Genomic DNA, 163,057 nt, shown 5'->3' with positions numbered 1-163,057 from the left:
CTTTCTTTTGGCGAAGCAAAAGAAAGTGACTCGCCCGCCGGGGCGAGACCCGGCCAACAGCCTCAAAAAAGAATGACCTACGAGTTCCCCCTACGCGTCTATTGGGAAGACACCGACGCCGGCGGCATCGTCTTCTACGCCAACTACCTCAAGTTCATGGAACGCGGCCGCACCGAATGGCTGCGGTCCCTGGGCGTCGAGCAGAACAAGCTGCGCAACGAAACAGGCGGCCAGTTCGTCGTCAGCGAGACCCAGATCAAATACCACCGCCCCGCCCGCCTCGACGACCAGCTCATCGTCACCGCCGACCTGCGCCAGATGGGCTCCGCCTCACTGATAATCGCGCAGACCGTGCTGCTGAAGCCGGAGCAGGCGGGCGCCACCCCCACCCTCCTGTGCGAAGGCACGATCCGCATCGGCTGGGTCGACGCCGCCAGCCTGCGCCCGGCACGGATTCCGGCGCAGGTTTCGGGAACCCTCGAACGCTATCGCGGCTCCATGACTCAACCCTTCAAGCCATGAATCAAGATCTCTCCATCATCAATCTCCTGCTCCATGCCAGCTTCATGGTGCAAGCGGTCGTGCTCCTCCTGGTGATCGTCTCGATCGCGAGCTGGGCCGCGATCATCCGCAAGTACTTCGCGCTCAAGCGCATGCGCGCGCTCAACGACGACTTCGAACGCGAGTTCTGGTCGGGCACCAGCCTCAACGAGCTGTTCGCCTCGGCGGCGCAGAACGCCAAGTTCGCCGGCCCCATGGAACGCATCTTCGCCTCGGGCATGCGCGAGTACCAGAAGCTGCGCGAACGCCACGTGAGCGACGCCGCCACGCTGCTCGACGGCGCCCGCCGCGCGATGCGCGCGAGCTTCCAGCGCGAACTCGACGCGGCCGAACAGAACCTGTCCTTCCTCGCGACCGTGGGCTCGGTCTCGCCCTACGTCGGCCTGTTCGGCACGGTCTGGGGGATCATGCATGCCTTCACCGGCCTGGCCGCGCTGACCCAGGTCACGCTCGCCACCGTGGCACCCGGCATCGCCGAAGCGCTGGTGGCCACCGCCATCGGCCTGTTCGCCGCCATCCCGGCCGTGGTGGGCTACAACCGCTTCGCGCGCGAGATCGACAAGATCGCGATCGCCCTGGAGACCTACATCGAGGAGTTCTCGAACATCCTCCAGCGCAACCTGTCCTCCAACCCGTCCGCGGCGGCCCCGGCGGGCCCCTCGGCCACCAACCGCTGAACCGGAGCGCGCACGCATGCCCGCCGTTTCGTCCCGCGGCCGCGGTCGCCGCACGATCAACGAGATCAACATGGTCCCGTTCATCGACGTGATGCTGGTGCTGCTGATCATCTTCATGGTCACCGCGCCGCTGATCACGCCGAGCGTGATCAACCTGCCCACGGTCGACCGCGCCAACAAGCAGCCCGACAAGCCGATCGAGATCGTCATCAAGAGCGACGACGAGGTCCAGGTCAAGAAGGATCCCTCCCAGGGCACCGGTGGCGCCTCGGTGCCGATGACGCAGATCGGCAGCATCGCCAAGGCCGCGCAGAACGGCGACGACCAGCGCCCGGTGGTCATCAGCGCCGACAAGTCGGTCAAGTACGAGACCGTGGTGAAGGCCATGAACCAGCTCAAGCGCGCCGGCATCGAGCGCGTGGGCCTGTCGGTCCAGACCACCAACGCCAAGTAGCGCCAGCCGGACCCGAGAACGCATGTCACTCGCCCTCGATCGCCCCGAGTTCGCGCCGCCGCCGCAGCGCGGCACGCCGCGCGCCGTGGTGCTCGCACTGATCGCGCACGCGCTGCTGATCGCCGCCCTGACCTGGGGCGTGCGCTGGAAGAGCGAAGGCGACGACGACGCGGTGGAAGCCGAGCTGTGGTCGCCCACGCAGCAGGTGGCCGCGCCGCGCATCGCCAACCCGCCGCCGGCCCCCGAGCCCACGCCCGCACCGCCGCCTCCCCCGCCCCCGCCGCCTCCTCCGCAGGCCGTGCGGCCCGATCCCACGCCGGCGCCCAAGGCACCCGACATCGCGCTCGAGCGCGAGAAGAAGCTGCGCGAGGAAAAGGAACAGCGCGAGCGCGAACAGGAACAGCAGCGCCAGCAGGAAAAGAAGCGCCAGGAAGCGCAGGCCAAGAAGGAGAAGGACCAGCTCGAGGCCAGGAAGCGCGAGGAAGAGCGCCAGAAGGAACTGCAGCAACAGAAGCAGGCCGAGCAGCAGAAGCTCGCGGAACAGAAGAAGCGAGACGACGCCAAGAAGCTCGAGCAGCAGAAGGCGCAGCTCGACAAGGACCGCCAGGACAACCTGCGCCGCCTGATGGGCCAGGCCGGCTCCACGGCCGAGCAGACCACCGGTCCGCGCTCGGGCAAGGGCGCGGGCAGCGGCGGTCCGTCGGCCGGCTACTTCGGCCGCGTGGCCGCGCTGATCAAGCGCAACGTGGTGTTCGATCCGAACTCGATCAGCGACAACCCCGCGGCCGAGATCCAGATCCAGACCTCTCCCGACGGCACCATCGTCGGCACGCCGCGCCTCGTGAAGTCCAGCGGCAATGCCGCCTGGGACGACGCCGCCCTGCGCGCGGTGCAGAAGACCGAGGTGATGCCGCGCGACGTCGACGGCCGCGTGCCCTCGCCGTTCCCGATCATCAGCGTGCGGCCGAAATCGCAGTGATGCACTGAAGCGCGCGACGCGGGGCCATGGCCCCGCGCCGCCGCAGTCTTAGCGCCGAATGAGCGCGCGCGCCGGCCCGGAACTCGCGGCCTCCGGGCCCCTCTACCGCCCACAACAACACGGCGGGGAAGAGCGCTCCCTCACAAGAACGATGAAGCCCAACGGACACATCCGGTATGGCAGCAGCCCCCTGCTCGCGAGCAGGACACCGGTCTGGCGCAGCAAGCTCATCGTCGCGGCCGTGGCCTTCGGCTTCCTGCTGCTCGCGGTGCGCGCGGCCTACGTGCAGGTCTTCGACAACGACTTCTTCCAGCACCAGGGCGAGGTGCGCTACCTGCGCACGCTCGAGCTGCCGGCCAACCGCGGCCGCATCCTCGACCGCAACGGGCTGATCCTGGCCTCCGACATTCCCGCGCCCAGCATCTGGGCCATTCCCGAGGACATCGAGCGCGACGACCCCGCCGTGCAGGCCCGGCTGCACGAGGCGGCACGGCTGCTCGGCATGCCGCAGAAGGACTTCGACAAGAAGCTCGAGGACGAGGACAAGAGCTTCGTCTGGATCCGGCGCCAGGTCGACGAGTCGGTCGCCAAGCAGGTGGCGGCGCTCGGCATCAAGGGCCTCTACCTGCGCCGCGACTACCGCCGCCAGTACCCCGAGGGCGAGGCCGCGGCCCACCTGGCCGGCTTCACCAACGTCGAGGACATCGGCCAGGAAGGCGTGGAGCTGGCCTTCGACAAGGACCTGGCCGGCAAGGCCGGCTCGCGCCACGTGCTCAAGGACCGGCTCGGCCACATCGTCGAGGACACCGAGGATCAGGTGCCGCCGACCGACGGGCGCGACATCCAGCTGAGCATCGACGACCGCGTGCAATCGGTGGCCTACGAGAAGATCCGCGACGCCGTGGTCGCGAACAAGGCCCGCGCCGGCAGCGTGGTGGTGGTCGACGCGCGCACCGGCGAGCTGCTGGCGATGGCCAACTACCCGAGCTACAACCCCAACGACCGGCGCAACCTCAGCGGCGAGCAATTGCGCAACCGCGCCATGACCGACGTCTTCGAGCCCGGCTCGACCATGAAGCCGATCACCATCGCGACCGCGCTGCAGCTCGGCCGCGTCACGCCCAAGACCATCATCGACACCAACCCGGGACGCATCACCGTCTCGGGCGCCACCATCCACGACGACGAGAACTTCGGCGTGCTCACGGTCGAGGGCGTGATCCAGAAGTCGAGCAACGTCGGCGCCACCAAGATCTCGCAGCGCATGTCGGCGCAGGAGATGTGGAACTCGCTGACCGCGGTCGGCCTGGGCCAGAAGCCGCAGACCGTGTTCCCGGGCGCGGTGACCGGGCGGCTGCGGCCGTGGAAGTCGTGGCGGCCGATCGAGCAGGCCACCATGTCCTATGGCTACGGCCTGTCGGCCTCGCTGTTCCAGATCGCCCATGCCTACACCGCCTTCGCGCACGACGGCGAGGTGATCCCTGTCAGCCTGCTGAAGAACGACGGCACGCCGCCCACGGGCGTGCAGGTGTTCTCGCCGCTGGTGGCCAGCGAGGTGCGCCAGATGATGCACCTGGCGGCCGCGCCCGGCGGCACCGCGCCGCTGGCCCAGACCATGGGCTATTCGGTCGGCGGCAAGACCGGCACCGCCCACAAGCAGGTCGGCAAGGGCTATGCCTCCGACAAGTACCGCGCCTGGTACACCGGCATGTCGCCGATCGACAAGCCGCGCATCATCGTCGCGGTGATGGTCGACGAGCCCGGCGCCGGCAAGTACTTCGGCGGGCTGGTGGCCGCGCCGGTGTTCAGCCAGGTGGTGCAGGAGACCCTGCGCATCATGAATGTGCTGCCCGACCTCGCGGTCGCGCCGATGGCGCACTGACGAAGGACGGCGCCGCCACGGTGCTCGTTTAGGATCGTCGGCAACTCTTGTTACCGGCGATCCCGACATGGTCGACTCCTCTCCCGTCGCGCTCGGCGACCTCGTTCCACTGCCCTACCAGCAGGCGCTGGCCGCCCACCTGCAGGCGAACGAGCCCGAGGCCTGGCGCTGGGCCGCCTCGGCCGAGGCGCGCGAGGAGCATGCGGCCGCCGTGCGTGCCGAGCTGCTGCGCCAGTCGTACCGGCTCGACGCCGACGCGCATCCCGAGCTGCACGCGCATGCCGCGCTGGTCGCTCAACGGCTCGGCGTCACGGTGCCCATCACCCTCTACCAAGGACAGGACGGCGCGATGAACGCCGCCATCCACACGCTGCCGGGCGAGGCCCACATCGTGCTCTCGGGCCCGCTGCTCGAGCGGCTGCAGGGGCCCGAGCTGCAGGCCGTGCTCGGCCACGAACTGGCCCACCACCTGCTGTGGACGCGCGACGAAGGCCGCCACCTGGCGGTCGACCGGCTGCTGCAGGCGACCGCGGCCGATCCGCGCGCCGACGCGAGCCACCTGCAGACCACGCGGCGCCACAGCCTCTACACCGAGGCCTTCGCGGATCGCGGCGCCTGCGTGGGCTGCGGCGCGCTCGAGCCCGCGGTGAGCGCGCTGATCAAGGTGCAGACCGGCCTCGCGCAGGTCCACGCCGCGAGCTACCTGCGCCAGGCCGACGAGATCAGCGCCGGGCCCGAGGCGGCCACGCGCGGCACCAGCCATCCCGAGGTCTTCGTGCGCGCCCGCGCGCTGCGGCTGTGGAGCGAGCGCGATCCGCAGGCCGATGCCTGGCTGGCCGGCGCGCTCGAAGGCCCGCTCGACCTCGCCACGCTCGACGTGCTGGGCCAGGAACGCGTGGGTGGCCTGACGCGCGCCGTGGTCGCGCGGCTGCTGCGCGAGCCCTTCATGCAGTCCGAGGCGCTGCTTGCGCATGCGCGGCGCTTCTTCCCGGGCTTCGTGCCCTCGCTGCCGCAGGCCGTGGCGCCGCCGCCGCCCGATCCGCTGCCCGCCGGGCTGCACGACTACATGGCCAGCGTGCTGGTCGATTTCGTCGCGGCCGATCCCGAGCTCGACGATGCCGCGCTGGCCGCGGCGCTCGCGCTGGCCGAGCCGCTGGGCTGCGCCGCGCCGTTCGAACAGCGGCTTGCGCAGGACCTCAAGCTGGCCAGGCGCACGCTCGCGCGCGTCAAGCGCGACGCCGCCACCGTGCTCGACAAGGCCCGGGCCCAGCATGCACGGAGCGCCACGGCATGACGGGCATCGCACCGCTGTTGCAGTTGCTCGACACCGCCGATGCCCACGGCGGCCTGCAGACCGACGACGTGCTCGCCCTCGCGCTGCCGCTGCTGCGCGAGGTCTCGGCGCTGCACGAGCAGGGCCGTGTCGCCGCGCTGGGCCATGCGATGGCCTACCGCGTGAACGAGGTGCCCGCGCTGGAGCTGGCCCAGCCCGCGGGCGCCGAGCCGAAGCGCAACCCGCAGGCGATCGCGCCGCTCGAGCGCCCGGTGGCCTCGGTGCTGCGCGTGGTGGGCGAGGAGCGCGTCACCGTCGAAGGCGGCATCGGCGTCGCGCGCGAGAACCTCGAGGTGCTGCCCGAGGCCACGCCCGACACCGTGCCGCAGCGCCCGGCCTACCTGCCCGGCTACGGCGCCTGGGAGCAGCGTTTCGCGCACCACGACGCGCTCAGCGACATGCTGTGCCTGGGCCAGGTGCTGGCCAGCCTGGCCTGCGGACTCGACTTCACGCAGGGCGACGAACTCGCGCGCTTCGCCGAGCACCGCGGCAACCTGTTCGAGATCAACCGCCGGCTGCACCCGGTGCTGGCCGCGGTGATCGTCGAGATGACGGCGCTCGACCGCCACGAGCGCGCGCGCGACCTGCCCTCGGTGATCCGCCGCCTCGAGACCTACCGCGACCAGCCGCTGGACCTGGGCCTGGAACGCCTCGCGAACCCGAAGGACGGCGCGGGCCAGCGCCGCCAGGCGATCCAGCTGCACCTGCGCGACCGGCTGTTCGACCTCTCGCGTCGCAACCGGCTGCTGTACTTCAAGCCCACGCAGGCGCACGTCAACCTCACGGTGGCCAGCGTGCCGCTGGTGGTCGACCTGCAGAGCATCCGCGTCGACCAGCTCTGCGTGTGGGACGGCCGCTTCGCCGCCGAGGTCGCGAGCGGCGACCCGGTGCCGCTCGCGCGCTGGCTGCGCTTCGAGGACCAGCCCTACCTGCCCGGTGCGCTCGACCGCATCCTGCAGGAAGCGCGGCGCGACCGCGCCGAGTACGGCCTGTCGCAACTGTCGCTGGTGATCGCCTTCCTGCGCTGGCACAACCTCAAGGAGGACGCCAACGAGCGCATCGTCTCGCCGCTCCTGATGCTGCCGGTGGAGCTCTCGCGCAAGAAGGGCGTGCGCGACCAGTACCTGCTCGAGGCCGCGGGCCCCGAGGCCCAGGTCAACCCGACGCTGCGGCATCACCTGCGCCAGCTCTACGGCATCGTGCTGCCCGAGAGCATCGACCTGCGCGAGACCTCGATCGAGCAGTTCCATGCCGAGCTGGCCGCGCAGATCGCGCGCACCGAGCCCGGCGTGCAGTTGCGGCTGCTGCGGCAGCCCGAGATCGCGCTGATCCACCAGCGTGCGCGCCAGCGGCTCGAGCAGTTCAAGCGGCGCGTGCGCGAACGCGCGCCCTCGGCCGTGCCCGTCGCGGCCACCGACTACAGCTATGCGCAGGACGATTTCCGCCCGCGCGGGCTGCAGCTGTTCCATGCCCGCGTGCAGCGCGTGCCGTTGCCGCTGGCCGGCGCGGTGGGGGCGCGCCCGACGCCACGCGCACCACAGATGGCGCCCGCCGAGGCCGAGCGCCAGACCTTCGCATTGCGCGAGAACGCCGGCAATCCCTACCAGTGGGACGTGGACCTCACGGCCGTGACGCTCGGCAACTTCAACCACCGCAAGATGTCGCTGGTGCGCGACTACAGCGGGCTGGTCGAATCGGACATGGCGAGCGAGGCCTTCGACCGCGTGTTCTCGCTGCAGCCGCGCCAGGTCGACACCGAGACGCCCGCCGTGCTGCCGCTGGCCGAGCAATGGCCGGTGGTGCAGGCCGACGCGACCCAGACCGCCGCCGTGGCGCTGGCGCGCACCGGGGCCAGCTACATCATCCAGGGGCCGCCGGGCACCGGCAAGTCGCAGACCATCACCAACCTGATCGCCGACTACGTGGGGCGCGGCCGCCGCGTGCTCTTCGTCTGCGAGAAGCGCGCCGCGATCGACGTGGTGTTCCACCGCCTGCGCCAGCAGGGGCTGGACGAGCTGTGCTGCATGATCCACGACTCGCAGGGCGACAAGAAGGCCTTCGTGCAGAACCTGCGCCAGACCTACGAGCAGTGGCTCGAGGCGCCCTCCACGCTCGAGGCCGAGGGCGGCGAACGCACGCGGCTGCTCGATGCGATGGACCTCGACCTGCGCGCGCTCGAGCGCTTCGATGCCGCGATGCGCGAGGTGCCCGCGCACCTGGCCGTCACGCTGCGCGAACTGGTGGCGCGACTGGTCGCGCTCAAGGCCGTCGATCCGAAGCTCACGCCGCTGCAGGCCGAGGCCCTGCCCGACTATGCGGCCTGGCGCCGCCATGCCGAGCTGGCCGCGCGGCTGCACCTCGCCGTCACCGAGAGCCTGGGCGCGCCCACGCTCGCGCAGCATCCGTTCGCACTGCTCGCGCCCGCGCTGCTGTACCAGCCCAAGCCGCTGGCCGCGCTGGTCGAAGGCTCGGAGCGCGCCGCGGCGCAAAGCGGGGCCTGCCGCGATGCGCTGGTCGAGGCCTGGCCGCCGCTGGCCGAAGCCGGCGTGACATGGCGCGACGCGCTCGCGCTGGTGGCCGATGCGCGCCGCGTCGCGACGCTGGCCGCGCGCGGGCAGCTCGCGCTGCTCGATGCATCCCATCCCGCGAGCCAGGCGCTGAATGCCGCGCTGGCCGAACGCCGCGGCCTGCAGCAGGCGCTCGACGAGAAGCTGCAGCGCACGGCCCATTGGCGCGACAGGCTATCGCCCGCCGACACCGAGGCCGGTCTCGCGCAGGCCCGCGTGCAGCAGCACTCGCTGCTGCGCTTCCTCCAGCCTTCGTGGTGGCGGCTCGCGGGCGAACTCAAGCGCCGCTACGACTTCGCCGCGCATGCGGTGCGGCCCAAGCCCGCGCAGCTGCTCGAGGAGCTGCTGGCCGAACACACGGCCCGCGCCGCGCTGCAGAAGCAGGCCGCGCAGCTCGAGGCCGACTACGGCTGCACCGACCCCGAGGCCTATGCGCAGCAGATGCAGGCACTGCGCGGCCTCGACGATGCCGGCAGCCTGCGCGTGGCCTTCCAGGCCCATCTGCGCAGCGCACCCGGCGCGAGCCGCGACGTCGAACGCCTGGTCGCCACCGGCTCACGCTGCGACGCGCTCGATGCGCTCTGGCGCGACCTGGTCCACGACCCGGCGAGCCTGCAGCTGGCCACGCTCGAAGACCTCGCGCGCGCGCTGCACGACCAGGCCGATGCCCTGCCCGCGGTGCTCGCGCCGCTGCAGGAACTCGCCGATGCCGACCCGGCCGTGGCCGCCGCGCTGCGCGGCCTGCCGCTCGCGCCCGAGGCGATCGAATTCGCGGTCGCGCGCGAGGGCCTGGAGCGCGTCTACCGCACCGAGCGCTGGCTGCCGCGCTTCGATGCAACCACGCTCGCGCGCCATGCGCAGCGCCTGGGCGATGCCGAGCGCCAGTTGCTCGGCCGCAATGCGCGCACCCTGGCCGCCGCGGTGCGCCAGCGCTTTCGCGACCATGTGCAGAAAAGCGCCCTGCCCGCGAGCCAGCTCGATGCCGAGGGCAAGGCGTTCAAGAAGAGCTACAACGCCGGGCGCCGCGAGCTCGAGCACGAGTTCGGCAAGACCATGCGCTACAAGGCGATCCGCGAACTCGCGAGCGGCGAGACCGGTCAGGTGGTGCGCGACATGAAGCCGATCTGGCTCATGAGCCCGCTGTCGGTGTCCGACACGCTGCCGCTCGCGGCCGACCTGTTCGACGTCGTGATCTTCGACGAGGCGAGCCAGATCCCGGTCGAGGAAGCGGTGCCCGCGCTCTACCGCGCGCCGCAGATCATCGTGGTGGGCGACGAGATGCAGCTGCCGCCTACGAGCTTCTTCTCGTCGGGCCGCGATGCCGAGGACCAGACCGTGTCGGTCGAGGACGAGGACAACGAGGGCGACCGCATCGCGGTGGTGCTCGACGCCGACAGCCTGTTGAACCAGGGCGCGCGCAACCTGCCGGCCACCCTGCTGGCCTGGCACTACCGCAGCCGCTACGAGTCGCTGATCGGCTTCTCGAACGCGGCCTTCTACGCCGGCAACCTCTACACCATCCCCGACCGCAGCCTGCCGAGCGAGGCGCGCGACGAGATCCTGGTGCAGTCGGGCGCCGCCTCGGCCGAGTCGGTGGCCGCGCAGGCCGATGCGCTGCTCTCGCGCGCCATCAGCTTCCACCGCGTGACCGACGCGGTCTACGACAGCCGCCGCAACAGCGGCGAGGCGCGCCACATCGCGCAGCTGGTGCGCGAGCTGCTGCGCCGCGGCACCGGGCGCAGCCTCGGCATCGTGGCCTTCTCGGAAGCGCAGCAGGGCGAGATCGAGGCCGAGCTCGACAGCCTCGCCGCGACCGACGCCGAGTTCGCGGCACGGCTCGAGGCCGAGTACGTGCGCGAGGAGGACGACCAGTTCTGCGGCCTGTTCATCAAGAACCTCGAGAACGTGCAGGGCGACGAGCGCGACATCATCCTGCTGAGCATCTGCTACGGCCCGAATGCCGAGGGCCGCATGCTGATGAACTTCGGGCCGATCAACCAGCGCGGCGGCGAGAAGCGGCTCAACGTGATCTTCAGCCGCGCACGCCACCACATGGCGGTGGTCTCGACGATCCGCCACGAGGCGATCACCAACGACCACAACGAGGGCGCAGCGGCGCTGAAGAATTTCCTGCGCTATGCCGAGTGCCTGTCGCGCGGCGACGATGCGACCGCCACGCGCGTGCTCGAGGGCATGAACCCGCTGACGCGCGGCGCGGCGCGGGCGGGCCACGTGCCGGCCGACGCGGTGAGCGTGCAGCTCGCGGCCGCGCTGCGCGCGCGCGGCCATGCGGTGGACGAGCAGGTGGGCCAGTCGCGCTTTCGCTGCGACCTGGCGATCCGTGCCGCCGGCACGGGTTCAGATGCGGGGGACAGCCACTACGCGCTCGGCATCCTCGTGGACACGGCGGCCCACTACGAGAACCGCAACGTGCTCGAGCGCTATGTCTCGCGCCCGCGGATTCTCGATGCCTTCGGCTGGGAGGTGCGGCAGGTGCTCGCGAAGGACTGGCTGCACGCACCGGAGGCAGTGCTCGACGGGATCGAGCACGCGCTGGCCGGGAAAGGTGCGCTCAGCGCACCACGACCAGCTGCTTGACGTCGAGCTCGACCTTGTTGCCCACGAGGTCCTTGTCGAACTCGCCGGTGATCTCGACGCGCACCTTGTCGTCGATCTTCACGCCGGGCGGAAAGTGCTTGGCGTCGATCTCGACCTTCATGCGGCCGGTGTCGTCGGCGAAGGTGTAGCGCTCGCCGCCGTCGTGCGAGACGATGAAGCCGCGCAAGGTGGCGTGCTGGTCGTCCTTGCCGGTGTCGAGCAATTGCTTGACGGTCATGGCGGGCACCGAGCTCGGGCCGCTGTACTGGGCCAGGCTGCTCAGGGGCAGCGACAGCGCCAGCGCGGCGGCGGCCAGGAAGGCCTGCTTGATGGATGCGTTGCGGGTGCCGGTTGCGGTCTTGTGTGGCATGGCGAATGTTCCTCCTCGAACTGCCGGTTGAAAACGCGCAGGCGCGAAGCCTGCCCCCGGTAAGAAGGCCCAGGCCGCGCGGAGTTCCCCATATCGCTTTTTGCCGCCCCTGCGCGGCGCGCGGTTATTCGTAGATGACCGCGGCCTTGCCCGCCTCGGCCTGCGCGGTCCAGCTCGCGAGCGCCGCATCGGTCGGGAAGAACTTCGCGCGCTCGCCGAGCTGCAGCTCGACCTGCGCGCCGCCGCGCGCCATCGACAGGCGCACCGGCAGGCCCTGCACCAGCTCGCCATGCTCGCTCTGCTCGGTGCGCGCCGGGAAGTCCTTGAGCAGGCGCGCGATGTCGGGCGCCTTGCCGTTGACCGCCACGCGCAGGAACTTGCCGAAGCGGCAGCGCGCGCCGGCCAGGTCCCAGACCTGCTGCACCTGGAAGCGCGCCTCGAAGCCGCCGCGCGCGGGCTGCAGCCGGCCCGAGACGATCACCAGCTCGTCGTCCTTGAGCGTGTTGCGGTTGGCGTTCATCAGCGCCTCGTCGGCGGTGGCGTCGATCGAGTCGGACTTGTCGTCGAGCTTGAAGATCGCGAGCCGCCCGCGCTGGCCATTGATGACGCGGAAGTCGCTCACGATGCCCGCGATCACCTGCTGGTCGCGGCTGTCGAGCAGGTCGGTGATCTCGCGCTTGCAGAAGCGCCGCACCTCGTGCGAGACCTCGTCGAACAGGTGGCCCGACAGATAGAAGCCGACCGCCGTCTTCTCGAAGGTGAGCCGCTCCTTCACGCCCCAGGGCGTGGCGTCGACCAGATCGGGTTCGGCCGTGGCCGAGCCGTGCTCGCTGTCGCCGAAGATGTCGACCTGCGAAGCATTGGCGGCGGTCGCGTTGGCGAACTCGAAGGCCCGGTCGACCGAGGCGATCAGCGAGGCGCGGTTCTGCTGGATGGCATCGAAGGCACCGGCCTTGATCAGCGCCTCGACCGTGCGCTTGTTGATGCGCTGGCGATCGATGCGCACGCAGAAGTCGTACAGGCTCTTGAACGGACCGCCCTCCTCGCGCGCGCGCACCACGGCCTCGACCGCGAGCTGGCCCGTGCCCTTGACGGCGCCCAGGCCGTAGCGGATGACCTTGTCGGTGACCGGCTCGAAGCGGTAGTTGCCGCGGTTCACGTCCGGCGGCTCGAAGGTCAGGCCGAAGTTCTTCTGCGCGTCCTCGAACAGCACCTTGAGCTTGTCGGTGTCGTCCATTTCCACCGTCATGTTGGCGCAGAAGAATTCGGCCGTGTAGTGGACCTTGAGCCAGCCCGTGTGATAGGCCAGCAGCGAGTAGGCGGCGGCGTGCGACTTGTTGAAGCCGTAGCCCGCGAACTTCTCCATCAGGTCGAAGATCTCGTCGGCCTTGTCCTGCGCGATGCCGTGCGTGCTCAGGGCGCCCGCGCGGAATTTCTCGCGGTGCTCGGCCATCTCCTCGAGCTTCTTCTTGCCCATCGCGCGGCGCAGCAGGTCGGCGCCGCCGAGCGAATAGCCGCCCAGGATCTGCGCGGTCTGCATCACCTGCTCCTGGTAGACCATGATCCCGTAGGTCTCCGAGAGCATCTGGGCCACCGCCGGATGCGGATACTCCACGTCCTCGCGGCCGTGCTTGCGCGCCACGAAGCTGGGGATCAGGTCCATCGGGCCCGGGCGGTACAGCGCGTTGAGCGCGATCAGGTCCTCGAGCCGGGTCGGCCGCGCGTCCTTCAGCATGCCCTGCATGCCGCGCGATTCGAACTGGAACACGGCCTCGGTCTTGCCCTCGGAGAACAACCGGTAGGTCGGCGCGTCGTTGAGCGGAATGTTCTCGTAGGCGAAGTTCTCGCGGCCCTTGTGCCGCTTCATGATGAATTCGCGCGCGATCTCGAGGATCGTCAGCGTGGCCAGGCCCAGAAAGTCGAACTTCACGAGGCCGATTGCCTCCACGTCGTCCTTGTCGTACTGGCTCACGGCCGAGTCGCTGCCGGGCTGCTGGTAGAGCGGGCAGAAGTCGGTGAGCTTGCCCGGAGCGATCAGCACGCCGCCGGCGTGCATGCCGATGTTGCGGGTCATGCCTTCGAGCTTCTGCGCCAGCTCGACCACGGTCTTGACCTCTTCCTCCTTCTCGAGACGTTCGGCGAGCTGCGGCTCCATCTCGAGCGCGTAGTTGTTCTTGTCGCCCTCGATCTTCTGCGCCGGCGGGTACTGCAGCGTGACCGACATGCCGGGCTTGTTCGGGATCAGCTTGCTGATGCCGTCGCAGAACATGTAGCTCATGTCGAGCACCCGGCCCACGTCGCGGATGGCCGCGCGCGCGGCCATGGTGCCGAAGGTCGCGATCTGGCTCACGGCATTGCGGCCGTACTTGTCCTTCACGTAGTCGATCACGCGGTCGCGGTTGCCCTGGCAGAAGTCGATGTCGAAGTCGGGCATCGAGACGCGCTCGGGATTCAGGAAGCGTTCGAACAGCAGGTTGTATTCGAGCGGATCGAGGTCGGTGATCTTCAGCGCATAGGCCACCAGCGAGCCCGCGCCCGAGCCCCGGCCCGGGCCGACCGGGCAGCCGTTCTGCTTGGCCCAGTTGATGAAGTCGCCCACGATCAGGAAGTAGCCCGGGAACCCCATCTTCAGGATGGTGTTGATCTCGAACTCGAGCCGCTCGACGTAGCGCGGCCGCTGCGCGTCGCGCTTGGCCACGTCGGGGAACAGGTGTTCGAGGCGCTTCTCGAGCCCCTCGAACGATTCCTGGCGGAAGAACTCGTCGATCGGCATGCGCACGCCTTCGCTCACGAAGGGCGTGGGGAAGTCGGGCAGCTGCGGCTTGCCGAGCACCAGCGTCAGGCTGCAGCGCTTGGCGATCTCGACCGTGTTGGCCAGCGCGCTCGGGATGTCGGCGAACAGCGCCTGCATCTCGGCGCTCGACTTGAAGTACTGCTCGGGCGTGAAGCGGCGCACGCGCCGCGGGTTGCCGAGGATCTCGCCCTCGGAGATGCACACGCGCGCCTCGTGCGCCTCGTAGTCCTCGCGCGCGGCGAACTGCACCGGGTGCGTGGCCACCACCGGCAGCCCCAGCCGCGCGGCCAGCTGCACCGCGGCCAGCACGTGCGGCTCGTCCTCGGGACGGCCGGCGCGCTGCAGCTCGATGTAGAAGCGGTGCGGGAAGATGCCCGCCAGGCGCAGCGCGAGCTCGGCCGCGCGTTCGCCCTGCCCCGCGGCCAGCGGCGCGCCGAGCGGACCGGCCTGCGCGCCCGACAGCGCGATCAGCCCGCCCTGCAGTTCCTCCACCCATTCGAGCTTGCAGGCCGCCTGGGCCTGGCCGCGGCCGACGTTCTGCGTCCAGGCGCGCGCCAGCAGTTCCGAGAGATTGAGGTAGCCCTGCTTGTTCTGTACCAGCAGCACGATGCGCGTGAGCGTCGCGGCATCCTTGCCCATGCCCTCGAGGAAGATCTCGGCGCCGATCACGGGCTTGACGCCCTTGCCGCGCGCTTCCTTGTAGAACTTGATCCCGCCGAACAGGTTGTTGAGATCGGTGATGGCCATCGCGGGCTGCTTGTCGGCAGCGGCGGCCTTGACGACTTCGTCGATGCGATTGGTGCCGTCGACGACGGAGAACTCGGTGTGCAGGCGCAGGTGAACGAACATCCGTCCATTGTAGGAAGGCGGGCCTCCACGATGTGAGTTGGCGCGGCCCCTATTGACACCCGGGCCGCCCCTCGTTCGAGAGTGCCCGAGTCAGGAACGGGTCAACCAGCGGCGCCTAGAATTCCCGCCGTGCAAGAGACCCAAGAGATATTGAACATCGCGGCCTACAAGTTCGTGGCCATCGAGGACGGCCCCGCGCTGCGCGAACGCCTGCTGGAACGCAGCCGCGCGCTGGGCCTGATGGGCACGATCCTGATCGCGCCCGAGGGTATCAACATGTTTCTGGCCGGCGAGCCCGGCGCGATGGCGGACTTCCTGGGCGGCGTGCGCGCCGACGTGCGCTTCGCCGACCTCGAGACCAAGGACAGCTGGTCGGCCGCCCAGCCGTTCCGGCGCATGCTCGTGAAGCTCAAGCGCGAGATCATCCGCATGGACCACCCCGCGATCCAGCCCGCGGCCGGCCGCGCGCCGGGCGTGGATGCGCCCACGCTCAAGCGCTGGCTCGACCAGGGCCACGACGACGCGGGCCGCGAGATCGCGCTGCTCGACACGCGCAACGCCTTCGAGGTCGACCACGGCAGCTTCGAGGGCGCGATCGACTGGCGCATCGAGAAGTTCACCGAGTTCCCGCCCGCGCTGCGCGAGCACCGCGCCGAGTTCGCGGGCAAGACGGTGGTGAGCTTCTGCACCGGCGGCATCCGCTGCGAGAAGGCCGCGATCCTGATGCGCGAGGAAGGCGTCGACAACGTGCTGCAGCTCGAGGGCGGCATCCTCAAGTACTTCGAGCTGGTGGGCGGCGCCCACTACCAGGGCGACTGCTTCGTGTTCGATGGCCGCGAGGCGCTCGCGCCCGACCTCAGCGCCCGCGCGGCCAAGGCCAGCGCGCGCGCCGCCGAAGACCCCGATCTCCACAAGAAACGATAGGCCGACCTCCCCGCGATGCGCATCCTGCTGGTGGAAGACGAACTGGACATGGCCTCCTGGCTGGTGCGCGCGCTCACGCAGGGCGGCTTCGTCACCGACCATGCGCCCGATGCGCGCACAGCCGAGGCCTTCATGGCCGGCACCGAGTACGACGCGGTGGTGCTCGACCTGCGGCTGCCCGACAAGCACGGCCTCGCGGTGCTGGCCGACATGCGCAATGCCGACGACCGCACGCCGGTGCTGATCCTCACCGCGCAGGGCGCGCTGCAGGACCGGGTGCGCGGCCTCCATCTCGGCGCCGACGATTTCCTCACCAAGCCCTTCGAGCTGGTCGAGCTCGAGGCGCGACTGACCGCGCTGGTGCGGCGCAGCCGCGGCCGCCAGCATCCGCGGCTGCAGTGCGCCTCGCTGGCCTACGACGGCGAGAGCCATGCCTTCACGCTGCGCGGCACGCTGCTGGCGCTCACGCCGCGCGAGCACGCGGCCCTGAGCGCGCTGCTCATGCGCAGCGGCTCGCCGGTCGGCAAGTCGCAGCTGTTCGGCAAGGTGTTCACCAACGACAGCACCGCCGGGCCCGATGCGATCGAGGTGGTGCTGCATCGGCTGCGGCGCAAGCTCGCCGACAGCGATGTGCGCATCGTCACCGTGCGCGGGCTGGGCTACATGCTCGAAGGCATCGCCGATGGACCCGCACGCGCCGGCACCGTCTCCATCCCCCACTGACAGCTGGCGCTTCGGCATCCGCGCGCGCCTGCTGGCGCTGCTGCTGCCGGGCATGGTCGCGCTGCTCGCGCTCGACAGCTGGAGCGACTACCAGGCGCTGACCGAGAGCCTGGTCGACGCCTACGACCAGAGCCTGCTCGAGCCCGTGCAGGCGCTGGCCAACGGCATCGTGGTGGCGAGCGACGGCAGCGTGCGCGTGCAGGAGGCCTTCTCGGTGCAGGCGATGTTCGAGTCGACCCACCTGCGCTACAAGTACCTGCACGTGGGCGCGGCGCCGGTGGTCCGGGGCGAGACCGGCACCGAGCAGACGCTGATGGGCGTGCCCGACCTGCCCGCGCCGCCGCCGAGGAGCGGCGGCCCCGAGGGCGCGCCGGTGTTCTACGACGCCACCTACCAGCAGCATCCGGTGCGCGTGGCCGCGCTGCGCCAGACGGTCTACAACAGCCACGCGGGCAGCGCCTACACCGTGCTGATCCAGGCCGCCGAAGGCACCGGCCCGCGCCGGCGCGCGCAGGACGAATCGCTGCGCCAGGAGCTGCTGCGCGCCGCGCGCATGGTGGTGGTGATGGCGCTTCTGGTGTGGCTGGGCGTGGCCTGGACCCTGCGCCCGCTCGAGCGGCTGCGCCGGTCGCTGCGCGAACGCGCGCGCGACGACATCCAGCCGCTCGATCCCGCCGGCGTGCCGCAGGAGGTGGTGCCGCTGGTCGACGCGGTCAACCACCACATCGGGCGCCATCGCCGCATGGTGGCCGAGCATTCGCAGTTCCTCGCCGATGCCTCGCACCAGTTGCGCACGCCGCTGGGCATCCTGTCGATCCAGGCCGGCTACGCGGTGCGCGAGACCGACCCCGAGCGCATGCGCGAATCGCTGCATGCGATCGTCGCGCAGCTCGCGCGCACGCGGCGCCTGAGCGAGCAGTTGCTGGCGCTCGCGCATGCCACGCACGAAGGCGAGACCGAGGCCGCCGCGCCCGCGATCGTCGACCTCAACGCGATCGCGCGCGCGGTGGTGCTGCAGTACCTGCCGCTCGCGCGCGAGCACGACCAGGACCTGGGCTGGGTCGACGCGCGCGGCGACACCGCGACCGAGGGCCTCGCCGCGCCCGACGAGGAGGAGGACGCGGCCTCGCCCGTGATCCCGGTGCGCGCGAACCCCGCCGAGCTGCACGAGCTGCTCGCGAACCTGGTGCACAACGCGATCAAGTACACGCCGCGCGGCGGCAACATCACGGTGACGGTGCGGCGCGATGCCTCGCAGGCGCTGGCCGAGGTCTGCGACAGCGGCCCGGGCATCGCGCCCGAACGGCGCGCCAGCGTGTTCGAGCGCTTCCAGCGCGACCCGGCCTCGCAGGGCCCGGGCGCACCCGCGATGCAGGGTGCCGGCCTCGGCCTCACCATCGCGCGCGGCTATGCGCGGCGCAACGGCGGCGAGATCCTGCTGGACAGCGCCGACATGCCCGAGAGCGCCAACGGCGGCGGGCTGCGCGCGATCCTCCGATTGCCGCTCGCTCGTACGTGATAACACGTATTTTGGGCCCCGAAGGCCCTTGCAAGCGTGTTGCGAAAGGGGATTGAAAGCCCCGCTTCCTAGACTGCATCGCTTCAGCCCGAAGGAGACATATGCAGCACAGCACGGGTGGTGGCGCGGCCTCGCAGGCATCGCGCGCCCCATCGACATTCAAGAAAGACTATTACGGCGGGGCCCTGATGGTGATCGTCGGACTGGCCGCCGCCTACGCCGGCTACGGCTACCGCGTCGGCGAACTCGCGCACATGGGGCCGGGCTTCTTCCCGGTCGCGCTCGGGCTGCTGCTGGCCTTCATCGGCCTCTTGATGGTGATCTCGGCGCGCGGCCAGCAGCCGGCGCCCGAGGCCGCGGGCTCGCACGGCCATCCCGCCGGCCTGCCCGACCTGCGCGGCTGCGTCTGCATCGTGCTGGGCATCCTCTCGTTCCTGCTGCTCGGCGAGTACGGCGGGCTCTTGCCCGCGACCTTCGCGATCGTGTTCATCTCGGCGCTCGGCGACCGCGACAACACGCTGCGCGAGGCCTTCCTGCTCGCGCTCGCGATGATGGTCATCGCGGTGGTGGTGTTCTGGTGGGCGCTGAGCCTGCAACTGCCGCTGTTCCAGTGGGGAGGCTGAGACCATGATCGGACAATCGCTCCGCGACCTCTGGTTCGGCTTCGGCGTCGCGTTCCAGGGCTCCAACCTGCTGTGGTCCTTCTTCGGCGTGCTGGTGGGCAACCTCATCGGCGTGCTGCCCGGCATGGGCGCGCTGCAGGCCATCTCGATCCTGCTGCCGCTCACCTACGTGATGCACCCGGTGCCCGCCATCCTGATGCTGGCCGGCATCTTCTACGGTTCGCAGTACGGCGGCGCGATCGGCGCCATCCTGATGAACATGCCCTCGCACCCGCCGCACGCGGTGACCTGCCTCGACGGCTATCCGCTGACGAAGAAGGGCAAGGGCGGCGTGGCGCTCGGCGTGACGATGATCTCCTCGTTCTTCGCCGCCTCGGTGGGCATCGTGGTGATGATCTTCGCCTCGCCGCTGCTGGTGCAGATCGCGTTCAAGTTCGGCCCGACCGAGATCTTCTCGATCATGATGCTGGGCCTGCTCGCGGGCTCGACCATGTCGCGCGGCTCGGCGCTCAAGGGCGTGGCGATGACGGTCTTCGGCCTGCTGTGCGGCGTGGTCGGCACCGACGTCAACAGCGGCAGCTTCCGCTTCGCCTTCGACCTGCCCGAGCTCAGCGACGGCCTCGAGCTGGTCGCGATCTCGATGGGCCTGTTCGGCGTGGCCGACTTCCTGCTCAACGTGAACCGCATGAAGAGCATCGGCGACACCGGCACGCTCAAGCTCAGCGACATGCGCCCGAGCAAGGAAGAGCTCAAGCGCGCCTTCCCCGCCATGATCCGCGGCACCGTCGTCGGCACGATCTTCGGCGCGATGCCGGGCACCGGACCGACCATCACCACCTTCATCGCCTATGCGCTCGAGCGCAAGGTGTCGAAGACGCCCGCGGCCTTCGGCACCGGCATGATCGAAGGCGTGGCCGGGCCCGAGGCCTCGGCGCATTCGAAGACGCAGGTCGACTTCATCCCGACCATGAGCCTGGGCATCCCGGGCGACGCGGTGATGGCGCTGATCCTCGGCGCGCTGCTGATCCAGGGCATCCAGCCCGGCCCGCAGCTGATCACCGAGCACCCGGACATCTTCTGGGGCCTGATCGCCAGCTTCTGGATCGGCAACGTGATCCTGGTGGTGCTCAACGTGCCGCTGATCGGGGTCTGGGTGAAGCTCCTGAAGGTGCCCTACAAGTACCTGTTCCCGGCGGCGATGTTCTTCATCGCGGTGGGCGTGTTCAGCACGCAGAACAGCCTGTTCCAGATCTGGGAGGTGCTGGTGTTCGGCATCATCGGCGCGCTGCTGATGTCGCTCGAGTTCTCGGTCGCGCCGATCCTGCTGGGCTTCGTGCTCGGGCCGATGGTGGAGGAGAACTTCCGCCGCGCGCTGCTGCTCTCGCGCGGCGACATGTCGGTGTTCGTCACGCGCCCGATCAGCGGCACCTTCATCGGGCTGTGCGTGCTGCTGCTGATCGGCGTGGGCTACTCGGCCTGGCGCGGTTCGCGCCGCAAGTCGCAGCTGCTGCCCGACGCGCCCGACGGTGCGCCACCGGCCGAAGCGGTGACGCTGGGCAAGTAGTTTTAGAGGCCTTCGGCGAAGGCCAGCACGCGGCGCCCGTCGGCCTCGGTGTAGACCGCGGCCGGCGTGAGCCCCACGTAGCGGCCGCCCTCGTGCGGCCGCGCTTCCACCAGCTGGAAGCCCACCACCTCGCCCGACTTCACGTAGCGGGTCTCGATGTAGATGCCGGTCTGGCCGGCCTTGTTGACCGGCAGCTGCGCGACCGCCGCATAGTCCTCGGCCTTGAGCAGTGCCGTGAGGCGGTCCTTGAGGTGGAAGTCGTACCAGGCCTGCTTGTAGACCTGCGACTCGCCGGTCTTCACGTGCTTGAGCATCACCAGCAGCTTGCGCTGGAACAGCTTGAGCTCCTTCATCAGGAACTCGAACAGGTCGCCGTATTCGCCCGGTGCCGTTTCCGGTGTCTTCTGAATCGCCATCTCGCCTCGCTCGCTTTCTTCAACGTCGTTGTGGTTGTGGGTCGCGGGGCCGGTGTTCCCTCCCTCGCGGCGGGCGCACTTTACTATCGGGCGATGACGTTTCGCGCCAACTGGCGCGCGACGATGCAACAGAGTTTCACAAGTGAACCCTATCGTTTTCAGAACCGCGACGCGCACCGACCTGGCCGCCATCGTCGCCCTGCTCGCCGACGATCCGCTGGGCCGCGAACGCGAGGCCGCGGGTGCTTCACCCGCTGTTGTCGATGCGCGCTACGTCGCCGCCTTCGAGGCCATCGCGGCCGATGCGAACCAGCAACTGGTGGTGGTGACCGAGGGCGACACGGTGGTCGGCACGCTGCAACTCTCGTTCATCCCGGGCATCGCGCGCCAGGGCGCATGGCGCGGCCAGATCGAGGCCGTGCGCATCGCGGCGCAGCGGCGCGATGCGGGGCTGGGCCAGCGGATGTTCGAGTGGGCGATCGCGCGCTGCCGCGAGCGGGGCTGCACCCTGGTGCAGCTCACGACCGACAAGCGCCGGCCCGATGCCCATCGCTTCTACGAGCGGCTGGGCTTCGTGGCGAGCCACGAGGGCTACAAGCTCGCGCTGTAGAACTCAGGTGGGCGTGCTGCCCGTGTCGGGCTCGCGCACGCCGAAGGGCTTGCCCGGCAGCGGGATGAACTCGGTCTCGCCGGGCACGTGGCCCATGCGCTGCGCGGCCCAGTCCTCGCCGGCCTGCAGGATGCGTTCGCGCCGGCTCGAGACGAAGTTCCAGGTGATGTAGCGCGGCCCGTCGAGCGGCTCGCCGCCGATCACCACCAGCCGCACCGGCGCGGTCACGGGCGCCGTGAGGTTGGCGCCCTGCCCGTCGGCCAGCACGGCCATGGTGTGCATCGGCACGGCCACGCCGTCGAGGCCGATGTCGCCGTCGATCGGATAGACCGCGAGCTCGGGCGCCAGCGCTGGCAGCGCGAAGCTCGCGCCGGCCGGCAGCGCGATGTCGAGGTAGACGGTCCGCGAGAAGGTCGTGACGGGCGAGCGCGCGCCGAAGGCCTCGCCCACCAGCACGCGCACGCCCACGCCCTGCTCGAACAGCGCGGGGATCGCATCGGCCGCGGTGTGCTCGAAGGCGGGCTCCACCTCCTCATGGGCCTGCGGCAGCGCGGCCCACAGCTGCAGGCCGTGATTGACGAAGGTCTCGGCCAGCAGGCGTTCGGGCTTGCGTTCGGAGTGCACGATGCCGCGGCCCGCGGTCATCCAGTTGATGGCGCCCGGCAGGATCTCCTGCACGCTGCCGATGCTGTCGCGATGCATCATCGCGCCCTCGAACAGGTAGGTGACGGTGGCCAGGCCGATGTGCGGATGCGGGCGCACGTCGTGCGCATGGCCCGGCTGCTCGGTGGCCGGGCCGAAATGGTCGAAGAACACGAAGGGGCCGACCGAGCGGCGCACGGCCGCGGGCAGCAGGCGCCGCACGTTGAAGCCGCCCCCCAGGTCCTTGTCGTGCGGTTGCAGCAAACGGGTGGCGGGGGTGGCGTCGGTCATCGTGTTCTCTCCGTGGGTGCCCCGGGCCGGGGGCGGCCCGCTCAGGCGATGGTCAGCCGCGCGATCTTGCCACCGCGGCCACGCGCTCGCCGAAAGACCGCGCGGTGTCGAGGTCACCGCGGGGAATCTCGGCCGGGCTCGCGTCCGAGGGCGACTGCGTCAGCAGGCCGCCGTAGCCGCCGATGTAGTTGGTCGAATCGCGCGTGGCGGCCTTGTTGTTGGTCGGCAGGATGCCCATGCTGACCCAGATGCCGCTGTGCTGCATCGCGAGCGTCCACAGGTAGGTCATGGTCGTGACCTTGTCGCCGTTGATGGTGGCGCTGTTGGTGAAGCCCGCGAAGAGCTTGTCCTTCCAGCCCTGCGTGTACCAGACCTTCGACGATGCATCGGCGAATTTCTTGAACTGCCAGCTCACGCCGCCCATGTAGGTGGGCGAGCCCAGGATGATGGCGTCGGCCGCGGCCAGGGTCTCCCAGCCGCCCTCGGGCAGGTTGCCGTCCGCGTCGATGGCGAGCAGCTGCGCGCCCGCGCCGTCGGCCACGGCTTGCGCCACGCGCTGGGTATGGCCGTAGCCGGAATGGAAGACGACGACGATGTTGCTCATGTTCGGTGGCTCCTTGCGATGGGAATGGATGCGGGGATCAGCGCTTGTCGATGCTGAAGCGGCCGGGACCGAAGGCGGCGAAGGCGAGCAGGCCGCCGGCGATCGCGATGTTCTTGTTGAAGTTGATCTGCTGCGCCATCTTCATCGCGTCGGGCACGGCCCAGTACTTGTGGAAGAACAGCGCGGTCGCGACCGTGAAGATGGCCATGGCGATCGCGGTCCAGCGGGTCTTGAAGCCCAGCAGCAGCGCGATGCCCAGGCCGAGCTCGACCACGATCGCGATCGCCGCCGCCACCTCGGGCAAGGGCAGGCCGGCCGAGGTGATGTAGCCCACGGTGCCGCCGAAGCCCATGAGCTTGCCGATGCCGGCCGGGATGAACAGGTAGGCGATCAGGATGCGGCCGATCAGCGCGAGCGTGTCCTGCGCGCCGTTGGGGGTGGTGGTGGTTGCCATGGTTCGAACTCCTCGGTTGTGTTGAATGGAATGAAGGGAACGGGTCGCGAAAAAAGGCCGGGCCCTCGCCCGGCCCGGGAACACATCAGGCGGCGAGGTCGAACACCAGCACCTCGGCATCCTTGCCGCCGGCCAGCGTCAGCAGCGATTCGCCCTCGAGCAGCGCGGCGTCGCCGCCCGCGAGCTTCTGGCCATTGACCTCGAGCTCGCCGCGCACCAGGTGCACGTAGCCCTTGCGCTTCGGATCGAGCGCGAGGCTCGCGCTCTCGTCGCCGTCGAGCAGACCCGCGAACAGGCGCGCGTCGGCATGCATCGTGACCGAGCCGTCGGCGCCGTCGGGCGAGGCCACCAGGCGCAGCTTGCCGCGCTTCTCGGCCGCATCGAACTTCTTCTGCTCGTAGCCGGGCTCGATGCCGCGCACGTTGGGCTGGATCCAGATCTGCAGGAAGTGCGTGGTCTCGTCGGCCTTGTGGTTGAACTCGCTGTGCATCACGCCGCGGCCGGCGCTCATGCGCTGCACGTCGCCGGGCGGGATCGATTCCACGTTGCCCATGCTGTCCTTGTGCGCCAGCTCGCCCGAGAGCACGTAGCTGATGATCTCCATGTCCTTGTGGCCATGGGTGCCGAAGCCGGCACCGGCGGCCACGCGGTCCTCGTTGATCACGCGCAGGTTGCCGAAGCCCATGTGGGCCGGGTCGTAGTAGTTGGCGAAGGAAAAGCTGTGGAACGAGCGCAGCCAGCCGTGGTCGGCATAACCGCGTTCCTGGGATTTACGGACTTGCAACATCGTCGGACTCCTTGGGCCGGTCCCGTGGGGATCATCGGCCTTCTTCGTATGCCGCGCCGGATGCGCAGCGGATGGGAAGAACTTTAGGCCCGCGCCCCCGAGGGAAAAGCGCCGCGCTTTGATGGCATCATTCAAATTTTTTGATCAATGGAGCCGCGACCATGCCCAGCCCCCGCGACGTGCTGACCCCCGATGCGCTCGCCATGCTGCAGACCGTGGCCCACACCGGCAGCTTCGCCGCCGCGGCGCGCGCGCTCGACCTCGTGCCCAGCGCGCTGAGCTACCGCGTGCGCCAGATCGAGGATGCGCTCGACGTGCTCTTGTTCGACCGCAGCGCGCGGCAGGCGAAATTGACCGAGGCCGGCGCCGAGCTGCTGCGCGAGGCGGCGCGACTGCTCGGCGAGATCGACGCCGTGGCCAACCGCGTGAAGCGCGTGGCCACCGGCTGGGAGCCGATGCTCACGATCGCGGTCGACAGCGTGATCGCGCGCGATCCGCTGCTCGACCTCGCCACCGCCTTCTTCGCGCTCGAGCCGCCGACCCGCCTGAAGCTGCGCGACGAGACCCTGCTGGGCACCATCGAGGCGCTGACCAGCGGCGAGGCCGACCTCGCGATCGGCGCGGTGCTCGATGCCGCCAGCCTGGCGTTCACCGCCACCGGCCTGCGCAGCCTGCCGCTGGGCGAGCTGCGCTTCATCTACGCGGTGGCGCCGCACCATCCGCTGGCGCGGCTCGAGGAACCGCTGAGCGACGCCGTGCTGCGCCAGTACCGCGCGGTGGCCGCGGCCGACTCGGCGCGCAGCAGTCCCGGCATGACGGTCAACCTGGTCGGCGGACAGGACGTGCTGACCGTGCCGACCATGCAGGCCAAGCTCGCGGCGCAGCTGCACGGCCTGGGCGGCGGCTTCCTGCCCGAGCCGATGGCACGGCCCTACATCGAGGCCGGCCACCTGGTCGAGCGCCGCACCGAGCGCCAGCCGCCGCTGGGCAGCATGCACTGCGCCTGGCGCGTGCGCGCGGCCGGCAAGCCCGGGCGCGCGCTCGAGTGGTGGCTCGCCCAGTTCGAGCACGAGGGCACGCGGCGCGCGCTGCTCGAACGGCACCGCGGCCGTTGATGCCCGCGGGACGCGCATCGTCGTTTGCCCCAGGGTGGCTGCGGCACGCGCGCAGACCGGGTTAGAGTCGGCGCAGCATCCACCGTCTTCACCTCGTCACAAGAAAAGGGTCCAGCATGACCACTCGTCCTCGCGCCAAGGCAGACCGCCACCGAACCCCGGCCCCCTCCCCCGACACCGCACCCGCCGCCGCGCCGCGCCACTACGCCGTCGTCGGCGCCGGCATGGCCGGCGTGGCCTGCGCGCGCACGCTGGTGCAGGCCGGCCACCGCGTCACGCTGTTCGAGCGCGGCGACGGGACGGGCGGCCGCATGGCCAGCGTCGACACCGCCTTCGGCCGCTTCGACAGCGGCGCGCAGTACTTCACCGTGCGCGACGCGCGCTTCGCGCAGGCGCTCGAGACCGTGCCGGGCCTGTGCCGGCGCTGGAGCGCCAACCTCGTGCGCGTGCTCGATGCCCACGGCCGCGTGGCCGAGGCCGCGCTGCCCTCGCTCGAATCGCACTGGGTGGCCCAGCCCGGCATGGACTCGCTGGTGGCGCAATGGGCGCGGCCGCTGGGCGACAGCCTGGTCACCGGCACGCAGGTCACGCGCATCGAGCCCGACGCGCTCGATGCCGCGCGCTGGCAGCTGCGCACCGCCGGTGCCGGCGACTCGCAGCGCGTGTACTCGGGCTTCGACGCGGTGCTGCTCGCGGTGCCGCCCTCGCGCGCCCGCGCGCTGCTCGAGGACGGCAAGCTGTCCCGCAGCATCAGCCGCGCGGTCGAGCCGGTGCGCATCGCGCCGTGCTGGACGCTGATGATCGCCTTCCCGCAGGCCAACCAGCCGACCATGTCGCACCTGGGCCCGCAATGGAACGCGGCGCGCAGCACGCACCACCGCGTGGCCTGGCTGGCGCGCGAATCGTCCAAGCCCGGCCGCGAACGCATCGAGCGCTGGACCCTGCAGGCCAGCGCCACCTGGTCGCAGGAACACCTGCGCGACGACGCGCCGCGCATCGAGGCCAAGCTGCTACGCGCCTTCTCCGAGATCACCGGCATCCATGCCACGCCGGCCCATGCGCAGGCGCTGTGCTGGGCCGAGGCCCAGACCCAGGTGCCGGTGGGCCAGAGCCACCTGTGGGACGCCAAGGCGCGCATCGGCGTGGCCGGCGACTGGTGCATCGGCCATCGCGTCGAGGACGCCTTCGTCTCGGGCCTGTCGCTCGCGCTCGCGGCACTGTAGTTCGCGTTCCGGGGCCGGCCGCGGCCCCCTGCCGTTTTCCATGCCTCCCGTCGGCCGCTTCGCTCCCTCGCCCACCGGCCCGCTGCATGCGGGCTCGCTGGTCGCCGCGCTCGCGAGCTGGCTCGACGTGCGCGCGCAAGGCCCGCGGGCGCGCTGGCTGGTGCGCATCGAGGACGCCGACACCGAGCGCTGCCTGCCGGGCATGGGCGAGCGCATCCTGCGCCAGCTCGCCGACTGCGCGCTGATCCCCGACGAAGAGCCCGTGTGGCAGACCGCGCGCACCGCGCGCTACGAGGCTGCGCTGGCTCGCCTGCGCGAACGCGGCCTCGCCTACCCCTGCGGCTGCTCGCGCAAGGACATCGACGAAGCGCTCGCGCGGCTCGGCCGGCAGCACGAGCGCCATGGCGAGCGCGTCTACCCCGGCACCTGCCGCGACGGCCTGCATGGCAAGCCCGCGCGCGCCTGGCGCTTCGCCACGCAGAAGTTCGAGGCCGCGGCGCCGGGCGAACTCCACTGGACCGATCGCCGCCTCGGCGCGCAAAGCCAGGACGTGGTCCGCGAGGTCGGCGACTTCGTGCTGCGCCGCGCCGACGGCCCCTGGGCCTACCAGCTCGCGGTGGTGGTCGACGATGCCGACCAGGGCGTGAGCGACGTGGTGCGCGGCGAGGACCTGGCCGACAACACCGCGCGCCAGATCCTGCTGCAGCGCGCGCTCGGGCTGCCGACGCCGCGCTACCTGCACACGCCGCTGGTGCGCGGCGCCGACGGCCACAAGCTCTCGAAGCAGAACGGCGCGGCGGCCTTCGACACCGCCACGCCCGAGGCCGCGCGCGCCGCGCTCGAGGCGGCGGCACGCGTGCTCGGCCTGGGCCCGGCCGCGGGCGCTTCCTGCGCCGAGGCGCTGGCCGGCTGGGTGCCCGCATGGCGCGCTCTCTACAATTCGCGGCCGCAATGACCTTTCCCGATACCGTGTCCCACGACCTTCCGCCCGCCGACGACGACGCAGGCGACAGCCCCCAGCCCCATCCCCTGCACCGCCGCCTCAAGAGCTTCGTGAAGCGCGGCGGCCGCACCACCGACGGCCAGGCGCGCGCCTTCGCAGAGCTGGGCCCGCTGTTCCTGCTGCCCTACCGCGAGCAGACGCTGGACCTGGCCGCCGCCTTCGGCCGCGAGGCGCCGACCGTGCTCGAGATCGGCTTCGGCATGGGCGAGGCCACGGCCCACATCGCGACCGTGCGGCCCGACACCGACTTCCTCTGCTGCGAGGTGCACGAGCCCGGCGTGGGCGCGCTGCTCAAGCGCATCGGCGAGCAGAGCATCCCGAACATCCGCATCTGCGCGCACGATGCCGTCGAGGTGCTCGACCACATGCTGCAGCCCGCCACGCTGGCCGGCGTGCATGTGTTCTTTCCCGATCCCTGGCACAAGAAGCGCCACAACAAGCGCCGGCTGATCCAGGCCGAGTTCGTGACCAAGCTCGCGCAGCACCTGCGCCCCGGCGGCTACATCCATTGCGCCACCGACTGGCAGCCCTATGCCGAGCAGATGCTCGAGGTGCTGTCGGCCGAGCCGCTGCTGCGCAACACCGCCGCCGACTACGCGCCCAAGCCCGACTACCGGCCGCTGACCAAGTTCGAGAACCGCGGCCTCAAGCTGGGCCACGGGGTCTGGGACCTGGTGTTCGAACGCGCCTGAGCGCGCCCTGCGTCAGTCTTCGACGACGAAGCGGAACGGCAACCGCATCGCGCTGCGCAGGCCCTGGCCGTTCGCGTCGCGCGCCGGCTCGAAACGCCAGGCCTGGAGCGACTTCGTCACCGCCTGCGACAGCAGCGGATGCGGCGAGCTGAGGATCCGGATGCGATCGGCACGCCCCTCGGGGTCGACGTCGAAGGCCGCGACCACCGTGCCCGCCACGCCCTGCTCGGCCAGTTGCGAGGGATAGGGCGGGATCGAGCGCTGCAGCACGCGCGCGTCGGACACCGGCGCTGGCCGCCGCGCCGGTGCCGGATCCGCCATCGGCGCGGGCGCGGGCGCGATCGTGGGGGGCGCGGCGATCTCCAGCGCCGGCGTCCCGGTCCCGCCCTGCGAGAAGCCGGCCTCCGGTGCCTCCGGCGCCCTGTTCCGGGCCAGGTCGGTGCAACCGGCCAACACGGCACATCCCAGTGCCAGCACAGCGATCTTGTTCATGCGGGCGATTCTGCATGGGCAAAACTTCCCGTCGGGCATCCAAATTGCTACACTTTTTTACTATTTTTAGCAAAAGGTGTCCGATGAACGACGCACGCAGACAGTGGCTGATGAAGACCGGCGCCCTGCTGACCCTGGGCACGGCCCTGCCCCGCGCGTTCGCGCAGGCCACCCGCGCGGCCGCGCCCGCCGGCGCCCGCGTGGTGCTGCTCGGCCAGTCGGTGCCGCTGACCGGCACGGCCGGCGAGATCGGCCTGGCCTTCGCGGCCGGCAGCCGGCTCGCGGTGAGCGACTTCAACGAGCGCAATGCCGCCAGCGGCCTGCAGCTCAAGCTGCTGCAGCTCGACGACGGCTACGACGCCGCCCGCGCGGCGGCCAACGCCCGCACCCTGCTGTCGCGCGACAAGGCCGACATGCTGTTCGGCTTCGTCGGCACCGCCAGCAGCAATGCCGGCGCCGAGGTCGCCACCCAGCAGGGCAGCCTGCTGTTCGCGCCCTTCGCGGCCTCGGACACCCTGCGCGGCCCCGCGCATCCCAACGTGTTCCATGTGCGCCCCGGCATGATCGACGAGGCGCTGAAGATCGTGCGCCAGTGCGCCACCGTGGGGCAGACCCGCATCGCGCTGGTGGGCGACGACGACGCGATGGGCCATGCCGGCCTCGCGGCGGTGCAGCAGGCCGTGAGCGAACTCAAGCTGCCGCCGCTGGTCGCCACCGCGCTGGTGCCCGCGGGTGGCGGCAAGCCGCTCGAGGAGGCGCTCAAGGCCGTGCAGAAGCCCTCGCCGCAGGCCATCGTGCTGGTGTCGCTCTCGGGCACCACGGCCAATGCCATCCGCGCGCTGCGCAAGAGCGGCTACACCGGCAGCTTCATGGCCTTCTCGATCGTGGGCATCGATCCGCTCTACGCCGAGCTCGGCAAGGACATCGGCGGCATCGTGATCTCGCAGGTCGTGCCCTCGCCGCGGCCTTCGGCGATCCCGATCGTCAAGGAGTACCGTGCCGCGGTCGACAACTCGGACCAGGCGCCTTCGTACGAAGGCCTCGAGGGCTTCATCGCCGCCAAGACCGTGGGCGAGGCGGTGCGCCGCGCGGGCCGCGGCTTCACGCCGCAGAGCCTGCAGCGCGTGATGGGCGCGATGACCGACTACGACGTCGGCGGCTTCCGCATCAACCTGCGCCCGGGCCTGCGCGACAACGTTCGCAGCATCGACCTGATCAGCATCTCTTCGGACGGCCGCGTGCTGCGCTGAAGCTTCAGGCCAGGTTCGGGTGGTAGCCCACGGGCGAATAGATCACCACCAGCGCCGTGGCCGGCCCCGCGAGCGCATGCCCGCGGTGCGGGATGCGCGCGTCGAAATGCAGCGTGTCGCCGGGCTCGAGGATGAACTTGTCGCCCCCGACCTGCCACTCCACGCGGCCCGTGAGCACGTGCATCATCTCCTCGCCCTCGTGCTCGAAGAACACGAACTTGTCGACCTTGTCGGGGAAGGTGAAGAGGAAGGGCTGCAGCGCGCGGTCGGTGGTGGCGTCGGTCAGCGCGAAGTAGTCGTAGCCGAAGGCGCTGCCGCCCATCACGGTCGGGCGCTTGTCGGCATGCCGCACCAGGCTCACGCCGCGCCAGCTCTGCTGCGCATGCGCGTTGTCGGTGAGCAGGCTCGCGGCCTCGATGCCCAGCACGCTCGCGATGCGCGCCAGCGAGCCGATCGGCGGCACCTTCTGGCCGCTCTCGATGCGCGAGAGGTAGGCCTTGCCGAAGCCGGCCTGCTCGGCCAGCGCCGCGAGCGTGAGGCCCGCCTCGAGGCGCCGCTGCTTGAGGCGCACGCCGAGGTCCACATGGGCCGGCACCTCGGCGGGGGCCGCTGCCACGGCTGGAGCGGCGGGGGCCGCCGCGCGCCTGGGCGCGCGGGCGGTTTTCTTTGAAGCAACCATGCTCCGATTTTAACGGAACCGGTTTACCTGCCGGCACACCCGGTTGCCCGGATGGCCGGCACCGCGCGAGAAGAACTCAGTTCTTGTCGGCTTCGAAACCCGCTGCGTTGAAGAACACATTGGGCTTGCGATAGATCGCGAGGATGGTGCAGCCCTCGTCCGAGCGCGTCTCGTGCAGCGAGCCCGGCTGGCGCCAGACGAACTGGCCCGCGCGGCAGATGCCGTCGTGGTCCGAGAACGAACCCTCGAGCACCCAGCTCTGCTCGATCTCGGGATGCTTGTGGAACGGCAGCACCGCGCCGGGTTCCCATTTGAGCAGCACCGTCATCTCGCCCGATGCGTCGTTGCGGTAGAGCACCTTCATCTGGATCTTCGGAAACTGCGAGGGCCGCCATTCGAGCGTGGCGGGATCGACGTAGACGGAACCAGCGATGGTGGGTTGCAGCTTGCCGGAGAGGCGTTCCTTGAAGACGGCGGACATGGTGTTTGACTCCTGTGAATGAATGGATGGGTGGGGGACGGGGGACATCGCCGCAGCGGGTGGATTCGATTCTAGATCGAAGTTTCCCATTGGACAACTTTTGGAAATCGAAGGCGCTCAGGCCGCGAAGCGCAGCCGGTTGGCCTCGCGCGCGGCGCCGTATTCCATGATCCGGGCCACCTCGGCCGCGGGTGCGGGGCCGAAGCGTTTCTCGATCAGGTACAGCACGGCGTCGATGCACAGCGTGACGCCGCCGCCAGTGACCACGCGGCCGTTGTCGACCACGAGCGCGGGCTCGGTGCGGATCGCCGGATAGCGTTGCCGCAGCTCATCGAGCGGCGAGGTCTCGGGTGGCACCACCTCGAACTTGGTGGTCGCGCGCAGGCCGTCGAGCACGCCGGCCTCGGCCAGGATCATCGCGCCGGTGCAGACCGAGCAGACCAGCGCTTCGGGCGCCACGCGGCGCACGAACTCGAGCACGCGCGCATCCTGCGAGGCGGCGCGCCAGCCGGGCCCGCCGGGCACCAGCAGCACGTCGACCTCGCGCACCTCCTCGAAGCTCTTGTTCGGCAGCACCTGCAGGCCGTTGGCGAGCGTGACCGGCGCGCGGTCGAAGGACACGGTCTGGTAGCCGAGCTCGGGGATCACGCGCCGCGCCATCGAGACCACGCCGATGGCGGCGAGGTCCACGGGCTCGATGCCCTCGTAGAGCAGGAAGGTCATGTGCATGCGCGGGTCTCCGTTCTGAATGAAAAAGGCGTGGGGGTCATGGTTCGAGGATCAGGCGCTCGCGCTTGGCGGTGTCGAAGGCATGCGCGTCGGCATCGGCCAGCGCCTGGGTGCCGACTGCCAGCGGCCACTGCGCAGCGAGCCGCGCATTGAGCGCGATCCAGTCGCGCTGGTCGGGCGCGAGGTCGGCTGCGGGATGGATCGCCTGCACCGGGCACACCATCTCGCACAGGCCGCAGTTGGCGCAGGCGCGCGGATCGATGACCACGAAGTTCGGTCCTTCGTGGAAGGCGTTCTGCGGGCACACCGACACGCACTCGCCATAGCGGCATGCGATGCAGGCTTCGGTCACGACGAAGGTCATGCGGCCGCGCTCAGAAGTTGCGCACCGAGTCGTCGCGCGTCTCGTGCGCGAAGAAGGCCGCCACCAGGGTCACGCAGGCCAGGCCGATCAGCATGATCGACACGCCCGCGGTGCCGCCGAGCTTGCCCACCAGCAGGGTGGCGAGGATCGGCGCCAGCCCGCCGCCGAGCGCGGCCGACACCTGGAAGCCGAACGAGGCGCCGGTGTAGCGCACGCGCGCACCGAACAGCTCGGGGAAGTAGGTGGCCTGCGGGCCGAACATCAGGCCGTGGCCGAAGCTCAGCGCCACCGCGGTCGCGGCGATGATGATCCACGGATCGCGCGTATCGACCAGCCAGAACAGCGGGAACGCGAAGACGATGGTGAAGAGCGTGCCCGCGAAGTAGAACGGGCGGCGCCCGACGATGTCCGACAGCCAGCCGAACAGCGGAATCGTCACCACCTCGATCGCCGCCGCGACCATGATCGCGTTGAGCAGCATCTCCTTGGGCAGGCCCAGGTTCTTGGTCGCGTAGACCACCATAAACACCGTGAGCATGTAGACCCACGAGACTTCGCAGATCTTCAGGCCGACCGCGATCAGGAAGTTCTTCGGATCGCGGAACACCGCTTCGGCGAAGGGATTGCGCGCGATCTCCTTCTTGGCCTTCATCTCGAGGAACACCGGCGACTCCGACACCCGCGTGCGGATGAAGGCACCGAGCGCCACCAGCACCACGCTCAGCAGGAAGGGCACGCGCCAGCCCCAGGCCATGAAGTCCTCCTCGGGCAGGGTCGACACCATCGAATAGACGCCCGCCGACAGGATCAGGCCGATCGGGAAACCGACCTGCACCAGGCTGCCGCACAGCCCGCGCCGGCGCTTCGGCGCATGCTCGAGCACCATCAGCGCCGCCCCGCCCCACTCGCCGCCCAGGCCGATGCCCTGCACGATGCGCAGCACGATCAGGAGGATCGGCGCCCAGATGCCGATCTGCTGGTAGGTCGGCAGCAGGCCGATGGCGAAGGTGCCGAGTCCCATGATCGCGAGCGTCAGCAGCAGCATCGACTTGCGGCCCAGCCGGTCGCCGAAGTAGCCGAACACCGCGCCGCCGAAGGGCCGCGCGAAGAAGCCCACGGCCGCGCTGCCCAGCGCGGCCAGCGTGCCCATCAGCGGGTCGTCGGCGGGAAAGAAGATCTTGTTGAAGACCAGCGCGGCGGCGGTGCCGTAGATCAGGAAGTCGTACCACTCGATGATGGTTCCGACCGAGCTGGCGAACACGACACGGCTGACTTCGGAGCTGTCGGTCTCGGCCGACCGTCCCTCCTGGGCCAGCGCGGGGTTTGCGGGGTGATTCATGGTGGTGGCTCTCCGATGCGAGGTTGATGGCTCTGCTGGCGGGGACCGCCCGCCTCGAGGGCGGCGGCGGCACGGGTTGCCCGTTTTCGTGCACGGGCGTTGGAAGCTGCGCGAAGATTAGTTTTGTTTCCCAATGGGAAACATATCGCTTTCCCTGAGATGAAATATCCGCCGCTCCAGGGGTAAATCCCGTATCGGGAGTTGCCCAGTCTTGGTGAATAAGTTTCCCATCGGGCTACTTCTTCGCAAGAGCCATGCCACGGGACGGCGCCGGAGACCGCCCTCTTAGAATCCAGGCCCAAGAGATGGCGTACCTCTTCGAACCGCCGCACCTCCGTGCGGCTGATGACGCCTACAGACACCTGACCTCGTCAGGGCTGTAGGCGCTCGCGTGCATGCATCCCCCGCTGGTCAGGCCGATCGATCCGAGCCCCTGAACCATGCGCAAACTTTCCAACTTCGAACCGCTGCAACTGCTGCCCTTCATCGGCCGATGGCTGCTGCTCGCCACGCTCGTGGCCGCCCTGGCCGGCACCGCCTCGGCCTTCTTCCTGCACGCCCTCGACCTGGCCACGGCCTGGCGCGAGGCCCATCGCTGGATCGTCTGGCTGCTGCCCGTCGCCGGCATGGCCGTGGGCTGGGTCTATCACCGGCTCGGCAAGCAGGTGGACGCCGGCAACAACCTGCTGATCGAGGAGATCCACGACCCTCGCCAGGTGGTGCCGCTGCGCATGGTGCCGCTGGTGCTGGGCGGCACCGTGGTCTCGCACCTGTTCGGCGCCTCGGTCGGCCGCGAGGGCACGGCCGTGCAGATGGGCGGCGCGCTGGCCGATCAGCTCACGCACGTGTTCCGCCTGCAGCGCGACGACCGCCGCGTGCTGCTGATGAGCGGGATCGCCGCGGGCTTCGCGTCGGTCTTCGGCACGCCGCTGGCCGGGGCCATCTTCGGCCTCGAGGTGCTGGCCATCGGCCGCATGCGCTACGACGCGCTCTTTCCCTGCATCGTCGCGGCCTTCGTGGCCGACCGGGTCTGCACCGCCTGGGGCATCCACCACACCCACTATGCGATCGGTGCGGTGGGCGCCATCGACGCCTGGCGCGTGCTCGCCGTGGTCCTCGCGGGCATCGTGTTCGGCCTGGTCGGCATGCTGTTCGCCACCGCGGCCCATGCGCTGGGCGCGCTGGTCAAGCGCCTGATCGCCTACCCACCGCTGCGTCCCTTCGCGGGCGGCGTGGTCATCGCCACGGCGGTGTGGGCGCTCGATGCCCACCGCTACATCGGCCTGGGCATCCCCGACATCGTCCGCTCGTTCCAGGCGCCCATGCAGCCCTGGGATTTCCTCGCCAAGCTGGTCTTCACCGTCGCCTCGCTCGGCACGGGCTTCAAGGGCGGCGAGGTCACGCCGCTGTTCTACATCGGCGCGACCCTGGGCAACGCGCTGGCGCCGCTGCTGCATATGCCCTTCGCGCTGCTGGCCGGCATCGGCTTCGTCGCCGTCTTCGCGGGGGCCGCGAACACCCCGATCGCCACCACCCTGATGGCGATGGAACTGTTCGGCGCCGACATCGGCCCCCTGGCCGCGATCGGCTGCGTCACCGCCTACCTGTTCTCGGGGCACACGGGCATCTACCGCGCGCAGCGCATCGGGCATCGCAAGCACCACGGGCGCGCCGCGGAGGACGGCAGGCGCGCCTGAGCGCCGGACGGTTCAGGCCGTGCTGTCGAGCAGCAGCTCCGCGAAGCGCTGCTGCACGTAGAGCGCGGTGGCGCCCAGCGGCCGCCCCTGCAGCCACAGCATGCGCACCGACAGCCGCGGCAGCGCGAGCGCGGGGCACGGCAGTTCCTTGAGGGCCTGGCGATAGCCCTCGTAGTGCGCGATGTTGACGGGCAGCACGGCCCATCCGAGCTTGTCGGCCACCATCTCGGCCGTGCTGTAGAAGCTGTCGGAGCGCCAGACGCGCGGGCTGTAGGCCACCTCGTGCACGTCGTCCGCATGCATCAGCAGTTGCCGGTGCCCGACCAGGTCCTTGCGCCGCACGGTGCGGCCGTCGGCCAGCGGATGGTCGACCGCCACGAACACGCCCTGCGGCACGCTGCCGATGCGGCGCAGCTCGAAGCAGGCGCGCGCCGGGCCACGGTCGAAATGGAAGGCCACGCTCGCGCGCTCCTGCTCCACGTAATCGGCCACCTCGGTGGCGGTGCCGTTGAGCAGCGTGAGTTCGAGGCTCGGGTACTTCACCGAGATCTCTCGCAACAGCGTGGCGATGGCGGTGTACGGCAGCGCCTCGTCGAAGGCCATCGAGAGCGCGGCCTCGCTGCCGTCATGCAGCGAACGCGCGCGCTGGTCGAGCTGCTCGGCCTGGCGCAGCAGCTCGCGCGCCTCGAGCAGCAGCACCTGCCCCGCCTCGGACAGCTGCGCATTGCGCCGCGAGCGATCGAACAGCGCCACGCCGAGGTCGGCCTCAAGCAGGCCAATGGCCGTGCTCACGGCCGACTGGGCCTTGCCAAGCCGGCGCGCGGCCGCCGAGAACGAGCCGCAGTCGGCGGTGGTGACGAACTGGCGCAACTGGTCGACGGTCCATTCCATGGGCCTGCCTCTTTCTATCTATTTATCAGATGGGTTTCATCTTTATTCATCCATTCTATTGAAGCAAGATCGGCAGTCCAGGCGAGGCGACCTCGCCCCGTCCCTGAAAAGAGAAGTCCGTTCGTATGCCGATCTCCCGTCTCGCGATGCCCCGCATCCATACCGCCCCCATCGACCTGAACTGGTGCCACGACCCCGCGCAGGAAGCCGCCATCGCCGCGCTGTTCATGCGCCAGCTGAGCCCGCGCTACATCTCGCATTCCGAGCTGCAGGGCGAGCGCGCCGTCGCGCCCGGCGAATGGCGCCGCGACCTGCCCGAAGTGCTGCGCGCCGAACTGCGCGAAACGCTCGCGCTGCCGCCGGCCACGGCCGCCTCGCTGATCGCCACCGCGCATGCCGGCGATGCGCTGGCCGCGATCGCGCTGGTGTCCATCGACGAAACCCGGCGCGCCGCGCGCGCCTTCGCCACGCTCGACGACCTCGTGGTCGATGCGCCGTTCCAGTCGGCCGGCGTCGGCGGCCAGCTGTTCGACTGGGTCTGCGCCGAACTGCGGCAGCGCGGCATCGCACGCCTGTTCCTCGAGAGCGGCCTCGGCAACCGGGGTGCGCACCGCTTCTTCGAGGCGCGCGGCTGCATGCCGGTCTCGGTCACGATGCTCAAGGAACTGGAGGCCTGAGCGATGAATACCGTGTTCAGGCAATGGGTCACCCTGGTGATCGTCTCGATGGCGCTGCTCTTGATCGTGGTCGACATGACCGTGCTCTACACGGCGCTGCCCACGCTCACGCACGATCTCGCGGCCTCCTCTTCCGAGAAGCTCTGGATCGTCAACGCCTACACCGTGGTGGTGTCGGGCTTCCTGCTCGGCATGGGCGCGCTCGGCGACCGCGTGGGCTACAAGCGCATGTTCCTCGCGGGCCTGATCGTCTTCGGCGTGGCCTCGCTGTGCGCCGCCTATGCCGGCAGCCCCGCGGCGCTGATCGCGGCGCGCGGCCTGCTGGGCGTGGGCGCCTCGATGATGATGCCGGCCACGCTGGCCATCATCCGGCTCGCCTTCGCCGACGAGCGCGAGCGCGCGGTCGCCATCGGCGTCTGGGCCTCGGTCGCCTCGGGCGGCGCCGCGTTCGGCCCGGTGGTCGGCGGCGTGCTGCTCGAGTACTTCTGGTGGGGCTCCGTGTTCCTCGTCAACGTGCCGGTGGTCGTGCTCGCGCTGGTGCTCGGCGCCTGGCTGCTGCCGGGGCGGCGCGCGGGCGCCACCGCGCAGCCGAAGCCCTTCGACGTCGTCGGCTCGGTGCAGGTGTTCGTGGCGCTGGTCTGCCTGGTGCTCGCGATCAAGGAATTCGCCAAGCCCGCGCCCTCGGGCCTCGCGATGGGCATCAGCGGCGCGCTGAGCCTGCTGGCCATGGCGCTGTTCGCGCGCCGCCAGCGTCGCAGCGCGAGCCCGCTGGTCGACTTCCGGCTGTTCCGCGACCCCTATTTCTCGGGCGGCGTGATCGCGGCCATCGTGGCCTCGGTGGCGCTGATCGGCGTCGAGCTGGTGTTCAGCCAGCGGCTGCAGCTGGTGAGCGGCCTCACGCCGCTGCAGGCGGGCCTGACGATCCTGCCGGTGCCGCTCGCCGCCTTCGTGGCGGGCCCGCTCGCGGGCATGGTGCTGCCGCGCATCGGTTCGCGCCCGCTGATCCTCGGCGGCCTGCTGGCCACCGCGCTCTCGCTGTGCGGGCTGGCGCTGGCCGTCGATGCCACGGGCGCATTCAAGCTCGCGGTGCTGGTGCTGCTGGGCCTGGGCGTGGGCGCGACCATCACGGCGGCCTCGAACGCGATCATGAACAACGCGCCGGCCGAGCACGCGGGCATGGCCGCGTCGATCGAGGAGGTGTCGTACGAACTGGGCGGCGTGCTCGGCATCGCGCTGCTCGGCAGCGTGCTCTCGTCGACCTACACGGCCACGCTGGCCATTCCCGACACGCTGGCGGTGCCGGCCTCGGCGCGCGACGGCATCGATGGCGCCCTGCTCGCGGCCGAGACGCTGCCCACCCAGGCCGGCACGCAGCTCGTGGCGCTCGCGCACACGGCCTTCGACCAGGCCTTCTTCGCGGTGATGGCGGTGGCCGTGGTGATCGTCGTCGCGGCGGCCTGCTCGGTGGCCGTGCTCGGCTGGCGCAGCGCGAAACCGCGCTGCGCCTGAGTCGAACCGTCAGCCTCTCGCGGCCTCGTCGATCAACGCCGCCACCTCCACCGGCATCGACGCCAGCGAGGCGTGGCTCGCGGCCAGCGTGATGACCTTGCGCGCGCCGAGGCGCGCCGACATGCGCTCCTGGTTGGCCGGCGCGATCATGCGGTCGTCGCTCGAGATCTGATACCACGAGGGCTTGTTCTTCCAGGCCGGCGCCGTGATGGCGTCGCCGAAGGTACTGGCCAGCGGCGCCTTCTGCGTCACGCCCATCACCAGCCCCTCATCGGCGCTCAGGTCCTGGCAGAAGCTCTCGTGGAACTTCTCGGGCTTGACCCACAGGTAGCCGTCGCTGTCGGGCGCGAGGTTGGGCACCGCGACCGGCGGATGCTGCTCGGTGATGGCGCCGGGGCTCTCGCCCGCATCGGGCGCGAAGGCCGCGATGTAGACCAGCCCGACCACGTTGGGCAGGTCGCCCGCCTGCGTGATGACGGCGCCGCCATAGGAGTGGCCCACCAGCAGCACCGGACCCGGCACCTGCGCCACCATCCTGCGCGTGCGCTCGGCGTCATCGGCCAGCGAGGTCAGCGGCAGCTCGACCGCGCGGATGCCCACATGGCCCTTGCGCGAAAGCTCGACGATGACCTTGGCCCAGTGCGCGGCGCCACCCCAGAAACCATGGACCAGAACGACTGTCGGCATGTTGCTCATGATTCGGGACCTTCCCTGTAGAACGAAAGACCGCCAGGCCCCCATGGCATGGCGGGAGGCCGTTATACGCCGCGCCATGGACCCGTCGGTGACAACCGTTCAGCCCGTGCTGACCATGCGCTGCAGCGCCTCGAGCGACAGCAGTTCGATGCGGCCATAGCCCAGCGCCACCACGCCCTCGCCCGCGAGCGCATTGAGTTCCTTCGACAGCGTCTGGCGCGTCACGCCGAGCATCATCGCCAGCGCCTCCTGCGGCAGCGCCACGCGCTGGCGCGTGTGCTGCGACTGCGTGGCATCGCCGCGCGCCAGCACCAGCAGCCGGTGCGCGACACGCGCGCGCAGGCTGCGCAGCGTGGCGTCCTCGGCCAGGCCGTAGAGCATGCGCACGCGCGCGGCCAGCATGGCGGCGATCGCGTTGGCGAACAGCACGTCGCGCATCAGCAGCCCGAAGGACCGCGGCGAAATCACCAGCAGGTCGAGCGCCTCGAGCGCGGTGGCGTCGTGGGTGCGCGGCGAGCCGTCGATCAGCGTGATCTCGCCGAACCAGTTGCCGGGCTCGAGCACCGCGAGGATCGCCTCGCGGCCGTCCTGGCGCAGCGACGAGATCTTGATGGTGCCCGCGGCCAGCCCGAAGAAGCCGCCGTCGGCGATCACCGGATCGCCCTGGCGGAACACCATGGCGCCGCGCCGCAGGTGGATCAGCTCGGCCGCGCCCAGCAGGTTCTCGCGCTGCGCGCGCGGCATGCTCATGAACCAGGGGTTCGACTCCATCGCCGCGCGATGGGCGGCAGACAGGCGCGGTTTGGCGGGAGCGGACATGCGGTGCGGCGGTGGCCGGAAAGAGGTGGAGGCCGATGGCGCGAGACAAGTCGGCGACAGGCGCGGGCGGGGTTTACCAGCAGCCTCAATTGTCAAATTCTTGACAGTTGAGCGTCAAGCCCGGGTCTACAGTGCCCTCACCCACGAACGAGAGACCCACCGGAGACGACAACGATGAATGCACGGGCAAGCTTCAAGACCATGCAGGACAGCACGCGCGAGGACTGGCAGCTGATCGGCGGCGAATTCATGCAGTTCACGCGCGGCCTGCCCGAACGCGTGATCAAGCACCTGCAGATCCTCGAGGGCGACTACGGCGGCTTTCCGGTCGACCGCTACACCCACTCGCTGCAGACCGCCACGCGCGCGCTGCGCGACGGCCGCGACGAGGAATACGTGGTGTGCGCGCTGCTGCACGACATCGGCGACACGCTCGGCAGCTTCAACCATCCCGACATCGCCGCCGCGATCCTCAAGCCCTTCGTGAGCGAGGCCAACCACTGGATGGTGCAGAACCACGGCATCTTCCAGGGCCACTACTTCTTCCACCACATCGGCCTGGACCGCGACATGCGCGACAACTTCAAGGGCCACCCGCACTACGAGCGCACGGCCGAGTTCTGCGCGCTCTACGACAACCCGGCCTTCGACCCGAAGGCCGAGACCCTGCCGATCGCCGAATTCGAGCCGATGCTGCGGCGCGTGATGGCGCAGCCGAAGCAGAGCATCTACAAGTCGGCGCTGAAGGAGCCGGCCACGGCCTGACCCCCTACCTCCAAAGGACCCCCACCATGAACGCCACCACCCAATCCGAAGTCCAGAAGCTCGTATCCGCCGAGGAATGGCAATTGCGCGTCGACCTCGCCGCCTGCTACCGCCTGGTGGCGCTGTACGGCTGGAGCGACCTCGTGTTCACCCACATCAGCGCGCGCGTGCCCGGCCCCGAGCACCACTTCCTGATCAATCCCTACGGCCTGATGTTCGACGAGATCACGGCCTCGAGCCTGGTCAAGGTCGACCAGCAGTGCAACAAGATCATCGACTCGCCCTACCCCGTGAACCCGGCCGGCTTCGTGATCCACAGCGCCGTGCATGCCGCGCGCGAGGACATCCAGTGCGTGCTGCACACGCACACCAAGGCCGGCATCGCGGTCAGCGCGCAGAAGAACGGCGTGCTGCCGATCAGCCAGCAGTCGACCTTCGTGCTGGCGTCGCTGGCCTATCACGACTACGAGGGCGTGGCCTTCCGCGATGACGAGAAGCCGCGGCTGCAGGCCGACATGGGCCACGCCAACTTCCTGATGCTGCGCAACCACGGCCTCCTGACCTGCGGCAAGACCATTGCCGATGCGTTCCTTTCGATGTACACCTTCGAGAACACCTGCCAGATCCAGATCGCGGCCCAGTCGGGCGGCAGCGAACTCACGCACGTGAACCCGCAGATCATCGAAGGCGTGGGCCAGGCGATGAAGGTGCAAAGCGGCGGCCTCGGCGGCATGTTCGTCTGGCCCTCGCTGATCCGCAAGCTCGACCGCATCGACGACAGCTACAAACAATAAGACGCGTCGACCCCGGTTTCCCAGGCTGCCAGCACCCGCGCGACGGGGGCCGGCAGCCATTTTTTTAGATCCAGAAGAACGAATGAGGAGACAAGACCCATGGACGCCACGCTCATCGTGACCCGCTTCCTGTTCGGCGCGCTCGCGCTCGTGATGTTCGGGCTCGGGCTGTCGCTCTCGCTCGACGACTTCCGGCGCCTGTTCCGGCATCCGAAGGCCGTGACCATCGCGCTGCTGCTGCAGGTCGTCGGCCTGCCGCTGGCCTGCTACGCGATCATCGTGGGCTTCGGGCTCTCGCCGGTGTTCGCGATCGGGCTCATGCTGCTCGCGGCCTCGCCCGGCGGCATCTCGGCCAACCTGTTCTCGCACCTGTTCGGCGGCAACGTGGCGATGAACATCTCGCTCACGGCCGTCAACACGCTGCTGTCGATCGTCACGCTGCCGCTGATCGCCAACTGGGCCATCAACCATTTCGCGCAGAGCGGCCAGGTGGTGCCGCTGCAGACGCGCAAGCTGGTCGAGGTGATCGCCATCGTGCTGATCCCGGTGGCCATCGGCATGTTCGTGGCCTCGCGCCGGCCCGGCTTCGCGGCGCGCATGGAGAAGCCGACCAAGATCTTCAGCGGCGTGGTGCTCGCGGTGGTCACGGTGCTGGCGATCGCGAACGAGTGGAAGACCATGGCCGCCACCTTCGCCGAGATCGGCCTGCCGGTGGTGCTGTTCAACGTGCTGAGCCTGCTCGCGGGCTACTACCTGAGCCGCGCCGCGGGCCTCGAGAAGCCGCTGGCCACCGCCATCAGCTACGAGATCGGCATCCACAACTCCACCTTGGCGATCTTCGTCGCGGTCAGCGTGCTCGGCAGCTTCCAGCTCGCGCTGCCGGCCGCGGTGTATTCGGTGGCGATGTACGTCACCGCCCCGCCGTTCGGATGGTTGCTGCTGCGCCGCCGCACGCCTGAGGTGGCGCCTGCGCGATGATGCGCGCATGGAACTGAGGCAACTGCGCTACTTCGTCAAGGTCTGCGAACTGCGCAGCATGGGCCGCGCGGCGGTCGAGCTCGGCGTGGTCACCTCGGCGCTGAGCCAGCAGATCAGCCGGCTCGAGAGCGAGCTCGCCACCCGCCTGCTGCAGCGCAGCTCCACGGGCGTCACGCCCACCGATGCCGGCCTGGCCTTCCTGCAGCAGGCCCAGCTCACGCTGCGCCATGCCGACGACGCGGTGCGCGCGGCGCAGCAGGCGCGGCTGTCGGGCCATGTCAGCGTGGGCCTCGCGCCCACCACCGCCACCGTGCTCGGCGTGCCGCTGATGCGCGCCATGCAGGAGCGCTATCCCGAGGTGCGGCTGCACATGGTCGAGGCGCTGTCGGGCCATCTCACGACCATGCTGCATGCGCGCCAGCTCGACCTGGCCGTGCTGTTCCAGACCGACACGCCGCGGCGCTGGAGCGTCTCGCCGCTGCTGGCCGAGAAGCTCTTCGTGGTCGCCTCGCCCACGCTCGCCAGGCGCCCCATGGGCACCAAGGTGCGGCTCTCGCAGCTGGCCGAGGTACCGCTGATCCTGCCCAGCGGCAGCCACGGCCTGCGCGCCACCCTGATGGCGGCCTTCCTGCGCGCGCGCGTGCAGCCGAACATCGTGGCCGAGGTCGACGGCCTCGCGCTGCTGATGGACGCGGTGCGCGCCGGCTACGGCGCCACCGTGCAGCCCGGCGCCGCCACCGCGCGCCACGACCGCGACGACCTCGAGCTCACGCAGATCGCCGATGCCCACGTGGGCCGGCGCAACCTGCTCGTGAGCCTGTCGGACGACGAGCTCTCGCCGGCCGCGCTGGCCACGCGCGTGGTGGTGGCCGACACCGCGCGCAGCCTCGTTCGCGACGGCCGCTGGACCGGCGCCAGTCTTCTCGAAAACTGAACACCCGTTGCCGCTTTCGGCCTTTCGCGTGAAGGCCGCGCTGCCTAAAGTCTCCTGGATTCCAAGGAGACCCACGAGTGATAGACGTACTGGTTGTCGGCGGCGGCAATGCCGCGCTGTGCGCCGCCCTGATGGCGCGCGAGGCCGGCGCTTCGGTGCTGCTGCTGGAGGCCTCGCCCAAGGCATGGCGCGGCGGCAATTCGCAGCACACCCGCAACCTGCGCTGCATGCACGACGCGCCGCAGGACGTGCTGGTCGATGCCTACCCTGAAGAGGAGTACTGGCAGGACCTGCTGAAGGTGACGGGCGGCCTCACCGACGAGCACCTCGCGCGGCTCGTGATCCGCGCCTCGTCGAACTGCCGCGACTGGATGCGCAGCCACGGCGTGCACTTCCAGCCGCCGCTGTCGGGTGCACTGCACGTGGCGCGCACCAATGCCTTCTTCATGGGCGGCGGCAAGGCGCTGGTCAATGCCTATTTCCGCAGCGCCGAAAGGCTCGGCGTGCAGATCCGCTACGACACGCCCGTGGCCTCGGTCGAGCTCGACGGCGAGCGCTTCGTGGCCGTGCGCACCGAGGCCGGCGAACGCATCGCGGCCAAGAGCTGCGTGCTCGCGGCCGGCGGCTTCGAATCGAACCGCGAATGGCTGCGCGAGGCCTGGGGCCGGAACGAGCGCGGCGAATGGCCGGCCGACAACTTCCTGATCCGCGGCACGCGCTTCAACCAGGGCGTGCTGCTCAAGCACATGATCGCCGCGGGCGCCGACAGCATCGGCGATCCCTCGCAGGGCCACATGGTCGCCATCGACGCGCGCGCGCCGCTCTACGACGGCGGCATCTGCACGCGCATCGACTGCGTGTCGCTCGGCGTGGTGGTCAACCGCGAAGCCCGGCGCTTCTACGACGAGGGCGAGGACTTCTGGCCCAAGCGCTATGCGATCTGGGGCCGGCTGGTGGCGCAGCAGCCGGGGCAGATCGCCTGGTCGATCATCGACCAGAAGGCGGTCGGCCGCTTCATGCCGCCGGTGTTCACCGGCACGCAGGCGAACACGCTCGGCGAACTCGCACGGAAGATCGGTCTGGACGAAGCCACCTTCGTGCGCACCGTGCAGGACTACAACGCCGCCTGCCGCGTCGGCCGCTTCGACCACACCGCGCTCGACGACTGCCACACCGAGGGCCTCGCGCCCGCCAAGACGCACTGGGCGCGCCCGCTCGACACCGCGCCCTTCTACGCCTACCCCGTGCGCCCCGGCATCACCTTCACCTACCTGGGCCTGAAGGTGGACGAGACCGCGGCCGTGCGCTTCGGCGGCCGGCCCAGCCCCAACCTGTTCGTGGCCGGCGAAATGATGGCCGGCAACGTGCTCGGCAAGGGCTACACGGCGGGTGTCGGCATGAGCATCGGCACGGCCTTCGGTCGCATCGCCGGCACGCAGGCAGCGAAGGCCGCCAAGAACATTTCGAAGAATTCCCCGGAGACCCCTCTTGCAGCAGCTCACTGATCTCGTCGCCCGCGCGCGTGCCGATGCGGACGGCATCGGCGCCACCCCGTCGCGCGTGATCCCGATCCAGCCCGCCCTTCCGCTGACCGCCCCCGAGGGCGAGGTCGCGCGCATCCTGCAGATCTGCAACGCCTGCCGCTACTGCGAGGGCTTCTGCGCCGTGTTCCCCGCGATGACGCGGCGCCTCGAGTTCGGCAAGGCCGACACGCACTACCTGGCCAACCTCTGCCACAACTGCGGCGCCTGCCTGCATGCCTGCCAGTACGCGCCGCCGCACGAGTTCGCGGTCAACGTGCCGCAGGCCATGGCCCAGGTGCGCATGCAGACCTACCACGACTACGCCTGGCCCGCCGCGATGGGCTCGCTCTACGAGAAGGCCGGGCTCACGGTCGCGCTGGCCCTGGCCGGCGGCCTCGCGCTGTTCCTCGTGCTCGCGGTCGCGATGAGCGGCTCGCTGCTGCACGAGCCGCTGGCCGGCAACTTCTACGCGATCTTCCCGCACAACTTCCTCGCGCTGCTGTTCGGCGCGGTGTCGCTGTTCGTGCTGCTCGCGCTGGCGCTGGGCGTGCGGCGCTTCTGGCGCGAGGTCTCGCCCGCCAACGACCCGGGCAACGCGCCGGCGATGGCGGGCGTGCGCGGGCCCGCGAGCGCGGAAGCGGCGCACGATGCGCTGCGCCTGAAGTACCTCGGCGGCGGCCACGGCGAGGGCTGCAACAACGAGGACGACCGCTTCACGCTGTGGCGCCGGCGCTTCCACCACTTCACCTTCTACGGCTTCATGCTGTGCTTCGCCTCGACCTGCGTGGCCACGCTCTACCACTACCTGTTCGACCTGCATGCGCCCTATGCGCTGACCAGCCTGCCGGTGCTGCTGGGCACCGCCGGCGGCATCGGCCTGGTGGTCGGCCCGATCGGCCTCTTGTGGCTCAACCTGCGGCGCGACCCCGCGCATGGCGACGTCGCGCAGCGGCCCATGGACCGCGGCTTCATCGCGCTGCTGCTGCTGACCAGCCTCACGGGCCTGGCGCTGCTGGCCTGGCGCGACACGCAATTCATGGCGCTGTTGCTGGCGGTGCACCTGGGCGTGGTGATGGCGCTGTTCCTCACGCTGCCCTACGGCAAGTTCGCGCACGGCATCTTCCGCTGCGCGGCGCTGTTGAAGTTCGCGATCGAGAAGCGCCTGCCCAGCCGCCTGCAGCTCGGCGCCGACTGAATCCACCCGATATCGAAGAAAGGACCTCCGCGATGACGAACCCTGGCGTGCTCCAGATCCCCTCCATGAAGGACAAGTGCTCCGCCGCCGAATGGCAGGCGCGCATCGACCTCGCCGCCTGCTACCGGCTGGTCGACCTCTACGGCATGTCCGACATGATGGCCAACCACATCTCCTCGCACGTGCCCGGCGAGAAGGGCGCCTTCCTCATCAACCCCTACGGGATGATGTACGAGGAGATCACTGCCTCGAGCCTGATCAAGGTCGACCAGGACGGCAACATCCTGTCCTCGCCCGACTTCGGCGAGCTGAACTACGGCATCAACAAGGCCGGCTATGTGATCCACAGCGCGGTGCATGCCGCACGGCCCGACGTGGCCTGCGTGATCCACACCCACAGCTGGGCCTCGATGGCGGTGTCCTCGCTCGAATGCGGGCTGCTGCCGCTCACGCAGACCGCGATGCGCTTCCTCAAGATCGGCTACCACGACTACCAGGGCGTGGTGCTGAACACCGCCGAGCAGGCCTCGCTGCTCGAAGACCTGGGCGACAGCGAGGCCGTGATCTTCCGCAACCACGGCGCGCTGGTGGTGGGCCGCAGCGTGGGCGAGGCCTTCAACTGGATGCACCGGCTCGAGCTGGCCTGCCGCGCGCAGATCGGCGCGATGTCGTGCAACACGCCGCTCAAGGCCGTGCCGCAGAGCGTGCTCGAGGAGACCTGGAACAACTACCAGCCCGGCACGCGCCGCCCCTACGGGCTCATGGAATGGCCGGCGCTGCTGCGCAAGCTCGACCGCATGGATCCGGGCTTCCGCGACTGAAGCCCCCGCCTCCCCGCCTGCCCCAGAAGAACCAAGACGACTCCCGATGAAAAGAAGACTGTTCCCCGCCGTGCTGGCGCTGCTCGCCGCGGCCATGGCCGTTCCCGCCTTCGCGCAGAAATTCCCGCAGAAGCCCGTCACGCTGGTCGTGCCCTTCGCGCCCGGCGGCAACCTCGACGTGGTCGCGCGCACGCTCGCGCCCGCGCTCGGCCAGATCCTGGGCCAGTCGGTGATCGTGGACAACCGCGCCGGTGCCGGCGGCGCCATTGGCGCGTCCTACGTGGCACGCGCGCAGCCCGACGGCTACACGCTGCTGGTCAGCACGCCCAACGCACTGGTGGTGCTGCCGCTGATGACGAAGACCACCTACGCGCTCGACAACTTCGCGCCCATCGGCCTCGCCGCCACCACGCCGCTGGTGATCGCAGTGCGCGGCCAGGGCCCATACAAGGACATCGAGGGCCTGCTCACCGCCGCGCGCGGCAAGCCGGGCCAGGTCACGGCCGGCCATGCGGGCCCGGGCACCACCAACCACATCGCGCTGCTGCAGCTCGAGCAGGCCGGCAAGCTGAGCCTCAACACGGTTCCCTACAAGGGCTCGGCACCGGCGCTCACCGACCTGCTGGGCGGCCAGATCGACCTGGTGGTGGACCAGCTCACGAGCTCGGCGGCCCACATCCAGTCGGGCATGCTGCGCGCGGTGGCCGTGATGTCGAAGGAACGCGACCCCGCGCTGCCCAACGTGCCGACCCTGCGCGAGGCCGGCCTCAAGGACTTCGACGCCACCACCGCCACCGGCCTGCTCGCGCCGGCCGGCACGCCCGCCGAGGTGGTGCAGGCGCTCAATGCCGCGCTGCGCAAGGCGCTGGCCGACGAGAACGTGAAGCGCCGCCTGATCTCGGTCGGCAGCCCCGGCCAGGCCTCCTCGCCCGAGGAGTGGCTCGCGACGCTCAAGAAGGAAGACGCCGGCGCCCGCCTGCTTGCGAAGAGCGGCAAGCTCAAGGTCGACTGAGGAGGCACGCCGCATGACCCGCCCCTGCCTGCCTCCCCACGAGGCCTTCGCACCCGTGGCCTTCGCGCCGCCGCCCGGCGCCTGCGACAGCCATGCCCACGTCTTCGGTCCCTACGCACGCTTTCCGCTCGCCGAGGACCGCAGCTACACGCCCGCCGAATACCCGGGCGCGGCCTTCATCGCGCACCTCGATCGGCTCGGCCTCGCACGCGGCGTGCTCGTGACCGGCAGCGCGAGCGGCACCGACAACGGCGCGGTGCTCGAAGCCCTGTCGCAGTACCCCGGGCGCCTGCGCGGCATCGCCGTGCCGCGCGCCGACACCGGCGATGCCGAGCTCGACCGCTGGCATGCGGCGGGCATCCGCGGCGTGCGCTTCAACCTGTTCCAGCGCGACGGCCATGCGGTCTACCGCAACGGCGTCGGCATCGAGGTGCTGGAGGCACTCGCGCCGCGCCTCGCCGAACGCGGCTGGCATGCGCAGATCTGGATCCACGCGCCCGACCTGGTCGAGCTCGCGCCGCGCCTGCTGCGCCTGGGCCTGCCGCTGGTGATCGATCACATGGGCCGCATGGCGGCCGCGCGCGGCATCGAGGACCCGGGCTTTCGCACGCTGTGCCGCCTGCTAGCCGACGGCAAGGCCTGGACCAAGATCTCGGGCGCCGACCGCAACACCGGAATGGGCGCGCCCTACGCCGACATCGATCCCTTCGCCGAAGCGCTGCTGCAGGCCAATGCCGAGCGCGTGGTGTGGGGCAGCGACTGGCCGCACATCAACTACTTCGAGGCGCAGCAGGTGCCCGACGACGGCGCCCTGCTGAACCTGCTGGCGCGCTGGCTGCCCGACGCGGCGCAGCGCCGGCGCGTGCTGGTCGACAACCCGGCCGCGCTGTACGACTTTCCCCCGCCCGTGTAGAGCCCACCCACCCCCAGAGGATCACAAGAATGAAACGAGACAAGCCCTCCCTCCTGCCGCGACCGCTCATGGGCCTGGCCGCGGCCCTGCTGCTGGCCGCCGGCCTCGGCGCCGTGCCGCGCGCGCAGGCGCAGGCCGCCTATCCCGCCAAGCCCGTGCGCGTGGTCGTCGCCTTCACCGCGGGCGGCACCACCGACATCCTCGCGCGCGCCGTCACGCAGCAGCTGTCCGAGAAGCTCGGCCAGCCCTTCGTGATCGACAACAAGCCCGGCGGCGGCGGCAACATCGGCACCGAGTTCGTGGTGCGCGCGCCGGCCGACGGCTACACGCTGATCGTCAACTCGGTGGGCCCGATGGCCGTCAACCAGACGCTCTACAAGAACCTGCCCTACGACCCGCTGCGCGACCTCGTGCCCGTGGTGCAGATCGCCGACGTGCCCAACGTGCTGGTGGTGAACCCCGAGGTGCCCGCGAAGACGCTCGAGGAATTCATCGCCTACGCCAAGGCCAACCCGAACAAGCTCAACTACGGCTCGACCGGCATCGGCACCTCCTCGCACCTGTCGAGCTACATGCTCGGCAAGCGCATCGGCGCCGAGACGCTGCACGTGCCCTACAAGGGCGCCAACGCGCTCACCGACCTGCTCGCCGGCCGCATCCAGTTCATGTTCGCGACCATTCCCTCGGTGATCCCGCACATCCGCGCGGGCAAGCTGCGCGCCATCGCGGTCAGCAGCCTCAAGCGCTCGCGCTCGCTGCCCGACGTGCCGACCGTGGCCGAGAAGGGCTTCGGCGACTTCTCGGCCGGCTCCTGGTTCGGCTTCTTCGCGCCCAAGGGCACGCCCGCGCCGGTGATCGCGCTGCTCAACAAATCGGTCAACGACGCGCTGCCCTCGCTCGAAGCGCAGATGATCCGCGAGGGCGCCGACCCGGTGGGCGGCACGCCCGAGCAGTTCGGAAAGTTCACGCGGCAGGAGTACGAGAAATGGAAGAGCATCGTTCGCGAGTCGGGCGCGACGGCCGAATGAGCGGGCCGCTGCGCATCCTCATGACCGAGGCCGCCGCGCGCCAGGCGGGCACGGGCCTGGCCGAGGCGCTGGCCGGCCGGGCGCACGTGGTGGTGGCCGAGGGCGGGGATGCCGACGTGGCCTTCGTCTCGCGCGACGTCACGGGCCTGTCGACCAAGCATGAGCTGCTGCCGCACACCCGGCGCTTCCACGACGCGCTGCGCCATGCACCCTCGCTGCGCTGGGTGCATGCCCATTCCTCGGGCGCCGACCGGCCCGTGTACGGCGAACTGCGCGCGCGCGGCGTCGAGGTCACGACCTCCTCGGGCGCCAATGCGGGCGTGGTGGTGCAGACCGCGCTGGCCGGCGTGCTGATGCTCGCGCGCCGCTTCCCGCAACTGCTCGCGGCGCAGCGCGAGAAGACCTGGGCGCCGCTCGTGGGCAGCGGGCTGCCGCGCGACCTCGCGGGCCAGACCGCGGCGATCGTGGGCTGGGGCCCGATCGGCCAGGGGCTGGGCACGCTGCTGTCGGCGCTCGGACTGCGCGTGGTCTCGGTGCGCAGCAGTGACCATGCAGCGCTGGCGCCCGCCATCGAGAGCGTGCGCTTCGAGGACATCGGCCGGGTGCTGCCGCGTGCCGACTGGCTGCTGCTCGCCTGTCCGCTGACCGAACGCACGCGCGGGCTCGTCGATGCGGCCGCGCTCGCGCTGCTGCCACCGGGCGCGCGGCTCGTGAACGTCGCGCGCGGCGAGGTGGTCGACGAGCCCGCGCTGATCGAGGCGCTGCGCGGCGGCGCGCTCGCCGGGGCCTATCTCGACGTGTTCGCGCACGAGCCGCTGCCCGCCGACTCGCCGCTGTGGTCGCTGCCGAACGTCATCGTCACGCCCCACACGGCCGGCCATTCGGACGGCAACGAGGCGCGCGTGGCCGCCCTCTTCCTCGACAACCTGCGGCGCTGGAACGCCGGCCTTCCTCTGCTGAACCGGGTGGCCTGACCACCCTCTTCATAACAACACCAAGATCCCACGACCATGAAAAGACAAGCCTTCCTCCACACCACCCTCGCGACCCTGCTGTTCGCCGCGGGCACCCTGCCCGCGCTCGCCGCCGACTGGCCGGGCAAGCCCATCACCCTCGTCGTGCCCTTCGTTGCGGGCGGCACCACCGACATCGTCGCGCGCACCGTGGGCCAGAAGCTGTCGGAATCGCTCAAGCAGCCGGTGATCGTCGACAACCGCGGCGGCGCGGGCGGCACCGTGGGCGCGACCCTCGCGGCCAAGGCGCCGGCCGACGGCTACACGCTGTTCCTCGCCACCATCGCGCATGCGATCGCGCCGGGCCTCTACAAGAAGCTGGCCTACGACTTCCAGCGCGACTTCGACCCGGTGGCGCTGGTGGCCTCCACGCCCAACGTGCTGATCGTCAACGACAAGGTGCCCGCGAAGACCGTGGCCGAACTCGTGGCCTACATCAAGGCCAATCCCGGCAAGGTCAACTTCGGCTCGGCCGGCAACGGCAGCACCGAGCACATCTCGGGCGAGCTGTTCCGCGCGATGACGAAGACCGAGATCGTGCACGTGCCCTACAAGGGCGGCGCGCCGATGATGGCCGACCTGATGGGCGGCCAGATCCAGATGGCGATCGAGACCAGCCCCTCGGCCTCGCCGCACATCAAGGCCGGCAAGGTGCATGCGCTGGCCGTCACCACCAGGGCGCGTTCGCCCGCCTACCCCGGCGTACCCACGCTCGACGAAGCCGGCCTCAAGGGCTACGACATGACGACCTGGTTCGCGCTGATGGCACCGCACGGCACGCCGCCCGAGATCGTGCAGCGGCTCAATGTCGAGCTCGCGCGCGCACTGCAGCAACCCGATGTCGTGAAGCGCTTCGAAGAACAGGGCGTGACGGCCGGCCACATGAAGCCGGCCGAGCTCGCGGCCTTCATCGGCAGCGAGACCACCAAGTGGGTCAAGGTGGCGAAGGAATCGGGCGCGACGGCCGAATAGCCCACGGCTCGTGTGAACGGGTCGGACATCGCCCTACGGTCAGGGCGGAAACCCGCTTGCGGCCGCGGCGGGCGATGTCTGCAGAATGGGCGCCCATGCACGTCGGAAAAAAAGCCCCGCTCCTCTTTCTTGCCCTCGGTCTCCTCGCCAGCCTCCTCGCCTCCGCCCAGTCCCCCGTCTCGCCCGCCCCGGCCGCCACCGATCCGCGCATCGAAGCGCTGATCGCGCGCATGACGGTCGAGGAGAAGGTCGGCCAGTTGAGCCTCTACGGCCCGGCCGACACCAACATCCCCGGCAACCCGCAGGCCAACCGGCGCAATGCGCAACTCGAGGCCGACGAGGTGCGCGCGGGCCGCGTGACCGGCCTCTTCAACAACGAGGGCCTGACGCGCAAGCGCGAGCTGCAGCGCATCGCGGTCCAGGAATCGCGCCTGGGCATTCCGCTGATCTTCGGCGCCGACGTGATTCACGGCTTTCGCACCATCTTCCCGATGCCGCTGGCCGAGGCCGCGAGCTGGGAACCCGCGCTGGCCGAGCGCACCGCGCGCGCGGCCGCGGTCGAGGCCAGCGCCGACGGCTTCCGCTGGACCTTCGCGCCCATGGTCGACATCGCGCGCGATGCGCGCTGGGGCCGCGGCATCGAGGGCGTGGGCGAGGACCCGCTGCTCGCGAGCCGCTTCGCCGCCGCGCGCGTGCGCGGCTTCCAGGGCGACGACCTGTCGCGCGCCGATGCGCTGCTCGCCACGCCCAAGCATTTCGCGGGCTACGGCGCGGCCGAGGGCGGGCTCGACTACAACACCGTCGACATCTCCGAGCGCACGCTGCGCGAGGTCTACCTGCCGCCATTCCGCGCCGCGCTCGACGCGGGCGCGCTGTCGCTGATGAGCGGCTTCCACGAGATCTCGGGCATTCCCTCGACCGCCAACCCGGCCCTGCTGACCGGCGTGCTGCGCGGCGAGTGGGGCTTCCGCGGCTTCGTGGTGTCGGACTACACGGCCGACGAGGAGCTGATCGCGCACGGCTACGCGGCCAACGGCCGCGAGGCCGCGAAGCAGGCCTTCCTCGCGGGCACCGACATGAGCATGCAGAGCGGCCTCTACATGCGCGAGCTGCCGGGCCTGGTGGCCGCGGGCGAGGTGCCGATGGCGCGGCTCGACGACGCGGTGCGCCGCGTGCTGTACGCCAAGCTCAGGCTGGGCCTGTTCGACCAGCCGATGCGCGGCCTCGACGGCCCGCCGGCCGCGCAGCGCGCCGAGGACCCGGCCTTCATCGCGCTGGCGCGAGAGAGCGCGCGCCGCTCGATCGTGATGCTGAAGAACGAGGGCGCGCTGCTGCCGCTCGCGAAGACCGGCACCAAGGTCGCGCTGATCGGCCCCTTCGCCTCGGGCACGCAGGACCTGCTGGGTGCCTGGAGCCTGTTCCCGGGCCAGAGCGCGCCGGTGGGCATCGACCAGGGCCTGCGCGCCGCGCTCGGCGACGCGGCGTCGCTCACGGTCACGCGCGGCTCGAACGTCGAGTCGCTGCTGCCCGGCGGCATCGAGGCCGCGGTGGCCGCGGCGCGCCAGGCCGACGTGGTGGTGCTGGCCATCGGCGAAGGCGAGCGCATGTCGGGCGAGTCGCGCTCGCGCGCCGACATCGGCCTGCCGCTGGTGCAGCAGGCGCTGGCCGAGGCGGTCGCGGCCACCGGCAAGCCGATCGTCGTGCTCTTGAGCAACGGCCGCGCGATGGCGCTGCCGCCGGTGGTGCGCGATGCGCGCGCGATCCTCGTGACCTGGTTCCTCGGCGTGCAGACCGGCCACGCGATCGCCGACGTGCTGTTCGGCGACTTCAACCCCTCGGGCCGGCTGCCGGTGAGCTTTCCGCAGGCGGCGGGACAGGTGCCCTACTACTACGCCCACAAGCGCACCGGCCGGCCGCTGCCGAGCGACGCGCCCGGCACCGCCTTCAAGACGCGCTACATCGAGACCCCCAACGAGGCGCTCTATCCCTTCGGCTTCGGCCTGGGCTTCGCGCCGGTGCGCTACGACGGCGTCGCGCTCGACAGCGAACGGTTGTCCATGGCCGACGGCACGCTGCGCGTGCGCGCCACCGTCACCAACACCGGCCAGCGCGAGGCCGAGGAGGTGGTGCAGCTCTACATCGCGCAGCGCACCGCGAGCGTGACGCGGCCGGTGCGCGAGCTCAAGGACTTCCGCAAGCTGCGCATCGCGCCCGGTGCCTCGGTGCAGGTCGAGTTCGCGCTGCGCGCGGCCGACCTGGCCTTCATCGGCCGCGACCTGCGGCCCACCGTGGAGCCCGGCGACTTCGACCTGTGGGTGTCGCCCTCGGCCGTGGGCGGGCTGCACGCGCGCTTCGCGCTGGTGCCTTGAAGCTCAGCCGCGCGGCGGCAGGAACGACAGGTCCACGTGGTAGCGCTTCGGATTCGCGGGATCGACGTAGACCGCGATCCGGCGCCCGCTCAGGTGCCGCGTGGGATCGAACCAGATGTTGGCGCTGCGGAACTGCCGCAGCTCGCGCCCGAAGCCGGCGCGCGCCTCGACGATGGCGCGGTAGGGATGCCGGCCGTTGACCTGGAACGTGGTGTTGAGCTCGACCTCGCGCAGCTCGGCATCGATGCGCTGGCCGTGCTGCAGCAGCCAGGCCGCGCGCTTCGCATTGCGCTCGCCGACGAACAGGATGCCGCCGCCCACGCCCGCGAACATCAGGCCCAGCAGCGTGAGCAGCCACTTGGCCTCGTTGGGCACCACGATCGCGATGACCAGCAGGCCCAGGCCGACGGCGATGAAGATCCACTTGAGCAGCGTCAGCGACGTGTTGTGCATGAGGGGTACGGCGGGTTGCGGGGAGACCGCTGCGTTATAGCAGGGCCTCCTCTCCACCCGCGCCCTCAGTCGAACACGCCCGTGAGCGCCACGCGCGTCACCACGCCCGAGCTGCTCGCGCCCACGCCGAGCGTGACGCTGTAGCGGCCGTCCTGCGAGGTGTGGCGCAGCGAGCCGCCGATCGCGCTCTCGCTGCGGTAGTTGCCCAGGCCCACCGCGTAGCTGATCTTGCCGGGCACCATCGGCGCGGCCTCCATCGCGGCCACGCTGGCGATGCCGGCGTAGGCACGGCGGGCCGTGTCGTCGATCTGGCCCTGCAGGCGGCTGGCCGTGAGGTCGGTGTAGGCCTTGCCGATCGGCAGGCCCTGCGCGGCCACGGTGTCGGTGTAGGCATTGGCCTGGCTCACGCCCTCCTTCACCATGCCCTGCACCTGGCCGACGTTGGTGGCGTCGGTGGGCGCGCTGCCCGGGGCCACGCCGGTGATCTGGCGGTTGCCCAGCGCCACCTCGCCCAGCGACGACTGCACGCCGGCCATGCCGATGGCGGTGTAGTTGGCGAGCGCGCCGCGCGTGGTCGCGCTGCCGGCACCGAGCGCCACGCTGTTCGCATGGTTCACGGTCGCGCCGTTGCCGATCGCCACGCCCGAGTCCTCGAAGGCCTGCGCATTGGTGCCGATGGCCAGCGCGTTGTCGGCACTGGCGCGCGCGCCGGCGCCGATCGAGGCGGTCTGGTTCGCGCTCACGTAGGCGCCCGAGCCCGAGCCGATCGCGATGTTGTCGTTGCCGCGCACGTGCTGGCCCGCGCTGTTGCCCTGCGCGAGGTTCGAGTTGCCGCTGACCGCCTGGCCCGCCATCGTGCCCGAGGACAGGTTGTTGCTGCCCTGCACGCCGCCGCCCGCGGCCTGGCCGGTGGCGATGTTGTTGTTGCCCGAGACGCCCGCGCCGGCCTGCATGCCCGAGGCCTGGTTGCCCACGCCCGTGACGCCCGCGCCCGAGCCCTGGCCCATCGACAGGTTGTTGCTGCCGTTGACGTTGTTGCCCGCGCCCGTGCCGTAGGCCTGGTTGCCGTTGCCCTTGACGTTGCTGCCGGCACCGGTGCCGTAGGCCTCGTTGTCGTTGCCGGTCACGTTCTGGCCGGCGTTCTGGCCGGTCGCGTCGTTGCGGCTGCCGGTGACGTTCGAGCCGGCCGCGTAGCCGGTCGAGTTGTTGTAGTCACCGGTCACGTTCTGGCCCGAGCTGCGGCCCATGGTCTGGTTCCAGCCGCCGTTGACGTTGGTGCCCGCGTAGTAGCCGATCGCCTGGTTGGCGTTCTTGCCCGACACGTTGCTGCCCGCGCCCTCGCCGATGGCCAGGTTCCAGTTGGTGCCGACGTTGTTGCCCGCGCCCTCGCCGAGCGACACGTTGTTGCTGCCCGTCACGTTGCTGCCGGCATTGGTGCCGATGCCGGTGTTGTCGCTGCCCGTGACCTTGTTGCCGGCGCCGTTGCCCATGGCGTTGTTGTTGCTGCCGGTCACCGTCATGCCGGCGTTGGTGCCGGTGGCGTTGTTGTCGCTGCCGGTCACGCCGCTGCCGGCATGGAAGCCGGTGGCGTTGTTGTGGTCGCCGGTGACGTTGTCGCCCGCGCTGCGGCCGATCGACTGGTTCCAGCCGCCCTTGACGTTCTGGCCCGACTCGAAGCCGATGCCCACGTTGGCATTGCCGCCCGACACGTTGGTGCCGGCGTTGTTGCCGATCGCGAGGTTCCAGTTGGTGCTGACGTTGTTGCCGGCGCCCAGGCCGATCGAGATGTCGCTGGTGCCGGTGACGTTGCTGCCGGCGCCCTGCCCGATGGCCTGGTTGGTGGAACCGGTCACGTTGTTGCCGGCGTTCTGGCCGATGGCCTGGTTGCCGCTGCCGTTGACCGTCTTGCCCGCGCCCTCGCCGATCGCCTGGTTGTTGCTGCCGGTGACGCCGGTGCCGGCACCGGTGCCGATCCCGAGGTTGGCCTTGGCCGGGTCCCAGACCACAGGCACCGTCTGCGCCAGGGCCGGGCCGCAGATCGCGGCCAGGGCGAGCGATGCGCCGAGCAGGCTCGCGCCGCGCGGCATGCGCTTGTTCTTCTTCATGGTGTTTCTCCTCGTCGGTTGGAAGGCGCGCTCAGCCCTGCAGGTGCATCGCCATCGCCGGATCGCTCACGCCGGGCTTGCCGGTCTCGACCCGGCCCGCGAAGCGGCGCACCACGTTGTCGGCGGTCACGGTGAAGTCGTACCAGTGGCCGCTGTCCTTGAGCTCCCAGTGCAGCGTGCCCATGTCGCCCTTCGGCGCCTTGAGGGTCCAGGGACCGTCGGTGCGGTAGGCATTCGACTGCACGGTCACCGTGCCGTCGGCGCTGCCGTTGTTGTGCACCTTCACGTAGACATTGCCGGCCGCCGGGTCGTAGCAGACCTGCACCTCGGGCTTGAAGGCGGCCGAGTTCGAGGCCATCGCGTCGCCGCTGAAGCTGCGCACGAAGCCGTTGGTGCCGTAGACCCAGAGCTCGTACTTGCCGCCATCGGTGGCGCCGGTGTCCCAGTAGTCCTGCAGCTGCTTGCCGGCTTCCACCGTGTAGCGGCGCGGGATGCGGTCCAGGTGCAGCTTGTCGTAGACGTGGAACACCGCGCCCTGCTCGCCGGTGTTGCTGAAGATCAGCGAGACCAGGCCGCGCGCCTCGACGCGCGCGCTGGTGTGCAGCTCGTAGGGCAGCGCGCGCGAGAAGCGCGTGCCGGTCTCCTGGAACAGCGGCTTCGCGGGGCTGGGAGCCTTGGTGATGACGCCGGTGTTGCCCAGCGCCTTCTGCGCCAGGTTGATCGCGGGGTAGCCGCTGGTGTCGGGCAGCTTGGGCACCACCGGGTCGTTCGGGCTCACGAAGTCGAAGCAGCTCGTGAGGTCGCCGCAGACCGCGCGGTGCCAGGGGCTGATGGCGTCGATCGTGATGCCGAAGCGCTTCTCGAGGAAACGGCCCATCGAGGTGTGGTCGAACACCTGCGAGTTGACCCAGCCGCCCTTGCTCCACGGCGACACCACGTACATCGGCACGCGCGAGCTCAGGCCCCAGGGGCGGATCTTTCCGCTCACGGTGTCGGCGGCGGTGAGGTAGCTGCCGACCGAGGCGTCGAAGTACTCGCCGTCCAGCGGCACGGTGGACTTGCCCATCAGGTTGCCGTTGGCGTCGTACGAAGGCACCGCGGGCATCGCGAGGTGGTCGAAGAAGCCGTCGTTCTCGTCGAAGGTCACGAACAGCGCCGTCTTGCTCCAGACCGCGGGGTTCGAGGTCAGCGCGCCCAGCACGTCGGCGATGAAGTCGGCCGCGCCGGCCACGCCCTCGCTGCTGCCCGGGTGCTCGGCCAGCGCCTGCGTGGGCAGCACCCACGAGACCTGCGGCAGGGTGTCGTTCATCACGTCCTGCTTGAGCTGGGCCAGGAAGTTGGTGGCGCCGTCGGCCGCGGCGGGGCCGCCTGTGAGGCCGTGCTGGTAGATCGGCGAGCCGGGCTGCGCGGTGCGGAAGCTCTGGAAGGCCAGGCAGCCGTTCATGGCGCCGGTCCAGTTGTTGTTCATGTTCTGGTAGATGTGCCAGCTGATGCCGTTCTTCTGCAGCACGTCGGGCAGCGTGTCCCACTTGAACGCGTTGTTGACGTACTTGTAGTTGTAGGCGCCCGTGGTCGGGTCCTTCTGGCCGGTGCCGTCGGTCTCCTGCGCGCGGCCAGCGACCCAGTTCGACGGGCTCGGCCAGCAGCGCGAGTTGACGGGTTCCGAATCGGTGTCGGTGCTGTTGATGCCTTTCTTGCGCAGCTCGGGATTGAAGTTGGAACCCGACCAGAACACGATGCGGTTGGGATCGGTGCCCGTGAGGATCGAGCAGTGATAGCCGTCGCAGATCGTGAAGGCATCGGCCAGCGCGAACTGGAACGGGATGTCCTCGCGCAGGTAGTAGCCCATCGTCACCTGGTTCTTGAACTGGATCCAGCGGTCCATCTTCCCCTGCGCCCAGGCCGCCTGCTGGTCGGGAAAGTTGTGCGGAGCGCCCGAGCCGATCAGCGCGTTGGCGATCGTGGAGTCGCGGCGGAAGGGCTGGATCTCGGGCGCGCCGGCGGTCACGTCGGGCTGGAAGAACACCGACTTGCCGTTGGCCAGCGGGATCGGGAAGCGGTCGCCGAAGCCGCGCACGCCCTTCAGGGTGCCGAAGTAGTGGTCGAAGCTGCGGTTCTCCTGCATCAGGATCACGATGTGCTTGATGTCCTGGATGGTGCCGGTGTCGACGGCGGCCTCGACCGCCAGTGCCTTGCGGATCACGGGCGGGAGCATGGTGAGGGCCGAGGCCGCGCCGATGGCGCCGGCCGACTTGCGGAAGAAATCGCGACGGGAGGGGGTGTTCATGGGAGGTTCTTTCAACGCGGGGGCGAAGGGATGTCGGGACGAAGGCGCGGGCTCAGGGCGCGCACTTGAGCGCGGGCTGGGCCGGCGGGTTGCCGTTGCCGTTGTTGTTGCCGTCGCCGGCCGGCGGGGTCTGGCCCGGCGGCAGGAACGGCAGGCCGCCGCCCCCACCACCGCCGCCGCCGCAGGCGGCGAGGCTCAGGCACAGGAGAAGGCCTGCCGCAGCGAGGCCGTACCGGGAAGATGCTGTTTTCATGAGGGTTCCTTTTCGGATCGAGGGAGATGGGAGACGAAGGCGCGGCCGAGGCCGCTCCGCGCGGCGGACGGGCCGCGCGAGAGTTCGGACGAGAGGCGGGGAAAGGAAGCGGGCGCCGCGCACGCGGTGCCCGCTCGGACTCAGGGCTCAGCCATAGCGGCTGCGCAGCCGGGCGGCGACGCGGTCGAGCACCAGCACGGTCAGGAAGATCGCGATCAGGATCGTGCCGACGTGCGCGTAGTTGTACATGTCGTAGCGGCCCTTGAGCTCCTGGCCGATGCCGCCCGCGCCGACCAGGCCGACCACGGTGGCCATGCGCACGTTGCGGTCGAGCACGTAGAGCGTGTAGGCGATGAACTGCGGCATCACCTGCGGCAGCACCGCGAAGCGCATCACCTTGAGCTTGCTGGCGCCAATGGCGCGCAGCGCCTCCTGCGGCTTGTCGTCGGCGGTCTCGATGTCCTCGGCGTAGAACTTGCCGAGAAAGCCCGCCGAATGCAGCGCGAGGGCCAGCACGCCGGCGATCGGGCCGAAGCCGTAGGCCAGCACCAGGAACAGCGCGCTCACCAGCTCGGGCACCGCGCGGAACAGGCCGACCACGCTGCGCGCGAGGCCGTAGGCCAGGCGGTTGGGCGCGTAGTTCCTCGCGCTGCACCAGGCCAGCGGCGCGCTCAGCACGATCGCGATCAGCGTGGCCCAGACCGCGATCTCGAAGGTCTCGAGCATCTTCACCGCCACGTGCCACAGGTAGCCCAGCGGCTCGACCAGCACCTCGCGGCGCTCGACGCGGTCTTCCATCTGCAGGGTCTGGGGATTGAGCTTGGGCTCGTGCGTCTCGATCGTCTCGACGCGCGAGAACCAGGGCAGCCGGTTGCGGTCGAAGCCCTCGATGCGCGCGACCTCGGTCTGCTCGGAGATCTGCGGCGGGAACAGCGAGCGCGCGATCGAGCCCAGCCCCGAGAGCACCTGCGAGTCGTCGCGCAGGCCCACCGCGGCGAGCACGCCCTCGCCGGTCAGCGAGAGCATGCGGCCCAGTTCCACGCGCTGGCCCGCGAAGAAGCCCGCCACGAGTACCAGCAGCAGCACGAGCAGCGTGCGCGTGCCGAAGGGCCGCGGCAGGTCCCAGGCCGAGGCCGGGCGCGACGCACGCGCCTCGGGGGTCGTCGGGATCGTGTTCATCGCGCGAGCTCCAGGGCACCGGCATGCAGCGGCAGCGCCGCCTCGGGCTCGCCGGCCGGCGACGGCCGGGCCGCGGGGGCCGCATCGTCGCGGCCATAGATCGCATCGAAGACCTGCGGCTGGAACATCCGCGGCGCGCCGTCGAACACCACCACGCCGCGACGCAAGGCCACGATGCGGTCGGCGAACTCGCAGGCCAGTTCGACCTGGTGCAGGCTGCACAGCACCGTGGTGCCGCGCTCGCGCGCCTGCCGGCGCAGCAGCGACAGCACGTCATGGCTGGTCTGCGGATCGAGGCTGGCCACCGGCTCGTCGGCCAGCACCAGCGGCGGATCGAGCATGAAGGCGCGCGCGATGCCCACGCGCTGCTGCTGGCCGCCCGAGAGCTCGCTCACGCGGCGCAGCAGGTGCTCCTCGCCCAGGCCCACCGACTCGACCAGTTCGCAGGCCTTGCGCCGCTGCGCGTCGGTGAACAGGCCGAGTAAAGCGCGCCAGGTGCCCAGGGCCGGCAAGGCGCCGGCGAGCACGTTCTCGGCCACGCTCGAGCGCAGCACCAGGTTGAACTGCTGGTGGATCATGCCGATGCGCGGACGCACGCGCGCCAGCGAGCCCGCCGCGATGCGCACGCCCTCGACCCGCACCGTGCCCTGCGTGGGCACGACCAGGCCGTTGGCGGTGCGCAAGAGGGTCGACTTGCCCGCGCCCGAGGCGCCCAGCACCACGCAGAACTGGCCCGCCGGCACCTCGAGCGAGACGCCGCCGAGCGCGCGCGTGCCGTCGGGGTGGCGCATGGCGACCGATTCGAACTGCAGCATGGGCGTGCTTCCGGCGGCGGACTCTGCGGCGTGCGTGCGATCGCCGGCGATCAACGCTCGGCCGCCTTGGCGAGGATGCGGCCCTTGAGGTCGTCGGTCAGCAGGCCCAGCTTCTCGGCGGCGACGTTGAACTCCTCCTCGGAGAACCTGGTGTCGTAGCCGTCGATCTTGCCGCCGCCGTAGCCGCGGATCATGTCGGGCGTGACGCCGGGGGCCTTGTTCACGGTCTGGAAGGCGTCCTTGAGCTTGGTCTTCAGCGCCTCGGGCAGCTTGGAGTTCAGCGCCAGCGGCGGATAGGGAATGGCCATGCTCTTGGCGATCACCTTGATGGTCTTCGGATCGGCCGCGCCCTGCTTGACCGCCTTCTCGTACGAGTCGAACGAGAGCGAGGCCACGTCGACCTGGTCCTGCACCAGCGCCGCCAGGCTGCTGGCGTGGCTGCCGGTCATGCGGATCGCCGACAGGTCCTTGGCCGGGTCCATGCCGGCGTCGAGCAGCATCGCGACCTGGAAGGTGAAGCTCGAGGCCGAGTTCACGTCGCCGAAGGCCACGCGCTTGCCCTTGAGGTCCTTGATCGAAGCGATCGGGGCGTTGGCCTTGGCGAACATGCCGGCGTAGTAGACCGAGGCGCCCTTCTCCACGCCCACGGCCAGCAGCTGCGCGCAGCCGCGCTTGTGGGCCTGCACGTACGACACCGGGCCGAAGAAGGCGATGTCGGCGAGCTGGTTGCACATGCCCTCGACCACGGCGCCATAGGACTGGCCGACCTTGAGGTCGAAGTTCAGGCCGGTGCTGCGCGTGATGGCGTTGAACACCGGCGCGTAGTCGGCCTTGGTGCCCGACTCGGTGCCGCCGTCGGCGGGAATCAGCAGCACGCGCAGCGGATGTTCGCGCGAGCCGTCGGCCACGGACTGGGCATGGGACGGGAGGGCCAGCAGCGTGCTGAACGAGACCGCGGCGGCGGCGATGGCCAGGAGTTTCTTCATGATCGATTCCTTCGGTTCGGGGGCGTTTCTCGGGCGAGTGCCTCGCTCGGTTGCGTTGAACTTTAGAAGTCGAAGATGACAAGCAAATGAAATAAGCTCATTTGAAAATTAGCAATCAACTGAGCAATGTTCAATACAATCCCGCCCCACGGCCAGGACACCCCGCTCCCCCGATGGCCCGAACCGGAGATCCATGAAGAACATCGCATCCAAGACCCGGGCGCCGGGAGGCCCCGCGGCAGCGGACCTGGCACCGCTCGCGCAGGCGCGCCACCTGCTGCTCGACCTCGACGGCACGCTGGTGCGCCAGAACGAGGCCATCGACGGCGCGGCCGAGCTGCTCGAGCGTTTCGAGGGCCGCTTCGCGATCGTGTCGAACAACTCGACCCACACCGCCCAGGGCCTCGCGCTGCGGCTGCGCCGGCTCGGCCTGCGCGCGCCGCCCGAGCGCATCGTGCTGGCCGGCGAGCTCGCCGTGAGCCTGCTCGCGCGCCAGCACCCCACGGCGCGGCTGATGGTGGTGGGCACGCCCGCCTTGCAGCGCCATGCGCGCGCGCTCGGCTTCCGGCTGGTCGCGTCCGAGGCCGAATTCGTGCTGCTCGCGCTCGACATGCGCTTCAGCCATGCCCGGCTCGGCGCGGTGGCCAACGAGCTGCTGCGCGGCGCGCGGCTGGTGGTCACGAACGCCGACGCCACCCATCCGGGCCCGCATGGCCGCGTGGTACCCGAGACCGGCTCGCTGCTCGCGGCCGTGCTCACGGCCAGCGGCGCGCAGCCCTGGCGCATCGTCGGCAAGCCCGAGCCGCTGCTGTTCGAGGAGGGCCTGCGCTGCCTGGGCGCCGAGCCCGCGAGCACGGTGGTGATCGGCGACAACCCGGCCACCGATGCCGCGGGCGCCGCGCGGCTGGGCATGGCCTGCCTGCTGGTCGGCACCGCGCCCGAGGCGGTGGCGCCCTCGGTCGCCGGCCTGCTGCATGCGCGCGCCACGGCCGAGGTGACCGCCCTGCCCGCGCGGCCGACCGAGCGCAGCCGCCTCAGTACCGCTTGAGCGACAGCACGTCGAAGGTCTGGCGCAGCGTGCGCACCGAGGTGTCGTAGTCCGACAGCGCCAGGCAGGCGATCAGCACGTCGATGATCGCGAGCTGCGCGAGCCGGCTGGTCATGGCCTCGGTGCGGAAGTTGGTCTCGCGCGCCATGGTGAACAGCAGCACGTCGGCGAAGGCCTGGATCGGCGACTTGCCGAAGTTGGTGATGCACACGGTCGAGGCGCCGGCCTCCTTGGCCAGCCGCGTCGCGGTCACGGTCTCGTGCGTGCTGCCCGAGTGCGAGATGGTCAGCACCGCCACCCGCGAGTCGGTGAGCGAGGCGCTGATCGCCTGCACGTGCGAATCGACCACCACCTTCGCGTTGAGGCCGATGCGCAGCATGCGGTAGTGCGCGTCCTCGGCGATGGTGGCGGAGCTGCCGATACCGTAGATCTCGATGCGCTCGGCATCGCGCAGCAGCTTCACCGCGCGCTCCATCGAACCGGCGTCGAGCGTGGCCTGCGTGTCGTGCAGGGTCTGCACGTTGCTCTGGAAGATCTTGCGGATCACCGCGTCGGCCGCGTCCTGCGGATCGAGGTCCTCGTGGATGAACTGCACCGGCCGCACGATCTCCTGCGCGAGCGCGATCTTGATCTGCTGGAAGCCGGTGGCGCCGAGGTTCTTGCACAGGCCGACGATGCTGCCTTCGCTCGAGCCGGTGCGCTCGGCCACCTCGCTGACCGACATGTGGACCACCTCGCGCGGATTCTTCACGATGAAGTCGGCGATGCGCTGGCCCACCGGGCCGAGCGAGGACCAGAGGGTCTCGATGCGCGCGAGCACCGCGAACACCGGGGCGCCACCGGAGGCATCGGCGGCCGAGGCCTTGCCGTTGGGCGCGGGGGTGACGCTGGTGGACTTGGCGGTGGAGTTGCGCTTCATGGGCGGCGAGCTTACCCGCGCTCGATGGCGGTTTCGCGCATCCCTCAGTCGAGGCCGTGGAAGCTGCTGTCGTCGGGGCCGATGTGCGAGGGCGGCGTCCAGGCCGCGTCGCGCATCGAGCGGCTCACCAGTTTGTCCACGCCCAGCAGCGTGGCGAAGATCGCCATGCGCACCGGGATGCCGTTGTCGGTCTGGCGGAAGATCGCCAGCCGCGGATCGTTGTCGAGGTCGGTGCTCAAGTCGTGCGAGCCCGGGCGGCCGTCGCGCGGCAGCGGATGCATCAGCACCACGTCCTTCCGGCACGAAGCATCGACCAGCGCGCGGTCGATCGCGAAGGCCTGGTCGAAGCCCTCCAGCACCTCGTCGTGCGCGAAGCGCTCCTTCTGGATGCGCGTCGCGTAGACCACGTCGGCGCCGGCCAGCGCCCGCGCCGGCGCGGTGGCGGTCTCCACCACATGGCCGTTGCGGCTCACCAGCGCCACGATCTCCGCCGGCATCGCGAGCTGCGGCGGCGCGACCAGCGTGAACTTCAGGCCGCGGTACAGCGCGAGCAGCTTGATCAGCGAATGCACCGTGCGGCCGTACTTGAGGTCGCCGACCATCGCGACATGCGCGCCGTCGACCAGCTTGCCCAGGCGCGAGAACTCGCGCTGGATGGTGTAGAGGTCGAGCAGCGCCTGGCTCGGATGCTCGCCCGGGCCGTCGCCGCCGTTGATGACCGGCACGTTGGTGGCGCGCGCGAATTCGGCGACCGAGCCCTGCTCGGGATGGCGCACCACGATCGCGTCGGCATAGCCGCTGATCACGCGGCTGGTGTCGCGGATCGATTCGCCCTTGGCCATCGAGGAGAAGGTGAAGCCCGTCGTGTCGCAGACCGAGCCGCCGAGCCGGCAGAAGGCCGCGCCGAAGCTCACGCGCGTGCGCGTGCTGGCCTCGAAGAACAGGTTGGCCAGCACCGCGCCCTCGAGCACGCGGCTGACCTTGCGGCGGCGCGCGATCGGCTGCATCACGTCGGCGAGCCGGAACAGCTCATCGATGGCCTCGCGGTCGAACTGGGCCACCGACAGCAGGTGCTGCGCACCGTCGACATGGAGCGACCGGCGCAGCGCGCCATCCTGTGCGCTCTGCGTATATTCTCTGGGCCGCCCATTGGAGGCCAGGATCTCGCTCACGAAGCGCCGCGCGACTTCGGGCATGGCCCGGAATTCGTTCGACTCGTCGGGCAGCAGCCAGGCATCGAGCGCCCTTCTCCGGCTGCCGATGCGCTCGGCGAAGGCGTCGCGCGTCATGTTGAGCTGACGCATCGCGTCGCGGAGGAGCACCTGTTGCGGCATGTTCATGGGCCGCGAGTTTATACGCAATGCGTATATTTCGACAACGCCGTGGAAAAAAGCTGCTCGCCTTCGCTGCGCAGCAGCGTCACCAGCCGCCGCGCCGCGGGCGACAGATAGCCCTCCTTGCGGTAGGTGACACCCAAGTGGCGGCGCAGCGTGGTTTCCTTGAGCGGCACCTCGCGCAGCGTGCCCTCGCGCCCCGCCGCGCCCAGCGTGTGGCGCGACAGGAAGCTCAGCAGGTCGGTGCGCGAGATCAGCCGCGGCAGCAGCGGGATCGAGTTGGCGTTGACCTGCACGGTCGGCAGCGGCAGCCCGCGCGACTGGAAGGTCGCATCGAGCCACTGGCGGCTGGGAATGGGATCGGCCGGCAGCACCCAGCGCCATTGCAGCAGGGCCTTCATCGTGGGCCGCGGCATGTCGAACACCGGGTGCTGCGGACTGGCCGCGACCACCACCACGTCCTCGACGATCGAATGCGTGACGAAGGCCGGGTCGTGCTCGGGCATGAGGCCGATCAGCAGGTCGATGGCGCCTTCGCGCAGCCGCTCGCGCAGCGCCATGCTGGGCGCGACGGTGATGTCGATGCGCGTGTCGCCGGCCTCGGCCAGCAGCAGGTTGCAGACCTCGGGCAGCACGTGCTCCGCGGCGATGGGGCCGCTGCCGATGCGCACGTGGCCCGCGTTGCCCTTGGCGAAATCGCTGACCTCGCGCAACGCCTCCTCGGTGGCGCCGCGCAGCAGCCGCGCGCGCGCCAGCAGCACCTCGCCCACGGCGGTGAGCTGTATGCCGCGGCCCTTGCGCTCGAACAGCGCGCTGCCGAAGGCTTCCTCGAGCCGCTGCACGGCCTTGGTGAGCGCGGGCTGGGTGCGGCCGAGCTTGTCGGCGGCCTGGCCCAGATGGCCCGCGTCGGCCACCGCCTCGAAGTACTTCAGGTCGCGCAGCTGGATGTCCATTCATAGCTCCGAGGAATCATTGAATGAACATTATCGATTGGACGGAATGAGTTGGGCTTTCGAGAATCCGCCCCGCATCGCAAGGAGACCCATGAAGCCCACCGTCCTGGTGACCGCGCCGCGCCTGGCCAAGGCCGGCACCGACCTGCTCGCCGCGGCCGGCGCGCGCATCCTCTACCTCACGCACGCGGACAGCGCCGAGGAGGTCGAACGCCTGATGGCCAGCGAACCCGTCGACGCGGTCGTCTCGCGCACCGTGCCGCTGTCGGCGCGGGCCATCGCCGCCTGTCCCACGCTGAAGGTGGTCTCGAAGCACGGCGTGGGCGTGAGCAACATCGACGTCGAGGCCGCCACGGCGCGCGGCATCCCGGTCTACGTCACGCCCGGCGCCAACGCGCCCTCGGTGGCGGAGATGACGCTGGGCCTGATGCTCGCCGCCGCGCGCCGCATCGGCTGGATGGACCGCGAGCTGCACGAGGGCCGCTGGTCGCGTGCGCAGGACGGCGTCGAGCTGCAGGGCCGGACCCTGGGCCTGGTCGGCTTCGGCCAGGTCGGCCAGCGCGTGGCGCGCGTGGGCCTGGCGCTGGGCATGCGGGTGGCCGCGTTCGATCCCGCGATCGGCGAAGGCGCGGCCCCGGTGGCCGGCGTGCGCATGCTGCCCTCGGTCGAGGCGCTGCTGCCGCTGAGCGAGGTGCTGAGCCTGCACGTGCCGCTCAACCGCCGCACGCACCGGATGCTGGGCGCGGCGCAGCTCGCGGCCCTGCCGCGCGGCGCGATCCTCGTCAACACGGCGCGCGGCGAGGTGGTCGACGAGGCCGCGCTCGTCGACGCGCTGCGCAGCGGCCACCTGCACGCCGCCGGCCTCGACACGATGGCCGACGAGCCGCTGCCCGCGCACAGCCCGCTGGCGGCCCTGCCCAACGTGGTGCTCACGCCGCACGTCGGCGGCTCCACGCCGGCCGCGCTCGCGGCCATGGCCGAAGGCGCCGCGCGCAACGTGCTCGGCTGGCTGCAGGGCCGTCCCGCCGATCCCTCGGCCTGCGTGAACCCGCAGGTCCTTTCCTCCTCCATCCCCGCCCACGGAGTCAACGCATGACCACGCCCCTTTCCTGGCCGCCCGGCTACCGCATCAACCCACGCGCCGCAGGCCCCGATGCCGCCATCGTCGATGCCTTTCGCGCGCTGCCCGTGGCCGCCATCGGCGACGTGATGAGCCGCCACATCGGCACCGTCGGCCTGCGCCAGTACCACGCGCGGCTCGACACTGTGCTGTGCGGCCCGGCCGTCACCGTGCGCGTGCGGCCCGGCGACAACCTGATGATCCACAAGGCGCTGACGATGGTCGCGCCGGGCGACGTGCTGGTCGTCGACGGCGGCGCCGACCTCACGCAGGCGCTGGTCGGCGGGCTGATGCGCACCACCTGCATCGCGCGACAGCTGGCCGGCCTGGTCATCGACGGCGCGGTGCGCGACCTGTGCGAGTGGGCCGGGGACGGCATGCCGATCTTCGCGCGCGGCCACACGCACCGCGGCCCGAGCAAGGACGGCCCGGGCGAGGTGAACGTGCCCGTTTCGTGCGCGGGCCTGGTCGTGCTGCCGGGCGACCTGGTGGTGGGCGATGCCGACGGCGTCATCGCCGTGCCGGCCGCCGAAGCCGCGAGCGTGCTCGAGAAGACGCGCGCGCACCTGGCCCGCGAGGCGGCAATCCGCGAGGCCAACCGCGCCGGCACCGCCGATCCCGAGCGCTTCGACGCCGTGCTGCGCGCCAAGGGCCTGCCGGTCTGAGCCCCGCCCCCGCCGAGAGAGCCACGAGAACCCAAGGAGACAAGACATGGACCGAAGAAATTTCCTGCAGGCCACCACCCTCGCCGCGCTGGCCCCGGCCGCCGGCATGGCGCGCGCGCAGAACGACTGGCCGCAGAAGCCGCTGCGGCTGGTGGTGCCCTTCACGCCGGGCGGCGGCACCGACGCCACCTCGCGCCTGATCGCCGAGCGGCTCACCGTGCTCGAGCGCTGGACGGTCGTCATCGACAACAAGCCGGGCGCCGCCGGCAACATCGGCCTCGACGCCGTGGCCAAGGCCGCGCCCGACGGCTACACCATCGGCATGGGGCAGACCTCGAACCTCACGATCAACCCCTGGCTCTATCCGAAGATGCCCTTCGACGCCTTGAAGGACTTCACGCCCATCGCCGAAGTGGCGGCGCAGCCCGTGGTGCTGGCGGTGCGCGCCGACTCGCCGCTGCGCACCCTGGCCGACTTCGTCAAGGCCGCCAAGGCCAGGCCGGGCCAGTTCAGCATCGCGCAGGCCGGCAGCGGCACGGTCGGCCACCTGGCCGGCGAGATGCTCGCGCGCCGCGCGGGCCTCCAGGTGCTGCAGGTGCCGTACAAGGGCGCGGGCCCGGCCATGACCGACCTGCTGGGCGGACAGATCGGCCTGTATTTCGGCAGCAGCGTGTCGGTGATGCCGCAGCTCTCGGGCGGCAAGGCGCGCGCGCTGGCCGTCACCTCGGCGCAGCGGCTGCCCGCGCTGCCCGACGTGCCCACGGTGGCCGAGCAGGGCTTCCCGGGTTTCGAGGCGACGACCTGGGTCGGGCTGGTCGGTCCGGCCGGACTGCCCGCCGACGTGGTGGCGCGCCTCAACGCCGCCGTGGTGAAGGTGGTGGCGCGCAAGGAGGTGCAGGACAAGCTCGCGCTGGAAGGCAGCGTCCCCGTCACCGGCACGCCGCAGCAGTTCGATGCCTACATCCGCGCCGAGCACGCCAAGTGGGGCGCGCTGATCCGCGACGCCGGCATCAAGCTGGACTGAAGCGCATGGACCGGATCGACTGCGCCGTGATCGGCGCCGGCGTGGTGGGCCTCGCGATCGCGCGCTCGCTCGCGCTGGCCGGGCGCGAGGTGGTGATCCTCGAGGCCGAGCACGCCATCGGCACGCACACCAGCGCGCGCAACTCGGAGGTGATCCATGCGGGTCTCTCGTACGCGCCGGGCTCGCTCAAGGGAAGGCTGTGCGTGGCCGGCAAGGCCGCGCTGTACGCCTATTGCGCCGAGCGCGGCATCGGCCACCGGCGCATCGGCAAGCTGATCGTGGCGGTGGAGGACGCCGAGCTGCCCGAGCTCGACAACTACCTGAAGCTGGGCGCGGCGCACGGCGTGACCGACCTGCGCCTCATCGGCGCGGCCGAGGCGCGCGAGATGGAACCCGAGGTGGCGTGCGTGGGCGCGCTGCATTCGCCCTCGACCGGCATCGTCGACAGCCACGCGCTGATGCTGTCGTACCTGGGCGATGCGGAACGCGCGGGCGCCGCGCTCGCATTGCACAGCCGCGTGCTGGCCGCGCGCCCGACCGCGGACGGCATCGTGCTCGACGTGGGCGGCGCCGAGGAGACGAGCGTGTTGTGCGGCACGGTGGTGAACGCCGCCGGCCTGGGTGCGCAGGCGGTCGCCTCGCGCATCGAGGGCATGCCGGCCGAACGGGTGCCGCCGCTGTACCACGCGATCGGCCACTACTTCTCGCTCGCGCGGCCGTCGCCGTTCCGCCATCTCGTGTACCCGGCGGGGCGCGATGGCGCATTGCGCGCGCACGTGACGCTGGACCTCGGCGGCCAGTGCCGGTTCGGCCCCGACCTGGGCTGGCGCGACGGCGTCGACTACGGCTTCGATGCCTCGCGCGAAGCGGTCTTCTATCCCGCGGTGCGCCGCTACTACCCCGGCCTGCGCGACGGCGAGCTGCAGCCCGGCTACACCGGCATCCGCCCGCGCCTCGCGGGACCGGGCTCGTCGATGCACAACACGGCGACGGACTTCGTGATCCAGACGCCGCGGGTGCACGGGATACCCGGACTGGTCAACCTGTTCGGCATCGAGTCGCCGGGGCTGACCGCTTCGCTCGCGCTGGGCGTGCACGTGGCGGGGCTGGTGTCGGCGATGGGCTAGACAAAAAAAACGGGCCCGAAGGCCCGTTCCTGTCGGCACCCGAGGTGCCATGGCTGCGGCGCTGGCTCACAGGCCGGCTTGGCGCGTGAACGACACGCTGGGCTTCTTGTAGGCTTGCGGCACTTCGTCGCGGTAGAAGGCGCGGCGGTCCAGGCTTTGCAGCGGATCGTGGGCCTTGGCAACGGCTTCGGCACGGACGGCCGAGCGATCGGCGGTCGAGCTGAAGGGTTGCGCACCGGCGGTGGCACCTTCGCTGTAGGCGTCGCCGGCACGGGCGGCGGCCACGGCTTGCGATTCGACTTCGGCACGCGAGACGGTGGAGTGCACGGTGTGGACGCCGTCATAGGTTTCGGCATGTGCGCCGGTGGCGGCAAGCAGGGCAACGGCAACGGCGGCGAGGATCTTCGAGGCGGTCATTTGGTATCTCCTTCAGGTTGAACGGTGGTTTGTCCGTGAGGAGAAGTTTGATCCTGTTCGACCCTTTTGAATCACCGCAAAAAGAATCACGGCGTTCGCCGTTTCGAAACAATCAATAAAGTTTTGGGCAAGTTTCACGCATGCGAGCGGGCCACCGAATCTACCCTCTTCATAGGGAGATCGGCCGAAAGAACTACTTTCACGCATCCTTTGCATGCCTCCGACGCATGCATGAAAACTTGCCAAATCCTCAATGCGAGATCATCCAGGGCCGCCGCGACGGTGCCGACTTGGCACCGTTCGACGCGGTCACCGTGGCACCGCGGCGCGCATTCGTCGAGCAGCATCCGCAGCCCGATGGATGGCGCAATCGCGCGTAGTCGCGCGAGCTCGCGGGCTCGTGCCTTGCGCGCTCGTTGGTGGCCATCGCGAGGCGCGTGTCGGCCGCCATGAGCGCGAGGCGCGGTGCGGCCGAGAGCACGCGCGGCGAGGCGCCGCCGCAGTCGGGGCAGGCGGCGGGCTCGTCGCGCAGCGCCGAGGGGCGCAGCGCCTCGAAGCCGCCGCAGCGTGCGCAGTCGTAGTCGTAGGTGGGCATGCGGCTTCCTTCTCCAATGCCTCAGCGCAGGTCGGGCGACAGCGGCATGTCGACGCTGCCGTCGATCATCTTCACCGGCCCGGTGGCGTTGGGATTGATGTCGAAGTCGAAGATGCCCGTGGGCAACCACAGCGTGGCGCAGGAGTTGGGCACGTCGACCACGCCGCTGATGTGGCCCTGCACCGGTGCCGTGCCGAGGATCGAGTAGGCCTGCGCGCCCGAGTAGCCGAACTTCTTCAGGTACTCGATGGCGTTGAGGCAGGCCTGGCGGTAGGCGACGTTGACGTCGAGGTAGTGCTGCTTGCCGCTCTCGTCGACCGAGATGCCCTCGAAGATCAGGTAGTCGTTGTATTGCGGCGTGATGGGGCTGGGTTTGAAGATCGGGTTCTTGATGCCGTACTTGGCCATGCCGCCCTTGATCAGCGAGACCTTCATGTGCACCCAGCCGGCCATCTCGATGGCGCCGCAGAAGGTGATCTCGCCGTCGCCCTGGCTGAAGTGCAGGTCGCCCACGCTGAGGCCCGCGCCGTCGACGTAGACGGGGAAGAACACCTTCGAGCCGCGCGACAGATCCTTGATGTCGCAGTTGCCGCCATGCTCGCGCGGCGGGACGGTGCGCGCGCCCTCGGCCGCGGCCTTGGCACGCGCCTCGCCGGTCATCTTGCCCATGTGGGCGGTGCCCGCGAACGGCGGGTTGGCCAGGCCCGGCACGCGATCGGGGTCGGTCGCGATCAGCGCCTTCTCGCGCTCGTTCCACATGTCGAGCATGGGCTTGTCGGGCAGGCAGCCGATGAGGCCCGGATGGATCAGGCCCGCGAAGTTCACACCGGGGATGTGGCGCGAGCTGGTGAACATGCCCTTGAAGTCCCAGATCGATTTCTGCGCCTCGGGAAAATGATCGGTGAGAAAGCCGCCACCGTTCTTCTTCGAGAAAAATCCGTTGAAGCCCCAGAGGCTGTCCTGCTTGGCGCCGATGTCGAGAAGATCGACCACCAGCAGGTCGCCGGGCTCGGCGCCCTTCACGCCCACGGGGCCCGAGAGGTAGTGCACGGTGCTCAGGTCGATGTCGCGCACGTCGTCGGCGCTGTCGTTGTTCTTGATGAAGCCGCCGGTCCAGTCGAAGGTCTCGAGGATGAAGTCGTCGCCGGGATTGACCCAGCAGGCCATCGGAATGTCCGGGTGCCAGCGGTTGTGGATCATCTCGTTCTCGGTGGGCGACTTGGTCAGATCGACCTTGATCAGCGTGTCCGTCATTGCAGTGGCTCCTGGTTGGGGTTGTGGTTAAACAGAGAGATAGGCCTTGATGCGCTCGACATCGGTCTTGTCGCGCGCGGTCTCGTGCACGAGGCGCCCGCCTTCGATCACGAACAGGCGGTCGGCCACGTCCATCGCGAAGCTCAGCACCTGCTCCGACACGACGATGGTCAGGCCGCGCAGCTTGCGGATCTCGTTGAGCGCCTTGGCGATGTCCTTGATGATCGAAGGCTGGATACCCTCGGTGGGCTCGTCGAGCAGCAGCACCTTGGGATCGGTGACGAGGGCACGCGCGATGGCCAGCTGTTGCTGCTGCCCGCCCGAGAGGTTGCCGCCCTTGCGCCGGCGCATGTCCCACAGCACGGGAAAGAGCGCGTAGATCTCCTCGGGGATGCGGCGGGTCCTGGAGTTCTCGAGGCCGGTCTCGATGTTCTCCTCGACGGTCAGGGTCGGGAAGATCATGCGGCCCTGTGGCACGTAGGCGATGCCTTTGGCAACGCGCCTGAAACTCTCGTCGCGCGAGACGTCCTGGCCCGCCACCTCGATGCGGCCGCTCTTCAAGGGGAGCACGCCCATGAGGCTCTTGAACAGCGTGGTCTTGCCCATGCCGTTTCTTCCCATGATGGCGACGGTCTCGTTGGCCATGCCCTCGAACGAGATGCCGTGCAGGGCTTCGCTCTGGCCGTAGGCTACGTGGAGGTTTTCTACCTTGAGGTTGATGTTGCTCATTTGCCTGGCCTCTGTTTGGGTGCGTTCTTTGTCTGGGGTGCTGCTGTTCGGGGCGCGTGCACAGGACAGCGGGTACTTCCCTCCGCGAATGTCCCCCGGCCTTCGGCCTCCTCCTTGATTTCGCTGCGGGAAGCACCCACTGCCCTGTGCACGGAGGCGCAGCAGTTGTGCGGGCCGGTTCACCCGCCCTGCCCCAGGCTCACGTCGACGGGGTACTCCCCGCAGCGAAATCAAGGAGGAGCCGAAGGCGGGGGACATTCGCGGAGGGGAGTACCCCGTCGGCGTGAGCCCGCTCCAACCGACGAACACTCGGCACAACGAGAAAACTCATCAATGCCCCAGATAAACATCGATGACCTTCGGATCCGCCTGCACCTTCTCCATCGGCCCCTCGGCCAGGATCTTTCCCTGGTGCATCACAGTGACCTTGTGCGCGATCTGCTTCACGAAAGCCATGTCGTGCTCGATCACGATCACCGCGCGGTTCTGGCAGATGCGCTTGAGCAGCTCGGCCGTGAGCTCGCGTTCGCGCGCGCTCATGCCGGCGATGGGTTCGTCGAGCATCAACAGCTCGGGTTCCTGCATCAGCAGCATCCCGATCTCCAGCCACTGCTTCTGGCCATGGCTCAGCAGGCCCGCCTCGGTGTCGAGCCGGTCGGCCAACCCGATCTCCGTCGCCACGGCCTGCACGCGTGCCTTGACCTCGTCGTCGCACTGGAAGGCCAGCGCGCCGAACACCGAGCGGCCCTTGGGAAATGACACCTCGAGGTTCTGGAACACGCTGAGGTTCTCGTAGATCGAGGGTGTCTGGAACTTGCGCCCGATGCCCAGCCGCACGCGCTTGTGCTCGGCCATCTTCGTCAGCTCCGTGTTCTTGAACTTGATGCTGCCGCTGCTCGCGCGCGTCTTGCCGCAGATCAGGTCGAGCAGCGTCGTCTTGCCGGCCCCGTTCGGGCCGATGATCACGCGCAGCTCGTTGCGGTCGATGTAGAGCGTGAGGTCGTCGATGGCCTTGAAGCCGTCGAAGGACACGCTGAGGTCTTCCACGGCGAGCGCGAAATCGGTGTTGCTCATGGTCGGTCTCCGGTTCAGGCGCGCTGGCTGCCCACGCCTTCGGGCAGCGTGGGTTCTGGCTCGGGTGTGGGCGCGGGCGCGACGGGCGCCGCGGCCACCGCGGGCGGCTTGACCGCGGCCTCGCGCAGCGCCTGGCGGCGCGACTTCCACCACGGGCGGATCTTTTCTTCCCACAGGCCCGCCAGGCCCATCGGGAAAGCCATCGTCACGCCGATGAAGAGCCCCGCCATCAGGAACAGCCACAGGTCCGGGAAGCTCTCCGAGAACAGCGTCTTGCCCGCGTTCACCAGCAGCGCTCCGTAGACCGCGCCCACCAGGCTCATGCGGCCGCCCACCGCGCAGAAGATCACCATCTCGATCGAGGGCACGATGCCCACGAAGCTCGGCGACATGAAGCCCACCTGCAGCGCGAACATCGCGCCGCCGATGCCCGAGAGCCCGGCCGCCAGGCAGAAGGTGAAGACCTTGAAGTTCGACACGTCGTAGCCCGAGAAGCGCACCCGGTCTTCCTTGTCGCGCATCGCCAGCAGCAAGGTGCCGAGCTTGCTGGTCTGGACCCAGCGGCACAGCACAATGGCCGCCACCAGCAGCGCCACGCAGACGTAGTAGAGGATGTACTTCGCGCTGTCGGTGCGCGTGTCCCAGCCCAGCATCGTCTTCAGGTCGGTCATGCCGTTCACGCCGCCGGTGTAGCCCTGCTGGCCGATGATCAGCACCGTGAGGATCAGCGCCACCGCCTGCGTGATGATCGCGAAGTAGACCCCGCCCACGCGGCGCTTGAACATCGCGAAGCTGATCAACCAGGCCAGTGCCATCGGCACCGCCACCACCAGGATCAAGGTCAGCGGCAGGCTCTTGAACGGCAGCCAGAACGCCGGCAGCGCCGTGATCTGGTTCCAGTCCATGAAGTCCGGAATGCCGGGCGTCGACTGGATCTTGGTCGACACCGGATCGGAGGCCTCGAGCTTGAGGAACATCGCCATCGCGTAGCCGCCGAGCCCGAAGAACACGCCCTGCCCGAGGCTCAGCACCCCGCCGTAGCCCCACACCATCACCAGACCCACGGCGACGAAGGCATAGGTGAGGTACTTGCCCACCAGGTTGAGTCGGAAGATGTCGAGCGACAGCGGCAGCACCACCGCGAGCAGCAGCACCAGCAGCAGCAGGCTGCCGAGCTGGTAGCGCTGGATCGAGGCCTTGAGGAAATTCATCGGGAGTTCTCCGGGAAAGCGAAAGTCAGCGACGCACCTTGACGGCGAACAGGCCCTGCGGCCGCATCATCAGGATCAGCACGATCAGCGACAGCGTCAGCACCTTGGCCATCGAGCCGGTCATGAAGAACTCCGAGACCGACTGCGTCTGCGCGATGCCGAAGGCCGAGACCACGGTGCCCAGCAGGCTGGCCGCGCCGCCGAAGGTGACGACCAGGAAGGCGTCGACGATGTAGAGCGAGCCCGAGGTCGGCCCGGTCGAGCCGATGGTGGTGAAGGCCGCGCCCGCCACGCCCGCGATGCCGCAGCCGATCGCGAAGGTCAGGCGGTCGGTCTTCTTCGTGTCGATGCCGGTGGCGTTGGCCATCGTGCGGTTGGCCACAGTGGCGCGCACCCGCAGGCCCCAGCGGCTCCTGTGCAGCGCGATCAGCACGCCGCCCGTGACCAGCGCCGTGAGCACCAGCACGAACATGCCGTTGATCGGGATGTCGAGGCCCTCGTGCGGCGTCCACGAACCCATCAGCCACTCGGGCAAGGTCGGGCTCACTTCCTTCGGACCGATGAAGGTGCGGAAGATCTGCTGCAGCCCCAGGCTCACGCCCCAGGTCGCGAGCAGCGTGTCGAGCGGCCGCTTGTAGAGATGGCGGATCAGCGCCCACTCCACCAGCCAGCCGACGATGAAGGCGAACACGAAGGCCAGCGCGATCGAGATCGGGAAGTAGTACGGCATGAAGGCCGGTGCCAGGTGCTCGGTGACCTGCGCCGCGAGGAAGACCGAGTAGGCCCCGATGGTCATGAACTCGCCGTGCGCCATGTTGATGACGCCCATCTGGCCGAAGATGATCGCGAGCCCCAGGCCCATGAGCAGCAGCACCGCGAAGAGGCTCAGCCCCGCGAAGCCCTGCATCAGGCCGATGTTCCACATGTCCGACAGCGTCATGGCGACAGTTCCAGGTGTTGGGGTAGTTGCTCCTTCCCCCTCTAGGGGAAGGTCGGGATGGGGGCATGCGGCGTGCGCGGTGGTCACGCCGCTTGCCCCCACCCCTGCCCTCCCCCAGAGGGGGAGGGAGAAAGACAAGCAAGCAGGCTGGGATTACTGGTAGCCCTTGGGAAACGGATCCGGCTTGATCAGCTCCGCCGACTCCGCCACCACCTTGAAGGTCCCGTCCGGCTGCCCCTGGCCGATGCGCGCCTTGCTCCACAGGTGGTGGTTCGCGTCGAGCTTCACGTAGCCCTCGGGCGCGGTCTTGAGTTCGATGCCCGGCGAGCCGGCCACGACCTTGTCGACGTCGAAGCTGCCGGCCTTCTCGACCGCGGCCTTCCACAGCCACGGGCCGAGGTAGCCGGCCTGCGTGACGTCGCCGATCACCGCGTCCTTGCCGTACTTGGCCTTGAAGGCGGCCACGAACTTCTTGTTGTTCTCGTTGTCGAGCGACTGGAAGTACTTCATCGACGAGTAGAAGCCCGCGAAGTTCTCGCCGCCCACGCCGGTCATCTCGTCCTCGGTCACGGCCAGGGTCAGCAGGAACTGCTTGTCGCCCGTGATGCCCGCGGCCTTGAGCTGCTTGTAGAAGGCCACGTTCGAGCCGCCCACCACGGCCGCGAAGATGCAGTCGGGCTTGGCGACCTTGATCTTGTTGATCAGCGAGTTGAAGTTGGTGTGGCCCAGCGGGTAGTACTCCTCGCCCTTGACCGAACCCTTCTGGAAGTTCTCGATGTGCTTGCGCGCGATCTTCATCGAGGTGCGCGGCCAGATGTAGTCGGAGCCGACGAGGAAGAAGGTCTTCGCCTTCTTCTCCTTCGCGCCCCAGTCCAGGCCCCAGATGATCTGCTGCGTCGCTTCCTGGCCCGTGTAGATCACGTTCTTGCTCTGCTCCAGGCCTTCGTAGAAGGTCGGGTAGTACAGGAGGCCGTTCTCCTTCTCGAACACCGGCAGCACGGCCTTGCGCGAGGCGCTGGTCCAGCAGCCGAAGACGGCCGCGACCTTGTCGTTGACCAGCAGCTTCTTCGACTTCTCGGCGAAGGTCGGCCAGTCGGAGGCGCCGTCCTCCTTGATGACCTTGATCTTGCGGCCCAGGATGCCGCCCATCGCGTTGATCTGGTCGATCGCGAGTTGCTCGGCCTGGATCGAGCCGGTCTCCGAGATCGCCATCGTGCCGGTGGACGAATGCAGCTGGCCCACCGTCACCTCGGTGTCGGTCACGGCGAGCTTGGTGGTGTTGACCTTGGCCGTGGGGAACTGGCCCTGGCCGAAGCTCAGGCCGCTCAGGCCCATCACGGGCAGCGCGGCGGCGCCTTGCAGCAGGCGGCGGCGACGCAATGCCAGGGCATCGAGGGAAAGATCGGAATCACGCGACATCGAAGAACTCCAGCAGGTTGAGGAAAGTACAGGCCGCGCACCATCGAAGTGCATCGGACGGTGCGGCTGGCACCATGGCTGGAACTTTAGAAATCACTGCCCTCCGCGCGAATACGTCATTCAACGTAGCGGCCCGCGCATCGCCTGCCCGCAGACTCGCGGGACCGACGACGACGGACCGGGGGGCGCACGGCGGGCACGGAGCGCTTCTTGCAATGCAGCTGCACCATGCCGATCCCCTCGCCGTCGCCGTCTCCACGAGACACCCCGATGCCTTCCGTCAATTCCGTGAGCGGGCAGAAGATCTTTCGCATCCGGCGCGACTACAACGCCTGGGTCGCGAACGAGACGCTGGAGGACTACGCGCTGCGCTACACGCCGCGCAGCTTCCGCAAGTGGTCGGAGTTCCGGGTCGCGAACGCGGCCTTCGGCGCCACCTCCTTCCTCGCGCTCGAGGCCATCGGCGGCGCGATCGCGCTGAGCTACGGCTTCTCGAACGCGCTGTGGGCGATCCTGGTGGTGGGGCTGATCACCTTCCTCACGGGCCTGCCGATCTCCTACTACGCGGCGCGCCACGGCGTCGACATGGACCTGCTCACGCGCGGCGCCGGCTTCGGCTACCTGGGCTCCACCCTCACCTCGCTGATCTACGCGAGCTTCACCTTCATCTTCTTCGCGCTCGAGGCCGCCATCCTCGCGCTCGCGCTGCAGATGTACCTCGCCTGGCCGCTGTGGCTGCTCTACCTGGTGTCCTCGCTGGTCATCATTCCGCTGGTGGCGCGCGGCATCACGCTGATCTCGGGGCTGCAGCTGTGGACGCAGCCGATCTGGATCGTGCTGTTCGTCTGCCCCTTCGTCGCGGTGCTGCTCAAGAAGCCCGAGCTCTATGCCGACTTCACCGGGCTCGTGGGCCGGGTCTCCAACAGCAGCGGCTTCGATCCGCTGATGTTCGGCGCCGCCGCCACGGTGGCCTTCTCGCTGGTGGTGCAGATCGGCGAGCAGGTCGACTACCTGCGCTTCCTGCCCGAGAAGACGGCCGCCAACCGCGCGCGCTGGTGGACCGCGGTGCTGGTGGCCGGGCCGGGCTGGATCGTGCCGGGCATGCTCAAGATGATGGGCGGCGCCTTCCTGGCCTTCCTCGCGCTGCAGCACGAGATCCCGGCCAACCATGCGATCGAGCCGACGCAGATGTACCTCACGGGCTTCGCCTACGTGCTGCGCGACCCGGCCTGGATTCTCGGCATCACGGTGCTGTTCGTGGTGGTCTCGCAGATGAAGATCAACCTCACGAACGCCTATGCCGGCTCGCTGGCCTGGTCGAACTTCTTCGCGCGGCTCACGCACAGCCATCCGGGCCGCGTGGTGTGGCTGGTGTTCAACGTCGTGATCGCAATCCTGCTGATGGCGCTGGGCGTGTTCGCCGCGCTCGAGCACGTGCTGGGCTTCTACAGCAACATCGCGATCGCCTGGGTCGGCGCGCTGGTGGCCGACCTGGTCATCAACAAGCCGCTGGGCTGGAGCCCGAAGACCATCGAGTTCAAACGCGCCCACCTCTACGACATCAACCCGGTGGGCCTGGTCGCCACGCTGGTGGCGGCGGCGCTCGCGATGCTGGCCTACTCGGGCGCCATCGGCCAGTGGGCGCGCTCCTTCTCGCCCTTCATCGCGCTGGCCACCGCGCTCGCGGTCTCGCCGCTTCTGGCCTGGCGCACGCGCGGGCGCTACTACCTCGCGCGGCGCGACATCGCGCACTGGACGCCGGGGCAGATCGTCAAGTGCTCGGTCTGCGACAACGGCTTCGAATCGGAGGACATGGCCCACTGCCCGGCCTACAGCGCGCCGATCTGCTCGCTGTGCTGCACGCTCGAGTCGCGCTGCCACGACCGCTGCAAGACCGACTCGCGCGCGGCCGAGCAGATGAGCGGCTGGCTGCAGTCGCTGCTGCCGCCGGCGCTGTCGGCGCGGCTCAACTTCCGCGTCGCCCACTACCTGATGGTGGCGGCCTCGCTGGTGGCACTGCTGGCCACGGTGATGGGCGTGGTCTATGCGCAGGAGGCGATCACCGGCGCCAGCGCGGTCGACCCGCGGCTGCGCGACGCCTTCCTCAAGGTCTTCACCCTGCTGTCGCTGGTGGCGGCGGTGGCGGCTTGGTGGGTGGTGCTGGGCAGCGAGAGCCGGCAGATGGCGCAGGAGGAGTCGAACCGCCACAACCACCTGCTCACGCTCGAGATCGAGGCCCACCAGCGCACCGATGCCGCGCTGCAGGCCGCCAAGGAAGCGGCCGAGGCGGCCAACCAGGCCAAGACCCGCTACGTGGCCGGCATGACGCACGAGCTGCGCACGCCGCTCAACAGCATCCTGGGCTACTCGCAGATCCTGCTCAAGGGCGATGCCGCGCTGCCGCCGCGCGAGGCGGTGCAGACCATCCACCGCAGCGGCGAGCACATGCTGGGCCTGATCGACGGCCTGCTCGACCTGGCGCGCATCGAGGCCGGCCGGCTGCAGCTCGAGCCGGCGCCGCTGGCATTGCCGGCCTTCCTCGACCAGGTGGTGCACATGGTGCGGCCGCAGGCCGAGAACAAGGGCCTGGCCTTCGTCTACACCCACGCCGGGCGGCTGCCGCCCTGGGTGCATGCCGACGCCAAGTGGCTGCGCCAGATCCTCATCAACCTGCTGACCAATGCCGTGCGCTTCACCGACAGCGGCACCGTCACGCTGCACGTGGACGCGCGCCGCGAGGTGCTGCGCTTCGACGTGATCGACACCGGCATCGGCGTGGCGCCGCAGGACCACCAGCGCATCTTCCTGCCCTTCGAGCGCGGTGCCGCGGGGCGCCGGCGCGGCGAGCCCGGCACCGGGCTGGGCCTCACGATCACCGGCCTGCTGACCTCGCTGATGGGCGGCGAGCTCAAGCTGGCCGCCACCTCCTCGGCCGGCAGCACCTTCAGCGTGCGTGTGTACCTGCGCGCGGTGGCCGACCCCGGCCCGCAGGCCAGGGCCGGCGCGCTGCGCCAGCCGGTGTCGGGCTACCTCGGCGAGCGCCGCACGCTGCTGGTGGTGGACGACCAGCCGGTGCAGCGCCAGATGCTGGCCGGCATGCTGGCGCCGCTGGGCTTCGAGGTGCGCGAGGCCGCGAGCGGCACCGAGTGCCTCGACAGCCTGCGCGAGGAGCTGCCCTCGGCGATCCTGCTCGACCTCAGCATGGACGACCTCGACGGCTGGCAGACCGCGGGCCTGGTGCGGGCCTCGGGCTTCGATGCGCTGCCGATCATCATCGTCTCGGCCAACATGTTCGAGAACCAGGCCGAGCGGCTGCGCGCCGCGGGCTGCCAGGCCTTCGTGGGCAAGCCGGTGATCGAGTCCGAACTGATCGCCACGCTCGAGCGCCACCTCGGCCTCGAATGGCTCGATGCCGCCGACGCGCTGCGCCCGCGAGCCGACGAGGAGCTCGCGCCGATTCGCCCGCCGCGGCTGCTGCTCGGCGAGGACGAGCGCGCCGAACTGATGCGGCTGGTGCAGATGGGCCACGTGCGCGGCCTGCACCTGGCGCTCGACCGGCTGGCCGCCCGCTCGCCGGGCGCGGCCGCCACCTGCACCTGGCTGCGCGGCATGGTCGCGCGCTTCGAACTCGACTCCCTCCGCCAAGCCCTCGCCGAAGATGCTGACACCCTCGCCTCCCCTTCCTGAAGCCGAACGCCCCGTGGTGCTGGTGGTGGACGACGCCCCCAGCAGCCTGGGCATGCTGTGCGACACGCTCGAGGCCAGCGGCTACACCGTGCTGGTGGCGGCCGACGGCGAATCGGCGCTGCAGCGGCTCGCGCTGGTGGTGCCCGACGCCATCCTGCTCGACGGCATGATGCCCGGCCTCTCCGGCTTCGAGACCTGCCGCCGCATCAAGGCCGACGCGGCGCTCGCGCACATCCCGGTGATCTTCATGACCGGCCTCTCGGAAACCGCCGACGTGGTCGAGGGCTTCGAATGCGGCGGCGTCGACTACGTGGTGAAGCCGATCCGCGCCCAGGAGGTGCTGGCGCGCCTGCACACCCATGCGCGCAACGCCCGCATCACGCGCATGGCGCGCGACGCGGTCGACGTGGCCGGCATGGGCGTGGTCTTCGTCGACGCGCGCGGGCGCGTCGCCTGGCGCTCGCCGCAGGCCGGCCTGTGGCTGCATGCGCTGGGCGAGGCACGCGCGCCGGGCCTGCTGCCGCGCGCGCTCGAGGCCGCGCTGGCGCCCGGCGCCACCCTCGGCGTGGTCACGGCGGCCGGCATCCGGCTCTCGGTGCGCAACCTCGGCGCGGCCGCGCTCGGCGAGACCATGCTGCTGTTCGCGGTGCAGCGCGACGGCGCGGGCGGCGCCTCGTCGGCGCGGCTGGCCGAGGCCGCGCTCACGCCGCGCGAGACCGAGGTGCTGTCGTGGCTCGCCAAGGGCAAGACCAACCGCGACATCGGCGAGATCCTCGGCACCAGCCCGCGCACGGTGAACAAGCACCTCGAGCACATCTTCGAGAAGCTCGGCGTGGAGACCCGCGCGGCAGCGGCGGCGCTGGCCAGCGGCCGGTTCGATTGAGGCGCGCCCTCAGGCGTTGCTGGTCGCGCGCACTTCCTCGATCGTGGTCTGGCCGGCCAGCACCTTCTCGATGCCGTCCTGGCGCAGCGTGCGCATGCCTTCCTTCAACGCCGCCTGCAGCAGCTCCTCGGCGCGCGCCCCGCCCTGCACCAGCCGGCGCAGCTCCTTCGAGACCGTCATCAGCTCGTGGATGCCGACGCGGCCGCGAAAGCCCGTCTTCGCGCAGTGCTCGCAGCCCGCGCCGCTGTGCAGGTGCAGCCGCCCGTCGCGGCCGAAGCGCTGCAGCCAGCCATCGAGCGTGGCCTGCCGGCGCGCCGGGATCTCCTCGGCCGGAAAGGCGTGCAGGTAGTCGGCCAGCAGTTCCTCGATCGCCTCCTCGCTCGCGGGCGCGCTGCGCACGCAGTGGCCGCAGATGCGGCGCACCAGCCGCTGCGCCAGCACCGCGAGCAGCGAGTCGGCGAAGTTGAACGGGTCCATGCCCATGTCGAGCAGGCGCGTCACGGTCTCGGGCGCGCTGTTGGTGTGCAGGGTCGACAGCACCAGGTGGCCGGTCAGCGAGGCCTCGATCGCGGTCTTCGCGGTCTCCTCGTCGCGGATCTCGCCGACCATGATCACGTCGGGATCGGCGCGCACGAAGGCGCGCAGCGCCTTGGCGAAGGTCCAGCCGATGCGCGGATTGATCTGCACCTGGCGCAGCCCGTTCTGCGTGATCTCCACCGGGTCCTCGGCGGTCCAGATCTTGCGCTCGGGCGTGTTGATGTGCATGAGCGCCGAATGCAGCGTGGTGGTCTTGCCCGAGCCCGTGGGCCCCACGCACAGCACCATGCCGTAGGGCCGTTCCACCGCGTGGGTCAGGCGCCGCAGGTTGTCGGGCGACAGGCCCAGCGACTGCATCGGCAGCGGCTTGGCCGAGGCCAGGATCCGCATCACCACGTCTTCGAGGCCGTTGTTGGTGGGAATGGTCGCCACGCGCAGCTCGATCTTGTGCTGCGGCGAGTACTTGGCGAAGTTGATCTTGCCGTCCTGCGGGTTGCGCTTCTCGCTGATGTCGAGGTCGCACATGATCTTCACGCGCGCCACGATCGCGTTGCGGTAGCTCGGCGGCAGCTCGAGGTAGGTGTAGAGCAGCCCGTCGCGGCGAAAGCGGATGCGCGTCTTCTCCTGGCCCGGGTAGCTCTCGATGTGGATGTCCGAGGCGCCCTCGCGATGCGCCTCCTGGATCATGCTGTTGATCATGCGCACCAGCGAGTTGTCCGACTGCTCGATCGGCGTTTCCGCCGGTGCCGGCGCCGGGCCCTCCTTCTCGAGCGTCTGCAGCAGCTCGGTGGTGCCGGCCATGTCGAACTCGAGCGGGCGCATCGGGTCGAGGTGGGCCGCGCCGCCGCCACCGCCGTCGGCCGCGTCGCCGATCTTCTCGTAGGCCGCGGCCAGCACGGCGTCGAGGTCCAGGCACTGGCCCACCACCGGGATCACCTTCATCTGCGCGACGAACTGCACCTCGTCGATCACCGAGTAGCGGCTCGTGGGATCGTCGATCGCGATCACCAGCCGCCCTTCGTGCAGCATCAGCGGCATGACCTGCAGCCGCCGCGCCACGCCATGCGCGACCTTGCGCAGCGCCTCGGCCGCGGGCGGGAACACGTGCAGGTTGACCAGCGGATAGCCCATCTTGCGCACCAGCGCGGTCTGCAGCTGGCCGCGGCTCACGGCACCCATGCGCACCAGGGTCTCGCCCAGCGGCACCAGCGGCTCGCGGCGCTGCTGGCGCAGCCCGGCGGCGAGCTGGTCGCCGGTGATCATGCCGAGCGCGACCAGCGCCTCGCCGATCCGCGTGATCGGCATCCGGCTCTGCGCGTCGAGCGCGCGCACGAGCTGCTCGGGCACGGCGACTTCTGTGAATGACATGGCTTGTTCTTTTCCTGTTGTCGGGTTGGGCGGCGCGCCGGACGGCGATGCCATCGCGGCGCGCGGGATGCGCGATCGTAGAGCGCCGCGCGAGGGCCCGCTACCCGGCGGGACTCCTGAGTACGCAAGTGTTCAGGTCACCGGTGTCTCGTTGGTGCACACGCGGTTGCGCCCGCCCGACTTGGCGACGTACAGCGCCTTGTCGGCGCCGCGCACCAGCTCCTTCGGCTGCAAGGCGCCGGCCTCGGGCCGCAGCGCGTCCACACCCGCGCTCAGCGTGACGAAGCCGTCGATGGCACCAACATGCTCGATCTCGAGCGCGCGCACCGCGGCGCGGATGCGCTCGGCCAGCAGCGCGGCCGCCTCGACGTCGGTGCCCGGCAGCAGCACCGCGAGTTCCTCGCCGCCATAGCGCGCCGCGAGGTCGCCGGGCCGGCGCGCCGCCACGTTGGCGATGGTGCGGCAGATCTTCTGCAGGCACTCGTCGCCGGCCGTGTGGCCGTAGATGTCGTTGTATTCCTTGAAGCGGTCCACATCGAGCAGGATCAGCGCCAATGTGCTGGCATTGCGCACCGCGCGGCCGAACTCCGTGTCGAGCGCGACGTCGAACTGGCGCCGGTTCGCGAGCCCCGTCAGGCCGTCCTCCATCGCCAGCGTGTTGAGCGTCTTGTTGAGCGCCTCGAGCGCGTCGCGCGCGCGCAGCAGCTCGGCCTCGGTGCGCGTGCGCCGCTCGATCTGGCGCACCAGCCCCAGGCCGACGAAGGCCACCACGGCGCTGAGCGCCAGCACGCCGCCCGAATGCCAGAAGGTGTCCTTCCACCAGCCCGCGAGGATCTCGTCCTTGGACAGCGCCGCGCCCACGAACAGCGGGTAGTGGTCGAGCCGCCGGAAGCTGTTGAGCCGCAGCACGCCGTCCTGCGCCGACTTGATGTAGGCGGTGCCGACCGGGCCGTTCTCCTTGTACGAAGTGAACAGCTGCGAGCCGCGCATGTCGCGCCCCACCATCTCCGGGCCGAAGGGGCGGCGGACCATCATGGTGCCGCTCTCGAGGATCAGCGCCGCGGCGCCGCCCTTGCCGATGTCGAGGCTGTCGTAGAACCTGAGGAAGAAGTCGACGTCGATGCTCGCGAGCGCCACGCCCGCGAAGCTGCCGTCGGCATGGTCGATGCGGCGCGACACCGGGATCAGCCGCTTGCCGTTGGTGCGGCTCGTCACCGGAATGCCGATGTGCGGGCCGCGGTCGGGGTGGTCGCGGTGGAAGACGAAGTACTCGCGGTCCGCGTTGTTGAGGTTCTGCGGCGGCGCCGCGCGGGAGTTCGCGACCCAGTTGCCGTCCTGGTCGTAGACGTGCAGCGCGTCGAGCTGCGGCAGCTCGGCCACCTGCGCGGCCAGCACGCGGCGCAGCCGCTCGACCTGGGCCGGCCCCGTGCCCTCGTGCTCGATGCGCTCGACCACGCCGACCAGCACGGTGTCGGCCTGCTTGATGGTGTCGTCGGCCTGCTGCGCCAGCGCGCGCGACAGGTTCGAGGTCGCCACGCCCATCTGCTCGAGCAGCACCGTGCGCGACTCCCAGCTGTGCCAGATGTCGAGCCCCACGAGGGCGAGGCACACGGCGGCCACGAAGGCCATCGTGCGCACGGCAATGGAGGGACGTTGGAACACGGGAAACCTGGCGGCAGCGAAGGCGCCCGGATTCTCGCCGGTATCCGGCCCCGCCGGCCTGCGCACGATCCCGCGTCAGCGGCCGGTCAGGGTGCGAGCCCCGCGGTCTTCACGACCGCCGCGTACTTGCCGGCCTCCTCGCCGACGTAGGCGGTGAACTGCGCGGCATTGCGCGGATCGGGCTCGGCGCCGATCTCGCGCAGCCGCTGCGCCAGCGCCGGGTCCTCGAGCACCTTCGCCATGGCGGCCGACAGTTGCCTGAGCACCGGCGGCGGCAGCTTCGCGGGCGCGAACACGCCGAACCAGGCGCTGACCTCGAAGCCCGGCAGCCCGCTCTCGGCCACCGTGGGCACATCGGGCAGCAGCGGGCTGCGCCGGCTGCCGGTCACGGCCAGCGGCTTGAGCTTGTGGGTGGCGATGTTGGGCAGCGACGTGGTCTGCAGGTCGAACATCAGCGGCACGTGGCCCGCGAGCACGTCGGCCAGCGCCGGCGCGCTGCCGCGGTAGGGCACGTGCAGCAGCTTGAGCTTGGCGGCCGAGGCCAGCATCTCGCCGGCCAGGTGGTTCGAGGTGCCGGGGCCGGCCGAGGCATAGCTGATCGATCCCGGCGCCTGCCGGGCCGCCGCGAGCAGCTCGGCCACGCTGCCGTAGGGCGCGCTGGGATGGGCCACCAGCACGAAGGGGATCGATGCCAGAGCGCTGACCGGCACGAAGTCCTTCACCGGGTCGTAGCCGACCTTGGACATCGCCGGGTTGATGGCCTGCGAGCTCACCGTGCCAAGCAGCAGCGTGTAGCCGTCGGGCTTCGCTTCCGCGACGAAGCGCGCGCCGATCGCCGTGCCGGCGCCGCCCTTGTTCTCGACCACCACCGGCTGCCCGAGCTGCGCCGCCAGCTTCTGCCCCACCGTGCGCGCCAGGATGTCGGCCGAGCCGCCGGCCGGATAGGGCACGACCAGCGTGACCGGGCGATCGGGAAAGCCCTGGGCCAGGGCCGGCGCGGCGATGCCGGCGGCAACGAGCAGCAGGCCCGCGAGCAGCGTGCGAGGAAGATTCATCGGGGGACTCCTTGGTGGGAACCGCATGGTGCGAACGGGGGTGGCGGTCTGTCCAATACGTTCACTGGCCGGCGTTCATATATGAAATGAATCACCGGGCCGCCGAAGTCCGGCGCCGGCTACAGTGAATCCCGCCGGTTCGAAAAAATTTTCGGATTCGTGTCGATCCGTCCGGAGCTCGTCCGTCGTGTCAGTGGAGGGTCGTCCTCCACATCACTTCACCAGGAGAACACACCATGGCTACCCACACCGTCCGTCTGCACCGTGTGCTGCGCGCCCCGCCCGAGCGCCTCTACCGCGCCTTCACCGAACCCGGCGCCTTCGAGCGCTGGCTGCCGCCCTTCGGCTTCACCGGCAAGGTCCACCAGATGGAGCCGGTGGTCGGCGGCAGCTGGCGCATGTCCTTCACCAACTTCAGCTCGGGCCACGGCCATTCGTTCGGCGGCAAGTACCTCGAGCTGGTGCCGGGCCAGCGCGTGGCCTACGACGCGAGCTTCGACGACCCCAACCTGCCGGGCACGATGAAGACCACCGTCACGCTGACCGCCGTGTCCTGCGGCACCGACGTGGCCATCGTGCAGGAAGGCATTCCCGAGATGATTCCGGTCGAGATGTGCTACCTGGGCTGGCAGGAGTCTTTGGTGGCACTGGCGCAATTGGTGGAGCCGGATATTCCGGGTTGAGACGCCCTCGCTGGCGCCACCGGAATGAGCCACGCCCACCCCTACTGGCCGAAGCTCGAAGCCGCCTTGTCCGACACCTCGGGAATCATCGTCGCTCAGGGCGAGGACGAGGGGGCGTATTTCGAGCGGCTGCGTTCCGGCATTCGCGAACATGCCACCGGGGCGGAGATGGTGTCGGCCACGGTCGCGGCGCCCGGATTCGCCCATCGCGAACTCGGGTCGCGGATCTCGGGCTGGCTTCTCGCGCGATCCGAAGGCTACTGGCTGGTCTACGAACCCGACGAGGACCTGTACTACTGCTTCTGGGGCGCGGACGCGGACAGCCTCGGCGCGCACGGCGTCTGCGGCAACCCGCTCTATTGCTGGTGGGACTGAGGCGACTCGGTCTTCGCGCGCCCTATCGCCCCGCCCCCTCCACCGCCTTCCTCGCCACCGCCAGGAACGACTGCACCACCGGGTTGTCGTTGCCGCTCGCATGCGCGAACACCAGGCGGTAGGTCGGCGGCGGCCGCGCGCCCGCGATCTCGAGGAAGGCGACGTCGGCCATCGCGAGCACGCGCATCGCGGCCGGCACCAGCGCGATGCCCAGGCCGCCCGCGACCAGCGTGAGGATGGACTGCATCTGCGCGGCCTCCTGCACCACCTTCGGCAGGAAGCCCGCCGCCTGGCAGGCGCCGAGCAGCGCGGCGACGAAGCCCGCGCCCTCCGCGGCCGGGAACGAGATGAAGGATTCGGCCGCCAGCGCCTCGATCTTCACCGAACGCTGCGCCGCCAGCGGATGGCTGCGCGGCACGGCGATCACGAACTTCTGCGCCTGCAGGTCCACCAGCACCAGCCCGCGCGATTCGTAGACCGGGCCCACCACCAGCGCGAGCTCGACCTCGCCCTTGCGCAGGTCCTCGAGCTGGCGCGCGGTGGTCTCGGCCGTGAGGCGCAGCTGCACGGTCGGGTAGTCGTGCTGGAAGCGCTTGAAGATCGCGGGCAGCACGTCGAGCGCGGCGCTCGGCACGAACGAGAGCCGCAGCGAACCCTCCAGCCCCTGCGCCGCGCGGCGCGCGCGTTCGCCGGCCGCCTGGGCCTGCTGCAGCAGGCGCTGCGCGTCCTTGTGGAAGACCTGGCCCGCGGGCGTGAGCCGCACGTGGTGCCGGCTGCGGTCGAACAGCACCGCGCCGAGCTGCTCCTCGAGATTGCGCATCGCCACGCTCAGCGGCGGCTGCGACATGTGGAGCCGGATCGCGGCGCGGCCGAAGTTCAGTTCCTCGGCCAGCACCACGAACTGGCGCAGTTGTCTGAATTCGAACATGGGCGTGGAGATAGCTGCGGCGAATGACGAGCCACTTTAAACAGTATTGGATGTATGAGCGCGGCCTTCCTAGCATGGCCTTTCCCCCACCCACGACGGACACCGCCCATGCAAGCCTCGCTGCTCGAAGAGATTCCTTCCGTGCCGAACCCCTATCCCGTGGTCTCGAAGGTCGAATACCCCGAGGTCTGGCGCCTGTGCACCCAGGCGCGCGAACTGGCCTGGGACCCGGTGGCCGACATCGATTACGCCGACCTGCGCGAGGCCGAGCTGCCGCCCGAGGTGCGCCAGGCCGGCGCCGAATGGTGGAGCCTGCGCGCCTGGATGGAGCACGGCGCCACGCCCTATGGCGCCGAGCGGCTGCGCGAGGCGATCTTTGGCCACCAGCCCTTCGAGATCAAGCAGCACATCACGAACTTCATCGCCGAGGAGTTCCGCCACCACGAGGCCAGCTTCCGCATCGCCGAGCACCTCGCGGCCTACGAGCCCACGCCGCGGGCCGACTACTTCCGCGACATCATCCCGCGCTTCCACGACGAGAAGGACGAGAAGGCGATGAGCTTCTTCGCGGGCCTCTCGGTCAACACGCTGTTCGAGCAGCTCTCGGGCGAACTGCTGCAGGCGCGCTACGAGAACGCGCGCTTCGGCTCGATCCGCGAGGCCTGCCGGCTGATCCTGCGCGACGAGGCGCGCCACATCCAGTTCGGCCGCATCATCATGCGGCGCTTCTTCAGCGAGCTGCCGGCCGACGAGAAGCGCACCATCGGCGAGAAGGTCGCGAAGAAGCTGCGCGGCAGCCTGCTCAACGGCGTCTATGCGGTGGTCAACCTGCCCGAGGACGAACGCCGGCGCTCGGGCCGCAACCGCGCGCTGGCGGCCGCCCACGGCCTCGGCGCCACCCATCCCGACGAGGAGATGGGCATCATCAAGCGCGGGGTCGACAAGATCCGCGAGGACATCGGTGCCTATGGCGTCGAGATCCCGTTCATTCCCGAACTCGACGGCGCGGTGCATTGATGACGCACACCGTCGCCATCCGCCTCGCACCCGGGGACGTCGCGCCGCCGGTCGGCGCCTACAGCCACGGCATCGTCTCCCAGGGGCCGGGCCGCTGGCTGCACATCGCGGGCCAGATCGGCACCGCGGCCGACGGCACGCTGCCCGAGGGCTTCGAGGCGCAGGCCAAGCAGGCCTGGACCAACCTGGTGGCCGTGCTGCGCGCGGCCGGCATGGACGTGTCGCACCTGGTCAAGGTCACGACCTTCCTGACCGACGTCGCCGACGTGCCGCGGCTCGGCCCGGTACGCGCCGGCTTCCTCGGCGAGGCGCGCCCGGCCTCGACCTTGCTCGTGGTGCAGGCGCTCGCGCAGCCGGCCTGGCGCATCGAGGTCGAGGCCTCTGCCTTCCGTGCCGACTGAAGACGGCATGCGCCCCGACGGACGCTCCGAAGCCATCGACCGGATGCTGCGCGAGACCGGCCCGGCCTGGCAGGCCGACATCCGCGCGGCCGGCGACCGCGTGAAGGCCGCCTACCTGCCGCTGCTGCTGGCCGCGCCCGCCCACGGCTGCGAGGTCGTGCGGGACCTGCCCTACGGCGCGCATCCGCGGCAGGTGCTCGACGTCTACCGGCCGCGCGGCGCGCGGGCCGCGCCGGTGATCGTGTTCGTGCATGGCGGCGCTTTCGTGCGCGGCGGCAAGGACATCAACGCCGCGATGTACGGCAACGTGCTGCGCTGGTTCGCGCACCGGGGCTGCGTGGGCATCAACGTCGAATACCGGCTCGCGCCCGAGGCCATGCATCCGCAGGGCGCGCTCGACGTGGCCGCGGCCTGCGACTGGGTCGCGCGCCATGCGGCCGGCCACGGCGGCGATCCCGCCGCGATCTGCCTGATCGGGCATTCGGCCGGCGGCACCCATGCGGCCAGCTATGCCTGCGATCCCTCGCTGGGCTTCATGGGCCGGCACCTGCGCGCGCTGGTGCTGGTGTCGGCGCGGCTGCGCGCCGACGCGCGGCCCGAGAACCCGAACGCGGCCGGCGTGCGCGCCTATTTCGGCGACGACGCCGCGGCCTACGAGGGCCGGTCGCCGATGGCGCATGCCCACCGGCTGGCGCTGCCCACCTTCGTCGTGCATGCCGAATACGAGAACCCGCTGCTCGACGTCTACGCGACCGAGTTCGCCTGGCGCATGGCCGAGGCCCGGGGCCACGCGCCGCGCCACCTGAGCCTGCCCGGGCACAACCACGTCTCGGTCATGGCCCACTTCGACAGCGGCGAGCAATGGCTGGGCGAGGAGATCCTGGCCTTCCTCGAGTCGGCACGCGGCTGACTATCTCTTTCGGGGAATCGATCGCGGTGCGCCGGTGCGGTACGCTGCCGGCCTTCGCCGCGCCGGCGCGCGGCCTCCCTCCACCGCATCGACCACGGAAAGACCTCCAGCCATGACCGCGTTCACCCTCGAAGAAGCCAGGGACGTCCTCGCCACCGCCTTGCCGGGCTGCGTGCGCAGCCTCGGCGTCAGCGTCGAATCGCTGGGCGAAGGCAAGGCCACGCTGCGCATGCCGGCCGGCGAGCAGGCCACGCGCGAGGGCAACATCTTCGGCGGCCAGGCGCTCTCGGTGCTGGCCGACAGCGCGATGTGCTTCGCGATCTGGACCGACGGCCGCGGGCGCCGCCCGATCGCCACGGTCGACCTGCACATGACCTTCATGCGCGCGGGCGGCGGCGAGGACGTGCTCGCGCATGCCGAGCTGGTGCGCTCGGGCCGCTCGCTGGCCTTCGCGCGCGTGACCATGGACCTGGCCTCCACCGGCCAGACGCTCGCGACCGCGGTCGCGACATTCGCCCTACCGGCCTGAGCCAGCGCCCACGCGGGCGTCGCGCTCAGAGCTTGTAGGCCTCGACCGGTCCGTGCGAATAGAACAGGAAGTAGCCGGTCGAGGTCCGGAAGCCGTTCTTCTCCCAGCCCGGCGGCACCTTGAACAGCGCGAGCTGCTCGCTCTTCATGCCGACGAAAGCCGTCCGCGCGCCGTCGGTGGTGATGCGCTGCCAGTCGTCGCGCGTGGCGGGCGCGAGCTGCATCTTGGGCTCGCTCCAGTCGGGCGTGCGCACCTTGTCGCGCAACACGTAGCGCCCACCCTGGCGCTCGATCTTGATCAGCTCCTTGAGCGCCCCGCCCTGCTTCACGGCATAGACGCCGACCAGCTCGGCCTCGGGGCCGCCGCGCGCGCCGCAGGCGGCCAGCAGCAGCGCGCAAGCGATGCACGCGAGCGCGCGCGGTGCGTTGTTCCATGTGCTCATCGATGGTCTCCGGTGAAAGATGGGTGGCCCACCGGGCACGTCGCCCGGTGGGCTCGGGCCGTCAGCGCTGGAGGTTCTCGCGCAGCTTCAGGCTGCCCTGGAAGCGCAGCGCATGCGGGTACTCCTCCTTGGCGCCCGCATCCACGGCCGCCATCTTCTGCTGGCTCTCCTGCGTCTTGGCCAGCAGCGCGGTCGGCAGGTTCAGCACGCCCTTGATCTGGTCGTACTGCGCCTGCGTGATGCGCCCCACGCCGAGCAGCCGGAAGGCATCGCGCTCGATGTTCAGCAGCAGCGGCTTGTTGCCGGCGAAGTTCTGCGCCTGCGCCAGCAGCGCGCTCCACGAGGCGGCGCTGTAGTTGCTCACGTAGTAGTCCTGCCCGGTCGGCCCGGCCAGCACCGCGGTGCAGCCCGGCAGCTCGAGGTTGGTGCGGTTGCTGTCCATCACGAAGGTCTTGCGCTGCGCCATCGCGTCGCCATAGGCGAGCGTGACGGGCACGGTCCAGGTCGAGGCCGGGTACTGGTTCTGGTTCGGGAACGACTCCTGCGTGATAGCCACGTAGGTGCGGTCGCCCGCGCACTGCGCGTCGACCGTGAGCAGCGGCACGCCGGTCTGGCGAATCAGGCTGTCGCCGATGGCACTCACCTTCTTGTCGGTCGCCTTCTCGAGCGAGCTCCACAGCCGCGAGGGCGTGACGTTGCCATAGGCATAGTCCTTCAGGTAGATCTGCAGGCCCTTCTGCATTGCCTCCTCGCCGATGTAGTTCTGGATCGTCTCGAGCACGTGGCTGCCCTTGTTGTAGACGAAGATCGACGGGCTGATGAAGCCGAACGAACCCGCGTCGTTGAGGTTGCGCTGCACCGGCACCGCCGTGTTCTTGAGGTCGGCCACGATCACGCTGTGCTTGTCGAGCACGTAGTCCGAGAAGCTGTAGTACTCGGGGTGGAACTTGATCGTGGTGCGCCGTTCGAACCAGCGCGCGAACGACTCGTTGAGCCACACGTTGTCCCACCAGTCGAGCGTGACCAGGTCGCCGAACCACTGGTGCGCGACCTCGTGCGTGACCACCGTCACCGAATAGAGCGTGGGCGTGTCGCCGGGCTTGGTCAGCACCGAGTCGGCGAACTCGAAGATCGAGCCCCAGTTCTCCATGCCGCCGAAGCCGGTGTTGGGCTTGTTGTCGTAGCTGTCGTTGGCGGCCACGGTGTCGAACTTGTCGAAGGGCAGCGGGATGCCGGTGTACTTGTAGTAGTAGTCCATCGCGACCTTGGTCCACTCCATCGCGAAGGTGGCCCAGGTCGAGCGGCCGGGCGGCGTGAACCAGCGCAGCGGCATGGTCTTGCCGTCGAGCGGGCTCTTGAATGTGTCCTCGAGGATGTCGAACTTGCCGCCGCCGAAGAAGGTCAGGTACATGGGCATCGAGGGCGTCTTCTCGAACGACACCAGCTGGTAGCCGTCGGGCAGTCGGGTCTGCGATTTCTGCGCGCCGTTCGACACCGTCTTCCAGTCGCCCGGCACCTCGGCCGAGATCTCGAAGGTGTGGCGGAACGCGGGCTCGTCCCAGCCCGGGAACCACTGGCGCGCGAAGTTGGTTTCGCCCTGCGTCACGATGGCATCGCTGCTCACGCCCTCGGGCGTGGAGAGGCCGACCTTGAACACGCCGGTGGCGGCCGAGCACAGCGGGTTCTTGATCATCTCGGCCGGCGGGCAGTACTCGGCATCGGAGAACTGGATCTTGCCGTCCCACTCCATGTGCAGCAGGTACTTGCCCTTCGCGATCTGGCCGTCGTTGAGCCGCAGCTGCACGAAGTCGCCGCGCGTCTGCGGCGTCGGGATCAGCGCGATCGCCTCGCCCGGGCTCGAGAGCTTGCGCAGCGTGGTGCGGCCGTTGGCGAACTTGAGGTCGTGCGCGGCCACCACGATCGCATCGACCGGCTTCAGCACCTCGATCTCGACGTCGCCGCGGCCCGTGAAGGTCTTGAGTGCCGCATCGGGCCGGAACCACAGCTTGTAGTTCTTCGGCCAGACCGTGTCGGGCAGCTCCATCGGCTGGGCCGAGCGATCGATGTTGCCGTTCGCCGCCGCGTCGGGCACGGCCGAGGGATTGCCGTCGTCGGGCGCGTTGGCGTCGCCGTTCTGCGCCACCACGTTGCCGGTGTCGGGGGCCGCGCCGGTGCCGCCGAACGATGGCGTGCCGCCACCGCCGCCACCGCAAGCCACGAGCGCGGCAAGGGTCACTGCACCGATGGCAAAGTACGGGATTGCGGGCTTGAGAAATTTCTTCATGATCGCCTCTTGTAGGGACATGCGCCGTCCTGCACCTGCCGGCGTGTGGCCGGCTCCTGCATGGAACGCGCGCGGGTTAAGGGGGTGAAAGGCTCGCGCGTCGGCAAGACGCCACCCTCCCGTCGAACCGATCGTTCGACAGGCAGGCAGTGCCAGCCATGAGCAGCGGTTTCAGTGGACGCGGCAAGCGCGTGCCGCGTGCTACCGCACCGGCGGTCGATGCGGCGGGCCGAGGATCCGCGGCATCAGCGGACTCGGCGTGCGGAAGAAGCGGATGTGCATACCCGACGATGCGCGGGGCAGCGGGAAGGCGAATCGCACCAGGAGCCGGAGCGTTCGATTCAGCGAAGGGCGCGCGTGCAATGCACGCGACGCGCGACGGACGAAGCCGCGTTCGGCATGGCCCCATCGGCCGCCTTGCGTCTTCCCGCACCGGCCACGAGGCGATCGGCAGCGAGGACGCAACGGCGGGAGTATGTGCGCCTGGTGTTCGAGATCTTCACGCGTTCTCCCTCCATCGAGTGCGCACAGTTCTAACTGCCGCTCCCCCCACGCGTCAACGAAGCGCGGAACTTTTCCCTCTCAAATTGTTCGCGCTTCATACGAAGAATGGAGTCAACGAGGCGTGGTGCTTCGTGGGGTACGAAGATGGACTCACGCCATCCGCATCGCCGCGCCTTCGACGCGATGCGCCCGGACAACAGCGCGTTGCTTTTTCGTTGATGCAGCGCAGTTGCATCAATCGCGGCGCACGCGTTCTTTGGTTCGCGTCGCCGCCGCCGCTGCGGACTTTGGACCGCGCTACAGCACGTAGCCGCGTCCGCGGAAATGATCGAGCAGTATCTGCCCCACCCGCTGCGCCTGATCGAACTCGATCGCATGCCCCGCATCGGGCACCACCATCAACTCCACGCGCGGCGCGTTGACGCGCAGCCGCCGGCTCGCCACGTCGACGGCATGCAGCGCATCGTCCTCGCCGAGCAGCACGCGGGTGCCGGCCGGCAGCAGCCGCATCTCGGCATCGCTGAGGCCGGCGGCGCTCGGCGGTCCGGCGCCCTGGCTGCGCCAGCGCACGAGCAGGTCCTCGAGCGCCCAGTCGGACAGCGGGCAGGCATGCGGCGAGGAACTCAGCGCCTGCAGGCGGCGCAGGTTGCCGTCGGAGGGATGCAGCCGCGCGAGCAGCGCGAAGACGGCGGGAACGACGCGCCGCGGGCCGATGCGCGGCGGCGCGAGCAGCGCGAGCCTGGAGACGCGGCGCAGCGAGCGCCGCATGTAGGCGGCGGCCAGCCAGGCGCCGAAGGAGGCGCCGCACAGCCCCAGCTTGGGCCGGCCGATGCCGATCAGCACGTCCTCGAGCCAGTCGCAGTAGTCGTCCTCGCTGGCCGGGCGCCGGCCCTCGCTGCGACCGGCATCGCCCACGATGTCGACCGCGTACACGCGCAGCGCACCCGCGAGCACGCCGGCCATGTGCACCCAGGTGCTGGCATTGCCGCCCTCGGCATGCAGCAGCAGCACCGGCACGCCATAGGCCGGTCCCCAGGCCAGCAGGTGGGCGCGGCCGCGCCGTGTGTCGACATGGCGCGATTCCACCGGCACCGGCCAGCGCGCGAGCACGCTGTCGTATGACCGCGAGAGTGCCGCATGGGCCTGGGCCGAGCGGAAATGCGGCAGGAAGGAAATGGCGTCGAGGGACATCGTCGAAAGGCGAAGAGGACGTGGAGGATGCGAAGCCGGCCCCGGGGACCGGCCCGTGAAGCAACGCGCGAGCCTGCTGGATCGTGGGCGGCGCAGATGAAGGTCTGCTGAAGATTCGGCGGCTCGGCCTGCCTTGCACCTTTCAGGCCTGGTCGAGAAGCTTTAGGAATTCCTTCAGCTTCGCCGGTTAGATTGCATTCATGAAGATTCTTGTGGTGGAAGACGATTTCGACCTCGCGACCGGCATCCGGGTGGCACTGCAGACGCAGGGCATGGAGGTGGTGTGGGTGCGCCGCATCGAAGACGCGCGGCGCATCCTCGATGGCGAGGGCTGCGACCTTCTGCTGCTCGACCTGGGCCTGCCCGACGGCGACGGCCTGGGCCTGCTGCAGCACGTGCGGCGCGCCGAATCGCGGCTGCCGGTGCTGATCCTCAGCGCGCGCGATGCGCTCGACGACCGCCTGCTCGGGCTCGACAACGGCGCCGACGACTACCTGGTGAAGCCTTTCGTTCTCGCCGAGATGCTGTCGCGCGTGCGCGCGCTCGCGCGCCGCAGCTACGGCAGCGACGGCGTGACCTTCGAGGTGCGCGGCCTGTGGCTGCACGAGCCGACGCAGCGCGTGCAGGTCAACGGCCAGCCGGTGGACCTGTCGCGCAGCGAGTTCAAGCTGCTGAGCCTGCTGATCAAGCGCACCGACCGCGTGATCACGCGGCGCATGCTCGAGCAGCAGGTGCTGCCGGCCTGGCAGACCCATGGCAGCAACGTGCTCGAGGTCCACATTTCGAACCTGCGCCGCAAGATCGGCGACGGCTACATCCGCACCGTGCGCGGCATCGGCTACGTGATCGACCAGGCCGCGCTGAAGCTGCCGGGAACGCCGTCTTGACGGCCGCGGCGGCGGCCTCCGACGCCCCGCGCGGCTGGCGCCGGCTGCTGCGGCCCACGCTGGTGCGCCGGCTGATGCTGGCGCAGGTGGCGATGCTCACGCTGCTGTGGAGCATCGCGGTGGGCCTGGTGCTCGGCACCTCGCTGACCGAGGACATGGGCATGGTCGACACCTCGCACCGCAGCGTGCTGTCGGTGGCGCACAACCTGGCCGACCGGCCCGCGGCGCTGGCCGAGAGCCTCCAGCGCATGGACACCGCGTTGCGCGAGACCATGGGCAGCGACAACGATCCCTCGCTCTCGCCGAGCCTGCTGGTGTGGCAGCACGGCCGGCTGGTCTACCACTCGGAGGGCGTGCCCACCGACATCGCCAACAGCCGCCTCGGCGTGGCCGAGGACGTGACCGCGCAGGGCAAGCAATGGCGCACGCGTTCGCTGGAGAGCGAGGACGGCGCCACGCGCGTCGCGCTGGTGCTGCCGGCCGGCCCGCAGATGTGGCTGACCTTCCATTCGCGCGGCTACTACATCCTGCCGCTGGTCATCAGCGTGCCCTTCCTGCTGCTGCCGGCCTGGCTGTCGATCCGGCTCGCGCTGCGGCCCTGGCGCAAGGTGGCGCGCGAGATCGCGTCGCGCGACGTGCGCGAGCTCGCGCCGCTGGCCACGCAGACGCGCCACGACGAGCTGCGCCCGCTGGTCGACAACTTCAATGCGCTGATGCAGCGGCTGCGCGCGAGCATCGAGCGCGAGCAGAGCTTCATCGCCGATGCCGCGCACGAGCTGCGCACGCCGATCGCGGCGCTGCGCGTGAACGTCGAGGCACTGCAGGGCCTGCAGGCGCAGCCCGCGCCGGTGCCGCCGGCGCGCCAGCAGGAGCTGATGGCGCGCGTGGTCAGCGCCAGCGCGCGCGCCGAGCGGCTGGTGAACCAGCTGCTGCACCTGATGCGCAGCGCGGCCCAGGTCTCGGCGCCGCGCCCCGCCCTGCTGCGCCTGGACGACCTGGTGCAGGAACGGCTGGCCGCGCTGTCGGTGCTCGCGCGCACGCGCGGCGTGGAGGTGGAGCTGCTGAGCGACGACCCGGCGCCGGTGGCCGGCGATCGCGACAGCCTGGTGTCGATGATCGACAACCTGATCGACAACGCCACCAAATACGCGCCGCCGGGCTCGGCCGTGACCGTGGGCATCCGGCGCGACGGCGCGCAGGCCGAACTGACCGTGGCCGACCGCGGCCCGGGCATTCCGCCCGAGCTGCGCGAGCGCGTGTTCGACCGCTTCTTCCGCGACCCCGACCAGACCCAGACCGGCAGCGGCCTGGGCCTCGCGATCGTGCGCTCGGCCACCGAGGCACATGGCGGCAGCATCGTGCTCGGCGACACGCGGCCCGGCCCGGGCCTGCTGGTGACGGTGCGGCTGCCGCTCGCGCGCGAAGGCATCGAGCCGGGCGCCACGGCCTCGGTGAAGACCCGCGCCGTGCTGACGGCGGATTGACAGCCGGTGCTCCTACGATGACGGACGCGACATCGACACAGGAGACCCCATGACCATCCAGCGCCCCCGCCTCGCGGCCTTCACGCGCCGCGCCCTGCTCGGCGCCGCCCTCGGGCTCGCGCTCGCGGGCTGCGGCAGCCCCGCCGGCAATGCCCCGGCACCGAAGCCCGAGCTCCACGTGATGACCTCGGGCGGCTTCACGGCCGCCTACAACGAGCTGCGCCCCGGCTTCGAGCGCGCCAGCGGCCGCGCGGTGAAGACCGCCTACGGCGCCTCGATGGGCAATGCCAGCGACTCCATCCCGAGCCGCCTCGCGCGACGGGAGCCGGCCGACGTCGTGATCCTGGCGCGGCCCGCGCTCGATGCGCTGGTCGCGCAGGGCCAGGTGCGGCCCGGCAGCCAGGTCGACCTGGTGCGCTCCTCGATCGGCTTCGCGGTGCGCAAGGGCGCGCCCAGGCCCGACATCTCGAGCGTCGAGGCGCTCAAGCGCACCCTGCTCGCGGCGCCGTCGATCGCCTATTCGGCCAGCGCCAGCGGCACCTACTACGAGACCGAGCTGCTGAAGAAGCTCGGCCTCGAGGCCCAGGTCAAGCCCAAGAGCCGCCGCATCCTCAGCGAGCGCGTGGGCAGCGTGGTGGCGCGCGGCGACGCCGCGCTCGGCCTGCAGCAGGTCAGCGAGCTGCTGCCGATCGAGGGCATCGATTACGTCGGCCCGCTGCCGGCCGAGGTGCAGCAGGTGACGGTGTTCTCGGCCGGCATCGCCACCGCATCGACGCAGCCCGAGGCGGCACGCGAACTGATCCGCTACCTGAACTCGCCGGCCAGCGCGCCGACGATCGCGAAGACGGGGCTGGAGCCGCTGGCTTCGCGTTGAGGCGCGCGCCGCCTCAGGCGCCGCCCGGCACGGCGAGCGGCGCATGCTTCGCCATCAGTTCGTCGACCCAGTCGATGAACACGCGCAGCTTCGCGCTCAGGTGCCGGTTCGGCGGGAACACCAGGTACAGCGGCATCGAGGCCACTTCCCAGTCCTCGAACAGCGGCACCAGCTCGCCGCTGTCGAGGTGCGCCTGCGCCATGTAGCGCGGCAGCCAGAGCACGCCCATGCCCGCGACACCGGCCGCGGCATAGGCATTGCCGTCGTCGAGCGCGACCACGTGGCGGCCGCGCGGGGCGAGTTGCTCGCCCGCGCGCGACAGCGCGATCGGCGCCAGCGTGCCGCTGCGCGAGCGCAGGAAGCCGACGATGCGGTGATGCGAATCCTCGAGCTCGCGCGGATGCGCGGGCGTACCGGCGCGTGCCAGGTAGGCGGGCGAGGCATAGACGCCGAGCCGCAGGTCGCCCACGCGGCGCGCCACCAGCGAGGAGTCGGTGAGCTCGCCGCCGCGCAGCACGCAGTCGACGTTGTCGCCGATCACGTCGACCACGCGGTCGCTCACGCCCAGGTCGAGCTGGATCTCGGGATGGCGCGCATGGAAGGCCGGCAGCGCCGGCACCAGGATCAGCCGCGCCAGCGGGGCCGGCACGTCGACGCGCAGCCGCCCCTTGGGCGAGGCCGTGACGCTGGCCAGGCGGGTGTCGGCATCCTCGAGGTCGGCCAGCAGGCGCACCACGCGCTCGTAGTAGAGCGTGCCCTCGGCCGTGACCTTGACCTGCCGCGTCGTGCGGTGCAGCAGCTTCACGCGCAGCCGTGCCTCGAGCTGCTGCACCAGCTGGGTCACGGTGGTCTTGCTCATGTGCAGGGTCTGCGCCGCCTTGGTGAAGCTGCCGGCTTCCACCACGCGCGCAAAGGCCTGCATCGCATCGAAACGGTCCATGTCGTGGTCCGATTGTTTGGGATTGTCAAACAGTCATTGTGCGTCTTGCCCGTTTATCCGCGAAGAGCGAACACCTAGATTCACTGCATCCGCAACCATCGAAGAAAGTGAATCCCATGTCTTCCCCCCGCGATGTCGTCTTTTCCGCCGGCCGCCAGGCGCTCTACGAGCTTCACCGCTACTCGCCGGCCGTGCGCGCCAACGGCCTGCTGTTCGTCTCGGGCCAGGTCGGCAGCCGGTCCGACGGTTCGCCCGAACCCGAGCTCGAGGCCCAGGTCCGGCTGGCCTTCCAGAACCTGAATGCCGTGCTCGCGGCCGCCGGCGCCAGCTTCGCCGACGTGATCGACGTGACGGTCTACATCGTCGATCCGGCCTCGAAGTTCGAGCGCATCTGGAACCTCGTGCTCGCCGAGTTCTGGGGCGAGGCGCCCCATCCCACGGCCACCGCCATCGGCGTGACCTGGCTCTACGGCTTCGACTTCGAGATCAAGGTGGTCGCGAAGCTGCCGGAAACGACCGCCGCCTGAGACGCTAACGAGCGACGATCCGCTGCACGCCGAGCATGACCAGCATGCCGCCGGCCACGCCATCGACCCAGCGCTCCACGCGCAGGTAGCGCGCACGGATCGCCTCGGCGCCGAACACCACGGTGATGCCGAAGTGCCACAGCAGCGAGAGCACCGCCACCATGAGGATGGTGGCGGGATAGAACCAGCCCGCGGCCTGCGCGGGCACCAGGGTCGCGAACACGCTGGTCCAGAAGGCCGCGCCCTTGGGGTTGGTGATGCCGGTCAGCAGGCCGGCGCGGTAGGCGCCGCGCGCATCGCGGCGCGTGCCCGCGGGCGCGCGGCGGGCGCTGCCCGCGGCGGTCTTCACGGGGCGGGCCACGGCCCGCCACAGCAGGCTCGCGCCATACCAGACCAGGTAGCTCGCGCCGAGGAAACGCACGGCCGAGGCCAGCCACGGATGGTGCGCCATCAGGGTGGACATGCCCGCGAGCGAGAGCACGACCCAGAAGATCGAGCCGGTCGTGAGCCCCAGCACCACGTAGCGCGATTCGCGCTGGCGCCCGTCGAGCGCCATCTGGCTCAGGATGAAGAAGTTGGGGCCCGGGCTCGCGAGCACGGCGAGGTAGACGCCGGCGATGAGCAGCAGGGGCGAGAGTTGGGTCATGGCGCTGGGGACGGAGGCGAACGGACCCGCCGATGCTAGCGGCAGGCGAACGCCCCTGCCCTCAGCGGGCCTCGATCAGCGCCTTGACCCGGTTCGCCAGCGCATCCATCTCGAAGGGCTTGGTCATCACGTGCATGCCGGGTGCCAGATGGCCGTGGCTCAGCACCGCGTTCTCGGCATAGCCGGTGATGAACAGCACCTTGAGGCCGGCGCGCAGGGTGCGCGCGGCGTCGGCCACCTGGCGGCCGTTCATGCCGCCGGGCAGGCCGACGTCGGTCAGCAGCAGGTCGATGCGCTGGTTCGACTCGAGGATGCGCAGCGCATCGGCGCCGTCGCCGGCCTCGAGCGTGGCATAGCCCAGGCCCTGCATCACCTCCACGATCAGCATGCGCAGCGAGGCCTCGTCGTCGACCACCAGCACGGTGTCGCCACGGTCGGCGCGCGGCGCGGTCTCGACCTGCTCGGCCTCGGCGGTGCTCTCCTCCTTGTGGTCGTGGCGCGGCAGGTAGATGCTGACCGAGGTGCCCTGGCCGACCTCGGAATAGATGCGCACCTGCCCGCCCGACTGCTTGGCGAAGCCGTAGATCATCGACAGGCCGAGCCCGGTGCCCATGCCGATGGGCTTGGTGGTGAAGAAGGGATCGAAGGCGCGCGCCACGACCTCCGCGCTCATGCCCACGCCGTTGTCGCTGACCGTGAGCGAGACGTACTGGCCCGCCGGCAGGTCGCGGCCCGGCGCGCTGCGCGCGTCGATCCAGCGGTTGGCGGTCTCGATCACCAGCGTGCCGCCCTCGGGCATGGCGTCGCGCGCGTTGATGCACAGGTTGAGCAGCGCGTTCTCGAGCTGGCTCGGGTCGGCATGCACGTTCCACAGGCCGACGGCGGCCACGGTCTCGAGCGCGATCTCGGGGCCCATGGTCCGGCGCAGCAGGTCCTCCATGCCACTCACGAGGCGGTTGAGGTTGACCGACTTGGGCTCCAGCGTCTGCCGGCGCGAGAAGGCCAGCAGCCGGTGCGTGAGCGCGGCCGCGCGCTTGACCGCGCCGTGGGCCACGCCGATGTAGCGCTCGAGGTCGGCCTGCCGGCCGTCGAGCCCGCGCCGGCGCATCAGTTCCAGGCTGCCGCCGATGGCGGCCAGCAGGTTGTTGAAGTCGTGCGCGAGGCCGCCCGTGAGCTGGCCCACGGCCTCGAGCTTCTGGCTCTGGCGCAGCTGCTCGCGCGCGGCCTCGAGTTCGGCCGCGCGCTCCTTCTGCTCGGTGATGTCGCGCGCGGCCGAGTAGTTGAGGCCGCCATCGGGCACCGCGGTCCACGACAGCCAGCGGTAGCTGCCGTCCTTGGCGCGGTAGCGGTTCTCGAAGCCGCGCGTGCGCTCGCCGCGGGCCAGCCGCGCGAGCTCGGCCTCGGTCGCGGCCAGGTCGTCCGGATGCACCAGCTCGCGGAACGGCATCGCCATCAGCTCCTGGCGGCTCCAGCCGAGCACCTCTTCCCAGGCCGGGTTAGCGCTCTCGAAATAGCCCTGCCCGTTGGCCACGCCCAGCAGGTCCTGGCTCAGCTCCCAGGTGCGGTCGCGCTCGCGCGTGCGCACCTCGACCTCGCGCGCCAGCGATTCGGCGAAGGCCTGCAGCTCGAGCTGCGCCTCGCGCCGCGCGATCGCCGAGCGGATGCGCTCGCCGACCTCGCCGATGAAGTCGAGCTCGTCGCGCGACCAGGCGCGCGCGCTGCCGTGGTTGAGGTAGAGCAGCCCGACCAGCCCGCCGCGCTCGGTCAGCGGCATGTTGACCGCGGCGCGCGCGCCGATGCCGTCGAGCGCGGCGGCATTGGCGCGCGTGCGCGGATCTTCGTGGGCATCGGCGAAGACCACCGTCGTGCCCTGGCGCAGGTCGTCGATATAGCTGCCGTAGTCGCGAAAGCGCAGCGTGCCGGCCAGGCTCTTGACGCCCGGCGCGGTCCAGTCGCGCTCGATCTCGATGGTCTCGGTCGCCTTGTCCACCAGGCCATAGCCCGCGCGGTCCACCTGCAGCCGCGTGCCGAGCATCTGCGAGGCGGTGTAGGCGATCTCGCAGATGCCGTCCATGTCGCGGATGCGGTCGCTGAGCTCGATCAGCGCCAGCCGGCGCGACTCGGCGGCCCCGAAGATCTCGTGGGCCACGCGCAGCTTGGCCTCGGCCGCCTGCTTGGCCTCGCGGTCGGCCGCCTCCTTGAGCGCGCGCTCCATCACCACCGGCAGCCGCGCCAGCCGCCCCTTGCTCACGTAGTCGGTGGCGCCGCGCTTGAGCAGCTCGACCGCGTTGTCCTCGCCGATCACGCCCGAGACGAAGATGAAGGGCGTGAGCGGCGCCACCGCGCGCGCGATCTCCAGCGCATGCGCGCCCGAGAAGCCCGGCAGCTCGTAGTCGGACAGGATCAGCTGGTAGCGCGCGCTTTCCAGCGCGCCCGTGAAGCCCTCCTCGTCGCACACCACGGTCACGCGCGCCCCAGGCAGCGCTGCGACCAGCGCCTCGGTCAGCAGTTCGACGTCGAAGCGCGAATCCTCGAGGACGAGGATGTCGGGGGCCGTCGTGGACGCCGTGCCGCTACTCATGGCGCCGGGTGGCCTTGAGCGACCCCGGCGGCGGTTCGTTGAGCACGGCCCAGAACACCCCGAGGTCGGCGATCGCCGAGACGAACCGGTCGAAAGCCACCGGCTTGACCACATAGGCGTTGACGCCGAGCTCGTAGCTGCGCAGCACGTCCGACTCCTCCTGCGAGGAGGTCAGCATCACCACCGGGATGCTGCGCAGCGCGGCCGAGGCGCGCACTTCCTGCAGCACCTCGAGCCCGGTCACCTTGGGCAGCTTGAGGTCGAGCAGGATCACGGCCGGATTGCCCTCGGCGCGATCGGCATGCTCGCCCTCGCGCTTGAGATAGTCGAGCGCCTGCGCACCGTCGCGCAGCACCACCACGTCGTTCGCCAGTTGGCTGCGCTCCAGGGCCACCAGGGTGAGTTCCAGGTCGCGCTTGTCGTCCTCGACCAGCAGGATCGGCTTAAGCATCCTCTTCTCCGTCAGTTGCGTTGCTCGAATTCGTTCCATCCGCCTCCGCGCCCGGCAGCACGAAGCCGAAGCAGGCGCCCGCGCCCAGTTCGCCGCGCGCCCACACCGTGCCGCCATGCCGCTCCACGATCCGCTTCACGTTGGCCAGCCCGATGCCGGTGCCCTCGAACTCCTCGGCCTGGTGCAGCCGCTGGAACACGCCGAACAGCTTGTCGACGTACTTCATCTGGAAGCCCACGCCGTTGTCCTCGACCTCGAGGCCGGTGCCGGCGGCATTGCGCACCGCGCGCACCGTGATGACCGCAGGCTCACGGGTGCGCGAGTACTTGACCGCGTTGGCCAGCAGGTTGCGCACCGTGACCTGCAGCAGCAGCGGGTCGGCATACAGCGGCGGCAGGTCGGGCTCGACGCGCCATTCGATGGCGCGCGTGGGCTCGATGCGCACCAGCTCGCGCACCAGCCCCTCGACCAGCGAGGGCGTGTCGACCGCGCGCTTCTGCAGCGCGGCGCGGCCCATGCGCGAGAAGTCGAGCAGCGCATCGACCATCTGCCCCGCGAACGCGGCCGCGTCCTTCACATGCGAGAGATAGCGCCGCGCGCGGTCGGTGAGCTGCTGGCCCTCGGTCTGCGTCACCAGGTCGACATAGCCCGCGATGTGGCGCATCGGCGCGCGCAGGTCGTGCGAGACGGTGTACGAGAAGGCCTCGAGCTCGCGGTTCACGCGGCCCAGCTCGGTCGCCACGGCCGCGAGCTCCTCGGCGCGCCGCAGCACGATGCCGATCAGCGCCTGGCGCAGCTCGACGGCCGCGCCCTGCTCGGCGCCGGTCCAGGGATTGGAGCGCCCGCGGATGTGCTCGACCCAGCTCTGGAAGCTCAGCCGCGGATGCATGCGCCGGCCATCGGGCAGCATCGGCTTGCGCGGGTCGCCGGCCCATTGCACGGTCTGCACGATCTCGGGCCGGAACCACAGGATCAGGTGGCGGTGCACCTGCGAGATCGAGATCGCCAGCACGCCGGCCGCGACCGACTGGCAGTCGGCGAAGGGCGCGAAATGCGCGGCCAGCGCGTCGCTTTCGTAGACCTCGACACCGAGCCCCGCGATCCAGTGCGCGAGCTCCTGGATCTGCGCCTCGGCCGGCACGTCGCCCACGGTCCAGACCGCGTCGTCGAGCACCACGGCCGCGCCGGTGGCGCGCGCCACGCGCAGCAGCAGCGAGCCCTCGTCGACCAGGCGGCGCAGGGTGGCGTCGCTGTCGGCGAGCTGCGACACGGTCTGCAGGGTGAGCTGGCGCAGCTCGAGCCGCTCGGCCACCTCGCCGTGGGTTTCCTTGGCGTCGATCTGCATCGACAGCAGCTGGCCCATGTGCTCGCAGGCCAGCCGGGTCGCGGTGTCGAGGAAGCGCGGGTCGTGGTCGTGGCAGGAGATCAGCCCCCAGAGCCGGCCGCGCACCACGATCGACACCGACATCGAGGCCAGCGTGCCCATGTTGCGCATGTACTCGAGATGGATCGGGGACACGCTGCGCAACTGCGCCTGCGACAGGTCGATGCCGGCCGGCGCCAGTGCCGCGTCGTTCGAGACCAGCGGCACCGGGCTGTAGTTGGCGTCGGCGATCAGCCGGAAGTGATTGACCAGGTAGAGCGCGCGCGCCTGCTGCGGAATGTCGGAGGCCGGGAAGTGGTGGCCGACGTAGCTGTCGTAGCCCGCGTCGGCGGCCTCGGCCAGCACCTCGCCGTGGCCCGCGGCATCGAAGCGGTAGACCAGGCAGCGGCCGAAGCCCGTGAGCTGCTTCATCGCCCGCGCGACCAGGCCGGTGAGCTCGCCCACGTCGACCGCCTGCTGCAGCGCGGGCAGCAGGATGCGGCTCAGCGCGTAGATCGGCGCCTCGTTGCCCGCGGCCGGCTTCGCGGCCTCGAACTCGGCGATCAGGTGCTGTTCGGTGCGGTGCACCGCCACGTCGAGCAGGTGGCCGGCGATGTCGAGCGCGCCCAGCGACACCGGCGAGGCGCCGGGCTGCAGCGGCGGCGACGCCATGGCGCGCAGCACCCGCGCCGCCGCGGCGGCTTCGCCCTCGGGCCAGTTGTCGCTCCAGGCCAGCGGCGCCAGGCCCTCGGGCGCCAGCACCAGCATCCGGCCATGCGGCTGGATCGAGCCCGGCACGCGGATCGGCTCGAGATCGCAACTCGACAGATCGACCGCGTCGACGCTGCCGGGGAGGGATTGCGAGGGCGTGGGGGAAGCTGGCACGTTCGGTGGAAAGGACGAGGCCGGATCGGTCGGCGCGGGGTGGGAGGGGGAATGGATCGAGGTCGGTTCGATCATGCCAGCGGCCTCGGCGGCGTCCTCGTCGGCGGATTCCTACGAGGCATGCAGGTTGGCGTCGCGGCTTGGCGACGGCGCGCTTCCGCCGTCGCGCCCGAGGCCGAAGCACGGCATCAGCGCCTCGAAGCCAGCCACCGCGCCGCGCTGCGCCGACGGCACGGCCGCGCCGTCGCGCAGCGCCTCGCCGAGCTGGGCGACGAAATGGCGCCAGTGCGCGGGCGTGCCGTCCTCGGCGCCCACGGGCGCGAAGTAGCGCATCGGATGCGGCGCGAGCCGCGGGGCCAGCCGCCGGTGCATGACGCTGCCGCCGAGCCGCGAGCCTTCGACCACGTAGGCCAGGCCCCAGGCGAAGCCGGGATCGGTGGCCTGCGCGGCGAGCGTGCCGGTGTCCGGCAAGGCCGGCAGTGTGGCCGGCCCGGCCGCCTGCGCGTCGCGCAGGTCGAGTTCGAGCGCCTCGAGGCGCAGCGCGAGCTGCCGCGCCACCGCCTCGAGCGCCGCGACGCCCGAGCCGGCGAGCGCCTCGCGCACGGCCGCCAGCCAGGGCCGCAGCGCGCGCAGGTGCTCGGCATAGTCGGCCAGCGTGGCGTCCTCGCCGCCGATGCGCAGCCGGCTGTCGAGCGCATGGTGCAGTTCACGCGTGGCCTCGCGCAGCGGTTGCAGCGCGACCGAAGCCGCCGGTCCGGGTGCCGCCATCAGCGCGCGCCCTGGGCCTCGGCCCCGAGGCCGGCGCAGAACGAGAAGAAGTCGTCGAGCCCGCCCGACTTGTCGAACACCGCGTCGGCGCCGAGTTCGCGCGCCCAGCCCGCGATGTCGTCGGTGCCGTAGTTGGTCAGCACCACCACGCGCTGGCCGGCGCGGCGCTCGCGGTAGCGCTTGACGATGCCCAGGCCCGAGCCCTCCTCGAGGAACAGGTCGACCACCAGCAGTTCCCAGGGCGGATCGCAGGCGTCGAGCCGCTCGATGGCCTCGGCCTCGGTGGCGGCCGTGCCCACCAGCAGGATGTCGGCCTCGTCCTCCATGGCGGCGATGAGGTTGTGGCGGATGAGTGGGTTGTCTTCGACGAGAAAGGTGGAGATCGGCACGATGGGCGACAGCCTCGGTATTTTTTTTCGGATGGCGAGAGCCTACGCGATGGCGCTGAATATCCGGTGAGCGAGAACCATCACCCCGAGTAGGAAATCCGGCCGCCCGCCCCCCCCGGACCACGGCAACCGGCGGGCCGGCGGCCGCGCCCGTAAACTCCGGGGCCGGGCCCGCCGCCCGCGCGCCACCCCAGACGGACCGCCATGACCCAGATCTCCCCCGCCCTCGTCTCCGCCTTCGCGCCCAGCGGCACGCTGCGCGCCTCGATCAACCTCGGCAACCCGATCCTGGCCAACAAGCACCCGGTGAGCTACCAGCCGGTGGGCGTGTCGATCGACCTGGCCCACGAGTTCGCGCGCCGCCTGGGCGTGGGCGTCGAACTGGTGGTGTTCGACAAGGCCGCGGCCTCGGTCGACGCCGTCAAGGCCGAGCGCGCCGACATCGGCTTCTTCGCGATCGACCCGGCGCGCAGCGAGGGCCTGCGCTTCACCGCGCCCTATGTGCTGATCGAGGGCAGCTACCTGGTGCTCGACGGCTCGGCGCTGCAGGACAACGCCGAGGTCGACGCCCCCGGCCATCGCATCGGAGTCGGCGCGGGCAGCGCCTACGACCTGTTCCTCACGCGCGAGATCCACCGGGCCGAGCTCGTGCGCGTGCAGGGCGCGCAGGCTGTGCTCTCGGCGCTGCGCGCGGGCCAGGTCGACGTGGCCGCCGGCATCCGTCAGCTGCTCGAGACCGAGGCGCGCCGCTCCTCGGGCGTGCGCCTGCTGCCGGGCCGCTTCATGGTGATCCAGCAGGCCATGGGCACGCCGGCCAGCCGCGGCGCCGAGGCCCAGGCGCTGCTCGCGGCCTTCGTCGAGGAGATGAAGGCCAGCGGCTTCGTGGCCGAGGCGCTGCAGCGCCACGGCATCGAGGGCGCGAGCGTCGCGCCCTAAGAAGCCCGGGACACCCCTTCCGCAAGGCCGGCCGCCCGCGGCGCCCGGTCGCGCCGCCACAGCGCCAGCCCGCAGCCGAACACCACCACCTGCGTGCCGATCAGCAGCGCGAAGCCCGCGAAGAAACCCGCCGCCGATCCGCCGCCCGCGCCATGGCCCGCCGCGCCGGCCGACGACAGCGCGCCGATCACGCCGCCCATCAGCACCGGCATGAAGCCGGCCACCAGGCTGCCCACGCCGTTGGTCACGCCGAAGGCGCTGGCCGTGTGCTCGGGCCGCGCGCAGTGCTGCACCGTGCTCGGGATCGCCGGGCTCTGCAGGCCCCAGAAGAAGTTCGCCGCCACCAGGCAGCAGGCCGCCACGTAGGGATCGCGCGCGCTGATCGCCAGCAGCACCGACAGCGCCACGCCCGCGCTGGCGCCCATGAAGATGAAGGGCACGCGCGCGCGGCCCAGCCGGTCGACCAGCACGCCGCCCACGAACACCGCGAGCACGGTCGCGTACTGCGGCAGCGAGGCCAGCCAGCCCATCTCGCGCAGCGAGAAGCCGCGCGCCTCGCGCAGGTAGGTCGGCAGCCAGTTGCTGCTGCCCCAGAGGTAGGCCAGCGCGGCCGAGGTCAGCAGCGTGATCAGGAACAGGTGGCGCGTGTGCAGCGCGCCCTTCACGATGCCGCCCACGCGCGCCATCGCGTCGCCGAAGGACTTCGGCGCTATCGCATCGCCCTGCCCCGCCGGCATGCGCACGAAGGCCAGCACCAGCGGAATGCCCAGCACGATGTTGAGCACGCCCAGCACGTGGAACGAGGTGTCCCAGGCGTACTGAGCGAGCAGCCAGCCCACGAGCGGAAAGCCCAGCGCCAGCCCGAGGCCGGTGCCCATGTTGACGATGGCGTTGGGCTTGCCGTTCTCGTCGCCGCGGAAATGCGCCTTGATGTACGACGAGGCCAGCGAGAACAGCGGCCCTTCCGACACGCCCAGCAGCACGCGCGAGGCCAGCAGCAGCCCGTAGCTGTGGAACAGCGGCGAGGCCCAGGTCACCACGCCCCACAGCACCAGCCCGAAGATCAGGCTGCGCCGCACGCCGAACAGCGCCGAGCAGAACGGCGTGAGCACGAAGGCCGAGATGCCGTAGCCCAGCATGAAGGCCGTCGCGAGGAAGCCCTGGCGCACCCGGTCGTCCGGCGCGATGCCCACGTGGCGCAGGAAGTCGGCGTCGGTGATCAGCACCGCGATGTTGATGCGGTCCACGTAGGAGATCGCGACGATCAGGAACAGCGTGATCACGCCGTACCAGCGGAGGTTCTTGCTCTGGCTTCGCATGGCATTTCCGGGCGCGTTCGCCCTCTCAGAACATGTGGCGCATGCCGAACTCGGTGCCGCTCGAGGACCGGTTCGGCGCCGTGATCGCGCCCGTGAGGGCCGCGGCCGCGCCGTTGCTGTTGCTGATGCGCGCCACGGTCGCGTAGAGCGCGGTGCGCTTCGACAGGTTGTGCACGTAGCCCAGCGCGAGCTTCGACGAGGTGGGGTTGCGCAGCGCGCCGAAAGGCTCGAGCCGGTAGCGCGCGTACGAGCCCTTGATCTCGCCCGGCCCGATCGGCAGGTGGAAGCCGATCAGCGCGCCCCTGGCATCGGTGGAGCCCTTCGACTCGCCGTAGAGCTCGCCCGTGAGCTTGAGGTTCATCAGCGACGGGCCGAAGGTGTAGGAGGCGCCGAGGTTGGTCACGCGCAGGTCGCCGCTCGCGTAGCGCGTCCTGCCGGTCGCCAGCGCGATGTTGAAGCCGCCGTCGGCATAGCCCAGGCGCAGGCCCGTGTGGTTGCCGTCGCGCTTGTTCGACACCAGCGTGCCCGGCAGCACCGAGGTCGACTCGTTCTCGCCCATCGCGTACATCACCTGGCCGTAGAAGCCGCCGAGGCCGCCCGGCAGCAGGTAGCCCACGCTGTTGGAGGCGCGCGTGCCGGTCGGCGCAGTGAGGCCGCCCAGCCCCGAGAAGTAGAGCTGGTTGGCGCCGATGCCGCCGCCGGTGCCGAAGGGGTCGTAGATCGCGGTGTTCCAGAACGCCGGCACGTAGTCGCGGCCCAGGCGGATCTCGCCGAAGGGTCCCGCGAGGCTCACGGTGGCGCGGCGGTTGAAGCTCAGCACGCCGGGCGTGCCGTTGCCGCTGGCCTGGTTGTTCGAGTTCGAGGGAAAGCCCAGCGCGCTGTCGTTCTGCAGCCCCATCTCGAGCCAGAAGCCCGCCGACAGGCCGCCGCCGAGGTCCTCGGTGCCGCGGAAGCCGAGGCGACTGAACATGTTGCCGCTGTTCGTGAGCTGCGTCTTGCTGCCCGCGCCGGGCCCGCTGCCGCGCGTGTAGGTGACGGCGGCATCGACCACGCCGAAGATCGTGAGGGAGGATTGGGCCAGCGCTCCGCCAGCCGCGCTGATCGAAACCAGCGTGAGCAAGTACTTTTTCATGGAATGTCTCGGGTGGTTTTCTTCTGGCCTGGGGCCTTGGGGGAATCAGATATCGAGCACCAGGCGCGCGCCCTTGCAGCGCGACACGCAGATCATCATGGTCTTGTTGGCCGCGCGTTCGGCCTTGGTGAGGATGCCGTCGTGATGGTCGACCTCGCCTTCGAGCACGGCCGTCTCGCAGGCGCCGCACACGCCTTCCTTGCAGCTGTGGTCGGGGTCGAGGCCGGCATCGATCAGGCTGTCGAGGATCGACTTGCCCGCGGGCACCTCGACCTCGCGCTTGCTCTTCGCGCAGGCCACCACGCAGCTTTGCGTGGCGGCCGGTGCCTCCACCTGCACGGCGGCGAAACGCTCGATGTGCACGTTGGCATAGCCCAGTTGCTCGCAGCCGCGCTCGAAGGCATCGAGCATCGGCGTGGGACCGCAGCAGTAGTAGTGGCTGTCGTCGCCGCGCCCGGCCAGCAGCTTCGCGAGATCGGGCGGCGCGCCCTTCTCGTCGTCGAAGTGCCAGCTCAGTTCGATGGACTTGTCGCGCGCCAGCGCCTCGATGGCCTCGACGAAAGCGGCCTCCTTGCGGCTGCGCGCGCAATAGACCAGCTCGACCGGCCGCCCGAGCAACGCGAGCCGCTGCAGCATGCACCAGATGGGCGTGACGCCGATGCCGCCGGCCACCAGCACCGAGCGCCGAGCGTCCTCCTCGAGCGCGAAGTTGTTGCGCGGCGCCGAGATCGGCAGGGTCATGCCCACGCGCAATTGCTGGTGCACGTAGCGCGAGCCGCCACGGCTCTTGCGGTCGTTGAGCACGCCCACCACGTAGCGCTGGCGGTCGCTGGCCGGGTTGCACAACGAGTAGCTGCGCACCAGGCCGTTGGGCAGGTGCAGGTCGATGTGCGAGCCGGCCTCGAAGGCGGGAAAGTCCACCGCGGGCGTGGCCGGCCGGAACTCGACACTGACGATGCCGTCGGCCTCGTAGCGCATCGTGTGCACGAGGGCGTTCAGCGTGGGAGAGGACATGGCGATCGCTTCCTCGCTCAGGCGGTGGCTGGCTCGGCCGCTTGCGCGAGCTGCGCCACCGCCAGGTTGCGCATGTGGCGGCGCAGCCGCACGATGCCCAGGTCGTGCTGGTAGAGGTTCTCGTGCTGGTTGGCGTCGGCCTCCATCTCCTCGAGCATCACGCGGTCCTGCTCGAGCACGTGCCAGTGGCGCGCCTCGAGCCGGTTGCGGTAGAGGAAGCGCCAGGTGTCGCGCTGCCAGCCCGGTGCCAGCTTGCGCACGCGCCAGAAGAAGGTGGCGGTCATGCCCTTCACGATCGGCGAGAAGGCGCCCACGATGATGAAGTTGCCGCCGGGGCCGCCGGTCTTCGGATACGGGATCTCCAGCCGCATCCAGTGGATGCCGGTGTCGGCCCATTCGGTCCAGTCGAAGTTGACGTTGCGCTGGCCTTCCTTCTCGAACACGAAGCCGATGTCGGTCGGCCGGATGCCGAACTTGGCGCTCGCGTCGCCCTCGGCCATCGAGTGCGACTGCTTGTGCAGGTAGGTGCCGTGCATCGGGTCCATCACGTTGTCGAGCACGTAGCGGTAGTCGCCCTTCCACTCGGTGTAGCAGAGGAAGCTCGAATACTCGGCGTCGTCGGTCAGTTGCTCGGGCAGCACCAGCGGCGGCGGCACGTCGACCGGCTCCTTCGCGTTGTAGAGGAACACCGCGCCCGCGCGCTCCTGCACGTGGAAGTGGCGCGTGGCCTTCGAGCCCTCGAGCTTGCAGCCCGGGCTGCCGGGCACGCGCGTGACCACGCCGTCGTGCCGCACTTCCACGCCGTGGTAGGGACAGGAGAGCCGGTCGCCGAGCACCACGCCCTGCGACAGCGGCGCGCCGCGGTGCGGGCAGCGGTCCTCGAGCGCATGCAGCACGCCCTCGCCGTCGCGCCACAGCGCGAGCTTGCGGCCCAGGCGGCGCAGCGAGACGGGGTTCTCCTTGATGAAGTGCGAGGGGCAGATCGGATACCAGAGGTCCTTGAGGCCGATCTCGAGCAGGTGGTCGACAGGGTCGGCCGGAACGGGTTGGATGGCGATGCTCATGGGTGTCTCCTCAGCCGGCCAGCGTGGCCATTTCCTTGCGGTACAGCGCCTCGGTCCAGGCCAGGCCGCCGGGCGTGGCCAGGCCGCTGTCGTTGAGCCGCTGCACCAGGCCCGGCAGGTCGTGGATGCCGTCGGCGAAGGCGCGCTCGATCACGTCGCCCAGCAGGTCTTCGTAGGTGGTGGCCGGGCGCTGGCGCGCCTGGTGCGGTTGCAGGTAGCGGTCTTGTGGCATGGGGTCCTCCGTGGGTGAGGTGGAATTCTTCAAACGGTCGCGGCCATCGCGGGCGTGGCCAGCGGCGCGGTCCAGGCGTCGTAGCCGTAGACCCAGTCGGCGTTGCCGCCCTCGCGCAGCCAGTTGTTGCCGCGCGATCCGAGCTGCACCTGGCTCGCGCGCTCGATGCGGGCGGTCTCGAAGTCGGCCAGCGCGGCGGCGATGCCGTCCATCGCCACGCCCTCGAGATGGCGCGCGAGCACCACCGCGTCCTCGATCGCCATGCCCGCGCCCTGCGCCATGAACGGCAGCATCGGATGCGCGGCATCGCCGATCAGCGCCATGCGGCCGCGCGCCCAGGCGGGCATCGGGTCGCGTTCGTAGAGCGCGGTCTTGAGCACCGTGTCGCAGGCGTCGAGCAGCGCGCGCGCCTCGGGGTGGTAGGCCGTGTACTGGGCGCGCAGCTCGTCCACGTCGCCGGGCGCGGTCCAGGACTCGAGCTGCCAGCTGTCCTGCGGCGTGGTCGCGAAGATGAAGATGTCGCGCCCGCGGTTGAGCGGGAAGGTGACGATCTGGCTCTGCGGATTCGGCCCCCACCACTTGGTGAAGGCGCCGAGGTTCGGCAGGCCGGCCACGCGTTCAGCACTCACCACGGCACGGTAGGCCACGATGCCGGTGAAGCGCGGACTCTCGGCGCCGAACATCGCGTTGCGCACGCAGGAGTGGATGCCGTCGGCGCCGATCAGCGCGCCCACGCGGGCCTCGCTGCCGTCGGTGAAGGAGATCGTCACGCCGCCCTCGTCGGCCGCGATGCGCTCGGCGCGTCGGGCCAATGCCACGCGCTCGGCCGGGAACATCTGGGCCAGCGCGGCCAGCAGGTCGGCGCGGTGGATCGTGAGCTGCGGCGCGCCGTAGCGTGCCTCGGCCGATTCGGCCATCTCGAGGCGCGAGGTCTCCGCGCCGCTGTCGTAGGTGCGGCTAATGCGGTGCGAGGGCCGCGCGGCGGTCACGCGGGCCGCCTCGCCGACGCCGAGGCCGTCGAGCGCGCGCACCGCGTTGGGCGTGAGGTTGATGTCGGCGCCGACGCGCGCGAACTGCTTCGCCTGCTCGAACACGACCACGTCGTGGCCGGCGCGGCGCAGCGCGATGGCGGCGGCCAGGCCGCCGATGCCGGCGCCGACGATGCCGAGGGTGGATTCGCTGGTGTTCATGGGTGTGTGTCTCTTCCTTCTTGTTCGCGGCTCACTCGGCCACGATGTTTCGCGCCTTGACGATGCGGGCCCAGACGGCCGTCTCGTCGCGGATGTGGGCGGCGAACGCTGCCGGCTTCATCGCGGCGCCGGTCATGCCCTGCGCCTTCAGGCGCTCGCGCACCTCGGGCTGAGCCAGCATCTCGGCCGCGTCCTTCGCGAGCTGGTCGACCACCGCCGCCGGCGTGCCGCGCGGCGCCATCAGGCCGTACCAGGAGGTCACGGCCACGCCCTGGATGCCCTGCTCCGCCAAGGTGGGGATGTCGGGCGCGGCGGGGCTGCGCACGGCCTCGGTCACGCCGAGCGCGATCAGCTTGCCGTTGCCGATGAACGGCAGGGTCGCGGGCAGGTTGCTGAACATCAGCGGCACCGAGCCACCGAGCACGTCGTTGAGCGCGGGCGGCGTGCCCTTGTAGGGCACATGCAGCAGGTCGATGCCGGCCTGCTGCTTGAACAGCTCGCCCGCCAGGTGCAGCCCGCTGCCCACGCCGGGCGAGGCATACGACAGCGTGCCGGGCTTGGCCTTGGCCTGCGCCACCAGCTCCTTCACGCTCTTGATGCCCGAGGCCGGCGATGCCACCAGCACGTTGGGTGCCTTGGCCAGCATGGTGATCGGCACGAAGTCCTTCTGCATGTCGAACGGGAAGTTCGGCATCAGCGTGGGATTGATCGTGACGTTGCCGGCCGGGATCACCAGCAGCGTGTGGCCGTCGCCCTTGGCGCGCTTGACCTTCTCCATGCCGATGTTGCCGGCCGCGCCGACCTGGTTGTCGACCACGGCTGCCTGGCCGTAGCGCCTGGCGAGCCCGTCGGACAGCACGCGCGCCAGCGTGTCGACCGGCCCGCCGGGCGGGAACGGCGAGACGATGGTGAAGCGCTCGGCGGCCAGTTGCTTGTGCACATCGCTTTGCGCGCTCGCGGGCAAGGCGATGGCGGCCAGCGCCGCGAACAGGAGGGAGACACAGAAGCGTCGTTGCATGGTGATCGGAACCGTCATTTCTTCTCGGTGAGGAAGGCGCCCTTCGGCCCCTCCGCGTTCTTCTGGCGCCGCGTGTGGCCGTCGAGGCCGCCATCGACCGCCCATTCGGCGAACACCGTCGGCCCCGGCTCGAACTCGCGCGGCTGCCAGTCGGCCGTGAGCTGGTCCTCGTCGGCGTAGTACTCGATCAGGCCGCCGGCCGGGTTTTTGAAATACCAGAAGTAGGCCGAGGAGACCGGGTGCCGGCCCGGGCCGAGCTGCGTGTCCCAGCCCTGGCGCGAGAAGTGCAACCCGCCGCCGAACACCTCGTGGATGTCGCGCACGGTGAAGGCCACGTGGTTGAGCCCGCGCTTGCCCGAGGGAATCTGCAGCAGGAACAGGTCGTGGTGGCCGCCCTCGGGCGCGCAGCGCATGAAGGCGCCGCGGTTCGGATAGCTGTCGGAGCCGACGAAGCCGAAGCGTTCGGCATAGAAGGCGCTCGTGGCCTTCACGTCGCCGACGAAGAACACCACGTGGCCAACCTCGATCGGCGTGGCGCGCTCGTAGATCGGCGCGGGCCGGTTGAGGCGCGGCTTGGCGTTCCAGGTGTTCATCGCACCGCAGTCGACCTCGACGGCATGCTTGCGGCTGACCTGCAGCCGCACGGCCAGGCCGTTGGGATCGATGCAGCCGATGCGGCGCGCGCCGTCGATGCTGGCGTCGAAGAAAGCCGGATCGTTCGCGATCGCGGCGGCGTAGCGCTCGAGATCGGCCTCGCTCTCCACGCCCCACACCACCTCGCGCAGGGTCGGGCCCTCCTCCATCGCGGGCGGCAGGCTCGCGTCGCTCGACGCCGCAACGACGACCCGGCAGCCGTTGAGGCACTCGAAGACGAGTTCGCCGGGCGCCTCGGACTTCAGCGCGAGGCCCCAGTCCTCGAAGAAGCGGCGGCAGGTGGGCAGGTCGTCCGCCCCGTAGGTGATCTGGTCGATGCCTAGAACGCTCATGGTGTGGCCCTGTTCAGTTCGCCCACGCGAGCGGTTGTTCGTTGGTGCCCCAGTACATGCTCTTCTGCTCCATGTACTGGAAGATGCCTTCGCGGCCCTTCTCGCGGCCCAGGCCGCTGTCGCGCCAGCCACCGAAGGGCGTGGAGACCGAGAACTGCTTGTAGGTGTTGACCCAGACCGTGCCGGCCTGCACCGCGCGGCCGAGCTTCCAGGCGCGCTTGAAGTCGCGGCTCCACACGCCCGCGGCCAGCGCGTAGACGCTGTCGTTGGCCTGCGCGACCAGCGAGGCCTCGTCGTCGAAGGGCATCGCGACCAGCACCGGGCCGAAGATCTCCTCCTGGCTGGTGCGCGCGCCGTTGTCCAGGCCTTCGATGATGGTCGGCCGGTAGAAGTAGCCGCTGTCGTAGCCGGCGCCCTGCGGACGCACGCCACCGGTGCGGATGCGGCCGCCCTCGGACACGCCGAGCTCGACGTAGCGCTCGATGCCCTCGCGGTGCTTCGCCGTGATCAGCGGGCCCATCTGTGTGCGCTCCGAAGCCGGGTCGCCCACGCGCAGTGCGTTCGCGCCTTCGGCCAGCCGCGTGAGGAACTCGTCGTAGATGCCGCGCGCCACGAACAGCCGCGAGCCCGCGATGCACGATTCGCCCGACGAGCTGAAGATGCCGTAGAGCACGCCGTTGACGGCATGGTCGAGGTCCGCGTCCTCGAGCACCATGGTCGGCGACTTGCCGCCGAGCTCGAGCGACACCGGCATCATCTTGTCGGCCGCGATGTGGGCGATGTGCCGGCCGGTGGTGGTGCCGCCGGTGAAGGACACGCGCTTGACCAGCGGATGCCTGGTGATCGCATCGCCGATCACCGAGCCCCGGCCCGGCAGCACGCTGACGATGCCCCTGGGCACGCCGGCCTGTTCGCAGATGCGCGCCAGTTCGAGCGCCATCAGCGGCGTGACCTCGGCGGGCTTCACCACCACGGCGTTGCCGGCCGCCAGCGCGGGCGCGAGCTTCTGCGCCTCGCTCGCGATCGGCGAGTTCCACGGCGTGATCGCCGCGACCACGCCCATGGGCTCGTGCACGCTCATCGTGACGAAGGCGCCGCGCGACGGGGTGATGCTTTCCTCGAGCGTCTCGAGCGCGGCCGCGAAGAACTGGAAGGTGCCCGCGGCACTGGCCACGAGGTTGCGCGTCTCGTTGATCGGCTTGCCGTTGTCGAGGCGCTGCTTCTGCGCCAGCGATTCGGCCTCGTCGCGGATCAGCTGCGCCACGCGGTGCAGCACGGTGGCGCGCTCGTGCGGCAGGCGCTGGGCCCAGCCGCTGGTGCGAAAGGCCCGGTCGGCGCCCGCGATGGCCTCCTCGACGTCGGTCAGGCTCGCGGCGCGCAGGCGCGCGATCGGTTCGCCGGTGGCCGGGTACAGGCTTTCGTAGATGTCGCCGCCGCCCAGGCGCCATTCGCCGGCGATGCAGATCGGAAGAAGTTCGGAAGAAATCATGGGGTGGCTCAGATGGCGAGCGCCGCGACGCGGTTGCGCAGCGCGCGCACGGCGCTGTAGACGGTCAGCGCGGAGGTCTTGGGATTGGCCGCGAGCGGCTTGTTGCGCATGGTCAGCTCGAAGCTGCCGAAGGCGCCCTCGGCTTCGACGGTGTGCACGTTCTCGGCGGTGGCCGGGTCGGCGATCAGCCGCACCTGCGTGCGGTCGAGCCCCAGGCCCGCGAGCGAGACGGTGGCCGCCACGTTGGCGTTCTTCGGATAGAGCAAGGCCGCCTCGCGCGCGCTGCCCTCGAAGATGACGGTGGCCTGCGCCAGCGCGTCGAGGTCGCGGCCCTGCTCGGCCGGCGTGCCCTTCCAGGCCTTCGGCGGCTTGCGGCCGGTGTAGCGCACGCTGGCCAGGCCGCCGATGCGGGCCGCGGCCAGCGCGTCGATCGCGCCGATGGCGCCCGGGATCAGCTGCACCTGGGTGCGGCCCGCGACCGCCGCGGCCTCGAGCCGTTCGGCGAAGCCGGCGGTCGACAGCGCGCCCACCGACGCGACCACGCAGGGCGTGCCGCGTTCCAGCGCGGGCAGCACGTGCTGCTCGATGGCCGCATGGCCCGCGGTCTCGACCACGAGGTCGATGCCTTCGGCCGGCACCGCGGCGAGCACCTGCGCGCCGGGCGCGGCCTGGCGCGCGGCTTCGGCGCCGTCGGCGGGCACGACGACGGTCGTCACCTCCAGGGCCGGGTCGTCGCGCAGCAGTTCGAGCACCGCGGTGCCGATGGCGCCGCAGCCGACCAGGGCGATGCGCTTGGGGGCGGTCATGGATCGGGTCTCGCTCGCTGTCACTTTGCCGTGCCGAGCGCGGGAATCTGCGTGACCGTGTTGGTCGGCGGGCCCGCGAAGCTGGTCTTGAAGCCGCCGATCGACAGCATGTCGATCTCGAGCAGGAAGGGGCCGTCGGTGGACAGCGCCTCGTCGAGCCGCGCCGGCAGCTCGGCCAGGTCCTTCACGCGCGCATGCGGCAGCGCGATCGACCGGCACAGCAATTCGTAGTCGGGCGTGTGCAGCTCGGCATAGCACTGGCGGCCGCCGTACTGCGCGTCCTGGATGTTCTTGATCACGCCGTAGCTCTGGTCGTTCATCAGCACGATGGCCATCGGCGCCTTCTCCTGCACCATGCAGGCCAGCTCGCCCAGGTTGAGGATGAAGCCGCCGTCGCCGGCCAGGCAGAAGGTCTTGCGGCCCGAACCGGTGACCGCGGCACCGATGGCCGCGCCGATCGCCATCGGCATGCCCTGCCCGATGCCGCCGCCCGTGGCGTGCACGCCGGCGCTCGGCTCGAAGATGCGCAGCTCGCGGTTGCCCCAGGTGCTGTTGGAGACCGTCACGTCGCGCACCCAGTTGAACTGGCGGCCGGCCGCCGACTGCAGGCGGCGCACGAGTTCGGCATAGGGCCCGAGGCCGTCGCGCAGCGTCGCCACCGCCTGCTCGTGCGCGGCGCGCAGGTCGACCAGCAGTCGCGGGTCGGCGCGGTAGCCGGCCGCCTCGAGGCGATCGGCCAGGCCCTCGAGCGCGAGCGCCGAGTCGCCGCAGACGAAGGCCTCGGAGGCATAGCAGCGGCCTTCGGCGGCCGCGTCGGCATCGATGCGGTAGAGCGGGCGCGGCAGCTTGAGTTCGTACTTGAGCGTCTCGTTGCCGCGCAGCCGCGAGCCGACGACCAGCAGCGCATCGCAGCTCTGGTAGAAGGCCTCGACCGGCTTCTGGATGTTGTAGGCGCCGAGCGAGCCGGCATCGTCCTCGGGCACGGTGCCGCGGCCCTGCGTGGTCGTGACCACGCCGAAGCCCAGCTTCTGCAGCCGCTGGATCGCGGCACGGGCATGGCGCGCGCCGCCGCCGATCCACAGCAGCGGACGCTTCGCGGCGGCGAGCCGCGCGGCCAGCGCATCGAGCCCGGCAGCCGAGGGCACGGGCCGCTCGATGGGCAGCGGCGACAGGTCGGCCGGCATGGTGGTCAGCGCCGACTGGATGTCGATCGGGATCTCCACGCTGACCGGGCCGGTGGGCGCGGTCAGCGCGAGCTGCACCGCGCGCTTGAGCGTGCCGAGCACGGTCTCGACGCTGCGCACGCGCAGCGCCGCCTTCGACACCGCCTTGAGCATGGTGAGCTGGTCGGGCGCCTCGTGGATGTACGACATGCCCTTGTCGAGGTAGGGCGTCTCGATCTGCCCGGTGATGTGCAAGAGCGGCGCGCCGGCGGTGAGCGCCTCGACCAGGCTGCCCGCGATGTTGCCCGCGGCCGGACCGGTGCTGGTGATGCACACGCCCAGGCTCGCGGTGGAGCGTGCATAGGCGTCGGCCATGTTGCCCGCGCCGGCCTCGCCGCGCGCCGAGACGAAGCGGATCGTGCCGCGCTGCGCGAAGGCATCGAGGATCGGCATGTTGTGGATCGAGATCACGCCGAAGGCGGCCTTGACGCCGCACTGCTCGAGGAAGGCGGCGACGACCGCGCCCACGGTCACGGGGCTGTTGTTGTTCTGGGGGTTATGCATGGCGCGAGTGGCCTCCGGAGATGTCGATATGGCTGCCCGTCGTGTAGGAAGCGAGGGGGGAAGCAAGGAACAGGATCGCGCGCGCGGCTTCGGTCGGAAGCCCCAGGCGACCCAGCGGGATGTGTTTGGTCTTCGCGAGCTGGCCGCTCCAGGCGGCCCAGTCCAGCGACTTGTCTTCGCGCGCCTCGAAGCGGCGGCGCCACTGGCCCGACTCGACCAGGCCGATCAGGATGCCGTTGACGCGCACGCCCTGCGGCGCGAACTCGGTCGCCATCGAGCGCACCAGGTTCAAGAGGCCCGCGCGCGCGGCCGAGGTCGCGACCATGTGCGGCTCGGGCTGGCGCGCCAGCAGCGAGTTGGCGCAGACGATGGCGGCGTCGCCAAGCACGGCGCGCTGCGCCGCGAGCTGCGGCAGGAAGGCGCGCGTGGGATGGATCACCGAGAAGAACTTCAGGTGCAGCTCCTGCGTCCACGCCTCGTCGTCGGTGTCGGCGAAGGTCGAGACCCGGCCCTGCCCCGCGTTGTTGACCAGCATCGAGGCCGGGCCGAGCGCGGCCTCGCTGGCGGCCGCGAAGGCGCGCACCGCGGCGGCATCGAGCACGTCGCAGGGCTGCGCGAACAGCCGCGCCTCGGGAAAGCGCGCGCGCAGGCCGGCCACGGCGCCATCGAGCCGCTCGGCGTTACGGCCGCACAGCGCGACCGCGGCGCCGCAGGCCAGCAGCAGCTCGACCGTGGCCAGGCCGATGCCCGACGACCCGCCCGTGACCACGGCCACGCGGCCGGCCAGTGCATCGGCGGCGAAGAAGGAAGAAGAGGAAGCAGCCATGGATCTCAGGCGCTGCGCAGCGGCACCACCTTGGCGGCGCGCGCGGGCGAGTAATTGAGCAGGCCCGAGATCTCGTCGGCCGTGCCGCGCACGCGCTGCACCATCTCGTCCATGCGGCTCTCGTCGATGTGGCCCGAGGTGATGGTGGCGCCCAGTGCCGCCACGATGTGGCCGCCGTGGTCGCGCACCGGCGCGGCGATGGTCGAAATGTTCGACTCGAAGAAGCCCTCGCCGAGCACATAGCCGCGCTGGCGGTCGGCCTGCACCATGTCGAACAGCTCGTTGACGGTCTTCGGCGTGCTCGGCGAGAAGGTCTCGAGCTTGTCCTCGGGATAGAGGGCGCGCAGTTGCGGCAGGGTCAGGTCCTCCAGCAGGATGCGGCCCAGCACCGTGGCATGGGCCGGCAGCCGCGTGCCCACGGTGACCGAGCTCGCGAAGGGCGTGGGCGGCGCGACCTTGGCGACGTAGACGATCGAGCGGCCGTCGCGCACCACCAGGTTGCAGGGCGTGCGCAGCTCCTCGCAGAGGCGGTTGAGCAGCGGCGTGCCGAGCTGCGTGAGCTCGAGCGAGGCCAGGTATTCGAAGCCCAGGCGCAGCACGGCCAGGCCCAGGCGGTAGTCGCGCCCGCCTTCGGCGCGCTCGAGGAAGCCCATGTTCTCGAGCGTGGTGAGCAGGCGGAACACGGTCGAGCGCGGCAGGTCGAAGCGGCGCGCCAGCTCGGGCGCCGAGAGCGTGCGGCTCTCGCGGCTGAACTCGCACAGCACGCGCAATCCGCGCTCGAGCGCGGGCACGTTGTAGCGGTCCGCGCCCTCTTCCATCGCGTCGGTGTCATTGGTGGCCATGTCTCTTGATTTCCTTCGTTGGATAGGGGTGGTGGCGCTCAGTGCGCGAGCGATTCGCGCAGCAGCGCGGCGACGGCCCGCGGTTGCTCCACGTAGCCGGCGTGGCCCGCATCGTCCACCAATTCGAGCGCCACGCCGCAGCGCCGCGCCACTTCCTCGCAGGCCGCGGGCGGCGTGACCGCATCGAGCGCGCCGCAGGCCACGCGCACCGGCATCGGCGGCGGCAGCTCGGCCAGCAGGTCGGCGTTGCACAGCAGCTCGACGGCCTGGCGGTAGCCGCGGTCGTTCAGGCGCGCCATGTTCCAGCGCACCCATTGGCGCGCGGCCTCGCTGGCCTGGTCGGACACCAGCCGGCCCGCGCGCTGCGCAGCCATGCCGGCGATGCCGAGCTGCTCGAGCGTGGCGAGCCGTTCGGCGCGGACCTTGGCGCGCGCCTCCGCGCGCTGCGCGGCGCCGTAGCCGATCGCGGGGCTGACCAGCAGCAGCCGGCGGATGCGCGCATCGCGGCGCGCGGCCGCGGCGGCGACGATCGCGCCGAGCGAATGGCCGAGCAGCACGCAGGACTCGATGCGCAACGCATCGAGCAAGGCGCCCAGGCGCGCCGCGTAGTCGGCGGCTGTCGGTGCATCGGCCTCGAGCGGCGTCGATGCGCCGTAGCCCGGCGCGTCCCAGGCGATCAGTCGCGCCTCGGGTGCGAGCAGCTCGGCGACCTCGAGCCACGAGGCCGCGCCCGAGCCGATGCCATGCAGGCAGACGATCGCCGGGCCCTGCCCGCGTTCGCGCACCGACACCACGGCGTCGCCCGCGACCGCGACCTCGCGGGCCGCGAAGCGCGCATCGAGCCGCGCCAGCTCGGCAGCGGGCGGCATCGAGGCCTGGATGTCGATGGTCTGCATGGCCGCCGTGCTCAACGCTTGATCCTGGCCAGCGGATGGTCGGCCGGATAGGTCGGCGTCACCGGCTTCTTGGCGCCGAGCATCACGCACATCAGCGCGTCCTCGTCGCCGATGTTGATCTCCTCGCGGTAGACGCCGGGCGGCACCGAGATCAGGTCGCGGTCGGTCATGATGGTCTCGAAGCGCTCGCCGTCCTTCTCGATCACCACCTTGAGCTTGCCGCGGATCAGGAAGAACACTTCCTCCACGTCGGTGTGCAGGTGCGGCGGGCCTTCGTGGCCGGCCGGGATCACCATGGTCGAGAAGGTGAAGTGCTCGGCCGGCACGGTGTCGACGTCCTTGGCGACGCCGGTGCCGCCCGTGCCCACGTAGCGCATCTGGGCGCGGCGGAACTTGGGATCGAAATCGGCCTGGAACTTCAGCGCGTCCCAGTCGTACTTGCGGGTCGAATAGCGCGCGATGCGGCTGTCCATCCACTCGGCGAGGCTGCTGCCCGCGGGCTGCGCCAGGCTGTTGGTGCCGGCATCGTTGATCTTTTGCTGTTCGGACAGATCGCTCATGGTGTGGGACTCCTGGGTCGAAGAGGAAGGGATTCAGTGCATCGCGAAGCCGCCGTTCACGGCCAGCAGCTGGCCGGTCACGAAGCGCGCGAGGCCGGAGAGCAGGAACACGGTGGCGCCGCAGACGTCGGCCGCCTGCTGTTCGCGCGGGATGGCGCGGCCCTCGAGGTATTTCTGGTGGCGCGCCATCGGCACGTACTCGGTGGCCTCGACCAGCGTGAGGCCGGGCGCCACGGCGTTGACGGTGATGCCGTCGCCGCCCCATTCGCGCGCCAACGAGCGCGTCATGGAGATCACCGCGCCCTTGCTCGAGGCATAGGCCAGCAGGTTGGGCGCGCCCCACAGCGCAGTGTCGGAAGCGAGGTTGACGACGGCGCCGCGGCCGCTGTCGGCCAGCGCCGCGCGGCAGGCGCGGCCCATGAGCCAGCTGCCGCGCACGTTGACGGCCATCACGCGGTCCCACGTGTCGATCTCGAGCTGGTGCGCGTCGCGGCCGCCCGAATTGGTGATGGCGGCGTTGTTGACCAGGCCGTCGAGCCCGCCGAGCAGCCGGATCGCCTCGGCGGCGCCGGCCTCGATCGAGGCGGGGTCCGCGAGGTCGATGGCCAGCGCATGCGCCTGGCGGCCGGCGTCGCGCAGTGCCTTCGCTTCGCTTTCGGCCTGCTCGCCGAGGATGTCGGCCAGCACCACGCCGGCACCGGCCGCGGCGATGCATTGCGCGAACGCGAGGCCGAGGCCGCGCGCGCCGCCGGTGACGAGCACGCGGCGGCCGGCCAGCAGGTTGGCCGGCAGTTCGGCCAGCAGCGCCTGCAGGCTGGCGGGATCGGCGGTGGTCTTGAATTCGGTCATGGCGGGTTCAGTCGGCCTGGATGCCGAGCTCCTTGATGACCTTGCCGAAGCGCGCGTAGTCGGCGGCATTGGTCTTGCCGAGCACCTCGGCCTCGCCGCCCACGGGCGTGGTGCCGAGCACGGCCATGCGCGAGACGATCTCGGGCATCTTCAGGATCTCGTTGAAGTGGCCGTTGAGCGTCTTCACGATCTCGGGCGGCAGGTTGCGCGGGCCCCAGAGGCCGTTCCAGGCCGTCACCTCGACGTCCTTGTAGCCCTGCTCGGCCAGCGTGGGCACATGGGGCGCGAGCGGCGTGCGCTGGGCCGAGGCCACGGCCAGCGCGCGCAGCTTGCCGTTGGCGAAGTACGGCGCCACCGGGCCCAGCGTGATGAAGGTGACGGGCACGTGACCGCCGAGCACGTCGTTGACCGCCGGCGCCACGCCCTTGTAGGGCACGTGCGCGAGGCTGGCGCCCGAGGCGCGCGCGAACATCTCGCCGAGGATGTGCATCGGCGAGCCGCTGCCCGGGCTCGCATAGCCGAGCGGCTTGGCCGGCTTGGCCGCGGCCACCGCGTCCTTCAGGCTCGCGAAGCCGCTGCCGGCGCCGGCCACCAGGAACAGCGGCTGGCTACCGGTCTGCACGATCGGCGTGAAGCCCGCGAGCACGTCGTAGCCCGAGGTGCCGCCGGTCTTGAGCACCAGTTGCGCGATCGAGAAGGTGCTGGGCGCGAGCAGCAGCGTGTAGCCGTCGGGCGCGGCCTTCGACACGAAGGCGCTGCCGATGATGCCGCTGGCGCCGGGCCGGTTGTCGACCAGCACCGGCTGGCCGACGCGCGTGGCGAGCTTCTCGGCGAACAGCCGCGCGAGCGCGTCGGTGTCGCCGCCGGCCGGGTAGGCGACCACCAGCGTGATCGGCTTGGCCGGATAGGCGTCGGCCCAGGCGGACCCGGTGGCGCTGGCGGCGGCCGCGCAGACGGCGGCGGCAAGGGCGTGGCGGCGAGTGAGGGGCATGGATTCGTGGGTCCGGGTGGATCGCTGTTTGTTTTACTAATGAAACAACGATTTATTAATGGAACGCCACGAAGGATAGCGATCAGGACAACTTCATATCTAGGTAGAAACCCTAGTCGGCTTTGCGCATGCAAAAACAGGGCGGCTCCTCTCGGAACCGCCCTGCCCTGGCGTCGAAGCAGCGCTGCTCAGCCGCCGTAGCGCGCGACCGTCAGCCCTTCCATGTCGATCGCGGGCACACGCCCGCCGACCAGGTCGGCCATCACGCGGCCGGTGCCGGCCGCCATGGTCCAGCCCAGCGTGCCGTGGCCCGTGCTCAGCAGCAGGTTCGGGATGCGGCAGGCGCCGATCACGGGCGTGCCGTCGGGCGTCATCGGGCGCAGGCCGGTCCAGAAGCTGGCCGTGCCCACGTCGCCGCCGCGCGGAAAGAGATCGGTCACCACGTGCTCGAGCGTGTCGCGCCGGCCGGCATCGAGGCGCAGGTCGAAGCCCGAGAGCTGGGCCGTGCCGCCGACGCGGATGCGCTCGCCGAGCCGGGTGACGGCGACCTTGAAGGTCTCGTCCATCACGGTGGATTCGGGCGCCCCCGCCGGGTCGGCGATCGGCACCGTGATCGAGAAGCCCTTGACCGGGTACACCGGCAGGTCGATGCCCAGCGGCCTGGCGAGCGCGGGCGAGTAGCTGCCGAGCGCGAGCACGTAGCGGTCGGCGACGAAGCGACCGGCATCGGTGCGCACCGCGGTCACGCCGCCGCCGTCGTGCTCGATGGCCTCGATGTTCACGCCGAAGCGGAAGCTGGCGCCATGGCTCTCGGCCAGCACCGCCAGCGCCTGCGTGAACTTGAAGCAGTCGCCGGTCTCGTCGCCCGGCAGCCGCAGGCCGCCGACGAACTTCTCGCGCACCGCGGCCAGCGCGGGCTCGTATTGCACGCAGCCCTCGCGGTCGAGCAGCTGGTAGGGCACGCCCGAGGCCTTCAGCACCTCGACGTCCTTGGCGCTGTCGTCGAGCTGCTGCTGGCTGCGAAACAGCTGCAGCGTGCCCTGCATGCGCTCGTCGTAGGCGATGCCGGTATCGGCGCGCAGCGCCTTCAGGCAGTCGCGGCTGTATTCGGCCAGCCGCACCATGCGCGCCTTGTTGAGCTCGTAGCGCGCCTGCGTGCAGTTGCGCAGCATCGCGAGCCCCCAGCGCCACATGGCCGGGTCGAGCATCGGCTTGATGACCAGCGGGCTGTGCTGCATCAGCATCCACTTGACGGCCTTCCGCGGCACGCCGGGCCCGGCCCAGGGCGCCGAATAGCCGGGCGAGACCTCGCCCGCGTTGGCGAAGCTGGTTTCGAGCGCGGGCGCCGGCTGGCGCTCGAGCACCGTCACCTCGTGGCCGTCGCGCGCCAGGTAATACGCCACCGAGGTGCCGATGACACCGCTGCCCAGGACCAGGATCCGCATCGAAGACCTCCCGCTGCCGAAGCCGGCATGCCGCGAGGGTACAGCGGCCGACTTACAGCTTCAAAGCGTCTTGCAACTGCCGTGCCGAGAAGCGCTGCCGCGCCGCGGGCCAGGCCTCGAGCAACTCGACCATGCGCGCGTTGCGCGGCGCCTCCAGGCCGCAGGCCTCGGCCAGCCGCACGATCTCGCCGCTGAGCGCATCGATCTCGGTGCGCCGGCCGAGCGCGAGGTCGTCGGCCATGCTCGAGCGCGCCTTGGCGTCGATGCGCAGCATGCGCGCGGCGACGATGCGGAACAGCCAGTCGGGCAGCCGCAGCAGGCCCGGCAGCCGGCGCGGCGGCACGGCCGTGACCTGGGCCGGCGCGATGCCGGCCTGGCGCAGCACGCGCAGGCCCTCGTCCATGAGCGCCGCGAAGCAGCGCCGGTAGCCGCGCTGCATCAGCTGCTCGCGCAGCGGCAGGCCCGACAGCGCATTGACCGGGTTGTTGAGGTTGATCAGCAGCTTGCCCCACTGGATCGGCCGCAGGTCGGCATGCAGGTCGAGCGGCACGCCGGCGCGCTCGAACACCGGCAGCCAGGGCCGCAGCGCCTCGTCGTCGCGCGCCGCGAGCCGGCCCGGCGTGCCGCGGTGGAAGGCACCGGGGCCGAGCTCGGCGACGTTGTAGGGCACCATCGCCGGCACCACGTTGAGCGTGGGGCCGGCCTCGGACGCGACCGCGGCATTCGAGACCCCGTTCTGCAGCGAGACCACCAGCGTGCCCGCCGGCAGCGAGAAGGCCAGCTCGGCCGCGGCCTCGGCGGTGGCACCGCTCTTCACGGCAAGCAGCACCAGGGCGGGCTTGATGCCGCCGGGGACCCGGTCGACCAGGTGCAGGCCGGCGGCCGGCAGATGGTGCTTGCGGCCCTCGAGATCGGTCAGCGCCAGGCCCTGCGCGGCCAGCGCCTGCAGCACGCGCGCACGCCCGACGAAGGTGACCGGCACGCCGGCCGCCGCGAGGCTGCCGCCGACGAAGCAGCCGATGGTGCCCGCGCCCATCACGAGGACTTCGCCGGGCACCGTGTCGGTCATCGCGACGGTTTCCGCGGGATCAGAGGCGTTCGCTCACCCAGGCCTGCACCGACTGCAGCGCCGCGGGCAGCGCGGCGGCATCGGTGCCGCCGGCCATCGCCAGGTCGGGCTTGCCGCCGCCCTTGCCACCCACCTGCTGGGCCACGAAGTTGACGAGCTCGCCGGCCTTGACCTTGCCCATCGCGTCGGCCGTGACGCCGGCCGCGAGCTGCACCTTGGCGCCGTCGACCGCGGCCAGCACGATGGCGGCGCTCTTGAGCTTGTCCTTGAGCTTGTCCATGGTGTCGCGCAGCGTCTTGGCATCGGCGCCGTCGAGCTTGGCGGCCAGCACCTTCACGCCCTTGACCTCGATGGCCTGCGCCAGCAGCTCGTCGCCCTTGGACGAGGCGAGCTTGCCCTTGAGCGAGCCGACTTCGCGCTCGAGCGCCTTGACCTGGTCGAGCACCTGGGCCAGCCGGCCCTGCAGCTCGGCGGCCGGCGCCTTGAGCGTGGCGGCCGCGCTGTGCACGGTGGATTCGAGGTCCTGCAGGTAGGCCAGCGCATTGGCGCCGGTGATGGCTTCCACGCGGCGCACGCCGGCGGCCACGCCGCCTTCGCTCACGATCTTGAACAGGCCGATGTCGCCGGTGCGCGCCACGTGCGTGCCGCCGCAGAGCTCGCGGCTCGAGCCGATGTCGAGCACGCGCACGGTCTCGCCGTACTTCTCGCCGAACAGCATCATCGCGCCGGTCTTCTGGGCCGATTCCATGTCCATCACGCGCGCCTGCGTGGCGGCGTTGGCGAGGATCTCGGCATTCACGCGCTGCTCGATCTCGAGGATCTGCTCGCGCGTGACCGGTGCGTTGTGCGCGAAGTCGAAGCGCGTCTTGTCGGCATCGACCAGCGAGCCCTTCTGCTGCACGTGGCCGCCGAGCACCTCGCGCAGCGCCTTGTGCATCAGGTGGGTGACCGAGTGGTTGCGCATGGTGGCGGCGCGGCGCGCGCCGTCGACCGCGGCCTTGACGCTGTCGCCGACCTTGAGCGTGCCCTGGGTCTGCGTGCCGTGGTGGCCGTAGACGTCGGCCTTGATCTTGAGCGTGTCCTCGACGCCGAACTGCACGCCCTCGGCCGAGATGAAGCCCTGGTCGCCGACCTGGCCGCCGCTCTCGGCGTAGAACGGGGTGGTGTCGAGCACCACGATGCCGCTCTGGCCTTCCTTGAGTTCCTGCACGGCCGAGCCTTCGAGGTACAGCGCCAGCACCTTGGCCGCTTCCTCGAGGTGTTCGTAGCCGGTGAAGACGTTGCCCGCGCCGCTGTACTCGACCGCGCGCTCCATCTTGAACTTGCCGCCCGCGCGGCCGGCTTCCTTCTGGCGCCGCATCGCTTCGTTGAAGCCGGCCTCGTCGACCTGCACGTCGCGCTCGCGGCAGACGTCCTGCGTCAGGTCGAGCGGGAAGCCGTAGGTGTCGTGCAGCTTGAAGGCCACGTCGCCCGGCAGCGTCTTCACGCCGCCGGCCAGCGCCGTGTCGAGGATTTCCATGCCGATCGCCAGCGTCTCGAAGAAGCGCTCTTCCTCGGCCTTGAGCGTGTCGGTGATCTGCTTCTCGTCGGCCACCAGCTTCGGATAGGCCTCGCCCATCAGCCTCGCCAGGTCGGGCACCAGCTTGTGGAAGAAGGGCTTCTTCTGCCCCAGCTTGTAGCCATGCCGGATCGCGCGGCGGATGATCCGCCGCTGCACATAGCCGCGGCCTTCGTTCGAGGGGATCACGCCGTCGGCCACCAGGAAGGCGGTGGCGCGGATGTGGTCGGCGATCACCTTGAGCGAGTTGTTCGCGAGGTCCTTCTCGCCGGTCTCGCGCGCGGCGGCCTTGATCAGCGCATCGAAGATGTCGATCTCGTAGTTGCTGTGCACGTGCTGCAGGATCGCCGCCAGGCGTTCCAGGCCCATGCCGGTGTCGACGCAGGGCGCGGGCAGCTTGACGACGCTGCCGTCGTCCTGCATGTCGAACTGCATGAACACGTGGTTCCAGATCTCGATGAAGCGGTCGCCGTCTTCCTCCGGGCTGCCCGGGGGGCCGCCGGGGATGTGCGGGCCGTGGTCGTAGAAGATCTCGGAGCACGGGCCGCAGGGGCCGGTGTCGGCCATCATCCAGAAGTTGTCGGACTTGTACTTGCCGCCCTTGTTGTCGCCGATGCGGATCACGCGCTCGGGCGGCAGGCCGATCTCCTTGGTCCAGATGTCGAAGGCCTCGTCGTCCTCGTGGTAGACCGTGGCCAGCAGGCGCTCGGGCGGCAGCTTGAAGACCTGCGTGAGCAGCTCCCAGCCCCAGTGCAGCGATTCGCGCTTGAAGTAGTCGCCGAAGCTCCAGTTGCCCAGCATCTCGAAGAAGGTGTGGTGGCGCGCGGTGTAGCCCACGTTCTCGAGGTCGTTGTGCTTGCCGCCGGCGCGCAGGCAGGCCTGGACCGAGGCGGCGCGCACGTAGGGGCGCTTGTCTTCGCCGAGGAACACGTCCTTGAACTGCACCATGCCCGAGTTGGTGAACATCAGCGTCGGGTCGTTGCCCGGCACCAGCGGGCTCGAGGCCACCACCGTGTGGCCCTTGGAGGCGAAGAAATCGAGAAAGGTCTTGCGGATGTCCGCGACAGTGAATGTGGGCTGGCTCATCTTTGGATTCGTCTTCTGTCGAGGGCGGCGCGGCGATGGCGACCCTCATGTCGAACCCACTGCGGCGAACCGGCCTAACTGCTTGATTTGCTTGAACAATCGATTATAGGTTTGGCGCCCGCCGGGCGGCCCGGCCGGATGCAATCCCCCGCTGCACGCTCCCTGGCGCGGGGCTAATATGTGCCCTGACGCGAACCCGGGGACCGACGAGAACCAAAACCGGCCGGCCCCCTCCTATTCATCTGGACATGAATCAAGGAACACGCATGGCAAGCCACGAGGCGGAAGCGCACTGGACGATCGAAGACCTCGACTTCTCGCGCATCGCGCTCGACAGGGTGCGCAGCGACGAGAACCTCTTCTATCTGGTGGCCGCCGCCTCCTTCATCGAAAGCGGTTCCGACCTCTACACCCACAACCTGGTCGATTTCTTTCGTGGCGATGAGGAAGTCACCGCCTGGCTCAGTACCCAGTGGGAGCAGGAGGAACTGCAGCACGGCAAGGCGCTGCGCGCCTACGTCGAGTACGTCTGGCCCGAGTTTCCCTGGGAGCAGGCCTACCGCGGCTTCCTCGAGGAGTACGCCACCTACTGCAAGGTCGAGCTGCTGGCGCCCACGCGCGGCCTCGAGATGAGCGCGCGCTGCGTGGTCGAGACCGGCACCGCCACCTACTACAAGGCCATGGCGCGCAGCACCGACGAGCCCGTGCTGCACGACCTCGCGACCCGCATCGCGACCGACGAGGTCAACCACTACAAGCACTTCTATCGCTTCTTCCGCCGCTACCGCGAGCAGGAAGGGCTGGGCCGCTTCCGCGTGCTCGGCACCATCGGCCGGCGCACGCTGGAACTCAAGAGCGAGGACGCCGACTGCGCGATCCGCCACGTGGTGCGCGCGCGCTCGCCCGAGCGCGCCGACGATGCCGCCTACGTGCGCGGCCTCGGCGCCACCATGAACCGCACCATCCGCACCCACCTGAGCCCGGGCGCCACGCTCAAGATGCTGATGCGTCCGCTCGAGCTGCCGGCGCGCGTGCAGACGGTGGTGCAGTACCCGATCCAGCAGTTCATGCAGCACGTGTTCCTGCGCTGAGGCGCGGTACATGCAGGCCCGCGCGGCCATCCATTCACGACAGCGAATAAGGGAGAACGAGCATGCCGCCATCGGCATGAAATTGACGCACGTCAAGAGTTTTTGAGGCGAACGCTCCGACAGTGGAAACCGTTTCGGAAGCCCTCCATGCGAAGGCTCCGAGCACCTTCCATAACTACAGACTCGCCCAGAGACAAAGGACAGGTTCGTCATGACCACTCCCTCGCCCATCGCCGTGGAGAGCAGCAGCGCGCCGCGCTCCGCCTCGGCTTCCTCCACCACCCGCAAACCCTCGACGCGCTGGATCCAGCTCTCGCTGGGCATCGTCTGCATGGCGATGATCGCCAACGTCCAGTACGGCTGGACCCTGTTCGTCGCACCGATGGAGGCCAAGCACCACTGGGGGCTGGCCGCGATCCAGATCGCGTTCTCGGTCTTCGTCGTGGTCGAGACCTGGCTGGTGCCGATCGAAGGCTGGCTGGTCGACCGCTTCGGCCCGCGGCCGGTGATCGCCGGCGGCGCGATCCTCGCGGCCTGCGGCTGGATCATCAACGCCTACGCCGACAGCCTGCCGGTGCTCTACGCCGCGGCCGTGATCTCGGGCATCGGCGCCGGCTGCGTCTACGGCACCTGCGTGGGCAACGCGCTCAAGTGGTTCCCCGACCGCCGCGGCCTGGCCGCGGGCCTCACGGCCGCGGGCTTCGGCGCCGGCGCGGCGATCACCGTGATCCCGATCGCCAACATGATCCAGACCTCGGGCTACGAGCACACCTTCCTGTACTTCGGCATCCTGCAGGGCGCCTGCATCTTCGTGATGTCGATGTTCATGGTGAAGCCCTTCGTACCCAGCGGCGTGATCGCGCAGACCCGCCTGGTGATGACCAAGGTCGACTACACGCCGGCCGCGATGGTCAAGACCCCGGTCTTCTGGCTCACCTACCTGCTGTTCGTGCTGGTGGCCGCGGGCGGCCTGATGGCCACGGCCGAGATCGGCCCGATCGCCAAGGACTACCACATCGACAAGATGCCGATGCACTTCCTCGGCCTGTCGATGCCCCTGCTGACCATGACGCTGGCCATCGACAACCTGGCCAACGGCTTCACGCGGCCGCTGTGCGGCTTCGTGTCGGACAAGATCGGTCGCGAGAACACCATGCTGATCGTCTTCATCGGCGAGGGCCTGGCCCTGCTGGGCCTGCGCCAGTACGGCCACGAGCCGGTGGCCTTCATGACCTTCGCGGCGCTGGTGTTCCTGTTCTGGGGCGAGATCTACTCGATCTTCCCGGCGCTGGTGGCCGACACCTTCGGCATCAAGAACGCCGCCGGCAACGCCGGCACCATGTACACGGCCAAGGGCACCGCCTCGCTGTTCGTGCCGCTGGGCACCGTGCTGGCCGCGGGCGGCAACTGGGACCGCGTGTTCCTGCTGGTCGCGGTGGTGTCGATCGCCTCGGGCATCGCGGCCAAGCTGGTACTGGCGCCGCTGCGCCGGCGCACCATCGAGGCCGCGAACGCGGCGGCGGCCGCGCGCAACTGAAGACGTTTCCACCCCAAAGAAAAACGGCCGCATCAGCGGCCGTTTTTTCTTCTTTCTGCGGGCAGTGTCAGCTCGCCGAGGTCGCACCGGCACGCCGGCCGGCATCGAGCGAGTAGAGCTGAGGTTGCGGGCGCTCCTCGGACACCTTGGGCGCATCCGCACCGCTGGAGGGCTGCGGCCGGTAGAGCTCGCTCTCGAGGCGCCGCACCCGCTCGGCGTACATGCGCGCCAGCGCGCTGTGGTGCTCGGCCGCGGCCTGGTGCTCGATGCGCGCCATCTGCGCCTCCTCGAGCAGCGTCGCTGCGCGCTTCAGGTAGGCGGTCGGGCTCGAACGAAGGAAGTCGAACATCATGGGAAGCTCCTTTCGGATGTGATGCGATGGAGCCATCCTTGGCCGCCGGGCGGCGGCGGTCTGTAGTCTCATGCGCCACGCGGGCGTAGACACGAGGGAATCGTTCACGGAATCGCGGCCGGCATGAGGGCAGGGAAAGTACCGACGTTAAACTTTTGTTTTCATCGGAAACTTCGCTCGAATCCTCCCTCCCCCTGAGCTACATGCTCACCTCACCCGCTTCGGCGGGTGTTTTTTTGGGCCTCAGATCCGCTGTTGCCATTTCGCCAGGAAGGCCGCGACGGCCGCGCCGACCAGCAGCCCGATCGCATCCGCCAGCAGGTCCTCGAACTCCGCCGAGCGATCGGGCGTGAACGACTGCAGCACCTCGATCAATCCGCCATAGGCCAGCAGCGCCGGCAACACGAGACGCAGTCGCCCGGGCCATGACCAGCAGCCCAGGCCGCCGAGCGTCGCGAAGGCCAGCAGGTGGTTGGACTTGTCCCAACCGGTGGTCGGCATCGGCACGTTCTGGGGCAGCAGGCTCAGCACGAGCACCGCGAGCATCGTGATGGCCAGCAGCCAGCGCCACTTGCGCGGGCCGGCGAGGGCCGCATGCGAAAAGATCTCCGGTCGGCTCACGCCATCTCCTGTAGCAAAGCCCTCGATTGTGCCGCCCACGACAGCCGCGGCTTGCCCTCGCGCGCAACGTCCCCGCAGAATCGCGCGTGCCCGCATCCGGGCGCATTCGCCACAAGAAGAACACGAGGAGACAACCGATGCTCAAACGGCTTCTGGCCCTGGCCGTGCTTGCCACCGCGCTCGTGGGCTGCACCACCGCGCCCCCCGTTCCACCCGATGCCGGCAAGCTGCCCAGGGGCGCGAAGGTCGGCCTGCTCGTCAACATGCCGGCGCCCGCGCAGCACATGCACGTGGGCACCACCGTCTTCACCAACTTCGCGACGAGCCACCAGTTTCCGTGGAACCCCACGTCGCGGACCTACGACATCTTCACTGCCGACCTCGAGCGAGCCGGCTTCCAGGTCGTGCGGCTCACGAACTACGCCACCACCAGCGTCAATGCGCTCGCCGTCTCGCAGAACGACGGCTGGCGCGCCAATCCGGCCCAGGCCTGGGCAACGCAGAAACTCAAGGAACAGCAGATCGCGGCGGTCGTCGTCGTCGAGGGCAAGCGCACCCTGACGCGCATGGAGTGCAGCGGCGGCCCCTGCGCCGAAAGCCACATGGCCAATTCGGGACTCTTCACGCGCAGCATGCTCGGTTCGACGCGCTATTTCGCCGTGCCAGCGATGGAGGCCAAGGTCTTCGCCATCGCCCCGCCGATCGAGCTCTCGGCCTACGAGCCGCTGAAGACGCTGCAGGCGGGACGCGTACGGCAGCTCAAGGACTTCGCGGAACCGAAGGACTTCAACCTGTTGAGCAAGGCCGAGTTCCAGCCGGTGGTGACGGCGATCGATGCCCACATCGCAGCGATCTCGCGTGCGACGGTGCAGGCGCTGGTCAACGGGGCGAAGTAGCAAGACCCCATGCACGTCCAACCGCTGTTCGCCATGACCGAGCGCCACGAGCTGCACCGGCTCATGCGCGACTACCCGCTCGCCACCGTCGTCGTCGCCCGCTCGGGAAAGATGGACGCGAACCTGCTGCCCCTGCACCTCTCGGACCGCGGCGCGCATGGCCTGCTGTCGGGCCACGTGGCGCGAAGCCATTCGCTGTGGACGCAGGACCCGGGAGAGGCCGAGGTCACCGCCGTCTTCCAGAGCCCCAACGCCTACATTTCCCCGCGCTGGTACGTCAACGGACAGCGCAGCGGCCGCAATGCGCCGAGCTGGAACTACGTGGCGGTGCAGGCACAAGGGCGGCTGCGATTCATCGACGACGCCGACTGGATGCGCGCCCACCTTGCGGCGTTGACCGCGGCGCAGGAAGCGGGGCGGCCGCAGCCCTGGTCGGTGGAGGACGCATCGCCCGAATTCCTCGGCGAGACGGCACGGCGGCTCGTGGGCTTCGAGATCGAGATCCAGGCCTTGACCGGCAAGCGGTTTCTTTCCCAGCAGCGCACCGAGGCGGATCGGGAGAGTCTGGTGCGGAACCTGGAGCAGGATGCATCGCCAGCCGCTCGAGCGGTTGCCGGACTCCTGCGGCCATAGCGGGATCTTCAATCGGCTATGGCACCATCGGCAGACCAGGGAGCCACAAGAAAAACAGTCACGATTTCGACGGTCAGAGGCACGGAGCCGCCGAGATCGAGGCGAGCGAAGACGCACCGCAAGTCTTCCTCTCGATTCAATCATTCACCGCGATGAACGCCACAACGAAGCAAATCACGATTCGCCAGAACACCTACGACGTGGTGACCGATCTCGACTATGGCGCCCGGATCGGCAGCCGCTTCGAACCCCAGACGGTCGCGATCATGGAGGCACTGATCGACCCCGATTCACGCGTCATCGACATCGGCGCGAACATCGGCATCACCAGCCTGGCCCTGGCGCAGATGTGCCCCGCCGGGCGCATCGCCGCGGTGGAGCCGGTCCCCGCGACCTACGAGTTGCTGGCCGCGAACGTCCGGCTCGCGGCGCTCGGCCATGTCTCCACGCACAACTTCGCCCTCGGCAAGGAGCCGGGCGAGGTCGTGATGCAGGGCAACCCGAACGACCTGTCGGGCTTCTTCGTCTCGGACGATCACTACGTCGTCAAGGCCGACCACCACAGCGAGGCCAAGGCACAGGTCCTGCGCCTCGACGATGCCCTCCCGCAGCTCGGCCTCGACCGCATCGACATGCTCAAGATCGATGTCGAGGGCTTCGAACTCGACGTGCTCGAGGGTGCCAGCGAGGCACTCGCCAGGTTTCGTCCGCGCGTGTTCATGGAAATGAACCATGTCGCGTTGAATCTCTGGCGCGGCATCGCCCTGCCAGAGTTCCGCAAGAGGCTGCTGAAGATTTTTCCTTTTGCCTACGCGATCGGCCCCGATCTGATCGCCGACCTGTCGGACGACTCGCAAAGCACCAAGGCCTTCTACGCCCACGTCTACGAGAGCCACAAGTTCACGGACCTCGTGTGCGGCTTCGACAAGGCGGACCTCGCGCAGCGGCTCGCGCTCATCCCCGCCATTGCCCAGAAGAACGATCGCATCTTTGCCGAGCAGGATGCCCGGTCCGAAGCGCAATTCGAGCGACTCCACAAGCGATTGGGGGAGGCGGAACAGGCGCGGGACGCGGCGCTGGCCGAATGCCATCGACTCACGGAGGAGCGCAACAAGGTCTTGGCGGACCGCGACAAGGCAGCGGCCGAACGAGACGCCCTGCGTTCGGAGATCCATGGAATGGTCTCCTCCAAGAGCTGGAAGCTGACCTCGCCGCTTCGCAATTTCCGACGCACGCTGGGGCTCTGAGTCGATCCGCTAGAATCCGCCCCCACGCGGGTGTAGTTCAATGGTAGAAGCTCGCCCTCCAGTGAAAACGCCGTCATTTCACTGAAACCTACGCCAAAACCTACGCCGCAACATTTGGCGCTCAGGTCATAGCATCCCCCCCATGAAACAGGACGAATGGTTCGAGCAATTTGCCGACGAGTTCCGCGTGCTTGCCTTCGACCCCATCGGATCCGAATGGCTGGAAGAACTTGCCGCCGCGGTCTATCCCTTGGCCGGCAAGATGGAGCCCGCCCAGGCCGCGAAGCTGGTCTACACGGCCATGATGTTCGAGCCGGCGGAGTGCGTGGAGATGGCCCGCGTGGGTCGTCCTGACGGGCTGCGGATGCGTGGGGACCGGTGGCTTACCCGGTGCCTCGGGCCCTGGCCGCCTCGGTAGACTGGCCGCAGTCAACGCCGAAGGACGCTATGCGTGGAAGAAGCTTCAAGTACGCGGACCGCGAGATGTTCGAACTACTCACGCTCGCGCTGGGCCGCATGCAAGACGACCATACGCTGTTCGGCGAGCTGCTCGCGCGAGGCGAACTGGATGACGAGCGCGTGAAGCACCACATGGCCCACCTCGCGCACCTCTCAGAACACGCGCGCGACCGGCTGCGCTTGATGGGGCTGACCGTCAAGCCGCGGGCGCCGTTCGACGAGCCCGACAGATCTGCCTATACCGACGGCCTGTAGCTACGCCGAAGGCTCAGCCCTCGATCGGCCCAGCCTCGAATTCCTCGACCGGCGCCAGCTTCAGCAGCTTGCGCGCCTCATCCACCGTGCCGGCCAGCCAGAGGTCGACGTCGCCGAGCTCGATCGGAATCACACTGCGCTTGTCCTGCTTGTCGGCCGGCAGCGGCTCTTTGGTCTTGGGGTCGACCTCGGGCTTGTGCATGCGGTTCATCAGCGGGTGCTCGTCGGCATTCAGCGTGAGCATCGTGTAGCTCTCGTGGATCTCGCCGGTGGCCTTATCTACCCAGGTGTTCCACAGGCCCGCCAGCCCCCACGGCGCCCCGTCAGCGCGCCGGAATGCCCACCACTGGTTCTTGCCAGTCTCCCAATTCGGCTCGTCGAACGAGCGCGCCGGGATGATGCAGCGCTGCCCGCGCTTCCATGGGTTCTTGTAGCTGGCCTTCTCCTCGAGTTCCTCCGACCTGGCGTTGTTGGTCGGGTATTTGATGTTCGGATCCTTGGCGAACCATGGGATCAGACCCCACCGCCCGGATACCAGTTCGCGCTCATAGCCGGTCGCGTCCTTTGCTCGGCGAATGAACGGGCCCTGCTTTGTCGGCCATATCGCCTTCACCCACTTCGGCGGCGAGTTCTGACGGACGTGCCAGTACGACTCGATCTCATAGTCGTCGGGGGAGATGTAACGGTTGCAGATGGCTGTGCTCCTTGCTGCCGATGGACTGATTCTGCGCTCGGGAACCCGTTGACGGTCAAGCTCGGGCGGATTGATACTGTACACCCATACAGTATTTTGGAGATTGTGATGACTGCAGCTACCGACCGCTTCGCTTGGGTTTCCGGCTTCACCAATGCATGGGTCAGGGCCGCCGAAGGGCGAGCAGACGCAGAACGTCTTGTTGAAACGGGCCAGGCCTTATACCCAGTGCTGAAAGATCAACCTCCCGAAGAGGTCGCGCGCAAGCACTTCGAAAACACCCCAAAGCCGAAACAGCGCATCCGGCAACCCGAGAAGGAGTACACGGCTCTAGCCGTCGAACTTGGAATGATCAAGGACGGGGACAAGCTCGACCGGAATCTGCTGTCGTTCGCCTACGGCGTAGCAGAAAAGTGCGCATCCATCGGCGACCAATACGGCTACGGCAGGGAGTGCGCCGGCCTTCACATCCGCGGGATCTACGGTGAAGTGAGGCGCTGGCCGGCCGTCGAAGAAGATGTGCCGTTCTGACCATGAAAGACGTCGAGTACTTCACATTCATGATGCCGCCGAGCATCTGGAAGAAGAAGCCGCACCCGTCGAGCTTCAAGATGTCGATCGAGCAAGCGGCGCGGCGATGCCCCGAAGCCACGCCGATCATGAGCACCCGCGAAGTGCGCAGCCTGCCCGAAACTGCGGAAGAAATGGAGCGCAACCAGATCAAGCACAAAGGCAGGGCAAAGACGCCAGGCGAAGAGCGGTTGCAAGCCTGGCTCACAGCCCGCATCGGCATGAAGAGCGAAAAGCTCGACTAGCGCGCCCTGGACAATCGCACCATGCAAGCTGAATTTTTCCCCGCCGAAGTAACAATCCTACGCGCGCCGACCTGGTACAGCGCCGAAGCCCATGACGAAACCGAGCTGCCGCTGGCGCCCGGCGACTACAAGGTGACGCCCGGCGAGCGCTGGACGGTCACCTCGTTGAAGGACGGCTCGACCGTCTACAGTGGCATCGGCCCGGTCGAGATCCGCCGCGGCGCGAGGTGAGCGGCATGGCGTCTCTCTACCTCTCGATGACCGAAAAGCTCGTGGCGCACTGGAAGGCCACGGGCAACACCTACCCAAAGAAGTTCGTTCTCACGCCGGCCCAACACAAGGAATATGAGCGGCTGCGCGTCATCGGCAGCTTCCCGCCGACCGACAGCATGATCCACATGGGCGTGCCGATCGAGCTCGCCGAGGGAACGCCAGGCGTGATGGTCGCAGCCGACGGCGCCGAGGTCGCGCTACTCGGCACCCCCGACGCATGAAGACCGCCGAGCTCGCGGGCCCGGCGCTCAATGGCTGGATCGCGAAGGCCTTGGGCGAGCCGGCCGGCACCGACTATGCGAACGACTGGCCGGCATTCGACCGGCTGCTCGAGCGCGAGGCGATCCACGTTGCCCCGATGCCCGGGAAGGGCTACCAGTGGTGCGCGATCGTCACCGGCAAGCCCGGCAGTCGTTTCCCTGACGGCCGGGCACCATGGAAAGAGGGCCTTACCCCGCGCATCGCTGTTGGCCGCGCCATCGTGGCCGCACGCTATGGTGAAGAGGTGCCAGACCAGCAGCCCTAGCGACATCTCCGCGCCGGCCGAAGCCAGCGGAGAAGTAGCAGGCATGGCCCGCCCGAGCGGCGGCAGCCTCGCGTCCCCACGTACCATTCCGCTATCAACAACTGAGGAGCGGAGTTATGGTCTTTCTACGGATCGCGTTGCTAGCCTTCTGGACGTACTACGCATACGCTTTTGGCCAGTACCCACCAGACGAACTCAATGCCTTCGGCAAGTTCGCCGCCGTTTCATTCTTCGTGGTCGCGCCCATCTTCTACCTGCTGCCCATCTACGAAGCCTGGCGTCGCAAACACCCAAACCTCATCGCTATCGCTCTCGTGGACATCCTGCTTGGCTGGACCCTTGTCGGCTGGGTGGCCGCCATGGCTTGGGCCTTCACCAGCGGCCGCAGAGAAGTGGTGATTGTTCCGCCGGTGACAGAGGTCCCCGACGGCCCCATGAAGAAGTGCCCCTTCTGCGCAGAGACCATCAAGGCCGAAGCCATCAAGTGCAAGCATTGCGGTTCCTCGCTGACCGCCGCGGCCAGGTAGGCTGCCCTGCAGGGTGGTGCGCGCCCTACTTCGCCTTCACTGCGTCCCAGGAACGCTCACAGACGGCGCCAGCAATCCGGAGCTTCTGAGCGTAGCCTCCGACCGCTTCCGCTCTTCGGTCAGCGCGCTCAAGCAGTCCGGCGAACACTCCGATGGGATCGGGATCAGGCTGACCCGGCCCTGAGGCGGGAGCTCGGGCCAGCGTTCTGGCTCGCTCGGCGGCGGCGAGATAGAGGTTCCGCATGCGCTCACCATCAGAGCGGACAGCGCCAAGCTGACTTTCCAGGAATGCAATCTGCTGTTGCCCATCTCGGGCCTCCTTGTCGACGGCCTGCTGCCGTTGCTCTGCCCGCTGCGCTCGCGCCTTGTCAGCCAGGATGCGGGCCTCCTGCTGGGCGATCTTGTAGGCATCGAATTCCCCGCGCAGCGACGCACGGCCGGCGCGGTAGACGAAGAAGTGGGTGAAGGCCAGGCCGACAGCCAAGGCCATGGCGGTCCAGACCCGGGGATTCAGGAGCGCAGCCACGGGCACCTCGCGGACGTGTGGCCCTCGCCACCGCACAGGCAGCACCACTTCATGCGAGCCCCAGCGCCTTGCGCGCGGCCTCGTGAAGCGCCAGGCGGTCCGCCCAACCGTTCGAATCACCAGCAGCCGGCGTGGCTCGGCCGCGGTTGATGATGTCGCAGACATGATCGAAGTTGCCCATGTCGGCCACAGCGTTCAGGTTGCGCATGTCCCAGTAGTCGCAGGCGGACAGCGCCGCCCATTGCGTCTCGGCCATCTTCTCGGGCTCGGCGACGAAGTCCGGCACGCCAGGGAATCGATCCCGCAGGCGATCACGCACTGCGGCGTGGTTCGCGCGGCCGGTGACTTGGATCAGGCCGTGCCCGCGGAAGCGCTTCCCGTCGCCGGGTTGCGTGTTCCCGAGGTCCACCCTGCCCTCGTACCGCGTCTGCGCTGGCGTGGGACCCCAGAGCTCGGTCGTGTACTCGAGGCGGCCAGACTCGTGCCCCACGTTGGGCAGGAACATGATCTGCCGCATCGGCGTGTCGATGCCGTAGAAAGCCATTCCGGCCGACAGTGCGCCAGCGAACAAGCGCGCGCGCTCGAGCCGCGCGCCGGTGCAGCGCGCAAGAAGGGTCGCATCCATCATTTTTCTCCGAGAGGTGCAGCCACCGATGGCGGCGGGTCAACAGGCGCACCGCCACGCAGCCTGCTGCTCGCGTTGGCGATGGCATCGGAAGCGAAGCGGTCCAGCACGCCCAGCCACCGGCCGCGCGAGAAGCCCGCCCAGAGGATCAGCAGCACGCGCAGGTCGTGGACGATGGTGGGCAGCTTGAGGAAGTCCCCCATTGCGCCGGCCGCGGCGTTGTAGCCCTGGATCGCAAGGTACATCGCGGCGCCACCGATCAGCGCCACCACGAGGTCCTTCAGCAGCAGTGCCTTCACGTTGCCAACCAGCGCGCGCTCGGACACCAGCGTGAAGATCGTGCGCGCGGCACCGCCAAGCAGGCCGGCTGAGGCTGCGAAGATCAACGACAGCCAGTCGTAGGCGATCACGTCCTGGGCGAACGACGTGCTGGCATGGCTCAGGGCCGTGTAGCAGACGATCCAAAGGTAGATGGCCACGTTAACGGGACGCTGCATCGAAGGTCTCCCTCATTTGTTGTGAGTTGACTGAGAAGGCGAAGATTCCGCCGATGAAAAGAGACACCATTGCCCGGATGCCATAGGCCCACTCGAGGCCGCCGACATCAAGACGCACGGCGCGATTCGCGAGGACCATCCATGTGCAGGCAGCAACAATGGCGGCCCAGGCGGCGGCAGTGCGAAAGCACTTCCGGTGCAGGATGTCGGGCTTGAAGATCAACGTGAACAGGTGCGGCAGCGCAGCGGCGAACGCCAGACCAAAGGCACCGACCACGCACCATCTCGAGTAAGCGATTGAGCTCACCCGGCTGATCAGGGCGTCCGGCACGAAGAAGATGTAGAAGATTGGCTCGGCCAACAGCAACAGAAACGCTGCCGTGATGAACGAAGCCTGTAGCCGGACCTCCGCGCGATCTTGGTTGCGCGGCAGGCTCGGCGCCCATGCAACGTAGTCCCGAAGGTTCTCGACGTACACCAGCATCGCGGTGCCCAGGAAGCTCTGGGCGATGCCGTCCCAGAGCCGAGCGATCAGCTTTCGCATGTGGACCTTTCAGGCATAAAAAACCCGCCGAAGCGGGTTGCAGAAAAGTGGTGGTCACTTTCGTTTGAAGAGCACGTTCTCGTCCTGGCAGTACCTCTCGTACCCCTCGGCGAACGCCTTCATCGACATGGTCCCCTCGCGCGGGCGCGGTCCGTACTCGGCCATGTATTCGCGGCAGGTCATTCCCTCGCGATCAGGCACCCTGTCGTCGGCGTAGGTGTGCCGCTCACATGCGACCAGCGCCGCTGCCATACAGATCGCAAGGCGGATCACAGCCCCTCGCCACTCAAGAAGGTGTAGAGGTCACTCGCAAATGCATCGGAGCCCGTCACGTTCGGGTGCATCGAGTCGTAGATATAGCCCTTGTCCGTGGCTCGCGCGAACGACCGACCGAAGATGCGGCGGCCGTCGTAGAAGAACCAACCGTAGTCGGTGGCGAGGTTTTTGAGCAGCGTCGCCATGGCGTCGTAGTAGCTGTCGTTGGTCGCCGCCATGTTGGCCGGCAGGCCCACGCAAAGGCATCCTCCAGAAGAAGGAGATAGGGCTTTCACCAATGCCTCCATCGCCGCGTAGTAGGTATTGCCCGCGGTCTTCGCGTTGCCGTCGTTGATGGTGCAGTAGACGATCGTGAAGTCGGGCGCCATCGCAACCAACGAATTGCGGTACGACCACGGATCGGTCGACCCGTTGATGTCCGCCGCTTTCGCGCCGCTCCAGCCGCCCTGCAGCATCACCGGCTTGCTCGTGCCGTCGAAGGTCTCGATGCCGGCCACGAAGACGTTACCGGTCGCCCCCCCACCTACACCGATCACATGCGTGCCGGCGCTCACGGTGTAGTCCTTCGAGGTGAAGGCGTTCGAACCGGCCTCCGAGAAGGTATCGACCAGCGACCCGTCGACGTAGATCGTGGTCGCAGTGTTGCCCACCGACGAGATCGGGTGCCAGATGCGGAACTTGCTGAACGCAGCGACAGGCGAGAAGGTGAGACGCCCAGCAGGCGCGGCCGTAGATTTCATGAAACGGCCGCCGAACACGTTGGGAGCAGTGTCGCCCGCCCATCCCGAGCCGAGTGCAATTCTGGGGTCGTAGCCCGAAACGGTGCCGCTGGCGGCCAGCACGTTCTGTTCGCCGAAGAAGCTCTCGATCTGGAAGCCCGCCAGGGTCGAGAACTTTCGCGCCATGCAGGTAGCCGCAGCCCCGGTGAGCCCGTTCGTCCCGGTGCCGGTGCCTTGCCCGGCCACATTGCTATCGCCCACGAAGGCAAGTCGTGCGGGGTTGGACGATCCGCGCGCCTTGGCTGCAGTCCATTTCGTCAGGCTGCCGGCTCGCAGCGTGGGGTCGCTGCTGCCGCCCGGCGTGGTCGAGCTCACCACAGGGTTGGCTGGGTCGGTGTTGTCCACCGCGATACCCGTGCCCGGGACCACACTGACGACGACACCGGTCCCGCCTGGACGGACATAGGCCTGCCGCTTGTCGGAGTTGGCGGCGATCGTGATCGTCGACGGACCCGTGGCGAACTGGTACAGCCGCATGTACACCGTCTGGTTGTTCCAGTTCGTCGCGGTCGTCGCAGAAGTCACCGCGCCCGTCGTGCGATGGGCAACAACGTAGTTGGTGCTGCTGGCCGCCAGGGTCACACCCTGATCCGCCACGTCAACATCGTTGAAGAACCCGCCGTACAGCGTCAGCACGAGGCCCGCAACCGACTTGATTCCGTACAGGGATGCCGGGTTCACAGCGCGGAAATTCTCGTTGATGACAACGTCGGCGCCTGCGCCGGCCGCTACCTGGTTCATGGTCATATGGTGGCCTGGAGTGGATGCCCACGCCCCACAACATCCGAGATCTGGTAGACCCGGACGTAGAGCGTGGATTGGTTGGAACCGAAGTCGGCGATCTGCTGCGCCGAGGTGTAGACGGCGCTGCGCGTGGCCGCGGCGATCACGCGCTTCACGGTGGAAAAGGTGTTGTCGCTGTAGATGACCACCTCGTAGGCTTCGGCGGCCTCCCCGAGTGGCACGATGCCAGCGAGCCAGTTTTCCGACATGCGGGTGCGACGGACCCACGACAGCGTGATGTCGTTACTGACGACGGCCTTCGAGAGATTCGTCGGCGAGAACGGCTTAAGCCCTTCGGCCGTGTTTGCATACTCCTGCGTCGAGGCGCTTTCGAAAGACCGCCCCTTAGACACGGCCCTGTACGCCTTGGTCTGGCCGATGCTGCCCGCCTCGAAGTTCGGCCGCAGCGTGCCGCCGACCCCCAGCACGACGAAGACATCTCCCACCGCGTGATTGCCGCGGTTGCGCTCGGTGCCGCGCGCACCGCGCACGAATCCCGACAAGATGAAACGCCCGCCGCCGAGATCGTCGGCCTGGCGGAACTTGATGATCTCCCATCGCCCAGGCTGACCCAGCGCCGCCACATTCACAGATCCCGTCAGCAGCGCGGCCTTCGTGATCGTGGTGAGCTCCCCTTCGCCGACGTTGACGGTCAGCAGGTTCTGCTCGTCGCACATGCGCAGACTCCACCCGCCCAGCGCCGTCTCGGCATAGCCGATCACCGCCGCGTTGTTCACGGTCCCGCGCGACTCCAGCGTCGCGGCGTCATCCCCCGCGAACAGCTCAGCCCCGCGCCAAGACGTGGGTACAAAGCCTTCCATCGCCGCATAGAGCCCGGCGTCGTTGTCCTCGTCACGCAGGATTGGAATGTCGAGCAGTTGTAGGCGCGTCGACGGTGGCAGAGGCGCCAATTGCTGCCCTTGCTGGCCGTTGGAGCCGGGCACCGTCTGCACCAGCAGCTCGGCGTCGTAGGGGAAGCACTCGGCCTCCATCACTGCTCCGGTGTCGGTCAGCTTCGTCAGCATCCAGTTGCTCAACGTCCCGCGCGGATACTCGACGGTCACCACGTCACCAGCGCTGAGGAATGCGTATTTGCGCGACACCTTCAGCGACCGGGTCATGCGCGCGATCCACCTCTCATAGAGCACGCGGTGCGCGATGGTGGCGGCCTGGTCAGGGCTCATCGCCACCGCGATCTCGATCTGCTGGTCGAGTATCGAGTCGGTCACGATGCGCCGTGCGGTCTCGGTGCTGGTCTGGTAGTCGAAATCCGGGTTGAGATAGCTGATCGTGACACTGCGCGGACACTCGGCCTCCTGAGCACGGGAAAGCGGGAATGCGTCGACCGCTTCCTGGCCGTCTTCCTGGCACGCGAGCTCGTCCCAGGAGATCGCAGCAGCGGGCGTGCGGCCGGCGCGGTTGAAGTACCGAATCAGCCCGTCCTCTTCCACCACGCCGATCGCGCCGTAGTTCAGCAGCGGCTCGAGGTTCGAGCGGGCGCTCGCAGGGTTGACGTTGGTGGTGTAGCCCCACACCGTATCGGCGATGGATGACGCGTCCCACTGCCCCGGCTGCAGGCCAGCCTGCTCGCTCTGGCTGGCGATGATGTCGGCCACCGATGCGGTCTGCGGCACGATCACCTGGTAGCGGGTCAGCCGGTAAGAGTCGCTCACGAGCTGCGGCCCGGTGATGGCGAGATCTCGGGTTGCGTAGAACGTGAAGCTGTTGGGCGAGCCAGGCGTCAGCCCGGCCGGCTGCCCTGTGTCGGCCGCGAGCAATTCCCACGTCGAGGTCGTGAGGTCGACCCGATACACCGATGCCGCATTCGGGCCGCCCGAGTTGCCGCGCGGCACATATGCGAAGACGCCCTGCTCGTTGACACACAGCGCCCCATAGGAAAGCTTCTGGTTCGGCTCGGCCGGGCCGGCGATGATGGGCATCGCCGGACTGAACTCCCCCCCGGTCTCGCGCCTTTCCAGGAAGAGATTGCTGCTGCCGTCCATGGTGACGGCGTAGATCACACCGTCAGAATAGGCCACCAGCATCGGGCTGTAGTCGAAGACGAGATCCTTCTTTGCCCCCAAGACAGTGATCAAGATCGCGCCACGCGAGACATTCAGGTTGTCGACGCTCGCGAAAACAAAGTTTCCGGTGGCGAGATCGCAGGATCCACGGCCGTTGTTCGTCCGGCCCGGCATCGAGCCGTCGGCCGGGAAGTCGGCGAGGGAAGAGATCGAGCCGGTATCGAGTTGGATCAGCTGGAAATGGGTTCTTCCAAGCCTGTCGTAGACCCAGGCGACCGAGGGGTGCTCTGTGCCGGTGACAGGGAATGGCAAATAGCCCAGGTACGACGGCCCATCACCGTTCCACACACCCAAGTCGTAGCGCCCCACGCGACGCACGCCTTCCGTCGAGACGAAGTCAACGTCTATGTAAACGATTCCGTTGTATCCGCCGCCCGAAAAGCTGTACTGCCAAACCTCGTCAGAGGTGATGACTGCCGAGGCGCTGTCCGGAATCGAAGGCACCGACGCCATCGCGGTGGTGACGGTCTGCACGTCCGCCCCGATGCAGATCTCGAGGGAGATTTGAGGCACACGGCCACCAGGGCACTCCAGCCCGAACACGAAGAGGCCGATCAGACCGCGGAACGCCGGCACGTTGCCGACGCCCTCATAGGCCTCGATGATCGGGTGCGGAATCTGGTCTTCGAAGCCCGGGTGCAGCGAGATCTGGGCGAACGGGTTCTCCGTCGTTGCCAGAGCAGACGACGCCGGCAGGCCGCTGGAGGCGTCGTAGCGAAGCTTTCGATCCACCCAAGCCTTGCGCAGCGTGACCGACGTTCCAGGCGGGGGCGTCTTGCCCAGGCACAGGTATCCGTGGATGAACTGGCGGTAGGTCGTGTTCTCGGGCGCTCCACCCTTCCCTTGCTTCGTGGTCGTGCCAATCTCGATGATGTCCGTCGACCAGATCCACGTCGCGGGCGGCACGTTGTTGCCGTAGGTCTGGGGGATGCCCCCGCCGTACTCGCTGACCGAGACCTTCACGTCCTCGACCCGCGGCCCCTCCGTCTTCTCGCCGGGCGTGATCGCACCGCCGATCAGGCCTCCGATCACAAAGCCGAGCTGCGGGTAGCCGAAGAACGCCCCGACAACACCGCCTACAACGCCCAGGACTTCGCGAGAACTCATGCGGACACTCCAGGGAATCGGAAGCAGCCGGCGATCGAGGCACGGACGTGATTCATCCAAACCGACGACAGCGCGTTTTCAGTTACGCAGCGAGGGTGCGAAGTCTGGGCATGGATCAGGCTCAGCCCGCCGTGCGCGTAGTCGCCGACGATGCCGATGTGACGATTTCCAGAGAAGCGCATCACGACCACGTCGCCCGGCGCCAAGTCATCGCGGCCGATCTCTTCGAGGTTCTCTCGACATAGCTCGAGCATCGATTCGTCGATGGCCTGTACGCCGTAGCCGGTCACCTCCAAGTCGCATATCCCAAGGTCGCGCGCAACGCGCAGCACCAGGCCGGCACAGTCCATGGCGTTGTCGCGTCGCCCCTGGTGCGTCCACCGCGCACCAATGTACCGACGTGCGGCGGCCACGATCTCGGAACGCTTGGTCATGACGTCTTGCTCCCGAGGCCAAGAATTCGGTTGTTGCCCGGGAACAGGGCCGGAGGCTGGCCGCGAAAATTGATGACGTTGGAGAACTTGTCGCTGCAGTCCGAGATGCCCAGTGGGTTGCGGCTACCGCGCTCGTGCCGCTTGCGGCACCCAGGCAGCACCGAATACGCCATACCGACGGTCGGGTTCATGGGCAGCGGCAGCGCGAGGGTATAAACGCCCGCTTCGAAGGCGTAGACCTCCATCTGAGCACCGGCCATGTCGCCTGAAATAACCGTCAGCACGCCGGCGCCAAACCAGTCCGCCGCCTGCGTTGCCGCAGAATCAGCGAACACACGCCGACTGGTGATGGAGGTAAGGGTGCTGGTGAAGCGCATGGCTTCGACGTCCACCTTGCATTCGCTGTCGCCCAGGTTGGCCTGGCAGTTCGGACTGTAGACACGCCCCACCGTCTGCTGAAGCGCCTGCAGCAGGCCGCGCAGCTCCGCGGTGAACGCCGAGCGCCCCGCCTTCACGTCACCGAGCGTGCCGGCCTGCAGGGTCATCCGTCCCATGGTCAGGTCCCGGAAGTTGACCTCGAACACCGTCACAAACGCCTTGTCCCACAGCCCGCTGACGATCTCGGCCTCGGAGGCGAAGTCTGTGGACAGCGAGCCGTTCACCTCGGAGTTCTGCACGGCGCCGTCGGCTTGCTGCTCGATGGCCGTCGGGTTGACGCCCTCCCGAGACAGGTAGACCTCGCCGTTGATCAACAGGTCGCGCGAGCTCGTCGTAACCGTGATCACAACGCCGTCGCGTCGCTCGAAGCGCCAGCAGCGGGCAAGGGTCGTCGTGCCCAGGGCATAGTGCGCCTTGAGCGGAACAGAGACGGCTTTGCTCATGCTTCGCGGATCTCGTCGAGGAACGTCTGGGGAATCACGACCTGCCTCTTGCCGGCAGCCCCAGCGACGACCAACTCCCAGTCGATCGAGTCGCTACGAAAGTTCACCGGCACGTAGAACGATCCGACCCACGCGAGCGTCTCGTTCGGCTGCGGGTACTTATGCCCCTGCCCGGAACCGACCGTGATTGCCTTGCCGGCCGTGTTGGTCGCAAGCGTGTAGACACCACCGGAGATGTTCGTGATTTCGTGGCTGATGCCATTGAGCAGCCCTGCGTCTGCCCCGGAAAGGCCCTGAAGCCACAGCCGGCCGCTGACCACGAATCCAGGGATGGCACTTGACAGCGCAATCTGCGTCGTTGCCCCGGCTACCACGCTGGATACGGCCCGCGTTGTGTCCGGCACGAACGTCACATAGGAAGGGCCATCACTGATCGCGATGTTGCCCGCGGCTCCCCCGACGTCGACTGGAAGGCCGTCTCGCATCACCACCGGCACGCCGTTCAGCCGCGTCACACCGCGCGCGGTTTGATAGGCAGTGCCGAAAGCAGCGTAGAGCTTCCGGAACCCATAGTTCGGCGTACCGTTGCCCCGAGCGACGGTGCCGAATTCGACGCCCGACATGTACCCTTGGAGGGCACCACTCGTCCCCGTCGCGGTGAAATCGATCGGGTCCTCATAGAGCATTCCATAGGCGCCGGCGTCGGTCGCCTCTTGAAGTCCGAAGACCTGCTCAGCGACGTTCAGGCTCATGGGACCCGTGCCGATCTGCCACGCCCGAAGCGTGTATCCGCGGACCACGTTGACCGATACGTAGCCGCCTTGGTTGCGGATGCGCTGGTTCTGGCGCGAACGAGTGCCCGTCACCCCTGCGAGGACGATCGACTTCGGAACAACGATCGGAAGGACGATGATTCCGCTCATGCGTTCCTCCCGGACCGGCCCAGGGCACGCTGCATCTTCAGCGCAGCCTGGTCGATCGTTTCAGCGGTCGTGCCCACAGCGAAGTGGTTGTGAATCTCGATGCGGCTGTTATCGGTGGTGGTGCTGGAGGAGAGGTTCCCGCCCATGATCCCGTTGACGTATCCCCCATCGGCATAGCCACGCTGGTTCAAGCGCTCAAGGAACGACAGGCCCAGGCGACGGGTGTTCTCGGCGTTGACCACGAACTCGCCGCGGTGAACCACCCCAGCCGGCTCGTACTTACCGCCACTGCCGGTGTATCCACCATCGGCCCAGCCCATGGCGGAGATCAGGGCTCCCAAGGAATCCCCGCCCCCACTGCCGACCAGGTTGGCCGCGCTCAGCGCGCTGGAGATGCTGCCCTGCCCCATCGCAGCGGCTGCGGCGTTCGCAGCGATCGCGAGTTGGCCAATAGAGGCCGTTGCGGTGGACGCGCTCGATGCCAGGGCAGACTGAGCAGCGGCCGCAGATGCCGCACCGGTCGCACCCTTCGAGTCGCCACCGCCGAGGAGCTTTGCGATCGTGGCGCCGACGCCCCCTCCACCGAGGGAATCGTTGAGCATTTTCGCGAGCGGCCCGGTGATCTGCTCCTTGATGCCATTGCGCGCGAAGTCCGTGGCGATGGACGTGAACAAGGACTTGGCGTCGAACTTCTTGCCCGTGAAGAGGTTCGTGAGCTGATCTTCCAGGCCCTTGAGGGCATTCCCGATTGCATCCGCCGAATGCTTCGCGATCTCCTGGCTCTCGTCGTAGTAGTTCGTGAGCGCCTCGGTCGCCCCCGCGATCCAGCTCTTCTGCAACTCCTCAAGCCGCGCCGTCCGGGCCTCGTAGAGGGTGATCTCCTTGCTGTAAGTGTCGCGCGCGACGGTGATGTATTGCTCGTAGACCGAGTCGTTGATCTCCTTCCGGCGAAGCTCGCCCTGCAACTCGGCTTCGCGCTGCTGCAGCCGGTCATCGATGGCGCCGCGAGCGGACAGGTCGGCGCGAAACTTGTCGCCGCGGCCGAAGCCTGCGATCTCCCGGTCGTAGTTGCGCGCCACCGTATCCAGATACCCTTGTGCAGACTCCCTGGCACGGTCGTAGGCGTCCGCAATCCGCTTGACCGACTCTTGCTCTTGGTAGGCCAGTAGCTGCGTGTTTGCCGTGTAGTTCTCGCGTGACTTCTTCAACTTCGCGATGGCATCGTCGATCTTGCGCTCGTTGTCGATCCGATCCTTGCCGCTGAGGTCTTCTTGTTTGAGTCGATCGATCTCCTTCTGCAGCGCGCTCTCTTGGGCGACCTCGTTCTGCCGGAGGAAGTCCCGCTTCTTCTCCCAGTACTCCGACTCGCTCACTAGGCTCAGGGAGCGGCGCGCCTCGAGCAGCTTCTCGCTGTTGGCGATGGTGTTGGTGAGAGCTTCCTGGTCTTTGCGGTAGCTCTCGATGTCGCGCTGGAGTTGCGCCTTGGCCTCTTGCTCTGCTGAGTTGTCCTTGGGCGCCTTTGGCGTCTTGGGCTGCGGTCCTTTGACGACTGGAGCAACCACCTGAGGGTTGACGATCCCTCGCCCACCACCGGCGGGAAGCCCGCCGAGCTTGTTCACGTAGTCCTGAATCTCTGCCGTTGTCTTGACCGCCGCCTGGCCAGAGAAAAGGCGCCCGCTCCAGAACGCTTTGACGCCCGAGAAGTAGGACTCCATCCCGGCCGCGAACAGCCCGCCATTCTTCTTTGCCTCGAGGAATTCGGTACTCAGATTGGCGAGAGTTCGAATCAGGCCTGACGAGATCGAGATCGCGGCGCCCTCGGATGCGAGCTTGATTTTCGTCAAGTTGTCGTTGAAGTCAGCCGCGCTTTTCGCAAGCGCCCCATCAAAGATCGAGCCGAGAAGCTCTGCCTCCTTGCGCAAGCGTTCAATCCCGTTCGCCCCCAGGTTCAAGAACGGGAGCATTTCTTCAGCGCTCTTTCCAAACACCCTCTGCGCAAGAGCGGACTTCGACGCGCCGTCCTCATATCCGGAGAAACGAGAGGCAAGGTCTACCAGCACGTCATCGCTGCTGCGAAGCTTGCCGTTGGTATCCGTGACGGCGACGCCCAGGGCGTTGAAGGTGGCAATGGCCTCTTTGTTGCCACCAGCCGCTTCAGCCATTACCCTGGACAGGCGGGTGATCCCGCCCCGCAGTACTTCAAAGCTTGTTCCCGAAGCCTCCCCTGCAAAGCGCAGAGCGCTAAGTCTCTCGGTGCTTAGCCCGGTTTTCTCGGAGAGGTCGTCCAGAGAATCCAGCAGGTTGATGCCACCTGCCAGCGAAGCAACCGCAGCCGCGCTGGCAGCACTGGCGAGGGCAATGAGGCCAATCTTCAGCGCCTGGGTGATTGCCACGCCTTTCAGGTACGCGTCATTCTGTCGAATCGCTGAGTCGGCTGCCTGCAGTTGAGCCCTCGAAGCACCTTGAACCGCAAGCTCGTAGAGTTTCGTCTCGCGCGTGTTCATGCCGTTGGTCTTCGCGACCATCTGCAGCTTCTTCACCTGGTCGTCGATCGCCAGCGAGGTGCGTTTCACGTCGGAAGCATCGAGAGCGTTCTTCGCCGCCAGCAACTGAGCCGCCGACGCGCCCTTCTGGTTGAGCTCGATCAGCTTGGCCGAAGTCGCGGCGCTGAGCTGCGACCGGTTCATCATGTCGAGCTTCTGGATGTACTCGTCGATGGACTTGCTGGCTTGCTTCGTCGCGCCGCCGGCCGCTTTCAGTCCGCTCGCCGCCTTCTCGCCGGCCTTACCGACATCCTCGACGGATTTTTCGGCGCCCTCGCCGGCTTCCTTCAGTTTCTCAAGGTCCTTGAAAGCCGCCTTTGCTTGGCTGCTGTCGATACGAATTCCAAGCGTTGCAAAATCCACTTCGCGTCTCCCAAAAGAAAAGGGCGATCCGAAGATCGCCCTCTCATGCCTTTCGGCCCATACCTTGCCTTACCGTGACGCGCCCTAGCCCGCCCCTGCATGCCTAGCCCTGCCCTGGCCCGCCACCTGATGCTGAATGCATCCCACAGCGCCGCACGCGGCGCTGGGAGCTGTTGTCAGCCCATACCTCGGCAGACCACACCTAGACTCGCCCCGCCAGGGCTGAGCACACCAAGTACCACCGCGAGGTGATGCTGATCGCATCTCCAAGCACCCGCTTCCAGATGCTTGAAGCTGTTGACAGCCCTTACCATTCCGCGCCCGATCGAGCCGAGTCTTACCTAGGCAAAACGCGCCAAACTCGTGGGCGATGCTTTCGCATCCGAAAGCCCTCGTCCGAAGGCTTGCAGCTACGTCATCGCAGCGCTTTTCTCGCCATCCCTCGCAGGTGCGCCACCTTCGTTGCAGCATCGAGGTTCTCGCGCCGCTCTTCATCGGTCAGTTCGTTGACCCGAATGTTGCGCAGCCGGCTCCCGACGGCACGGAAAGCCCTGCCCGCGTCTCTCTCGAATTCCCGCGTCGAGGTCTTCGTCTGCTCGGCCGGAGGAACCCATCGATAGCCCTGGCCGCGCACCGACTCCAACAGCACTTGATGGTCGTGGAGCAGCGTGGCTTTGAACCCCTCGATGTTGGCGAGCCATTCGAATTGCCGCGCCTGGAACGCCGAAGCCGACATGCGCTCATCTCCACGCGGCATGCCGAAATGCTGAGCCAGCCAATCGTGCGGAACGAGGTCGCCGTACTTGAACTCGGCCAAGAAGTCCTGAACCGCCTGTTTCCAGGCTGGATAGAGCTTCACCTCAGACATAGGCCACCTCGAACCGTCCAAACCGCGGGCGGTATTCGCAGGTCCCGATCAGGGCGCCGCCATCCTCGATAGCCTTCCTCGCCTCTTTCACATCCAACACTTCGGTGTTGAGCATGACCGAAAGCTCGGCCGCCCACGAGGTGAAGACTGGGCGGTAGCGCATGATCTTGGCCGTCCCGACCTTCACGCCACGGCAATCTACGAAAGCAGGCGCCTCCCAAAGCGCATCCGGCGTCGATGGACCGTCGTGAAGTAGCTTGACCCTGTTTTCGAGGACCAATGCGCCACGCTTCCAGTGGGTGCCCAGCTTCTGCAGCTTCGCGCCGGCGAGAAACGTTGCATCGAAGTTTTGGCCCGGGACGTAGAAGCCCTCCTCCTTGACCCAATAGCAGCCGGCCACGAACTCGCTTCGAGCGATTGCTAGGTGGTCATCCTCGGTTTTCTTGCGCTTGCTGGTGAGCTCCTTGTGCGCCTTCGACAGCGGGTTGAGCGGGTTCGCCAGCACGTCAGCGTGCATCATGAGCGGGCTCGTGCCGGTCACGCGAATCTTGATTTGCTCCATGTTCAGGCGCCTCCCAGGGTGACGTTGAACACGACCTGCGACCGATTGAAGCGGTCGATGAATTCGTCTCGCTCGGCCCGGTCTAGCCGCTTCAGGCGCTCTATCAGTGCGGCGGCAATCGCGTTGGCGCGGGCTTCGCCGTCGCTGACGCCGCTACGCCCCTCTTGGAGACGCGCTCCGCGCTCGCCGTCTACCCGCAATGTGGCGAACAGCCCCAGGCGGCTCCGGTGCGCACCCACCAGTGATGCGTAGTGTGCCTCTGCCGAGTCTTCGTCGTCGCCATAGTCCGCCACGATCGCGCCCGCGGCGCACACCCAGAACGGCGCGCTGAAGGACCGTCCAAGACTGACCGGCGTGCCATCGCGCTCCGTGACCGAGTTCCCGGTGATCGACTTACGCATTGGCCACCTCCGCGCGGTGGAAAGCCTTGCGGGCGGTGTAAACCGCGTCGACGTAGCCAACGATGGTCGCTTGGCTCGGCAGCGGCACACGATCCCCGTTGCGCTCTTGCACGCGGACGCCGTCGCAGTCGTCATCGAGGCGGCGGACGCCGGTCCAGTTGCCTCTCTTGAGAACGTAGAGCCCGTCCTTGGCGAAGTGGTGCTGATCGAAGTCGATGCGCAGGAGGTCGCCGGCTTCGATCTGGTTGGGGATGGTAGAGGTCATAACCTGCACCAGCTGCACGCCGAAGCGCGGCTCGTCGTCCTGCACAACCTCCAAGGCTCCAAACACAGCGGTTTGGCGTTGTCCTGCAATTGCGGTAGCATTCATGTCGATTCCTCTGACTTGCTAGGTTTTAGGTTTCACAAGAAGCGCTCAACAGGGTCCAAGCTGTTGGGCGTTTCGCCTTTGTGGCGGGTCATCCCGCCGCCGCCCTGCTCCGCACAGGCAGCACTAGATCCAGCAGTTCGGCGAACTTGCCGACATACCAGTGGGGCTGAGTTTCCCGCGGGTTGTTCGGGCTGGTGAGGTTTTTGCCGAACTCCGGCGCGACACACACCTTGAACTTCTTCGTACCACCCTTCGATGATGGGCGCTCCCGCTCCTCGAGGTAGCCGCGCTCCGTCAGCAGGCGGTTAAAAGCGATCGCGCTCAACCCTGCGCCATGTTGCAGCAGCAGCTCCGCAGCCGACTTCGTCTCCTCGCTCGATCCGCCGCTCGCTGAAGTCGGCGCATCTACCGCATATGCAGGCAGCAAGCCGGTCACGCCAAGTTGCGCCTCAAGCTTTTGGTAGCCGCCCAGCACCGCCGAGGGGGCGAACTTCAAGTCCTCGGCGGCGCTGCGCAGGAGCAGAATGCCGGCGGCGACCTGGTTGCGCGACAGGGTCTGCGGACGAGCCATCCGCGTGTAACCGCCTGTCTTGCGTATCGATGGCAGCACTTCTTCGAACACCCAGCGCTCGAATCGCTCCGCCGCCGGCAAGGTGCTGTTGACGATCAAGCGCAGCACGTCGGGCTCAGAAAGAACCCGCACTTCCTGACGGCCTCCTCCGGTCTGAAGGGGGTAGCGCTTGGCGACCCCCTTGCAGTGTGTGGCAATGGCGTCGCTCGTGTTGCTGTAGCCGAGAGCCTCCGCCACGTCCTTGCCCACAAAGTACGGCTCGCCATCGATCTCCATCGCCCGGATGTTCGAGCCTTCGAAACTGAATGGAACGACGCTGCTCATGCCTGCGCCCCTTGAGGTTGCTCCACCGGCGTGTTTTGCCGAAGCGTTCTCACGACCTGACCATTGAATGTCCGCCCCTGTCGTTGCGCCTCCGCGTGCAAATCGCGGTGCAACTCACGAGGCAGACGAACTGCGGTTTTTTGCCAGTCCTTCTGCGATTGGTTAGTAGCCATGTTGCCCTTTCTTGCCTTCATTTCAAAAGCACGCCTTCATCTTAGTGGCAAGCCATCATTTTGAAGGCAATAGTTGACTTCAATATAGGGGCTATCATCGAGACCGATGGCGACCTCTTTCCAAGACGACTACCTCAAAACCGCGCTGCGATTGCCGCGAGACCTGCATGCCCAGCTCATGGATGCCGCTCGCGTGAGTGCGCGCAGCTTCAACGCGGAGGTGATTGAGAGACTGCGCCAGACCCTCAGCAGCGGCGATGGAAACGCTGAGACTGATTTGGCATTCAGAGGCCTAGCGCTGCAGCTGGCAAAGTCAGAAAGAGAGGCTGCCAACTTTGCCTTTCTGGCCCAGATCCGGCTGTTGGACGTCGCGGTGGTTGGCAGCGCCTTCCAAGATGTCGTGAAGGCGCTCGAGGCGTTGGGGCACACCGCGTTGAGCGAAGAGGAAGATTTCCGGGAGGCGCTGAAGACCTCAAAAGAGGCTGAGGAGCAGATCAGCAAAAACGATCCGGCCGCGACCCTCGAGGTTCTTATACGCAGGCTCGAAGGAGCGACTGAAGGGTTTCAGCAAGCCAAGAAGGCTTTCGAGGAAGCGGAAAAGAAGCCGCCCGAGCCGGGGCTCACTGAGGCTCAGGAGAAAGTCGTCCGCAAGATCATCCGACGATCGCGTCGCCCACTGCCTTAACCATAGAAAAAGCCGCCCGCGGGCGGCTTTTTACCTTTGGTGGGTTCTATTTCTCGCTCGACTCTTCCAACAAAGCCAAAGCCTTGCGGTAGAACTCACGACGCTCCCTCGCCTCTGCCGCGATTTGAAACACGCGATAAATCACGTATGGGACCACCGCCATTGCGCACGCCAACGCGGCCGCAGCCGCCTCCTGCGGAGCACTCTTGGCAAACACGAACGTTACCGCGCCGAACAAGCCACCCAGCAGCGCGAGAACAACCACAACAAACCGCATCCTGGCCTCCGTTCTGATGGACTTCCATCGTACACGGAGGTTCCACCGCTCACCCCCTCTTCGAGTGCATAAATTTCAGCGCCGAACCCTCCATGAGGACAAGGGACTCGAAGACGCCGTCGCGATCCGCCGGAGCAACCTTGAGTCGGCGCCAGATCTCGGGCAGGACGTTGAAGTCCAGCCCGTAGTACCCGCCCATCCCGGCGCGCCACTGCGTGCGCATGGCGCAGAAAACGGTCACTGCCTGCCAGTTGTCCGGCCAGACCTCGAAGCGCTCGTCTCCGAAATCTTCCGGCTCAAACCCGAGTGCTGCGCGGCCTGCCCAATCCGGTGGATCGAACAGCCGCCACGCAGCCTCTAGGAGTTTTTTTCGCGGTGCTTCATGAGTTCATCGGTGTAGACGTGGAACGCGGCCACGCTGACGCCGATGTGGTGCTGCAGCAGGATCGCGACGTTCTCCTTGTTGAAGGGCTCGTCGATCTCCCAACCCTCCACCATGTCCAGGAAGGTGTCTTCGTCACTGCGGGTCTTCCCGCCCTCGATCCACTTCGTCAGCTCCGACTTCGTGCGGTGCTTGAACGTCAACGAGACGTCCACGGAATCCTCGCCGGCGACGGGGAACGGGACCTTTGCGGAGAAGGTCGGATTGGCCTTGAGCTTGAACATGCGGATCAGTACTTCGTCGAACGCGGGTTGACCAGCGCGAGCTGGGCTGTGACCTGCATGTTGGTGTTGATGTTGAAGTTCGGCTCGCCGTCGAAACCGACGACCACCGACCAGTAGAAGAGCTTGCCGTTGGGCAGCGCGGCGCGCAGGATCTGCGTGTCGCCCGACAGGTCGTGACCCAGCAGGGTGTTGTACCAAGCCAGGGCGTTGTCGTAGTCCAGCAGCACGGTCATCGAGCGCGCGTTCTTGAACGTGGGCTTCTGACGCTGCAGCCCGTCTTCGAGGTAGACCCACTGGAAATACTGCTGTTCGCCGCCGCTCGTCTGCACGTCGGTGACCTGCGAGAACGGGACGAAGGACGTGGCACGGCGGAACGTCGAACCGACGGCGCCTCCGGCGGGAAAGCGCGTGGTGTTCGTGGTGTCGAAGCCTTCGAGGTCAAAAGCGCCCGTCGCGATGTTCGCGGTGCGGATCGGGCGGTCGTTGAGCTCGGTCCAGCCGGAGCCAGCCAGCAGGATGTCGCCGTTGGCGTAGCCGTGGGCGGCCGAGGAGACGACGCCCGGGTTGGCGTTCGTGATCGCCGAAGCGGTCTTCGCTGCCTCGAAGCCAGCGCTGATCGAGAGGATCGTTTTGTTCGGGAAGTAGCTTGCCATGATGGCCCTTTCAGACGAAAAAAAGGCCGCTATCGGCGGCCAGGGTTGCAGATGCCCGAAAGGGCGGGAGTGAGATCAGGTGGGGTAGGTGTCCGCTCGAAACTGCAGATCGACGGGGACCGTATAGCGGTCGCCGGGGATCGCGGAGCGAATCCGCAAGGGCGTGACCTGGGTCACGGTGAAGGCGCCACTGCTCAACATGAGGTTCATTGGGAACAGGGCTTCCAACTCCCCAGCAATGGCCTCGCCTGGCTCCGTTCCAGCGCCCGCGGGGCACACGATGCTCACTTGGAAGATCCCCACGCGGTTGCGGTTCTCGCCGGCCAGGTCTCGGCTCGTCGTATCCCCGCGCAGCACGAAGGCCCGCAGATAGGCGGCGGCCGGCGGCGTGAAGCCCCCGTTCTCCCAAGCCACGAGGAGCTTGGGCGTGCGAGCTGCAGCCCAAGCCGCGAGCCGCTGTTCGAAGAGCGATCGGATCAACTTGTCGGACATCAAAGCTGTCCTTTCAGGTAAGCGTTGATCGCATCCGGAAGCCTGGCCATCGTGACCCGCACCATCCCGTTGGGCGCCTTTTTGGACCAGCCTTCGTACTCGAGCCTGTACGCATACGGAAGGGAGTTGGTGATCCAGAACTGCCCGTAGGCGGCTTGCTCAAGGACCTTTGCTTTCACCTCGGTTTCAATCCGAGCTTGGGTCTGAGCGCCGGCGCGGGATTGATCCACCGCCGCCGACGTAGAAAGGTTCGGCGTGCCGACCCCGAACTGCCAGTTCGCCCGAAACCGCCCCGTGAGAACGGGACTTTCGAGAACCACCCCTTGCGACGCAAGGATCAGCGAGGCCTGCACGGTCTTCTCAAACTTTCCCTTCGCCTTGTCGACGAAAGCCGAGAGGTCGAGGGTGAAGGTTCCCATCAGAGCCCCCTCGCCTGCACGTCATGCAGCACCACGATGCCAGCGGGACTCAGCGGCCGGCTCTCCACTACACCGAGGACGGCGCCGCTCGACAGCGTGACTCGATCGCCAGTCTTTGGTGTCACGCCCAGGTCCGGGGCGATATAGATGCGCCGGTCACCCTGGCGGATCAGGGATCCATCAATGTCCGATTGCCTGTAGTCCAGGGCAACTCCCTTGCTCGCATAGTCGGTAAACGTCGCTTCTACCCTCCCGGTCTCGGGGTTGTACTCCTCGGTGCCCACGCTGCCGAGGGTGACGACCTGTCCGAACTCCGCGAGAAGGTCGACCGCGGTTGCAGCCATGTCGTCGTAGAAGTCGGTCATGAAGGAAGCCTCTCGCCGGTCTCGAATTGCTCTCGTCCATCCATTGCGTGATGCACGAACACTCCCTCGACCTCATCGTCTTCAGTCGGGCGGCACCAGCAGGACTCGCTGCGCTCGTGCTCCCGGAGGTCGGCATTGGGGATGACGTGGAGGATCACCATCACGCGCCCTCCTCCAAAGCGGCGCGCTTGGCGAGCTCGTATCGATCGCCCAGCAGCTTGGCATCCGGGTGCGCCATCCAGTCGAGCACCAGCCGATTCAGGGCAACGTCACAGTCAAGGCACAGCGGCCGGTAGCGGTTGCCGTCCGAGCAGATCTGCCACTGGAACATGGCCTGAGCCCCACAGCGGATGCACTGCAGGCGCTTGATGCCGCGCGCTGTGTAGGGCTCAGGGCGATTGATGTCCCAGGCACTCATGCGCGCTCCAGGACAATTTGCGCGAACCCGCCGGCCGTCAACCCGCGCAGCAGGTCGTCGATGATGGCGAAGCGCGTCTGGCCCCCGTTGGTCGGGGCCGCGTAGGTGACCGAGATTGGACCCACAGTCTTGCCCGTCACGGCCGCCGGCGCCACGTCTGCATACAGCGCCCCCGTCAGGGAGCGCACCGCGGCCTCGCAGCATGCGTCGGCCACGTTCTTGTGCACTGGGTCGAGGTACTCGGCCTTGATGCGGTAATGGGCAAGCAGGTACTGGGTTGCGCGGCGAAGTGCTGCCTCTTTCGCCGGATCACCTCCGGTCCACGCGGCAATGCCCATCGCAGTGCAGTAGGCGTTCGCGTCATTCAGCGATACCAGGCTATCGAAACCTTCAACGGGAGCGACGATCAGGGGCATTGGGGTACGCTCTCGGAAAAGGAGAAGTGAAAAATGGACTGGCGCAAAACACAAACCGCGATCGTCGACACCGCCCTCACCGGAATCGGTCTGGCGTTACTAGGACTCGGTTTCTGGGCAGGCCTTCAGGAGAACCTGGGACTTGCGGGGACTACTCTGGGTGCCGGCCTCATCCTTCTTTTTGCCGCCACCATCCACCGATTCGAGTCCCTTAAAGGCCTGGGCATGGAGGCCAAGACCCGTGAGTTGAACGAATCGATCGACAAGGCCGAGGTCGCAGTCGATCAGCTTCGCGAGCTCGCTGAGTTTGCTGGCGTCAACCTTTTACGCGTAGTCAGCGCCGCCGGTCGTTACGACACCGGAGCCGGCATGGACCACTCTTACAAGGTCTCTCGGGACGTTCTGAAGATCCTGAATCAGCTCAATAGCAACTCGAAAACTATCCGTCCAGCCCTTGAGTATTGGGCCCGCTTCGCTGCAATCGACCTCGTCAACGTCAAATGGGACAAGCTGCGGACATACCTCAACGCCCGCAGAGAACAACTCGGCCGCCAAGCAGCAACAGTCCAAGGCGAGGAAAGCGCGGCACTAATTCAGCGCACCGCGGACTTGCAGAGCTATGAATTCACCGCGCTCCGAGGTCTTGGTAGCTGGCCTCTCAGCGAGTTTCCGCTTCGCCTCCGCAGGCTTCTGGACGACGCGCCGCACCTGCTTCCCGAACAAAGGTCCGCGCTTGAGCCTGAGTTCTCAGAGGCTGACCTGCAGATGAAATTCCTCGTCCAACATCTCGACTACCAAGATCCTGCCTATTGGACCGGCATCTCACAACAGCGAGGCTAGCTCCCTGGCTTCGCTCTTGCCTGCAGCGCGATAGGCATCGGCATCTGCAACGGAGCAAAACGAGTTCGCGTCGGCCGCGGGCGGGACGATAAGGCTCATGGCGTTTCCTCGACCAACTTCAGGCCCAGCCGAGCGAGCGCATCGAAGGGCTGGTCTTCGCTGACGTCGCTGGCACCCAGCAGCGTCTGGCACGCGCTCAGCGTCACGTTGATGCTGGCTTGCTGGCATACCGAGAACATCGTCTGCGGGTCGTCCAGCACCGCGGCGAACGTGTTTTCGATGAGGCCGCTTGAGATGTAGTGCGTGGCCGGCGCCGCGCCGGTCGACGACAGCGGCGTGATGAACATGCCGGCGCCAGGCGGCCCGGCCAACTGCTCAGTCAGCAGGCGAGCCTGCGGCGCCAGCGCGGCTGGAACGATGAGGCAGCGGTGGAGGTAGCTCATATCGTGATCCCGGCCTGCTGGGCCATGTAGCGCTCGCAGACCCACAGCTCGTCGGGCGAGAGCAGCCGACCGATGATGATCAGACCGTAGAGGTTGCCGTTGAAAGGAAGCGAAGTGCCACCGGCTCGACCGACAAAGACCGCGCTGTTGCCGAACACTCCGCTCCCCTGTGTCGTTGTGATCGTGCTGATGCTCGCGCCATTGAGGCGCAGTGCAGCCGCGGGGGCAGAGATATCGCCAACACCCGTGACAACTGCCGATACGGGGGCATTGAAAGCAGCATTGGTCGTAAACGGTGTAGCCGGCGTCGTCCCTCGCGAAGCGAATTGGAACTTGGTCACGGCGCCGCTACCAGGCGCCCGCATGTCGAAAGACCCATTCGACCCAGGAGACCCCAGCGCAACAATCGTCGCGTCTGTCGCATCACTCAGCTTCC

General features: G+C 69.0%; 167 protein-coding genes and 1 riboswitch. Of the genes, 67 read left to right on the top strand and 100 right to left on the bottom strand.

From position 1 onward, the window contains the following. Nucleotides 1-72: 72 nt before the first annotated feature. The 7 genes from ybgC to ACODT0_RS18390 all read left to right on the top strand — a co-directional run bounded on the left by ybgC (nucleotide 73) and on the right by ACODT0_RS18390 (nucleotide 11,051). Entirely contained in the window at nucleotides 73-522 is a 450-nt protein-coding gene (gene ybgC, locus ACODT0_RS18420) for a tol-pal system-associated acyl-CoA thioesterase (RefSeq protein ID WP_093344330.1), read from the top strand. Continuing rightward, nucleotides 519-1,238, top strand: a complete 720-nt coding sequence (gene tolQ / locus ACODT0_RS18415; protein WP_057594489.1) for a protein TolQ — start codon at nucleotides 519-521, stop codon at nucleotides 1,236-1,238. Before ybgC ends, tolQ begins: the two co-directional genes overlap by 4 nt. A gap of 16 nt (nucleotides 1,239-1,254) precedes the next feature. Continuing rightward, nucleotides 1,255-1,692 (top strand): biopolymer transporter ExbD, encoded by a 438-nt coding sequence (locus ACODT0_RS18410; protein WP_057594490.1) that lies wholly within the window; start codon nucleotides 1,255-1,257, stop codon nucleotides 1,690-1,692. Nucleotides 1,693-1,714: 22 nt separating this feature from the next. Continuing rightward, entirely contained in the window at nucleotides 1,715-2,671 is a 957-nt protein-coding gene (gene tolA, locus ACODT0_RS18405) for a cell envelope integrity protein TolA (protein WP_296730922.1), read from the top strand. Between the two features lie 151 nt (nucleotides 2,672-2,822). Beyond that, nucleotides 2,823-4,553, top strand: coding sequence for a peptidoglycan D,D-transpeptidase FtsI family protein (locus ACODT0_RS18400; RefSeq protein ID WP_261207401.1), 1,731 nt, complete (start codon nucleotides 2,823-2,825; stop codon nucleotides 4,551-4,553). A gap of 67 nt (nucleotides 4,554-4,620) precedes the next feature. Continuing rightward, complete coding sequence (locus ACODT0_RS18395) at nucleotides 4,621-5,847, top strand: M48 family metalloprotease (protein ID WP_489041926.1); 1,227 nt, start codon at nucleotides 4,621-4,623, stop codon at nucleotides 5,845-5,847. After that, a complete protein-coding gene (locus tag ACODT0_RS18390) occupies nucleotides 5,844-11,051 on the top strand; it encodes a DUF4011 domain-containing protein (protein WP_489041925.1) in 5,208 nt (1,735 codons plus the stop codon). Before ACODT0_RS18395 ends, ACODT0_RS18390 begins: the two co-directional genes overlap by 4 nt. Here the strand turns inward: ACODT0_RS18390 and ACODT0_RS18385 are convergent. Together ACODT0_RS18385 and dnaE are read right to left on the bottom strand one after the other, a co-directional pair. Further along, nucleotides 11,026-11,421 (bottom strand): YgiW/YdeI family stress tolerance OB fold protein, encoded by a 396-nt coding sequence (locus ACODT0_RS18385; RefSeq protein WP_082321843.1) that lies wholly within the window; start codon nucleotides 11,419-11,421, stop codon nucleotides 11,026-11,028. The genes ACODT0_RS18390 and ACODT0_RS18385 overlap by 26 nt on opposite strands. A 124-nt stretch (nucleotides 11,422-11,545) precedes the next feature. Beyond that, a complete protein-coding gene (gene dnaE / locus ACODT0_RS18380; RefSeq protein WP_057596760.1) occupies nucleotides 11,546-15,064 on the bottom strand; it encodes a DNA polymerase III subunit alpha in 3,519 nt (1,172 codons plus the stop codon). 129 nt (nucleotides 15,065-15,193) lie between these two features. On the opposite strand from dnaE, the gene ACODT0_RS18375 reads away from it, so the two are divergent. From ACODT0_RS18375 to ACODT0_RS18355, 5 genes are all read left to right on the top strand, one after another. Next, on the top strand, nucleotides 15,194-15,988 hold the full coding sequence (locus tag ACODT0_RS18375) for a sulfurtransferase (RefSeq protein WP_413763203.1): 795 nt from the start codon (nucleotides 15,194-15,196) through the stop codon (nucleotides 15,986-15,988). 15 nt (nucleotides 15,989-16,003) lie between these two features. Next, nucleotides 16,004-16,711 carry a response regulator gene (locus ACODT0_RS18370; RefSeq protein ID WP_057596758.1) on the top strand — a complete coding sequence of 236 codons (708 nt, stop codon included), beginning with the start codon at nucleotides 16,004-16,006 and terminating at the stop codon, nucleotides 16,709-16,711. Next, on the top strand, nucleotides 16,671-18,230 hold the full coding sequence (locus ACODT0_RS18365; RefSeq protein WP_057596757.1) for a sensor histidine kinase: 1,560 nt from the start codon (nucleotides 16,671-16,673) through the stop codon (nucleotides 18,228-18,230). The genes ACODT0_RS18370 and ACODT0_RS18365 overlap by 41 nt, the downstream gene beginning before the upstream one ends. A gap of 101 nt (nucleotides 18,231-18,331) precedes the next feature. Then, nucleotides 18,332-18,853: a tripartite tricarboxylate transporter TctB family protein gene (locus tag ACODT0_RS18360; RefSeq protein ID WP_261207303.1), complete on the top strand. Its 522-nt coding sequence runs from the start codon at nucleotides 18,332-18,334 to the stop codon at nucleotides 18,851-18,853. A gap of 4 nt (nucleotides 18,854-18,857) precedes the next feature. After that, complete coding sequence (locus tag ACODT0_RS18355) at nucleotides 18,858-20,417, top strand: tripartite tricarboxylate transporter permease (protein ID WP_489041924.1); 1,560 nt, start codon at nucleotides 18,858-18,860, stop codon at nucleotides 20,415-20,417. Nucleotides 20,418-20,419: 2 nt separating this feature from the next. On the opposite strand, the gene ACODT0_RS18350 is transcribed toward ACODT0_RS18355, so the two are convergent. Next, a complete protein-coding gene (locus ACODT0_RS18350) occupies nucleotides 20,420-20,833 on the bottom strand; it encodes a hypothetical protein (protein ID WP_057596754.1) in 414 nt (137 codons plus the stop codon). Between the two features lie 142 nt (nucleotides 20,834-20,975). Between ACODT0_RS18350 and ACODT0_RS18345 the strand changes: the two genes are divergently transcribed. Beyond that, nucleotides 20,976-21,443: a GNAT family N-acetyltransferase gene (locus ACODT0_RS18345; RefSeq protein ID WP_489041923.1), complete on the top strand. Its 468-nt coding sequence runs from the start codon at nucleotides 20,976-20,978 to the stop codon at nucleotides 21,441-21,443. 3 nt (nucleotides 21,444-21,446) lie between these two features. Here ACODT0_RS18345 and ACODT0_RS18340 read toward each other — a convergent pair whose 3' ends face one another. From ACODT0_RS18340 to ACODT0_RS18325, 4 genes are all read right to left on the bottom strand, one after another. After that, entirely contained in the window at nucleotides 21,447-22,376 is a 930-nt protein-coding gene (locus tag ACODT0_RS18340; protein WP_057596752.1) for a pirin family protein, read from the bottom strand. A gap of 52 nt (nucleotides 22,377-22,428) precedes the next feature. After that, nucleotides 22,429-22,980 (bottom strand): flavodoxin family protein, encoded by a 552-nt coding sequence (locus ACODT0_RS18335; protein WP_057596751.1) that lies wholly within the window; start codon nucleotides 22,978-22,980, stop codon nucleotides 22,429-22,431. Between the two features lie 37 nt (nucleotides 22,981-23,017). Continuing rightward, the gene (locus ACODT0_RS18330) at nucleotides 23,018-23,434 is read right to left on the bottom strand and encodes a DoxX family protein (protein WP_057596750.1); all 417 of its coding nucleotides are present in this window, start codon (nucleotides 23,432-23,434) and stop codon (nucleotides 23,018-23,020) included. An 85-nt stretch (nucleotides 23,435-23,519) separates the two neighbouring features. Next, on the bottom strand, nucleotides 23,520-24,221 hold the full coding sequence (locus tag ACODT0_RS18325) for a pirin family protein (RefSeq protein WP_489041922.1): 702 nt from the start codon (nucleotides 24,219-24,221) through the stop codon (nucleotides 23,520-23,522). Between the two features lie 161 nt (nucleotides 24,222-24,382). On the opposite strand from ACODT0_RS18325, the gene ACODT0_RS18320 reads away from it, so the two are divergent. From ACODT0_RS18320 to trmB, 4 genes are all read left to right on the top strand, one after another. After that, nucleotides 24,383-25,336: a LysR family transcriptional regulator gene (locus ACODT0_RS18320; RefSeq protein WP_057596748.1), complete on the top strand. Its 954-nt coding sequence runs from the start codon at nucleotides 24,383-24,385 to the stop codon at nucleotides 25,334-25,336. Between the two features lie 116 nt (nucleotides 25,337-25,452). Next, nucleotides 25,453-26,559: an NAD(P)/FAD-dependent oxidoreductase gene (locus ACODT0_RS18315; RefSeq protein ID WP_489041921.1), complete on the top strand. Its 1,107-nt coding sequence runs from the start codon at nucleotides 25,453-25,455 to the stop codon at nucleotides 26,557-26,559. 40 nt (nucleotides 26,560-26,599) lie between these two features. Then, entirely contained in the window at nucleotides 26,600-27,514 is a 915-nt protein-coding gene (gene gluQRS / locus ACODT0_RS18310; RefSeq protein ID WP_489041920.1) for a tRNA glutamyl-Q(34) synthetase GluQRS, read from the top strand. Further along, nucleotides 27,511-28,254: a tRNA (guanosine(46)-N7)-methyltransferase TrmB gene (gene trmB / locus ACODT0_RS18305; RefSeq protein WP_057597527.1), complete on the top strand. Its 744-nt coding sequence runs from the start codon at nucleotides 27,511-27,513 to the stop codon at nucleotides 28,252-28,254. The genes gluQRS and trmB overlap by 4 nt, the downstream gene beginning before the upstream one ends. 12 nt (nucleotides 28,255-28,266) lie before the next feature. On the opposite strand, the gene ACODT0_RS18300 is transcribed toward trmB, so the two are convergent. Then, complete coding sequence (locus tag ACODT0_RS18300; protein ID WP_261207225.1) at nucleotides 28,267-28,746, bottom strand: energy transducer TonB; 480 nt, start codon at nucleotides 28,744-28,746, stop codon at nucleotides 28,267-28,269. An 83-nt stretch (nucleotides 28,747-28,829) separates the two neighbouring features. On the opposite strand from ACODT0_RS18300, the gene ACODT0_RS18295 reads away from it, so the two are divergent. Beyond that, nucleotides 28,830-29,996 (top strand): ABC transporter substrate-binding protein, encoded by a 1,167-nt coding sequence (locus ACODT0_RS18295; RefSeq protein ID WP_057597525.1) that lies wholly within the window; start codon nucleotides 28,830-28,832, stop codon nucleotides 29,994-29,996. 4 nt (nucleotides 29,997-30,000) lie between these two features. On the opposite strand, the gene ACODT0_RS18290 is transcribed toward ACODT0_RS18295, so the two are convergent. The 5 genes from ACODT0_RS18290 to ACODT0_RS18270 form a co-directional block, all read right to left on the bottom strand. Next, a complete protein-coding gene (locus ACODT0_RS18290) occupies nucleotides 30,001-30,612 on the bottom strand; it encodes a helix-turn-helix domain-containing protein (RefSeq protein ID WP_057597524.1) in 612 nt (203 codons plus the stop codon). 139 nt (nucleotides 30,613-30,751) lie between these two features. Further along, nucleotides 30,752-31,156 (bottom strand): cupin domain-containing protein, encoded by a 405-nt coding sequence (locus ACODT0_RS18285; RefSeq protein ID WP_489041919.1) that lies wholly within the window; start codon nucleotides 31,154-31,156, stop codon nucleotides 30,752-30,754. A 117-nt stretch (nucleotides 31,157-31,273) separates the two neighbouring features. After that, the gene (locus ACODT0_RS18280; RefSeq protein WP_413763196.1) at nucleotides 31,274-31,885 is read right to left on the bottom strand and encodes a DJ-1/PfpI family protein; all 612 of its coding nucleotides are present in this window, start codon (nucleotides 31,883-31,885) and stop codon (nucleotides 31,274-31,276) included. 37 nt (nucleotides 31,886-31,922) lie between these two features. After that, a complete protein-coding gene (locus ACODT0_RS18275) occupies nucleotides 31,923-32,249 on the bottom strand; it encodes a ferredoxin family protein (RefSeq protein ID WP_479670080.1) in 327 nt (108 codons plus the stop codon). Nucleotides 32,250-32,259: 10 nt separating this feature from the next. After that, complete coding sequence (locus tag ACODT0_RS18270) at nucleotides 32,260-33,588, bottom strand: MFS transporter (RefSeq protein WP_057597520.1); 1,329 nt, start codon at nucleotides 33,586-33,588, stop codon at nucleotides 32,260-32,262. 292 nt (nucleotides 33,589-33,880) lie between these two features. Continuing rightward, nucleotides 33,881-33,950, top strand: a riboswitch (Fluoride riboswitch). A gap of 78 nt (nucleotides 33,951-34,028) precedes the next feature. Here ACODT0_RS18270 and ACODT0_RS18265 point away from each other — a divergent pair. After that, nucleotides 34,029-35,285, top strand: a complete 1,257-nt coding sequence (locus ACODT0_RS18265; protein WP_413763194.1) for a voltage-gated chloride channel family protein — start codon at nucleotides 34,029-34,031, stop codon at nucleotides 35,283-35,285. A 12-nt stretch (nucleotides 35,286-35,297) separates the two neighbouring features. Here ACODT0_RS18265 and ACODT0_RS18260 read toward each other — a convergent pair whose 3' ends face one another. Continuing rightward, a complete protein-coding gene (locus tag ACODT0_RS18260; RefSeq protein ID WP_057598144.1) occupies nucleotides 35,298-36,176 on the bottom strand; it encodes a LysR family transcriptional regulator in 879 nt (292 codons plus the stop codon). A gap of 146 nt (nucleotides 36,177-36,322) precedes the next feature. Here ACODT0_RS18260 and ACODT0_RS18255 point away from each other — a divergent pair, with 146 nt between their 5' ends. Further along, a complete protein-coding gene (locus ACODT0_RS18255) occupies nucleotides 36,323-36,853 on the top strand; it encodes a GNAT family N-acetyltransferase (protein WP_489041918.1) in 531 nt (176 codons plus the stop codon). A gap of 3 nt (nucleotides 36,854-36,856) precedes the next feature. Then, nucleotides 36,857-38,362, top strand: coding sequence for an MFS transporter (locus ACODT0_RS18250; protein ID WP_489041917.1), 1,506 nt, complete (start codon nucleotides 36,857-36,859; stop codon nucleotides 38,360-38,362). A 9-nt stretch (nucleotides 38,363-38,371) separates the two neighbouring features. Here the strand turns inward: ACODT0_RS18250 and ACODT0_RS18245 are convergent, their stop codons facing one another. Beyond that, on the bottom strand, nucleotides 38,372-39,058 hold the full coding sequence (locus ACODT0_RS18245; RefSeq protein WP_296730860.1) for an alpha/beta hydrolase: 687 nt from the start codon (nucleotides 39,056-39,058) through the stop codon (nucleotides 38,372-38,374). 99 nt (nucleotides 39,059-39,157) lie between these two features. Further along, nucleotides 39,158-39,877, bottom strand: a complete 720-nt coding sequence (locus ACODT0_RS18240; RefSeq protein ID WP_057597478.1) for a Crp/Fnr family transcriptional regulator — start codon at nucleotides 39,875-39,877, stop codon at nucleotides 39,158-39,160. Between the two features lie 174 nt (nucleotides 39,878-40,051). Between ACODT0_RS18240 and ACODT0_RS18235 the strand changes: the two genes are divergently transcribed. From ACODT0_RS18235 to ACODT0_RS18175, 13 genes are all read left to right on the top strand, one after another. After that, nucleotides 40,052-40,642, top strand: coding sequence for an HD domain-containing protein (locus tag ACODT0_RS18235; RefSeq protein WP_057597477.1), 591 nt, complete (start codon nucleotides 40,052-40,054; stop codon nucleotides 40,640-40,642). 26 nt (nucleotides 40,643-40,668) lie between these two features. Next, nucleotides 40,669-41,436, top strand: coding sequence for a class II aldolase/adducin family protein (locus ACODT0_RS18230; protein ID WP_057597476.1), 768 nt, complete (start codon nucleotides 40,669-40,671; stop codon nucleotides 41,434-41,436). Between the two features lie 99 nt (nucleotides 41,437-41,535). Beyond that, nucleotides 41,536-42,414: a bile acid:sodium symporter family protein gene (locus tag ACODT0_RS18225; protein WP_489041916.1), complete on the top strand. Its 879-nt coding sequence runs from the start codon at nucleotides 41,536-41,538 to the stop codon at nucleotides 42,412-42,414. A 7-nt stretch (nucleotides 42,415-42,421) separates the two neighbouring features. After that, on the top strand, nucleotides 42,422-43,348 hold the full coding sequence (locus ACODT0_RS18220) for a LysR family transcriptional regulator (RefSeq protein WP_057597474.1): 927 nt from the start codon (nucleotides 42,422-42,424) through the stop codon (nucleotides 43,346-43,348). A 77-nt stretch (nucleotides 43,349-43,425) separates the two neighbouring features. Next, entirely contained in the window at nucleotides 43,426-44,853 is a 1,428-nt protein-coding gene (gene tcuA, locus ACODT0_RS18215) for an FAD-dependent tricarballylate dehydrogenase TcuA (RefSeq protein ID WP_489041915.1), read from the top strand. Beyond that, nucleotides 44,837-46,066: a tricarballylate utilization 4Fe-4S protein TcuB gene (tcuB, locus tag ACODT0_RS18210; protein WP_489041914.1), complete on the top strand. Its 1,230-nt coding sequence runs from the start codon at nucleotides 44,837-44,839 to the stop codon at nucleotides 46,064-46,066. Before tcuA ends, tcuB begins: the two co-directional genes overlap by 17 nt. A gap of 32 nt (nucleotides 46,067-46,098) precedes the next feature. Continuing rightward, complete coding sequence (locus ACODT0_RS18205) at nucleotides 46,099-46,887, top strand: class II aldolase/adducin family protein (RefSeq protein ID WP_489041913.1); 789 nt, start codon at nucleotides 46,099-46,101, stop codon at nucleotides 46,885-46,887. 46 nt (nucleotides 46,888-46,933) lie between these two features. After that, on the top strand, nucleotides 46,934-47,899 hold the full coding sequence (locus ACODT0_RS18200; RefSeq protein ID WP_057598145.1) for a tripartite tricarboxylate transporter substrate binding protein: 966 nt from the start codon (nucleotides 46,934-46,936) through the stop codon (nucleotides 47,897-47,899). Between the two features lie 13 nt (nucleotides 47,900-47,912). Continuing rightward, nucleotides 47,913-48,812 carry an amidohydrolase family protein gene (locus tag ACODT0_RS18195; protein WP_489041912.1) on the top strand — a complete coding sequence of 300 codons (900 nt, stop codon included), beginning with the start codon at nucleotides 47,913-47,915 and terminating at the stop codon, nucleotides 48,810-48,812. Between the two features lie 68 nt (nucleotides 48,813-48,880). Next, nucleotides 48,881-49,840 carry a Bug family tripartite tricarboxylate transporter substrate binding protein gene (locus ACODT0_RS18190; RefSeq protein ID WP_489041933.1) on the top strand — a complete coding sequence of 320 codons (960 nt, stop codon included), beginning with the start codon at nucleotides 48,881-48,883 and terminating at the stop codon, nucleotides 49,838-49,840. Further along, nucleotides 49,837-50,814, top strand: coding sequence for a D-2-hydroxyacid dehydrogenase (locus tag ACODT0_RS18185; RefSeq protein ID WP_489041911.1), 978 nt, complete (start codon nucleotides 49,837-49,839; stop codon nucleotides 50,812-50,814). The genes ACODT0_RS18190 and ACODT0_RS18185 overlap by 4 nt, the downstream gene beginning before the upstream one ends. A gap of 36 nt (nucleotides 50,815-50,850) precedes the next feature. Further along, on the top strand, nucleotides 50,851-51,825 hold the full coding sequence (locus ACODT0_RS18180; RefSeq protein ID WP_489041910.1) for a tripartite tricarboxylate transporter substrate binding protein: 975 nt from the start codon (nucleotides 50,851-50,853) through the stop codon (nucleotides 51,823-51,825). A gap of 95 nt (nucleotides 51,826-51,920) precedes the next feature. Beyond that, nucleotides 51,921-54,194, top strand: a complete 2,274-nt coding sequence (locus tag ACODT0_RS18175) for a glycoside hydrolase family 3 N-terminal domain-containing protein (RefSeq protein ID WP_489041909.1) — start codon at nucleotides 51,921-51,923, stop codon at nucleotides 54,192-54,194. A gap of 3 nt (nucleotides 54,195-54,197) precedes the next feature. Here the strand turns inward: ACODT0_RS18175 and ACODT0_RS18170 are convergent, their stop codons facing one another. The 7 genes from ACODT0_RS18170 to ACODT0_RS18140 all read right to left on the bottom strand — a co-directional run bounded on the left by ACODT0_RS18170 (nucleotide 54,198) and on the right by ACODT0_RS18140 (nucleotide 62,272). Then, complete coding sequence (locus tag ACODT0_RS18170) at nucleotides 54,198-54,647, bottom strand: DUF3592 domain-containing protein (protein ID WP_489041908.1); 450 nt, start codon at nucleotides 54,645-54,647, stop codon at nucleotides 54,198-54,200. Nucleotides 54,648-54,712: 65 nt separating this feature from the next. Continuing rightward, nucleotides 54,713-56,752 (bottom strand): YadA family autotransporter adhesin, encoded by a 2,040-nt coding sequence (locus tag ACODT0_RS18165; protein ID WP_489041907.1) that lies wholly within the window; start codon nucleotides 56,750-56,752, stop codon nucleotides 54,713-54,715. 31 nt (nucleotides 56,753-56,783) lie between these two features. Further along, on the bottom strand, nucleotides 56,784-59,039 hold the full coding sequence (locus ACODT0_RS18160; RefSeq protein WP_261207165.1) for a phosphocholine-specific phospholipase C: 2,256 nt from the start codon (nucleotides 59,037-59,039) through the stop codon (nucleotides 56,784-56,786). 52 nt (nucleotides 59,040-59,091) lie between these two features. Next, entirely contained in the window at nucleotides 59,092-59,292 is a 201-nt protein-coding gene (locus tag ACODT0_RS18155) for a hypothetical protein (protein ID WP_057598534.1), read from the bottom strand. A 147-nt stretch (nucleotides 59,293-59,439) separates the two neighbouring features. After that, a complete protein-coding gene (phnE, locus tag ACODT0_RS18150) occupies nucleotides 59,440-60,471 on the bottom strand; it encodes a phosphonate ABC transporter, permease protein PhnE (protein ID WP_296736979.1) in 1,032 nt (343 codons plus the stop codon). After that, complete coding sequence (locus tag ACODT0_RS18145; protein ID WP_082321850.1) at nucleotides 60,468-61,286, bottom strand: phosphonate ABC transporter ATP-binding protein; 819 nt, start codon at nucleotides 61,284-61,286, stop codon at nucleotides 60,468-60,470. The genes phnE and ACODT0_RS18145 overlap by 4 nt, the downstream gene beginning before the upstream one ends. Before the next feature lie 50 nt (nucleotides 61,287-61,336). Then, a complete protein-coding gene (locus ACODT0_RS18140; protein WP_489041906.1) occupies nucleotides 61,337-62,272 on the bottom strand; it encodes a phosphate/phosphite/phosphonate ABC transporter substrate-binding protein in 936 nt (311 codons plus the stop codon). A 193-nt stretch (nucleotides 62,273-62,465) separates the two neighbouring features. Between ACODT0_RS18140 and ACODT0_RS18135 the strand changes: the two genes are divergently transcribed. Continuing rightward, nucleotides 62,466-63,320, top strand: a complete 855-nt coding sequence (locus tag ACODT0_RS18135) for an HAD-IIA family hydrolase (RefSeq protein WP_296736983.1) — start codon at nucleotides 62,466-62,468, stop codon at nucleotides 63,318-63,320. Here the strand turns inward: ACODT0_RS18135 and ACODT0_RS18130 are convergent. The 3 genes from ACODT0_RS18130 to ACODT0_RS18120 are packed head-to-tail and all read right to left on the bottom strand — an operon-like array spanning nucleotide 63,307 to nucleotide 66,526. Then, nucleotides 63,307-64,239, bottom strand: a complete 933-nt coding sequence (locus ACODT0_RS18130; protein WP_261207153.1) for a MurR/RpiR family transcriptional regulator — start codon at nucleotides 64,237-64,239, stop codon at nucleotides 63,307-63,309. The two genes, ACODT0_RS18135 and ACODT0_RS18130, sit on opposite strands and share 14 nt — an antisense overlap. 44 nt (nucleotides 64,240-64,283) lie before the next feature. Continuing rightward, nucleotides 64,284-65,579, bottom strand: coding sequence for an aspartate carbamoyltransferase (locus ACODT0_RS18125; RefSeq protein WP_489041905.1), 1,296 nt, complete (start codon nucleotides 65,577-65,579; stop codon nucleotides 64,284-64,286). 11 nt (nucleotides 65,580-65,590) lie between these two features. Then, complete coding sequence (locus tag ACODT0_RS18120) at nucleotides 65,591-66,526, bottom strand: LysR family transcriptional regulator (protein WP_057593116.1); 936 nt, start codon at nucleotides 66,524-66,526, stop codon at nucleotides 65,591-65,593. 91 nt (nucleotides 66,527-66,617) lie between these two features. Here ACODT0_RS18120 and ACODT0_RS18115 point away from each other — a divergent pair, with 91 nt between their 5' ends. The 4 genes from ACODT0_RS18115 to ACODT0_RS18100 are packed head-to-tail and all read left to right on the top strand — an operon-like array spanning nucleotide 66,618 to nucleotide 70,462. Further along, nucleotides 66,618-67,622: a hydroxyacid dehydrogenase gene (locus ACODT0_RS18115; protein WP_489041904.1), complete on the top strand. Its 1,005-nt coding sequence runs from the start codon at nucleotides 66,618-66,620 to the stop codon at nucleotides 67,620-67,622. Then, nucleotides 67,619-68,311 (top strand): RraA family protein, encoded by a 693-nt coding sequence (locus ACODT0_RS18110; RefSeq protein WP_413763177.1) that lies wholly within the window; start codon nucleotides 67,619-67,621, stop codon nucleotides 68,309-68,311. The genes ACODT0_RS18115 and ACODT0_RS18110 overlap by 4 nt, the downstream gene beginning before the upstream one ends. A 46-nt stretch (nucleotides 68,312-68,357) precedes the next feature. Next, nucleotides 68,358-69,335, top strand: a complete 978-nt coding sequence (locus ACODT0_RS18105) for a Bug family tripartite tricarboxylate transporter substrate binding protein (protein ID WP_489041903.1) — start codon at nucleotides 68,358-68,360, stop codon at nucleotides 69,333-69,335. Nucleotides 69,336-69,340: 5 nt separating this feature from the next. Further along, nucleotides 69,341-70,462 (top strand): NAD(P)/FAD-dependent oxidoreductase, encoded by a 1,122-nt coding sequence (locus tag ACODT0_RS18100; RefSeq protein WP_489041902.1) that lies wholly within the window; start codon nucleotides 69,341-69,343, stop codon nucleotides 70,460-70,462. Between the two features lie 66 nt (nucleotides 70,463-70,528). On the opposite strand, the gene ACODT0_RS18095 is transcribed toward ACODT0_RS18100, so the two are convergent. The 8 genes from ACODT0_RS18095 to urtA form a co-directional block, all read right to left on the bottom strand. Beyond that, the gene (locus ACODT0_RS18095; RefSeq protein ID WP_057593112.1) at nucleotides 70,529-70,879 is read right to left on the bottom strand and encodes a hypothetical protein; all 351 of its coding nucleotides are present in this window, start codon (nucleotides 70,877-70,879) and stop codon (nucleotides 70,529-70,531) included. 250 nt (nucleotides 70,880-71,129) lie between these two features. Next, a complete protein-coding gene (locus tag ACODT0_RS18090; RefSeq protein WP_479670098.1) occupies nucleotides 71,130-71,474 on the bottom strand; it encodes a zinc ribbon domain-containing protein in 345 nt (114 codons plus the stop codon). Between the two features lie 21 nt (nucleotides 71,475-71,495). Next, nucleotides 71,496-72,728 (bottom strand): formamidase, encoded by a 1,233-nt coding sequence (fmdA, locus tag ACODT0_RS18085; protein ID WP_489041901.1) that lies wholly within the window; start codon nucleotides 72,726-72,728, stop codon nucleotides 71,496-71,498. Nucleotides 72,729-72,755: 27 nt separating this feature from the next. After that, complete coding sequence (urtE, locus tag ACODT0_RS18080) at nucleotides 72,756-73,457, bottom strand: urea ABC transporter ATP-binding subunit UrtE (RefSeq protein WP_057593109.1); 702 nt, start codon at nucleotides 73,455-73,457, stop codon at nucleotides 72,756-72,758. A 330-nt stretch (nucleotides 73,458-73,787) separates the two neighbouring features. Further along, complete coding sequence (gene urtD / locus ACODT0_RS18075) at nucleotides 73,788-74,531, bottom strand: urea ABC transporter ATP-binding protein UrtD (RefSeq protein ID WP_057593108.1); 744 nt, start codon at nucleotides 74,529-74,531, stop codon at nucleotides 73,788-73,790. Between the two features lie 14 nt (nucleotides 74,532-74,545). After that, a complete protein-coding gene (gene urtC, locus ACODT0_RS18070; protein WP_489041900.1) occupies nucleotides 74,546-75,742 on the bottom strand; it encodes an urea ABC transporter permease subunit UrtC in 1,197 nt (398 codons plus the stop codon). Between the two features lie 25 nt (nucleotides 75,743-75,767). Beyond that, nucleotides 75,768-76,682, bottom strand: a complete 915-nt coding sequence (urtB, locus tag ACODT0_RS18065; protein WP_057593106.1) for an urea ABC transporter permease subunit UrtB — start codon at nucleotides 76,680-76,682, stop codon at nucleotides 75,768-75,770. Nucleotides 76,683-76,835: 153 nt separating this feature from the next. Continuing rightward, nucleotides 76,836-78,101, bottom strand: a complete 1,266-nt coding sequence (gene urtA, locus ACODT0_RS18060; protein ID WP_057593105.1) for an urea ABC transporter substrate-binding protein — start codon at nucleotides 78,099-78,101, stop codon at nucleotides 76,836-76,838. A gap of 270 nt (nucleotides 78,102-78,371) precedes the next feature. On the opposite strand from urtA, the gene ACODT0_RS18055 reads away from it, so the two are divergent. Beyond that, entirely contained in the window at nucleotides 78,372-81,788 is a 3,417-nt protein-coding gene (locus tag ACODT0_RS18055) for a hybrid sensor histidine kinase/response regulator (protein ID WP_489041899.1), read from the top strand. Then, the gene (locus tag ACODT0_RS18050; RefSeq protein ID WP_489041898.1) at nucleotides 81,760-82,671 is read left to right on the top strand and encodes a response regulator; all 912 of its coding nucleotides are present in this window, start codon (nucleotides 81,760-81,762) and stop codon (nucleotides 82,669-82,671) included. Before ACODT0_RS18055 ends, ACODT0_RS18050 begins: the two co-directional genes overlap by 29 nt. Before the next feature lie 9 nt (nucleotides 82,672-82,680). Here ACODT0_RS18050 and ACODT0_RS18045 read toward each other — a convergent pair whose 3' ends face one another. The 3 genes from ACODT0_RS18045 to ACODT0_RS18035 form a co-directional block, all read right to left on the bottom strand. Continuing rightward, nucleotides 82,681-84,576 (bottom strand): GspE/PulE family protein, encoded by a 1,896-nt coding sequence (locus ACODT0_RS18045; RefSeq protein ID WP_489041897.1) that lies wholly within the window; start codon nucleotides 84,574-84,576, stop codon nucleotides 82,681-82,683. 132 nt (nucleotides 84,577-84,708) lie between these two features. Next, nucleotides 84,709-86,238, bottom strand: coding sequence for a sensor domain-containing diguanylate cyclase (locus tag ACODT0_RS18040; protein WP_479670101.1), 1,530 nt, complete (start codon nucleotides 86,236-86,238; stop codon nucleotides 84,709-84,711). 86 nt (nucleotides 86,239-86,324) lie between these two features. Beyond that, complete coding sequence (locus tag ACODT0_RS18035) at nucleotides 86,325-87,293, bottom strand: tripartite tricarboxylate transporter substrate binding protein (protein ID WP_479670102.1); 969 nt, start codon at nucleotides 87,291-87,293, stop codon at nucleotides 86,325-86,327. Between the two features lie 236 nt (nucleotides 87,294-87,529). Between ACODT0_RS18035 and ACODT0_RS18030 the strand changes: the two genes are divergently transcribed. Next, nucleotides 87,530-87,976, top strand: coding sequence for an SRPBCC family protein (locus tag ACODT0_RS18030; protein WP_479670103.1), 447 nt, complete (start codon nucleotides 87,530-87,532; stop codon nucleotides 87,974-87,976). A 24-nt stretch (nucleotides 87,977-88,000) separates the two neighbouring features. After that, a complete protein-coding gene (locus tag ACODT0_RS18025; protein ID WP_489041896.1) occupies nucleotides 88,001-88,351 on the top strand; it encodes a hypothetical protein in 351 nt (116 codons plus the stop codon). A 22-nt stretch (nucleotides 88,352-88,373) separates the two neighbouring features. On the opposite strand, the gene ACODT0_RS18020 is transcribed toward ACODT0_RS18025, so the two are convergent. After that, entirely contained in the window at nucleotides 88,374-89,279 is a 906-nt protein-coding gene (locus tag ACODT0_RS18020) for a LysR family transcriptional regulator (protein ID WP_479670104.1), read from the bottom strand. Nucleotides 89,280-89,387: 108 nt separating this feature from the next. On the opposite strand from ACODT0_RS18020, the gene ACODT0_RS18015 reads away from it, so the two are divergent. The 4 genes from ACODT0_RS18015 (at nucleotide 89,388) to ACODT0_RS18000 (ending at nucleotide 92,136) form a co-directional block, all read left to right on the top strand. Beyond that, complete coding sequence (locus ACODT0_RS18015) at nucleotides 89,388-90,296, top strand: ferritin family protein (protein WP_489041895.1); 909 nt, start codon at nucleotides 89,388-89,390, stop codon at nucleotides 90,294-90,296. After that, nucleotides 90,296-90,697 (top strand): RidA family protein, encoded by a 402-nt coding sequence (locus ACODT0_RS18010; RefSeq protein ID WP_489041894.1) that lies wholly within the window; start codon nucleotides 90,296-90,298, stop codon nucleotides 90,695-90,697. The genes ACODT0_RS18015 and ACODT0_RS18010 overlap by 1 nt, the downstream gene beginning before the upstream one ends. After that, complete coding sequence (locus ACODT0_RS18005; RefSeq protein WP_489041893.1) at nucleotides 90,687-91,607, top strand: alpha/beta hydrolase; 921 nt, start codon at nucleotides 90,687-90,689, stop codon at nucleotides 91,605-91,607. Before ACODT0_RS18010 ends, ACODT0_RS18005 begins: the two co-directional genes overlap by 11 nt. Nucleotides 91,608-91,719: 112 nt before the next feature. After that, nucleotides 91,720-92,136, top strand: a complete 417-nt coding sequence (locus ACODT0_RS18000; RefSeq protein WP_057593094.1) for a PaaI family thioesterase — start codon at nucleotides 91,720-91,722, stop codon at nucleotides 92,134-92,136. A 25-nt stretch (nucleotides 92,137-92,161) separates the two neighbouring features. Here ACODT0_RS18000 and ACODT0_RS17995 read toward each other — a convergent pair whose 3' ends face one another. The 3 genes from ACODT0_RS17995 to ACODT0_RS17985 all read right to left on the bottom strand — a co-directional run bounded on the left by ACODT0_RS17995 (nucleotide 92,162) and on the right by ACODT0_RS17985 (nucleotide 96,557). Further along, the gene (locus tag ACODT0_RS17995; protein ID WP_489041892.1) at nucleotides 92,162-92,578 is read right to left on the bottom strand and encodes a hypothetical protein; all 417 of its coding nucleotides are present in this window, start codon (nucleotides 92,576-92,578) and stop codon (nucleotides 92,162-92,164) included. Between the two features lie 61 nt (nucleotides 92,579-92,639). Then, nucleotides 92,640-94,862 carry a M1 family metallopeptidase gene (locus ACODT0_RS17990; RefSeq protein ID WP_296737029.1) on the bottom strand — a complete coding sequence of 741 codons (2,223 nt, stop codon included), beginning with the start codon at nucleotides 94,860-94,862 and terminating at the stop codon, nucleotides 92,640-92,642. A gap of 801 nt (nucleotides 94,863-95,663) precedes the next feature. Then, a complete protein-coding gene (locus ACODT0_RS17985; RefSeq protein WP_489041891.1) occupies nucleotides 95,664-96,557 on the bottom strand; it encodes an alpha/beta fold hydrolase in 894 nt (297 codons plus the stop codon). Nucleotides 96,558-96,757: 200 nt separating this feature from the next. Here ACODT0_RS17985 and ACODT0_RS17980 point away from each other — a divergent pair, with 200 nt between their 5' ends. From ACODT0_RS17980 to ACODT0_RS17970, 3 genes are read left to right on the top strand one after another with little or no spacing between them, the layout of a single operon-like run. Continuing rightward, a complete protein-coding gene (locus ACODT0_RS17980; protein ID WP_057593088.1) occupies nucleotides 96,758-97,444 on the top strand; it encodes a response regulator in 687 nt (228 codons plus the stop codon). After that, entirely contained in the window at nucleotides 97,441-98,928 is a 1,488-nt protein-coding gene (locus tag ACODT0_RS17975; protein WP_413763160.1) for a sensor histidine kinase, read from the top strand. Before ACODT0_RS17980 ends, ACODT0_RS17975 begins: the two co-directional genes overlap by 4 nt. 49 nt (nucleotides 98,929-98,977) lie before the next feature. Continuing rightward, the gene (locus tag ACODT0_RS17970; RefSeq protein ID WP_057593087.1) at nucleotides 98,978-99,802 is read left to right on the top strand and encodes a substrate-binding domain-containing protein; all 825 of its coding nucleotides are present in this window, start codon (nucleotides 98,978-98,980) and stop codon (nucleotides 99,800-99,802) included. A 13-nt stretch (nucleotides 99,803-99,815) separates the two neighbouring features. Here the strand turns inward: ACODT0_RS17970 and ACODT0_RS17965 are convergent, their stop codons facing one another. Beyond that, entirely contained in the window at nucleotides 99,816-100,742 is a 927-nt protein-coding gene (locus tag ACODT0_RS17965) for a LysR family transcriptional regulator (RefSeq protein WP_057593086.1), read from the bottom strand. 116 nt (nucleotides 100,743-100,858) lie between these two features. On the opposite strand from ACODT0_RS17965, the gene ACODT0_RS17960 reads away from it, so the two are divergent. Beyond that, nucleotides 100,859-101,269: a RidA family protein gene (locus tag ACODT0_RS17960; protein ID WP_489041890.1), complete on the top strand. Its 411-nt coding sequence runs from the start codon at nucleotides 100,859-100,861 to the stop codon at nucleotides 101,267-101,269. Nucleotides 101,270-101,273: 4 nt separating this feature from the next. Here the strand turns inward: ACODT0_RS17960 and ACODT0_RS17955 are convergent, their stop codons facing one another. The 6 genes from ACODT0_RS17955 to ACODT0_RS17930 all read right to left on the bottom strand — a co-directional run bounded on the left by ACODT0_RS17955 (nucleotide 101,274) and on the right by ACODT0_RS17930 (nucleotide 108,352). Beyond that, the gene (locus ACODT0_RS17955; RefSeq protein ID WP_057593084.1) at nucleotides 101,274-101,915 is read right to left on the bottom strand and encodes a LysE family transporter; all 642 of its coding nucleotides are present in this window, start codon (nucleotides 101,913-101,915) and stop codon (nucleotides 101,274-101,276) included. Nucleotides 101,916-101,976: 61 nt separating this feature from the next. Beyond that, nucleotides 101,977-104,496 carry a response regulator gene (locus ACODT0_RS17950; protein WP_489041889.1) on the bottom strand — a complete coding sequence of 840 codons (2,520 nt, stop codon included), beginning with the start codon at nucleotides 104,494-104,496 and terminating at the stop codon, nucleotides 101,977-101,979. Next, the gene (locus ACODT0_RS17945) at nucleotides 104,489-104,947 is read right to left on the bottom strand and encodes a response regulator (protein WP_057593082.1); all 459 of its coding nucleotides are present in this window, start codon (nucleotides 104,945-104,947) and stop codon (nucleotides 104,489-104,491) included. The genes ACODT0_RS17950 and ACODT0_RS17945 overlap by 8 nt, the downstream gene beginning before the upstream one ends. Next, complete coding sequence (locus ACODT0_RS17940) at nucleotides 104,940-107,270, bottom strand: ATP-binding protein (protein ID WP_489041888.1); 2,331 nt, start codon at nucleotides 107,268-107,270, stop codon at nucleotides 104,940-104,942. Before ACODT0_RS17940 ends, ACODT0_RS17945 begins: the two co-directional genes overlap by 8 nt. 36 nt (nucleotides 107,271-107,306) lie before the next feature. Next, the gene (locus ACODT0_RS17935) at nucleotides 107,307-107,963 is read right to left on the bottom strand and encodes a biliverdin-producing heme oxygenase (RefSeq protein WP_489041887.1); all 657 of its coding nucleotides are present in this window, start codon (nucleotides 107,961-107,963) and stop codon (nucleotides 107,307-107,309) included. Continuing rightward, entirely contained in the window at nucleotides 107,963-108,352 is a 390-nt protein-coding gene (locus tag ACODT0_RS17930) for a response regulator (RefSeq protein ID WP_057597945.1), read from the bottom strand. The genes ACODT0_RS17935 and ACODT0_RS17930 overlap by 1 nt, the downstream gene beginning before the upstream one ends. Nucleotides 108,353-108,556: 204 nt before the next feature. On the opposite strand from ACODT0_RS17930, the gene ACODT0_RS17925 reads away from it, so the two are divergent. Further along, entirely contained in the window at nucleotides 108,557-109,288 is a 732-nt protein-coding gene (locus tag ACODT0_RS17925) for an ABC transporter substrate-binding protein (RefSeq protein WP_057595695.1), read from the top strand. On the opposite strand, the gene ACODT0_RS17920 is transcribed toward ACODT0_RS17925, so the two are convergent. From ACODT0_RS17920 to alaS, 20 genes are all read right to left on the bottom strand, one after another. Next, nucleotides 109,285-110,607: an MFS transporter gene (locus ACODT0_RS17920; protein WP_413763155.1), complete on the bottom strand. Its 1,323-nt coding sequence runs from the start codon at nucleotides 110,605-110,607 to the stop codon at nucleotides 109,285-109,287. The two genes, ACODT0_RS17925 and ACODT0_RS17920, sit on opposite strands and share 4 nt — an antisense overlap. 25 nt (nucleotides 110,608-110,632) lie before the next feature. Further along, entirely contained in the window at nucleotides 110,633-111,739 is a 1,107-nt protein-coding gene (locus tag ACODT0_RS17915) for a porin (RefSeq protein ID WP_413763154.1), read from the bottom strand. A 45-nt stretch (nucleotides 111,740-111,784) separates the two neighbouring features. Next, nucleotides 111,785-112,753 carry a PDR/VanB family oxidoreductase gene (locus tag ACODT0_RS17910; protein ID WP_489041886.1) on the bottom strand — a complete coding sequence of 323 codons (969 nt, stop codon included), beginning with the start codon at nucleotides 112,751-112,753 and terminating at the stop codon, nucleotides 111,785-111,787. A 17-nt stretch (nucleotides 112,754-112,770) separates the two neighbouring features. Then, nucleotides 112,771-113,817: a Rieske 2Fe-2S domain-containing protein gene (locus ACODT0_RS17905; protein ID WP_413763152.1), complete on the bottom strand. Its 1,047-nt coding sequence runs from the start codon at nucleotides 113,815-113,817 to the stop codon at nucleotides 112,771-112,773. Between the two features lie 10 nt (nucleotides 113,818-113,827). Continuing rightward, entirely contained in the window at nucleotides 113,828-114,049 is a 222-nt protein-coding gene (locus ACODT0_RS17900; protein WP_057595700.1) for a recombinase-like helix-turn-helix domain-containing protein, read from the bottom strand. 29 nt (nucleotides 114,050-114,078) lie between these two features. Then, complete coding sequence (locus tag ACODT0_RS17895; protein ID WP_489041885.1) at nucleotides 114,079-115,239, bottom strand: FAD-dependent monooxygenase; 1,161 nt, start codon at nucleotides 115,237-115,239, stop codon at nucleotides 114,079-114,081. Between the two features lie 31 nt (nucleotides 115,240-115,270). Continuing rightward, entirely contained in the window at nucleotides 115,271-116,257 is a 987-nt protein-coding gene (locus tag ACODT0_RS17890) for a Bug family tripartite tricarboxylate transporter substrate binding protein (protein ID WP_489041931.1), read from the bottom strand. 14 nt (nucleotides 116,258-116,271) lie between these two features. Beyond that, nucleotides 116,272-117,243 carry a VOC family protein gene (locus ACODT0_RS17885; protein WP_489041884.1) on the bottom strand — a complete coding sequence of 324 codons (972 nt, stop codon included), beginning with the start codon at nucleotides 117,241-117,243 and terminating at the stop codon, nucleotides 116,272-116,274. 13 nt (nucleotides 117,244-117,256) lie between these two features. Further along, on the bottom strand, nucleotides 117,257-118,732 hold the full coding sequence (locus ACODT0_RS17880) for an aldehyde dehydrogenase (protein ID WP_489041883.1): 1,476 nt from the start codon (nucleotides 118,730-118,732) through the stop codon (nucleotides 117,257-117,259). Between the two features lie 8 nt (nucleotides 118,733-118,740). Continuing rightward, nucleotides 118,741-119,538, bottom strand: coding sequence for an aspartate dehydrogenase (locus ACODT0_RS17875; RefSeq protein WP_489041882.1), 798 nt, complete (start codon nucleotides 119,536-119,538; stop codon nucleotides 118,741-118,743). A gap of 20 nt (nucleotides 119,539-119,558) precedes the next feature. Beyond that, entirely contained in the window at nucleotides 119,559-121,265 is a 1,707-nt protein-coding gene (locus tag ACODT0_RS17870) for a thiamine pyrophosphate-binding protein (RefSeq protein ID WP_489041881.1), read from the bottom strand. After that, entirely contained in the window at nucleotides 121,258-122,091 is an 834-nt protein-coding gene (locus tag ACODT0_RS17865; protein ID WP_413763146.1) for an SDR family oxidoreductase, read from the bottom strand. Before ACODT0_RS17865 ends, ACODT0_RS17870 begins: the two co-directional genes overlap by 8 nt. Nucleotides 122,092-122,096: 5 nt before the next feature. After that, nucleotides 122,097-122,933 (bottom strand): IclR family transcriptional regulator, encoded by an 837-nt coding sequence (locus tag ACODT0_RS17860; protein WP_057595708.1) that lies wholly within the window; start codon nucleotides 122,931-122,933, stop codon nucleotides 122,097-122,099. 38 nt (nucleotides 122,934-122,971) lie between these two features. Then, nucleotides 122,972-123,829, bottom strand: a complete 858-nt coding sequence (locus ACODT0_RS17855; RefSeq protein WP_489041930.1) for an alpha/beta fold hydrolase — start codon at nucleotides 123,827-123,829, stop codon at nucleotides 122,972-122,974. A gap of 11 nt (nucleotides 123,830-123,840) precedes the next feature. Continuing rightward, nucleotides 123,841-124,389, bottom strand: a complete 549-nt coding sequence (locus ACODT0_RS17850; protein WP_489041880.1) for a cupin domain-containing protein — start codon at nucleotides 124,387-124,389, stop codon at nucleotides 123,841-123,843. Nucleotides 124,390-124,422: 33 nt separating this feature from the next. Then, entirely contained in the window at nucleotides 124,423-125,238 is an 816-nt protein-coding gene (locus tag ACODT0_RS17845; protein WP_489041878.1) for an SDR family oxidoreductase, read from the bottom strand. A gap of 7 nt (nucleotides 125,239-125,245) precedes the next feature. Next, on the bottom strand, nucleotides 125,246-126,229 hold the full coding sequence (locus tag ACODT0_RS17840; RefSeq protein ID WP_261207045.1) for a Bug family tripartite tricarboxylate transporter substrate binding protein: 984 nt from the start codon (nucleotides 126,227-126,229) through the stop codon (nucleotides 125,246-125,248). A 188-nt stretch (nucleotides 126,230-126,417) separates the two neighbouring features. Then, nucleotides 126,418-127,674: a D-amino acid dehydrogenase gene (locus tag ACODT0_RS17835; RefSeq protein WP_489041877.1), complete on the bottom strand. Its 1,257-nt coding sequence runs from the start codon at nucleotides 127,672-127,674 to the stop codon at nucleotides 126,418-126,420. A 52-nt stretch (nucleotides 127,675-127,726) separates the two neighbouring features. Beyond that, nucleotides 127,727-128,743, bottom strand: coding sequence for a 2-dehydropantoate 2-reductase (locus ACODT0_RS17830; RefSeq protein ID WP_489041876.1), 1,017 nt, complete (start codon nucleotides 128,741-128,743; stop codon nucleotides 127,727-127,729). A 19-nt stretch (nucleotides 128,744-128,762) separates the two neighbouring features. Next, nucleotides 128,763-131,387 (bottom strand): alanine--tRNA ligase, encoded by a 2,625-nt coding sequence (alaS, locus tag ACODT0_RS17825; RefSeq protein ID WP_057595714.1) that lies wholly within the window; start codon nucleotides 131,385-131,387, stop codon nucleotides 128,763-128,765. A 266-nt stretch (nucleotides 131,388-131,653) separates the two neighbouring features. Here alaS and ACODT0_RS17820 point away from each other — a divergent pair, with 266 nt between their 5' ends. Then, on the top strand, nucleotides 131,654-132,478 hold the full coding sequence (locus ACODT0_RS17820; protein ID WP_057595715.1) for a ferritin-like domain-containing protein: 825 nt from the start codon (nucleotides 131,654-131,656) through the stop codon (nucleotides 132,476-132,478). Nucleotides 132,479-132,689: 211 nt separating this feature from the next. Next, nucleotides 132,690-134,015, top strand: coding sequence for an oxalate/formate MFS antiporter (gene oxlT, locus ACODT0_RS17815; RefSeq protein WP_057595716.1), 1,326 nt, complete (start codon nucleotides 132,690-132,692; stop codon nucleotides 134,013-134,015). A gap of 67 nt (nucleotides 134,016-134,082) precedes the next feature. Here oxlT and ACODT0_RS17810 read toward each other — a convergent pair whose 3' ends face one another. Continuing rightward, nucleotides 134,083-134,367 (bottom strand): hypothetical protein, encoded by a 285-nt coding sequence (locus ACODT0_RS17810; RefSeq protein ID WP_057595717.1) that lies wholly within the window; start codon nucleotides 134,365-134,367, stop codon nucleotides 134,083-134,085. Nucleotides 134,368-134,610: 243 nt separating this feature from the next. Further along, complete coding sequence (locus ACODT0_RS17805; protein WP_489041875.1) at nucleotides 134,611-134,988, bottom strand: VanZ family protein; 378 nt, start codon at nucleotides 134,986-134,988, stop codon at nucleotides 134,611-134,613. A gap of 137 nt (nucleotides 134,989-135,125) precedes the next feature. On the opposite strand from ACODT0_RS17805, the gene ACODT0_RS17800 reads away from it, so the two are divergent. The 5 genes from ACODT0_RS17800 (at nucleotide 135,126) to ACODT0_RS17780 (ending at nucleotide 138,478) form a co-directional block, all read left to right on the top strand. After that, nucleotides 135,126-135,884, top strand: a complete 759-nt coding sequence (locus tag ACODT0_RS17800; RefSeq protein WP_489041874.1) for a hypothetical protein — start codon at nucleotides 135,126-135,128, stop codon at nucleotides 135,882-135,884. A 9-nt stretch (nucleotides 135,885-135,893) separates the two neighbouring features. Then, nucleotides 135,894-136,517, top strand: coding sequence for an FMN-binding negative transcriptional regulator (locus tag ACODT0_RS17795; protein WP_489041873.1), 624 nt, complete (start codon nucleotides 135,894-135,896; stop codon nucleotides 136,515-136,517). Between the two features lie 152 nt (nucleotides 136,518-136,669). After that, a complete protein-coding gene (locus ACODT0_RS17790; protein ID WP_057595720.1) occupies nucleotides 136,670-137,764 on the top strand; it encodes an FkbM family methyltransferase in 1,095 nt (364 codons plus the stop codon). A gap of 142 nt (nucleotides 137,765-137,906) precedes the next feature. Next, nucleotides 137,907-138,182, top strand: a complete 276-nt coding sequence (locus ACODT0_RS17785; protein ID WP_489041872.1) for a hypothetical protein — start codon at nucleotides 137,907-137,909, stop codon at nucleotides 138,180-138,182. A 65-nt stretch (nucleotides 138,183-138,247) separates the two neighbouring features. Continuing rightward, nucleotides 138,248-138,478: a hypothetical protein gene (locus tag ACODT0_RS17780; protein ID WP_489041871.1), complete on the top strand. Its 231-nt coding sequence runs from the start codon at nucleotides 138,248-138,250 to the stop codon at nucleotides 138,476-138,478. A 13-nt stretch (nucleotides 138,479-138,491) separates the two neighbouring features. Here ACODT0_RS17780 and ACODT0_RS17775 read toward each other — a convergent pair whose 3' ends face one another. Next, nucleotides 138,492-139,172 carry an SOS response-associated peptidase gene (locus ACODT0_RS17775; RefSeq protein WP_489041929.1) on the bottom strand — a complete coding sequence of 227 codons (681 nt, stop codon included), beginning with the start codon at nucleotides 139,170-139,172 and terminating at the stop codon, nucleotides 138,492-138,494. A gap of 108 nt (nucleotides 139,173-139,280) precedes the next feature. On the opposite strand from ACODT0_RS17775, the gene ACODT0_RS17770 reads away from it, so the two are divergent. The 6 genes from ACODT0_RS17770 to ACODT0_RS17745 all read left to right on the top strand — a co-directional run bounded on the left by ACODT0_RS17770 (nucleotide 139,281) and on the right by ACODT0_RS17745 (nucleotide 141,313). Then, entirely contained in the window at nucleotides 139,281-139,703 is a 423-nt protein-coding gene (locus tag ACODT0_RS17770; protein ID WP_489041870.1) for a hypothetical protein, read from the top strand. Between the two features lie 2 nt (nucleotides 139,704-139,705). Next, a complete protein-coding gene (locus tag ACODT0_RS17765; protein WP_489041869.1) occupies nucleotides 139,706-139,987 on the top strand; it encodes a hypothetical protein in 282 nt (93 codons plus the stop codon). A gap of 21 nt (nucleotides 139,988-140,008) precedes the next feature. Continuing rightward, nucleotides 140,009-140,218, top strand: coding sequence for a hypothetical protein (locus ACODT0_RS17760; protein ID WP_489041868.1), 210 nt, complete (start codon nucleotides 140,009-140,011; stop codon nucleotides 140,216-140,218). 5 nt (nucleotides 140,219-140,223) lie between these two features. Beyond that, a complete protein-coding gene (locus tag ACODT0_RS17755) occupies nucleotides 140,224-140,481 on the top strand; it encodes a hypothetical protein (RefSeq protein WP_489041867.1) in 258 nt (85 codons plus the stop codon). Further along, nucleotides 140,478-140,786: a hypothetical protein gene (locus ACODT0_RS17750; protein WP_489041866.1), complete on the top strand. Its 309-nt coding sequence runs from the start codon at nucleotides 140,478-140,480 to the stop codon at nucleotides 140,784-140,786. Before ACODT0_RS17755 ends, ACODT0_RS17750 begins: the two co-directional genes overlap by 4 nt. 116 nt (nucleotides 140,787-140,902) lie before the next feature. Then, nucleotides 140,903-141,313: a superinfection immunity protein gene (locus tag ACODT0_RS17745; protein WP_489041865.1), complete on the top strand. Its 411-nt coding sequence runs from the start codon at nucleotides 140,903-140,905 to the stop codon at nucleotides 141,311-141,313. Between the two features lie 25 nt (nucleotides 141,314-141,338). Here ACODT0_RS17745 and ACODT0_RS17740 read toward each other — a convergent pair whose 3' ends face one another. From ACODT0_RS17740 to ACODT0_RS17660, 17 genes are all read right to left on the bottom strand, one after another. Continuing rightward, entirely contained in the window at nucleotides 141,339-141,839 is a 501-nt protein-coding gene (locus ACODT0_RS17740) for a DUF2514 family protein (protein WP_489041864.1), read from the bottom strand. A 49-nt stretch (nucleotides 141,840-141,888) separates the two neighbouring features. Next, complete coding sequence (locus tag ACODT0_RS17735; RefSeq protein ID WP_489041863.1) at nucleotides 141,889-142,464, bottom strand: glycoside hydrolase family 19 protein; 576 nt, start codon at nucleotides 142,462-142,464, stop codon at nucleotides 141,889-141,891. Then, nucleotides 142,464-142,961 carry a hypothetical protein gene (locus tag ACODT0_RS17730; RefSeq protein WP_489041862.1) on the bottom strand — a complete coding sequence of 166 codons (498 nt, stop codon included), beginning with the start codon at nucleotides 142,959-142,961 and terminating at the stop codon, nucleotides 142,464-142,466. Before ACODT0_RS17730 ends, ACODT0_RS17735 begins: the two co-directional genes overlap by 1 nt. Further along, complete coding sequence (locus ACODT0_RS17725) at nucleotides 142,945-143,505, bottom strand: hypothetical protein (RefSeq protein WP_489041861.1); 561 nt, start codon at nucleotides 143,503-143,505, stop codon at nucleotides 142,945-142,947. Before ACODT0_RS17725 ends, ACODT0_RS17730 begins: the two co-directional genes overlap by 17 nt. A 54-nt stretch (nucleotides 143,506-143,559) precedes the next feature. Next, nucleotides 143,560-143,757, bottom strand: coding sequence for a hypothetical protein (locus ACODT0_RS17720; RefSeq protein ID WP_489041860.1), 198 nt, complete (start codon nucleotides 143,755-143,757; stop codon nucleotides 143,560-143,562). Between the two features lie 17 nt (nucleotides 143,758-143,774). Then, nucleotides 143,775-145,307, bottom strand: coding sequence for an SGNH/GDSL hydrolase family protein (locus ACODT0_RS17715; RefSeq protein ID WP_489041859.1), 1,533 nt, complete (start codon nucleotides 145,305-145,307; stop codon nucleotides 143,775-143,777). Then, nucleotides 145,304-148,534, bottom strand: coding sequence for a phage tail protein (locus ACODT0_RS17710; protein WP_489041858.1), 3,231 nt, complete (start codon nucleotides 148,532-148,534; stop codon nucleotides 145,304-145,306). Before ACODT0_RS17710 ends, ACODT0_RS17715 begins: the two co-directional genes overlap by 4 nt. Beyond that, nucleotides 148,531-148,968 carry a C40 family peptidase gene (locus ACODT0_RS17705; protein WP_489041857.1) on the bottom strand — a complete coding sequence of 146 codons (438 nt, stop codon included), beginning with the start codon at nucleotides 148,966-148,968 and terminating at the stop codon, nucleotides 148,531-148,533. The genes ACODT0_RS17710 and ACODT0_RS17705 overlap by 4 nt, the downstream gene beginning before the upstream one ends. Next, nucleotides 148,965-149,849: a DUF2163 domain-containing protein gene (locus ACODT0_RS17700; protein ID WP_489041856.1), complete on the bottom strand. Its 885-nt coding sequence runs from the start codon at nucleotides 149,847-149,849 to the stop codon at nucleotides 148,965-148,967. The genes ACODT0_RS17705 and ACODT0_RS17700 overlap by 4 nt, the downstream gene beginning before the upstream one ends. Continuing rightward, nucleotides 149,846-150,772 carry a hypothetical protein gene (locus ACODT0_RS17695; protein ID WP_489041855.1) on the bottom strand — a complete coding sequence of 309 codons (927 nt, stop codon included), beginning with the start codon at nucleotides 150,770-150,772 and terminating at the stop codon, nucleotides 149,846-149,848. Before ACODT0_RS17695 ends, ACODT0_RS17700 begins: the two co-directional genes overlap by 4 nt. Continuing rightward, nucleotides 150,769-153,678 carry a phage tail tape measure C-terminal domain-containing protein gene (locus tag ACODT0_RS17690; RefSeq protein WP_489041854.1) on the bottom strand — a complete coding sequence of 970 codons (2,910 nt, stop codon included), beginning with the start codon at nucleotides 153,676-153,678 and terminating at the stop codon, nucleotides 150,769-150,771. The genes ACODT0_RS17695 and ACODT0_RS17690 overlap by 4 nt, the downstream gene beginning before the upstream one ends. A 415-nt stretch (nucleotides 153,679-154,093) precedes the next feature. Then, entirely contained in the window at nucleotides 154,094-154,546 is a 453-nt protein-coding gene (locus ACODT0_RS17685) for a hypothetical protein (RefSeq protein ID WP_489041853.1), read from the bottom strand. Further along, the gene (locus tag ACODT0_RS17680) at nucleotides 154,539-155,108 is read right to left on the bottom strand and encodes a hypothetical protein (RefSeq protein WP_489041851.1); all 570 of its coding nucleotides are present in this window, start codon (nucleotides 155,106-155,108) and stop codon (nucleotides 154,539-154,541) included. Before ACODT0_RS17680 ends, ACODT0_RS17685 begins: the two co-directional genes overlap by 8 nt. 2 nt (nucleotides 155,109-155,110) lie before the next feature. Further along, nucleotides 155,111-155,509: a hypothetical protein gene (locus ACODT0_RS17675; RefSeq protein WP_489041850.1), complete on the bottom strand. Its 399-nt coding sequence runs from the start codon at nucleotides 155,507-155,509 to the stop codon at nucleotides 155,111-155,113. After that, nucleotides 155,502-155,879 carry a hypothetical protein gene (locus ACODT0_RS17670; protein WP_489041849.1) on the bottom strand — a complete coding sequence of 126 codons (378 nt, stop codon included), beginning with the start codon at nucleotides 155,877-155,879 and terminating at the stop codon, nucleotides 155,502-155,504. Before ACODT0_RS17670 ends, ACODT0_RS17675 begins: the two co-directional genes overlap by 8 nt. A gap of 88 nt (nucleotides 155,880-155,967) precedes the next feature. After that, on the bottom strand, nucleotides 155,968-156,774 hold the full coding sequence (locus ACODT0_RS17665) for a BRO-N domain-containing protein (RefSeq protein ID WP_489041848.1): 807 nt from the start codon (nucleotides 156,772-156,774) through the stop codon (nucleotides 155,968-155,970). Continuing rightward, nucleotides 156,771-156,947 (bottom strand): toxin-antitoxin system HicB family antitoxin, encoded by a 177-nt coding sequence (locus ACODT0_RS17660; RefSeq protein WP_489041928.1) that lies wholly within the window; start codon nucleotides 156,945-156,947, stop codon nucleotides 156,771-156,773. The genes ACODT0_RS17665 and ACODT0_RS17660 overlap by 4 nt, the downstream gene beginning before the upstream one ends. Before the next feature lie 106 nt (nucleotides 156,948-157,053). On the opposite strand from ACODT0_RS17660, the gene ACODT0_RS17655 reads away from it, so the two are divergent. Next, complete coding sequence (locus ACODT0_RS17655; RefSeq protein WP_489041847.1) at nucleotides 157,054-157,632, top strand: Arc family DNA-binding protein; 579 nt, start codon at nucleotides 157,054-157,056, stop codon at nucleotides 157,630-157,632. Nucleotides 157,633-157,678: 46 nt separating this feature from the next. Here the strand turns inward: ACODT0_RS17655 and ACODT0_RS17650 are convergent, their stop codons facing one another. The 10 genes from ACODT0_RS17650 to ACODT0_RS17605 all read right to left on the bottom strand — a co-directional run bounded on the left by ACODT0_RS17650 (nucleotide 157,679) and on the right by ACODT0_RS17605 (nucleotide 161,338). Further along, the gene (locus ACODT0_RS17650; RefSeq protein WP_489041846.1) at nucleotides 157,679-157,909 is read right to left on the bottom strand and encodes a hypothetical protein; all 231 of its coding nucleotides are present in this window, start codon (nucleotides 157,907-157,909) and stop codon (nucleotides 157,679-157,681) included. A 49-nt stretch (nucleotides 157,910-157,958) separates the two neighbouring features. Next, nucleotides 157,959-158,252, bottom strand: a complete 294-nt coding sequence (locus tag ACODT0_RS17645) for a DUF1799 domain-containing protein (RefSeq protein WP_489041927.1) — start codon at nucleotides 158,250-158,252, stop codon at nucleotides 157,959-157,961. Nucleotides 158,253-158,266: 14 nt separating this feature from the next. Continuing rightward, the gene (locus ACODT0_RS17640; protein WP_489041845.1) at nucleotides 158,267-158,575 is read right to left on the bottom strand and encodes a phage tail assembly chaperone; all 309 of its coding nucleotides are present in this window, start codon (nucleotides 158,573-158,575) and stop codon (nucleotides 158,267-158,269) included. A gap of 5 nt (nucleotides 158,576-158,580) precedes the next feature. Beyond that, nucleotides 158,581-159,228 (bottom strand): phage tail protein, encoded by a 648-nt coding sequence (locus ACODT0_RS17635; protein WP_489041844.1) that lies wholly within the window; start codon nucleotides 159,226-159,228, stop codon nucleotides 158,581-158,583. Nucleotides 159,229-159,303: 75 nt separating this feature from the next. After that, a complete protein-coding gene (locus ACODT0_RS17630; RefSeq protein ID WP_489041843.1) occupies nucleotides 159,304-159,720 on the bottom strand; it encodes a phage tail terminator-like protein in 417 nt (138 codons plus the stop codon). Beyond that, nucleotides 159,720-160,139, bottom strand: a complete 420-nt coding sequence (locus ACODT0_RS17625; RefSeq protein WP_489041842.1) for an HK97 gp10 family phage protein — start codon at nucleotides 160,137-160,139, stop codon at nucleotides 159,720-159,722. Before ACODT0_RS17625 ends, ACODT0_RS17630 begins: the two co-directional genes overlap by 1 nt. After that, nucleotides 160,139-160,504 carry a hypothetical protein gene (locus ACODT0_RS17620; RefSeq protein ID WP_489041841.1) on the bottom strand — a complete coding sequence of 122 codons (366 nt, stop codon included), beginning with the start codon at nucleotides 160,502-160,504 and terminating at the stop codon, nucleotides 160,139-160,141. Before ACODT0_RS17620 ends, ACODT0_RS17625 begins: the two co-directional genes overlap by 1 nt. After that, nucleotides 160,501-160,665, bottom strand: coding sequence for a hypothetical protein (locus ACODT0_RS17615; RefSeq protein ID WP_489041840.1), 165 nt, complete (start codon nucleotides 160,663-160,665; stop codon nucleotides 160,501-160,503). Before ACODT0_RS17615 ends, ACODT0_RS17620 begins: the two co-directional genes overlap by 4 nt. Then, complete coding sequence (locus ACODT0_RS17610; RefSeq protein ID WP_489041839.1) at nucleotides 160,665-160,922, bottom strand: hypothetical protein; 258 nt, start codon at nucleotides 160,920-160,922, stop codon at nucleotides 160,665-160,667. Before ACODT0_RS17610 ends, ACODT0_RS17615 begins: the two co-directional genes overlap by 1 nt. Next, nucleotides 160,919-161,338, bottom strand: a complete 420-nt coding sequence (locus ACODT0_RS17605; RefSeq protein ID WP_489041838.1) for a DnaT-like ssDNA-binding protein — start codon at nucleotides 161,336-161,338, stop codon at nucleotides 160,919-160,921. Before ACODT0_RS17605 ends, ACODT0_RS17610 begins: the two co-directional genes overlap by 4 nt. Nucleotides 161,339-161,371: 33 nt before the next feature. Here ACODT0_RS17605 and ACODT0_RS17600 point away from each other — a divergent pair, with 33 nt between their 5' ends. After that, a complete protein-coding gene (locus ACODT0_RS17600; protein ID WP_489041837.1) occupies nucleotides 161,372-162,178 on the top strand; it encodes a hypothetical protein in 807 nt (268 codons plus the stop codon). A 95-nt stretch (nucleotides 162,179-162,273) separates the two neighbouring features. On the opposite strand, the gene ACODT0_RS17595 is transcribed toward ACODT0_RS17600, so the two are convergent. Beyond that, nucleotides 162,274-162,621: a hypothetical protein gene (locus tag ACODT0_RS17595; protein WP_489041836.1), complete on the bottom strand. Its 348-nt coding sequence runs from the start codon at nucleotides 162,619-162,621 to the stop codon at nucleotides 162,274-162,276. After that, nucleotides 162,618-163,057: LamG-like jellyroll fold domain-containing protein (locus ACODT0_RS17590; protein ID WP_489041835.1), on the bottom strand; the 440-nt coding region annotated here is incomplete at its 5' end. The genes ACODT0_RS17595 and ACODT0_RS17590, both read right to left, overlap by 4 nt.

The sequence above is a fragment of the Variovorax sp. FG153 genome, assembly GCF_057809595.1.
Note: the sequence above shows the minus strand (reverse complement) of the source record. Positions and strands in the feature narration are given on the sequence as shown.

Excerpts from the sequence above, each read along its gene's own strand:
- ACODT0_RS18225 (WP_489041916.1), top strand. The coding sequence starts at position 41,536 with ATGGACGCCACGCTCATCGTGACCCGCTTCCTGTTCGGCGCGCTCGCG.
- ACODT0_RS17640 (WP_489041845.1), bottom strand. The coding sequence starts at position 158,575 with ATGTTCAAGCTCAAGGCCAATCCGACCTTCTCCGCAAAGGTCCCGTTC.
- ACODT0_RS18410 (WP_057594490.1), top strand. The coding sequence starts at position 1,255 with ATGCCCGCCGTTTCGTCCCGCGGCCGCGGTCGCCGCACGATCAACGAG.
- ACODT0_RS17760 (WP_489041868.1), top strand. The coding sequence starts at position 140,009 with ATGCAAGCTGAATTTTTCCCCGCCGAAGTAACAATCCTACGCGCGCCG.
- ACODT0_RS18015 (WP_489041895.1), top strand. The coding sequence starts at position 89,388 with ATGCAAGCCTCGCTGCTCGAAGAGATTCCTTCCGTGCCGAACCCCTAT.
- ACODT0_RS18180 (WP_489041910.1), top strand. The coding sequence starts at position 50,851 with ATGAAAAGACAAGCCTTCCTCCACACCACCCTCGCGACCCTGCTGTTC.
- ACODT0_RS17885 (WP_489041884.1), bottom strand. The coding sequence starts at position 117,243 with ATGAGCGTTCTAGGCATCGACCAGATCACCTACGGGGCGGACGACCTG.
- ACODT0_RS17925 (WP_057595695.1), top strand. The coding sequence starts at position 108,557 with ATGACCCAGATCTCCCCCGCCCTCGTCTCCGCCTTCGCGCCCAGCGGC.
- ACODT0_RS17665 (WP_489041848.1), bottom strand. The coding sequence starts at position 156,774 with ATGAGCAGCGTCGTTCCATTCAGTTTCGAAGGCTCGAACATCCGGGCG.
- ACODT0_RS17650 (WP_489041846.1), bottom strand. The coding sequence starts at position 157,909 with ATGCGGTTTGTTGTGGTTGTTCTCGCGCTGCTGGGTGGCTTGTTCGGC.
- ACODT0_RS18125 (WP_489041905.1), bottom strand. The coding sequence starts at position 65,579 with ATGAACATGCCGCAACAGGTGCTCCTCCGCGACGCGATGCGTCAGCTC.
- ACODT0_RS17940 (WP_489041888.1), bottom strand. The coding sequence starts at position 107,270 with ATGATCGAACCGACCTCGATCCATTCCCCCTCCCACCCCGCGCCGACC.
- ACODT0_RS18090 (WP_479670098.1), bottom strand. The coding sequence starts at position 71,474 with ATGCCCACCTACGACTACGACTGCGCACGCTGCGGCGGCTTCGAGGCG.
- ACODT0_RS17845 (WP_489041878.1), bottom strand. The coding sequence starts at position 125,238 with ATGACCGAATTCAAGACCACCGCCGATCCCGCCAGCCTGCAGGCGCTG.
- ACODT0_RS17730 (WP_489041862.1), bottom strand. The coding sequence starts at position 142,961 with ATGCAGCGTCCCGTTAACGTGGCCATCTACCTTTGGATCGTCTGCTAC.
- ACODT0_RS17855 (WP_489041930.1), bottom strand. The coding sequence starts at position 123,829 with ATGCAGACCATCGACATCCAGGCCTCGATGCCGCCCGCTGCCGAGCTG.
- ACODT0_RS17675 (WP_489041850.1), bottom strand. The coding sequence starts at position 155,509 with ATGCGTAAGTCGATCACCGGGAACTCGGTCACGGAGCGCGATGGCACG.
- ACODT0_RS18130 (WP_261207153.1), bottom strand. The coding sequence starts at position 64,239 with ATGAAGCGCAACTCCACCGCCAAGTCCACCAGCGTCACCCCCGCGCCC.
- ACODT0_RS17630 (WP_489041843.1), bottom strand. The coding sequence starts at position 159,720 with ATGTCCGACAAGTTGATCCGATCGCTCTTCGAACAGCGGCTCGCGGCT.
- ACODT0_RS18100 (WP_489041902.1), top strand. The coding sequence starts at position 69,341 with ATGGACCGGATCGACTGCGCCGTGATCGGCGCCGGCGTGGTGGGCCTC.
- ACODT0_RS18155 (WP_057598534.1), bottom strand. The coding sequence starts at position 59,292 with ATGAAAACAGCATCTTCCCGGTACGGCCTCGCTGCGGCAGGCCTTCTC.
- ACODT0_RS17910 (WP_489041886.1), bottom strand. The coding sequence starts at position 112,753 with ATGTCCTCTCCCACGCTGAACGCCCTCGTGCACACGATGCGCTACGAG.
- ACODT0_RS17820 (WP_057595715.1), top strand. The coding sequence starts at position 131,654 with ATGGCAAGCCACGAGGCGGAAGCGCACTGGACGATCGAAGACCTCGAC.
- ACODT0_RS17605 (WP_489041838.1), bottom strand. The coding sequence starts at position 161,338 with ATGCCCCTGATCGTCGCTCCCGTTGAAGGTTTCGATAGCCTGGTATCG.
- ACODT0_RS17615 (WP_489041840.1), bottom strand. The coding sequence starts at position 160,665 with ATGGTGATCCTCCACGTCATCCCCAATGCCGACCTCCGGGAGCACGAG.
- tolQ (WP_057594489.1), top strand. The coding sequence starts at position 519 with ATGAATCAAGATCTCTCCATCATCAATCTCCTGCTCCATGCCAGCTTC.
- urtD (WP_057593108.1), bottom strand. The coding sequence starts at position 74,531 with ATGAGCAACACCGATTTCGCGCTCGCCGTGGAAGACCTCAGCGTGTCC.
- ACODT0_RS17905 (WP_413763152.1), bottom strand. The coding sequence starts at position 113,817 with ATGAGCATCGCCATCCAACCCGTTCCGGCCGACCCTGTCGACCACCTG.
- ACODT0_RS17685 (WP_489041853.1), bottom strand. The coding sequence starts at position 154,546 with ATGTCTGAGGTGAAGCTCTATCCAGCCTGGAAACAGGCGGTTCAGGAC.
- fmdA (WP_489041901.1), bottom strand. The coding sequence starts at position 72,728 with ATGACGGACACGCTGATCAAGGTCGATCTGACCAAGTCGCCCACCGAG.
- ACODT0_RS17870 (WP_489041881.1), bottom strand. The coding sequence starts at position 121,265 with ATGCATAACCCCCAGAACAACAACAGCCCCGTGACCGTGGGCGCGGTC.
- ACODT0_RS17735 (WP_489041863.1), bottom strand. The coding sequence starts at position 142,464 with ATGGATGCGACCCTTCTTGCGCGCTGCACCGGCGCGCGGCTCGAGCGC.
- ACODT0_RS18095 (WP_057593112.1), bottom strand. The coding sequence starts at position 70,879 with ATGACCGCCTCGAAGATCCTCGCCGCCGTTGCCGTTGCCCTGCTTGCC.
- ACODT0_RS17660 (WP_489041928.1), bottom strand. The coding sequence starts at position 156,947 with ATGGCTACTAACCAATCGCAGAAGGACTGGCAAAAAACCGCAGTTCGT.
- ACODT0_RS18265 (WP_413763194.1), top strand. The coding sequence starts at position 34,029 with ATGCGCAAACTTTCCAACTTCGAACCGCTGCAACTGCTGCCCTTCATC.
- ACODT0_RS18135 (WP_296736983.1), top strand. The coding sequence starts at position 62,466 with ATGAAGAACATCGCATCCAAGACCCGGGCGCCGGGAGGCCCCGCGGCA.
- ACODT0_RS17745 (WP_489041865.1), top strand. The coding sequence starts at position 140,903 with ATGGTCTTTCTACGGATCGCGTTGCTAGCCTTCTGGACGTACTACGCA.
- ACODT0_RS17720 (WP_489041860.1), bottom strand. The coding sequence starts at position 143,757 with ATGGCAGCGGCGCTGGTCGCATGTGAGCGGCACACCTACGCCGACGAC.
- alaS (WP_057595714.1), bottom strand. The coding sequence starts at position 131,387 with ATGAGCCAGCCCACATTCACTGTCGCGGACATCCGCAAGACCTTTCTC.
- ACODT0_RS17765 (WP_489041869.1), top strand. The coding sequence starts at position 139,706 with ATGAAAGACGTCGAGTACTTCACATTCATGATGCCGCCGAGCATCTGG.
- ACODT0_RS18370 (WP_057596758.1), top strand. The coding sequence starts at position 16,004 with ATGCGCATCCTGCTGGTGGAAGACGAACTGGACATGGCCTCCTGGCTG.
- ACODT0_RS18165 (WP_489041907.1), bottom strand. The coding sequence starts at position 56,752 with ATGAAGAAGAACAAGCGCATGCCGCGCGGCGCGAGCCTGCTCGGCGCA.
- ACODT0_RS17625 (WP_489041842.1), bottom strand. The coding sequence starts at position 160,139 with ATGGGAACCTTCACCCTCGACCTCTCGGCTTTCGTCGACAAGGCGAAG.
- ACODT0_RS17950 (WP_489041889.1), bottom strand. The coding sequence starts at position 104,496 with ATGAGTAGCGGCACGGCGTCCACGACGGCCCCCGACATCCTCGTCCTC.
- ACODT0_RS17700 (WP_489041856.1), bottom strand. The coding sequence starts at position 149,849 with ATGAGCAAAGCCGTCTCTGTTCCGCTCAAGGCGCACTATGCCCTGGGC.
- ACODT0_RS17770 (WP_489041870.1), top strand. The coding sequence starts at position 139,281 with ATGACTGCAGCTACCGACCGCTTCGCTTGGGTTTCCGGCTTCACCAAT.
- ACODT0_RS17705 (WP_489041857.1), bottom strand. The coding sequence starts at position 148,968 with ATGACCAAGCGTTCCGAGATCGTGGCCGCCGCACGTCGGTACATTGGT.
- ACODT0_RS18360 (WP_261207303.1), top strand. The coding sequence starts at position 18,332 with ATGCAGCACAGCACGGGTGGTGGCGCGGCCTCGCAGGCATCGCGCGCC.
- ACODT0_RS17750 (WP_489041866.1), top strand. The coding sequence starts at position 140,478 with ATGAAGACCGCCGAGCTCGCGGGCCCGGCGCTCAATGGCTGGATCGCG.
- ACODT0_RS17860 (WP_057595708.1), bottom strand. The coding sequence starts at position 122,933 with ATGGCCACCAATGACACCGACGCGATGGAAGAGGGCGCGGACCGCTAC.
- ACODT0_RS18300 (WP_261207225.1), bottom strand. The coding sequence starts at position 28,746 with ATGAACAAGATCGCTGTGCTGGCACTGGGATGTGCCGTGTTGGCCGGT.
- ACODT0_RS17840 (WP_261207045.1), bottom strand. The coding sequence starts at position 126,229 with ATGCCCCTCACTCGCCGCCACGCCCTTGCCGCCGCCGTCTGCGCGGCC.
- ACODT0_RS18200 (WP_057598145.1), top strand. The coding sequence starts at position 46,934 with ATGAAAAGAAGACTGTTCCCCGCCGTGCTGGCGCTGCTCGCCGCGGCC.
- ACODT0_RS18055 (WP_489041899.1), top strand. The coding sequence starts at position 78,372 with ATGCCTTCCGTCAATTCCGTGAGCGGGCAGAAGATCTTTCGCATCCGG.
- ACODT0_RS18355 (WP_489041924.1), top strand. The coding sequence starts at position 18,858 with ATGATCGGACAATCGCTCCGCGACCTCTGGTTCGGCTTCGGCGTCGCG.
- ACODT0_RS18205 (WP_489041913.1), top strand. The coding sequence starts at position 46,099 with ATGACGAACCCTGGCGTGCTCCAGATCCCCTCCATGAAGGACAAGTGC.
- ACODT0_RS18385 (WP_082321843.1), bottom strand. The coding sequence starts at position 11,421 with ATGCCACACAAGACCGCAACCGGCACCCGCAACGCATCCATCAAGCAG.
- ACODT0_RS18245 (WP_296730860.1), bottom strand. The coding sequence starts at position 39,058 with ATGAGCAACATGCCGACAGTCGTTCTGGTCCATGGTTTCTGGGGTGGC.
- ACODT0_RS18320 (WP_057596748.1), top strand. The coding sequence starts at position 24,383 with ATGCCCAGCCCCCGCGACGTGCTGACCCCCGATGCGCTCGCCATGCTG.
- ACODT0_RS17620 (WP_489041841.1), bottom strand. The coding sequence starts at position 160,504 with ATGACCGACTTCTACGACGACATGGCTGCAACCGCGGTCGACCTTCTC.
- ACODT0_RS18335 (WP_057596751.1), bottom strand. The coding sequence starts at position 22,980 with ATGAGCAACATCGTCGTCGTCTTCCATTCCGGCTACGGCCATACCCAG.
- ACODT0_RS18315 (WP_489041921.1), top strand. The coding sequence starts at position 25,453 with ATGACCACTCGTCCTCGCGCCAAGGCAGACCGCCACCGAACCCCGGCC.
- ACODT0_RS17785 (WP_489041872.1), top strand. The coding sequence starts at position 137,907 with ATGAAACAGGACGAATGGTTCGAGCAATTTGCCGACGAGTTCCGCGTG.
- ACODT0_RS17850 (WP_489041880.1), bottom strand. The coding sequence starts at position 124,389 with ATGAGCGATCTGTCCGAACAGCAAAAGATCAACGATGCCGGCACCAAC.
- ACODT0_RS17945 (WP_057593082.1), bottom strand. The coding sequence starts at position 104,947 with ATGCTTAAGCCGATCCTGCTGGTCGAGGACGACAAGCGCGACCTGGAA.
- ACODT0_RS17695 (WP_489041855.1), bottom strand. The coding sequence starts at position 150,772 with ATGAGCGGAATCATCGTCCTTCCGATCGTTGTTCCGAAGTCGATCGTC.
- ACODT0_RS17610 (WP_489041839.1), bottom strand. The coding sequence starts at position 160,922 with ATGAGTGCCTGGGACATCAATCGCCCTGAGCCCTACACAGCGCGCGGC.
- ACODT0_RS17715 (WP_489041859.1), bottom strand. The coding sequence starts at position 145,307 with ATGACCATGAACCAGGTAGCGGCCGGCGCAGGCGCCGACGTTGTCATC.
- urtC (WP_489041900.1), bottom strand. The coding sequence starts at position 75,742 with ATGAATTTCCTCAAGGCCTCGATCCAGCGCTACCAGCTCGGCAGCCTG.
- ACODT0_RS17890 (WP_489041931.1), bottom strand. The coding sequence starts at position 116,257 with ATGCAACGACGCTTCTGTGTCTCCCTCCTGTTCGCGGCGCTGGCCGCC.
- phnE (WP_296736979.1), bottom strand. The coding sequence starts at position 60,471 with ATGAACACGATCCCGACGACCCCCGAGGCGCGTGCGTCGCGCCCGGCC.
- ACODT0_RS18275 (WP_479670080.1), bottom strand. The coding sequence starts at position 32,249 with ATGACCTTCGTCGTGACCGAAGCCTGCATCGCATGCCGCTATGGCGAG.
- ACODT0_RS18120 (WP_057593116.1), bottom strand. The coding sequence starts at position 66,526 with ATGGACATCCAGCTGCGCGACCTGAAGTACTTCGAGGCGGTGGCCGAC.
- ACODT0_RS18105 (WP_489041903.1), top strand. The coding sequence starts at position 68,358 with ATGGACCGAAGAAATTTCCTGCAGGCCACCACCCTCGCCGCGCTGGCC.
- ACODT0_RS17600 (WP_489041837.1), top strand. The coding sequence starts at position 161,372 with ATGGACTGGCGCAAAACACAAACCGCGATCGTCGACACCGCCCTCACC.
- ACODT0_RS17710 (WP_489041858.1), bottom strand. The coding sequence starts at position 148,534 with ATGAGTTCTCGCGAAGTCCTGGGCGTTGTAGGCGGTGTTGTCGGGGCG.
- ACODT0_RS18255 (WP_489041918.1), top strand. The coding sequence starts at position 36,323 with ATGCCCCGCATCCATACCGCCCCCATCGACCTGAACTGGTGCCACGAC.
- ACODT0_RS18325 (WP_489041922.1), bottom strand. The coding sequence starts at position 24,221 with ATGTTGCAAGTCCGTAAATCCCAGGAACGCGGTTATGCCGACCACGGC.
- ACODT0_RS17915 (WP_413763154.1), bottom strand. The coding sequence starts at position 111,739 with ATGAAAAAGTACTTGCTCACGCTGGTTTCGATCAGCGCGGCTGGCGGA.
- ybgC (WP_093344330.1), top strand. The coding sequence starts at position 73 with ATGACCTACGAGTTCCCCCTACGCGTCTATTGGGAAGACACCGACGCC.
- ACODT0_RS17810 (WP_057595717.1), bottom strand. The coding sequence starts at position 134,367 with ATGATGTTCGACTTCCTTCGTTCGAGCCCGACCGCCTACCTGAAGCGC.
- ACODT0_RS17920 (WP_413763155.1), bottom strand. The coding sequence starts at position 110,607 with ATGCGAAGCCAGAGCAAGAACCTCCGCTGGTACGGCGTGATCACGCTG.
- ACODT0_RS18260 (WP_057598144.1), bottom strand. The coding sequence starts at position 36,176 with ATGGAATGGACCGTCGACCAGTTGCGCCAGTTCGTCACCACCGCCGAC.
- ACODT0_RS18400 (WP_261207401.1), top strand. The coding sequence starts at position 2,823 with ATGAAGCCCAACGGACACATCCGGTATGGCAGCAGCCCCCTGCTCGCG.
- ACODT0_RS17895 (WP_489041885.1), bottom strand. The coding sequence starts at position 115,239 with ATGAACACCAGCGAATCCACCCTCGGCATCGTCGGCGCCGGCATCGGC.
- ACODT0_RS18350 (WP_057596754.1), bottom strand. The coding sequence starts at position 20,833 with ATGGCGATTCAGAAGACACCGGAAACGGCACCGGGCGAATACGGCGAC.
- ACODT0_RS18365 (WP_057596757.1), top strand. The coding sequence starts at position 16,671 with ATGGACCCGCACGCGCCGGCACCGTCTCCATCCCCCACTGACAGCTGG.
- ACODT0_RS18030 (WP_479670103.1), top strand. The coding sequence starts at position 87,530 with ATGGCTACCCACACCGTCCGTCTGCACCGTGTGCTGCGCGCCCCGCCC.
- ACODT0_RS17955 (WP_057593084.1), bottom strand. The coding sequence starts at position 101,915 with ATGACCCAACTCTCGCCCCTGCTGCTCATCGCCGGCGTCTACCTCGCC.
- ACODT0_RS17995 (WP_489041892.1), bottom strand. The coding sequence starts at position 92,578 with ATGAGCACATGGAACAACGCACCGCGCGCGCTCGCGTGCATCGCTTGC.
- ACODT0_RS17900 (WP_057595700.1), bottom strand. The coding sequence starts at position 114,049 with ATGCCACAAGACCGCTACCTGCAACCGCACCAGGCGCGCCAGCGCCCG.
- ACODT0_RS17865 (WP_413763146.1), bottom strand. The coding sequence starts at position 122,091 with ATGGCTGCTTCCTCTTCTTCCTTCTTCGCCGCCGATGCACTGGCCGGC.
- urtA (WP_057593105.1), bottom strand. The coding sequence starts at position 78,101 with ATGTCGCGTGATTCCGATCTTTCCCTCGATGCCCTGGCATTGCGTCGC.
- dnaE (WP_057596760.1), bottom strand. The coding sequence starts at position 15,064 with ATGTTCGTTCACCTGCGCCTGCACACCGAGTTCTCCGTCGTCGACGGC.
- tolA (WP_296730922.1), top strand. The coding sequence starts at position 1,715 with ATGTCACTCGCCCTCGATCGCCCCGAGTTCGCGCCGCCGCCGCAGCGC.
- ACODT0_RS18250 (WP_489041917.1), top strand. The coding sequence starts at position 36,857 with ATGAATACCGTGTTCAGGCAATGGGTCACCCTGGTGATCGTCTCGATG.
- ACODT0_RS18220 (WP_057597474.1), top strand. The coding sequence starts at position 42,422 with ATGGAACTGAGGCAACTGCGCTACTTCGTCAAGGTCTGCGAACTGCGC.
- ACODT0_RS17655 (WP_489041847.1), top strand. The coding sequence starts at position 157,054 with ATGGCGACCTCTTTCCAAGACGACTACCTCAAAACCGCGCTGCGATTG.
- urtB (WP_057593106.1), bottom strand. The coding sequence starts at position 76,682 with ATGACGCTGTCGGACATGTGGAACATCGGCCTGATGCAGGGCTTCGCG.
- ACODT0_RS17755 (WP_489041867.1), top strand. The coding sequence starts at position 140,224 with ATGGCGTCTCTCTACCTCTCGATGACCGAAAAGCTCGTGGCGCACTGG.
- ACODT0_RS18160 (WP_261207165.1), bottom strand. The coding sequence starts at position 59,039 with ATGAACACCCCCTCCCGTCGCGATTTCTTCCGCAAGTCGGCCGGCGCC.
- ACODT0_RS18230 (WP_057597476.1), top strand. The coding sequence starts at position 40,669 with ATGAACGCCACCACCCAATCCGAAGTCCAGAAGCTCGTATCCGCCGAG.
- ACODT0_RS18195 (WP_489041912.1), top strand. The coding sequence starts at position 47,913 with ATGACCCGCCCCTGCCTGCCTCCCCACGAGGCCTTCGCACCCGTGGCC.
- ACODT0_RS17990 (WP_296737029.1), bottom strand. The coding sequence starts at position 94,862 with ATGAAGAAATTTCTCAAGCCCGCAATCCCGTACTTTGCCATCGGTGCA.
- ACODT0_RS17970 (WP_057593087.1), top strand. The coding sequence starts at position 98,978 with ATGACCATCCAGCGCCCCCGCCTCGCGGCCTTCACGCGCCGCGCCCTG.
- ACODT0_RS18330 (WP_057596750.1), bottom strand. The coding sequence starts at position 23,434 with ATGGCAACCACCACCACCCCCAACGGCGCGCAGGACACGCTCGCGCTG.
- ACODT0_RS18035 (WP_479670102.1), bottom strand. The coding sequence starts at position 87,293 with ATGAATCTTCCTCGCACGCTGCTCGCGGGCCTGCTGCTCGTTGCCGCC.
- ACODT0_RS18000 (WP_057593094.1), top strand. The coding sequence starts at position 91,720 with ATGACCGCGTTCACCCTCGAAGAAGCCAGGGACGTCCTCGCCACCGCC.
- ACODT0_RS17875 (WP_489041882.1), bottom strand. The coding sequence starts at position 119,538 with ATGACCGCCCCCAAGCGCATCGCCCTGGTCGGCTGCGGCGCCATCGGC.
- ACODT0_RS17965 (WP_057593086.1), bottom strand. The coding sequence starts at position 100,742 with ATGGACCGTTTCGATGCGATGCAGGCCTTTGCGCGCGTGGTGGAAGCC.
- gluQRS (WP_489041920.1), top strand. The coding sequence starts at position 26,600 with ATGCCTCCCGTCGGCCGCTTCGCTCCCTCGCCCACCGGCCCGCTGCAT.
- ACODT0_RS17980 (WP_057593088.1), top strand. The coding sequence starts at position 96,758 with ATGAAGATTCTTGTGGTGGAAGACGATTTCGACCTCGCGACCGGCATC.
- ACODT0_RS17960 (WP_489041890.1), top strand. The coding sequence starts at position 100,859 with ATGTCTTCCCCCCGCGATGTCGTCTTTTCCGCCGGCCGCCAGGCGCTC.
- urtE (WP_057593109.1), bottom strand. The coding sequence starts at position 73,457 with ATGAGCAACATCAACCTCAAGGTAGAAAACCTCCACGTAGCCTACGGC.
- ACODT0_RS17790 (WP_057595720.1), top strand. The coding sequence starts at position 136,670 with ATGAACGCCACAACGAAGCAAATCACGATTCGCCAGAACACCTACGAC.
- ACODT0_RS17670 (WP_489041849.1), bottom strand. The coding sequence starts at position 155,879 with ATGAATGCTACCGCAATTGCAGGACAACGCCAAACCGCTGTGTTTGGA.
- ACODT0_RS18045 (WP_489041897.1), bottom strand. The coding sequence starts at position 84,576 with ATGTCATTCACAGAAGTCGCCGTGCCCGAGCAGCTCGTGCGCGCGCTC.
- ACODT0_RS17935 (WP_489041887.1), bottom strand. The coding sequence starts at position 107,963 with ATGGCGGCACCCGGACCGGCGGCTTCGGTCGCGCTGCAACCGCTGCGC.
- ACODT0_RS18270 (WP_057597520.1), bottom strand. The coding sequence starts at position 33,588 with ATGAATCACCCCGCAAACCCCGCGCTGGCCCAGGAGGGACGGTCGGCC.
- ACODT0_RS18140 (WP_489041906.1), bottom strand. The coding sequence starts at position 62,272 with ATGAAGAAACTCCTGGCCATCGCCGCCGCCGCGGTCTCGTTCAGCACG.
- ACODT0_RS18185 (WP_489041911.1), top strand. The coding sequence starts at position 49,837 with ATGAGCGGGCCGCTGCGCATCCTCATGACCGAGGCCGCCGCGCGCCAG.
- ACODT0_RS18110 (WP_413763177.1), top strand. The coding sequence starts at position 67,619 with ATGACCACGCCCCTTTCCTGGCCGCCCGGCTACCGCATCAACCCACGC.
- ACODT0_RS17725 (WP_489041861.1), bottom strand. The coding sequence starts at position 143,505 with ATGCGAAAGCTGATCGCTCGGCTCTGGGACGGCATCGCCCAGAGCTTC.
- oxlT (WP_057595716.1), top strand. The coding sequence starts at position 132,690 with ATGACCACTCCCTCGCCCATCGCCGTGGAGAGCAGCAGCGCGCCGCGC.
- ACODT0_RS18025 (WP_489041896.1), top strand. The coding sequence starts at position 88,001 with ATGAGCCACGCCCACCCCTACTGGCCGAAGCTCGAAGCCGCCTTGTCC.
- ACODT0_RS18050 (WP_489041898.1), top strand. The coding sequence starts at position 81,760 with ATGCTGACACCCTCGCCTCCCCTTCCTGAAGCCGAACGCCCCGTGGTG.
- ACODT0_RS17835 (WP_489041877.1), bottom strand. The coding sequence starts at position 127,674 with ATGCGGATCCTGGTCCTGGGCAGCGGTGTCATCGGCACCTCGGTGGCG.
- ACODT0_RS17800 (WP_489041874.1), top strand. The coding sequence starts at position 135,126 with ATGCTCAAACGGCTTCTGGCCCTGGCCGTGCTTGCCACCGCGCTCGTG.
- ACODT0_RS18190 (WP_489041933.1), top strand. The coding sequence starts at position 48,881 with ATGGGCCTGGCCGCGGCCCTGCTGCTGGCCGCCGGCCTCGGCGCCGTG.
- ACODT0_RS17635 (WP_489041844.1), bottom strand. The coding sequence starts at position 159,228 with ATGGCAAGCTACTTCCCGAACAAAACGATCCTCTCGATCAGCGCTGGC.
- ACODT0_RS17880 (WP_489041883.1), bottom strand. The coding sequence starts at position 118,732 with ATGATTTCTTCCGAACTTCTTCCGATCTGCATCGCCGGCGAATGGCGC.
- ACODT0_RS17595 (WP_489041836.1), bottom strand. The coding sequence starts at position 162,621 with ATGAGCTACCTCCACCGCTGCCTCATCGTTCCAGCCGCGCTGGCGCCG.
- ACODT0_RS18395 (WP_489041926.1), top strand. The coding sequence starts at position 4,621 with ATGGTCGACTCCTCTCCCGTCGCGCTCGGCGACCTCGTTCCACTGCCC.
- ACODT0_RS18240 (WP_057597478.1), bottom strand. The coding sequence starts at position 39,877 with ATGTCCGCTCCCGCCAAACCGCGCCTGTCTGCCGCCCATCGCGCGGCG.
- ACODT0_RS18020 (WP_479670104.1), bottom strand. The coding sequence starts at position 89,279 with ATGTTCGAATTCAGACAACTGCGCCAGTTCGTGGTGCTGGCCGAGGAA.
- ACODT0_RS18010 (WP_489041894.1), top strand. The coding sequence starts at position 90,296 with ATGACGCACACCGTCGCCATCCGCCTCGCACCCGGGGACGTCGCGCCG.
- ACODT0_RS18280 (WP_413763196.1), bottom strand. The coding sequence starts at position 31,885 with ATGCACATGACCTTCCTGCTCTACGAGGGCATCGAGCCCGTGGACCTC.
- ACODT0_RS18340 (WP_057596752.1), bottom strand. The coding sequence starts at position 22,376 with ATGACCGACGCCACCCCCGCCACCCGTTTGCTGCAACCGCACGACAAG.
- ACODT0_RS18115 (WP_489041904.1), top strand. The coding sequence starts at position 66,618 with ATGAAGCCCACCGTCCTGGTGACCGCGCCGCGCCTGGCCAAGGCCGGC.
- trmB (WP_057597527.1), top strand. The coding sequence starts at position 27,511 with ATGACCTTTCCCGATACCGTGTCCCACGACCTTCCGCCCGCCGACGAC.
- ACODT0_RS17780 (WP_489041871.1), top strand. The coding sequence starts at position 138,248 with ATGTTCGAACTACTCACGCTCGCGCTGGGCCGCATGCAAGACGACCAT.
- ACODT0_RS17830 (WP_489041876.1), bottom strand. The coding sequence starts at position 128,743 with ATGACCGACACGGTGCCCGGCGAAGTCCTCGTGATGGGCGCGGGCACC.
- ACODT0_RS17985 (WP_489041891.1), bottom strand. The coding sequence starts at position 96,557 with ATGTCCCTCGACGCCATTTCCTTCCTGCCGCATTTCCGCTCGGCCCAG.
- ACODT0_RS18170 (WP_489041908.1), bottom strand. The coding sequence starts at position 54,647 with ATGCACAACACGTCGCTGACGCTGCTCAAGTGGATCTTCATCGCCGTC.
- ACODT0_RS17680 (WP_489041851.1), bottom strand. The coding sequence starts at position 155,108 with ATGGAGCAAATCAAGATTCGCGTGACCGGCACGAGCCCGCTCATGATG.
- ACODT0_RS18295 (WP_057597525.1), top strand. The coding sequence starts at position 28,830 with ATGAACGACGCACGCAGACAGTGGCTGATGAAGACCGGCGCCCTGCTG.
- ACODT0_RS18145 (WP_082321850.1), bottom strand. The coding sequence starts at position 61,286 with ATGCTGCAGTTCGAATCGGTCGCCATGCGCCACCCCGACGGCACGCGC.
- ACODT0_RS17795 (WP_489041873.1), top strand. The coding sequence starts at position 135,894 with ATGCACGTCCAACCGCTGTTCGCCATGACCGAGCGCCACGAGCTGCAC.
- ACODT0_RS18390 (WP_489041925.1), top strand. The coding sequence starts at position 5,844 with ATGACGGGCATCGCACCGCTGTTGCAGTTGCTCGACACCGCCGATGCC.
- ACODT0_RS18235 (WP_057597477.1), top strand. The coding sequence starts at position 40,052 with ATGAATGCACGGGCAAGCTTCAAGACCATGCAGGACAGCACGCGCGAG.
- ACODT0_RS18175 (WP_489041909.1), top strand. The coding sequence starts at position 51,921 with ATGCACGTCGGAAAAAAAGCCCCGCTCCTCTTTCTTGCCCTCGGTCTC.
- ACODT0_RS18285 (WP_489041919.1), bottom strand. The coding sequence starts at position 31,156 with ATGTCCGCCGTCTTCAAGGAACGCCTCTCCGGCAAGCTGCAACCCACC.